Annotated in this window: 209 protein-coding genes, 4 tRNA genes and 1 pseudogene (1 of these 214 only partly in view); 128 read left to right on the top strand and 86 right to left on the bottom strand. The window is 65.8% G+C overall.

Going from position 1 to position 225,708, the window contains the following annotated elements; translation table 11 throughout:
• A protein-coding gene (locus GV001_RS15575) for a transglycosylase SLT domain-containing protein (protein ID WP_160081429.1) crosses the window boundary here: on the bottom strand, nt 1-128 show its start. It extends 1,801 nt beyond the left edge of the window; the window shows 128 of its 1,929 coding nt (coding positions 1-128); the start codon lies at nt 126-128; the stop codon falls past the left edge of the window.
• A 183-nt stretch (nt 129-311) separates the two neighbouring features.
• On the opposite strand from GV001_RS15575, the gene GV001_RS15570 reads away from it, so the two are divergent.
• Entirely contained in the window at nt 312-2,228 is a 1,917-nt protein-coding gene (locus GV001_RS15570; protein ID WP_160081427.1) for an ATP-binding cassette domain-containing protein, read from the top strand.
• 20 nt (nt 2,229-2,248) lie between these two features.
• A complete protein-coding gene (locus tag GV001_RS15565; protein ID WP_160081425.1) occupies nt 2,249-2,935 on the top strand; it encodes a hypothetical protein in 687 nt (228 codons plus the stop codon).
• A gap of 20 nt (nt 2,936-2,955) precedes the next feature.
• On the opposite strand, the gene GV001_RS15560 is transcribed toward GV001_RS15565, so the two are convergent.
• On the bottom strand, nt 2,956-3,396 hold the full coding sequence (locus tag GV001_RS15560; protein WP_160081423.1) for a universal stress protein: 441 nt from the start codon (nt 3,394-3,396) through the stop codon (nt 2,956-2,958).
• A gap of 86 nt (nt 3,397-3,482) precedes the next feature.
• On the opposite strand from GV001_RS15560, the gene GV001_RS15555 reads away from it, so the two are divergent.
• From GV001_RS15555 to GV001_RS15525, 7 genes are all read left to right on the top strand, one after another.
• On the top strand, nt 3,483-3,920 hold the full coding sequence (locus tag GV001_RS15555) for a hypothetical protein (protein ID WP_160081421.1): 438 nt from the start codon (nt 3,483-3,485) through the stop codon (nt 3,918-3,920).
• Between the two features lie 381 nt (nt 3,921-4,301).
• Nucleotides 4,302-6,449: a fatty acid oxidation complex subunit alpha FadB gene (fadB, locus tag GV001_RS15550; RefSeq protein WP_160081419.1), complete on the top strand. Its 2,148-nt coding sequence runs from the start codon at nt 4,302-4,304 to the stop codon at nt 6,447-6,449.
• 30 nt (nt 6,450-6,479) lie between these two features.
• Nucleotides 6,480-7,655 carry an acetyl-CoA C-acyltransferase FadA gene (fadA, locus tag GV001_RS15545; RefSeq protein ID WP_160081417.1) on the top strand — a complete coding sequence of 392 codons (1,176 nt, stop codon included), beginning with the start codon at nt 6,480-6,482 and terminating at the stop codon, nt 7,653-7,655.
• A gap of 75 nt (nt 7,656-7,730) precedes the next feature.
• A complete protein-coding gene (locus tag GV001_RS15540) occupies nt 7,731-7,967 on the top strand; it encodes a DUF1653 domain-containing protein (protein WP_160081415.1) in 237 nt (78 codons plus the stop codon).
• Between the two features lie 102 nt (nt 7,968-8,069).
• A complete protein-coding gene (gene topA, locus GV001_RS15535) occupies nt 8,070-10,679 on the top strand; it encodes a type I DNA topoisomerase (protein ID WP_160081413.1) in 2,610 nt (869 codons plus the stop codon).
• A 69-nt stretch (nt 10,680-10,748) separates the two neighbouring features.
• Nucleotides 10,749-11,267: a DUF6586 family protein gene (locus GV001_RS15530; RefSeq protein WP_160081411.1), complete on the top strand. Its 519-nt coding sequence runs from the start codon at nt 10,749-10,751 to the stop codon at nt 11,265-11,267.
• Nucleotides 11,268-11,338: 71 nt separating this feature from the next.
• The gene (locus GV001_RS15525; RefSeq protein ID WP_160081409.1) at nt 11,339-11,572 is read left to right on the top strand and encodes a hypothetical protein; all 234 of its coding nucleotides are present in this window, start codon (nt 11,339-11,341) and stop codon (nt 11,570-11,572) included.
• A 79-nt stretch (nt 11,573-11,651) separates the two neighbouring features.
• On the opposite strand, the gene sulA is transcribed toward GV001_RS15525, so the two are convergent.
• The gene (gene sulA / locus GV001_RS15520) at nt 11,652-12,125 is read right to left on the bottom strand and encodes an SOS-induced cell division inhibitor SulA (protein ID WP_160081407.1); all 474 of its coding nucleotides are present in this window, start codon (nt 12,123-12,125) and stop codon (nt 11,652-11,654) included.
• 33 nt (nt 12,126-12,158) lie between these two features.
• Nucleotides 12,159-12,770 (bottom strand): transcriptional repressor LexA, encoded by a 612-nt coding sequence (lexA, locus tag GV001_RS15515; protein WP_160081405.1) that lies wholly within the window; start codon nt 12,768-12,770, stop codon nt 12,159-12,161.
• Nucleotides 12,771-13,011: 241 nt separating this feature from the next.
• Here lexA and GV001_RS15510 point away from each other — a divergent pair, with 241 nt between their 5' ends.
• The 4 genes from GV001_RS15510 to GV001_RS15495 are packed head-to-tail and all read left to right on the top strand — an operon-like array spanning nt 13,012 to nt 16,068.
• Nucleotides 13,012-13,716, top strand: coding sequence for a TetR/AcrR family transcriptional regulator (locus tag GV001_RS15510; protein WP_160081403.1), 705 nt, complete (start codon nt 13,012-13,014; stop codon nt 13,714-13,716).
• Nucleotides 13,717-13,760: 44 nt separating this feature from the next.
• Nucleotides 13,761-14,285 (top strand): L,D-transpeptidase, encoded by a 525-nt coding sequence (locus tag GV001_RS15505; protein WP_160081401.1) that lies wholly within the window; start codon nt 13,761-13,763, stop codon nt 14,283-14,285.
• A gap of 36 nt (nt 14,286-14,321) precedes the next feature.
• On the top strand, nt 14,322-15,305 hold the full coding sequence (nagZ, locus tag GV001_RS15500) for a beta-N-acetylhexosaminidase (protein ID WP_160083414.1): 984 nt from the start codon (nt 14,322-14,324) through the stop codon (nt 15,303-15,305).
• A 25-nt stretch (nt 15,306-15,330) separates the two neighbouring features.
• Nucleotides 15,331-16,068 (top strand): S-methyl-5'-thioinosine phosphorylase, encoded by a 738-nt coding sequence (locus GV001_RS15495; protein WP_160081399.1) that lies wholly within the window; start codon nt 15,331-15,333, stop codon nt 16,066-16,068.
• A 124-nt stretch (nt 16,069-16,192) separates the two neighbouring features.
• Here GV001_RS15495 and GV001_RS15490 read toward each other — a convergent pair whose 3' ends face one another.
• The 4 genes from GV001_RS15490 to acnB form a co-directional block, all read right to left on the bottom strand.
• On the bottom strand, nt 16,193-17,095 hold the full coding sequence (locus GV001_RS15490; RefSeq protein WP_160081397.1) for a LysR family transcriptional regulator: 903 nt from the start codon (nt 17,093-17,095) through the stop codon (nt 16,193-16,195).
• A gap of 79 nt (nt 17,096-17,174) precedes the next feature.
• Entirely contained in the window at nt 17,175-17,636 is a 462-nt protein-coding gene (locus GV001_RS15485; protein WP_160081395.1) for a hypothetical protein, read from the bottom strand.
• On the bottom strand, nt 17,633-18,007 hold the full coding sequence (locus tag GV001_RS15480; protein ID WP_160081393.1) for an MAPEG family protein: 375 nt from the start codon (nt 18,005-18,007) through the stop codon (nt 17,633-17,635). The genes GV001_RS15485 and GV001_RS15480 overlap by 4 nt, the downstream gene beginning before the upstream one ends.
• Before the next feature lie 347 nt (nt 18,008-18,354).
• Nucleotides 18,355-20,964 carry a bifunctional aconitate hydratase 2/2-methylisocitrate dehydratase gene (acnB, locus tag GV001_RS15475; RefSeq protein ID WP_160081391.1) on the bottom strand — a complete coding sequence of 870 codons (2,610 nt, stop codon included), beginning with the start codon at nt 20,962-20,964 and terminating at the stop codon, nt 18,355-18,357.
• A 462-nt stretch (nt 20,965-21,426) separates the two neighbouring features.
• On the opposite strand from acnB, the gene GV001_RS15470 reads away from it, so the two are divergent.
• Nucleotides 21,427-21,903, top strand: coding sequence for a DUF1289 domain-containing protein (locus GV001_RS15470; RefSeq protein WP_160081389.1), 477 nt, complete (start codon nt 21,427-21,429; stop codon nt 21,901-21,903).
• A 36-nt stretch (nt 21,904-21,939) separates the two neighbouring features.
• On the opposite strand, the gene GV001_RS15465 is transcribed toward GV001_RS15470, so the two are convergent.
• The 3 genes from GV001_RS15465 to GV001_RS15455 form a co-directional block, all read right to left on the bottom strand.
• Nucleotides 21,940-22,809, bottom strand: coding sequence for a universal stress protein (locus GV001_RS15465; protein WP_160081387.1), 870 nt, complete (start codon nt 22,807-22,809; stop codon nt 21,940-21,942).
• 143 nt (nt 22,810-22,952) lie between these two features.
• The gene (locus GV001_RS15460; protein ID WP_160081385.1) at nt 22,953-23,816 is read right to left on the bottom strand and encodes a universal stress protein; all 864 of its coding nucleotides are present in this window, start codon (nt 23,814-23,816) and stop codon (nt 22,953-22,955) included.
• 560 nt (nt 23,817-24,376) lie between these two features.
• On the bottom strand, nt 24,377-25,240 hold the full coding sequence (locus GV001_RS15455; RefSeq protein WP_160081383.1) for a universal stress protein: 864 nt from the start codon (nt 25,238-25,240) through the stop codon (nt 24,377-24,379).
• Between the two features lie 259 nt (nt 25,241-25,499).
• Here GV001_RS15455 and GV001_RS15450 point away from each other — a divergent pair, with 259 nt between their 5' ends.
• Entirely contained in the window at nt 25,500-26,108 is a 609-nt protein-coding gene (locus GV001_RS15450; protein ID WP_160081381.1) for a tRNA-(ms[2]io[6]A)-hydroxylase, read from the top strand.
• A 96-nt stretch (nt 26,109-26,204) separates the two neighbouring features.
• Here the strand turns inward: GV001_RS15450 and rne are convergent, their stop codons facing one another.
• Nucleotides 26,205-29,246, bottom strand: coding sequence for a ribonuclease E (gene rne / locus GV001_RS15445; RefSeq protein ID WP_160081379.1), 3,042 nt, complete (start codon nt 29,244-29,246; stop codon nt 26,205-26,207).
• A 564-nt stretch (nt 29,247-29,810) separates the two neighbouring features.
• On the opposite strand from rne, the gene rluC reads away from it, so the two are divergent.
• The 3 genes from rluC to sppA are packed head-to-tail and all read left to right on the top strand — an operon-like array spanning nt 29,811 to nt 32,422.
• A complete protein-coding gene (gene rluC / locus GV001_RS15440) occupies nt 29,811-30,764 on the top strand; it encodes a 23S rRNA pseudouridine(955/2504/2580) synthase RluC (protein WP_160081377.1) in 954 nt (317 codons plus the stop codon).
• A complete protein-coding gene (locus GV001_RS15435) occupies nt 30,724-31,452 on the top strand; it encodes an HAD-IA family hydrolase (RefSeq protein WP_256664937.1) in 729 nt (242 codons plus the stop codon). Before rluC ends, GV001_RS15435 begins: the two co-directional genes overlap by 41 nt.
• Complete coding sequence (sppA, locus tag GV001_RS15430) at nt 31,442-32,422, top strand: signal peptide peptidase SppA (protein ID WP_160081375.1); 981 nt, start codon at nt 31,442-31,444, stop codon at nt 32,420-32,422. Before GV001_RS15435 ends, sppA begins: the two co-directional genes overlap by 11 nt.
• Before the next feature lie 53 nt (nt 32,423-32,475).
• Here sppA and GV001_RS15425 read toward each other — a convergent pair whose 3' ends face one another.
• Nucleotides 32,476-33,054, bottom strand: a complete 579-nt coding sequence (locus GV001_RS15425; protein WP_160081373.1) for a nucleoside triphosphate pyrophosphatase — start codon at nt 33,052-33,054, stop codon at nt 32,476-32,478.
• A gap of 106 nt (nt 33,055-33,160) precedes the next feature.
• Between GV001_RS15425 and GV001_RS15420 the strand changes: the two genes are divergently transcribed.
• The 13 genes from GV001_RS15420 (at nt 33,161) to GV001_RS15360 (ending at nt 43,282) form a co-directional block, all read left to right on the top strand.
• A complete protein-coding gene (locus GV001_RS15420) occupies nt 33,161-33,688 on the top strand; it encodes a YceD family protein (protein ID WP_160081371.1) in 528 nt (175 codons plus the stop codon).
• 13 nt (nt 33,689-33,701) lie between these two features.
• Complete coding sequence (gene rpmF, locus GV001_RS15415) at nt 33,702-33,884, top strand: 50S ribosomal protein L32 (RefSeq protein ID WP_003245185.1); 183 nt, start codon at nt 33,702-33,704, stop codon at nt 33,882-33,884.
• A gap of 3 nt (nt 33,885-33,887) precedes the next feature.
• Nucleotides 33,888-34,898 carry a phosphate acyltransferase PlsX gene (gene plsX, locus GV001_RS15410; RefSeq protein ID WP_256664936.1) on the top strand — a complete coding sequence of 337 codons (1,011 nt, stop codon included), beginning with the start codon at nt 33,888-33,890 and terminating at the stop codon, nt 34,896-34,898.
• 193 nt (nt 34,899-35,091) lie between these two features.
• On the top strand, nt 35,092-36,030 hold the full coding sequence (fabD, locus tag GV001_RS15405) for an ACP S-malonyltransferase (protein ID WP_160081367.1): 939 nt from the start codon (nt 35,092-35,094) through the stop codon (nt 36,028-36,030).
• Between the two features lie 17 nt (nt 36,031-36,047).
• The gene (fabG, locus tag GV001_RS15400; RefSeq protein WP_160081365.1) at nt 36,048-36,791 is read left to right on the top strand and encodes a 3-oxoacyl-ACP reductase FabG; all 744 of its coding nucleotides are present in this window, start codon (nt 36,048-36,050) and stop codon (nt 36,789-36,791) included.
• 188 nt (nt 36,792-36,979) lie between these two features.
• Nucleotides 36,980-37,213 carry an acyl carrier protein gene (gene acpP, locus GV001_RS15395; protein WP_160081363.1) on the top strand — a complete coding sequence of 78 codons (234 nt, stop codon included), beginning with the start codon at nt 36,980-36,982 and terminating at the stop codon, nt 37,211-37,213.
• A 112-nt stretch (nt 37,214-37,325) separates the two neighbouring features.
• Nucleotides 37,326-38,570, top strand: coding sequence for a beta-ketoacyl-ACP synthase II (gene fabF / locus GV001_RS15390; protein ID WP_160081361.1), 1,245 nt, complete (start codon nt 37,326-37,328; stop codon nt 38,568-38,570).
• The gene (gene pabC / locus GV001_RS15385; RefSeq protein WP_160081359.1) at nt 38,570-39,385 is read left to right on the top strand and encodes an aminodeoxychorismate lyase; all 816 of its coding nucleotides are present in this window, start codon (nt 38,570-38,572) and stop codon (nt 39,383-39,385) included. Before fabF ends, pabC begins: the two co-directional genes overlap by 1 nt.
• A 3-nt stretch (nt 39,386-39,388) precedes the next feature.
• Complete coding sequence (gene mltG, locus GV001_RS15380; protein WP_160081357.1) at nt 39,389-40,426, top strand: endolytic transglycosylase MltG; 1,038 nt, start codon at nt 39,389-39,391, stop codon at nt 40,424-40,426.
• Nucleotides 40,427-40,435: 9 nt separating this feature from the next.
• A complete protein-coding gene (gene tmk, locus GV001_RS15375) occupies nt 40,436-41,068 on the top strand; it encodes a dTMP kinase (RefSeq protein WP_160081355.1) in 633 nt (210 codons plus the stop codon).
• A complete protein-coding gene (locus GV001_RS15370; protein ID WP_160081353.1) occupies nt 41,061-42,047 on the top strand; it encodes a DNA polymerase III subunit delta' in 987 nt (328 codons plus the stop codon). The genes tmk and GV001_RS15370 overlap by 8 nt, the downstream gene beginning before the upstream one ends.
• A 34-nt stretch (nt 42,048-42,081) precedes the next feature.
• On the top strand, nt 42,082-42,438 hold the full coding sequence (locus GV001_RS15365; protein WP_110682561.1) for a PilZ domain-containing protein: 357 nt from the start codon (nt 42,082-42,084) through the stop codon (nt 42,436-42,438).
• 61 nt (nt 42,439-42,499) lie between these two features.
• Nucleotides 42,500-43,282, top strand: a complete 783-nt coding sequence (locus GV001_RS15360; RefSeq protein ID WP_160081351.1) for a TatD family hydrolase — start codon at nt 42,500-42,502, stop codon at nt 43,280-43,282.
• Between the two features lie 274 nt (nt 43,283-43,556).
• On the opposite strand, the gene GV001_RS15355 is transcribed toward GV001_RS15360, so the two are convergent.
• The gene (locus GV001_RS15355; protein ID WP_160081349.1) at nt 43,557-44,690 is read right to left on the bottom strand and encodes an aminotransferase class V-fold PLP-dependent enzyme; all 1,134 of its coding nucleotides are present in this window, start codon (nt 44,688-44,690) and stop codon (nt 43,557-43,559) included.
• A gap of 74 nt (nt 44,691-44,764) precedes the next feature.
• Between GV001_RS15355 and GV001_RS15350 the strand changes: the two genes are divergently transcribed.
• The 5 genes from GV001_RS15350 (at nt 44,765) to GV001_RS15330 (ending at nt 48,867) form a co-directional block, all read left to right on the top strand.
• The gene (locus tag GV001_RS15350) at nt 44,765-45,403 is read left to right on the top strand and encodes a TetR/AcrR family transcriptional regulator (protein WP_160081347.1); all 639 of its coding nucleotides are present in this window, start codon (nt 44,765-44,767) and stop codon (nt 45,401-45,403) included.
• Between the two features lie 83 nt (nt 45,404-45,486).
• Nucleotides 45,487-46,455 (top strand): GTP 3',8-cyclase MoaA, encoded by a 969-nt coding sequence (locus tag GV001_RS15345; protein ID WP_160081345.1) that lies wholly within the window; start codon nt 45,487-45,489, stop codon nt 46,453-46,455.
• 27 nt (nt 46,456-46,482) lie between these two features.
• Nucleotides 46,483-47,376, top strand: a complete 894-nt coding sequence (locus GV001_RS15340; RefSeq protein ID WP_160081343.1) for a radical SAM protein — start codon at nt 46,483-46,485, stop codon at nt 47,374-47,376.
• A 269-nt stretch (nt 47,377-47,645) separates the two neighbouring features.
• Nucleotides 47,646-48,251 carry a DUF4823 domain-containing protein gene (locus GV001_RS15335; protein ID WP_160081341.1) on the top strand — a complete coding sequence of 202 codons (606 nt, stop codon included), beginning with the start codon at nt 47,646-47,648 and terminating at the stop codon, nt 48,249-48,251.
• Between the two features lie 46 nt (nt 48,252-48,297).
• A complete protein-coding gene (locus tag GV001_RS15330; RefSeq protein ID WP_160081339.1) occupies nt 48,298-48,867 on the top strand; it encodes a DUF1285 domain-containing protein in 570 nt (189 codons plus the stop codon).
• A gap of 99 nt (nt 48,868-48,966) precedes the next feature.
• On the opposite strand, the gene GV001_RS15325 is transcribed toward GV001_RS15330, so the two are convergent.
• The gene (locus GV001_RS15325) at nt 48,967-49,362 is read right to left on the bottom strand and encodes a RidA family protein (protein WP_160081337.1); all 396 of its coding nucleotides are present in this window, start codon (nt 49,360-49,362) and stop codon (nt 48,967-48,969) included.
• Between the two features lie 139 nt (nt 49,363-49,501).
• On the opposite strand from GV001_RS15325, the gene GV001_RS15320 reads away from it, so the two are divergent.
• The 5 genes from GV001_RS15320 (at nt 49,502) to GV001_RS15300 (ending at nt 53,738) form a co-directional block, all read left to right on the top strand.
• Complete coding sequence (locus GV001_RS15320) at nt 49,502-50,404, top strand: LysR family transcriptional regulator (RefSeq protein ID WP_160081335.1); 903 nt, start codon at nt 49,502-49,504, stop codon at nt 50,402-50,404.
• A 230-nt stretch (nt 50,405-50,634) separates the two neighbouring features.
• Nucleotides 50,635-51,573, top strand: a complete 939-nt coding sequence (locus GV001_RS15315; RefSeq protein ID WP_160081333.1) for a chromate resistance protein ChrB domain-containing protein — start codon at nt 50,635-50,637, stop codon at nt 51,571-51,573.
• Between the two features lie 32 nt (nt 51,574-51,605).
• Nucleotides 51,606-52,934, top strand: coding sequence for a chromate efflux transporter (gene chrA / locus GV001_RS15310; RefSeq protein WP_160081331.1), 1,329 nt, complete (start codon nt 51,606-51,608; stop codon nt 52,932-52,934).
• A 10-nt stretch (nt 52,935-52,944) separates the two neighbouring features.
• Entirely contained in the window at nt 52,945-53,271 is a 327-nt protein-coding gene (locus GV001_RS15305; protein WP_160081329.1) for a rhodanese-like domain-containing protein, read from the top strand.
• A 14-nt stretch (nt 53,272-53,285) separates the two neighbouring features.
• Nucleotides 53,286-53,738: a chromate resistance protein ChrB domain-containing protein gene (locus GV001_RS15300; RefSeq protein WP_160081327.1), complete on the top strand. Its 453-nt coding sequence runs from the start codon at nt 53,286-53,288 to the stop codon at nt 53,736-53,738.
• Nucleotides 53,739-54,033: 295 nt separating this feature from the next.
• Here the strand turns inward: GV001_RS15300 and GV001_RS15295 are convergent.
• The 10 genes and pseudogenes from GV001_RS15295 to GV001_RS15255 form a co-directional block, all read right to left on the bottom strand.
• Nucleotides 54,034-54,342: pseudogene (locus GV001_RS15295) on the bottom strand (VOC family protein); the annotation flags it as partial.
• Nucleotides 54,343-54,419: 77 nt separating this feature from the next.
• Nucleotides 54,420-54,542, bottom strand: a complete 123-nt coding sequence (locus tag GV001_RS20195; protein ID WP_256664933.1) for a hypothetical protein — start codon at nt 54,540-54,542, stop codon at nt 54,420-54,422.
• An 18-nt stretch (nt 54,543-54,560) separates the two neighbouring features.
• Nucleotides 54,561-55,178: a hypothetical protein gene (locus GV001_RS15290; RefSeq protein ID WP_160081325.1), complete on the bottom strand. Its 618-nt coding sequence runs from the start codon at nt 55,176-55,178 to the stop codon at nt 54,561-54,563.
• A gap of 18 nt (nt 55,179-55,196) precedes the next feature.
• Nucleotides 55,197-56,837: a BatD family protein gene (locus tag GV001_RS15285; protein ID WP_160081323.1), complete on the bottom strand. Its 1,641-nt coding sequence runs from the start codon at nt 56,835-56,837 to the stop codon at nt 55,197-55,199.
• On the bottom strand, nt 56,834-58,627 hold the full coding sequence (locus GV001_RS15280; protein ID WP_160081321.1) for a VWA domain-containing protein: 1,794 nt from the start codon (nt 58,625-58,627) through the stop codon (nt 56,834-56,836). The genes GV001_RS15285 and GV001_RS15280 overlap by 4 nt, the downstream gene beginning before the upstream one ends.
• Entirely contained in the window at nt 58,627-59,646 is a 1,020-nt protein-coding gene (locus GV001_RS15275; protein WP_160081319.1) for a VWA domain-containing protein, read from the bottom strand. The genes GV001_RS15280 and GV001_RS15275 overlap by 1 nt, the downstream gene beginning before the upstream one ends.
• Nucleotides 59,639-60,133 carry a DUF4381 domain-containing protein gene (locus GV001_RS15270; protein ID WP_160081317.1) on the bottom strand — a complete coding sequence of 165 codons (495 nt, stop codon included), beginning with the start codon at nt 60,131-60,133 and terminating at the stop codon, nt 59,639-59,641. The genes GV001_RS15275 and GV001_RS15270 overlap by 8 nt, the downstream gene beginning before the upstream one ends.
• Complete coding sequence (locus GV001_RS15265; RefSeq protein ID WP_160081315.1) at nt 60,130-61,074, bottom strand: DUF58 domain-containing protein; 945 nt, start codon at nt 61,072-61,074, stop codon at nt 60,130-60,132. Before GV001_RS15265 ends, GV001_RS15270 begins: the two co-directional genes overlap by 4 nt.
• Nucleotides 61,075-61,112: 38 nt before the next feature.
• Entirely contained in the window at nt 61,113-62,072 is a 960-nt protein-coding gene (locus GV001_RS15260) for a MoxR family ATPase (RefSeq protein ID WP_160081313.1), read from the bottom strand.
• A gap of 142 nt (nt 62,073-62,214) precedes the next feature.
• Nucleotides 62,215-63,072, bottom strand: a complete 858-nt coding sequence (locus GV001_RS15255; protein WP_160081311.1) for a DUF1353 domain-containing protein — start codon at nt 63,070-63,072, stop codon at nt 62,215-62,217.
• A 296-nt stretch (nt 63,073-63,368) separates the two neighbouring features.
• On the opposite strand from GV001_RS15255, the gene GV001_RS15250 reads away from it, so the two are divergent.
• From GV001_RS15250 to GV001_RS15240, 3 genes are all read left to right on the top strand, one after another.
• Complete coding sequence (locus tag GV001_RS15250) at nt 63,369-68,231, top strand: NAD-glutamate dehydrogenase (RefSeq protein ID WP_160081309.1); 4,863 nt, start codon at nt 63,369-63,371, stop codon at nt 68,229-68,231.
• 164 nt (nt 68,232-68,395) lie between these two features.
• On the top strand, nt 68,396-69,133 hold the full coding sequence (locus tag GV001_RS15245; protein ID WP_160081307.1) for a type 1 glutamine amidotransferase: 738 nt from the start codon (nt 68,396-68,398) through the stop codon (nt 69,131-69,133).
• Nucleotides 69,134-69,449: 316 nt separating this feature from the next.
• On the top strand, nt 69,450-70,505 hold the full coding sequence (locus GV001_RS15240) for an ABC transporter substrate-binding protein (protein WP_160081305.1): 1,056 nt from the start codon (nt 69,450-69,452) through the stop codon (nt 70,503-70,505).
• A gap of 2 nt (nt 70,506-70,507) precedes the next feature.
• On the opposite strand, the gene GV001_RS15235 is transcribed toward GV001_RS15240, so the two are convergent.
• The 3 genes from GV001_RS15235 to GV001_RS15225 form a co-directional block, all read right to left on the bottom strand.
• Entirely contained in the window at nt 70,508-70,726 is a 219-nt protein-coding gene (locus GV001_RS15235) for a DUF2970 domain-containing protein (RefSeq protein ID WP_160081303.1), read from the bottom strand.
• A 47-nt stretch (nt 70,727-70,773) separates the two neighbouring features.
• A complete protein-coding gene (locus GV001_RS15230) occupies nt 70,774-71,802 on the bottom strand; it encodes a lipase secretion chaperone (protein WP_160081301.1) in 1,029 nt (342 codons plus the stop codon).
• 96 nt (nt 71,803-71,898) lie between these two features.
• A complete protein-coding gene (locus tag GV001_RS15225; protein ID WP_160081299.1) occupies nt 71,899-72,837 on the bottom strand; it encodes a triacylglycerol lipase in 939 nt (312 codons plus the stop codon).
• A 259-nt stretch (nt 72,838-73,096) separates the two neighbouring features.
• On the opposite strand from GV001_RS15225, the gene GV001_RS15220 reads away from it, so the two are divergent.
• The gene (locus GV001_RS15220) at nt 73,097-73,876 is read left to right on the top strand and encodes a helix-turn-helix domain-containing protein (protein WP_160081297.1); all 780 of its coding nucleotides are present in this window, start codon (nt 73,097-73,099) and stop codon (nt 73,874-73,876) included.
• 43 nt (nt 73,877-73,919) lie between these two features.
• Here the strand turns inward: GV001_RS15220 and GV001_RS15215 are convergent, their stop codons facing one another.
• The 7 genes from GV001_RS15215 to GV001_RS15185 form a co-directional block, all read right to left on the bottom strand.
• On the bottom strand, nt 73,920-74,306 hold the full coding sequence (locus GV001_RS15215) for a VOC family protein (protein ID WP_160081295.1): 387 nt from the start codon (nt 74,304-74,306) through the stop codon (nt 73,920-73,922).
• Nucleotides 74,307-74,522: 216 nt separating this feature from the next.
• Nucleotides 74,523-75,473 (bottom strand): endonuclease/exonuclease/phosphatase family protein, encoded by a 951-nt coding sequence (locus GV001_RS15210; RefSeq protein ID WP_160081293.1) that lies wholly within the window; start codon nt 75,471-75,473, stop codon nt 74,523-74,525.
• A gap of 89 nt (nt 75,474-75,562) precedes the next feature.
• The gene (locus tag GV001_RS15205; protein WP_160081291.1) at nt 75,563-76,891 is read right to left on the bottom strand and encodes a leucine-rich repeat-containing protein kinase family protein; all 1,329 of its coding nucleotides are present in this window, start codon (nt 76,889-76,891) and stop codon (nt 75,563-75,565) included.
• 166 nt (nt 76,892-77,057) lie between these two features.
• Nucleotides 77,058-77,519: an isoprenylcysteine carboxylmethyltransferase family protein gene (locus GV001_RS15200; RefSeq protein WP_160081289.1), complete on the bottom strand. Its 462-nt coding sequence runs from the start codon at nt 77,517-77,519 to the stop codon at nt 77,058-77,060.
• Nucleotides 77,520-77,592: 73 nt separating this feature from the next.
• Nucleotides 77,593-78,636, bottom strand: a complete 1,044-nt coding sequence (locus GV001_RS15195) for an RNA methyltransferase (protein ID WP_160081287.1) — start codon at nt 78,634-78,636, stop codon at nt 77,593-77,595.
• Between the two features lie 243 nt (nt 78,637-78,879).
• Complete coding sequence (locus GV001_RS15190) at nt 78,880-79,482, bottom strand: hypothetical protein (RefSeq protein ID WP_160081285.1); 603 nt, start codon at nt 79,480-79,482, stop codon at nt 78,880-78,882.
• Between the two features lie 14 nt (nt 79,483-79,496).
• A complete protein-coding gene (locus GV001_RS15185) occupies nt 79,497-79,976 on the bottom strand; it encodes a DUF2846 domain-containing protein (RefSeq protein WP_160081283.1) in 480 nt (159 codons plus the stop codon).
• A 94-nt stretch (nt 79,977-80,070) separates the two neighbouring features.
• Between GV001_RS15185 and GV001_RS15180 the strand changes: the two genes are divergently transcribed.
• A complete protein-coding gene (locus tag GV001_RS15180) occupies nt 80,071-80,421 on the top strand; it encodes a DUF1883 domain-containing protein (protein WP_256664932.1) in 351 nt (116 codons plus the stop codon).
• A gap of 10 nt (nt 80,422-80,431) precedes the next feature.
• Here the strand turns inward: GV001_RS15180 and GV001_RS15175 are convergent, their stop codons facing one another.
• Entirely contained in the window at nt 80,432-81,748 is a 1,317-nt protein-coding gene (locus GV001_RS15175; RefSeq protein ID WP_256664931.1) for a sensor domain-containing diguanylate cyclase, read from the bottom strand.
• A 470-nt stretch (nt 81,749-82,218) separates the two neighbouring features.
• Here GV001_RS15175 and GV001_RS15170 point away from each other — a divergent pair, with 470 nt between their 5' ends.
• The 4 genes from GV001_RS15170 to GV001_RS15155 all read left to right on the top strand — a co-directional run bounded on the left by GV001_RS15170 (nt 82,219) and on the right by GV001_RS15155 (nt 89,563).
• Nucleotides 82,219-83,289, top strand: a complete 1,071-nt coding sequence (locus GV001_RS15170; protein WP_160081279.1) for an AraC family transcriptional regulator — start codon at nt 82,219-82,221, stop codon at nt 83,287-83,289.
• A gap of 114 nt (nt 83,290-83,403) precedes the next feature.
• Nucleotides 83,404-85,755: an arylsulfatase gene (locus tag GV001_RS15165; RefSeq protein ID WP_160081277.1), complete on the top strand. Its 2,352-nt coding sequence runs from the start codon at nt 83,404-83,406 to the stop codon at nt 85,753-85,755.
• 63 nt (nt 85,756-85,818) lie between these two features.
• Nucleotides 85,819-87,087 carry an OmpP1/FadL family transporter gene (locus tag GV001_RS15160; protein ID WP_372238591.1) on the top strand — a complete coding sequence of 423 codons (1,269 nt, stop codon included), beginning with the start codon at nt 85,819-85,821 and terminating at the stop codon, nt 87,085-87,087.
• 349 nt (nt 87,088-87,436) lie between these two features.
• Nucleotides 87,437-89,563 (top strand): tetratricopeptide repeat protein, encoded by a 2,127-nt coding sequence (locus GV001_RS15155; protein ID WP_306108818.1) that lies wholly within the window; start codon nt 87,437-87,439, stop codon nt 89,561-89,563.
• A 55-nt stretch (nt 89,564-89,618) separates the two neighbouring features.
• Here the strand turns inward: GV001_RS15155 and GV001_RS15150 are convergent, their stop codons facing one another.
• Nucleotides 89,619-90,419, bottom strand: coding sequence for an alpha/beta fold hydrolase (locus GV001_RS15150; RefSeq protein WP_160081271.1), 801 nt, complete (start codon nt 90,417-90,419; stop codon nt 89,619-89,621).
• Between the two features lie 245 nt (nt 90,420-90,664).
• Here GV001_RS15150 and GV001_RS15145 point away from each other — a divergent pair, with 245 nt between their 5' ends.
• Nucleotides 90,665-91,210: a hypothetical protein gene (locus GV001_RS15145; RefSeq protein ID WP_160081269.1), complete on the top strand. Its 546-nt coding sequence runs from the start codon at nt 90,665-90,667 to the stop codon at nt 91,208-91,210.
• A 62-nt stretch (nt 91,211-91,272) separates the two neighbouring features.
• Here the strand turns inward: GV001_RS15145 and GV001_RS15140 are convergent, their stop codons facing one another.
• Nucleotides 91,273-91,926 carry a potassium channel family protein gene (locus GV001_RS15140; protein WP_160081267.1) on the bottom strand — a complete coding sequence of 218 codons (654 nt, stop codon included), beginning with the start codon at nt 91,924-91,926 and terminating at the stop codon, nt 91,273-91,275.
• A 325-nt stretch (nt 91,927-92,251) separates the two neighbouring features.
• On the opposite strand from GV001_RS15140, the gene GV001_RS15135 reads away from it, so the two are divergent.
• Nucleotides 92,252-94,318, top strand: coding sequence for a multicopper oxidase family protein (locus tag GV001_RS15135; protein ID WP_160081265.1), 2,067 nt, complete (start codon nt 92,252-92,254; stop codon nt 94,316-94,318).
• Here the strand turns inward: GV001_RS15135 and GV001_RS15130 are convergent.
• On the bottom strand, nt 94,209-95,270 hold the full coding sequence (locus GV001_RS15130; RefSeq protein WP_160081263.1) for a sterol desaturase family protein: 1,062 nt from the start codon (nt 95,268-95,270) through the stop codon (nt 94,209-94,211). The genes GV001_RS15135 and GV001_RS15130 overlap by 110 nt on opposite strands.
• Nucleotides 95,271-95,341: 71 nt before the next feature.
• Here GV001_RS15130 and GV001_RS15125 point away from each other — a divergent pair, with 71 nt between their 5' ends.
• Complete coding sequence (locus GV001_RS15125) at nt 95,342-95,947, top strand: Crp/Fnr family transcriptional regulator (protein WP_160081261.1); 606 nt, start codon at nt 95,342-95,344, stop codon at nt 95,945-95,947.
• A 51-nt stretch (nt 95,948-95,998) separates the two neighbouring features.
• Here the strand turns inward: GV001_RS15125 and GV001_RS15120 are convergent, their stop codons facing one another.
• From GV001_RS15120 to metH, 3 genes are read right to left on the bottom strand one after another with little or no spacing between them, the layout of a single operon-like run.
• Nucleotides 95,999-96,520, bottom strand: coding sequence for an AAA family ATPase (locus GV001_RS15120; RefSeq protein WP_160081259.1), 522 nt, complete (start codon nt 96,518-96,520; stop codon nt 95,999-96,001).
• Entirely contained in the window at nt 96,517-97,080 is a 564-nt protein-coding gene (pnuC, locus tag GV001_RS15115) for a nicotinamide riboside transporter PnuC (RefSeq protein ID WP_160081257.1), read from the bottom strand. The genes GV001_RS15120 and pnuC overlap by 4 nt, the downstream gene beginning before the upstream one ends.
• A gap of 32 nt (nt 97,081-97,112) precedes the next feature.
• On the bottom strand, nt 97,113-100,823 hold the full coding sequence (gene metH, locus GV001_RS15110; protein ID WP_160081255.1) for a methionine synthase: 3,711 nt from the start codon (nt 100,821-100,823) through the stop codon (nt 97,113-97,115).
• Between the two features lie 161 nt (nt 100,824-100,984).
• On the opposite strand from metH, the gene GV001_RS15105 reads away from it, so the two are divergent.
• Nucleotides 100,985-103,270: a fatty acid cis/trans isomerase gene (locus tag GV001_RS15105; protein ID WP_160081253.1), complete on the top strand. Its 2,286-nt coding sequence runs from the start codon at nt 100,985-100,987 to the stop codon at nt 103,268-103,270.
• Nucleotides 103,271-103,369: 99 nt separating this feature from the next.
• A complete protein-coding gene (nfuA, locus tag GV001_RS15100; protein WP_160081252.1) occupies nt 103,370-103,954 on the top strand; it encodes a Fe-S biogenesis protein NfuA in 585 nt (194 codons plus the stop codon).
• Between the two features lie 99 nt (nt 103,955-104,053).
• Here the strand turns inward: nfuA and GV001_RS15095 are convergent, their stop codons facing one another.
• From GV001_RS15095 to GV001_RS15075, 5 genes are all read right to left on the bottom strand, one after another.
• Nucleotides 104,054-105,223 carry an MFS transporter gene (locus tag GV001_RS15095; RefSeq protein ID WP_160081251.1) on the bottom strand — a complete coding sequence of 390 codons (1,170 nt, stop codon included), beginning with the start codon at nt 105,221-105,223 and terminating at the stop codon, nt 104,054-104,056.
• A gap of 8 nt (nt 105,224-105,231) precedes the next feature.
• Entirely contained in the window at nt 105,232-105,741 is a 510-nt protein-coding gene (locus GV001_RS15090; protein WP_160081250.1) for an HPP family protein, read from the bottom strand.
• A gap of 11 nt (nt 105,742-105,752) precedes the next feature.
• On the bottom strand, nt 105,753-106,001 hold the full coding sequence (locus GV001_RS15085; protein ID WP_160081248.1) for a DUF1272 domain-containing protein: 249 nt from the start codon (nt 105,999-106,001) through the stop codon (nt 105,753-105,755).
• Between the two features lie 15 nt (nt 106,002-106,016).
• On the bottom strand, nt 106,017-107,009 hold the full coding sequence (locus GV001_RS15080; protein ID WP_160081246.1) for a GlxA family transcriptional regulator: 993 nt from the start codon (nt 107,007-107,009) through the stop codon (nt 106,017-106,019).
• A 181-nt stretch (nt 107,010-107,190) separates the two neighbouring features.
• Nucleotides 107,191-107,457 (bottom strand): hypothetical protein, encoded by a 267-nt coding sequence (locus GV001_RS15075; RefSeq protein WP_160081244.1) that lies wholly within the window; start codon nt 107,455-107,457, stop codon nt 107,191-107,193.
• A 240-nt stretch (nt 107,458-107,697) separates the two neighbouring features.
• Here GV001_RS15075 and GV001_RS15070 point away from each other — a divergent pair, with 240 nt between their 5' ends.
• A complete protein-coding gene (locus GV001_RS15070; RefSeq protein ID WP_160081242.1) occupies nt 107,698-107,889 on the top strand; it encodes a PLD nuclease N-terminal domain-containing protein in 192 nt (63 codons plus the stop codon).
• Nucleotides 107,890-108,055: 166 nt separating this feature from the next.
• A complete protein-coding gene (gene speE / locus GV001_RS15065; RefSeq protein ID WP_160081240.1) occupies nt 108,056-108,916 on the top strand; it encodes a polyamine aminopropyltransferase in 861 nt (286 codons plus the stop codon).
• A 65-nt stretch (nt 108,917-108,981) separates the two neighbouring features.
• Here speE and GV001_RS20415 read toward each other — a convergent pair whose 3' ends face one another.
• Nucleotides 108,982-109,524, bottom strand: a complete 543-nt coding sequence (locus GV001_RS20415) for a methyl-accepting chemotaxis protein (protein ID WP_372238590.1) — start codon at nt 109,522-109,524, stop codon at nt 108,982-108,984.
• Nucleotides 109,525-110,854: 1,330 nt separating this feature from the next.
• Here GV001_RS20415 and GV001_RS15055 point away from each other — a divergent pair.
• On the top strand, nt 110,855-112,936 hold the full coding sequence (locus GV001_RS15055) for an LTA synthase family protein (RefSeq protein ID WP_372238543.1): 2,082 nt from the start codon (nt 110,855-110,857) through the stop codon (nt 112,934-112,936).
• 63 nt (nt 112,937-112,999) lie between these two features.
• Here the strand turns inward: GV001_RS15055 and GV001_RS15050 are convergent, their stop codons facing one another.
• The gene (locus GV001_RS15050) at nt 113,000-114,025 is read right to left on the bottom strand and encodes an AraC family transcriptional regulator (RefSeq protein WP_160081236.1); all 1,026 of its coding nucleotides are present in this window, start codon (nt 114,023-114,025) and stop codon (nt 113,000-113,002) included.
• Nucleotides 114,026-114,135: 110 nt separating this feature from the next.
• Here GV001_RS15050 and GV001_RS15045 point away from each other — a divergent pair, with 110 nt between their 5' ends.
• The 4 genes from GV001_RS15045 (at nt 114,136) to GV001_RS15030 (ending at nt 117,914) form a co-directional block, all read left to right on the top strand.
• Nucleotides 114,136-115,608: an NAD(P)/FAD-dependent oxidoreductase gene (locus GV001_RS15045; protein ID WP_160081234.1), complete on the top strand. Its 1,473-nt coding sequence runs from the start codon at nt 114,136-114,138 to the stop codon at nt 115,606-115,608.
• Nucleotides 115,592-116,539, top strand: coding sequence for an alpha/beta hydrolase (locus GV001_RS15040; protein ID WP_160081232.1), 948 nt, complete (start codon nt 115,592-115,594; stop codon nt 116,537-116,539). Before GV001_RS15045 ends, GV001_RS15040 begins: the two co-directional genes overlap by 17 nt.
• On the top strand, nt 116,524-117,285 hold the full coding sequence (locus GV001_RS15035) for an SDR family oxidoreductase (RefSeq protein WP_160081230.1): 762 nt from the start codon (nt 116,524-116,526) through the stop codon (nt 117,283-117,285). The genes GV001_RS15040 and GV001_RS15035 overlap by 16 nt, the downstream gene beginning before the upstream one ends.
• Before the next feature lie 284 nt (nt 117,286-117,569).
• Nucleotides 117,570-117,914, top strand: coding sequence for a ribonuclease E inhibitor RraB (locus GV001_RS15030; RefSeq protein WP_160081228.1), 345 nt, complete (start codon nt 117,570-117,572; stop codon nt 117,912-117,914).
• A 233-nt stretch (nt 117,915-118,147) separates the two neighbouring features.
• Here GV001_RS15030 and GV001_RS15025 read toward each other — a convergent pair whose 3' ends face one another.
• On the bottom strand, nt 118,148-119,041 hold the full coding sequence (locus GV001_RS15025; protein ID WP_160081226.1) for a DUF6685 family protein: 894 nt from the start codon (nt 119,039-119,041) through the stop codon (nt 118,148-118,150).
• A gap of 149 nt (nt 119,042-119,190) precedes the next feature.
• Between GV001_RS15025 and GV001_RS15020 the strand changes: the two genes are divergently transcribed.
• Entirely contained in the window at nt 119,191-119,412 is a 222-nt protein-coding gene (locus tag GV001_RS15020; protein ID WP_160081224.1) for a DUF2835 domain-containing protein, read from the top strand.
• 98 nt (nt 119,413-119,510) lie between these two features.
• Nucleotides 119,511-120,536, top strand: coding sequence for a quinone-dependent dihydroorotate dehydrogenase (locus tag GV001_RS15015; RefSeq protein WP_160081222.1), 1,026 nt, complete (start codon nt 119,511-119,513; stop codon nt 120,534-120,536).
• Nucleotides 120,537-120,699: 163 nt separating this feature from the next.
• Here GV001_RS15015 and rmf read toward each other — a convergent pair whose 3' ends face one another.
• Nucleotides 120,700-120,915, bottom strand: coding sequence for a ribosome modulation factor (gene rmf, locus GV001_RS15010; RefSeq protein WP_160081220.1), 216 nt, complete (start codon nt 120,913-120,915; stop codon nt 120,700-120,702).
• Nucleotides 120,916-121,319: 404 nt separating this feature from the next.
• Here rmf and rlmKL point away from each other — a divergent pair, with 404 nt between their 5' ends.
• Nucleotides 121,320-123,503: a bifunctional 23S rRNA (guanine(2069)-N(7))-methyltransferase RlmK/23S rRNA (guanine(2445)-N(2))-methyltransferase RlmL gene (rlmKL, locus tag GV001_RS15005; protein WP_160081218.1), complete on the top strand. Its 2,184-nt coding sequence runs from the start codon at nt 121,320-121,322 to the stop codon at nt 123,501-123,503.
• A 79-nt stretch (nt 123,504-123,582) separates the two neighbouring features.
• On the top strand, nt 123,583-125,976 hold the full coding sequence (locus tag GV001_RS15000; RefSeq protein WP_160081216.1) for a diguanylate cyclase: 2,394 nt from the start codon (nt 123,583-123,585) through the stop codon (nt 125,974-125,976).
• Between the two features lie 168 nt (nt 125,977-126,144).
• Here GV001_RS15000 and dacB read toward each other — a convergent pair whose 3' ends face one another.
• Complete coding sequence (gene dacB / locus GV001_RS14995; RefSeq protein WP_160081214.1) at nt 126,145-127,575, bottom strand: D-alanyl-D-alanine carboxypeptidase/D-alanyl-D-alanine-endopeptidase; 1,431 nt, start codon at nt 127,573-127,575, stop codon at nt 126,145-126,147.
• A 239-nt stretch (nt 127,576-127,814) separates the two neighbouring features.
• On the opposite strand from dacB, the gene GV001_RS14990 reads away from it, so the two are divergent.
• A complete protein-coding gene (locus GV001_RS14990) occupies nt 127,815-128,156 on the top strand; it encodes a YggL family protein (RefSeq protein ID WP_160081212.1) in 342 nt (113 codons plus the stop codon).
• A gap of 65 nt (nt 128,157-128,221) precedes the next feature.
• On the opposite strand, the gene GV001_RS14985 is transcribed toward GV001_RS14990, so the two are convergent.
• The 3 genes from GV001_RS14985 to GV001_RS14975 form a co-directional block, all read right to left on the bottom strand.
• On the bottom strand, nt 128,222-131,176 hold the full coding sequence (locus GV001_RS14985; protein WP_160081210.1) for an HD domain-containing phosphohydrolase: 2,955 nt from the start codon (nt 131,174-131,176) through the stop codon (nt 128,222-128,224).
• Between the two features lie 89 nt (nt 131,177-131,265).
• A complete protein-coding gene (locus tag GV001_RS14980; protein WP_160081208.1) occupies nt 131,266-132,315 on the bottom strand; it encodes an FUSC family protein in 1,050 nt (349 codons plus the stop codon).
• A 4-nt stretch (nt 132,316-132,319) separates the two neighbouring features.
• Nucleotides 132,320-133,651, bottom strand: coding sequence for a deoxyguanosinetriphosphate triphosphohydrolase (locus GV001_RS14975; protein ID WP_160081206.1), 1,332 nt, complete (start codon nt 133,649-133,651; stop codon nt 132,320-132,322).
• Here GV001_RS14975 and GV001_RS14970 point away from each other — a divergent pair.
• The gene (locus GV001_RS14970; RefSeq protein ID WP_306108817.1) at nt 133,636-134,100 is read left to right on the top strand and encodes a GGDEF domain-containing protein; all 465 of its coding nucleotides are present in this window, start codon (nt 133,636-133,638) and stop codon (nt 134,098-134,100) included. The genes GV001_RS14975 and GV001_RS14970 overlap by 16 nt on opposite strands.
• 59 nt (nt 134,101-134,159) lie before the next feature.
• On the opposite strand, the gene GV001_RS14965 is transcribed toward GV001_RS14970, so the two are convergent.
• Complete coding sequence (locus GV001_RS14965) at nt 134,160-135,323, bottom strand: EAL domain-containing protein (protein ID WP_160081202.1); 1,164 nt, start codon at nt 135,321-135,323, stop codon at nt 134,160-134,162.
• Nucleotides 135,324-135,844: 521 nt separating this feature from the next.
• Between GV001_RS14965 and GV001_RS14960 the strand changes: the two genes are divergently transcribed.
• Nucleotides 135,845-137,053, top strand: coding sequence for an ammonium transporter (locus GV001_RS14960; protein ID WP_160081200.1), 1,209 nt, complete (start codon nt 135,845-135,847; stop codon nt 137,051-137,053).
• Between the two features lie 271 nt (nt 137,054-137,324).
• Here the strand turns inward: GV001_RS14960 and GV001_RS14955 are convergent, their stop codons facing one another.
• Complete coding sequence (locus GV001_RS14955; protein WP_160081198.1) at nt 137,325-138,113, bottom strand: class III extradiol ring-cleavage dioxygenase; 789 nt, start codon at nt 138,111-138,113, stop codon at nt 137,325-137,327.
• A gap of 100 nt (nt 138,114-138,213) precedes the next feature.
• Between GV001_RS14955 and GV001_RS14950 the strand changes: the two genes are divergently transcribed.
• Entirely contained in the window at nt 138,214-138,873 is a 660-nt protein-coding gene (locus tag GV001_RS14950; protein ID WP_160083397.1) for a thiopurine S-methyltransferase, read from the top strand.
• Between the two features lie 81 nt (nt 138,874-138,954).
• Here GV001_RS14950 and htpX read toward each other — a convergent pair whose 3' ends face one another.
• The 3 genes from htpX to GV001_RS14935 all read right to left on the bottom strand — a co-directional run bounded on the left by htpX (nt 138,955) and on the right by GV001_RS14935 (nt 141,632).
• The gene (gene htpX, locus GV001_RS14945; RefSeq protein WP_160081196.1) at nt 138,955-139,827 is read right to left on the bottom strand and encodes a protease HtpX; all 873 of its coding nucleotides are present in this window, start codon (nt 139,825-139,827) and stop codon (nt 138,955-138,957) included.
• 89 nt (nt 139,828-139,916) lie between these two features.
• A complete protein-coding gene (locus GV001_RS14940) occupies nt 139,917-140,372 on the bottom strand; it encodes a hypothetical protein (RefSeq protein WP_160081194.1) in 456 nt (151 codons plus the stop codon).
• Nucleotides 140,373-140,420: 48 nt separating this feature from the next.
• Entirely contained in the window at nt 140,421-141,632 is a 1,212-nt protein-coding gene (locus GV001_RS14935; RefSeq protein ID WP_160081192.1) for a pyridoxal phosphate-dependent aminotransferase, read from the bottom strand.
• Between the two features lie 178 nt (nt 141,633-141,810).
• Between GV001_RS14935 and msrB the strand changes: the two genes are divergently transcribed.
• The 3 genes from msrB to GV001_RS14920 all read left to right on the top strand — a co-directional run bounded on the left by msrB (nt 141,811) and on the right by GV001_RS14920 (nt 143,276).
• Nucleotides 141,811-142,206, top strand: a complete 396-nt coding sequence (msrB, locus tag GV001_RS14930) for a peptide-methionine (R)-S-oxide reductase MsrB (RefSeq protein WP_160081190.1) — start codon at nt 141,811-141,813, stop codon at nt 142,204-142,206.
• Between the two features lie 120 nt (nt 142,207-142,326).
• Nucleotides 142,327-142,812: a glutathione peroxidase gene (locus GV001_RS14925; protein WP_160081188.1), complete on the top strand. Its 486-nt coding sequence runs from the start codon at nt 142,327-142,329 to the stop codon at nt 142,810-142,812.
• Nucleotides 142,809-143,276 carry a MarR family winged helix-turn-helix transcriptional regulator gene (locus tag GV001_RS14920; RefSeq protein WP_160081186.1) on the top strand — a complete coding sequence of 156 codons (468 nt, stop codon included), beginning with the start codon at nt 142,809-142,811 and terminating at the stop codon, nt 143,274-143,276. The genes GV001_RS14925 and GV001_RS14920 overlap by 4 nt, the downstream gene beginning before the upstream one ends.
• Nucleotides 143,277-143,472: 196 nt before the next feature.
• Here GV001_RS14920 and GV001_RS14915 read toward each other — a convergent pair whose 3' ends face one another.
• Entirely contained in the window at nt 143,473-145,791 is a 2,319-nt protein-coding gene (locus GV001_RS14915; protein WP_160081184.1) for a response regulator, read from the bottom strand.
• Between the two features lie 90 nt (nt 145,792-145,881).
• Between GV001_RS14915 and GV001_RS14910 the strand changes: the two genes are divergently transcribed.
• Together GV001_RS14910 and GV001_RS14905 are read left to right on the top strand one after the other, a co-directional pair.
• Nucleotides 145,882-146,772: an ATP-binding protein gene (locus tag GV001_RS14910; protein WP_160081182.1), complete on the top strand. Its 891-nt coding sequence runs from the start codon at nt 145,882-145,884 to the stop codon at nt 146,770-146,772.
• Between the two features lie 254 nt (nt 146,773-147,026).
• Nucleotides 147,027-147,491, top strand: a complete 465-nt coding sequence (locus tag GV001_RS14905) for a GAF domain-containing protein (RefSeq protein WP_160083395.1) — start codon at nt 147,027-147,029, stop codon at nt 147,489-147,491.
• A gap of 72 nt (nt 147,492-147,563) precedes the next feature.
• Here GV001_RS14905 and GV001_RS14900 read toward each other — a convergent pair whose 3' ends face one another.
• Complete coding sequence (locus GV001_RS14900; protein WP_160081180.1) at nt 147,564-148,331, bottom strand: hypothetical protein; 768 nt, start codon at nt 148,329-148,331, stop codon at nt 147,564-147,566.
• A 219-nt stretch (nt 148,332-148,550) separates the two neighbouring features.
• Between GV001_RS14900 and GV001_RS14895 the strand changes: the two genes are divergently transcribed.
• The 4 genes from GV001_RS14895 to GV001_RS14880 all read left to right on the top strand — a co-directional run bounded on the left by GV001_RS14895 (nt 148,551) and on the right by GV001_RS14880 (nt 148,969).
• Nucleotides 148,551-148,626, top strand: a tRNA-Glu gene (locus GV001_RS14895).
• Between the two features lie 4 nt (nt 148,627-148,630).
• A tRNA-Gly gene (locus tag GV001_RS14890) sits at nt 148,631-148,706 on the top strand.
• 106 nt (nt 148,707-148,812) lie between these two features.
• Nucleotides 148,813-148,888, top strand: a tRNA-Glu gene (locus GV001_RS14885).
• Between the two features lie 5 nt (nt 148,889-148,893).
• A tRNA-Gly gene (locus GV001_RS14880) sits at nt 148,894-148,969 on the top strand.
• A gap of 131 nt (nt 148,970-149,100) precedes the next feature.
• On the opposite strand, the gene GV001_RS14875 is transcribed toward GV001_RS14880, so the two are convergent.
• Nucleotides 149,101-149,511 carry a PA2817 family protein gene (locus GV001_RS14875; protein WP_160081178.1) on the bottom strand — a complete coding sequence of 137 codons (411 nt, stop codon included), beginning with the start codon at nt 149,509-149,511 and terminating at the stop codon, nt 149,101-149,103.
• Nucleotides 149,512-149,707: 196 nt separating this feature from the next.
• On the opposite strand from GV001_RS14875, the gene GV001_RS14870 reads away from it, so the two are divergent.
• The 5 genes from GV001_RS14870 to GV001_RS14850 all read left to right on the top strand — a co-directional run bounded on the left by GV001_RS14870 (nt 149,708) and on the right by GV001_RS14850 (nt 156,415).
• On the top strand, nt 149,708-150,382 hold the full coding sequence (locus GV001_RS14870; protein WP_160081176.1) for a transglutaminase family protein: 675 nt from the start codon (nt 149,708-149,710) through the stop codon (nt 150,380-150,382).
• Nucleotides 150,383-150,533: 151 nt separating this feature from the next.
• Complete coding sequence (locus GV001_RS14865) at nt 150,534-151,466, top strand: ABC transporter ATP-binding protein (RefSeq protein ID WP_160081174.1); 933 nt, start codon at nt 150,534-150,536, stop codon at nt 151,464-151,466.
• A complete protein-coding gene (locus tag GV001_RS14860) occupies nt 151,463-152,242 on the top strand; it encodes an ABC transporter permease (protein WP_160081172.1) in 780 nt (259 codons plus the stop codon). Before GV001_RS14865 ends, GV001_RS14860 begins: the two co-directional genes overlap by 4 nt.
• Nucleotides 152,243-152,324: 82 nt before the next feature.
• Nucleotides 152,325-153,350: an efflux RND transporter periplasmic adaptor subunit gene (locus tag GV001_RS14855; RefSeq protein ID WP_160081170.1), complete on the top strand. Its 1,026-nt coding sequence runs from the start codon at nt 152,325-152,327 to the stop codon at nt 153,348-153,350.
• On the top strand, nt 153,347-156,415 hold the full coding sequence (locus GV001_RS14850; protein WP_160081168.1) for an efflux RND transporter permease subunit: 3,069 nt from the start codon (nt 153,347-153,349) through the stop codon (nt 156,413-156,415). The genes GV001_RS14855 and GV001_RS14850 overlap by 4 nt, the downstream gene beginning before the upstream one ends.
• A 293-nt stretch (nt 156,416-156,708) precedes the next feature.
• Here GV001_RS14850 and GV001_RS14845 read toward each other — a convergent pair whose 3' ends face one another.
• The gene (locus GV001_RS14845) at nt 156,709-157,572 is read right to left on the bottom strand and encodes a LysR substrate-binding domain-containing protein (protein ID WP_160081166.1); all 864 of its coding nucleotides are present in this window, start codon (nt 157,570-157,572) and stop codon (nt 156,709-156,711) included.
• Between the two features lie 134 nt (nt 157,573-157,706).
• On the opposite strand from GV001_RS14845, the gene GV001_RS14840 reads away from it, so the two are divergent.
• The 6 genes from GV001_RS14840 to GV001_RS14815 all read left to right on the top strand — a co-directional run bounded on the left by GV001_RS14840 (nt 157,707) and on the right by GV001_RS14815 (nt 164,552).
• Entirely contained in the window at nt 157,707-158,759 is a 1,053-nt protein-coding gene (locus GV001_RS14840) for an agmatine/peptidylarginine deiminase (RefSeq protein WP_160081164.1), read from the top strand.
• 4 nt (nt 158,760-158,763) lie between these two features.
• Entirely contained in the window at nt 158,764-159,672 is a 909-nt protein-coding gene (aguB, locus tag GV001_RS14835) for an N-carbamoylputrescine amidase (RefSeq protein WP_160081162.1), read from the top strand.
• A 2-nt stretch (nt 159,673-159,674) separates the two neighbouring features.
• On the top strand, nt 159,675-160,769 hold the full coding sequence (locus GV001_RS14830; RefSeq protein ID WP_160081160.1) for an extracellular solute-binding protein: 1,095 nt from the start codon (nt 159,675-159,677) through the stop codon (nt 160,767-160,769).
• Nucleotides 160,770-160,852: 83 nt separating this feature from the next.
• Nucleotides 160,853-161,584: a TorF family putative porin gene (locus GV001_RS14825; protein ID WP_160081158.1), complete on the top strand. Its 732-nt coding sequence runs from the start codon at nt 160,853-160,855 to the stop codon at nt 161,582-161,584.
• Nucleotides 161,585-161,665: 81 nt separating this feature from the next.
• Nucleotides 161,666-162,790 carry an agmatine/peptidylarginine deiminase gene (locus GV001_RS14820; RefSeq protein WP_160081156.1) on the top strand — a complete coding sequence of 375 codons (1,125 nt, stop codon included), beginning with the start codon at nt 161,666-161,668 and terminating at the stop codon, nt 162,788-162,790.
• A 106-nt stretch (nt 162,791-162,896) separates the two neighbouring features.
• Complete coding sequence (locus tag GV001_RS14815) at nt 162,897-164,552, top strand: amidohydrolase (RefSeq protein WP_160081154.1); 1,656 nt, start codon at nt 162,897-162,899, stop codon at nt 164,550-164,552.
• A gap of 333 nt (nt 164,553-164,885) precedes the next feature.
• Here GV001_RS14815 and GV001_RS14810 read toward each other — a convergent pair whose 3' ends face one another.
• The 3 genes from GV001_RS14810 to GV001_RS14800 form a co-directional block, all read right to left on the bottom strand.
• On the bottom strand, nt 164,886-165,605 hold the full coding sequence (locus GV001_RS14810; RefSeq protein ID WP_306108816.1) for a tRNA (adenine(22)-N(1))-methyltransferase TrmK: 720 nt from the start codon (nt 165,603-165,605) through the stop codon (nt 164,886-164,888).
• Between the two features lie 114 nt (nt 165,606-165,719).
• Nucleotides 165,720-167,054 (bottom strand): heavy metal sensor histidine kinase, encoded by a 1,335-nt coding sequence (locus GV001_RS14805; RefSeq protein WP_160081152.1) that lies wholly within the window; start codon nt 167,052-167,054, stop codon nt 165,720-165,722.
• The gene (locus GV001_RS14800) at nt 167,054-167,731 is read right to left on the bottom strand and encodes a heavy metal response regulator transcription factor (RefSeq protein WP_160081150.1); all 678 of its coding nucleotides are present in this window, start codon (nt 167,729-167,731) and stop codon (nt 167,054-167,056) included. Before GV001_RS14800 ends, GV001_RS14805 begins: the two co-directional genes overlap by 1 nt.
• Before the next feature lie 147 nt (nt 167,732-167,878).
• Between GV001_RS14800 and GV001_RS14795 the strand changes: the two genes are divergently transcribed.
• The 4 genes from GV001_RS14795 (at nt 167,879) to queF (ending at nt 171,836) form a co-directional block, all read left to right on the top strand.
• Entirely contained in the window at nt 167,879-168,409 is a 531-nt protein-coding gene (locus GV001_RS14795) for a plastocyanin/azurin family copper-binding protein (protein ID WP_160081148.1), read from the top strand.
• Nucleotides 168,406-170,154 (top strand): copper resistance system multicopper oxidase, encoded by a 1,749-nt coding sequence (locus tag GV001_RS14790; RefSeq protein ID WP_160081146.1) that lies wholly within the window; start codon nt 168,406-168,408, stop codon nt 170,152-170,154. The genes GV001_RS14795 and GV001_RS14790 overlap by 4 nt, the downstream gene beginning before the upstream one ends.
• Complete coding sequence (locus GV001_RS14785) at nt 170,141-170,845, top strand: copper resistance protein B (protein ID WP_160081144.1); 705 nt, start codon at nt 170,141-170,143, stop codon at nt 170,843-170,845. Before GV001_RS14790 ends, GV001_RS14785 begins: the two co-directional genes overlap by 14 nt.
• Nucleotides 170,846-171,005: 160 nt before the next feature.
• Nucleotides 171,006-171,836, top strand: coding sequence for an NADPH-dependent 7-cyano-7-deazaguanine reductase QueF (gene queF / locus GV001_RS14780; RefSeq protein ID WP_160081142.1), 831 nt, complete (start codon nt 171,006-171,008; stop codon nt 171,834-171,836).
• Between the two features lie 60 nt (nt 171,837-171,896).
• Here the strand turns inward: queF and GV001_RS14775 are convergent, their stop codons facing one another.
• The 3 genes from GV001_RS14775 to GV001_RS14765 all read right to left on the bottom strand — a co-directional run bounded on the left by GV001_RS14775 (nt 171,897) and on the right by GV001_RS14765 (nt 173,424).
• A complete protein-coding gene (locus GV001_RS14775; RefSeq protein WP_160081140.1) occupies nt 171,897-172,160 on the bottom strand; it encodes a DUF4404 family protein in 264 nt (87 codons plus the stop codon).
• A 128-nt stretch (nt 172,161-172,288) separates the two neighbouring features.
• Entirely contained in the window at nt 172,289-172,939 is a 651-nt protein-coding gene (locus tag GV001_RS14770) for an HAD family phosphatase (RefSeq protein ID WP_160081138.1), read from the bottom strand.
• A gap of 68 nt (nt 172,940-173,007) precedes the next feature.
• Nucleotides 173,008-173,424: a thioesterase family protein gene (locus GV001_RS14765; RefSeq protein WP_160081136.1), complete on the bottom strand. Its 417-nt coding sequence runs from the start codon at nt 173,422-173,424 to the stop codon at nt 173,008-173,010.
• A 109-nt stretch (nt 173,425-173,533) separates the two neighbouring features.
• On the opposite strand from GV001_RS14765, the gene GV001_RS14760 reads away from it, so the two are divergent.
• Nucleotides 173,534-174,235, top strand: a complete 702-nt coding sequence (locus tag GV001_RS14760; protein WP_160081134.1) for a VacJ family lipoprotein — start codon at nt 173,534-173,536, stop codon at nt 174,233-174,235.
• A gap of 59 nt (nt 174,236-174,294) precedes the next feature.
• Here the strand turns inward: GV001_RS14760 and GV001_RS14755 are convergent, their stop codons facing one another.
• Nucleotides 174,295-174,594, bottom strand: coding sequence for a PilZ domain-containing protein (locus tag GV001_RS14755; RefSeq protein WP_160081132.1), 300 nt, complete (start codon nt 174,592-174,594; stop codon nt 174,295-174,297).
• Nucleotides 174,595-174,809: 215 nt separating this feature from the next.
• Between GV001_RS14755 and rssB the strand changes: the two genes are divergently transcribed.
• Entirely contained in the window at nt 174,810-175,994 is a 1,185-nt protein-coding gene (gene rssB / locus GV001_RS14750; RefSeq protein WP_160081130.1) for a two-component system response regulator RssB, read from the top strand.
• Entirely contained in the window at nt 175,991-176,485 is a 495-nt protein-coding gene (gene rssC, locus GV001_RS14745; protein ID WP_160081128.1) for an anti-sigma factor antagonist RssC, read from the top strand. The genes rssB and rssC overlap by 4 nt, the downstream gene beginning before the upstream one ends.
• 63 nt (nt 176,486-176,548) lie before the next feature.
• Here rssC and tal read toward each other — a convergent pair whose 3' ends face one another.
• Together tal and dusA are read right to left on the bottom strand one after the other, a co-directional pair.
• Nucleotides 176,549-177,472 (bottom strand): transaldolase, encoded by a 924-nt coding sequence (gene tal / locus GV001_RS14740; RefSeq protein ID WP_160081126.1) that lies wholly within the window; start codon nt 177,470-177,472, stop codon nt 176,549-176,551.
• Nucleotides 177,473-177,559: 87 nt separating this feature from the next.
• The gene (gene dusA, locus GV001_RS14735; protein WP_160081124.1) at nt 177,560-178,546 is read right to left on the bottom strand and encodes a tRNA dihydrouridine(20/20a) synthase DusA; all 987 of its coding nucleotides are present in this window, start codon (nt 178,544-178,546) and stop codon (nt 177,560-177,562) included.
• Between the two features lie 175 nt (nt 178,547-178,721).
• Between dusA and pqqF the strand changes: the two genes are divergently transcribed.
• From pqqF to nahK, 5 genes are all read left to right on the top strand, one after another.
• Nucleotides 178,722-181,130: a pyrroloquinoline quinone biosynthesis protein PqqF gene (gene pqqF, locus GV001_RS14730; protein ID WP_160081122.1), complete on the top strand. Its 2,409-nt coding sequence runs from the start codon at nt 178,722-178,724 to the stop codon at nt 181,128-181,130.
• Between the two features lie 367 nt (nt 181,131-181,497).
• Nucleotides 181,498-182,700 carry a porin gene (locus GV001_RS14725; protein WP_160081120.1) on the top strand — a complete coding sequence of 401 codons (1,203 nt, stop codon included), beginning with the start codon at nt 181,498-181,500 and terminating at the stop codon, nt 182,698-182,700.
• A 93-nt stretch (nt 182,701-182,793) separates the two neighbouring features.
• Nucleotides 182,794-183,195, top strand: coding sequence for a hypothetical protein (locus tag GV001_RS14720; protein ID WP_160081118.1), 402 nt, complete (start codon nt 182,794-182,796; stop codon nt 183,193-183,195).
• A 289-nt stretch (nt 183,196-183,484) separates the two neighbouring features.
• The gene (nosP, locus tag GV001_RS14715; RefSeq protein ID WP_160081116.1) at nt 183,485-184,645 is read left to right on the top strand and encodes a nitric oxide-sensing protein NosP; all 1,161 of its coding nucleotides are present in this window, start codon (nt 183,485-183,487) and stop codon (nt 184,643-184,645) included.
• Nucleotides 184,578-187,208, top strand: coding sequence for a hybrid sensor histidine kinase/response regulator NahK/ErcS' (gene nahK, locus GV001_RS14710; protein WP_160081114.1), 2,631 nt, complete (start codon nt 184,578-184,580; stop codon nt 187,206-187,208). Before nosP ends, nahK begins: the two co-directional genes overlap by 68 nt.
• 7 nt (nt 187,209-187,215) lie before the next feature.
• Here the strand turns inward: nahK and GV001_RS14705 are convergent, their stop codons facing one another.
• The 6 genes from GV001_RS14705 to amrB form a co-directional block, all read right to left on the bottom strand.
• A complete protein-coding gene (locus GV001_RS14705; RefSeq protein ID WP_160081112.1) occupies nt 187,216-187,785 on the bottom strand; it encodes an Sbal_3080 family lipoprotein in 570 nt (189 codons plus the stop codon).
• Nucleotides 187,786-187,964: 179 nt separating this feature from the next.
• Complete coding sequence (locus GV001_RS14700) at nt 187,965-188,801, bottom strand: DMT family transporter (RefSeq protein ID WP_160081110.1); 837 nt, start codon at nt 188,799-188,801, stop codon at nt 187,965-187,967.
• Nucleotides 188,801-189,463, bottom strand: coding sequence for a response regulator transcription factor (locus GV001_RS14695; protein ID WP_160081108.1), 663 nt, complete (start codon nt 189,461-189,463; stop codon nt 188,801-188,803). Before GV001_RS14695 ends, GV001_RS14700 begins: the two co-directional genes overlap by 1 nt.
• Before the next feature lie 69 nt (nt 189,464-189,532).
• Nucleotides 189,533-190,090 carry a PQQ-dependent catabolism-associated CXXCW motif protein gene (locus tag GV001_RS14690; protein ID WP_160081106.1) on the bottom strand — a complete coding sequence of 186 codons (558 nt, stop codon included), beginning with the start codon at nt 190,088-190,090 and terminating at the stop codon, nt 189,533-189,535.
• A 150-nt stretch (nt 190,091-190,240) separates the two neighbouring features.
• On the bottom strand, nt 190,241-191,329 hold the full coding sequence (gene amrS / locus GV001_RS14685) for an AmmeMemoRadiSam system radical SAM enzyme (protein ID WP_160081104.1): 1,089 nt from the start codon (nt 191,327-191,329) through the stop codon (nt 190,241-190,243).
• Nucleotides 191,322-192,680, bottom strand: a complete 1,359-nt coding sequence (gene amrB / locus GV001_RS14680) for an AmmeMemoRadiSam system protein B (protein WP_160081102.1) — start codon at nt 192,678-192,680, stop codon at nt 191,322-191,324. Before amrB ends, amrS begins: the two co-directional genes overlap by 8 nt.
• 142 nt (nt 192,681-192,822) lie before the next feature.
• On the opposite strand from amrB, the gene pdxB reads away from it, so the two are divergent.
• Nucleotides 192,823-193,953: a 4-phosphoerythronate dehydrogenase PdxB gene (gene pdxB, locus GV001_RS14675; protein WP_160081100.1), complete on the top strand. Its 1,131-nt coding sequence runs from the start codon at nt 192,823-192,825 to the stop codon at nt 193,951-193,953.
• Between the two features lie 65 nt (nt 193,954-194,018).
• On the opposite strand, the gene GV001_RS20025 is transcribed toward pdxB, so the two are convergent.
• Nucleotides 194,019-194,195: a PA1571 family protein gene (locus GV001_RS20025; RefSeq protein ID WP_178091829.1), complete on the bottom strand. Its 177-nt coding sequence runs from the start codon at nt 194,193-194,195 to the stop codon at nt 194,019-194,021.
• Nucleotides 194,196-194,411: 216 nt separating this feature from the next.
• On the opposite strand from GV001_RS20025, the gene GV001_RS14670 reads away from it, so the two are divergent.
• Both GV001_RS14670 and GV001_RS14665 read left to right on the top strand, forming a co-directional pair.
• The gene (locus GV001_RS14670) at nt 194,412-195,554 is read left to right on the top strand and encodes an ATP-NAD kinase family protein (protein ID WP_160081098.1); all 1,143 of its coding nucleotides are present in this window, start codon (nt 194,412-194,414) and stop codon (nt 195,552-195,554) included.
• On the top strand, nt 195,555-196,175 hold the full coding sequence (locus GV001_RS14665; RefSeq protein WP_160081096.1) for a DUF1287 domain-containing protein: 621 nt from the start codon (nt 195,555-195,557) through the stop codon (nt 196,173-196,175).
• 17 nt (nt 196,176-196,192) lie between these two features.
• Here GV001_RS14665 and GV001_RS14660 read toward each other — a convergent pair whose 3' ends face one another.
• On the bottom strand, nt 196,193-196,792 hold the full coding sequence (locus GV001_RS14660; protein ID WP_160081094.1) for a hypothetical protein: 600 nt from the start codon (nt 196,790-196,792) through the stop codon (nt 196,193-196,195).
• Nucleotides 196,793-196,935: 143 nt separating this feature from the next.
• Here GV001_RS14660 and GV001_RS14655 point away from each other — a divergent pair, with 143 nt between their 5' ends.
• From GV001_RS14655 to GV001_RS14645, 3 genes are read left to right on the top strand one after another with little or no spacing between them, the layout of a single operon-like run.
• A complete protein-coding gene (locus tag GV001_RS14655; RefSeq protein ID WP_160081092.1) occupies nt 196,936-197,382 on the top strand; it encodes a thiol-disulfide oxidoreductase DCC family protein in 447 nt (148 codons plus the stop codon).
• Nucleotides 197,375-197,776: a DoxX-like family protein gene (locus GV001_RS14650; protein WP_160081090.1), complete on the top strand. Its 402-nt coding sequence runs from the start codon at nt 197,375-197,377 to the stop codon at nt 197,774-197,776. Before GV001_RS14655 ends, GV001_RS14650 begins: the two co-directional genes overlap by 8 nt.
• A gap of 32 nt (nt 197,777-197,808) precedes the next feature.
• Nucleotides 197,809-199,584, top strand: coding sequence for an ABC transporter transmembrane domain-containing protein (locus tag GV001_RS14645; RefSeq protein WP_160081088.1), 1,776 nt, complete (start codon nt 197,809-197,811; stop codon nt 199,582-199,584).
• Between the two features lie 93 nt (nt 199,585-199,677).
• Here the strand turns inward: GV001_RS14645 and rhtA are convergent, their stop codons facing one another.
• The 3 genes from rhtA to GV001_RS14630 form a co-directional block, all read right to left on the bottom strand.
• Nucleotides 199,678-200,562, bottom strand: coding sequence for a threonine/homoserine exporter RhtA (gene rhtA, locus GV001_RS14640; RefSeq protein WP_160081086.1), 885 nt, complete (start codon nt 200,560-200,562; stop codon nt 199,678-199,680).
• An 84-nt stretch (nt 200,563-200,646) separates the two neighbouring features.
• Nucleotides 200,647-200,928, bottom strand: a complete 282-nt coding sequence (locus GV001_RS14635) for a pyrimidine/purine nucleoside phosphorylase (RefSeq protein WP_160081084.1) — start codon at nt 200,926-200,928, stop codon at nt 200,647-200,649.
• Nucleotides 200,929-201,090: 162 nt separating this feature from the next.
• Nucleotides 201,091-201,633, bottom strand: a complete 543-nt coding sequence (locus GV001_RS14630; RefSeq protein WP_160081082.1) for an exonuclease domain-containing protein — start codon at nt 201,631-201,633, stop codon at nt 201,091-201,093.
• Between the two features lie 159 nt (nt 201,634-201,792).
• On the opposite strand from GV001_RS14630, the gene GV001_RS14625 reads away from it, so the two are divergent.
• A complete protein-coding gene (locus tag GV001_RS14625; RefSeq protein ID WP_160081080.1) occupies nt 201,793-202,671 on the top strand; it encodes an NAD(P)-dependent oxidoreductase in 879 nt (292 codons plus the stop codon).
• On the opposite strand, the gene GV001_RS14620 is transcribed toward GV001_RS14625, so the two are convergent.
• Complete coding sequence (locus GV001_RS14620) at nt 202,672-203,013, bottom strand: DMT family protein (protein WP_160081078.1); 342 nt, start codon at nt 203,011-203,013, stop codon at nt 202,672-202,674.
• 143 nt (nt 203,014-203,156) lie between these two features.
• Between GV001_RS14620 and GV001_RS14615 the strand changes: the two genes are divergently transcribed.
• Complete coding sequence (locus tag GV001_RS14615; RefSeq protein WP_160081076.1) at nt 203,157-203,411, top strand: YkgJ family cysteine cluster protein; 255 nt, start codon at nt 203,157-203,159, stop codon at nt 203,409-203,411.
• A 54-nt stretch (nt 203,412-203,465) separates the two neighbouring features.
• Nucleotides 203,466-204,077, top strand: a complete 612-nt coding sequence (locus GV001_RS14610) for an START domain-containing protein (protein WP_160081074.1) — start codon at nt 203,466-203,468, stop codon at nt 204,075-204,077.
• A 58-nt stretch (nt 204,078-204,135) separates the two neighbouring features.
• Here GV001_RS14610 and gltA read toward each other — a convergent pair whose 3' ends face one another.
• Entirely contained in the window at nt 204,136-205,425 is a 1,290-nt protein-coding gene (gene gltA, locus GV001_RS14605) for a citrate synthase (RefSeq protein ID WP_160081072.1), read from the bottom strand.
• A gap of 349 nt (nt 205,426-205,774) precedes the next feature.
• Here gltA and sdhC point away from each other — a divergent pair, with 349 nt between their 5' ends.
• From sdhC to GV001_RS20065, 17 genes are all read left to right on the top strand, one after another.
• Entirely contained in the window at nt 205,775-206,161 is a 387-nt protein-coding gene (gene sdhC, locus GV001_RS14600) for a succinate dehydrogenase, cytochrome b556 subunit (RefSeq protein WP_178091828.1), read from the top strand.
• Nucleotides 206,155-206,523 (top strand): succinate dehydrogenase, hydrophobic membrane anchor protein, encoded by a 369-nt coding sequence (gene sdhD / locus GV001_RS14595; RefSeq protein ID WP_160081070.1) that lies wholly within the window; start codon nt 206,155-206,157, stop codon nt 206,521-206,523. The genes sdhC and sdhD overlap by 7 nt, the downstream gene beginning before the upstream one ends.
• A gap of 3 nt (nt 206,524-206,526) precedes the next feature.
• Nucleotides 206,527-208,296: a succinate dehydrogenase flavoprotein subunit gene (sdhA, locus tag GV001_RS14590; RefSeq protein ID WP_160081068.1), complete on the top strand. Its 1,770-nt coding sequence runs from the start codon at nt 206,527-206,529 to the stop codon at nt 208,294-208,296.
• 11 nt (nt 208,297-208,307) lie between these two features.
• The gene (locus tag GV001_RS14585) at nt 208,308-209,027 is read left to right on the top strand and encodes a succinate dehydrogenase iron-sulfur subunit (protein ID WP_160081066.1); all 720 of its coding nucleotides are present in this window, start codon (nt 208,308-208,310) and stop codon (nt 209,025-209,027) included.
• A 242-nt stretch (nt 209,028-209,269) separates the two neighbouring features.
• Nucleotides 209,270-212,101 (top strand): 2-oxoglutarate dehydrogenase E1 component, encoded by a 2,832-nt coding sequence (locus GV001_RS14580; RefSeq protein WP_160081064.1) that lies wholly within the window; start codon nt 209,270-209,272, stop codon nt 212,099-212,101.
• Between the two features lie 70 nt (nt 212,102-212,171).
• Complete coding sequence (gene odhB, locus GV001_RS14575) at nt 212,172-213,389, top strand: 2-oxoglutarate dehydrogenase complex dihydrolipoyllysine-residue succinyltransferase (protein WP_160081062.1); 1,218 nt, start codon at nt 212,172-212,174, stop codon at nt 213,387-213,389.
• A gap of 62 nt (nt 213,390-213,451) precedes the next feature.
• Nucleotides 213,452-214,888: a dihydrolipoyl dehydrogenase gene (lpdA, locus tag GV001_RS14570; protein WP_160081060.1), complete on the top strand. Its 1,437-nt coding sequence runs from the start codon at nt 213,452-213,454 to the stop codon at nt 214,886-214,888.
• Nucleotides 214,889-215,088: 200 nt separating this feature from the next.
• Nucleotides 215,089-216,255 (top strand): ADP-forming succinate--CoA ligase subunit beta, encoded by a 1,167-nt coding sequence (gene sucC / locus GV001_RS14565; protein ID WP_160081058.1) that lies wholly within the window; start codon nt 215,089-215,091, stop codon nt 216,253-216,255.
• Nucleotides 216,255-217,142: a succinate--CoA ligase subunit alpha gene (gene sucD / locus GV001_RS14560; RefSeq protein WP_160081056.1), complete on the top strand. Its 888-nt coding sequence runs from the start codon at nt 216,255-216,257 to the stop codon at nt 217,140-217,142. Before sucC ends, sucD begins: the two co-directional genes overlap by 1 nt.
• 290 nt (nt 217,143-217,432) lie before the next feature.
• The gene (gene brnQ, locus GV001_RS14555; RefSeq protein ID WP_160081054.1) at nt 217,433-218,746 is read left to right on the top strand and encodes a branched-chain amino acid transport system II carrier protein; all 1,314 of its coding nucleotides are present in this window, start codon (nt 217,433-217,435) and stop codon (nt 218,744-218,746) included.
• A gap of 136 nt (nt 218,747-218,882) precedes the next feature.
• On the top strand, nt 218,883-219,689 hold the full coding sequence (locus GV001_RS14550; protein ID WP_160081052.1) for an alpha/beta fold hydrolase: 807 nt from the start codon (nt 218,883-218,885) through the stop codon (nt 219,687-219,689).
• Nucleotides 219,686-220,549: an alpha/beta hydrolase gene (locus tag GV001_RS14545; RefSeq protein WP_160081050.1), complete on the top strand. Its 864-nt coding sequence runs from the start codon at nt 219,686-219,688 to the stop codon at nt 220,547-220,549. The genes GV001_RS14550 and GV001_RS14545 overlap by 4 nt, the downstream gene beginning before the upstream one ends.
• A 50-nt stretch (nt 220,550-220,599) precedes the next feature.
• A complete protein-coding gene (locus GV001_RS14540; RefSeq protein WP_160081048.1) occupies nt 220,600-221,253 on the top strand; it encodes a glutathione S-transferase family protein in 654 nt (217 codons plus the stop codon).
• A gap of 7 nt (nt 221,254-221,260) precedes the next feature.
• A complete protein-coding gene (locus GV001_RS14535; protein WP_160081046.1) occupies nt 221,261-222,064 on the top strand; it encodes a DUF4892 domain-containing protein in 804 nt (267 codons plus the stop codon).
• A gap of 58 nt (nt 222,065-222,122) precedes the next feature.
• A complete protein-coding gene (locus GV001_RS14530) occupies nt 222,123-223,205 on the top strand; it encodes an AI-2E family transporter (RefSeq protein WP_160081044.1) in 1,083 nt (360 codons plus the stop codon).
• 262 nt (nt 223,206-223,467) lie between these two features.
• Nucleotides 223,468-225,054: a YdgA family protein gene (locus tag GV001_RS14525; protein ID WP_160081042.1), complete on the top strand. Its 1,587-nt coding sequence runs from the start codon at nt 223,468-223,470 to the stop codon at nt 225,052-225,054.
• Nucleotides 225,055-225,526: 472 nt separating this feature from the next.
• Nucleotides 225,527-225,708 (top strand): hypothetical protein (locus GV001_RS20065; RefSeq protein WP_218583035.1); only part of this gene is annotated, 182 nt, incomplete at its 3' end.

The following is a 225,708-nucleotide window of genomic DNA, read 5'->3' as shown; positions in this document are numbered from 1 at the left end:
TTGGCCAGGGCGCGTTTGGCTTCGTCGTACATCTGGCGTTGCTGGGGCAGGCTGGCAGCCTGGGCGCAGGTGAGGCTGAGGGTGCCGAGAAGCAGGCAGGAACACAGGCTGAGCAGGGAACGGTACATGACACTTCCGAACAAAAGACAGAACAAGTGCGCGTGAGTGGGCACCGATACGCCTAGCTTAGCCTTTTGCGCGCCGCGGGCGAAAGCGCCGGGGCGGGGCGTGAAGCATGATGCATAAATGCCAGCAAGGTTTGCCGGTAACTCGGTTAGAATGCGTCCCCGGTTTTTTGGAAGTTGCCCGTCATGACCCTGCTCAAGTTCACCGATGTTTCCCTGGCCTACGGCGCCATGCCGCTGCTGGATAAGGTGTCCTGGCAGATTGCCCGCGGCGAGCGGGCATGCATCATCGGCCGCAACGGCACGGGCAAGTCGAGCATGCTGCGCCTGGTCAAGGGCGACCAGATGCCCGATGACGGCGAGATCTGGCGCGCGCCCGGGCTGAAGATCGGCGAACTGCCGCAGGAATTGCCGCGTGCCGACGAGCGGACGGTGTTCGACGTGGTGGCCGAGGGCCTGGCCGGCGTCGGTGAGCTGCTCGCCCAGTACCACCATCTCAGCCAGAACATCCACACCGACGAAGACCTGACCAAGCTCATGCATGTGCAGCAGGAGCTGGAAGCGAAGGACGGCTGGCGCCTGCAGCAGCTGGTCGACAGCACCCTGAGCCGCCTGCAGCTGCCGGCCGACAAGACCCTGGCCGAGCTCTCCGGTGGCTGGCGCCGCCGCGTTCTGCTGGCTCAGGCGCTGGTGTCCGAGCCGGACCTGCTGCTGCTCGACGAACCGACCAACCACCTGGATATCGGTGCCATCGCCTGGCTGGAAGAGGCGCTGCTGGGCTTCAACGGTGCCGTGCTGTTCATCACCCACGACCGTTCCTTCCTGCAGAACCTGGCCACGCGCATCCTCGAACTGGATCGCGGCGGGCTGATCGACTGGAACGGCGACTACGCCAGCTTCCTGGTGCACAAGGAGCAGCAGCTGGCCGCGGAAGAAACCGCCAATGCCCTGTTCGACAAGCGCCTGGCCCAGGAAGAAGTGTGGATTCGCCAGGGCATCAAGGCCCGGCGTACCCGCAACGAGGGCCGCGTGCGCGCGCTCAAGGCGATGCGCCAGGAACGCAGCGAGCGTCGCGAGCGCCAGGGCAAGGCCAATATCCAGCTGGAAACCGCGGACAAGTCCGGCAAGCAGGTGATGGTGGCCGAGCATGTCAGCTTCGCCCACCCCGGCGGGCCGAAGCTGGTCGACGACTTCTCCTTCGTCCTGCAGCGTTCCGACCGCATTGGCCTGCTCGGCGCCAACGGTACCGGCAAGACCACCCTGCTCAAGCTGTTGCTCGGCGATCTGCAGCCGACCAGCGGCAAGATCGAGGTCGGAACCAAGCTGGAAGTGGCGTATTTCGACCAATTACGTCACCAGCTGGAACCGGAAAAGACGGTGATCGACAACGTCGCCGAGGGCCGCGACTTCATCACCATCGACGGCCAGAGCCGCCATGTACTGAGCTACCTGGGCGACTTCCTATTCAGCCCGCAGCGTGCCCGCACACCGGTCAAGGCCCTGTCCGGCGGCGAACGGGCACGTCTGTTGCTGGCCAAGCTGTTCAGCAAGCCGGCCAACCTGCTGGTGCTGGACGAGCCGACCAACGACCTGGACGTGGAAACCCTCGAGCTGCTCGAAGAGGTGCTGCTGAATTTCCCCGGTACCGTGCTGATGGTCAGCCACGACCGGGCCTTCCTCGACAACGTGGTGACCAGCACCCTGGTGTTCGAGGGCGAAGGGCGGGTGCGCGAGTATGTCGGCGGTTACCAGGACTGGCTGCGCCAGGGCGGCTCGCCGCGCCTGCTGGGCGTGGGTGAAAGCAAGTCGGGCAAGGCCGAATTGAGCGCAGTAGCACCCGCTGCGCCCGTGGAGGAAACCGTGGCGCCAGCCCCGGCGGCGGCAAAGAAGAAGCTCAGCTACAAGCTGCAGCGTGAGCTGGAGGCCATTCCCGGGCAGATCGACGCCCTCGAAACCCAGCTGGCAGCGTTGCAGGCGCAGATCGCCGATCCGGCGTTCTACCAGCAGCCGGCGGCTACCACCGCGGCCGTGCTGGAGCGTCTGCAGAGCCTGCAAGAAGAACTGGACCAACTCTTGGAGCGTTGGGCCGAACTGGAAGCCTGAGGAGCCTGTCGGAGACACGCATGGCGATTGAGTACCGTATTACTCTGGATGACAACCATCAGTTCAGCTACAGGATCGAGCTGGACCGGCAATATGATCACCAGGGGGCCGAGGCGACGCCGAAATGGACGCGCCTGGAACACAATCAGTGCAGCAACTGCCCGCTGAATAAAACCGAGTTCAGCCACTGCCCGGCGGCCGTCGATCTGCATCGGGTGATCGAGGATTTCCATGGCCTGCCAGCCGTGAAGAAGGCGCAGGTCTGGGTGCGCACGCCGGAGCGCGAATACAGCAAGCAGGTCAGCCTGGAGGAGGGCTTGCGCTCGCTGCTCGGGGTGATCATGGCGACGTGCGCCTGTCCGGTGCTGGCGCGTCTCAAGCCGATGGCGCACAACCACCTGCCGTTTGCCAGCAGCCAGGAGTTTATCCTGCGCACCATTTCCCTGTACCTGGCACGGCAGTATTTCAACTTTCGCGAAGGGCGCCGCCCGGACTGGGAGCTGAAGGGCCTGGTCAAGCAGTTCCAGCAGCTGCAACTGGTCAATCAGGCCTTCTGGCAGCGCATCCACGACACCTGTGAGGGCGACTCCAACCTCAAGGCCTTCCTCACCTTCTTCTCCATGTCGTCGAGCATGACGGTATCGCTGGAGACCCAGCTGCAAAAGATCCGTCCGCTGGTCATGAGCGCCGGCGAGGCCATCGAATAGGGCGCCCTGGCGCCCCTTTCTCAGCTCGGCTTCTTCAGGCGTACGGCCAGCACGTCGCACGGTGCCCCGTGCAGCACGTCGTTGGCCGTGGAGCCCAGCAGCAGGGCCAGGCCGTGGCGTCCGTGGCTGCCGACCACGATCAGGTCGCAGCCCAGCTCGGTGGCCAGCTGGTGGATTTCCTGGCGGGGTTGGCCGTACACCAGATGGCGTTGCCCGCTCCCCAGCTGTTCATAGCGCTCGGCAAAACTCACCAGGCGTTCCTTGGCCTGGTCGAATTGCTGCTGCTGCAGCAGCGACAGGTCCATCGGCACGTCGCCGCCAAAGGCCATGGCCATGGGCTCGATGATATGCACTAGGTCGGCCTTGGCGCCGTTGCTGGCAGCCAGGTCCAGGGCGCGTTGCACGACGGGATGGCATTCGTCGGTCAGGTCGACGGCGATCAGGATGTGCTGGTAGGACATGGGGCTTGCTCCTTAAATGGGTGGCTACTTATTAACAGTATGGCCTGTCTGCTTCATAGCACAGGCTTTCCCGCAGAGTGACAGATATGACGTGGTGGATCGTGGTTTTGCTGGTGGGCGTGGCGCTCAGTCCGCTGGTCTGGCTGCGCCCCTCGCGCCGGCAGAGTGGGCAGATGGCCCTGCGCCTGGCGGCCCGCCGCCTGGGGCTGGGCATGCAGCTGGTGCAGCAGGAGTGGCCGCACTGGCTGGAGTGCAGTCCGCCGGGCAGCTGTGCCCAGTATCACCGTGCGCGCCGTCGTGGCCGGCAGGACAGCTGGAGCTACTGGCAGGCGCAGCCCGGGCAGTGGCTCAACCAGTGGCGCGAACCCTGCGCGGACGAGCAGTTGCTGGCGCAGTTGCGGCAACTGCCGGCCGATGTCTACAAGGTCGAGGCCGGACCGCAGATGCTCGCCTTGTACTGGGGGGAGCGGGGTGGTGAAGCCGAGCTGCAGCGGGTTGCCGCGCTGCTGGCGGAGCTGGCCTGAGGCGAGCGCGCCGAGTTTTTTGGGCATTATTCAGTCAGTGAATAAGCCTTATGGCAGGGCTGGAGTGCAGTGAAAGCAAGGCGCGGCCGGTATTTCGTGGCTTTTCCTGGGCTTCTGGTCATTGCGTGACGTCGTGCTCATTCGGTGCGCCTGTGTCGGGCAATTGACAATTGCCGGGTTTTCACAGAATGTGTGCACACCCAAATCAAACGGGCGTATGAATTGAGTGTTTGCCGCGAAGGCAGCGCCAATACAGCCCGATTATCGCGTCGGCGGGTGTGCCAGGCCGATTGGGGCTATGCTCGACGGCTTCGCCGTGGGCTAGCCTGCTCGTTGGCTCCGATGTGTACTGTTCAGCTTCCATACCGTGGAGATCAGTTGATGATTTACGAAGGTAAAGCCATCACGGTTAAGGCTCTTGAGGGCGGCATCGTCGAATTGAATTTCGACCTCAAGGGTGAGTCCGTTAACAAGTTCAACCGTCTCACTCTGACCGAGCTGCGTCAGTCCGTGGACGCCATCAAGGCCGACGGTTCGATCAAGGGCGTAATCGTTACCAGTGGCAAAGACGTATTCATCGTCGGCGCCGACATCACCGAGTTCGTCGACAACTTCAAGTTGCCCGACGAAGAGCTGGTAGCCGGCAACCTCGAAGCCAACAAGATCTTCAGCGACTTTGAAGACCTCAACGTGCCGACCGTCGTGGCCATCAACGGCATCGCCCTGGGTGGCGGTTTCGAAATGTGCCTGGCCGCCGACTACCGCGTTGCCGCCGAGACCGCCAAGGTCGGCCTGCCGGAAGTCAAACTGGGCATCTACCCGGGCTTCGGTGGCACCGTGCGCCTGCCGCGCGTGATCGGTACCGACAACGCCATCGAGTGGATCGCCTCCAGCAAGGAAGCCAAAGCTGCCGACGCCCTGAAAGTAGGCGCGGTCGACGCTGTCGTCGCTCCGGCCAAACTGCAGGAAGCCGCCCTGGACCTGGTCAAGCGCGCCATCTCCGGCGAGCTGGACTACAAGGCCAAGCGTCAGCCCAAGCTGGAAAAGATCAAGCTCAACGCCATCGAGCAGATGATGTCCTTCGAAACCGCCAAAGGTTTCGTCGCAGGCCAGGCCGGCCCGAACTACCCGGCTCCGGTCGAAGCCATCAAGACCATCCAGAAAGCCGCCAACTTCGGTCGCGACAAGGCGCTGGAAGTGGAAGCCGCCGGCTTCGTCAAGCTGGCCAAGACTTCGGTTGCGGAAAGCCTGATCGGTCTGTTCCTGAATGACCAGGAACTGAAGAAGAAAGCCAAGCAGTACGACGAGATCGCGCGTGACGTGAAACTGGCTGCCGTACTGGGCGCCGGCATCATGGGTGGCGGTATCGCCTACCAGTCGGCCTCCAAGGGTACCCCGATCCTGATGAAGGATATCCGCGAAGAGGGTATCCAGATGGGTCTGGCCGAGGCTTCCAAGCTGCTCGGCAATCGCGTTGCCAAGGGTCGCATGACCCCGGCGAAGATGGCCGAAGCCCTCAACGGCATTCGTCCGACCATGTCCTACGGTGATTTCGGCAACGTCGACATCGTCGTCGAAGCCGTGGTCGAGAACCCGAAGGTCAAGCAGATCGTCCTCGCCGAAGTGGAAGGCGTGGTGCGTGAGGACGCGATCCTGGCTTCCAACACCTCGACCATTTCCATCAACTTGCTGGCCAAGGCCCTCAAGCGTCCGGAAAACTTCGTCGGCATGCACTTCTTCAACCCGGTGCACATGATGCCGCTGGTTGAAGTCATCCGTGGCGAGAAGTCCAGCGATGTAGCCGTGGCTACCACCGTTGCCTACGCCAAGAAGATGGGCAAGAGCCCGATCGTGGTCAACGACTGCCCGGGCTTCCTGGTCAACCGCGTGCTGTTCCCGTACTTCGGCGGCTTCTCCAAGCTGCTGGGCTTCGGTGTCGACTTCGTGCGTATCGACAAGGTCATGGAGAAGTTCGGTTGGCCCATGGGCCCGGCGTACCTGTCCGACGTGGTCGGTATCGACACCGGTCACCACGGCCGTGACGTGATGGCCGAAGGCTTCCCGGACCGCATGGCCGTGGAAGGCAAGACTGCCGTCGACGTGATGTACGACGCCAATCGCCTGGGCCAGAAGAACGGCAAGGGTTTCTACGCTTACGAGATGGACAAGCGTGGCAAGCCGAAGAAAGTCTCCGACCCGGCTGCCTACGAGCTGCTGAAGTCGATCGTCGTCGAGCAGCGCGAGCTGACCGACGAAGACATCATCAACTTCATGATGATCCCGCTGTGCCTGGAAACCGTTCGTTGCCTGGAAGACGGCATCGTTGAAACCGCTGCCGAGGCCGATATGGGCCTGATCTACGGCATCGGCTTCCCGCCCTTCCGTGGTGGTGCGCTGCGTTACATCGACTCCATCGGTGTAGCCGAATTCGTGGCCCTGGCCGACAAGTATGCCGACCTGGGCGCGCTGTACCACCCGACTGCAAAACTTCGCGAAATGGCCAAAAACGGCCAGAAGTTTTTCGGTTAATCGCGCAACGATCAGAGCGAGAGTAGAGATATGAGCCTGAATCCGAGAGACGCTGTCATTGTCGACTTCGGTCGTACCCCGATGGGTCGTTCCAAGGGCGGCATGCACCGCAACACCCGTGCCGAGAACATGTCGGCACACCTGATCAGCGGCGTGCTGGCCCGCAACACCAAGCTGGACCCGGCTGAAGTCGAGGACGTGATCTGGGGCTGCGTCAACCAGACCCTGGAGCAGGGCTGGAACATCGCGCGCATGGCGTCGCTGATGACCCAGATCCCGCACACCAGCGCTGCGCAAACCGTCAGCCGCCTGTGCGGTTCCTCGATGAGCGCCCTGCACACTGCCGTGCAGGCGATCCAGACCGGTAACGGCGACGTGTTCGTGGTTGGCGGCGTGGAGCACATGGGTCACGTCAGCATGATGCACGGCGTGGATCCGAACCCGCACATGTCCCTGTACGCCGCCAAGGCGTCGGGCATGATGGGTCTGACCGCGGAAATGCTTGGCAAGATGCACGGCATCAGCCGCGAGGCGCAGGACGCCTTCGGTGAGCGTTCGCACCGCCTGGCGCACAAGGCCACCGTCGAAGGCAAGTTCAAGGATGAAATCATCCCGATGCAAGGCTACGACGAGAACGGCTTCCTGAAGGTTTTCGACTTCGACGAAACCATTCGTCCGGAAACCACCCTGGAAAGCCTGGCTGCGCTGAAGCCGGCGTTCAATCCGAAAGGCGGCACCGTGACTGCGGGTACTTCCTCGCAGATCACCGACGGCGCTTCCTGCATGATCGTCATGTCCGCCCAGCGCGCCCAGGACCTCGGCATCCAGCCGCTGGCCGTGGTGCGTGCGATGGCCGTACACGGCGTCGATCCGGCGATCATGGGTTACGGTCCGGTACCGTCCACCCAGAAAGCCCTCAAGCGTGCCGGCCTGACCATGGACGATATCGACTTCGTTGAACTCAACGAAGCCTTCGCCGCCCAGGCCCTGCCCGTGCTGAAAGACCTGAAACTCCTCGACAAGATGGAGCAGAAGGTTAACCTGCACGGCGGCGCCATCGCTCTGGGCCACCCGTTCGGCTGCTCCGGTGCGCGTATCTCCGGCACCCTGCTGAACGTGATGAAGCAGAATGGCGGCACCCTCGGTGTGTCGACCATGTGCATTGGCCTCGGCCAGGGCATCACCACCGTCTTCGAACGCGTCTAAGCGTTTCGAGATGGAAAAACCGGGGCCCTGTGCCCCGGTTTTTGTTTTTGGGTAATCCGCTTCGGGAGTCGAATCATGCAACTGCAACCCGGCTTGTACCGTCACTACAAAGGCCCGCAATACCGTGTGTTTGGTATTGCCCGGCATTCCGAGACGGAAGAGGATGTGGTGGTCTACCAGGCCCTGTACGGCGAGTTCGGCCTGTGGGTCAGGCCGCTGGAGATGTTCTGTGGCACGGTCGAGGTGGACGGCGAGACAGTCCCGCGCTTTGCTTTGATCGAGGCCGAACCGGCACGTTTCGGCAAGGAGTGAGCAAGCAGCGCGCTTGACCTCACCTCGACGGCCACTATATATAGCGGTGCCTTTAGCGGCGCCGCCCGCTTTTACTCTCAGAATTCAGGAATTTTCCAATCCATGGGCAAATCGCTGGTCATCGTGGAATCCCCGGCCAAGGCCAAGACCATCAACAAGTACCTGGGCAACCAGTACGTGGTGAAGTCGAGCATCGGCCATATCCGTGACCTGCCTACCAGCGGTTCGGCCAGTAGCGCCAAGGAACCGGCCAAGCGTGGCAAGGCCGCCGCTGGCGAGGCGCCGGCACTGTCGCCCAAGGAGAAGGCCAAGCGCCAGCTGGTTTCGCGTATGGGCGTCGATCCGGAGCATGGCTGGAAGGCCAAGTACGAGATCCTGCCCGGCAAGGAAAAGGTGATCGAGGAGCTGCGCCGCCTGGCCAAGGATGCCGACACCATCTATCTCGCAACCGACTTGGACCGCGAGGGGGAAGCCATCGCCTGGCACCTGCGCGAGGCCATCGGTGGCGATGACAGCCGCTACAAGCGCGTGGTGTTCAACGAAATCACCAAGAAGGCCATCCAGGAGGCTTTCTCCCAGCCCGGTGAGCTGGATATCAACCGGGTCAACGCCCAGCAGGCGCGCCGCTTCCTCGATCGCGTGGTGGGCTACATGGTCTCGCCGCTGCTGTGGCAGAAGATCGCCCGCGGCCTGTCCGCCGGCCGCGTGCAGTCGGTGGCGGTGAAGCTGGTGGTCGAGCGCGAAAAAGAGATCCGCGCCTTCGTCCCGGAAGAATACTGGGAAGTGCATGCAGACCTCGGTACCGCCAAGGCCGCCACCGTGCGTTTCGAAGTGGTGCGCGAGAAGAGCGAGGCCTTCAAACCGGTCAACGAAGCGCAAGCCATGGCCGCGCTGGAAAAGCTCAAGGCCTCCAGTTACAGCATCGCCAAGCGTGAAGACCGACCGACCAGCAGCAAGCCGTCGGCACCGTACATCACCTCGACCCTGCAGCAGGCGGCGAGCAATCGCCTCGGCTTCGGTGTGAAGAAGACCATGATGATGGCCCAGCGTCTGTACGAGGCCGGCTACATTACCTATATGCGTACCGACTCGACCAACCTCTCGGCCGATGCCGTGGAGATGGTGCGTGGCTTCATCGAGAGCGAGTACGGCAAGAAGTACCTGCCGGCCAAGCCGAATGTCTATTCGAGCAAGGAGGGCGCTCAGGAGGCGCACGAGGCGATTCGTCCGTCCGACGTCAACCTGCGGCCGACCCAGATCTCCGGCATGGAGCGCGACGCCGAGCGCCTCTACGAGCTGATCTGGCGCCAGTTCGTCGCCTGCCAGATGCCGCCGGCCGAGTACCTGTCGACCAGCGTCACCGTGGCCGCCGGCACCTTCGAGCTGCGCGCCAAGGGTCGCATCCTCAAGTTCGACGGTTACACCAAGGCGCAGCCGCAGCAGAGCAAGCCGGGCGAAGACGACGTGCTGCCGGACATGAACGAAGGCGAGGCGCTCAAGCTGATCAAGCTCGACCCCAGCCAGCACTTCACCAAGCCGCCGGCACGCTTCTCCGAAGCCAGCCTGGTCAAGGAGTTGGAGAAGCGCGGTATCGGTCGCCCGTCGACCTACGCGGCGATCATCTCGACCATCCAGGAACGTGGCTACGTGGCGGTGCAGAACCGTCGCTTCTACGCCGAGAAGATGGGCGACATCGTCACCGAGCGCCTCAACGAAAGCTTCGCCAACCTGATGGACTACGGCTTCACCGCCGGCATGGAAGAGCATCTGGACGATGTGGCCCAGGGCGAGCGCGACTGGAAGCACGTGCTCGACGACTTCTACGGCGACTTCAAGAGGAAGCTGGAAGTGGCGGAAGTGGCCGACAGCGGCATGCGCGCCAACCAGCCGACCCTGACCGACATCGCCTGCCGCGATTGCGGCCGGCCGATGATGATCCGTACCGCCTCCACCGGCGTGTTCCTCGGTTGTTCCGGCTATGCCCTGCCGCCGAAAGAGCGTTGCAAGGCCACCATCAACCTGATTCCGGGCGACGAGATTGCCGCGGATGACGAGGGCGAATCCGAGTCGCGCGTACTGCTGAACAAGCACCGCTGCCCGATCTGCGCCACGGCGATGGATGCCTACCTGCTGGACGAAACCCGCAAGCTGCATATCTGCGGCAACAACCCGGATTGCTCGGGCTACGAGATCGAGCAGGGCCAGTACCGCATCAAGGGCTACGAGGGTCCGAGCCTGGAGTGCGACAAGTGCGGCAGCGAGATGCAGCTGAAGACCGGCCGTTTCGGCAAGTTCTTCGGTTGCACCAACAGCAGCTGCAAGAACACCCGCAAGCTGCTGCGCAGTGGCGAGGCGGCACCGCCGAAGATGGATGCGGTGCCGATGCCGGAACTCAAGTGCGAGAAGGTCAACGACACCTACGTGCTGCGTGATGGCGCATCGGGCCTGTTCCTGGCCGCCAGCCAGTTCCCGAAGAACCGCGAGACCCGTGCGCCATTGGTGCTGGAGCTGATCCCGCACAAGGACGAAATCGATCCGAAATACCACTTCCTCCTGGATGCGCCGAAGAAGGATCCGGAAGGCCGCCCGGCGGTAATCCGCTACAGCCGCAAGACCAAGGAGCAGTATGTGCAGAGCGAGGTGGACGGCAAACCCACCGGCTGGCGCGCCTTCTTCGACGGCGGCAAGTGGAAAGTGGAAAGCAAGGGCTGATCGATCCGTTGCGGCGCGCCTGGCGCGCCGCCAGGCGATCCGCCGCGCACGAGTCTGGAGAGCCTTGCCATGGCACAAGAACTGTATACCCGCACCAACCAGAAGCTCTATTTCGCCGGCCTGGCCCTGGAAAACCTGCGCAAGGCTGAAGAAGGCCGGGCAATGAACGGTCTCGGTCAGGTTCAGGCCGAGCGCGAGGCGGCGTTGTTCCACCTGTACGGCGCGCTGCTGGGGCTGTGCCACGAGATTGCCGGTTACTACCGTTTGCCGCAGGCGAATGTGCCGCGCGCCGAATTGCTGCTGAATCAGGCCGTGCTGCAGGAGGCGCCGAGCCCGGAATTGGCCGAGCTGGTCGAGCTGGCGCAACAGTCGGAAACCTGGCTGGCTCAGTTGCTGCTGGCCTACGCCAAGCTGTTTCAGCCGCCGCAGGCGCCGAAGACGGCCAAGGTCGATCCGACTTTGCCGCTGATCCAGGCGGTCAGTGTCGAAGAGGAAGTGCCGCCGCTGGGCCGCGAAGAACTGGAGGCCTGGCGCCAGCAGCTCAAGCAGCTGGCCCTGCGCTTTCGCGAGTCGCTCAGCGAGTGCTGAGTACAAGATGGGTGGGCTAGGGCGGTTTTCCCTGGGCTGTTACACTGCGCGCCTGATTGGAGAACTTGTTTATGCCCACATCCTTCCTGGAAATCGTCGAGCTTCCTGACGGCCGCATTGCCCTGCGCCGTGCCGAGGATGAGGAAACCCTGGTCACCCTGGATTTCTCCGCCGACGCCAAGGCGTTCCTGCAGGGGCAGCATGTCGAGGTGGCCAAGGCCATGCTCAATATCGGCGTGCAGATGGCCGGCCGGCTGGCCGAAGGCGATCTCGAACACGACGATCAGCCGCGCGTTCTGCACTGACCCTTTGTCCGGGCGAGTCAGGCTTGCCCGGCGCCACAGGTCTTTCAGCTTTGGCTAGGCAGCTGCGGCGCTAGTCGGTTCAATCCAGGCGAATATTCAGGCTCTGCGCACTGCCCAGGCGGGCGGCGCTGCTCAGGCTTTGGCGCTGAGTCGGCTGCAGGTCGATCCAGCTGACCACGGTATGGCTGCGCCCCAGGCGCAGCGCTTCGCAGGCGAGTTCGAGGGCGTTCTGCCCGGCGCGCGGTTGCAGAACCAGCAGGCGGTCCAGGTTGAGGCCCGCACTGCGCAGCCAGGCGGTGGTCAGGCTGGCGGGCGGGGCGACCAGGGTCAGCCAGCGGGCGTCCTGGTTCTGGCTCAGCTCGCGCAGTACCGGCCCTAGCAGGTGGCGGCAGTGGCCGAGCGAGCCGGACAGGGCGAGCTCGCTGATCGGCTCTGGCTCTTCCAGCCAGGTCGGCAGCTCGGCCGAATCGAGCAGGAGGGGGGCCATGCTCTGCCCCAGGAAAGCTTCAAACAGCGGAAGTTGCGAACGATTCAGCGACTGCGGGAACTGCATGAAGCTCTCCTTACTGCTTGGTGGCGAATCACGTTAGCGACGGATCACGCCGACACTCAAACCTTCGATGATCAGATCCTGTTCTTCCAGATTCACTTCGATCGGGGCGAACTCGGGGTTTTCGGCAATCAGCAGCACCTTGTTGCCGCTGCGCTGGAAGCGCTTGACCGTGACTTCGTCGTCGATGCGGGCGACTACTATCTGGCCGTTGCGGGCTTCACGGGTGGTGTGTACGGCGAGCAGGTCGCCATCGTAGATGCCGATATCCTTCATGCTCATGCCGCGCACCCGCAGCAGGTAGTCGGCGCGCGGGTGGAAGAAGCCCGGATTGATCTGGCAGGATTCCTCGACATGCTGCTGGGCCAGGATCGGCGCACCGGCGGCGACCCGGCCGATGATCGGCAGGCCTTCTTCTTCCTGGGCTTCCGGCTCGTAACCGGGAATGCGGATGCCGCGCGAGGCGCCGGGAGTCATCTCGATGGCGCCCTTGCGGGCCAGGGCCTTGAGATGTTCCTCGGCGGCGTTGGGCGACTTGAAGCCCAGCTCCTGGGCGATCTCGGCGCGAGTCGGTGGATAACCATTGGCTTCCAGGCAACGCTTGATGAAGGCGAGGATTTCGGCTTGGCGGGGCGTGAGCTTGAGCATGATGGTCGTCTGTCTGTTTATACAGTTGCTGTGATTATATACAGTGATCTTGCCCTGGCAACTGTTCTTTTCTCTCTACCGGCCCGGGCTTTTGTACCGCCTGCCTGCTTGGCACAAAGCCCGGGCAATCTGCACTATGGTTAAATGCGTGACCGGTCGGCCATGATTGGGCTCGTGAGGCTTGACATGGCACCGGCCTGAAACGTATGTTTCAAACAAGTGTTTGTCAGGTGGAGATGTCATGGCTCAGTCAGAAACTGTCGAGCGCATTCTTGATGCGGCAGAGCAGTTGTTCGCGGAAAAAGGCTTCGCCGAGACTTCTCTGCGTCTGATCACCAGCAAGGCTGGGGTCAATCTGGCGGCGGTCAACTACCACTTCGGCTCCAAGAAGGCGCTGATCCAGGCGGTGTTCTCGCGCTTTCTCGGGCCGTTCTGCGTCAGCCTGGAAAAGGAACTGGATCGTCGCCAGGCCAAGCCCGAGAGCAAGGCCAGCCTCGAGGATCTGCTGGAAATGCTGGTGGAGCAGGCCCTGGCGGTCAAACCGCGCAGCGGCAACGACCTGTCGATCTTCATGCGCCTGCTGGGGCTGGCCTTCAGCCAGAGCCAGGGCCACCTGCGTCGCTACCTGGAAGACATGTACGGCAAGGTGTTTCGCCGTTACCTGGTCCTGCTGCACGAAGCCGCGCCGCGCATCCCGCCGCTGGAGCTGTTCTGGCGGGTGCACTTCATGCTCGGCGCGGCGTCGTTCAGCATGTCCGGGATCAAGGCACTGCGCGCCATCGCCGAGAACGATTTCGGCGTGGATACCTCGATCGAGCAGGTCATGCGCCTGATGGTGCCGTTCCTCGCCGCCGGCATGCGCGCGGAAACCGGCGTCAGCAGCGAAGCGCTGGCCACCGCCCAGCTGAAGCCACGAGCCAAGGTCGTCGCCGCGGCAAAAGCCTGATTGCGGCTGTGCCCGGGCGGGCCGATCGGCTAAGCTAGGCGCCTATGCGTTCGCTCGATTTCCTGCACATTTCCCTCGCCGATCAGTGCCTGTACGGTTTTGCCGACGGGCAGCTGCTGCTGCGCCTGCCCGTCTCCACGGCGCTAAATGGTGCGGGCGAGCAGGGCGGTTCCAACTGCACCCCCCGTGGCCGCCATCAGGTGCGGGCGAAGATCGGCGCCGGTTTGCCGGCGGGGGCGGTGCTGCGGGGTCGGCGCTGGACCGGCGAGGTATGGAGTGCCGCGCTGGACCAGCAGTTTCCCGGGCGCGACTGGATCCTCACGCGCATCCTCTGGTTGAGTGGCTGCGAGCCGGGACGCAATCGCCTGGGCCCGGTGGATACCTTCCGGCGCTACATCTACCTGCACGGCACCCCCGAGCGGGAACCCATGGGCGTGCCGCTGTCCCATGGCTGCGTGCGCCTGCGCAACGCCGATTTGCTGACCCTCTTTCCCCGTGTGCCGCTGCACTGTGCGGTACTGATCGATGAGGCGCCGTGTCCCGCGTGGGCGGCTGCCGATCTCGGCTAAGGACTATTCGTGAAGACTCCCCTCTATGGTTCGCTGATGCTGGACGTGCAAGGCACCTGGCTGACCGCCGAGGACCGCCGGATCCTGCGCCAGCCGCAAGTGGCCGGGCTGATCCTGTTTGCCCGCAACATCGAAGACCCGCGCCAGGTGCGCGAACTCTGTGCGGCAATCCGTGCGGTACGCCCGGACCTGCTGCTGGCCGTGGACCAGGAAGGCGGCCGGGTGCAGCGCCTGCGCCAGGGCTTCGTGCGCCTGCCGGCCATGCGCGCGCTGGCCGACAACGACAACGCCGAGTACCTGGCCGAGCAGTGCGGCTGGCTGATGGCGACCGAGGTGCTGGCGGTCGGCCTGGACCTCAGCTTCGCCCCGGTGCTGGACCTCGATCACCAGCGCAGCGCGGTGGTCGGTAGCCGCAGTTTCGAGGGTAATCCCGAGCTGGCGAGCAAACTGGCGGGTGCCTTCATCCGCGGCATGGCAGCAGCCGGCATGGCCGCCACCGGCAAGCACTTCCCCGGCCATGGCTGGGCCGAAGCCGACTCCCACGTGGCGATCCCGGTGGATGAGCGCAGCCTGGAGCAGATCCGCGCCAGCGACCTGCTGCCGTTCCAGCGCCTCAGCCAGCAGCTGGCGGCGGTGATGCCGGCCCATGTGATCTACCCGCAGGTCGACAGCCAGCCGGCCGGTTTCTCTCGGCGCTGGCTGCAGGACATCCTGCGCGGCGAGCTGGGCTTTACGGGCGTGATCTTCAGCGACGACCTGTCCATGGCCGGCGCCCATGTGGTCGGCGATGCCGCCAGCCGTATCGAAGCGGCGCTGGCGGCCGGCTGCGACATGGGTCTGGTGTGCAACGACCGCGGCGCCGCCGAGCTGGCCCTGAGCGCCCTGCAACGCCTCCGGGTGCAGCCGCCCAAGGGCCTGGCGCGCATGCGCGGGCAGGGCTTCGTCACCACCGAATACCGCCAGCAGCCGCGTTGGCTGACCGCGGTGGCTGCCTTGCGCGCCGCGCAGCTGATCGATTGAGCTTGCTGTTGAAAAGGATAAGCGCATGACTGTCTACGCCATCATCGGCGGTACCGGCCTGACCCAGTTGGAAGGCCTGACCCTGACCGAGGAACTTGCCCTGGATACGCCCTACGGCGTGCCATCGGCAGCCATCCAGCGCGGCCTGTATGCCGGGCGCGAGGTGCTGTTCCTCGCCCGCCATGGCCATCCGCATCGCATTCCCCCGCATCAGGTCAACTACCGCGCCAACCTGTGGGCGCTGCGCCAGGCCGGCGCGCAGACGATCATCGCGGTCAACGCGGTGGGCGGCATCCATGCCGCCATGGGCAGTGGCCACCTGTGCGTGGCACACCAGATCATCGATTACACCTGGGGCCGCGAGCACACCTACTTCGCCGGGGATATCGAGCACGTTACCCATATCGATTTCAGCTACCCCTATGACGAACCCCTGCGCGGCAAGCTGATCGATGCCCTGCAGGCACTGGGCCATGCGCACAGCAGCCATGGCGTGTACGGCGCCACCCAGGGCCCGCGCCTGGAAAGCGTGGCGGAGATCGCCCGCATGGAGCGCGACGGCTGCGACATCGTCGGCATGACCGGCATGCCCGAAGCGGCCCTGGCCCGCGAGCTGGAGCTGCCCTATGCCTGCCTGGCGCTGGTGGTCAACCCGGCGGCCGGCAAGTCCAGCGGCATCATCACCATGGCCGAGATCGAACAGGCCCTGGCCGATGGCATCGGCAAGGTCAAGGCAGTGCTGGCTCGCGTACTGGCGGGCTGAACGCTGCTGCAGGTCGGGGCGCAAGCGCGGCGACTGCTGCGTGGCTGGAAGAGGGTGGCGTTCAGCCTCGCCTGGGCTCCACGAGAATCCGCACAGCCGGCGCCGCAAGGCGCAGTAGCCTGGCTCAGGGGCTGGTTGGAGCAGTGAGGTCGGCGCGCTGCAGCTGTTCCTGCAACAGCTGCAGTGCGGCTCGCACGAATGGCCGGCGCTCGTCGCTGGCCACGGCGGCCTGCCAGCGGAAGACCATGCCTTCGGCTCCTACCGGCCTGACCAGCAGGCCACTTTCGTCGCCCTGCAGTTGGCGCCGTGGCAGCAGGCTGATACCGAGTCCGGCGCGCACCAGGGCGATGATCGTGGCAATGTCCTGGATATGCTGCAGCGAGCCCAGCTCGATGCGCTGCGGATGCAGGTAGCGGCGATAGAGCAGGGATTGCTCCAGTTTGAAGTGATAGAGCAGGTCGGCTCCGGCCAGATCGCTGGCCTCCAGCCAGGGCTTGGCGCCCAGGGCATGGCCCGGCGGCAGGATGGCGACTATCTCGTCACGGTTCAGTGCCAGCCAGTCGACCCCGCTGGCCGCGCTGGTTTCGCCGAGGATGGCGATGTCGCAGTCATGGGCTAGCAGGCTGTCGAGCAGATTGGGCACCTGTTTCACCTGCACCTCGATCTGCGGGAAGCGTCGGCGGAATTCTTGCAGGAAGTCCGCCAGCCAGTCGCTCAGGTGCATGCGGTCGATGGCCAGGCGCAGGCGTCCGGAGTCGCCACGGGCAAAGCGCGCCAGATGCTCTTCCAGCACCGCCACGTCACCGAGGATGCGCTGGGCGTGGTCATCGAAGGCCAGGCCGGCCTCGGTCGGCAGCATGGCCTTCTGCGTACGCTGGAACAGGGCCAGGCCCAGGCGTTCTTCCAGTTCGGCCAGTTGCTTGCTCAATGCCGGTTGCGAGATGAACAGCGCCTCGGCGGCGCGGGTCAGATTGCCGGTCTGGCTGATGCTACGCACCAGGCGCAGGTGCTTCATTTCCAAGCGCACAAAGGCCGCTCCATTTCCCTGGTAGAACTGCTGGCGCCATCTTCTCCATTGCGCCGGCAGTGGGCAAGCCAGGGGTGGCTCAGTCGAGCTGGCGCGCCGGGATCAGATCGCTGCGCCGATCCTCGATACGGCGAATGGCCACCTGGCAGCCGCCGCGAATCTGTGGATCGGCGCGCGATTGCAGGACCACCAGCTGCCCGCCGATCTTCTTCAGCAGGGCGCGGTCGTACTCCATCAGGCGATTGCAGGCAGCCACATCACCGCTGCCTTCCAGCGAGCAGGGGAAGCGGATCTCGCAGTAGGCGGTGTCGTCCTCCAGACGCTCGATGCTCCAGAACTGCGGCAGGCCGAACAGCCGGCGCCATTCCTCGGCGATGGCCAGGGTGCCGTGCTGTGGCTGACCACGGTTCTTGCGCCAGATCAGCTGCGCCAGCAGGCGCGCCATCCAGCGCGTGCGCCAGTGCCAGCGCGTGCGCGCCAGCGGGCCGGTGAAACCGTTGACCCACCGGTAGAGGGCGATCTTGCTTTCGTCGCTGCTCATTGCGGCAGCAACAGCAGGATGCTGACCACCAGCAGCACCAGCATGGTCAGGCCGTGGCTGACCTGGCGCAGCAGGAGCAGGCGGGCGAACAGACCGGTGCAGTAGAGCAGGCGCAGCATGATGAAGGCGAAACCGAGGGCGGCGGTCAGCGCCGGGCTGATCTGCCCGCTGGTTTCGCCCAGGTAGAGCAGAACGATGAACAGCACCGATTGCTCCAGGCTGTTGCCATGGGCGCGCACGGCCTTGAGCAGATCGGTCTGGCCGCCTTCGCCGAAGGCGACCTGGTGGCGCATGCGCAGGCGCGAGACGTTGAGTGACAGGCCGATCAGCAGCAGGGACAGAATCGCGGCGATATAGACGCTGTAGGGCATGGGTGTTTCTCGTTGTTGTTATGGGCACTGGCGAGATTAGGGACAGGGACTGGCGATGTAAAAGCGCCAGTGCTCATGGCGGCGATTCCCTGGGGTTATGGTAGGCAACAGAAAGGTAATCCCCCAGTTACCTGTTACTTGAGTGATAACCCGTAGGTTGGGTTGAGGGGGGCATGACGAAGCCTGGCGAGCCCGACTCTATTTGTTGGGTTTGGCTACGAGCATCCGCATATGCATGCCGCGAAATACGGGGCAGTTCATGCCCGCTTCCCCATGCAACACGCTATTGGGACATAGCCAAAGAAAAAGCCCCGCACCAGGCGGGGCTTCTGCATTGCAGCTAACGCTTAGACCTGTACGGCCGGGATCTTGGCGTTGGCAGCGGCTTCGCGGAACTCGGCGATCTGGTCGAAGGAGAGGTAGCGGTAAACGTCGGCAGCCATGCTGTCGATGTTCTTCGCGTACTCCATGTACTCCTCGACGGTCGGCAGCTTGCCGGTGATCGAGGCGACCGCTGCCAGTTCGGCAGAGGCCAGGTACACGTTGGTGGCATCGCCCAGACGGTTCGGGAAGTTACGGGTCGAGGTGGAGACCACGGTCGAACCGGTCTGTACGCGAGCCTGGTTACCCATGCACAGCGAGCAGCCCGGCATTTCCATGCGCGCGCCAGCCTTGCCGTAGATGCCGTAGTAGCCTTCCTCGGTCAGCTGGTGGGCGTCCATCTTGGTCGGCGGAGCCAGCCACAAGCGGGTCGGAATGCCACCCTTGACCTTGTCCAGCAGCTTGCCGGCAGCGCGGAAGTGACCGATGTTGGTCATGCACGAACCGATAAACACTTCGTCGATCTTCTCACCGGCAACGGTGGACAGCAGACGGGCGTCGTCCGGGTCGTTCGGCGCGCAGAGCACAGGCTCTTTGACGTCGGCCAGATCGATCTCGATGATCTCGGCGTACTCGGCGTCCTTGTCGGCTTCCAGCAGTTGCGGGTTGGCCAGCCAGGCTTCCATGGCTTTGGCGCGACGCTCCAGGGTACGGGCATCGCCGTAACCTTCGCCAATCATCCAGCGCAGCATGGTGATGTTGGAGCGCAGGTACTCGGCGATGGCCTTTTCCGGCAGCTTGATGGTGCAACCGGCAGCGGAGCGCTCGGCGGAGGCGTCGGACAGCTCGAAAGCCTGTTCAACGGTCAGCTCGTCCAGGCCTTCGATCTCCAGGATGCGGCCGGAGAAGGCGTTGATCTTGCCCTTCTTCTCGACGGTCAAGAGACCTGCCTTGATCGCGTAGTAGGGGATGGCATGCACCAGGTCACGCAGGGTGATGCCCGGTTGCAGCTTGCCCTTGAAGCGCACCAGTACCGACTCCGGCATGTCCAGCGGCATCACGCCGGTGGCCGCGGCGAAGGCTACCAGGCCGGAACCGGCCGGGAAGGAGATACCCATCGGGAAACGGGTGTGCGAGTCGCCACCGGTACCGACGGTATCCGGCAGCAGCATGCGGTTCAGCCAGCTATGGATGATGCCGTCGCCCGGACGCAGGGACACGCCGCCGCGGGTCATGATGAAGTCCGGCAGGGTGTGGTGGGTGGTGACGTCGATCGGCTTCGGATAAGCCGCGGTGTGGCAGAAGGACTGCATCACCAGGTCGGCGGAGAAGCCCAGGCACGCCAGGTCTTTCAGCTCGTCACGGGTCATCGGGCCAGTGGTGTCTTGCGAACCCACGGTGGTCATCTTCGGTTCGCAGTAGGTGCCCGGGCGTACGCCTTGGCCTTCCTGCAGACCGCAGGCGCGGCCGACCATCTTCTGCGCCAGGGTGAAACCCTTGCCGCTGTCGGCCGGGGCTTCCGGCTTCTTGAACAGGGTGGACGGAGCCAGACCCAGCTCGGCGCGGGCTTTCTCGGTCAGGCCACGGCCAACGATCAGCGGAATACGGCCGCCGGCGCGAACTTCGTCGAGCAGGACGTCGGTTTTCAGCTGGAAAGTGGTGACCAGCTCATCGCTGCCATGACGGCGCACTTCGCCTTTGTACGGGTAGACGTCGATGGTGTCGCCCATGGCCAGGTTGGTGCAGTCGAATTCGATCGGCAGGGCGCCGGCGTCTTCCATGGTGTTGTAGAAGATCGGGGCGATCTTGGTGCCGAAGCAGAAACCACCGGCGCGCTTGTTCGGTACAAACGGAATGTCGTCGCCGAAGAACCACAGCACCGAGTTGGTGGCGGATTTACGCGAGGAGCCGGTACCGACCACGTCACCGACGTAGGCAACCGGGAAGCCTTTGGCTTTCAGCGCTTCCATCTGCTTGATCGGGCCGACGGAGCCCGGAGCATCCGGGTTGATGCCGTCGCGGGCCATTTTCAGCATGGCCAGGGCGTGCAGCGGGATGTCCGGGCGGGACCAGGCGTCCGGAGCCGGCGACAGGTCGTCGGTGTTGGTTTCGCCGGTGACCTTGAACACGGTCAGGGTGACTTTTTCCGGAACGGCAGGGCGGTTCTGGAACCACTCGCCTTCGGCCCAGGAGGCCAGCACGGCTTTGGCGTTGGCATTGCCAGCTTTGGCCTTCTCGGCGACGTCGTGGAAGGCGTCGAACATCAGCAGGGTGTGCTTCAGTTGCTCGGCGGCAACGGCGGCCAGCTCGGCGTTGTCCAGCAGTTCAACCATGGTGGTGATGTTGTAGCCACCTTGCATGGTGCCCAGCAGCTCGACGGCGCGGGTTTTGGAGAGCAGCGGGGAGCTGACTTCGCCCTTGGCCAGGGCAGAGAGGAAACCGGCCTTGACGTAGGCGGCTTCGTCCACGCCAGCGGGGACGCGGTTGGTGATCAGGTCGACCAGGAAGGCTTCTTCGCCGGCCGGAGGATTCTTCAGCAGCTCGACCAGGCCTGCGGTTTGTTCGGCGTTTAGCGGCTGGGGCACGATACCCTGAGCGGCACGCTCTGCTACGTGTTTGCGATAGGCTTCAAGCACAGTTTTTACCCTCATCAGTGGTTGCGAGGTGGCTCGCAACGCTCATCCAGAAAACCATCGCACACTGCGCTTCAGCGCTTTTTGAGCGCCTTGGCCGGTGTGTCGATAGCCTCATACAAGAAGCTGTTTTCAAAGTTTTACGCCGCAGGAACAAGGGCGATGAGGGCTGGCGCAGGTCCTGAAGAGGGCTCGCAGACCTGGCGCCAACGTCGTTCCTGGCGGATTAACTGTGCTCGTGACGCTTTGAAAACAGCTTCTGATGGACATCGACGCCTAAAATGGCGGTCCGATTCTACTGGAACAAGGCGCTAAAGTTAAGCGCAAAGCCCGATGCGACTGGCCCGCTGCCCTGCGACCAAGGTCGAGGTGCGCGAGTCGGCAAACGTCTGTCCGGTCAGGGTGACCCTGTCGGTGTAAGCGGCTAATATGGCCTGCCTGTTTCAGTGCCCTGCCTTTCCCGCCATGTCCAATCAGCGCATCAAGACGCCCTGCGTCGGCCTCTGCTCCACGGTTTACGGCGATCTCGTGTGCCGCGGCTGCAAGCGCTTCCACCATGAGGTGGTGAACTGGAACCTGTATGGCGAGGAAGAAAAGCGCGCGGTCTGGCGGCGCCTGGAGATCCTCCTGGTGCAGGTGATGCAGGGCAAGCTGGAAGTCTTCGATGCCCAGCGCCTGCGCGCGCAGCTGGAGCAGCATCAGGTGCGTTTCGTGCCGGAGCAGTCGGTCTATTGCTGGGCCTATCAGCTGATCGCGCGGGCCGCGCGGGTGATCAACCGACTGGATGCCTACGGCGTGGCGCTGCTGCCGGAGTTCCGCGACTGGGCGCTGCCGGAGCTGCGCGAGGCCATCGATCGCGAATTCTTCCTGCTCTCCGAAGCGCACTACGAGCGCTATATCGCCCCCCGCTTTCTCCTTGAAGGCATGGAAATCCGCGTCTAGCCCCCCTGGCCAGCAGGGTCGGTGCCGCTCGTTGTGTCAGGCGGCTCGGTGCCCAGCAAACTCGGTCTGTTGGGCGTCTGCCGTATGGGGTTTGAGAATCAGTATGTCGCTGTTCAGGCGATCCAGCACTGCCTCGGCTGTGTTGCCGATCAGTAGCCCTGACAGGCCGTGGCGGGCGACAGTCCCCACTACTGTCACGGCCGCCTCCAGTTGCAGGGCGATTCGCGGAATCAGAGCCTTGGCCGGGCCTTCGCCGATATGCAACTGCTGCTCGGGCAGTTCGTACTCGTTCTGGAACCACTGGCACTGGTCATGGCAGTGGCTGGCGCCAGCCTGGTCAATAGGGGCGCTCGGGTCAGCTTGCAACAGGGCAGGATCATAGGCGCTGACTACATGCAGGCGGGCGCCAAACAGCTGGCACAGTTCGTTGGCGTGGTCCATGACATTGCCTTGCAGGGCCAGATGTGCCGCATCCTGATGCTCTACATCCATGGCAGCCAGGACAGTGCCGCCGGCCCAGGGGCGAGGGTTTTGCACCAGCAACAAGGGGACGGGCGACTGGCGGATCAGCTGCCAGTCGTCGGGGGCCGAGAACAGCTTGCCGAGCAGCTCGTCGGGCTGATGCTGCTTGATCAGCAGGTCGCAGTTCTGGGCGTGGCAGGCGGCTAGAATGGCGTCGCCAGCCTGATGGCCGGTCACCCGGGCCTGTTCGCCCTGGGCGCGCAGGCCCAGGCGATGCAGGCTGGCCAGCTGCTGGTCAAGGAGTTCGCGCCGATCCTGCTGCTGGTCACAGACCAGCAAGTAGAGTTCGGCGCCGAGCGTCAGGGCCAGCTGTTGGCCGCGTTGCAGGGCCAGGCTGTCCTGGAGCGTAGGTATGACTACCAGGATTTTCTGTATCGAGCGCATGGCAATCTCCTGCTTGTTCATGAAGCCTGATTGCGTACGATATCTGCCGCCTTGTTGCAAGGCAGAAAGGCGGCAGGTCCTGTTCGCAGTAGCGGTTGGTTGGCAACGGGTGTCGAGTGCAGGTCTCCAGTGGTATCGAGGCGTCAGTGGTGGGTGGTCAGTTCTTCCAGGTGGTGGATGACGTCACCGGGTTTGAGGACCAGAACGTCGCTTTCAAGGGCATCGAGCACGGTTTCCGCCGTGTTGCCGAGCAGAGCGCCGGACAGGCCGCTGCGGCCCACGCTGCCGAGAATGGTGAGTGCCGCGCCAAGCCGGTGGGCAATCCCGGGGATCAGCACCTCGGCCGGCCCCTCCTCGATGTGCAGGTGCTCGTCGCTGATCTCGAACTCGTCCTGATAGACCTTGCACTGTTCGTGATAGAAGTTCTGGATTTCCTCCTTGAGCTGGAAGATGGGGTCTCTTGCCGACAGCATGGGGTAGGGGTGGGCGCTCATCATGTGCAGGCTGGCGTTGGTCCGCATGGCGATATCGTGCCCGTGGCTGAGGATGCCGACCTGCAGCAGGCGGTGCTCGACGTCGTCACTGCCGGCATCGATGGCCGTGAGGATGGTGCCGCCCATCCACGGGCTGGTGCTCTTGGCCATCAGCACGGGGCAGCTGGATTGGCGCAGCAGTTGCCAGTCCTCAGGGGTGAGCAGGGACTTCTTTAGCGGACCGTCCTTGTGCTGTTGCTTGATGACCAGGGCGCAACCCTCGGCTTGCTGGACTGCCAGAATGGTCTTGCAGGCATTGTCGTGCCAGGCCTGCTCGGCACTGACCTCGTAGCCCTCCTGGGTGAGCCCTTCCTGTACGGCGTGCAGCGCGTGGGAGTGGCCATTGGTCTTGGCGCATACCAGCAGGTGCAGGTGGGAGTGGGTGATGTCGGCGATCTGCCTGGCCTTGGCCAGGGTCAGGTCGACGGGTTGTTGTGGGTCCATTACCACCAGCGTGTTGTGAATGGCTTGCATGGCGCCTCCCTGTACATTGAGTACATTTATTCTTGGGGATGGCGCGGGCGACCCAGCCCGTTGTGGCTACAGGGTGGACGTGCGCGTCGACGGTCTACTGGCGACGCTCGATTCTCCCGGCAGCTTGAGGCTGCTGCGCGGCTGAAGCGGTTACTACCCACTGCGCTGATGGTAGTTCCGGCGACTGGCATAGCGCCTGTCTGGGGAAGCGGGCGTGGCACATCCCGGCTGATCGCAAGGCAATGACCAGGCCGGCTGCAGAAAGACCAGCTGTACCCCAGGCTCTTGAAGGGTGCGCTGGCGCGCGGCAGCTTGCTGCTGGCCGCGTATTCCAGAGTTCCCACTGCTTGACGAACTCCACGGGATACTCGATGGCGGTCGCTTATCGGCACCGTGGGCTGCTTGCAAGGCTGCGGTTTGCGGGTCTTACCGCTGGACTATTGAGTATGGTGATTTTTTGGCGATAGATCGGACAGCTCGTCGCCCGGATCAGTCCAATTGCATCTAGACCCTAACTCGACGGGATATATGGACGGGCGCTGGCGCGCCCGCTCCATGGCTCAGTGCTGGGCGACCAGCTCCTCCAGGTGGGCGATGATTTCGTCCGGCTTGAGCACCAGCACGTCGCTTTCCAGGGTGTCCAGGATCACTTCCGCGGTGTTGCCAATCAGTGCCCCCGACAGGCCGGTGCGGGCGATGGTGCCGATCACGGTGACCACGGCCTTGAGTTTTTCGGCGGTGTAGGGGATCAGTACGTCGGCCGGGCCTTCCTCGATGTGCAGGCGGTCGTCGCTGACTTCGAACTCGGCCTGGAAGGCCTTGCACTGTTCACGGTAGCGCGCCTCGATGGTTTCCTTAAGCTGGAAGGTCGGGTCGGCGGCCGAGAGCATGGGCGAGGGGTGCGCGCTAATCACGTGCAGGGTGCCCTTGGCCAGCGCGGCGATGTCGTAACCGTGGCTGACGATGCCTGAGTGCAGGGTGCGGTGCTCGGCATCGCTGTTGCCCACGTCGACGGCGGCGAGAATGATGCCGCCGGTCCAGGGCGTATCGGTCTTCACCATCAGCACCGGGCCCGGGCAGTAGCGCAGCAGTTTCCAGTCATCCGGGGTGAGGATGGCCTTCTTCAGTGGGTTGTCCGGGAAGTGCTGCTTGATCACCAGGCCGCAGCCTTCGGCCTGCTGCACGGTGATGATGGTCTGGTAGAGGTTCTCGTGCCAGCACTCCTGGCTGCTGACGCTGTAGCCTTCCTTGATCAGGCTGTCGCGGGTCTTGTCGAGCAGGGCGCCGTGTTCCTGCTTCTTGTCGCAGATCAGCAGATGCAGATGGGACTGCGTTACCCCGGCAATCAGCTTGGCGCGTTTCAGTGCCAGGCACTCTTCCTGTTGCGGGTCCATCACCACCAGAATGCTGCGAATAGCTTGCATGACCATCTCCCTGAACATGGATGCTTATCTATGGGTTCACTGTAACCGGGCGGTCGTGGGATCGGTCTTGACCTGTATCACGACATCACTGGCCCTGTGCACCACCCTTCGTATAATGGCGCGCCCTCATCCTGTCTACCAGCCTTGAACGCATGCGTACCGAAATCATGTTCGTACTGACCGAAATCTGTTTCCTCCCGTTTCTGCCGCTGCCTAGTGTGCGCGGCGTCGTGCGCTGTGCCGGCTTTGGCGGTGCGGCATGAACTTTCCCGAGATTGCCGTCTTTCTCGGCTGCGCCACGCCGCAGGCCTGGGTTCGTGCGGCCCTGGCCGATCAGGAAATCATGCTGATCGACCACAAGAACTGCGAGTTCAAGGCCGCCTCCACGGCCTTGAGCCTGATGGCCAAGTACAGCAGCCATGTCGACCTGCTCAATGCCATGTCGCGCCTGGCCCGCGAGGAGCTGGTGCATCACGAGCAGGTGCTGCGCATCATGAAGCGGCGAAAGATAGGCCTGCGCCCGGTGTCGGCCGCCCGCTATGCCTCGTCGCTGCGTGCCATCGTGCGTACCCATGAACCGCACAAGCTGGTCGACACCCTGGTGGTCGGCGCCTTTATCGAGGCGCGCTCCTGCGAACGCTTCGAGGCATTGCTGCCGCACTTGGATGAGGAACTGAGCAAGTTCTACGGTGGCTTGCTCAAGTCCGAGGCGCGGCATTTCCAGGGCTACCTGAAGCTGGCCTACCAGTACGGCGAGGCGGCGGATGTCGATCAGGCCGTGGCGCGGGTGCGGGCGCTCGAGCAGGAGCTGATCGAGTCGCCGGATCGCGAGTTCCGCTTCCATAGCGGGATTCCGCCGCTTCAGTAGGTTCCGGCAGGGCGTCTGGCCAGCGGTCGTCGCTGGCTGGAAAGGCGCGCATAAAAAAGCCGGACACTAGGTCCGGCTTTTTTATGCGCGTGGGGCTCAGGCCTGTGGCTTGAGCTCTTCGGCGTCCTGCTGCTCGGCGGTTTCGGCCGGGGCTTCGGCGCTTTCCTGCGCTTGCGGCTCGGCTTCGACTGCAACCGGTTCTACTGCGGCTGGCGCGGCTTCAGCCAGGGCTTCGCTCACGACGGCTGCCGGGGCTTCAGCTGGCGCTTGGGTTGCGGCGGCGGCTTCGGCGGCCAGGCGTTCGGCTTCGCGCTGACGGCGACGCACTTCACGCGGGTCGTTGGGCGCGCGGCCGCCGCTGCTGACGATCGGGGCGGCTTCGGCAGGAGCGGAGCTGCTCTCTTCGACGGCTGCGACAACCGGCGCTACTTCGACGGCGACGGCTTCGACTGCCGCCGGTTCGACGGCTGCCGGCTCAGCAGCTGCAGGTTCGGCTGCGGCTACCGGGGCTGCCTCGGCTTCGACTTCCACGGCTGCCGGGGTTTCGACGGCGGCAATGGTTTCGACTGCGGGCTCGGCGGCGGCTTCGCTAACGGTTGGCTCGGCGCTCGGTTCTTGTGCGCCGATCGCTGGGCTTTCCACGGCTTCCGCAGTGGCGCTTGGCGCTTGCGCCTGTTCCTCGGCTACCGGGCTTTCGGCGCTGTCCAGGGTGGCGACTGCTACTGCGGCGACGCCGGCGGCGGCAACCACGGCTTCGGCACCTTCTTCGACGCTTTCTTCGCTGCCTTCGATCAGGTTGCCGTCGGCATCACGCTGACGTTCGCGGCGGTTGCTGCGGCGACGCTGGCCACGGGAGCGGCGACGGGGGCGATCGCCACCTTCGCTGTCGTCCTGGCCGTCTTCCTGTTGCTCGGCATTCTCCAGCACTTCCTCTTCGGCAGCGGCAGCGGCCTGTTCGGTGCGCGGCTGGCGTTCTTCACGCGGCGGACGCGGCTGACGCTCCTCGCGCGGCTTGCGCTCGACGCGCTCCTCGCTGCGGATTTCGTCGCCGGCGGCGGCATCCAGCGGCTCGCGCAGCTCGCGGGTGCGGCGCTCTTCGCGGGGCTCGCGGGCTTCGCGTGGCTGACGCTCGCGACGGTTTTCCTGGCCTTCGCGGGCTTCGCGTGGCTGGCGCTCTTCGCGCGGCTCACGTGGCTCGCGCACTTCGCGCGGTTGGCGTTCCTCGCGAGGCTCGCGGGGTTCACGGGCTTCGCGCGGCTGGCGCTCTTCACGCGGCTTGCGTTCTTCGTCGCGGCCATCACGGCTGCCGCGGCTGCCACGGTTGCCGTCGCGACGATTCTGCTGGCGGCCGCTGTTGCGGCGCTCGTCAGTGCGCGGCTTGCGCTCGGCAGGCTTCTCTTCGACGACCGGTGCGGCGGCTTCTTCCTTGCCGGCGAACAGGCTGACCAGCGACTTGACCAAGCCCTTGAACAGGCTCGGTTCCGGGGTCGGCGCAGCCGGGGCCAGCGGAGCCGGCGGGGCGGCCGGGGTCGGCGCGGCAGCACGCTGCGGGGTGGTCTTCAGGGCGGCTTCCTGGCGCACCAGGGTGCGGGTGGCTGCGGCCGGCTGAGCGTCTTCGACTTCAGTCGGAGTCATCTCGTAGCTGGATTGGCCGGTCTGCACTTCCGGGCTGTCATCGCGCAGACGCTGCACTTCGAAGTGCGGGGTCTCCAGATGATCGTTCGGCAGGATGATGATGCGTGCACGAGTGCGCAGCTCGATCTTGGTGATGCTGTTGCGCTTCTCGTTGAGCAGGAAGGCGGCAACCGGGATCGGCACCTGGGCGCGAACCTCGGCGGTGCGATCCTTCAGGGCTTCTTCTTCGATCAGGCGCAGGATGGCCAGCGACAGCGATTCGACGTCGCGGATGATGCCCTGACCGTTGCAGCGCGGGCAGACGATGCCGCTGCTTTCGCCCAGGGACGGACGCAGGCGCTGACGGGACATTTCCAGCAGGCCGAAACGCGAGATGCGGCCGACCTGGACGCGGGCGCGGTCGGCTTCCAGGGCTTCGCGGACTTTCTCTTCCACGGCGCGCTGGTTCTTGGCCGGGGTCATGTCGATGAAGTCGATCACGATCAGGCCGCCGATGTCGCGCAGGCGCAGCTGACGGGCGATTTCCTCGGCCGCTTCCAGGTTGGTCTGCAGGGCGGTTTCTTCGATGTCGCTGCCCTTGGTGGCGCGCGCCGAGTTGATGTCGATGGACACCAGGGCTTCGGTCGGGTCGATGACGATGGAGCCGCCGGACGGCAGCTTCACTTCGCGCTGGAAGGCGGTTTCGATCTGGCTTTCGATCTGGAAGCGGTTGAACAGCGGCACGCTGTCTTCGTACAGCTTGATCTTGCTGGCGTACTGCGGCATGACCTGCTGGATGAAGGACAGGGCTTCGTCCTGGGCTTCGACGCTGTCGACCAGCACTTCGCCGATGTCCTGGCGCAGGTAGTCGCGGATGGCGCGGATGATGACGTTGGATTCCTGATAGATCAGGAACGGCGCGGCGCGATCCTGCGAGGCATCCTTGATCGCGGTCCACAACTGGATCAGGTAGTCGAGGTCGAGTTGCAGTTCTTCGCTGCTGCGGCCCAGGCCGGCGGTGCGCACGATCAGGCCCATGTCGCCCGGGGCGTCGAGGCCGTTCAGCGCTTCACGCAGCTCGTTGCGCTCTTCGCCTTCGATGCGGCGGGAAATGCCGCCGGCGCGCGGGTTGTTCGGCATCAGTACCAGGTAGCGACCGGCCAGGCTGATGAAGGTGGTGAGGGCGGCGCCTTTGTTGCCGCGCTCTTCCTTCTCGACCTGAACGATGACTTCCTGGCCTTCCTTGAGCACTTCCTTGATGTTGACGCGGCCGCCTTCGGGCGACTTGCTGAAGTATTCGCGGGAGATTTCTTTCAGGGGCAGGAAGCCGTGGCGCTCGGCGCCGAAGTCGACGAAGGCAGCCTCGAGGCTGGGCTCGACACGGGTAATGCGGCCTTTATAGATGTTGGCCTTCTTCTGCTCGCGGGCGCCGGATTCGATATCCAGGTCGTAGAGCTTCTGGCCGTCTACCAGGGCGACACGCAACTCTTCGGGTTGAGTTGCGTTGATCAGCATTCTTTTCATGTTGTACCAATGGTTTCCGGGGCTGCCGGAAACGGCGGTTGGCACACACGACTCTCACGGTCGGTGTCAGGGCGCGTCAGGAATGGGCGTAAATCATTCCAGTGTCTAGCAACCGTTGGCCTGTGGCGGTTGGGTTGCGACGACGCTCCTGCTTGCTGTGGTGACAGAAGCACTCAGTCAGGGGAGGAATCAACCAGTCGCTGCGGACGATAATGACGCGTCTTGTAAAGCCTGTTGCTACGCAGTCCGACGGTTGTGCATCTCCACCCTACACGTATCGCTAAAATCGGGTGCCGCTCGCAGAATCCGCAGCGGGTTAGCATTATTCGCAAGCTTCCGGGGGAGGCTTGCGCGTCTATGGCTCAAGGCGTTGTTTCCGGGATTTTCGCGCTCTTGTGCGGCGAAAATCCCGTCGGACGGCCTCACGTCCTGAATGGGTTGCGCTCGGCAGGGATGCTTGTGTAGTCGGTCATCCGCTGGCCGGTCCGCTTTTGGCGGCGCTCCCGAGCATATCAGCAATGATTAAGTGCTTCAATTCAATAAAAAATTGTTATGATCGCCAGCATGACTACTCCTGCCTCCCCAACCTCCGGCGTCCAGCTGATTGAGGTTGCGCCGGATCTTGCCGGCCAACGAATCGACAACTTCCTGCTCGCGCGCCTCAAGGGCGTGCCGAAAACCCTCATCTATCGCATCCTGCGCAAGGGCGAAGTGCGGGTTAATAAAGGCCGGATAAAACCCGAATACAAACTGCAGGCGGGCGATGTCGTGCGCGTCCCGCCGCTGCGCCTGCCGGAGCGTGACGAGCCGGTGCCGCTGGCGCAGAGCCTGCTGGAGCGTCTGGAGGCGGCCATTGTCTATGAAGACAAGGCGCTGATCGTGTTGAACAAGCCGGCCGGCATTGCCGTGCACGGCGGCAGCGGCCTGAATTACGGGGTGATCGAAGCTTTCCGTCAGTTGCGCCCGGATGCCAAGGATATCGAGCTGGTCCATCGCCTGGATCGCGATACCTCCGGTCTGCTGATGATCGCCAAGAAGCGCAGCATGCTGCGCCACCTGCACGAGGCGCTGCGTGGTGATGGCGTGGACAAGCGCTACATGGCGCTGGTGCGCGGCAACTGGCCGACGGCGAAGAAGAAGATCAGTGCGCCGCTGCTGAAGAGCAATCTGCGTTCCGGCGAGCGGATGGTCGAGGTCAATCCCGAGGGCAAGGAGGCCTTGACCGTATTTCGCGTGCTGCGCCGTTTCGGCGAGTTCGCCACCCTGGTCGAGGCCAGTCCGATCACCGGGCGCACCCACCAGATCCGCGTGCACGCCAAGCATGCCGGGCATTCGATTGCCGGGGATTCCAAGTACGGCGATGATGACTTCACTCGCGAGATCCGCGAGCTGGGCGGCAAGCGTCTGTTCCTGCATGCCTATGCGCTGAAGATCAGCCTGCCGGAAGGTGGCGAGCTGCAGCTGGAGGCGCCGGTGGATGAAATGTGGGAGCGGACCCTGGAGCGTCTCGGTGGGTGATTATCGACTGCTGATCTTCGACTGGGACGGCACGCTGGTCGATTCGATCGGTCGTATCGTCACGGCTATGCGCTGGGCGGCGGATCTCTGCGATTTGCCCCAGCTCAGCGATGCGGCCATCAAGGGCATCATCGGTCTGGGGCTGCCCGAGGCTATCCGTAGCCTGTATCCGCAGCTTGAAGAGCCTGAGCTGGTTGAGCGCTTTCGGGCTGCCTACAGTGAAGGGTACTTGCAGCTGGAAGGCGAGCCGTCGGCGCTGTTCCCAGGGGTGGCTGAGTCGCTGGAGGCCTTTCGTGCCGATGGCTATCGCCTGGCGGTGGCTACCGGCAAGAGTCGCCATGGCCTGCAGCGGGTGCTGCAGGGGCGTGGCTGGCTGGATTACTTCGACATTACCCGCTGCGCCGATGAAACGGCGAGCAAGCCACATCCGCTGATGCTGCAGGAGATCCTGGCGCATTTTGCCCTGCAGCCACAGCAGGCGCTGATGGTCGGCGATTCGGCCTTCGATCTGCAGATGGCGTGCAATGCCGGCATGGATTCGGTGGCAGTGGGCTTCGGTGCGCAGCCGCTGGACAGTTTGCGCGCCTATGGGCCGCGTCTGGCGATCAATGAGTTTTCCGAGTTGCGTACCTGGTTGGGTGCGCATGCACATGAACAGACGGCTGGAGTGGGCGAGTATGTCGGATGAATGGAATGCGTCGGTCGCTGGCAATGGCGACGATCGGAGCTGGAAACTGCTGGAAAAGACCCTGCTGGCTGGCGTGCAGGAGCAGCGGCGCGCGCGGCGCTGGGGGATTTTCTTCAAGACGCTGACCTTCATTTACCTGTTCGGCGCGCTGGTGCTGTTCACTCCGAGCCTGAATCTGCAGCAGGGGGCGGCGCGCAGCGAAAACCATACGGCGCTGATCGAGATTCGCGGCATGATCATGGCGGACGAGGCGGCCAGTGCCGACAACGTCGTCAGTAGTCTGCGCACGGCCTTCGAGGATGCGAAAACCAAGGGCGTCGTGCTGCGCATCAACAGCCCGGGCGGCAGTCCGGTGCAGTCGGGCTACATCTATGACGAGATCAAGCGCCTGCGTGCCGAGCATCCGGACATCAAGGTGTATGCGGTGATCAGCGATCTGGGGGCTTCCGGCGCCTATTACATCGCCAGTGCGGCCGACCAGATCTATGCCGATAAGGCCAGCCTGGTCGGCTCCATCGGGGTGACTGCGGCCACCTTCGGTTTTGTCGGGGTGATGGAGAAGATCGGCGTGGATCGTCGCGTCTACACCTCGGGCGAGCACAAGGCCTTCCTCGACCCGTTCCAGCCGCAGAAGGCCGAGGAAACCCAGTTCTGGCAGGGGGTGCTGCAAACCACCCATCAGCAGTTCATTGACAGCGTGAAGAAGGGGCGTGGCGATCGCCTCAAGGTGGCTGAGCATCCCGAATTGTTTTCCGGGTTGATCTGGTCGGGCGAGCAGGCGCTGGAGTTGGGCCTGGTCGATGCCCTGGGTAGCAGCAGTTTCGTTGCGCGCGAGGTGATCGGGGCGAAGGAGATCGTCGACTACACCCGCAAGGAGACGCCTTTCGACCGTTTTGCCAAGAAGCTCGGTGCCAGCGTGGCCGAGCATCTGGCGATCTGGGCGGGCTTCCAGGGGCCGGCGCTGCGCTGAGTGCTCCCGTGATGAGAGAAGCCCGGCTTGCCGGGCTTCTTTATATGGGTTGCTCAGGGAATGTGGATGCCTTCCTCGTGCAGCATGCCGACCAGGCGGATCAGCGGCAGGCCGATCAGGCTGGTGGCGTCGTCACCTTCGGTGGCGCGGAACAGGCTGACGCCGAGGCCTTCGGCCTTGAAGCTGCCGGCGCAGTCGTAGGGTTGTTCGAGTTCCAGGTAGCGACTGATCTGGGCTACGTTCAGCTGGCGAAAGTGCACGGTGAAGGGGATGCAGTCGACCTGGCAGTGGCCGCTGGCGCTGTTGAGCAGGGCCAGGCCGGTGAGGAAGGTGACGCTGGCGCCGCTGGCGGCCAGTAGCTGTTGCTTGGCGCGTTCGAAGTCGTGCGGTTTGCCGAGTATCTGCTCGCCCAGCACAGCGACCTGGTCCGAGCCGATGATCAGGTGCTGCGGATGCTCTTCGCTCAGGGCGCGCGCCTTGGCTTCGGCCAGGCGGCGCACCAGGGCTTCGGCAGGTTCTCCCGGCTGCGGCGTTTCGTCGATGGCCGGCGCGCTCCAGGTAAAGGGTTGGCGCAGGCGTGCCAGCAGTTCACGGCGATAGGCTGAGCTTGAGGCGAGCGCCAGGGGCGGCATGGCTTTCTCCGGGTTAAAGCGGCGAATTTTAACGGTTCGCTCATTGGGCGCACAGGGCGGAATTTCCTTTGACAGCGCCAGGGTGCATCCCTAGAATGCTGCGCCTATGTTGAATGGACCGATTCCACCCCACGTTGATCCGCGCAAACTCGCTGATCGCGGCGTCACCCTCGAAGGGTCGATGCCGTTGGCAAGTTTCGAGCGTCTCTGCGAGTCGCTGGCAGATAATGCCGGCACTGTGCACGCGAAGCTGGCCTTCGTGCGTGGCGAGCGACGTGCTGTGAGCATTCACAGCGAGCTCAAGGTTGAGGTCAAGATGATTTGCCAGCGTTGTCTGGAACTGGTCGTGCTGCCGATCCAAAGCGAGTGTGATTACGCGGTGGTGAAGGAAGGCGCGGATACCCAGTCGCTGCCCAAGGGCTATGACGTGCTGGAAGTGGGTGAGGATCCTTTGGATCTGATGGCGCTGGTCGAAGACGAGCTGTTGCTCGCTCTGCCCATCGTACCAGCCCATGCCCATGAGGATTGCCAGCAGCCGGCCGGTCTCGAAGAGCCCGAGTCGAGCGAGGACGAGGTACCGCGGTCCAACCCGTTCAGTGTATTGGCGCAGTTAAAGCGTGACCCAAACGTTTAGGAGTTAATCAGTTATGGCTGTTCAGCAGAACAAAAAATCCCGCTCTGCCCGCGACATGCGTCGTTCCCACGATGCGCTCGAGGCCAGCACCCTGTCCGTCGAGAAGAGCACCGGTGAAGTTCACCTGCGCCACCACGTATCTCCGGAAGGCGTATACCGTGGTCGCAAAGTGATCGACAAGGGCGCCGACGAGTAATCCTTGTCTGCTCCGTTGATCGCAATTGATGCAATGGGTGGGGACTTCGGTCCCCACTGCATTGTTCCAGCCAGCATCGCCTGTCTGGCCGAATTCCCCTCGCTACACCTGGTCCTTGTCGGCCAAGCTCCCATACTCGAAGATCTGATCGCTCGGCATTCTGCTGTGGATCGCGCACGCCTGCATGTCGAACATGCCAGCGAGGTGATCGGCATGGATGAGCGGCCCTCGCAGGCTCTGCGTGGCAAGCCCGATGCCTCCATGCGGGTGGCGCTGGAGCTGGTGCGCTGCGGGCGAGCCAAGGCCTGTGTCAGTGCCGGCAATACCGGTGCGCTGATGGCCTTGTCGCGTTATGTGCTGAAAACCTTGCCCGGCATCGATCGGCCGGCGATGGTCAGCCCGGTGCCGACGGCGACCGGTAGCTGCCAGCTGCTCGATCTGGGCGCCAATGTCGACTGCAGTGCTGAACATCTCTACCAGTTCGCGGTCATGGGCTCGGTGGCCGCCGAGGCCTTGGGCGTGGTTCGCCCGCGCGTGGCGCTGCTCAACGTCGGCACCGAAGAGGTCAAGGGCAACCAGCAGGTCAAGCTGGCCGCCAGCCTCCTGCAGCAGGCCCGGGGGCTGAACTACACCGGTTTCATCGAGGGCGATGGCTTGTACCGGGGTGAGGCCGATGTGGTGGTGTGCGACGGCTTCGTCGGCAATATCCTGCTCAAGTCCAGCGAAGGCCTGGCGTCGATGATTTCGGCGCGTATAGAGGCCCTGTTTCGCGAAAATATTGCCACGCGCCTGGTTGGCGGCATGGCGCTGCCTTTGCTGCGGCGCCTGCAGACCGAGCTGACGCCGGCGCAGCATAATGGCGCGAGCTTTCTCGGGCTGCAGGGCATCGTGGTCAAGAGCCATGGTGCGGCGGGCGTGGAGGGCTTCCAGAGCGCCATTCGTCGGGCTTTGCTCGAAGTGCGCGAAAATCTGCCGCAGCGCCTGCATGGCCGTCTCGAAGACCTGTTGCTCTGACGTCGGCTTGCTTTTTTCGCCTGTGTGACCCGCTGGTCATTGTGGCGGTGGGGCTCGTCCCGGCTGAACAGTGCGCAAAAGCTGTGGTCTGGTCTGTGACCGCAGGTTTTTCCGGATCATCCAATCTGCAGTTCGAGGCTGGCCTGGCCAGCTCCACCTTCTCCCATTGCTCAGTAGATAAGGGAAAGTTCTGATGTCCAACTCCCTCGCATTTGTCTTCCCCGGTCAGGGCTCGCAGTCGCTCGGCATGCTGGCCGAGATTGGTGCGCAGCAGCCGCTGATCCGCGAGACCTTCGCCGAAGCCGCCGATGCGCTCGGCTACGACCTCTGGGCCTTGATCCAGCAGGGGCCGGAAGAGCGCCTCAATGAAACCGACAAGACCCAGCCGGCGATTCTGGCGGCTTCCATTGCTCTGTGGCGCCTGTGGCTGGCCGAGGGCGGGGTGCGTCCGGCCTTCGTCGCCGGGCACAGCCTGGGTGAGTATTCGGCCCTGGTCGCGGCTGGCAGCATCGGCTTTGCCGAAGCGCTCAAGCTGGTCGAGCTGCGTGGCCAGCTGATGCAGCAGGCCGTGCCGGCCGGGCAGGGCGGCATGGCGGCGATCCTCGGTCTGGAGGATGCCGACGTGCTGGCAGCTTGCGCCGAAGCGGCCCAGGGCGAGGTGGTCAGCGCAGTGAACTTCAATGCCCCGGGGCAGGTGGTGATCGCCGGTGCTGCGGCTGCCGTCGAGCGCGCCATCGAGGCCTGCAAGGCGCGGGGCGCCAAGCGCGCCATGCCGCTGCCGGTCAGTGTGCCGTCGCACTGCGCGCTGATGCGCCCGGCGGCGGAGAAGTTCGCCGATGCCGTGGCCGCCCTGGCCTGGCAGGCTCCGCAGATTGCCCTGGTGCAGAACGTCAGCGCCGCCGTGTCGACCGACCTGGAAACCCTCAAGCGTGACCTGCTGGCGCAGCTCTACAGCCCGGTGCGTTGGGTGGAAACCGTGGTCCTGCTGGCCGAGCGCGGCGTCACCGATTTGGTCGAGTGCGGGCCGGGCAAGGTGCTGGCGGGCTTGAACAAACGTTGCGTCAAAGGCATCAATACCCACAATCTGGAAACCCCGGAAGCCTTCGCCGCCGTACGTGCGGCGCTGGCCTGAGACACAAGGAGAGCATCATGAGTCTGCAAGGCAAGGTCGCACTGGTCACCGGCGCCAGCCGTGGCATAGGTCAGGCCATCGCGTTCGAGCTGGGCCGTCAGGGCGCCACCGTGATCGGCACCGCCACCAGCGAAGCCGGTGCCGCACGCATAGGCGAGGCGCTCAAGGAGCAGGGCATCCAGGGTGCCGGCATGCTGCTGGATGTCGGCAACGACGAATCGGTCAGTGCCGTGCTGGAACAGATCCAGAAGGAATTCGGTGCGGTGGCCATCCTGGTCAACAACGCCGGCATCACCCGCGACAATCTGATGCTGCGGATGAAGGACGAGGAGTGGTTCGATGTCATCAATACCAACCTCAACAGCCTGTTCCGCCTGTCCAAGGCCGTGCTGCGCGGCATGACCAAGGCCCGCTGGGGGCGCATCATCAGCATCGGCTCGGTGGTCGGTGCCATGGGCAATGCCGGGCAAGTCAACTATGCTGCGGCCAAGGCCGGTCTGGAAGGTTTCAGTCGCGCCCTGGCGCGCGAAGTGGGTTCCCGTGCCATTACCGTCAACTCGGTGGCCCCGGGCTTCATCGATACCGACATGACCCGCGAACTGCCGGAAGCCCAGCGAGAAGCGCTGCTGACGCAGATTCCCCTGGGCCGTCTGGGGCAGGCGGAAGAAATCGCCAAGGTGGTCGGTTTCCTCGCCTCCGACGGCGCGGCCTACGTAACTGGCGCAACCGTGCCGGTGAATGGCGGCATGTACATGAGTTGAATGTGACTCGAGCCTGCGGGAAATTGTCATAAAAGCTGTCTAAAGTTCGTTACAAAAGTGCAACCAGCAGTAGACGGCGCTGTGAACTGTTTCGGACGGGCTCGGCGTTTGGCTTGAAAGTTAGAAAACCCTTTCTATACACTGCGGCTCAGCTGCACGGATTTTTTCCATAGGAGTGAAAACTAGACATGAGCACCATCGAAGAACGCGTCAAGAAAATCGTCGCCGAGCAACTGGGCGTTAAAGAAGACGAAGTTACCAACAGCGCTTCCTTCGTCGAAGACCTGGGCGCCGACTCCCTTGACACCGTCGAGCTGGTGATGGCTCTGGAAGAGGAATTCGAGACCGAGATCCCGGACGAGCAAGCTGAGAAGATCACCACCGTTCAGGAAGCCATCGACTACATCAACGCCCACGGCTGATTGATCGTAATCGACGGTTTTCGGACCCGGAAAAGCCGCACTGCCCCTCACGAGGCGTGCGGTTTTTCTTTGATGGGCCGGCAGGTTTCAAACAGAACAAGAGGATTTCGCTGTGTCGCGTAGACGCGTTGTGGTTACCGGTATGGGCATGCTGTCGCCGTTGGGCGTCGATGTGGCAAGCAGCTGGCAGGGCATCCTGGCCGGTCGCAGTGGCATCGGCCTGATCGAGCATATGGACCTTTCCGCCTTTTCCACCCGTTTTGGCGGCTCGGTGCGGGGCTTCAATGTCGAGGAGTACCTGAGCGCCAAGGAGGCGCGCAAGCTCGACTACTTCATCCAGTACGGCCTGGCGGCGAGCTTCCAGGCGATGCGCCATTCCGGCCTGGAAGTCACGGACGCCAACCGCGAGCGCATCGGCGTGGCCATGGGCTCGGGCATCGGCGGCCTGACCAATATCGAGAACAACTGCAAGTCCCTGATCGAACAGGGGCCGCGGCGTATTTCGCCGTTCTTCGTGCCCGGCTCGATCATCAACATGATTTCCGGCTTCCTGTCGATCCATCTGGGTCTGCAGGGCCCCAACTACGCCGTTGCCACCGCCTGCACCACCGGCACCCACTGCATCGGCATGGCAGCGCGCAATATCGCCTATGGCGAAGCCGACGTGATGGTTGCCGGTGGCGCGGAAATGGCCACCAGCGGCCTGGGCATGGGCGGTTTCGGCGCAGCCCGTGCGCTGTCGACCCGCAACGACGATCCAGCACGGGCCAGCCGGCCGTGGGACAAGGGCCGTGATGGCTTCGTCCTGTCCGATGGCGCCGGTGCCCTGGTGCTCGAGGAACTCGAACACGCCAAGGCCCGCGGCGCGACCATCTATGCCGAGCTGGTCGGTTTCGGCATGAGCGGCGACGCCTACCACATGACCTCGCCGCCGGAAGACGGCGCCGGCGCCGCGCGCTGCATGAGCAATGCGCTGCGCGATGCCGGGTTGAACGTCGACCAAGTGCAGTACATCAATGCCCACGGCACCTCGACCTCGGCCGGCGACAAGGCCGAGGCCGCTGCGGTCAAGTCGGTATTCGGCGAGCAGGCCTACCAGCTGGCGGTCAGTTCGACCAAGTCGATGACCGGTCACCTGCTGGGCGCGGCGGGCGCCGTCGAGGCGATCTTCAGCGTGCTGGCGATCCGCGACCAGGTGGCGCCGCCAACCATCAACCTGGATGAGCCGGACGAAGGCTGCGACCTCGATTTCGTCGCGCATCAGGCCAAGGCCATGCCGATCGACGCGGTGCTGTCCAACTCCTTCGGCTTTGGCGGCACCAACGGCTCGCTGGTATTCCGTCGGTTCGCCGGCTGATGTTGAGCTGGGTCGACGGCCAGCCGGCGGCGCAGCTGTCCGTGCTGGACCGTGGCCTGGCTTACGGCGATGGTCTGTTCGAGACGATCGCCGTGCGCGGTGGGCAGCCGCGTCTGCTGGCCCGCCACCTGGCGCGCCTCGACGATGGCCTGCGGCGCTTGCGCCTGCCGCTCGACCTCGGCGAGCTGGAACGCGAGCTGCTGGCCTTCTGCGCCGAGCTGGGCGAGGGCGTCGCCAAGTTGCTGGTTACCCGTGGCGAGGGCGCGCGCGGCTATGCGCCGCCGCAGCCCACGCAGCCCCGACGCATCCTGCTCGGCAGCCCTATGCCGGTTTACCCGGCGGAGCATGCCGACCGGGGCGTGCGCCTGTTTCCCTGTGTCACGCGCCTGGCCGAGCAGCCGTTGCTGGCCGGGCTCAAGCACCTGAACCGTCTCGAGCAGGTCCTGGCCCGCAGCGAGTGGCAGGACCCGGCTTATGCCGAGGGGCTGATGTGCGATGGCGCCGGGCGGGTGATCGAGGGCGTCTACAGCAACCTGTTCCTGGTCAAGGATGGCCGCCTGCTCAGCGCCGACCTGTCGCGCTGCGGCGTGGCCGGGGTGATGCGTGCCGAGGTGCTGGCGCAGGCCGCCGCGCTGGGGATTGCCGTGCAGCTGGGCGATATCAGCCGCGCCGACCTGCTGGCTGCCGACGAGGTGTTCCTCTGCAACAGCCTATATGGCATCTGGCCGGTGCGCGAGCTGCAGGGGCACGACTGGTCGGTCGGGCCGTTGACCCGTAAACTGCAGGGCATTATCCGCAGTCTTCTGGATTCCTGATTCGTGATACGCAAGCTTTTGCTGCTGCTCGCCGCAGGCGTGCTGCTGCTCGTGGTATCCCTGGCGCTGGCCGCCTGGCGCCTGCAGTCGGCGCTGGAGCAACCACTGCAGCTGAGCGAGGCGCGCCTGCTGAATGTCGAGCCCGGGGCCACTCCCGGTGGCCTGCTCAACCAGTTGCAAGCCGAGGGGGTGCTCGATGGCGCCTTCTGGCTGCGTCAGTACTGGCGCTTCAGGCTGCCTGGCCAGGCTCTGCACAGCGGCGAATACCGCCTGCTGCCCGAGCACAAGGCGCGCGATCTGCTGGGCCTGTGGCAGCGGGGCGAGGTGGTGCAGTACAGCCTGACCCTGGTCGAGGGCTGGAGCTTTCGCCAGGTGCGTGCCGCCCTGAGCCGGCAGAGTGCCTTGCAGCAGAGCGTGGCCGAACTCGACGACGCCGCCTTGATGGCCAAGCTCGGGCAGCCGGGTGTCAGCCCCGAGGGGCGCTTCTTTCCCGATACCTACCGCTATGTGCGCGGCATGAGCGACTTCGAGCTGCTCAAGCAGGCCCACGCCCGCCTGGATCTGGTGCTGGACGAGGAATGGCGCAAGCGTGCCGAGGGCCTGCCGTACCGCAAGCCCTACGATGCGCTGATCATGGCCTCGATGGTGGAGAAGGAGACCGGGGTGCCGGAGGAGCGCGGGCAGATCGCCGGCGTCTTCGTCCGGCGCCTGCGCAACAGCATGCGCCTGCAGACCGACCCGACAGTGATCTTCGGCCTGGGCGAGCGCTACAACGGCAACCTGACCCGTGCCCACCTGCGCGAGCCGACGCCCTACAACACCTACACCATCGACGGCATGCCGCCGACGCCGATTGCCCTGGTCGGGCGTGAGGCGATCCATGCCGCATTGCATCCGGTCGACGGCAAGAGCCTGTACTTCGTCGCCCGTGGCGACGGCAGCCATGTATTCTCCGACACCCTGGAGCAGCACAATCGCGCGGTGAGCGAGTACCAGCTCAAGCGCCGTGCCGACTATCGTTCCAGTCCCGTGCGTCAATAAGGATCATCCGTGAGCGGTCTGTTTATCACCCTTGAAGGCCCGGAAGGCGCCGGCAAAAGCACCAACCGCGAATACCTCGCCGAGCGCCTGCGCGAGCAGGGCATCGAGGTGCTGCTGACCCGCGAACCGGGGGGCACGCCGCTGGCCGAGCGCATCCGCGAGCTGCTGCTGACCCCCAGCGATGAGCAGATGGCCGCCGATACCGAGCTGCTGCTGGTGTTCGCCGCACGCGCCCAGCACCTGGCCGAAGTCATCCGCCCGGCCCTGGCCCGGGGCTGCGTGGTGCTCTGCGATCGCTTCACCGATGCCACCTATGCCTACCAGGGCGGTGGCCGTGGGCTGTCCGTCGCGCGCATCGCTACCTTGGAAAATTTCGTGCAGGGCGAGCTGCGTCCCGACCTGACCCTGGTCTTCGACCTGCCGATCGAGGTCGGTCTGTCCCGCGCGGCCGCCCGCGGGCGCCTGGACCGCTTCGAGCAGGAGGGGCGCAGCTTTTTCGATGCGGTGCGCCACACCTACCTGCAGCGCGCCAAGGCTGCGCCGGCCCGCTACCGCGTGCTGGATGCGGCGCAGTCGCTGGCCGGCGTGCAGCAGTCCATCGACCGGCTGCTGCCGGAAATCCTGGAGCGTTGCCGTGCCTGAAGCCTACCCCTGGCAGCAGGCCCTGTGGCAGCAGCTGGCCGGGCGCCAGCAGCATGCCCACGCCTACCTGCTGCACGGCCCGGCCGGCATCGGCAAGCGCCACCTGGCCGAACGCCTGATGGCGCTGCTGCTGTGCCAGAGGCCGAGCGGCCTGGAGGCCTGCGGCCAGTGCAAGGGCTGTCACCTGCTGGCGGCCGGCAGTCACCCGGACAACTACATCCTCGAGCCGGAAGAGGCCGACAAGGGCATCAAGGTCGACCAGGTGCGCGATCTGGTCAGCTTCGTGGTGCAGACCGCCCAGCTCGGCGGGCGCAAGGTGGTGCTACTGGAGCCGGTGGAGGCGATGAACATCAATGCCGCCAACGCCTTGCTCAAGAGCCTGGAAGAACCGGCCGGCAATACCGTGCTGCTGCTGGTCAGCCACCAGCCCAGCCGGCTGCTGCCGACGGTGAAGAGTCGCTGCGTGCAGCAGGCCTGTCCGCTGCCCGATCAGGCCAGCAGCCTGGCCTGGCTGGCCGAGGCCTTGCCCGAGTGCGGCGAGGACGAGCGCGGCGAACTGCTCGTCCTCGCCGGTGGTTCGCCGCTGATGGCGCGGCGCCTGCACCAGCAGGGCGTGCGTGAACAGCGCGCGCAGGTGGTTGAGGGGGTGAAGAAACTGCTCAAGCAGCAGGCCAGCGCCAGCCAGCTGGCCGAGGCCTGGAAGACCCTGCCGATGGCCATGCTGTTCGACTGGTTCTGCGACTGGACACAGGCCATGCTGCGCTATCAGCTGACCCAGGACGAAGAGGGCCTGGGTCTGGCGGATATGCGCAAGGTGGTGCAGTACCTGGCGGGCAAAACCCCGCAAGCGCGGGTGCTGGCGATGCAGGACTGGCTGCTGCAGCAGCGCCAGAAAGTCCTGAATAAGGCCAATCTGAACAGTGTCTTGCTTCTCGAAGCACTGCTGGTGCAGTGGGCAAGCCTGCCTGGACCGGGCTAGAATCGAAAATTGGATAGTTTGCTAGGAATGCCGCATGAGCTTGCCACCCAATCTTGGACCGCGTAACGGAATCCTGTCCCTGACCATCAAGGACAAGTCCGTGCTCTACGCCGCCTATATGCCCTTCATCAAGAATGGCGGCTTGTTCATTCCCACGGCCAAGAGCTACAAGCTCGGTGACGAGGTGTTCATGCTGCTCAACCTTATGGACGAGCCGGAGAAGATCCCGGTGGCCGGCAAGGTGGTGTGGATCACCCCGAAAGGCGCCCAGGGCAACCGGGCCGCCGGGGTTGGCGTGCAGTTCAACGATGGTGACAACACCGCGCGCAACAAGATCGAAACCTACCTGGCCGGTGCGCTGAAGTCGGATCGTCCGACCCACACCATGTAAGCCAATTCGTATGACTCTGCGCCACCCGCGAGGGTGGCGTTTTCGTTTGAGTGGTATGCCCATGCTGATCGACTCCCATTGCCACCTCGACCGTCTCGACCTGGCAGCCCACGGCGGCTCGCTGGATGCCGCCCTGGATGCCGCGCGCGCCCGTGGCGTGGGGCACTTCCTGTGCATCGGCGTCAGTGCGGAGAATGCCGCGGCGGTCAAGGGGCTGACCGAGCGCTACGCCGATGTCGATTGCTCGGTCGGCGTCCACCCGCTGGATCTGCAGCCGGGCGCCGCGCCGGTGCTGAACTGGCTGCTGGCCGAGCTGAACCACCCGCATGTGGTGGCGATCGGTGAAACCGGCCTGGACTATCACTACGAGCCGGAAGCCGCCGAACTGCAGCAGGCATCCTTTCGCCTGCATCTCGAAGCTGCCCGGCAGACCGGCAAGCCGGTGATCGTGCACACCCGCGAGGCGCGAGCCGACACCCTGGCCCTGCTGCGCGAGGCAGCGCTGCCCCAGGCCGGCGTGCTGCACTGCTTCACCGAGGACTGGGAGATGGCCAGGGCCGCGCTGGATCTGGGCTTTTACATCTCGCTGTCCGGCATCGTCACCTTCCGCAATGCCGATGCCCTGCGCGAAGTGGCGCGCAAGGTGCCGGCCGATCGCCTGCTGGTGGAGACCGACTCGCCTTATCTCGCGCCGATTCCCTATCGCGGCAAGGCCAACCTGCCGCAATACGTGCGCGAGGTGGCCGAGTTCCTGGCCCTGGTGCGCGGCGAACGGTTCGAGGACCTGGCCGCGCAGACCAGCGCCAACTTCAAGCGTCTGTTCCCGCTGGCGCGGGTGGTCTGAGCGACTCGCCAAGCGGAGGCTTTTTTCCCGGTGTGGGCTGGATGTTCTGGCCAAATCGCAGGCAAAAAAAACCCGGGTTCTGGGGGATGAATCCGGGTCAAGACCATTAGGAGTAAATCAAGATACGCGGTCCACGGTATCTTGCCTGGCGGGGCACTTGGGGGGAGATGCCGCGCACCAGTAAGCTCAAGTATTGGTCATGTTTCCCCAGCGTCCAGGCGGGTTCCCGCGCTTTTTTAAACGGATTTGGAATACCACTGCGGCTGCTGAGCACTCAGCCTTGTGCCAGCAGGCCCAGCAGCGCCACTGTCTGCTCGATCACCGCATGATCCGTGTAGAAGTGTGGTGAAAGGCGCACACCTTTGCCCCGTTGCGCGCAGATCACCTGTTCCTGGCGCAGGCGGGCGAACAGCTGCTGGTTATCCCAGCCGGCCAGGCTGAAGGTGAGGATGCCGGCGCGCCGCCGAGCGTCCAGCGGGCTGTGCAGGCTGGCGCCCGGCAGGCGCTGCAGGCCCTGCTGGAGCAGCTGCATGCGCTCTTCCAGTTGCTCGCCAACCCTGGCCATGCCGACTTCCTCCAGCAGCGACAGGCTGGCCTCCAGAGCCATGGCGCCGAGCATGTTCGGGCTGCCGCATTCGAAGCGCCGCGCGCTCTGCGCCGGTTGCCAGTCGCTGCGTTGGTAATCGCCGGCATGTTCGAGCATGTGCCAGCCGTATTCATGCAGGGTCAGTTGTTCGCGCAGGTCGCTGCGGCAATAGAACACGCCCAGGCCTTCCGGGCCGAGCAGCCACTTGTGCCCGTCGGCCATGGCGAAGGCGCAGCCGCTGGCCTGCACGTCGAAGGGCAGGGCGCCGAGCTGCTGGATGGCATCGATGCACAGCAGCACGCCGCGGCTGTGGCAGCCGGCGCCGAGGCGCTCCAGGTCCAGGCGCAGGCCGCTGGCATACTGCACCGCGCTGATCGCCAGCAGCCGCGTGCGCGGCCCGCAGGCGGCCAGCAGGTCGGCCTCCGGGTCCCGGCCCTGCAGGCTGACCTGGATCACCTCGACCCCGCGTGGCTTGAGCGCCTCCCAGACGATGCGGTTGGAGGGGAACTCCTCGTCGCTGATCACCACCTGGTCGCCGGCCCGCCAGTCGAGGCCGAAGGCGACGAACGACAGGGCCTCGGAAGTGTTCTTGACCAGGGCGATATCGCCGCGGCTCGGTGCATTGAGCAGGCGTTGCAAGCGTTCGCGCAGGCGCAGCTCGACTTTCAGCCAGTCCGGGTAGTCGCGGGCGCCGAGCCGGCTGTTCTGCTCGGCAAAGCGCTGCACGGCCTCTGCGGCGCGCCTTGGCCAGGGTGCGACGGCGGCGTGGTTGAGGTAACGCAGGCCGGCAATCTGGGGGAATTCGCTGGAAATGGCTGACATGGGCGATGATCCGTGCAATTTAGCGCTGAACAGGCATAATAACGCGCCCCGATTTTTCATCCTGTAGTCACTTTATGAACAAAGAACCTCGCAAAGTCCGTGAATTCCGCCGCCGCGAACAGGAAATTCTCGATACCGCGCTGAAGCTCTTCCTCGAACAGGGTGAAGACAGCGTAACCGTCGAGATGATCGCCGACGCGGTGGGCATCGGCAAAGGCACCATCTACAAGCACTTCAAGTCGAAGGCGGAGATCTACCTGCGCCTGATGCTCGACTACGAGCGCGACCTCAACGAGCTGCTGCATTCGGCCGACGTCGACCGCGACAAGGAAGCCCTGTCGCGCGCCTACTTCGAGTTCCGCATGCGCGACCCGCAGCGCTACCGGCTGTTCGACCGCCTGGAAGAGAAGGTGGTCAAGGGCAACCAGGTGCCGGAAATGGTCGACCAGCTACACAAGATCCGCGCCTCCAACTTCGAGCGCCTGACCCAGCTGATCAAGGGCCGCATCGCCGAAGGCAAGCTGGAAGACGTGCCGCCGTACTTCCACTACTGCGCGGCCTGGGCCCTGGTGCACGGCGCCGTGGCGCTGTACCACTCGCCGTTCTGGAGCAACGTGCTGGAAGACCAGGACGGCTTCTTCCAGTTCCTCATGGACATCGGCGTGCGCATGGGCAACAAGCGCAAGCGCGACGGCGACACCCCGGCTGCCTGAGGTGATATTCAGCCCGCCAATGAAGCGTACTTTACGCGCGCTGGCGGGCATATACTCCGGACTATACCCAGCCGGAGTCGCCCATGATCGTTGACCGCCAGGGCAGACGCTTTCGCAACCTGCGCATCAGCCTGACCGCCGCCTGCAACTACGCCTGCACCTACTGCGTGCCGAACGGCAAGCGTCTGGTCGCGGCCCAGGACGAGCTGTCCGCCGAGGCCATGGTGCGTGGCGTCGCCTACCTGATCGAGGCGGCCGGCATCGAACGCCTGCGCATCACCGGTGGCGAACCGCTGGTCAGTCCCAAGCTCGAGCTGTTCCTGCGCCAGGTCAGCCAGCTCGGCCTCGCCGACATCAGCCTGACCAGCAACGGCCAGCTGCTCAGCCGCAAGCTGCCGCTGCTGCTGGAATGCGGCATGCGCCGCCTGAACATCTCCCTGGATACCCTCGATCCGCAGGCGTTTGCCCGGATCGCCCGTGGCGGCGATCTGGCCAGCGTGCTGCATGGCCTGGAGGAGGCGCGTGCGGCGGGGCTGCAGGTGAAGATCAACATGGTGCCGCTGCGCGGGCACAACCACGAGCAGGTCCTGCCGCTGCTCGACTACTGCCTGGAGCGCGGCTTCGAGCTGCGCTTCATCGAGCTGATGCGCATGGGCCACCTGGCCCGCGACGGCAATGCCTTCCAGCAGCAGTTCTACGGCATGAACGAGCTGCTGGCGCGCATCGGCGAACGCTACGAATTCGTCCAGGCCGAGGCGCCGCTGGATGCCACCGCGTTGCGCTACGAGATTCCCGGGCAGGGCTTCTTCGGCGTGATCGCCAACGAAAGCGTGCCGTTCTGCCGCACCTGCTCGCGCCTGCGCCTGTCGTCCACCGGCTGGCTGCATGGCTGCCTGTCGTCGAGCAACCGCCACTATGTCGGCGACCTCCTCGACAAACCGCGCCACCAGGCCCTGCCGGCCCTGCAGCGGCTACTGGTGCAGGCCCTGGCCGACAAACAGGACATCGCCTTCTCCGGCGGGGTCACCGTGATGAAAATTATCGGCGGCTGATGCGCCGCCCCGAGTCAGCAAGAAATCATGTCAGCAGAATTCCCCATCGCCTACATCGAACCGGTATTCCGTCCGCCGAGCGAAGCCCACTCGCTGATCCTGCCGGTGACCAACGGCTGCTCGTGGAACGCCTGCACCTTCTGCGAGATGTATACCCAGCCGCAGAAGAAATTCCGCGCCCGCGACGAGGCCGAGGTGCTCGAGGAGATCCGCCGCGCCGGCCAGCAGCTGATCGTCCAGCGGGTGTTCCTCGCCGACGGCGACGCCCTGGTGCTGCCGACGCGGCGCCTGCTGAACATCCTCAGCGCCATCCGCGAGCAGATGCCCGAGGTCACCCGCGTTTCCAGCTACTGCCTGCCGCGCAACCTGCGCAAGAAGTCGGTGGGCGAGCTCAAGGAACTGGCGGACGCCGGGCTGAAGATGGCCTATGTCGGCTGCGAGTCCGGCGACGACGAGGTGCTGGCGCGGGTCAACAAGGGCGAGACCTACGCGTCCAGCCTGAGCGCCCTGGAAAAACTCGGCGAAGCCGGCATCAGCCGCTCGGTGATGATCCTTAACGGCCTCGGCGGTACCAGCCTGAGCCAGCAGCACGCCGACAACTCGGCGCGCCTGATGAATGCCGCGCAGCCGGAGTTCCTCTCCACCCTGGTGGTCAGCTTCCCCACCGGCGAGCAGCGTTTTCGCGAAGGTTTTGCCGACTTCCAGCCGCTCGGCCAGCATGAGCTGTTCGTCGAAGTCGAGCGCCTGCTGCAGGGCCTGGAGCTGCGCGACACGGTGTTTCGCAGCGACCACGCCTCCAACTACCTGGTGCTCAAGGGCAACCTGGGGGCGGACAAGGCGCGCCTGCTGGCCCAGGTGCGCCAGGCCATCGAGCAGCCGCAGGCGGCCCGGTTGCGCCAGGAGTGGCAGCGCGGCCTGTGAATTGCGCACGGATCTCTTGATCGTCGGCCATGCTGCGTTGAAATTGGGTTCGGGCTGCTCATTTACAGCTCGTAAACTCCGCGCCCTCACCCAATTGATTCGCTGGCGCTTACCCTTCGGGCCAGCCTGCGGCTGTTACTCCCGCTGGTCGTTGCGCCTTGCCTGGCTCTAGCTCAATAGATCCGATATAGGTTTTTGGAAGCTTGGCGCGGAAGCTGCAGGGGTCGTCTATCCGCCGGTTTTCCGTCACCGGCCTGGGAGGATTTGCGATGCGTAGCTTGATTCTGCTGCTGGCCCTGCTTGGCCTGGGTGGCTGCATGAAGGTCAGCGATATGGCCGCCGGCACCGAGTACCACCTGCGCGACGCCGGCGTGCTCGACCACAGCGATACCCGCCGGGCCAACACCTGGCGCCTGCAGCCCGACTCTTTCGTGTTCATCGCCCAGAGCCACTTCGTACCGCCGGGCAGCGCCTATCCGCGGCCCAATGTGGTGGCCGAGGAGGCCTTCAACGCCTTTGTCGAGTACTTCCCGCTGGTGCGTCGCGCGGCCCGGCCGCAGGGCCTGGAGGAGGCGCTGGGCGAGGCGCGCAATGCCGGCGCCCACTACCTGCTGTACAGCCGCTTCGCCGGGGCCGACGACCGTATCGGCACGCTGGAGGAGTGGGATGACCAGGAAGCCCTGGATCGCCTGGGCGTGGACAGCGGCGTGATCCAGCTGATGCTGATCGAGACCAATACCCGTTACCTGGTGGATACCGCGCGCATCCGCAATCGCGGCGGTTTCCTGACATTCTATGACCAGCAGCCTCAGGATCTTCTGCGGCCGCCGTTCGAGCAATATGCCCGCGGCCTGCTGGGGGTAAGTTCGCAATAACCGCTGGGCGCCGCATACTGACAGGCGCAGCGATGAGGAGTAAGCAATGAGCGATCCGGGCAAGGCCGGCAACCTGCTGGCGCAGATCCCCAAGGGCGAAGGCAAGGGCCTGCCGCCGGTGCACCTGTGGAATCCGGATTTCTGCGGCGACATCGACATGCGCATCGCCCGCGACGGCACCTGGTACTACCTGGGCACGCCGATCGGCCGCAAGCCGATGGTCAAGCTGTTCTCCACCATCATCCGCCGCGACGGCGACGACTACTTCCTGATCACCCCGGTGGAGAAGGTCGGCATCAGCGTCGACGATGCGCCGTTCGTGGCCGTGACCCTGCAGGTCGATGGCGCGGGCGAGCAGCAGGTGCTGCGCTTCACCAGCAATGTTGACGACGAGATCGAGGCCGGCGTCGAGCACCCGCTGCGGATCGAACTGGACCCGCTGACCGAGGAACCCTCGCCCTACCTGCTCGTGCGCGCCAACCTGGAAGCGCTGGTGCACCGCAATGTGTTCTACCAGCTGGTCGAGCTGGCTGTGCCGCGCCAGATCGACGGGCAGACCTGGCTGGGCGTCTGGAGCGGCGGCGAGTTCTTCCCCATCGGGCCGCAGCCGGAATAGACGCCACCTGTTCCGACTCGCATCCCACACGTAGGCTGGGTTACCACAGGCGTAACCCAGCGACAGCTAAACACCTCTCCTGCCCGTAGCAGCCTTGGGCTACTGCGGCAGCCTGGCGATCACCTTGATCTCGAAGTCGAAGCCAGACAGCCAGGTCACGCCGATAGCGGTCACCGTCGGGTAAGGTGCTTCGCCCCAATACTCGGCCGCTACTTCCCAGATGGTCTCGAATTTCGAGTCCGGCTCGACCATGAAGATGGTCGTGTCGACCACATCATCGAAGCTACAGCCTGCTTCGGCCAGGATCGCATTGAGGTTGGCAAAGGTAAGGCGTACCTGCGCGCCCAGGTCCTGCTCGGGCGAGCCATCCTTGCGGCTGCCGACTTGACCTGACACGAACAGAAAGCCGTTGGAGCGGATCGCCGGCGAGTAGCGATGAAGCTCGTACAGCGCATGGCGGTCAGGTGGGAATACCACATCACGTTTACTGGTCATTGCATGCCTCCATCGCGGCCATTGCGGCCCGTTGTTTACGATGGAGTCACTGTAAGAAGACGGTCGGCACCGATAAACGAGCAACACTGTCCAGCACTGTTTGTAGAATCCAAACAATCCTGATCAGTCTGGAGTCGCGATGGATCGTTTCGATGCGATGCAGGCCTTCGCCCGCGTAGTGGAAACCGGCAGCTTCACCAAGGCCGCCGACACCCTGCACATGAGCAAGACCAGCGTGACCCAGCTGGTGCAGCAGCTGGAGGCGCGACTGCGCGTGCGCCTGCTCAACCGCACCACGCGCAAGGTCAACGTCACCGCCGATGGCGCCGCCTACTACGAGCGGGTGATCCGCCTGCTGGCCGACATGGACGACGCCGAAACCAGCTTGTCCGCCGCCTCGGCCGTGCCCAGGGGCAGGCTGCGGGTGGACGTGCCCAGCCCGCTGGCCAGCATGATCCTCATCCCGGCGCTACCGGCCTTTCACCAGCGCTACCCCGAAATCCAGCTCGACCTGGGTGTCAGCGACCGCTACGTCGACCTGATCGGCGACAACGTGGACTGCGTGGTGCGCGGCGGCACAATCAGCGACCAGTCGCTGGTGGCCAGGCACCTGGGCGATCTGCAGCTAGGCGTGTACGCATCGCCCGGCTACCTGGCGCGCGCCGGCGTGCCCGCACACCCGAGCGAACTGGCGACGCACCATATAGTTACCTTCCTCGGCGCGCGCAGCCGCAAGGCCTTTGCCGGCATCATGCAGCGCGGCGAGGAACGTATCGGCTTGCTGGGCCGCCCGGCCCTGGCGGTGGACGACGGCAACGCCTACCTCGCCGCCGGCCTGGCTGGCCTGGGCATCCTCTGGCTACCGCACTACATGGCCAAGCCCCACCGGGCGAGCGGGGCGCTGGTGCCGCTCTTCGAGGACTGGCAACTGGACCCCATGCCGCTCTACCTGGCCTACCCACCCAACCGGCATGTCAGCGCCAAGCTGCGGGTGTTTATCGATTGGGTGGTGGAGCTGATGGCAGAGCATACGCCGCGCTGAATGTGAACTGTGTGCGGCGCGGATAGGTGATGCGGCGTTGCTTGACCAGGTTTGAGGTGTTTTTGGGGGCTGCTTTCGGCCAAGACGCCCAGCCCCGCTTATTGTGATCCACCATGCTGATGATTCTGACTCGTCCCGAAAGCCGGTAGGCACGCCGCAAGCGCTTGCGGCTTCCTTTGCTTTGGCTCAATATGTAGAGACTCATTCATTAGTGAATATATCTCTACCAAATGAAACTGCTAGCACTCATCCTTTCCTTGCCCACCGAGAATGCTACTGCTCGGCAACGGGCTTGGCGCTCGCTGAAAGCCTCCGGTGCGGCAGTGCTGCGTGATGGTGTCTATCTGATGCCTGAGCGCGAGGACTGTCGCGCCACCTTGGATGGTTTGGCCTCAGATGTACGGGACGCTGGTGGGGCGGCCCATGTGCTGCGCGTCGAAGAGCCCGAGGGAGCAAACTTTATCGACCTGTTTGATCGCGGCGAAGACTATGCGGCCGTGCTGGGTGAAGTCGTACAAGCGCGGAATGTGCTGACTGTCGATACCGTGCAGGACACGCTCAAGCAAGTACGCAAGCTCCGCAAAGCTTTCGCCAGCCTGGTCGAAATCGACTTTTTCCCTGGCGAGGCACAACAGCAAACCGATAAAGCCTTGCAGGAGCTGGAGTTGGCCTGCGCCCGAGCCCTGTCCCCGGATGAGCCGCACGCCATGGCCGGTGTCATCGCACAGCTGCATTCATCCGACTACCAGGGGCGCATCTGGGCGACCCGCCAGCGGCCATGGGTGGATCGCTTGGCCAGTGCCTGGCTGATCCGTCGTTTTATCGATCCACAGGCCAGGATTCTGTGGCTGGCCAGTCCCGGGGATTGTCCGGCTACTGCGCTGGGTTTCGACTTCGACGGCGCGACCTTCAGTCATGTCGGCAGTCGCGTCACCTTCGAGGTGTTGGCGGCAAGCTTCGGCCTGGAGCAACCCGCTATCGCACGGCTGGGTTTACTTGTGCATTACCTCGACGTGGGCGGCGTGCAGCCGCCCGAAGCCGCAGGTATCGAGAGCGTGCTGGCCGGACTGCGCGAAACCCTGACCCAAGACGATCAATTGCTGACCGCCGCTTCCGCCATTTTTGACGGTTTGCTGGCCAGTTTCGACAAAGGAGTACCCTCGACGTGACGCAAACAGCCGCGCAGAGCGCGGAAACACTGATGCAAGCACCGCAGCCGGTCAGTTTCTGGCAGGCCTTCGCTTTCTGGCTGAAGCTGGGCTTCATTAGTTTCGGCGGCCCAGCCGGGCAGATTTCGATCATGCACCAGGAGCTGGTTGAGCGTCGGCGCTGGATCTCCGAGCGGCGTTTCCTGCATGCCCTCAATTACTGCATGCTGCTGCCCGGCCCGGAGGCCCAGCAGTTGGCCACCTATATCGGTTGGCTGATGCACCGTACTTGGGGCGGGGTGATTGCCGGGGTACTGTTCGTACTGCCCTCGCTGTTTATCCTGATTGCGCTTTCCTGGGTCTACATCGCCTTCGGCGATGTTCCGGTGGTGGCTGGGTTGTTCTATGGCATCAAGCCGGCAGTCACCGCCATCGTGGTACAGGCCGCTCATCGCATCGGCTCGCGGGCCCTGAAGAACAACTGGCTGTTGGCGATTGCCGCCGCCTCCTTCGTCGCCATTTTCGCGTTGAACCTGCCGTTCCCGCTGATCGTGCTGGGTGCCGCCGTGATCGGTTATTTCGGCGGGCGTTTCGCCCCTGACAAATTCAGCATCGGCGGCGGCCACGGTGCTAGCAAGCAATCCTTCGGCCCGGCGCTGATCGATGACGACACCCCGGCATCGGAACATGCACGCTTTCGCTGGCCGCGCCTGCTCTTGCTGGCAGTCATAGGCGCGGCGCTGTGGGCATTGCCCATGGGCCTGCTGACCGCCCTGTTCGGCTGGGAGGGCACGTTGACCCAGATGGGCTGGTTCTTTACCAAGGCCGCGTTGCTGACCTTTGGCGGGGCCTATGCGGTATTGCCCTATGTTTACCAAGGTGCAGTCGGCCACTACGGCTGGTTGACCCCGACGCAGATGATCGATGGCTTGGCCTTGGGCGAGACCACACCGGGGCCGCTGATCATGGTGGTGGCCTTTGTCGGCTTCGTCGGTGGCTATGTGCAGCAGGTCTTCGGTTCCGATCAGGCCTTCCTAGCCGGAGCCGTGGCCGCCAGCCTGGCCACCTGGTTCACCTTCTTGCCGTCCTTCCTGTTCATTCTCGCAGGCGGCCCGTTGGTGGAGTCGACCCACAACGAACTGAAGTTCACCGCACCGCTGACAGCCATCACTGCCGCAGTGGTCGGGGTGATCCTCAACCTGGCGTTGTTCTTCGGTTATCACGTGCTCTGGCCGCAAGGTTTCAGCGGCCACTTCGACTGGCCATCAGCACTGATCGCGCTGGCAGCCGCCGTTGCTCTGTTCCGCTTCAAACGTGGCGTCATCCAGGTGCTGGCAGCCTGTGCGCTGGTAGGTCTGGCTGTGCACCTGCTGCAAAACTGAGAGGTGGGAAATGAGCCGAATATCGATCTGCGAACTGGCTGAGTGGCAGGCCGCAGGGCGGACGTTCAGCCTACTGGATGTACGCCGCACGAGCGTTCGGCTTGCCGATGCCACAGAAATCCCCGGTGCACACTGGCGCGATCCCGAGGAAGTATTCACCTGGAAGGATCAGGTTCCACGGGACAGACCAGTGATTGTCTATTGCGCCAAGGGGCATGAAATCAGCCAGGGCATCGCCGCCACACTGGAGGCCATGGGCCTGGATGCGCGCTACTTAATCGATGGCTTTGCTGGCTGGCACAGCGCTGGCCAGCCCACCCGGAGCCTATCCCGATAGGCAGGAGGTGCTGCATGAAGTGGGTCACCCGCGAACGCCCGAAGATCGACCGGATCGCCTGCCCTTGGCTGATCGCCCGCTTTATCGACACAGCGCCGGAGTTTCTCTATGTGCCGAGTGGCGATGTGCTGCGTTTGGCGCGAGAGGAAGGCGCTACGCCTTACGATATCCCTGGTGTCGAACTCACTCATGAAGGCGAATTGTGCAGCTTCGATGCGTTCTTGAAGAAGTACCAACTGGCCGATCCGGCCTTGCAGCAGCTGGCGCAGATTGTGCGAGGTGCCGATACCTCAAGGCTTGATCTCACTCCTCAGTCGGCAGGGCTATATGCCATCTCACTAGGACTGTCGAAGACCTTCAGCGACGACCATGAAATGCTGCGTCATGGCCTCATCATGTACGACGCCCTGTATGCCTGGTGCAAAGACTGCCAGGGCGAATCGCATAACTGGCCGCCACGGATGTGAATCACTCCGGCGTTCCTAGACGCTTGATGACTGCTTTTGGCCGATTCTGTTGAAAAAGTCGCTTTCTGAGAGAGCTGCTTTTCGGTGGCTCAGAAATCGCCCGATTTCGGCGTTGCTACGTAAAAACCAGGACAGCTCCGTCTTCTCAGTGAATCAGATTCCAACGTCGCTAACGGTCTTTCATGGAGAAAGATCGCGACGGGACTTTTTCAACAGAATCGGCCGATTCCTGCCCCTCGACTTTCGTCCTTAAGCCTTTCGGCAAGCTCCGCATATGTCCAGAGGCGGGCAGCCCCTAGATATTCTGCGCGATATGCCAGAGCACCCCGCTCGGGTCGAACAGTACGAATTCCCGCATCCCCCAGGGTTGGTCGACAAGGTCGCCCATGCGCACGGCAAAGCGTTCGGTCAGGCCCGACTCGCTCAGGTGGCGGTGCCAGGCATCCACATCCTCCACCAGCAGGTGCATGACGAAGTTCTCCGCCTGTTCGCGCACATAGAAGTTCTGCAGCAGGAAGCTGCAGTTGCCGTGGCGCAGGTAGGCCAGGTTGTCGTCGCTCCAGGGCAGGCTGAAACCCAGGGCCTGGTAGAAGTCCTGGGTGCGGGCGAAGTCCTTAGAACCTGTTCACGATCTCTTGGCCGTCGGCCATACCGCGTTAAAAACAGGCTCGGAATGCTCATTTACAGCTCGTAAACTGCGCTTCCTCGCCTGTTTTTGCCTTGTCTGGCTCTAGTCCAAAAGATCGTGAACAGGTTCTTGGCGGGCACCAGGGTCTTGAGTTCCACGCTGTTGAGGTTGCTCATCGGCGGCTTTCCTTGTGTTCAGTACAGGTCGTTGCGTTTGGCTGGCTTGATCACTTGGAAGAGGCTGTAGCCCAGGCCGATATCGGTCACCACGCGGGTGCAGACGGCGGGGATGGCGATCAGCGCGTGGATGAGCATGGCTGTGGCCGCGTAGGCGCCGAATTCGATGCTGCGCATGGCTGACGGCAAGGGATCGCGGCGGCTCTCCAGCAGTTCCTGGCGCAGGGCGGGCAGGTCGGGCCAGTGCTCGCTGTCGATCTGCGTGCGCATGGCTTGCGGGTAGAGGTTGCGGCTGCGGCAGCCACGGCGAAAGGCGCGCCACATGCGCCTGGGCTGCAGCACCAGGCCGGTGGAGAGGGCGATCAGGTTCATGGTGCCGAGCAGCGGCGAATTGAGCATCGAGCCGGTGCCCAGCTCCCAGGCGCTGACTTCGCCCTCGCCGATGCGCCCGGTGCTGTAGCCGGTCACGATATGGTGCAGGTCGTGGTACTTGAGGTAGCGGTGGCGGGTTTCGATATTCGGCAGCGGCACCAGCAGGCAGCCGGTATAGACCGGCACGGTGCAGGCCTGGCGGTCGGCGGTGTCGCTGAAGCCGCAGCGGCGGTAGAAGGCCGCCAGCTCTTCCTTGAGCGTCATCTTTGATTCCTCGATCAGTCAGCGTGGGTACAGCGGTGGCAGCGGGCTCGGTTCCTGCTGGCCGCTCGGTGTTTCCGGGGCCGGCAGGCTGCGGATCGCCTTCCACAGGTCTTCGCCCTGCCAGTACTGGCCGCTCTCGCTGTACAGCGCGCCATTCAGTTCATCCAGCGCCTCGGACAGCGGCACGAAGCGGGCGGCCATGTCGGCCAGGGTTTCCGGTTGCTGGCGGGCCCAGGCATCCAGGGCCTGGCGGGTGGCCTGGCTGTCGTTGGCCAGGCAGGCGCGCTTGAGGTCGTCGAGCAGGGTGCGCGGGCTGGGGCCGGTCTGCGCCGTGGGCAGGATCGCCGGCTGGCGCCGGGCCCGCCACCACAGGCCGAAGCCGAGCAGGGTGGTGCCGGCCAGCAGGGCGCAGGCCAGCTGCCAGGCCCACAGCGGCGGCGCATCGGCGCTCGGCAGCGGCGCCGGGCTATCGACCGGGGCCTCGGCCTCCAGGGCCGGGTTGCTGGCCACTTCCAGGGTCCGCGCCGGCAGGCTGGTGCGCTCCAGGCGGTCTTCGGCGGTGTTCCACCACACCAGCTCGACGGCGGGCAGGCTGATCCGGCCGCTGCGGTTGGCCACCAGCGCTTCGCGCTCTTCGCGGCTGCCGAGCAGGCCGCGTTCGCTGTTCTCGTTGTTCAGCAGCGGCTGGTCCGGATAACGGCGCAGGCCTTCGCTCTGGCTCTGCGGCAGCGGCGGCAGCTGGGCGCTGGACAGGCCTTCGGCGCGCAGCAGGATGCTGCGGGTCAGGGAGTCGCCGACCCGCAGTTTGTCCGGCTCCGGGTTCCAGGCCTCGCTCAGGCTGATGGCGCGGGCCGGCAGCCAGGGCGCATCGCTCGGGTAGCTGGCCGGCTTGGCCTTCACCGTCAGTGGAATCGCCGGCGACTTGACCCGCGTCAGGCGCCCGGGGCGCGGGCCGAACGGGTTGTAGTCGTCGCTGCTGGAGCGCTCCACCGGGGTGGCGCTGAACAGCTGCGAGGGAATGCTCAGCTCACCGCTCTTCTGCGGGAAGATCGCGTAGCGCACCTCGATCACGCCGTGGCGCACGCCGTTGATGGCCTTCTCGTAGGTGCGTGGCTCGCCGAGCTGCTCGACCCGGGCATCGGCGATGCTCAGCTGGGTCAGGCTGATGCTGTCGGGGTACAGCGACACCGAGTGGTAGATGCGCAGGGTCAGCACCGCCTGGGCCTGCACGTAGACGCTTTCCTGGTCCAGGCTGGCGTCGATGAAGATCGGTGCCAGCTTGCCGTTGGCGTCGCCGCCGTTGCCCTTGAGGATCTGCAGGGTGATGGCCTGGCTGCTGGCGTCGCCCAGCTTCAGCGGCGGGATCACCACGTAGCCGCTCTGTCGCGGCAGCAGGGTGACGATCCAGCGGGTGGTGGCCTGGGTCTTGCCGTTGAAGGTGGCCAGGCGGTTTTCCTGGCGCGTGCTGACCACTTCGAACAGCGGTTCCAGGGGCGCCAGATCGGGCTTGCCGAACACCGTGACATCATCCGATTCGAGGGTCAGGTCGAGGCTTTCGCCTTCGCTCAGACGGGCGCGGTCGACCGTGGCGGTGAGGCTGGCGGCGCCGGCCTGCAGGGCGAAGAGGCTGAGAAGGAGGGCGCAAAGCAGGCGGCTCATCGAGACTGTTCCTGACGCTGTTGCTGTTCATAGAGGAATTTGCGCCGCAGCAGTTCGCCCGGCTCGTCCGGGATCTGCCGCAGCCACTGTTCCAGGGCGTCGCGCTGTTCGCCGCCCAGGGCCGGTTCGGCAGCGGCCTGGGCGGCGTCGCGCGGGTCGTTGGCCGGTTCGGGTTTCTCGCCCTCGGCTGGCCCCGGTTGCGCCGGCTGATCGGCGGCCTGCGGCTCGCCGGCTGGGTTCGGCTCGGCGGCCTTGGCCTGGCTGGACTCGCTGCCGTCGTCCTGCTCCTGCTGGTCGCGGGGTTCGGCCTGCGGCTGACCGGCAGCGCTGGATGGCGCCGACTCGCCGCCCTGATCCTGCGACTGCTGGTTCTGCTGGTTCTGCTGGTCGGCTTGCTGCTGTTGTTGTTGCTGTTGCTGCTTCTGCTGTTGCAGCAGCTGCTCGATCAGCGCCTTGTTCTGCTGCGCCACCTGCAGGTCGGGTTGCTGCTCCAGGGCCTGGTCGTAGGCATCCAGCGCGGCCTCCAGTTCGTTGCTCTTGGCCAGGGCATTACCGCGGTTGTAGTGGGCACTGGCGCTGTCGCTCAGGGCGAAACGTTCGGCGGCGGCGGGGTAGTCGCCGGCGCGATACAGGGCTTCGCCCTGCCACTGCGGGTCGGTGAAGCGCTCGGCGGCTTCCCTGGGCTTGTCTGCCTGCAGCAGGCGCTGGCCTTGCTGGTCCGGGCGCAGCCACAGGTCGCGCAGTTCGAAGGCGTAGCTGGGTTGCGGCAGGGCCAGCAGCAGGAGCGGCAGGCCGAACAGCCAGCCGCGGCGCCCGGCGCAGGCGGCCAGCAGCAACAGCGGCAGCAGCAGCCAGTGGCCCTGGTCGGCCCAGGCCGTGAGCAGGGTCGGCTCGCCATCCTCACGCAGGGCCTGCGGGCCGTCGAGCAGGCCGAGGCCGCGCAGGTCGCGGTCGTCCAGGCTGGCCTGGCGGTACTGGCCGCCCAGTTCGCCGGCAAAGCGCCGGAGCCCGGCGCCGTCCAGGCGCGGCAGGAGGATGGCGCCCTGGGCATCCTTGAGGAAGCTGCCGTTCTCGCCGAGGATCGGCGCGCCCTGGGCCGTGCCGATGCCGAGGATGCGCAGCTGCTCGCTGCGCTGGCCCAGGGCCTGGCGGATGCCCTGGCGTTCCTCGTCGCTCAGGGCGCTGGTGATCAGCAGCAGGCGGCCGCGGCCCAGGGCGCCCTGTTCGAGCAGGGCGACGGCCTTGGCCATGGCCAGGTCGGCGCGGCGCCCGGGCTGCGGCATGATCGACGGCTTGAGCGCATCCAGCAGGTTGCTGGCGGTGGCCAGATCGTCGGACAGCGGCACCAGGGTATGCGCGCTGCCGGCATACACCAGGATGGCGGTCTGCGCATCCTGGCGCGCGCGCAGCAGGTCGAGCAGCTTGCGCCTGGCCTGGCTCAGGCGGTCCGGCGCGGCATCCCCGGCGAGCATCGCCGGGGTCAGTTCGAGCACCACCACCAGCGGGTCGGCGCGCTTCTGGCTGGCCTGTTCGACGCGCTGCCAGCTGGGGCCGAGCAGGGCCAGCACGGCCAGCAGCCAGGCGAGGCCGAGGGCGATCCACGGCAGACGGTTCTGCCGGGTGCGGCCGCCGGTGAGCAGCGCGGCCTGGAACAGCGCGGGCAGCAGCAGCTGCCAGCGCCCGCTGCGCCGTTCGCGGTGCCACAGCTGCCACAGCAGCCAGGCGCACGGCGGCACCAGCAGCAGGCTCCAGGGGCGCAGCCAGTGTGGCCAGAGGGCGGCGAGCTCCATCAGGCGGTCCTCCGCAGGCGCCGGCGCAGCTGTTGCAGGCCGTGCGGCCACAGTTCATGGGCCACCAGCAGCAGGCTGAGCAGCAGCGCCGCGCCGAGCGGCCAGCCGTACAGGGCCAGTGCCGGGCGGGCGCGGGTAGGCTGCTGGGCGGCCGGTTCGAGGCGGTCGAGGGCCGCCTGGATGTCCTGCAGTTCCTCGCTGCTGCGCGCGCGGAAGTAGCTGCCGCCGGTCTGCTCGGCGATGTCGATCAGGCTGGCTTCGTCCAGCTCGATGCCCGGGCTGATGCCGAGCATGCCCATCAGCCCGCCCGGCTGCGGATCGGCGCCGATGCCGATGGTGTAGATCTTCACCTGTTCCTCGGCGGCCAGACGCGCGGCGGTGCGCGGTTCGATCTCGCCGCCGTTGTTGGCGCCGTCGGTGATCAGTATCAGCACCCGGCTGTCGGCCGGGCGCTGGCGCAGGCGCTTGACCGCCAGGCCGATGGCATCGCCGATGGCGGTCTGCGGCCCGGCGATATTGATCAGCGCCTCGTCCAGCCAGACCCGCACGGTGTGGCGGTCGAAGGTCAGCGGCGACTGCAGGTAGGCCTGGCTGCCGAACAGGATCAGGCCGACGCGGTCGCCCTGGCGCTGCTCGATGAAGTCGCCGAACAGCCGCTTGACCAGCTCCAGGCGCGACACGTCCTCGCCGTCCCACTGCATGTCGCTCTGTTCCATGGAGCCGGAAACGTCCACCGCCAGCAGCAGGTCGCGGCCGCTGGCCGGCAGCGGCAGCGGTTCGCCGACCCATTCCGGGCGGGCCGTGGCCACCAGCAGCAACAGCCAGAGCAGGGCGAACGGAGCCTGCTGGCGCCAGGCCGGCAGGCTGGCGCGGGCGCGGCGGCCGCTGAGGCCTTCCAGCTCGGCGAGGAAGCTGACTTTCAGCGCCGCCTCGCCGCTGTCGGCGGCCGGCAGCAGCCGGCGCAGCAGCCACGGCAGCGGGGCGAGGAGGAAGGCCCAGGGCCAGGCGAACTCAAACATGCTTGCGAATCCAGGTGTCGACGGCCTGGTTGAGGCCGGCGATGGCCTTGTCGTCCAGGGTGCAGCCGGCGCGGTAGCTGCCTTCCACCAGCACCATGTAGCGGGTCAGGCCGGCGGCCGGGCAGCGGTTGTCGAGAAAGGCCAGCCAGGCGCGCCCGCTCAGGGTATGGCTGTGGTCCTGCGGATAGTGGGCGCGGCACAGGCGCTTGAGCAGGGCATTCAGCTGCTGCAGCCAGGGCCCGGCGGGGGCGCCGTCGTAGGGCTTGCGCAGCGCGGCCAGCTCGCTCAGGGCGGCCAGGCGCAGCGGGTCGAGCGGCTGTTCGGCCTGTTGCTGGCGCTTGAGCTTCGGCAGGTGGCGGCGCAGCTGCCACAGGCCCCAGAGCAGCAGCGGCAGCAGCACGGCCAGCAGCCACCAGCCGGGCGCCGGCGGCCACCAGGCGACGGGCGGCGGGGCGATGGTCGGTTGCAGCTGGTCGAGCGGGTTCACGGGCGTTTCCCCGGGCGTTGCAGGCCGTTCAGCTGTTCGCGCAGCTGGCTGATCAGTTCGCCGGCGGTGGACAGCGGCAGCAGCGGCACGCCGAGTTTCTGCGCCAGGCGCTGCCAGCGTGCGCGGCGCTGTTCGCCGAGGGCGTGGTAGGCGCTGCGCAGTTCGGGGTTGTGGGTGTCCAGTTCAAGCTGCGCGCCGTGCTCGAAGAAACGCAGCAGGCCGGCCGCCGGCAGGGCGTGGTCGAGCGGGTCGGAAACCGGCAGCAGGAGCAGGTCGGTGTGCCGGGCGAGCAGGGTCAGCTGCTGCTCGGCGGCATCGCTGAGGGCGCGCTCGTCGCACAGGATGATCGCCAGGCTGCCTGGGCGCAGCACCTCGCGTGCTCGGCGCAGGGCCAGGCCGAAGCCGTCGCGGCCGTTCTGCATTTCGCTGTGCAGGGCCTGGTTGGCCCGCGCCAGGCGGTTGAGCAGTTGCAGCAGGCTGTGTTTGCTGCGCCGCGGCTTGATCTCGTGGTGTTCGTGGTCGCCGAACACCAGGCCGCCGATGCGGTCGTTGTGGGTCAGCGCGGCCCAGCCGAACAGGCTGGCCGCCTGGGCGGCCAGCACCGACTTGAACTGCAGGGCGGAGCCGAAGAACAGCCGCCGGCTCTGCTCGACCATGATGAAGATCGGCCGCTCGCGCTCCTCGTGGAACAGCTTGGTGTGCGGTTCCTGGGTGCGCGCGGTGACGCGCCAGTCGATGCTGCGCACGTCGTCGCCGGGCTGGTAGACGCGCACCTGGTCGAAGTCGACGCCGCGCCCGCGCAGCTTGGAGTGGTGCAGGCCGATCAGCGGGCTGCGCCGCGCCGGGGTGGAGAACAGCTGCACCTCGCGCACGCGGTGACGCATCTCGATCAGCTCGGCGAGGCTGACGCGGATGCCGGGTTGCGTGGGCAGGGCGTGCATGGCTTAGCGGGCCTGGCCATGGCGAATGCGGGTCGGCATCAGGCCACCGCCACCACGTCGAGGATGCGCTGGATCACCCGGTCCTGGTCGATGCCGGCGGCTTCCGCCTCGAACGACAGGATGATGCGGTGGCGCAGCACGTCGAACAGCACCGCCTGGATGTCTTCCGGACTGACGAAGTCGCGCCCGGCCAGCCAGGCATGGGCGCGCGCGCAGCGGTCGAGGGCGATGCTGCCGCGCGGGCTGGCGCCGTAGGCGATCCACTCGGCCATCTCGGGGTCGAACTTGGCCGGGGTGCGGGTGGCCATCACCAGCTGCACCAGGTATTCCTCCACCGCATCGGCCATGTACAGGCCGAGGATTTCCTGGCGCGCGGCGAAGATCGCCTGCTGGGTCACCCGCTGTTCCGGCTTGGCCTCGCCGTGCAGGGCATCGCCGCGGGCCTGGGCGAGGATCTTGCGCTCCACGCTGGCGTCCGGGAAGCCGATCTTCACGTGCATCAGGAAGCGGTCGAGCTGGGCCTCGGGCAGCGGGTAGGTGCCTTCCTGCTCGATCGGGTTCTGCGTGGCCATCACCAGGAACAGCGGCGACAGGTCGTAGGTGCTGCGCCCGACGCTGACCTGGCGCTCGGCCATGGCCTCGAGCAGGGCCGACTGCACCTTGGCCGGGGCGCGGTTGATCTCGTCGGCCAGCACCAGGTTGTGGAAGATCGGCCCCTGCTGGAATTCGAAACTGCCGGTTTCCGGGCGATAGATCTCGGTGCCGGTGATGTCGGCGGGGAGCAGGTCGGGGGTGAACTGGATGCGATGGAATTCGGCCTCGATGCCTTCGGCCAGTTCCTTGATCGCCTTGGTCTTGGCCAGGCCGGGAGCGCCTTCGACCAGCAGGTGGCCGTCCGCCAGCAGGGCGATCAGCAGGCGTTCGATGAGTTTTTCCTGGCCGAGAATCTGGGTTGCAAGAAAGTGTCGCAGCGCAACGAGCGCCTCACGATGTTCCATCGAGGTTCTTCCTGGAAAGGGACTGACGGGTAGCCGAAAACACCCGATCGGGGTGCCAACTCTACTGCATTGTGTGGCGACCTGGCAGGCCTGGGCGCGCGCAGTGCCGGCCAGTTCCCCTTTTGCGCCGCGAGGTCGCGGCTCAAGCAGACCGCGCCGGCACCGCGAAGTTCAGCGCCGGCGCCCCTGCGCTGGCCGGCAGCGGGGTGACGCAGCGCAGCGCGCTGTTGGCCGGCGCCGGGCCGCGCACCTCCAGCGCGCCGAACAGGCGCACGGCCAGGTAGTAGGCGAAGGCCAGCGGCCAGACCATGCCGGCCTGGCGCAGCATCCGGAAGAACAGCCGGTCGGCCTCGTGCTTGGCCAGCGGGGCGACGTTGAGGTACTGGTACAGCGCGTCGTGCACCAGGCTGGCCGGGTGGGCCAGGGGCCAGAACACCTGGCTTTCCTGCGTCTGGCCCTGCTGCAGGCGCAGGATGGAGTGGCGCTTCTCCCACCAGTCGGGAATGCCGAGGATGGCCAGCCAGTAGAACGGCACCTTGGGCGTGCAGCCGTCCCAGGCGTAGGTCTGCGGGCGGGCGAAGTCGTAGCGCACCTCCCCCCGCTGCAGGTCGACGCTGGAGTACCCCGGATTAACGATCAGCAGGCCGTCGTGGATGATCAGCCATTCGCCATAGAAGTAGCGCCCGGCGAACTGCTCGCAGCGCTGCAGCAGGGGATAGTCGATGTAGTTGAGCCAGGGCCCGGCATGGTCGCGGCAGGCAAAGCCCCATTTGCCCAGGTCGGCCTGGCGCGCCGCCTCGGCCCGGCGCAGGCGTTCGCCACGGCCGATCCAGCGCGGCAGCAGCACGCCGAGGTAGACCGGTACACCGGCCCATAGCAGCGGGACGAACAGCGGCGGCGCAAGCCAGGCGGCCAGGCCCAGCAGCAGGGCGCCGATGACGCTGACCAGCAGGTTGCCGAAGTGGCGCAGCAGCGAGCGCGCGAGAGGACGGTTGCCCATGGTTTCCCTACCAGGCTGCGAGGAAGCCGGCACCTTAGCAGCTCATCGGCGCATCTGGGTAGGCGCCCATCCGCCCGCTGCATGGCCGCGGCGCAGCATGGCGATGAACGAATATGTCGCAGGGCTGCAAGCGTGGTTTCACGCGCACTGGCTAAGCTTGGCGTGACCTAGCGGTCGTCGTGCGTACTGGCGGGTTTCCAACATGGCCTAGACTGCCTGGAACCCCGGCGGTGCAGCCTTCTGCCCGAAAGCACGCGCGGCGCCTCCACGAATAACAAGTCCAGCGGAGCATCACCATGGCGTTTTTCACTGCGGCCAGCAAAGCCGACTTCCAGCATCAACTGCAAGCGGCCCTGGCTCAGCACGTCAGCGAGCAGGCGTTGCCACAAGTGGCGCTGTTCGCCGAGCAGTTCTTCGGCATCGTCGCCCTCGACGAACTGACCCAGCGCCGCCTCGGCGATCTGGCCGGCTGCACCCTGTCCTCCTGGCGCCTGCTCGAGCACTTCGAGGCCGCCAAGCCGCTGGTGCGGGTGTACAACCCGGACTACGAGAAGCACGGCTGGCAGTCCACCCATACCGCCGTGGAGGTGCTGCACGTCGACCTGCCATTCCTGGTCGACTCGGTACGCATGGAGCTGAACCGCCGCGGCTACAGCATCCATACCCTGCAGAACAGCGTGTTAAGCGTGCGCCGCGGCAAGGGCGGCGAGCTGCAGGAGATCCTCGCCAAGGGCAGCTCCGGCAAGGGCGTGCAGCAGGATGCGTTGATGTATCTGGAGATCGACCGCTGCGCCAATGTCGGCGAGCTGCGCACCCTGGAAAAGGCCCTGCAGGAGGTGCTGGAGGAAGTGCGCCTGGCGGTGGCCGATTTTGCGCCGATGAAGGCCCGCGCCGAAGAACTGCTGGCCTGGCTGGACAAGGCCAAGCTCAAGGTCGACGGCGCCGAGCTGGCCGAGATCAAGGTGTTCCTCGGCTGGCTGCTGGATAACCACTTCACTTTCCTCGGCTACGAGGAATTCACCGTGGCCGAAGAGAAGGGCGGCGGCCACCTGGTGTATGACGAGAAGTCCCTGCTCGGCCTGTCGCGCCATCTGCGCAAGGGCCTCAAGCAGGACGAGCTGCATGTCGAACAGGAGGCCGTGGACTTCCTGCGCGAGCCGCGTCTGCTGTCCTTTGCCAAGGCCGCCACGCCGAGCCGCGTGCATCGCCCGGCCTACCCGGACTTCGTCTCCATCCGCGAGCTGGACGCCAAGGGCCGGGTGATCAAGGAATGCCGCTTCATGGGCCTGTACACCTCCTCAGTGTACGCCGAGAGCGTCAGCCGCATCCCCTATATCCGTCGCAAGGTGGCGGAAATCACCGGCCGCTCCGGTTTCGACGCCAAGGCGCACCTGGGCAAGGAGCTGGAGCAGGTACTGGAAGTACTGCCGCGCGACGACCTGTTCCAGACCTCGGTGGACGAGCTGTTCAGCACCGCCATCGCCATCGTGCAGATCCAGGAGCGCAACAAGCTGCGTCTGTTCCTGCGCAAGGACCCCTACGGCCGCTTCGCCTACTGCCTGGCCTATGTGCCGCGCGACGTGTACTCCACCGAGACGCGGGTGAAGATCCAGCAGATCCTCATGGAGCGCCTGGGCGCCAGTGACTGCGAGTTCTGGACCTACTTCTCCGAGTCGGTGCTGGCGCGGGTGCAGTTCATCCTCAAGGTCGACCCGAAGAACCCGGTGCAGATCGACCCGGTACGCCTGGAGAAGGAAGTCATCCAGGCCTGCCGTTCGTGGAAGGACGACTACGCCAGCCTGGTCGTGGAAAGCTTCGGCGAGGCCCAGGGCACCCAGGTGCTGGCCGATTTCCCGAAAGGCTTCCCGGCCGGCTACTGCGAACGCTTCGCCCCGCATTCGGCGGTGGTCGACATGCAGCACCTACTCAGCCTGTCGACCGAGCGTCCGCTGGTGATGAGCTTCTACCAGCCGCTGGCCCAGGGCGAGCAGGAGCTGCACTGCAAGCTGTACCACGCCGACACGCCGCTGCCGCTGTCGGACGTGCTGCCGATCCTGGAAAACCTCGGCCTGCGCGTGCTCGGCGAGTTCCCCTACAAGCTGCGTCGCGCCGATGGCCGCGAGTTCTGGATTCATGACTTCGCCTTCACCAGCGCCGAAGGCCTGGATGTCGACATCCAGCAGCTCAACGACACCCTGCAGGACGCCTTCGTGCAGATCGTCGGCGGCGCCGCCGAGAACGACGGCTTCAACCGCCTGGTGCTGACCGCCTCGATGCCCTGGCGCGACGTGGCGCTGCTGCGCGCCTATGCCCGCTACCTCAAGCAGATCCGCCTGGGCTTCGACCTGAGCTACATCGCCGCCACCCTGGTCAACCACGCCGATATCGCCAAGGAGCTGGTGCGCCTGTTCCGCACTCGCTTCTACCTGGCGCGCAAGCTCACCGACGAGGACTTGGAGGACAAGCAGCAGAAGCTCGAACAGGCCATCCTCGCCGCCCTGGACAACGTCGCGGTGCTCAACGAGGACCGCATCCTGCGGCGCTACCTGGACCTGATCAAGGCCACCCTGCGCACCAACTTCTACCAGCCGGACGCTGACGGCCAGGCCAAGCACTACTTCAGCTTCAAGCTCAGCCCGCGGCTGATCCCGGACATCCCGCGGCCGGTGCCGAAGTTCGAGATCTTCGTCTACTGCCCGCGCGTCGAGGGTGTGCACCTGCGCTTCGGCGACGTGGCCCGCGGCGGCCTGCGTTGGTCGGATCGCGAGGAAGACTTCCGCACCGAAGTGCTGGGCCTGGTCAAGGCGCAGCAGGTGAAGAACGCGGTGATTGTGCCGATGGGCGCCAAGGGCGGCTTCATCCCGCGCAGGATGCCGGTGGGCGGCAACCGCGACGAGGTGCTGGCCGAGGGTATCGCCTGCTACCGCATCTTCATCAGCGGCCTGCTCGACATCACCGACAACCTCAAGGACGGCGCCGTGGTGCCGCCGCAGAACGTGGTGCGCCACGACGGCGACGACCCCTACCTGGTGGTGGCGGCCGACAAGGGCACCGCGACCTTCTCCGACATCGCCAACGGCATCGCCCAGGACTACGGCTTCTGGCTGGGCGACGCCTTCGCCTCCGGTGGCTCGGCCGGCTACGACCACAAGGGCATGGGCATCACCGCCAAGGGCGGCTGGGTCTCGGTGCAGCGCCACTTCCGCGAGCGCGGCATCGACGTGCAGAAGGACAACGTCACCGTCATCGGCATCGGCGACATGGCCGGCGACGTGTTCGGCAACGGCTTGCTGCTGTCGGACAAACTGCAGCTGGTGGCGGCTTTCAACCACATGCACATCTTCATCGACCCCAACCCGGATGCGGCTTCGAGCTTCGTCGAGCGCCAGCGCTTGTTCGACCTGCCGCGCTCCAGCTGGGCTGACTATGACGCCAAGCTGATCTCCGAAGGCGGCGGGATCTTCCTGCGCAGTGCCAAGAGCATCGCCATCAGCCCGCAGATGAAGGCGCGCTTCGACATCAGCGCCGACAAGCTGGCGCCCACCGAACTGCTCAATGCCCTGCTTAAGGCGCCGGTCGACCTGCTGTGGAACGGCGGCATCGGCACCTATGTGAAGTCGAGCAAGGAAAGCCACGCCGACGTCGGCGACAAGGCCAACGACGGCCTGCGCGTCAACGGCTGTGAGCTGCGCGCCAAGGTGGTGGGCGAGGGCGGCAACCTCGGCATGACCCAGCTCGGCCGCGTCGAGTACGGCCTGAGCGGCGGCGCCAGCAACACCGACTTCATCGACAACGCCGGCGGCGTGGACTGCTCCGACCACGAGGTCAACATCAAGATCCTGCTGGGCGAGATCGTCGGCGCCGGCGACATGACCGGCAAGCAGCGCAACAAGCTGCTGGCCGAGATGACCGACGACGTCGGCAACCTGGTGCTGGGCAACAACTACAAGCAGACCCAGGCCCTGTCCCTGGCCGAGCGCCGCGCCCGCGAACGCCTGCCCGAGTACAAGCGCCTGATGGCCGCGCTGGAAGCGGCCGGCAAGCTGGACCGTGCCCTGGAGTTCCTGCCCAGCGACGACGAGCTCAACGAGCGCGCCGTGGGTGGCCAGGGCCTGACCCGGCCGGAGCTGTCGGTGTTGATCTCCTACAGCAAGATCGACCTCAAGGAAGCCCTGCTGAAATCCCTGGTGCCGGACGATGACTACCTGGCCCGCGAGATGGAGACCGCCTTCCCGGCGCAGCTGAGCAAGAAGTTCGCCGAGCCGATGCGCCGCCATCGTCTGAAGCGCGAGATCGTCAGCACCCAGATCGCCAACGACCTGGTCAACCACATGGGCATCACCTTCGTGCAGCGCCTGAAGGAGTCCACCGGCATGAGCGCGGCCAACGTCGCCGGCGCCTACGTCATCGTTCGCGATGTGTTCCGCCTGCCGCACTGGTGGCAGCAGATCGAGGCACTGGACTACAAGGTGCCGGCCGAGCTGCAGCTACAGCTGATGGACGAGCTGATGCGCCTGGGCCGCCGCGCCACCCGCTGGTTCCTGCGCAGCCGCCGTAACGAGCTGGACGCCGCCCGCGATGTCGGCCACTTCGGCCCGCGCGTGGCCGAGCTGGCCGGACGCCTGGACGAGCTGCTGGAAGGCCCGGCCCGCGAGCAGTGGCTGGCGCGCTACCAGGGCTTCGTCGAGGCCGGCACGCCGGAGGAGCTGGCCCGCGTGGTCGCCGGCACCAGCCACCTGTACACCCTGCTACCGATCATCGAAGCGGCGGATGTCACCGGCAAGCCGGCCGCAGACGTGGCCACCGCCTACTTCGCCGTGGGCGGGGCGCTGGAGCTGTCCTGGTACCTGCAGCAGATCACCAGCCTACCGGTGGACAACAACTGGCAGGCCCTGGCCCGCGAGGCGTTCCGCGACGACCTGGACTGGCAGCAGCGCGCCATCACCGTGTCGGTGCTGCAGATGGCCGAAGGCCCGGCGGATGTGGAGGAACGGGTGGGGTTCTGGCTGGAACAGCACAAGGCGCTGGTGCAGCGCTGGCTGGTCATGCTCGGCGAGCTGCGTGCGGCCACCGGTATCGACTACGCCATGTATGCGGTGGCCAACCGCGAGCTGATGGATCTGGCGCGCAGCGATCAGCAGGCGGTCAGCATCGTCTGATGGCGCAGGTTTGTCCGTGCCGGCACTGGCCGGTCACGGGCGACTCGGTTAGCCTCCGTAAAAAAGTTCGCAGAATCGCCGCAGAGTCGCAGTAGAGTCCCGTGTTTCGGCACGGGCTTTGCGTTTTCTAGCGGATAACGGGCAGCGGACACCGGAGAGTAGTCATGACCGACATTCTAATTCTAACGCACGTCGATTATTGTCCTCCGGGCCACCTGGCCAGCGTGCTGGAGGCCCATCAACTGGATTTCACCGTGTTGCGCTGCGACCGCGGTGAACTCGCAGGCTACGACCTGGATCGCCCGCGTGCCGTGGCGGTTATGGGCGGGCCGATGAGCGTCAACGACGATCTGCCCTGGATCGGGGCAGAAGTTGCCGCTTTGCAGCACATCATCCAACGCGATATTCCCCTGATCGGCCACTGCCTGGGCGGGCAGATGATTGCCCGCGCCCTCGGCGCGCCGGTGCATCGCATGCCCTACACCGAAGTCGGCTGGCAGCCGCTGGTGCGCCGTGACCAGGCCAAGCCCAGCCCGTGGCTGGCCCACCTGCCGGCCGAATTCCCGGTCTATCAGTGGCACAGCGACACCTTCGAGCTGCCGGCCGGTGCCGAGTGGCTGCTGTCCAGCCCCTGGTGCCCGAACCAGGGCTTTGCCTGGGGCGACAAGGTGCTGGCCCTGCAGGGCCACCCGGAGGTGACCGAGACGCTGCTCGGCGACTGGTTGCAGGACTGGTCGCACCTGCTCGACGAGACCCAGGCCAGCCAGCAGGGCCTGCGCCAGATGCTGGCCGACCTGCCGGCACGGGTGGCGGCGCTCAACCGGGTGGCGGAGGGCTTCTATCGCCACTGGCTGCAGCTGGCCTTCGGTGACTTACGCCAGCCGGCGTGCCCGGCGGCTTGAAACGCCGGGCCGAATAAAGGCTATGTCCCGGTTGCGTGTAGCGACAAGCCGTAGGTTGAGTTGAGGAGCCGCACGACGAAGCCCAACCTCTGTCTGACGGGCGTGGCACCGTCTTTTTCATGGCGTTGCCCGTGACTTCACGCCGATGTCTTCTCGTAGGCGCGACTGCAGTCGTGAATTGCACGGACATCTCGGCCATCAAGCAAGTCGTATGTCTCTGACAGGATGGCGCTTTCATCGGCTGCTACGGCGATAATGGCCAAGTGCCGGCCATGGCTCTGTATAATGCGCCGCACATTTTCATGACCCCGGATTGATGAAACAGCTGTCGCGTCTTTGCCTTGCCCTGTCTTGCCTGCTCGGGTGCCTGGCAGCCCATGCCACCTCCGTGGTGTTCCTCAATCCGGGGCACGCCAACGAGCGGTTCTGGGTCGATTACTCCCTGTTCATGCAGGATGCGGCCGACGATCTGGGCATGCAGCTGCGCGTGCTGTACGGCGAGCGCGATAACCAGACCATCCTGGCCAATGCCCATCAGGTGCTGCGGGGGGCCGAGCGGCCCGATTACCTGCTGTTCGCCAACGAGCAATACCTGGGGCCGGAAATCCTCCGCCTGTTCGCCGCCAGCGGAGTCAAGCTGTTTGCCCTGCACAGCACCCTGACGGCGGAACAGCAGCAACGGGTGGGCGGCAGCCGCGAGCAGTACGCGAACTGGATCGGCAGCCTGGTACCCAACGACGAAGAGGCCGGCTACCTGATGGCCAAGGCCCTGATCCGGCAGGCGCCGCAGGGCGAGATGGTGGCGTTTTCCGGGATCAAGCAGACGCCGTCGGCGACCCTGCGCGAGGCCGGCCTGCGGCGGGCCCTGGCCGAGCATCCGCAGGTGCGCCTGCGCCAGCTGGTGTTTGGCGAGTGGCGGGAAGCGCGTGCCTACGAGCAGGCCAAGACTCTGCTGCCGCGCTACCCAGAGGTTCGCCTGGCGTGGGCGGCGAATGACGAGATGGCTTTCGGCGTCATGCGCGCGGCGCATGAGGCGGGGCGCCAGCTGCACTACTCGGCCTTGAACACCTCGCAGCGGGCGCTGACGGCGCGCCTCGAGGGGCGGATTGCGGCCCTGGCCGGCGGCCACTTCATCCTCGGCGGCTGTGCCATGGCGATGCTGCACGACCATGCGGCGGGGCTGGATTTCGCCGAGCATGGCGGCAAGGATCAGCAGGCGCGCCCGTTGCGCCTGCTCGATGGGCGCGACGCCAGGCGCCTGCTTCAGCGTCAGACTCAGCCCGGCGAGGGTTTGGATTTCCGCCGGTTCAGCCTGCAGCGCAGTCCGCGGCAGCAGGCCTACAGCTGCTCGATCGACGCCTTGCTGCGCTGAGCTCAGACGCCGGCGAAGTGCAGCACCAGCTTGACCACGGAAAAGATCACCAGCACGAACAGCGCGGTGAACAGCACGCCGAGGATCACGAAGTGGCTGGGCTTGCCGCGGCTGAAATCGCGGGCGCGGTGTTTGCCGCTCTGCACGCCGAACGCGGCGGCCAGGATGCTCTGCAGCATCTGGCCGAAGCTGAGGGGTTTGTTGTCGTCTTCGTCGCTCATGGCCACCTCCTTTTCCCCCAGCGTAGCCGCAAAGCGCCGGGCTGGGTTCAGAGATCCGCGTCGAGGGCGTTGACCCGCATGCGCTCGCGCTCGTCGAAGCGGCTGTTCTGCAGTTCGGCGATGGCGTTGTCCAGGTCGTTCTGGCTCAACCCGGCGCTGCGCAGGCGGTCGCGCTCGGCGGTGTAATCGCTCAGGCGCTGGCGCCATTCGGCTTGCTGCTGGTCCAGCAGGGCCAGGCTGTCGGCGGCTGCACTGCCCAGGCTCTGATCGCGCAGCAGGCGGATCTGCTCGGCGCTGGCGCCTTCGGCCAGCATGGCCTGGGTGGCGGCGTAGAGCTCGCCATGGCGGGTGCTGGCGCTGCGTGCCTGGCGCACCTCGTCCGGCAGCTGCGCTTCCAGTTCGGCCAGCGCCTGTTGCTGCTGGCCTGCGTCGAGAGCGCCGTGCTGGCTGAGGGCCAGACGCTGCAGCATGTACTGGTCCTCGGCGTTGTCGCGGGCGAAGAAGGCCTGGTATTCCTCGGCCGAGAAGAACTGCTGGCGCAGCCCGTTGAGCGCCTCCAGGCGCTGGCGCAGGGCGCCGGCGTCCAGGCTGCCGTCAGCTGCGGGCAGGTCCTGCAGGGCAATCCGGTAATCCACATAGCGGCGCAGCAGGTCGCGGGCCTGTTCCAGCGCCGGGCCCTGCAGCTGGGCGGCGAGATCGCGGTGGATGCGCGTCAGGACCTTGTCGATGCCTTCCTCTTCCAGGCCGGCGAGATAGAAGTCGAACAGGCGCAGCAGGCTTTCCTCGACGCGCAGCGCGCCCTGTTCATCCAGCTGCAGGCGCACATCGTGGCGCGTGCCCTGGAGGGAAGCGGGCAGCGGGCCGGGATCGCCCAGCTGGGCCGGTGCGGCCTGACGCAATTGCTGGTTCAGGCTGCTGGCCTGCCGGCTGCGCGGGTCGGCAGGTGCCGCGGGGGTGGTGGCGGAGGGCGCAGGGAGTACGGACTGTGCCTCACGGCTGAGCAGCAGGGTGCTGGCGACACTCAGGGCCGCCAGGCCGGCGAGGCCCAGGGTGCCGAGGAGGAATTTGCCGGACATCGAAAACTCCTGTTGGCGGGCCGCACGGCCCGCCGACTGCGTGGCAGCGCCTGCCCCACGCCCGGGTACGCAGCGGGCGTGGGGCGCTGGCGCAGGTTACAGGCCGAGGTTCTTCAGGCGGTTGGCCTGGTTCTGGTAGAGGGTCTTCGGGTTGGTCTCGAACAGCGAGACCAGGCCCAGGACCTGGTTGGTCGGGTCCAGGTGGTTCATCGTGTAGTTGTCCTTGAGCACCTTGCCGAAGTGGCTGGAGCAGCGCCCGGTGACGCCGTCGTTGGACTCGCTGAAGGCCAGCGAGGTGATGGCGAACAACGGGTCGGAGATGTCCAGCACGTTGGTCAGCGGCGCGGTACCGCTCCAGGAGTACATGCGCACGCTGTTGCCGCCGATGCTGGCGGTTTCCGGACCCTCGCCGCAGGAGGTGGTCGGGATGCCGGTCGGGAAGCTGGCGTTGTTCGCCGCCGCCCCGGTCTTGTTGAACTCGGCGAGCATGGCGCGGATGTCCGACTGGCTCTTGCGGTTGTTCGACAGCAGGTTGACCAGGTCGCCCACGGCATTGGCGAACACGTCGAAGGCCACCCCCTGCAGGGTGCCGGACGGGGCAATGCCGGTGACCACGTCGGCCAGCGGCGAGCCCTTGTGCGGGGTGTGCAGGGTGGTGACCGAGGCGACCAGGTCCGGGCGCACGTTCATCACGTAGCGCGAGGTGATGCCGCCCTGGCTGTGGCCGATCAGGTTGAACTTCTTCACGCTGCCGCCGGAGGCCGCACGGATCTGCTCGAGCTGGGCGATCAGCGCCTCGCCGCGTTTGGCCGAGCTGTCGAAGGCGTTGATCTTCGGCACATGCACGGTCGCGCCTTCGCTCTGCAGGGCGCTGGGGATCTTGTACCAGTAGTCGATGCCGGCGATGGTGTCGAAGGCGAAGATGCCGGGCACCAGGACGATGGGGTGCTTGGTTTGCGCCTGGGTGCCGGCGCTGGCGGATACGGCGGTGCAAAGGCTGGCGGCAGCCAGGGCCGAGACGAGCAGCTTGTTCATGGTGAGTACCTGTGTGGATCTGTTTTTGTTTTTGTTGTCGCCCCGCACACAGCAGCGGAGATGGCGGTTATCAGACCACCGCGGCGGCCGGCCGGCTTGTAAGAACTGATGAAAGCGACGCCCCGGCAGGCAAAATAATGTGACGGGCATCACGCCGGGGCGGCGTCGGCTAGCCGGCAAATTCGCCCCTGTGGTAACCCTGCGCCGACAAAAACAACAGGAGCAGCGGCGATGCGCCGACTGCCAGGCGGGAATCCCCATGCTGCCGATTGACGCGCCGGTCCTGCTCTATCTGTGGGACAAACGCACCTTTCACCTCAGCCAGTTCCACCAGCCGCTGCAGCTGTCACAGGCCGCGGCGATGCTGCTGGTCGGCCTGGATGGGCTGCTGTATCTGGAATCCCAGGGTTGCCAGATGGCCTGTCGCAGCGCGCTGTTGCCGGCGGGTTTGGATTTGATCGTGGATGGCCGCGGTTCGCGGGTGGCGATCTGTTATCTCGACGTGTTCGGCGAAGATTTCGCCCGGCTGGCGCCGCGCATGGCCGCCAGCCAGGCCGGCGTGCTGCATGGCCTGGATAGCGAGGCGGCCTGCATCCGGCGCTTCGACGAGCTGCATCGCAGTAGCGCATCGCCCGAGCAGGTGTATGCCTGGCTGGACGAGCTGATCGATGCACAGCCGGACCTGCCCGGCGGCTTTGTCCTTGACCCGCGCATCGTGCACGCCATCGAACTGATCAAGGCCGATGTGTCGTGCAACCAGTCCATCGCCTACCTGGCCGGGCAGGTGGGGCTGTCGGTGCCGCGCCTGACCCAGCTGTTCCGCCAGCGGATCGGCATCCCGATCCGCCGCTATCGCCAGTGGCACCGCCTGTTCGTCACCTCGGTCGGCGTGGCGCGCGGCATGAGCCTGACCGAGGCGGCGGTGGCGGCCGGCTTCACCGATTCGGCGCATTTCAGCCACACCTTTCGCAGCATCATCGGCATGACGCCGTCCGCCGTGCTGGCTCATCCGCAGGGCGTGCGCCTGTTCGCCGGCTAGCTGGCAGGCCGTCAATTGCCTCGTTGACACTAATGCCGGCTGGTTAAATCGGCAGCGGATTGCTCAGCTCCAGCAGGTTGCCATCCGGATCGCGCAGGTACAGCGAGAGGATCGGCCCCGTGGCGCCGGTACGCTGTACCGGGCCTTCCTCGATGTCCACGCCGCAGGCCTGCAGGTGTTCGGCGACCTGCGCCAGCGGCGTGGCGACGAGCAGGCACAGGTCGGCCGAGCCCGGCAACGGGCGCCTGGCCTTGGGCTCGAACTCGGCGCCGTGCTGGTGCAGGTTGATTTTCTGCTGGCCGAAGCCGAGGGCCTTGCGCCCGGCGCCGAAGGTCAGCACCTGCATGCCCAGTACCCGGCTGTAGAACCGGCAGCTGGCCTCGATATCGGCGACGGTCAGTACCAGGTGGTCGAGGCGTTCGATGCGCATGGGCGGTGCTCCTGCGGTGGTTGTGCTGTTCTCGGGCGTCGGGCAGGCTGCACGCAGCCGCTACCACCGAGACCGGCATGCACCCTAGCAACTTTGTCGATGCTGCGCAGCCGCGGGATCAGCCTGCGCTACTGCCTTAGCGCGGAGCGGCGTGACCGCAGGTGGTGCTGGAGCCGGAGCACGGCGACCGGGATCACCTCGACGGCCATAGCATGTTCATCCAGCGCCACCTGTGCCCGCAGGGCAGCCGCGGGCCTGTAGCCTGAGGCGCACCAGCACCGGGCGGTGGTCAGAACCCAGGTCGGGGCCGCGCGTCTGGCTGTCCAGGCGCCACTGCGGCGAGGCCAGCACCTGGTCGATGGGGATGCCCAGCGGGCCGCCCCAGGTCGGTTGCAGTCCACTGGCGCGACTCCAGCCGAGCGCCGCGAAGCCGGCGAAGGCGGCGGACCAGGGGCTGCTGTTCAGGTCGCCGGCCAGCAGCGCCGGCAGGTTGCGCGCCTGGCCGCGGCGCACCAGGGCCTGTAGCTGGCTGTCGCGCTGCTGCCGGTAGTGTGGCGTCAGCGGCGGCATGGGGTGGATGGCGGTCACGCCGATGGCGCAACCGGCAATATCCAGTTCGGCTTCGATGCGGGCAACGCCGAGGTCGTCGACCAGCACCTCTGACTGCCTGATCGGCAGGCGCGAGAGCAGGGCGATGCCGAATGGCGAGTGCTGCGCCCTGACGATCTGGTGGGGGTAGTCGGTCAGCCCCCGCAGCGCCTGGGCATATTCGGGCGAGACTTCCTGCAGCACCACCAGCTGCGGTCGTTCCCGGGCCAGCCAGGCGCGCAGGGCGCCGACGTCGTGGTTGTCCAGGTGCACGTTGGCGCTGGCGATGGCCAGCGGCACACCCTCCTTACCGCTTGGCAGCGGTGGCGCGGCGCTCAGCCAGGGCAGTGGCGCCGCCAGCAGCGCCAGCAGCCAGCGTCGGTCCAGCCAGCTGGCGCAGGCGACTGCCAGCAGCAGGCCAGCGAGGAACAGCCATTGCCAGTGGCTGGCCAGGTCGAGCAGCCAGCTCAGCTGGCCCGGGGTGAAGGCCAGCGGCCGCTGCAGCCAGGGCAGCAGCAGGCCGAACAGGCAGCCGCCGAGCAACAGCCGGAGGTAGAGGAGAAGGCGCGTGCGCAGCATGGTCGGGGCAGGAGTTGCCAGTGGTGATGCAGGATGAGCGCCGCTCGGCAGGCGTGCAAGCCCGGCTTGGCCAGGCCAGTCCGTCGGCTTTAGCCGTGCAGCCGCGGGCTGTCGAGTTGCGCCAGGATCTCGGCGAAGTCCGGGCGCTGCTCGTTTAGGGGCGCCATGCACTGGCCGTGCAGCTGCCACAGGGCGGCCTGTTGATCGGCTTTGTCGCTCGGTGCGCAGCGCTGCAGCAGTTCCTCCAGCAGACAGCCGAAGGCGCGCACCTCGACCCGCTGCAACGCCGCGCCGGCCGCATTGTGCGGGGCGAAGAAGGAGGCGGCGCCGAAGTCGCCGAGCAGGCAGTCGCCGTGCGGGTTGACCAGCAGGTTATGCGCATACAGGTCGCCATGCAGGATGCCCTGGGCATGCAGATGGGCCACGGCTGCGGCGGCGCCGCGGGCTATGCGCAGGGCTTCGGCGAGGCTGAAGCGACGCTCGGCCGCGTAAGTGTCGCGGGTGCAGCTGGCCAGCGAGGGCGGGCCGGCCAGCACCTGGTGGCTCGGCTCGATCAGCTCCAGCAGCAGGCCGGCCGGGGCGCCGGCCTGCTCGGCCAGCGGGCCGGCGACGCGAATCAGGTTGGGATGATCGCCGGCAGCCAGGCAGGCGGCCATTTCGCTGTGGGGCAGGCCGTCGCTGGTCAGCGCGCCCCTGAACAGCTTGGCCGCCATCGCCTGGGGCGGCTGGCCGGGGCGCGCCCACTGGGCGCGGTGGATCATGCCGCTGGCGCCCTGGCCGAGCAGTTCGCCGAGGGCCAGCTGCGTGCGAGGTATCGGCGGGTGCGGGTGGCGAGCCAGGGCCAGCGCTTCCTCGCGGTCGCTGAAGGGGTTGCCGGCAAAGGCCAGCCAGCTCAGACGCGGCAGATGCAGCAGCCAGTCGGGCAGGCCGTCGAGGCGGTTGGCGGCGATGCGCAGCAGTTCCAGGTTGCTGCAGGCGGCCAGGCTGTCCGGCAGGGCGCTCAGCCGGTTGCCGGCCAGCATCAGCTTCTGCAGGCGCGGGCAGTCGCCCAGTTCCTGCGGCAGCCGGTCGAGCTGGTTGTCACTGAGGATCAGCCAGCGCAGGGCCTTGGGCAGGGCGGCGGCGGGCAGGTGGCGCAGGCGGTTGGCCTTGAAGCCGACCATCTCCAGCTGCGGGCAGTCGCCGAGCACTTCCGGCAGCTCGGTGAAGGGGTTGTCCGAGCAGAACAGCACGCGCAGCTTGTGCAGGCGCGGCAGTTCGGCGGGCAGGCTGGTGAGCTGGTTGGCGGAGAGGTTGAGCACTTCCAGGCTGTCGGCCAGGTCGAAGATTTCCCGGGGGAATTCGCGCAGCTCGGCGGACAGGTCCAGGCGGGTGATGCCGGCCAGTTCGCCGCGTCGCAGTTGTTCGAGGGTGTGCATGCAGGCGGGCAGATACGGCTGAAAAAGGCCGCAGAGGGTAGCACTTTGCCAAGAGCCTGGCAGCGGTGGAGCAGGGCGGTGCCGGGTGCTTTTCGGTGGTGTTCGGTGCCATCGAGGCCGAAGCCCGCAGGGGAATTGGTGTAATGCCGGGTCTGTAGGAGGGGCCTCAGAGCCAGCGGCGCACGCGGCTGCGGTACTGCTCATAGGGCTCACCGAACTTGGCGCCGAGGGCACGTTCTTCCGGGCCGATCTGCATCCGGTTGAGGTAGGCGACGAACAGCGGCAGGCCGAGCAGGCTCAGCGGGTTGCCGAGAAACAGCGCCCAGCCGCCCAGGCACAGGAGCATGCCCAGGTACATGGGGTTGCGGGTGAAACGGTACACGCCGTTGCTGACGATGCTGCTGGTGGCGCTCGGCCGGGTCGGGTTGATGGTGGTGCTGGCCTGGCGAAAGGCCAGGACTCCGGCGCCGGCCACACCCAGCCCGCAGATCGCCAGCAGCACGGCCAGCGCCAGTTGCCCCGGCAGCGCGAGGCCCAGGCCCGGTAGCAGGTAGGCCGGCAGCCACATCAGCAGGCCGCAGACAAACAGCACCAGCGGCGGCGGGATCTTCAGTTCGAGGGCGGACATGGGCGCGGCTCCTGACGGGGTGTGCACCGATTGGTGCACGGCGCACGCTTCGCTGGCAAGCCCGGGCGCCGTTTCAGTCCGCAGAATGGCGCTGTTGGCGTTTGCGCTCGACCAGTTCGGCAGCCCGCGCGCGCAGCTGGCCGCAGCCGCCGTCGATGTCCTGGCCGGCGCTGTTGCGCACCTTGGTCAGCACGCCGCGGCTGTGCAGGTAGCGCACGATCTGCACGATGCGGTCGCCGTCCGGGCGCTGGAATTCGTCGGCTTCCAGGCTGTTGTAGGGGATCAGGTTGAGCACCGCGTACTTGCCCTTGAACAGCCGGAGGATCTCGTCCATCTCCTCCTGGCTGTCGTTGATGCCCTTGAGCAGCGTCCACTGGTACTGGATCGGGTAGTCGACGGCGCGGGCGTAGGCCTCGCCCAGCTCCATCAGCTCCTGCGGGTCGATGCGCGGTGCGCGCGGCAGCAGTTGCTGGCGCAGTTCGGCATCGGTGGTGTGCAGCGACAGGGCCAGGGCCGGCTTGATCCGCTGCTGCGGCAGGCGCTCGAACACCCGTGGGTCGCCGACGGTGGAGAACACCAGGTTCTTGTGGCCGATGCCGCCTTCGCTGCCGAGCAGGTCGATGGCTTCCAGCACATTGTCGAGGTTGTGCGCCGGCTCGCCCATGCCCATGAACACCACCTTCTTCACCGGCCGGAAGCGCCGGGCCAGGGCCACCTGGGCGACGATCTCGGCGCTGCCGACCTGGCGCAGCAGGCCGCTCTTGCCGGTCTGGCAGAACACGCAGCCGACCGCACAACCGACCTGGCTGGACACGCACAGGCCACCGCGCGGCAGCAGCACGCTTTCGATCATCTGGCCGTCGCTGAGCTCCACCAGCAGGCGTGCCGAGCCGTCGGCGCCCGGGTGCTCGGAGCGCAGGCGCACCAGCTTTTCCAGGTCGTCGCTCAGCTGTGGCAGGCCGTTGCGCACGGACAGCGGCAGGAAGTTGTCGCTGTGCTGGCGGCGGGTGCCGCTGTTCAGCGGCTTGCCTTGCAGCCAGGCACGCACCACCCGGCCGCTGTGGGCAGGCAGGGCGCCGAGGTCGGCGAGGCGTTGATGGATGTCGGGGATGCGCATGGGGCGCGCATGCTACCACCGGGCGTCAGGCTCGCGTAGGGCTGGTCGTCAGGGGTGGACGTGCAGAACCGCCCATTCGGGCGTCGGCGGGTCATGCGGCGGGACTGGCCTGGCCGTGAGAGACGATCTGTTTCAGGCGCAGGTTTTCGCTGTGCAGCAGGGGGAAGAACCGTGCTTCCCCCTGCTGGCCAGGCGGAGTGTGCAGCAGCGGAGTCACCGTGGGTGGCAGCGCCGCGCCCCGGGTTACTGCGGCTCTACGCTGACAGCGAGGGCGGAGGTCATGCGCAGTACCACTTCACGGCCGAGATACTCGTCCTTCATCTCGACATCCGGGCGGACCTTGATGGTGCGTTTGCTGCCATCGGCGAATTGCAGGGTGGCGGTGCGCAGGGTGGTGTCCATGGCCTTGACCACCGCGGTGATCTCGATGGTGTCGGCCACCAGCATGCCTGGCTTGCTGCCCAGCGGAGCGGTCGCCAGTACGCCGGCGGCGCCGTCGTTGGCGGTTTCCCCCGGGTTGCGCAGGTAGACGATGCGTTCCAGGGCAACGATGGCCCGGACCTTGTCGCCGACCTTGAGCTGGTCGAAGTTGTGCATCTGTTCCGGTGCGTGGAACAGGCGACTGTTGCCCAGCTCGTCCTTGAGGGTGAAGGTGCGCTGCACCGGGTCGACGGCGGTGACGACGGCCGTCAGCTCCTCGGTCTCGCCAACCGCGCCGCCGGGTACACCTTCGGCATAGACCTCGGTGCGATCGTACTCGGTGTTCAGCTGGTCATCGCCGTTGCTCTGGCAGCCGACGATCATCGCTGCTGCCAGCGAGAGAGTGACAATACGTAATGCATTCATGGTCAGTTCCTTGCTCATGGGGTTTGCGGATCGGTATTGCGAATTTCGTAGATGGCATCATCCGGGCGCATCGGGCGCAGGTGGATCAGGTAGCTGGGGCCCGGGCTGCCGAGATTCATCTCGCTCAGGTTGAAGCGCACGTCGAGCTTGATGTACTTGGTTTCGCCGGGCGCGACGGTGATGTTTTGCTTGATGTCGCGTGGCTCCCACTTGGCCTGGCGGGTCAGGCCGGTGATGCGCAGGGTGTGGTGACCCGGTGCCAGTTCGATGCGGCGATGGGAGTTGAACTGCAGGGTGCCGACGCTCTGTTCGTCGATCAGCACGTCCGGGTAGGACAGGCGCAGTGGTTGCCGACCCGGATTGTCCGCCTCGGGGCGGTACAGGTAGACGACGGCCTGATCCGGGCTGCTGGGCGGGATCGCCTCGAAGTAGCCGGGACCGGCGCAGCCGGTGAGTAGAAGGACGAGCAGCGAGAGGAGGGCAGGTAGACGCATTGGCATTCCTTGTGGCGTTCTATTGCAAGAAAAATACCGGTGCTCCTCCGATTGCAGGAGGTGGCGTTCCATCGCCGGAGTCGGCCAGCAATGCATGCGCATGCTATCGTCGCGCTCCGCTTTACCTCAGGATCCCCAGCGCATGAAATTCATCCACCAGCGCGAGCATTTGAACGAAGACGATATCGTCGTCATCGAATGCTCGCAACCCTGCAATATCCGCCTGATGAGCGATGCGAACTTTCGCAGCTTCAAGAATGGCGGGCGTCACGCCTATCACGGCGGCGCGTTCGACAAGTTCCCGGCGAAAATCACCGTGCCCAACAGTGGCTTCTGGAACATCACCATCGATACGGTGACCCGCCGCGCCATCAGCGTGACGCGCAAGCCGGCGCTGAAGCACTCGATCAAGATCATCCGCCGCTCCAGCTCCAGCCTGAGCTGATTGGCCGGCGTTACTCGACGCCGGCCCGCTGCTGGCTGTCATTGCCCAGGCGGTACTGGTTTTCGCCGCTGCGCTTGGCCTCGTACATCGCCAAGTCGGCGACATGAATGAGTCGGTCCAGGCTGGGCGCATGATCGGGGAACACGGCGATGCCCAGGCTGGCGCCGATACGCTGCGGGTTCTCGCTGCCGAACGGCGTGGCCAGGGCGCCGAGGATCTTCTCGCCAATCTGTCGCGCCTCTTCTTCGAGGCTGCCGCCCAAGGCCAAGCCTTCGAGGATGACGACGAATTCGTCGCCGCCAATCCGCGCCACGCTGTCCGATTCGCGCAGCGCGCCCTTGAGCTTCTGCGCGGTGGCTATCAGCACCTGGTCGCCGGCGGCATGGCCGAGGGCATCGTTGATCGCCTTGAAGCCGTTGAGGTCGATGAACACCAGCGCCACCCGTGTCGCGTTACGCCGCGCACGTTCCAGCGCATTGCGCAGGCGGTCCTCGAACAGCAGGCGGTTGGGCAGGCCGGTCAGCGGGTCGTGGTGGGCCAGCTGGTGCATCTGGCTGGCCCAGGCCTTTTCCTCGGTGATGTCGCGCACCACGCCCATCATCTTCACCGCTTCGCCCTGGGCGTTCTTCACCACGTTGCCGGTTTCGCGCAGCCAGTGCACGCTGCCGTCCGGCCAGATTACCCGGTATTCCTCGTCGTGGTTCTCGCCGGTCTCGATACAGCGCAGCTCGCCGGCACGCACCCGCTCGCGATCATCAGGATGCACGCTGGCGCAGAACAGCTCGTAACTGGGCGTCACGACGCCGACCGCATGGCCGAACATGGCGTAGATGGCCTCGGACCAGTACAGGCGATTGGTATCGATATCCCAGTCCCAGGTGCCAATGCGGGCGAAATACTGGCTGCGCTTGAAGCGCTCGATGTCTTCCTGGGAGCGCTCCGGCTCGCTGGCTAGCTGCAGGACTACGAGGCTCTCGCCAGCCACGCCGAGGCGGCAGACTTCCAGCGCGAGGCGGCTACCCGTGGCACTGACTAACTGCAGACGTTGCGCTGCCAGGGTTTCGGTTTGCGCCAGTTGCGGTACAACCTCGGCCAGGGGGGAGCCAAGCAACTCGCTGTCGGCCTTGCCCAGCAGGCGGGCGGCGGCCTGGTTGTATTGACGGATGTGCCCGTCGCGGCCGATCAGCAGTACGCCATCGCTGAGTTTGTCGAATAACTGCTCGTGCAGCTCCAGCCGCTGCCGGGCCTGGCGCTCACGGCGCAGCAGGCGGGTCAGCAGGAGTACAAGGGGCAGAGCGGCGGCGAGGGCAAGGATGATCAAGGGCATTTTGCTGGTTCAGGGCTGCTGGAGCCCGTTGGAGAGCAGAACATGGGTGGCATTATGCCTGCAGAGTTCAAGCAGTTGGGTGCGGTAGGGTTTTAGCGACCATCCGGGCTGGAGTCGCAGCGTAATCTGAAGTTCTTCAGCTTTCTGGTGTGCATACGAAAACATGATGGTGATCTGTAGGCAGCTACATGGAGAGGCGCGGGATTGCGCACGGATGGCTGTGGATGGGGCGTAGTGGCGAGAGACCCGCGGCGCAGTTTGTTCTGGGGCAGAACGGCCGATCCAGGCAGAAGTGGAGGCTGCGATTTTTGCGACAGTCTGTATGGGAACCGCAATCTGCAGGGGACGCTATGGTTGCAACGGGCTAGCCGGCAGAGTATTCCAATGGCTGCGGGTTTCTCGCTGCAGAACTGGCATTTTGCGCCAATAAAACCATTTTCTTGCGCTGCGTCAGTGGCTTATGGGCTGAGTTGAACGAGTCTTGGCTCGCCCGGTGTAGGCAATGCCTCTTAGTCTTACGGATTACCATGCCAGTCGAATTCGTCGTGCCTCAGGGCCATCTGCGGGTGGCGCCTTTGGGCGCGCTGCCCGAGCTGTTGCGAAAGCTCGGCGGCAATCTGCAGCCCTTGTTGGTCGCCCTGCGTTTGCCGGGGGATGTGCTGGACGACCCCAATCGGCTGTTACCGATTCTCACCGTCGGCGAGTTGCTGGCGCAGGCGGCCGAGCAGGTGAAGTGCGAGCACCTGGGGCTGCTGCTCGGTATTTCGGCTGGCATCGGACAGCTCGGTGCGATTGGCCAGATGATGCGGCTGATGCCGACCGTGGGCAGCGCCCTGGACGTCCTGCAGCGTTTGATCGAGCTGCATGATCGTGCCGGCATTGTGAGCCTGCGCCGCCAGGACGGGCAGGTCGGGCTCGGCTATCACCTGTTCGAGGGCGGTTTTCCCGGTGTGCTGCATATTCAGGATGCCGCCATCGCTGTTGGCCTCAATATCATGCGCGCACTCTGTGGACAGGACTGGGTGCCCGAACGGATGAGCTTCGCCCACCGTGCGCCCGCCAATGTGCAGGTTTACGAGGCCTTCTTCGGTTGTCCTTGTCAGTTCGATAGCCTGCGCACCGAGCTACTGTTTCGCGTCGAGCACCTGCAGGCGACGTTGCATGAGCCTTGCGAGCAGGAAGGCGGGGAAACCAGCGGGCGGGCGAGTGGCTCCCCGGACTGGAGTGGGCGGGTACGCAATGCCACCTATCTGCTGCTGCTCAGCGGCGGATGCAGCCAGCAGCTGATTGCGACCCATCTGCAGATCAGCGTGCGGACCCTCAATCGGCGCCTGGCCGAGGAAGGCAGCAGCTATGTCGAGCTGCTGGACCGGGCGCGTTTTGCCATCAGCCGCATGCTGCTCAAGGAAACCGAGCTGAGCATCAAGGCGATTGCCGGGCTGGTCGGCTACACCGATGCCGCCTCTTTCAATCGTGCCTTTCGCCGCTGGACCGCCTGCACGCCGCTGAGCTGGCGGCTGGAGCGGCAGTTGCGCGTCTGAGCTTTGGCCCCTCTAGACTGGGGATTGGCGCAAAATGCCAAGCAAAATTGACCTGCGGTGGGCGGGCTGTATTCTGCCGCAATCTACAAAATATCCACATTCAATGGAGTGATAATGATGCGACCGAGTCAGCTTGCTCGTCTGCTGGTCACCTTGCCTGTGCTGTACGCACCGTTTGCCAGCGCCCAGTCTGCCGGTCTGGATCGCAGCACATTGCCGATCGCCGAGCCTGAACGGCCGCTTTACAGCGAACTGGATGTGCGTGAAGCCAAGACCCCCGTACCCTTCAAGATCGAGGCCCCGGCCGACGCGCCCAACGTGGTGATCGTGCTGATCGACGACCTCGGCTTCGGCGCTACCAGCACCTTCGGCGGCCCGATCCAGACCCCGACCCTGGATGCCCTGGCCCAGGACGGCCTGCGCTACAACAACTTCCATACGACGGCATTGTGTTCGCCGACCCGTGCCGCGCTCAAGTCCGGGCGCAACCACCATACGGTGAACATGGGCTTTATCACCGAGTTCGGTACGGCCTTTCCGGGATATACCGGGCAAGTCCCCAATGCCACAGCGCCGCTGGCCGAAATGCTTCGTCTCAACGGCTACAGCACGGCCGCCTTCGGCAAGTGGCACGAGACTGCCGTCTGGGAAGCCGGCGTGTCCGGGCCTTTCGATCGCTGGCCGACCCATCAGGGCTTCGACAAGTTCTATGGTTTCATCGGTGGCGAGACCAATCAGTGGGCACCCTATCTCTATGACGGCGTTGCCCAGGTCGAATTGCCGGACGATCCCAACTACCACTTCATGACCGACATGACCGACAAGGCGGTGTCCTGGGTCAAGTATCAGAAGGCGCTGACGCCGAACAAACCCTTCTTCATGTATTTCGCTCCGGGTGCCGTGCACGCGCCGCACCATGCGCCCAAGGAGTGGATCGCCAAGTGGAAGGGCAAATTCGATCAGGGCTGGGACAAGATTCGCGAGGAGAGTCTGGCCCGGCAGATCGCCATGGGCGTGGTGCCGGCAGGCACTCAGCTGCCACCCAAACCCGCGGCGATCAAGGACTGGGACAAACTCTCGGCTGACGAGAAGCGATTGTTCACTCACCAGGCTGAAGTCTTCGCCGCCTTTCTTGATTACACCGACCATGAGATCGGTCGCATGCTCAAGGCCGTCGATGACACCGGCCAGGCCGACAATACCCTGGTGTTCTATATCGCCGGCGACAACGGCACCAGCGGCGAAGGTGGCGCCAATGGCACCTACAACGAGTACAGCTACTTCAACGGTGTGCAGGAAAGCGTGCCGGATATGCTCAAGCTGCTCGACAAGTGGGGCGGTCCGGAGACCTATCCGCACATGGCCGCTGGTTGGGCGGTGGCCTTCGATGCACCGTTCGGCTGGATGAAACAGGTGGCCTCGGACTTCGGTGGCACCCGCAACGGCCTGGTTGTGCACTGGCCCAAGGGCATCAAGGCCAAGGGTGAGGTGCGCAGCCAGTTCGGCCATGTGATCGATGTGGCGCCGACCATTCTCGAGGCAATCGGTTTGCCGGAACCCAAGGTGGTCAACGGCACACCGCAGATCCCCATGGAAGGCACCAGCCTGGCCTATAGCTTCGATGACGCCAAGGCGGAGGAGCGCCATACCACCCAGTACTTCGAGATCGCTGGTAACCGCGCCATTTACCACGAAGGCTGGTTTGCCCGCACCATCCACCGTGCACCCTGGGAATCAAAACCGCGTGCCGACCTGGCCAACGACACCTGGGAACTGTTCGATGTGCGCAAGGACTTCAGCCTGAGTAACGACCTGGCCGCGCAGCAGCCGGAAAAGCTCAAGGAGTTGCAGGCCCAGTTTCTGGTCGAGGCGCAGAAATATCATGTGCTGCCCCTGGACGACCGTCTGTTCGAGCGGGCCCTGGCCGAGAAGGTTGGGCGTCCGGATCTGATGGCCGGGCGTACCTCGCTGACCTTGGGCGAGGGCATGACCGGGATGCTGGAAAACGTCTTCATCAACGTGAAGAACAAGTCCAAGACCCTCAGCGCCGAGCTGGATATCCCCGAAGGCGGCGCCAACGGCACGGTGATCGCCCAGGGCGGGCGCTTCGGCGGCTGGTCGCTGTACGTCAAGGATGGGGTGCCGGCCTACGACTACAACTTTCTTGGCATGCAGCGCACCTCGATCCAGGCCAGCGAGCCGTTGCCGGCAGGCAAGGTCAAGCTGCGCTTCGAGTTCGCCTATGACGGTGGTGGCCTGGGCAAGGGCGGGCAGGGCACCCTGTATGTCAATGAGCAGAAGGTCGGCGAAGGCCGCCTCGAACACACCCAGCCGATTATCTTCTCCGCCGACGAGACCGCCGATGTCGGCATCGACCTCGGCACCCCGGTGGTCGAGGCCATTGGCAGCGAGCACCGTTCGGCCTTCACGGGTGGTATCGACAAGGTCACCGTGCAGGTGCACTGACTCGACGACTCCGGCGCCGCTGTCTGGCGCCGGAGCGACTCATTTCTTCCTGCATGGATGTGAATCATGACGCGCAATCTTCCCCTGAGCCTGCTGGCCTGTTTCGTTGCCCTGCCCATGCCGGCGCTGGCCGGCGGCTTGATGCTTTACGAAGTTGGCAGCGACAACGTCGGCCTGGCCAATGCCGGTGCGGCGGCGCGCGCGCAGGGGCCGGCTACCCTGGCCAGCAACGTGGCGGGCATGGCGCTGCTGTCCGGCACCCAGATCAGCGGCGGCGCCCAGCTGTTGCACGGCAACATGCGCTTCGATGTCGACAGCGGCAGCAATGTCGGCGGCGGTGACAGCGGCAATGCGGTGGAGTGGGTGCCAGGCGCCAGCCTGTTCGTCACCCACGCGCTGAGCGACGGCTGGTCGGTCGGTTTCGCCAGTTACGGTGACTTCGGCCTGAGCATCGACTACGAAGACGACTGGAGTGGCCGCTACTTCCTGCAGGACGGCGAGCTGATGGGCATGACCCTGATGCCCAGCCTGGCTTACCAGCTCAATGAACAGTGGGCCTTTGGTCTCGGTCTGCGCGCTTACTACGCCAGGCTGGGCAACCAGCTGGCGGTGAACAACCGCAACCCGCTGTTGGGCGATGGTCAGGCCGAATTCCAGGCCGATGACTGGAGCTATGGGGCCAACCTGGGAGCCATCTACTCGCCGCGTCCGGGCACCCGCCTGGGCCTGAGCTACACCAGCGAGATCGACATCGAGTTCAAGGACAAGCTTGACCTGGAGGGTATTGGTCCGCTGGCCATGGCGGCGCTGCAGAACCGTGGTGTGCTGGATGCCGACACCACGCTCGACATGCACATACCGCAGACGCTGACCTTCAGTGTCTATCACCAGCTGGATACCCAATGGGCCCTGCTGGCCAGTGCCAACTGGCAGGACTGGTCGCGCTTTGGCGAGGTGGGTATCGATCTGGACAGCAACCAGCCCCGCTCGGCGTCTGTGGATAGCAACTTCAAGGACACCTGGCATGTGTCGCTCGGCACCCAGTACCGTTTCGACCCGCGCTGGATGTGGAGTGCCGGTGTGGGCTACGACAGCTCGTCGGTGGATGATGAGGACCGCAGCGTGACCGTGCCGATGGCGGAGAACTGGCGTTTCGCTACCGGTCTGACCCATGCCCTGGACGAGCAGACCGAGCTCAACCTGAGCTATGTGCTCGTCTGGATGGGCGACATGCCGGTGAGCCAGGAAAAACCGAACGGCATCCGTGTTTCCGGCGGCTTCGACGACGCCTGGATCCAGGCCCTTAGCACCAGCGCTAGCTGGCGCTTCTAGTCCTGCGCTCCGCGCAGCCGCTGTGCCTTCAGGGGGCTCGCGCTAAGGGGGCTGAGGCAGCGAAGGCGGGGCCGCGCGTGCGCCGATCAGCTGTTGTTTCCCCATTAAATCCGTGCTGCTGGATGCCGCCTGATTTTCCCTGATCGGTGCTTTAGACTGCCCGGCTTCCTAACCGCAACAACGGATTGTGTGCATGCCTCCATTGTCTGGCCTCCTTTCATCGCTGCAGCATCCTCGCCGGTTTGCCCTGTGGCTGGCGCTGCTGGTGATTACGGCCGTTGCTTTGGCAGCTTTGGGCTGGTGGTGGCTGCGGCCACCAGTGCCCGCGCCGCTCGCCCCGGCGCAGTGGGTGGATGAGCAGCAATGCCAGACCTGCCATGCCGATGCGGTGAAGGCCTGGCAGGGCTCGCACCATCAGTTGGCCATGCAGCCGGCCACGGCTCGCACGGTGCTCGGTGACTTCGGTGCGGCGCCCCTGCAGAACGATGTCGAGAGCACGCAGTTTCGCCAGGCTGGCGATGAGTTCTGGATCAATACCCAGGGCGCGCATGGCCAGCGCGCCGACTTCAAAGTGGCCTATACCTTTGGCCTCGAACCCTTGCAGCAGTACCTGTTGGCGCTGCCCGACGGACGCCTGCAGGCCCATGTCGCGGCCTGGGATACCGATAAGCGGCGCTGGTTTAACCTCTACCCGAACCAGGCTGTCGACCATCACCATCCGCTGCACTGGAGCGCCAGCCAGCAGAACGCCAACGCCATGTGTATCGAATGCCATACCACGGGCTTTGCGCGTGGTTTCGATGCCGCTCAGCAGCGCTTTGCCAGTCGCTGGCAGGCCCTGGGCGTGGGCTGTCAGAGCTGTCATGGCCCGGCGTCCAATCACCTGCAGGAGGCCAGTGGTGAGCGCCCGGTGTCGGCCAATCACGGATTTGCGCTTGACCTGCGCAGTGCCGGCAACCAGGCCGAAGTGGAAACCTGTGCCCGCTGCCACAGCCGCCGCAGCCAGCTGGGTGGCGAGCCGGCGCCGGGCGCGCCGCTCTACGACGCCTATCTGCCTGCCGGCCTGAGCGCGCAGCTCTATGAGGTCGACGGCAAGATCAAGGAGGAAGTGTTCGAATACGGCTCCTTCGCCCAGAGCCGCATGCACGCTGCCGGGGTGCGTTGCTCCGATTGCCATGAACCCCACAGCGCCGAGTTGCGCCTGAGTGGCAATGCGGTCTGTACCCAGTGCCACAACCCCCAGGCCCAGCCACGTCGGGCCGCCATCCAGAGCAGCGGCCTGCGCAGCAAGGACTACGAAAGTCCGCTCCATCACCGCCATGCCACGACTTCGGCCGGTGCGCAGTGCAGCAGTTGCCATATGCCCGGCAAGTGGTACATGCAGGTCGACTACCGTCACGATCACAGTTTCTCGGTGCCCGATCCGGCGCAGGCGCAGGTTCTGGGGCACAGCGATGCCTGTCTGGGCTGCCATGTGCAGGACAAACCGCAGGTGATCATCCAGGCCTTCAATGACTGGTATGGCCAGCCAGAGCCTCGCGACGGCGGCTATGCCAGGGCCATGGCTGCCGCGCGTGCGGCCCGGCCAGGTGCTGCGCAGGGGTTGCACCAGCAGCTCGCGCGTCAGGATCTACCTGGGTTGCGCCGGGCGGCACTGCTCGCCGAGTTGCCGCGCTATCCCTCGACGGCAGCGCTCAATGCGGCGCAGCAAGGTCTGCGCGATCCTGATCCGGCTGTGCGTCTGGCGGCCGTCGAGGCTTTAGCGGCCTTGGCCGCGCCGCAACAACTGGCCCAGTTGCTACCTGCGTTGTTGACGGATGCGCGGCGAGCGGTGCGCCAGGTGGCGGCCTGGCAGCTGCTGCAGTTGCCTGGGTCACTGCGGCCCGTGGGCGGAGCCTGGCAAGCGGCCCTGAATGACTATGAGGCCAGTCAGCGCGCCCAGCTGGACCGTGCCGAGGCGTTGAGCAATCTGGCCAGCCTGTACCTGCTGACCGGGCGCGGCACGCAGGTGCGCAGTCTGTTGCACCAGACTCTGCAGCGCGATCCGCATTTCCATCCGGCGCGGGTGATGCTGGCGCAGGATCTGGAGCAGTCCGGGCTGACCAGGGCTGCGCTGGAGGAGCTGCAGGAAGGGGCGAGCGCCTATCCCCAGGACGCCTCCTTGCAGCACGCCCTTGGTCTGCTTCTGGTGCGTCAGGGCCAGAAAGACAAGGCACTGCAGGTGCTGGAACAGGCCGCCAGACTAGAGCCCGACAACAGCGAATATGCCTATGTCCTGGCCGTTGCCTGGCATGACAGCGGGCGTGCGGCAGAGGCCATCGAGCTGCTGCGGCAACAGCTGCAGGCTCACCCGGACAACCGCGCGGTGCGTATGGCACTGGCGGGCTACCTGGGGGCGCAGGGCCGCGATGACGAGGTGCAGGTTCTGCGCGCCGAGCTGAAAGCCATCAACCCCGACGATCCCCTGTTGCAGTGAAGCACCGGGCGTGACTGCCTGGCCTGTGCTGTTTGCGCTAATTCGGCGGCATTGCTCAGAGCCGTTGCAGAAAGCGCACGATGGCCTTGTCGACAATCTGCGGGTGGGTGACCGGCCCCATGTGGCCCAGCTCCTCGAACTGGCGCCGCTCTGCATGGGGCAACACCGGCAGCAGCAGTTCGGCCACGGCATGCGCCGAGTCTGGTGAATGCTTGCCGAGCAGATAGAGCACCGGCATCTCGAGCTGGGCAAAGGCTGCCAGTGGTGTGGGCTCGGTCAATAACGCATGGGCCCAGCGCCGCACGTTGCGCGTGGAGGCGGCGATCGCCGGTTTGCGTTGCTCCGGCATGTGCGCCCAGCTGCCGGCGCCCATCCAGTAATCGATAAAACACTCGGCGGCGCGTTCCGGCTGGCCCAGGTCCAGGGCGCTACTGGCTGCCGCCACGGTCGCGCGGATGCCATCGGCACGGTTGGGTGGCGGCGTCTGCGCCTCGATCAGGGCAAACAGGGTCGGCTCATACAGCACCAGGGCGCGCACCCGGCGCGGATGCTTGAGCGCGGCCAGCAGGGCGATGGCGGCGCCGTAGGAGTGGCCGATCAGGACGAAAGGGGAACCTGCCCGGGCCAGCACAGGTTCGATGAATTCGACTTCGTCGCGCAGACTGATGACCCGATCCGATTGCCAGTCCGGGCTTTTGCCCGAGCCGTATGAATCCGGTGCCAGAACATGGTGGGTAGGCGCCAGGCGCTCGCTCAGGTCGCGCCATTGGCTGGAGGTGCTGGCATTGGCGTGCAGGCAGACCACTGCGGGGCCGTGCCCGGCTTCTAACACGAAGGGCGCGTGGGAGTTGGGCATGGCGGCTTCCTGTGTCGGTGGACTGATGAAGGCAGCCTAGCAGTGATCACCGCTGAGCCCCGATAACTGTCGCATCAGGAGGCTGCACGGGTTCGCCGACGCGAGCTCATGCCCGCTGCAGTTGATGCGGCTCGCACAGAGAAATCGCTAGCCAGCCGGCAATTCCTTGTTTGCCGGCTCGCTTTTTCGACAGTCTGCAGTCAATCTTTGGCCCTTTCAGTCTTCGTCATTACAGGAGTACGACCATGAACAGGATTTCACCGCTGGCGATTACCTTGGCTTTTGCACTCGCCGCGCCGGCTGCTTTCGCCGACGAAGCGGCAAGCGATTCGAGCACGATCAAGGACTCCGCCAAGGCGGCCGTATCCACGGCGATTACCGCCGGCAAGAACCTGCTGGGTGGCGTGTCTGACGGCGTTACCGAAGGTCGCGTGGAAGCCCAGGGCGCCGATGGCTCGATCGTCGTCTCCAGCCTGGAGCAGCTCGATGGCCAGGTCAGCGTGCAGCTGCTCAAGGTCGAGACTGCCGAAGGTGGCAACCTGAACGCCCTGCTGGGGTTCAAGAACACCACTGACAAACCGCTGCGCCTGATCAACTTGCGCATGACCGGCGCCCTGCTGGCCATCGACCAGGAGGGTTATTCCAGTGCGCCATTGCCGGGCCTGGTCAACCCGGATGACGTGACCATTCCGGCGAAGACCGGCGTGCGGCAGAAATTCGTCTTCGAAGGGCCGGTCGAGGGCGTGCAGTCGATCCGTCTGTGGGGGCGCGATTTCGAGGTGAAGAAGTAACCCCGCCCATCCGGCAAGAAAAAGCCCGCATCTGCGGGCTTTTTTGTTCCGGTGAGAAGGTTTCAGCGCTTGATCACTGACAGGCCGATCAGCCGTGACACCACCAGCGCCAGGTACATGACCCCGGCGAATTCCTCGATCATCACCAGCGAGCGGGCCATGGGCGTCACCGGCACGATATCGCCCAGGCCGACGCCGGAGAGGGTGGTGAAGCTGAGGAACAGCAGTTCCATCCAGGTCCGCGCCGCCTGTGGCTCGACCATCGCCGTGAAGCTGCCCGGCAGCAGCAGTTGGCAGAAGGTGAACAGGTGGGCGAAGGCCCAGGCCAGCAGGGTGAAGGTCGCACCGACCGCGTACAGCTCGTCGGTGGTGGCGTGCTGGTCCGCGTTCATATAGGCGATCAGGCTGGCCGCCGCATAGAAGTAGAAGGCGGCTTCCAGGATGGCGATCAGCCATTCCAGTACGGGGCTGGGCATCAGGATGTCGAGCGACGACAGCGCCAGCACCAGCACGGCCAGCAACACGGCGACCCAGGTCTGCGTCGGGCTGCGCTTGACCACATGCAGGGCCAGGCCCAGCACCACCAGGCCGAAGGCACCGAACAGCGCACGGCCGATCTGGGTGTCTTCCATCCAGGGGTAGAGCAGCACGCCGAGCAGCTGGACGAACAGCAGGCCGGCAGAGGGATGAAGGCGGATATAGGTGATGGGCGACATGGGCTTCCTTGACGAAGGTTTACAAGAACCAAGTAGTGCCGTGTACGGTTAGAAGCGACCAGCGGAAAAAAAGTGGCGAAATGACTGACTAAGCTTCAATTGCTGGCGAATTGATCGCACAGCGCTGATTTGTGGTCCATGCAGCAGTATTTCTCGAACAGCATCGCATTTATGCGGGTGGTCTTCAGGTACGGCGGTGGCTCAAGGAGGACAAGGAACGTTGTGCGGCAGCGTGTCGTGTGCAACCTGAAAGTGGATGCCTTCGACGAATTGATGGACGGTCCAAGTGGCAGTTCAGGCAATTTGACGCATGGAGGTTCGCATCATGTTCACACGGCGTACATTCCTGAAATATACCGGCGGCACGGTCCTTACGCTGTTCGCGGTCAACCGCTTCGGCGTGCCGGTGGCGATCGCCCAGATCCCCGGCGGTTCCCTCGATCCCGGCGTGGTGCCCAAGTTCCAGACGCCTTTGCTGATTCCGCCGGTGATGCCCAAGGCGGCGCTGTTCACCCAGTTTGGCGGCAAGCGGGTCGATTATTACGAGATTGCGCTCAGGCAGCTCAGCCAGCAGATACTCCCCGCCGGCCTGCCCGCCACTACGGTCTGGGGTTATGGTGCCGTGGCGGCCGGCAGTAAGAGAGGCTTGCGGCTGCACAATGCGCCCTCGCTGACCATCGAGGCCACCTGGAACACCCCGGTGCGGGTGAAGTGGATCAATGACCTCAAGGACGCCGCCGGTAACTTCCTGCCCCACCTGCTGCCCGTCGACCCCACCCTGCACTGGGCCAACCCGCCCGGCAGCACCGCCGGCCGCGACACACGCCCGACCTTCAGTAGCACGCCCGCGCCCTACACCGGGCCGGTGCCGATGATCACCCATGTGCACGGCGCAGTCGGCGTCGGCGACGAGAGCGACGGCTATGCCGAGGCTTGGTATCTGCCCGATGCCAGCAACATTCCGGCGGACTTCGCTCGTGAAGGCAGCTGGTACGAATTCTTCGCCGGCAAGGCGCTGGCCAAGTTCGGCGAGACCTGGGGACCGGGCTTCGCCACCTTCCAGTACCCGAACACCAACCGCGCCTCGACCCTCTGGTATCACGACCACACCCTGGGCATGACCCGCCTGAACGTCTACGCTGGGCCGGCCGGTTTCTACCTGGTCCGTGGTGGCCCGGCCGGCGACGCTGCGGTACTCGACACGCGTTCCGGCACCCCGGCGCTGCTGCCGGGGCCGGCGCCCAAGGCGAACGACAAGTTCCCACCGAACAAGAGCTATTACGAGATCCCCGTGGCGATCCAGGATCGCTCCTTCAACGCCGACGGCTCGCTGTTCTACCCGGATTCCCGTGCATTTTTCGACGACATCGCCGGCCCCTTTATTCCGGATAGCGACATCTCGCCGCTGTGGAACCCCGAGTTCTTCGGCAACATGCTGATGGTCAACGGCACTACCTGGCCCTTCCACACCGTCGAGCAGGTGCGCTACCGCCTGCGCATGCTGAACGGCTGCCAGTCGCGCTTCCTGATCCTCGACTTCAATGCCATCCCCGGGGTGGAGGTCTGGCAGATCGGCAACGAGGGTGGCTTCCTCGCCGCGCCGGTGAACCTCAGCGCCGACCATGGCAACCGCCTGCTGATGGGGCTGGCGGAGCGGGCCGACCTGATCGTCGACTTCGGCCAGGTGCCGCCGGGCAACTACGTCCTCGGCAATGTCGGGCCGGACGAACCCTTTAGCGGTGGTGAACCGGGTGACGACTTCGATATGGCCGACCCGGACACCACCGGCCAGGTCATGCAGTTGCGTGTGGTGCCGGCGGTGGCGGCCGATCCGAGCACGCCGCCACAGTTCCTGCAGTTGCCGGCGATCACGCCGCTAGCGGCGGAAACCTTCACCCGCCGACTGGTACTGCTCGAGGAGATGTCGGCCTTCTTCGCCGACGCGCCAGCCGAAGCATTGCTCGGCACCCTGGCGGGCGATCCGGCCGAGGCCCCGGTCGCGTGGAGCAAGCACCTGTGGATGGAGCCGGTCAGCGAGAACCCGGCCCTCGGCGCGACCGAGGCCTGGGAGCTGTACAACGCCACCGGCGATGCCCACCCGATGCACATCCACGAGGTGGTGTTCGAAGTCATCGATCGGCAGGACATCTTCGTCGACGAGCAGGCCGAGACGGTCCAACTCGCTCCCGGCTCGCTGCCGACCCCGGCCGAGCCCTGGGAGACCGGCTTCAAGGATACCGTCATCGCCTATCCCGGCCAGGTCACGCGCCTGCGCGCGCAGTTCAACACGCCCGGCCAGTTCGTCTGGCACTGCCACATTGTCGAGCACGAAGACAACGAGATGATGCGCCCATACCGCATCGGGCCGCATCAGCCGGGGCAGCCGGGTTAGGGCGGGTAATCCTGGGGGGGGGTGGGCGATCGGCTGCAGTTCTGCCGATCGCCTGCCTTCCCGGAGCTTCGTGCGCACATCGACCCATTACCCAGCAAAGGCTGGGCAGTAGCGGCTCCAGGGGGTAGCCGAGCAGGCCGCGAAAATCGTGCTCGCCAGGCTGCTCGGCGCTGGCCGCTACGCCCAGCGCAACAGGTTCGCCGCCGCGCCAGCGGAAGGTGCCGAACAGCTGGTCCCACAGCGGCAGGGCGGTGCCGAAGTTCAGTGCCTCGTCCACGTTGACGCTGTGATGCCAGCGGTGCAGTTCGGCGCTGCCGATCAGGTAGTTCAGCCAGCCCAGGGTGCCGCGGCTGTTGGCGTGGGTGGCGAACGACTGGGTCTGACTGAACAGCCCGGCCAGGGCGATGGCCAGCGGATCGAAGCCCAGCAGCCAGAGCGGCAGCACATGCACGCTCTTGCGCAACAGCAGATCCAGCGGATGGGTGGTGAAGTTGTTGGTCACATTCAGCGCGCCGGGCCGATGATGGACGAAATGCACGCGCCACAACCAGCCGCCGCGGTGCTTGAGGCGGTGCAGCCAGTAGTCGCCGAACTCGCCGAGCAGGGCCGCCAGCGGTACCGCCAGCCATAGCGGCAGCGCGCCGGCGGGGCCGGCGCCGGGCGCGTTGAGGTACATGACCAGGCCACGGATCAGCAGGTCGGCCAGCGCGTCGGCGCCCAGCAGGGCGATGGCGAACAGGGCGTCGCGGTGGCGATCCGCGGGGTGCGCGCGCCAGTCTTCGCGGTAGGGCCAGCGCCATTCCCAGAAGGCGAACCAGGCCAGCACCAGCAGCAGGCCGCCGAGCAACAGCGGCATGCTGCCCCAGTTCAGTTGCAGTGCCAGCGCGGCCCAGCCGGCCGCCAGCAGCAGGGCGCCGAGGTGGGCCCAGTTGAGCGGAGGGAGAGTGTGCATGTGAGCTGTCTTCCATTGTGCGGTGATGCTAGTTTTCGCCTCCCGTCCTGCGCCTGCATTAACCTGGGTTTATGAGCGACACCTCTCTGTACGATTGCCTGGCCTGTGCGCCGCACCTGCTGGGCCAACTCGACCGTCATCCGCAACTGGCCGCGCGCTGGCAGACCCTGCCACGCCGCGAGTACGCGGCCGGCCAGCCCTTGCTTAAGGCCGGCCAGGCGGTCGAGCGGGTCTGGTTCGTCGCCTGTGGCCTGGTGCGGGTGGCGCACCTGTCGGCGCAGGGCGTCGAGCGTAACGCCGCCTTCCATGCCGAAGGCAGCTGGGTCGGCTGGGGCACGCCGCCCTTTGCCACGACCAGTCCGGTGGATATCTTCGCCCTGGAGCCGACCCAGGTGCTGGAGCTGGGCTATGCCGAGCTGCGCCTGTGGCAGGCCGAACTGCCGTTGGTGCAGGAGCTGCTCAGCGACGCCATTCGCGCCGTGCTGGCCCGTAGCGCCCAGCGCGAGGCCGAGCTCCTGTTGCTGGACGCCGAGGCCCGCTATCGGGCCTTCCTCGAACAGCGCGGCGAGCTGGCCGAGCGCATCCCGCTGCACCATGTGGCGAGCTATCTGGGCATCACCAATGTGGCGTTGTCGCGCATTCGCGCGCGGATGGGGGTGGTGCGGGGGCGCCGCTGATACGTTGTGATGCAGCGAGCTGAACGGCTGCTGGGGCCGGTGTTCGCAGTTTTAGCCGAGCAGTCGGCGTACCTGTTCGATGACCTGAGTCTCGCGCTGTAGCCAGTCGCCGCCGACTTCCGTCCAGGGGCGTGCATGCCGCAGCAACCAGTCGCGGCAGTCCTGGTGAAAGCGCTGACGCTCGGTCAGTTGCGGCTGGCAGCGCTGGCCATCGTCGTGCCAGTCCACGTCCTGCGGCGAGAGCAGCAGGTGCAGGTGGTAATGGCGCTGCAGCAGCTCTGCTTCGAGCCAGTCCGGGCAGGCGCCGAACAGGGTCTGGCTCCAGAGGATATTGCTCAGCAGGTGAGTGTCGAGGATCAGCAGTGCAGGTTTCTGGGCGCGGGCTGCATCTTCCCAGGCCAGCTGGCCGCGGGCGATGGCCGGGATATCCGTCAGACGGGTGTCGCGGCGCTCCTGGTCGATGAAATGGCGCACGTACTCGCCGACCAGCAGGCCGCCGAAGTGCCGCTGCAGGCGTTCGGCGAGAAAGGTCTTGCCGCTCGACTCGGGACCGGTGAGCACCACGACTTTCATGCGGTCTGCAGCCGCGTGGCGCGCCATTCGCGCAGGCCGAGCAGCGCCAGAGCAGTGAAGGCGGCATAGAGTCCGGCGGTCAGCCAGTAGCCCTGGAAGCCGAAGAAGCCGACATAGAGCACATCGACCAGAATCCACAGCACCCAGCATTGCCAGCGCTTGAGCGCCATCCACAACTGGGCGAGCAGGCTGAAGGCGGTGAGCAGGGCGTCCGGCCAGGGGTAGACGGCTTCGGTGAAGCTCTGCATGGCCAGCCCCAGAGCCAGCCCGCTGACCAGCGCCGCGCCCAGGCCCAGGGTGACCTCCTGGCTGCTGGCCTGGCTGATCGGGCGCCGCCCGCTGTCGTCCAGGCCCTGGCGCCATTGCCACCAGCCGTACAGCTGCATGGCGGCGAACACGCCGTGCAGCAGCACCAGCGAGTACAGGCGGGCGTCGAGGAAGAACCAGGCGTAGAGCAGCACCATCACCAGGCCGATGGGCCAGCACAGCGGATTCTGCCGCACGGTCAGCCAGACGGAGGTGATGCCCAGGGCGGAGGCGATGAGTTCGAGTGGCGTCATAAAGGGAAGGGGCGCATGGCGCCCCTGTGCCGTCAGTCGTCGTAGCCGAGGTTCGGCGCCAGCCAGCGCTCGCTGACCGCCAGCTCCTGGCCCTTGCGTGCGGTGTAGCTGTCCACCTGATCCTTGTCCACCTTGCCCACGGCGAAGTACTGCGCCTCGGGGTGGGCGAAGTACCAGCCGCTGACGGCGGCCGCCGGGAACATGGCGTAGTGCTCGGTGAGGAACACGCCGCTATGGCCGGCCTGGTTGAACTCGGCCGCGGGGTCGAGCAGGGTGAACAGGGTGGCCTTCTCGGTGTGGTCCGGGCAGGCCGGGTAGCCGGGGGCCGGACGGATGCCCTTGTAGGCTTCCTTGATCAGCTCCTCGTTGGAGAGCTGCTCGTCCTGGGCATAACCCCAGTAATTTTTGCGCACCTGTTCGTGCAGCCACTCGGCGCAGGCTTCGGCCAGGCGGTCGGCCAGGGCCTTGACCATGATCGAGTTGTAGTCGTCGCCGGCTTCCTGGTAGGCCTTGGCCACTTCTTCGGCGCCGATGCCGGCGGTGGTGATAAAGCCGCCGACGTAATCGGTCACGCCGCTGTCCTTGGGCGCGACGAAGTCGGCCAGGGACAGGTTGGGCTTGCCGTCCGGCTTGATGGTCTGCTGGCGCAGGTGGTGCAGCTTGGCCAGCGGTTGGCCGTCGTCGCCGTAGACCTCGATGTCGTCGTGGTCGACCTGGTTGGCCGGCCAGAAGCCGAACACCGCGCGGGCGCTGATCAGCTTCTCGTCGATCAGCTTCTTCAGCATCGCCTGGGCATCGGCATACAGCGCGGTGGCGGCTTCGCCCACCACTTCATCGGTGAGGATGCGCGGGAACTTGCCGGCCAGGTCCCAGGAGATGAAGAACGGCGTCCAGTCGATGTACTCGGCCAGGGTGGCCAGGTCGATGTCGTCCAGCACTTTCACACCGGTGAAGCTCGGCTTGCTGGCCTGGTAGCCGGCCCAGTCGAACTTCGGCTTGTTGGCCACGGCGGCGGCGTAGGGCAGGCGCTCGGTGCGCGCGCTGCGTGCGGCGGTGCGTTCGCGCACTTCCACGTACTCGGCGCGGGTCTTCTCGACGAAGCCGGCTTTCAGTTCCTTGGACAGCAACTGGGTGGCCACGCCGACCGCGCGCGAGGCGTCGGTGACGTAGACCACCGCATCGTTCTGGTACTTGGGCTCGATCTTCACCGCCGTGTGGGCTTTGGAGGTGGTGGCGCCACCGATCATCAGCGGCAGGCTGAAGCCCTGGCGCTGCATCTCGCGGGCGACATGCACCATCTCGTCCAGCGACGGAGTGATCAGGCCGGACAGGCCGATGATGTCGCACTTCTCGGCTATGGCCGTCTGCAGAATCTTCTCCGCCGGCACCATCACGCCCAGGTCGACGATGTCGTAACCGTTACAGCCGAGCACCACGCCGACGATGTTCTTGCCGATGTCGTGCACGTCGCCCTTCACTGTAGCCATGAGGATCTTGCCCTTGGCTTCCGGCTTGTCGCCTTTCTCGGCTTCGATAAAGGGGATCAGGTGGGCCACGGCCTGCTTCATCACGCGGGCGGACTTGACCACCTGGGGCAGGAACATCTTGCCGGCACCGAACAGGTCGCCGACCACGTTCATGCCGCTCATCAGTGGGCCTTCGATGACTTCGATGGGGCGCGCGCATTGCTGGCGGCACTCCTCGGTGTCTTCGACGATAAAGGCGGTGATGCCCTTGACCAGCGCGTGCTCCAGGCGCTTGTCGACGGGCAGGGCGCGCCAGGCTTCGTCCTCGACTTCCTTGACGCTGCCGTCGCCGCGGTAGTTGTCGGCGATGGCCAGCAGAGCCTCGGTGCCGTTGGGTGTGCGGTTGAGCACCACGTCCTCGACCTTGTCGCGCAGCTCGGCCGGGATCTCGTCGTAGATCTCCAGTTGGCCGGCGTTGACGATGCCCATGGTCAGGCCGTTCTGGATCGCGTGGTAGAGGAATACCGAGTGGATCGCCTCGCGCACCGGGTTGTTGCCGCGGAAGGAGAACGACACGTTGGACACACCGCCCGAGCTCAGGGCGTAGGGCAGGTGGTCGCGGATATAGGCGCAGGCTTCGATGAAGTCCACGGCGTAGTTGTTGTGCTCTTCGATGCCTGTGGCGACGGCGAAGATATTCGGGTCGAAGATGATGTCTTCCGGCGGGAAGCCCACTTCGTTGACCAGAATGTCGTAGCTGCGCTGGCAGATCTCGCGCTTGCGGGCGGCGGTATCGGCCTGGCCGACTTCGTCGAAGGCCATCACCACCACGGCGGCGCCGTAGCGCTTGCACAGCTTGGCGTGGTGCTTGAACTGCTCGACGCCTTCCTTCATCGAGATCGAGTTGACGATGCCCTTGCCCTGGATGCATTTCAGGCCGGCTTCGATCACTTCCCACTTGGAGGAGTCGATCATGATCGGCACACGGGAGATGTCCGGCTCACCGGCGATCAGGTTGAGGAACTTGACCATGGCTGCCTGGGAATCGAGCATCCCTTCGTCCATGTTGATGTCGATCACCTGGGCGCCGGCCTCGACCTGCTGCAGGGCGACTTCCAGGGCTTCGGTGTAGTTCTCTTCGCGGATCAGCCGGGCGAACTTGGCCGAGCCGGTGATGTTGGTGCGCTCGCCGACGTTGACGAACAGCGAGTTGCGGTCGATGGTGAACGGCTCCAGGCCGGACAGGCGGCAGGCCTTGGGGATGTCCGGAATCACACGCGGCTTGTACTTGACCACCGCCTCGGCAATCGCCTGGATGTGCGGCGGGGTGGTGCCGCAGCAGCCGCCGATGATGTTCAAGAAGCCAGAGGCGGCGAACTCTTCGACCACTGCTGCCATCTCGGCCGGGGTCTCGTCGTATTCGCCAAAGGCGTTCGGCAGGCCGGCGTTGGGGTGGGCGGACACATGGGTGTCGGCCTTGGTCGACAGCTCTTCCAGGTAAGGACGCAGATCCTTGGCGCCGAGGGCACAGTTCAACCCTACGGAGATCGGCTTGGCGTGTGCCACCGAGTTCCAGAAGGCCTCGGTGGTCTGCCCCGACAGGGTGCGGCCGGAGGCGTCGGTGATGGTGCCGGAAATCATGATCGGCAGTTCGACGTTGTCGTCCTCGAACACCTGCTGCACGGCGAAGATCGCGGCTTTGGCGTTGAGGGTGTCGAAGATGGTCTCGATCAGGATCAGGTCGGCGCCGCCCTCGATCAGGCCGCGGGTGGCCTCGACGTAGTTTTCCACCAACTGGTCGAAGGTGACGTTGCGGTAGCCGGGGTCGTTGACGTCCGGGGAAATCGAGCAGGTGCGACTGGTAGGACCGAGCACGCCGGCGACGAAGCGCGGCTTGTCCGGGGTTTCCAGGGTCTTGGCATCGGCCACTTCACGGGCCAGGCGCGCGCCCTCGACGTTCAGCTCATAGACCAGCGATTCCATGCCGTAGTCGGCCTGGGACACCTGGGTGGCGTTGAAGGTGTTGGTTTCCAGGATGTCGGCGCCGGCGTCCAGGTAGGCCTTCTCGATGGCCTGGATTACGTCCGGGCGGCTGAGCAGCAGCAGGTCGTTGTTGCCCTTCACGTCGCTCGGCCAGTCGGCAAAGCGCGTGCCACGGTAGTCCGCCTCTTCCAGCTTGTAGCTCTGGATCATGGTGCCCATGCCGCCATCGAGGATCAGGATGCGCTCGGAAAGGGCCTTCTGCAGGGCTTGGAGGCGGGCGTTGCGATCGGACATGGGGAACTACCTGGAGAGAGCGGAAACAGAGGCGGCGATGATAGCAAAGCTGCATGGTTTTTCCGCACGTTGAGCATTCTCATGAATTTTGCTCATGTTAAAGGCTCTCTTTGCCAGGCTGGTGGCGCTAGAATCGCCATCCGCACACACAGGACAGGCTTATGTCGCGCCAGGGACTTGCTGCACTTTTCTTCGCTTTCATCCTGGCCGGCCCTGCCGGCGCCAGCCAGGCGGTGTCCTACAGCCGCGATATCCAGCCGATCCTCACGCAGAAGTGCGTGGCCTGCCACGCCTGCTACGACGCGCCGTGCCAGCTCAATCTGGGCAGCGGCGAGGGTGTGCTGCGCGGGGCGAGCAAGCTGCCGGTGTATGACGGTGGGCGGACCAAGGCGCAGGCCACCACCCGCCTGTACTTCGATGCACATGGCGAAGCGGCCTGGCGCAGCAAGGGCTTCGAGTCGGTGCTGGATGCCCAGGGCGGCCAGGCCGCACTGATGGCGCGCATGCTGGAGCTGGGCCGTAGCAACCCGCCCACGCCGAATGCCAAGCTGCCGGCCGAGCTGGATATCTCCATCGGCCGCGACAACCAGTGCCCGCTGCCGGGCGAGTTCGCCGCCTACCAGAAGCAATTCGCCCATGCCGGCATGCCGTTCGCCGTGGCGGGTCTCAGCGACGGCGAATACGCCACCCTGCAGCAGTGGCTGAAACAGGGCGCGCCGGTGGATGAGCAGGCGCTGCAGCCTTCTGCGGCCGAGCAGCAGCAGATCGCCGCGTGGGAGAACCTGCTCAACGCGGCGGGTGCCCGCGAGGCGCTGGTCGGCCGCTGGCTGTTCGAGCATCTGTTCCTCGCCCACCTGTATTTCGAAGGCGGCGAGGCGGGGCATTTCTTCCAGCTGGTGCGCTCGCGCACGCCCAGCGGCCAGCCGATCGATGCGATCGCCACCCGGCGACCCAACGAAGACCCGGGCACCCAGGTGTACTACCGCCTGTGGCCGATCCAGGGCGTAATCGTGCACAAGACCCACATCACCTATCCGCTCAGCGCGAAGAAGCTCGCGCGGGTCAACGAACTCTTCTACGGCACCGACTGGACGGTCGATGCGGTGCCCGGCTATGGCGCCCAGCGGCGGGAAAACCCCTTCGAGACCTTCGCCGCCATCCCGCCCCAGGCGCGCTACCAGTTCATGCTGGATAACGCCGAGTACTTCGTGCGCACCTTTATTCGCGGCCCGGTGTGCCGCGGGCAGATCGCCACCGACGTGATTCGCGACAACTTCTGGGCGTTGTTCCAGGCCCCCGAGCGCGACCTCTACCTCACCGATGCCGAGTACCGCGCCGAGGCCACGCCGCTGCTGGCCATGCCCGGGCAGTTCGACGAGATCGGCGACCTGCTGGGGCTGTGGCGCAGTTACCGCAACAAGCGCAACCAGTACGAGGACCTGCGCCAGCAGGCCTATGCCGATGCGCCGGCGCCCAGCTGGTCGAGCATCTGGGCCGGCAACGACAACGCGCTGCTGTCGGTCTTCCGCCAGCGCGACAGCGCCTCGGTGCGCAAGGGCCTGATCGGTGAGATCCCGCAGACCCTGTGGCTGCTGGATTACCCGCTGTTCGAGCGCACCTACTACCAGCTGGTGGTCAACTTCGATGTGTTCGGCTCGGTCTCGCACCAGGCGCAGACCCGCCTGTACTTCGACCTGATCCGCAACGGCGCCGAGCTGAACTTCCTCCGCCTGTTGCCGGCCGAGTCGCGCCAGGCCTACCTGGACGACTGGTACCAGAGCAGCGGCAAACTGAAGATGTGGCTGACCTATGTGGATGCCGACCTGCACACGCCGACGGCCCTCAAGCTCGAAGGTAGTGACCCCAAGCGCGTGTTTGCCGAAGCCTTGCTGGAGCGCTACGCCGACCTCAATGCGCGGCCCGACCCGATCAATCGCTGTGCCGCGGGCGACTGCTACCGGCGGCACTTGCCGGCAGGGCTGCAGGATGCCGAGCAGGCGCTCAGCCGTCTGACCGGCAAGCCGGCGGCGGGGCTCAAGGTGATCGACCAGTTGCCGGAAGCCAGCCTGCTGCGCGTCGAGCTGGCCGGTGGCCAGCGCGAGATCTACAGCCTGCTGCGCAACCGCGCGCACAGCAACGTGGCGTTTATCGCCGGTGAGTCGCTGCGCTACCAGCCGGGGCTGGATACCCTGACCGTCTACCCCGGCGTGCTGACCAGCTACCCGAACTTCCTGTTCAATGTGCCGGTGGCCGAGGTGCCGACCTTTGTCGCCGAGCTGGAGCAGGTCCGCGATCAGCTGGCGTTCGACAGGCTGGTCGAGCGCTGGGGCATTCGCCGCAGCCACCCCGAGTTCTGGCGCTATTTCCACGACCTGTCGGCCTATATCCGCGAGACCGAGCCCATGGAGGCCGGTGTGCTGGACATGAACCGCTACCAGAACCTGTGACACGTCCCGCCGGGGCGGGAATTATTCCTACCAATTTGGTGGGACTTTATCGATGCAACTGACTGGCGTACACTGCGCCCATGTTTGCGAGGAGTTGCCATGAGCGCCATTACCATTACCGATGCGGCCCACGATTACCTGGCTGATCTGCTGAGCAAGCAGAGCACTCCGGGCATCGGCATCCGCGTGTTCATCACCCAGCCGGGCACCCAGTACGCGGAAACCTGCATCGCCTACTGCAAGCCGGGCGAGCAGAAGCCGGAAGACACCGCAGTCGGTCTCGCCAGCTTCACCGCCTGGATCGACGCGGTCAGCGAACCGTTCCTCGAAGACGCCGTGGTCGACTATGCCACCGACCGCATGGGCGGCCAGCTGACCATCAAGGCGCCGAACGCCAAGGTGCCGATGGTCAACGAAGACAGCCCGATCACCGAGCGCATCAACTACTACCTGCAGACCGAGATCAACCCGGGGCTGGCCAGCCACGGCGGTCAGGTCAGCCTGGTCGACGTGGTCGAGGAGGGCATTGCCGTGCTCAAGTTCGGCGGTGGTTGCCAGGGCTGCGGCCAGGCCGACTACACCCTCAAGGAAGGCATCGAGAAGACCCTGCTCGAGCGTATTCCCGAGCTCAAGGGCGTGCGCGACGTGACCGACCACAGCAACCGCGAGAACGCCTACTACTGATCGGGGCGCCTCGGCGCCAGGCCAGTGCAAGGCAAGACAAGGCGACTTCGGTCGCCTTGTCTGTTTGTGGCCCTGGCGTGTGCCGGTACACGCCAGCATTCAGGCCGGCGCGGCCACCTTGCCGATGGCGCCGCGCAGGGCCAGCAGGGCCAGCGCCAGCAACGGCAGCATGGCCAGGTTCACCGGGTTCCAGCCGATGCTGCTGAGCAGCGCGCCGGAGGCGAACGAGGCGCCGGCCGCCACCGTGCCGTTGCCCAGCTCCATTAGCCCCTGGGCCTGGCCGCGTTCGGCCGGCGCGTGGGCACTGCCGAGCAGGGTCGTGCCGGCCACCAGCATCAGGTTCCAGCCCATGCCGAGCAGGCAGGAAGCGATGAGGAAATGTCCCAGGGCCTGGCCGGCCAGGGCTATGCCGGCACTGAGCGCGAGCAGGGCGATGCCGAGCAGGGCCACGCGCGGGCTGCCGAGGCGGTCGACCAGCGGCCCGGCGATGAAGGCGGGGAGGAACATGCCGAGCATGTGCCACTGGATCACCCGCGCCCCATCCTCCAGCGCCAGGCCGCAGAAGCTCATGGCCAGGGGCGTGGCGTTCATCACCATGATCATCAGGCCGTGGCCGATGGCGGTGGTGGCCATGGCCGCGCGGATCCGCGGGCGCCCGAGCAGCTCGCCCAGGTCGCGCAGGCTGCCGCTGGCCGGGGCCGGCACGCTGCCCTCGCGCAGGCCGGCGAGCGGCAGCAGGGCCAGCAGGGCGAGGACGGCCAGCAACAGGTAGGCGCCGGCATAGGGGGTGGCCAGGGCGTTGCGCGACCACAGGGTGAGGGTCGGCGCGAGCAACGCGGCGCACACCCCGCCGCCGATCACCCAGGCGCTGGCGCGGCCCTTGTGCGCCTCGTCCACCGCCTCCAGCGCGGCGAAGCGGTAGTACATCGCCGAGGCCTGGTACACGCCGATCGGCAGGGCGCCCAGGCAGAACAGCAGGAAGCTCGCCTGCCACACGCCCAGGGCGCTGAGCAGGCCGCCGCCGATACCGGCCAGCGCGCCGAGCAGCAGCCCCGGCCGGCGCCCGTGGCGCTGCATGAGCAGCGACAGCGGCTGGGTGCTCAGCAGGTTGCCGATTACCAGCAGGGCCAGCGGCAGGGTGGCCAGGCTGTTCAGGGGCGCCAGTTGCAGGCCAACCAGGGCGGTCAGGGTGATGCCGATCAGCGAGCAACTCCAGTACAGCGCCTGGGCGATGAACAGGCGCAGCAGGGTCGGATTGCGCAGCAGCATGCTCGGCCTCACCAGTATTTCGGGTAACGCCCGCTGCGCGTGGCGTTGTTGAAGAACAGCGCGACCAGCACCAGCAGCAGGGCACCGACCAGGGTGGGGAAGAGCAGGAAGCCCCAGCCCGGCTGGGCCAGGAAGATGATCACCGGGTTGGAGCCGGCCGGTGGGTGTACGGTGCGGGTCAGCATCATCAGGGCGATGGCGCTGCCGACCGCCAGGGCCAGCACCCACCACTGCGGGCCGAAGGCGTGCAGGAACGCCAGGCCCACCAGGGAACTGAGCAGGTGCCCGCCGATCACGTTGCGCGGCTGGGAGAAGGGCAGGTCGGCAAAGCCGAACACCAGCACGCAGGAGGCGCCGAAGGAGCCGAGCAGCAGGCTCAGCGACAGCAGGTCGCCGGCGCTGGCGACGCAGGCGATGGCCAGCACGCCGCCCAGCCAGGCCAGGGCGACCTGCTGCAGGCTGGCGCGTGGCGGCAGGGCAAGGGCGTCGCCACGGAACTTGCGCAAGAGTACGAGCATCTGGAGGTTCCTCAATAGTTGGCCTGGCAGCCGCCAGGCTGATGGATGCGCACGGCGGAGGGCGGGTTGGCGGCCAGCTTGGCGGCCGGGCGAATCGGCCGGCGCAGCAGCTCGCCGCCGCAGTTGGGGCAGTGATCGTGCAGGCGCTGCTCGGCGCAGTCGCGGCAGAAGGTGCACTCGAACGAGCAGATCATCGCGTCCGTCGACTCGGGTGGCAGGTCGCGGTCGCAGCATTCGCAGCCGGGGCGTAGTTGCAGCATGCTCATCTCTCCTGATCAGGCGAAGCGTTCGGCGTAGTCCTGGGGGCTGACCGCCAGGTGCTTGTGAAAGGTGCGGCGCAGGTTTTCCGGGTGGTTGAAGCCGGTCAGCCGCGCCACCGTGGCGATCGACGCGCCGCTGTCCTGCAGCAGCGCGCGCGCCGCCTCCAGGCGCAGGCGCTCGACGTAGCGCCCGGGGCCCATGCCCAGTTCCTGGACGAACAGGCGCGACAGACTGCGGCTGGACAGGTTGGCCTGGCCGGCCAGGGCCTCCAGCGACAGGTCCGCCGCGAGGTTCTGCGCCATCCATTCGAGCAGGCCGAGCAGGCGTGGCGTGCGGTTGGCCTGCGCGGTGAGCAGGGCACTGAACTGCGCCTGGCCGCCGGGACGCCGGAGGAACATCACCAGGCGCCGGGCCACGGCCAGGGCCAGTGGGCGACCGAGGTCGGCCTCGACCAGGGCCAGGGCCAGGTCGATGCCGGCGGTGACTCCGGCCGAGGTGAATACATGGGCCTCGCCGTCCTGGCCGCTGGGGTCGTAGGTGTGCAGGCGATTGCCGTCCACCTCGATCCGCGGGTAGGCGCGCAGCGCCTCCACATCCGCCCAGTGGGTGGTGGCCCGGCGCCCGTCGAGCAGGCCGGCGGCGGCCAGGATCAGCGCCCCGGAGCACACCGAGCCGAGGCGGCGCAGTTGCGGCTCGGCTGCTCTTAGCCACTCAAGCAGCGCTTGGTTGCGGCACTGCGCGCCTTCGCCAAGGCCGCCGGGAATCAGCAGGGTGTCCAGGGTCGCCGGCGCGGTATCGCGCCAGGCCTGCTCGGCCACCAGCTGGAAGCCCGCCGAGGTGGCGACCGGGCCGGCTTGCTCGCCCAGCACCCGCAAGCGGTAGGGCGACGGCAGGCCCAGGCGCTGGCACTCGACATTGGCCGAGGCGAACACCTGCAGCGGGCCGCTGACATCCAGGCTCATCACGTCGGGGTAGATCAGGCAGGCAATGGTCCGTGGGGCGTCCATGGGGCGGCTCTCGCAGAAGGATGGAGGCAGTCTGCGCTCGGCTGGTCATGGCGACAATGACAATAAACCCACAGATATGGACAGAGCCGTGTCGTGCGAATCCCGTTTAGCAGGCAAGAAAAACCCCCTCGCCCAGAGGGCAGAGGGGGTGGGGTGGCGGCAGGCCGGGGAAGGCGAAGTCTTACTCCGGCATGCTCCACGGCTCGAGGTCGTAGCCCTGGCGGCTCAGTTGCTCGCGCGACTGGGTCAGGACATCGGCCAGTTGCGCCGGGTCGCGGTAGGTGCTGCTGGTCAGGCGGGTCTGGCCGACGCGGGTGTTGGTCCGGTCGATCACGGTGAGGCTGAGTTCGCCGCTGCCGTCCTGCTGGGTCCAGGCTACACACTGGAACGGCTGGAAGGCGCGGCCGGCAATCAGGAGTGCTTCGTTGACGCGGAGCAGAGTGTTCATGGGTCTGTATCTCCAATGGATGCCCAATATGCGATCTGGCCTACGAAAGCGTGCAATACCGTGGCCTGTGTTGTGTTGATGGCGAAACCTGACCCTAAAGTCACAAGCTGTCGTAAAAACACAGCAATATGTCGCATGTGTCCGATTTACGGGCTTTTCCTGAGTACCAGGCAGAAAAATGGAACCACCACGGATTGCGCTTATCCTAAACAGGTAACCCCATCCCAAAGGAGTGTCACCATGGGTTCTACCTTGTACAGCCTGCTTACGCTGGTCATCTTTGCCCTGGATATCTGGGCGATCATCAATGTGGTCAAAAGCTCGGCCGACACCGTGAAGAAGGTGCTCTGGGTGGCCCTTGTCGCCTTCCTGCCTGTGCTTGGCCTGATCATCTGGGCCCTGGCCGGCCCCCGCGGCAACGTTCGTCTGTAAGTTGCCGCGGCGCCTGAACATCGCCCAGCCCGGCGGATCTACCGCAGGAAGGCGCTTCAGCATGGCTCCAGCTGTGGAGCCACCCCGCTTATGCCCTTACAATGCGCGCCTTTTCATGGGCGGGTGACAGTCCGTCCGCATCCACCACCTCGACGGGGGACTACCCATGAGCGACTACCTGGAAACTCTCTACGACGGCTATGGCCAGCGCTTTCGCATGGACAAGCTGTTGCACGAAGTACGCACCGAACACCAGCACCTGGTGATCTTCGAGAACGCCCGCATGGGCCGGGTGATGGCCCTGGACGGGGTGATCCAAACCACCGAGGCGGACGAGTTCATCTACCACGAGATGCTCACCCACGTGCCGATCCTCGCCCACGGCAACGCCAAGCGCGTGCTGATCATCGGCGGCGGCGACGGCGGCATGCTGCGCGAGGTGCGCAAGCACCGCGGCGTGGAAAGCATCACCATGGTCGAGATCGACGGCACCGTGGTCGACATGTGCAAGGAGTTCCTGCCCAATCACAGCTGCGGCGCCTATGAAGACCCGCGGCTGAACCTGGTGATCGACGACGGCATGAACTTCGTCGCCACCACCACCGAGAAGTTCGACGTGATCATCTCCGACTCCACCGACCCAATCGGCCCGGGCGAGGTGCTGTTCTCCGAGAACTTCTACCAGGCCTGCCGCCGCTGCCTGAACGACGGCGGCATCCTGGTCACGCAGAACGGCACGCCGTTCATGCAGCTGTCCGAGGTGCAGAACACCGCCAGCCGCATGGACGGGCTGTTCGCCGACTGGCACTTCTACATGGCCGCGGTGCCGACCTATATCGGCGGCAGCATGACCTTCGCCTGGGGCAGCACCGATGCCGAGTACCGCAAGCTGCCGCTGGAAACCCTGCGCCAGCGCTTTGCCGGCAGCAGCATCGTGACCCGCTACTACAACCCGGAAATCCACCTGGGTGCCTTCGCCCTGCCGCAGTACGTGCTGCAGGCGGTGAACAAGCCGAGCAACGACTGAGGTTGCCGCGCAGCATGAAAAAGCCGGCGCAAGCCGGCTTTTTCATGTCTGGCGCGTGACTGTCTTCAGCGCTGTTCGGCGACCCGCTGGTGCAGCTGCTGGGACAGCTGGTCGAGGCGCTCGCCCAGCTCGACCAGGGATTCCTGGGCGTGCAGCAGTTCGGCGCTGGCGGCGCGCTGGCGCAGGCTGGCTTCGCGCTGGGCGGCGCTGTTGTCGCGCACCTGCACCAGTTGGCGGTGGGCCTGGTCGAGGGCCTGGCTGTGCTGGAGGATGGCGCCAGAGAGGTTTTCCGTCAGGGTGGCGTTCTCGCTGAGGGCCTCGCCGACATCGCTGACCTGCTCGGCGCCGGTGTTGACGATCTGCTCGGACTGGCCGAGCACGCTCTGTACCGTGTCGGCGGTCTGGTTGCTGCGCTGCGACAGGCTGCGCACCTCGTCGGCGACCACCGCGAAACCGCGGCCGTGCTCGCCGGCGCGGGCCGCCTCGATGGCCGCGTTGAGCGCCAGCAGGTTGGTCTGCTGGGCGATGGCGCTGATCATCTGCATGGATTCGGCGATGCGCTGGTTGCTCTGCTGGATGGCCTGCATGCTCTGCCGGGCGTCCTGCATGCGCTGGGCGCAGGTGGTGACCTGGCTGCTGCTGTGCTGGGTGTCCTGGCTCAGCTGCTGCATCTGCGCGGTGCTGGCGGCGAGCTCGGCGAGCACCTGGTGCACGGCCTGATCGAGCTGCTGCATGGCGGCGGCCTGCTGCTGCACGTCGCCGTCGATGCTCTGGCAACGCTGGCGCATGCTGTCGAGGGTCTGGTAGAGCTGTTGCGACAGCTGGCGCAGGTCGCCGGCGCTGTGCCGCACCTCGTCCAGCAGCGCCGCCAGCTGCTGGCTGCCGGCGGTGGCGGCCTTGCCCACCCGCTCGGCCTCGGCGAGGTGCTGCTGGGCGTCGTCCAGCGCCTGCTGGCGGACCTTGGCGCTGTACCACTGGGCCAGCCACATGGTGAGTACCGGCAGCATGTAGCCGGAGTAGTCGTTGAGCATGGCATCGCGCGGGCTCAACTCGAACACGGGCAGGGCCGCGCCGCTGCGCTGCAGGCGGATCAGCCAGAACACGAAGAGCAGTTGCAGCAGGGCCCAGAAGGCCGCGCTGCGCCCGCCCAGCAGCAGGTAGGCGAAGCCGATCACCACCAGCGGCCAGAAGATATGCGCTGAATGCAGGCCGCCCAGGTGGTAGATGAGGATCATCGCGTAGCTGCTGATCAGCGCCATGGCGAAGTTGGCCACGCCGCGCGCCGGCAGCCAGGCGTTGCGCAGCACCAGCAGGGCCAGCGGCATGCCGATGATCAGCAGGAAGGAGCCGTGCAGCAGCGCGTCGTTGCCCAGGCGCCCCCATTTGATGCCGCTGTACAGGCCGATGGCCAGGCCGCAGAAGGCGAAGAAGGTGAGCATGCGGCTGAGCAGCTGGGTGCTGTGATCCTGCTCGATCGGCGGCATGGCGCTGGCTAAAAGGCCCTGTTGCATGGGGGGCTCCGTTGTTGTTCGTTGCCGAGGCTGTCGGCCGCGCGGTGGGCGGCTTGAGCGATGGTCTGGGGGATGGGCTGCACCGCGCCCGACGGGCGGATACTGGCAGAAGGCCGGTAGCCAGAGTACCGCGCCAACAGGCTGGCGGCGACCGCTTGACGACCAAGCCGCCATGGCTGAACGGGCCCCGGCGCGGGTGGCGACGGCGCCATGCGGGTTTGCGCCCGGGGGCTGGCCGAAGCGGCCGCAGGAAAGGCGAAATCGCCTTGTGCGGCGGCAGCCCCGGCGCGCTTGTCGGCACTGAACCCGAGGGCCAGGGTAGGGGTCTACCCAATCCGGTTCGACAAAAATTTCACGGCGGCCGGCGCAGCATAGGAAAGCTTCTGTGCCGTGCCTTGTCCGGCCCCCTCGTCGCTCTTTGCCTGGAATGCCCATGCCCGTCGCCGCTACCCCGAATCAGCCGGCCTTGCCCGTGCGACCCCTGCCGCCCACGCTCGCCAGCCACCTGGCGTTCACCGCCGCCAGCGCCGTGCTGCTGATGCTGATGTACTCGCTGCTGCGCGGCGCGCTGCTGCTCTACAACTTCGACCAGGTCGGTGCCACGCCGTGGCTGCAGATCGCCGAGGCCTTCGGCAACGGCCTGCGCTTCGACCTGCGCCTGGTGGTGTATGCCTGCGCGCCGCTGCTGCTGGCGCTGCTGAGCCCAGGGGCGATGGCGGCGCGGCGCCTGCACGTGGCCTGGCTGACCCTGTTCGCCAGCCTGACCCTGTTCCTCGGCGTCAGCGAGCTGGACTTCTACCGCGAGTTTCACCAGCGCCTGAACAGCCTGGTCTTCCAGTACCTGCAGGAAGACCTGGGCACCGTGCTGAGCATGCTCTGGAACGGCTTCCCGGTGCTGCGCTACCTGCTGGCCTGGGCCCTGGCCACGCTGGCGCTGGCCTGGTTGTTCCTGCTGATCGAGCGGAGCACCCGGCCGCGTGCGCGCCAGCCGGGCCTGGCCTGGTACTGGCGGGGGCTGGTGTTCATCCTCTGCCTGCTGCTGGCGGTGCTCGCCGCCCGTGGCACGCTGAAGCAGGGCCCGCCGCTGCGCTGGGGCGACGCCTTCACCACCGACTCGATGTTCGCCAACCACCTGGGCCTGAACGGCACGCTGACCCTCATCGATGCGGCGAAGAACAGCTTCTCCAGCCATCGCGACAACGCCTGGAAAGCCAGCCTGCCGCCCGCCGAGGCGCTGCAGACGGTGCGCCAGATGCTGCTCGGCCCGCACGATGCACTGGTCGATGGCGACCTCGCCGCCGTGCGCCGCGACTTCCAGCCGCCGCAGGCCGGCACGCTGCCGATCCGCCATGTGGTGGTGATCCTCATGGAGAGCTTTGCCGGGCGCTGGGTCGGCGCGCTGGGCAGCGATGCCAACATCACCCCCAACTTCGACCGCCTGAGCCGGGAGGGGCTGCTGTTCACCCGCCTGTTCTCCAACGGCACCCATACCCACCAGGGCATGTTCGCCACCATGGCCTGCTTCCCCAACCTGCCGGGCTTCGAGTACCTGATGCGCACCCCGGAGGGCGGCCACCAGTTCTCCGGCCTGCCGCAGCTGCTCAGCGCCCGCGGCTACGACGACGTCTACGTGTACAACGGCAATTTCCAGTGGGACAACCAGTCCGGCTTCTTCAGCAACCAGGGCATGCGCAACTTCGTCGGCCGTGAGGACTTCGTCGACCCGGTGTTCATGGACCCGACCTGGGGCGTGTCCGACCAGGACATGTTCGATCGCGGCGCCGAGGAACTGGCCAAGCTGGACCCGGCCAAGCCCTTCTATGCCTTGCTGCAGACCCTGTCCAACCACACCCCCTATGCCTTGCCGGCGCAGCTGCCGGTGGCGCCGGTCACCGACCGTGGCGGGGCCAACCAGCACCTGACCGCCATGCGCTACTCGGACTGGGCCCTGGGCCAGTTCTTCGAGAAGGCCAAGCAGGCGCCGTACTACAAGGACACCCTGTTCGTCATAGTCGGCGACCACGGCTTTGCCAGTGGCGAGCAGCTGACCGAGCTGGACCTGTTCCGCTTCAACGTGCCGCTGCTGCTGATCGCCCCGGGCATCCAGCAGCAGTTCGGCGCGCAGCGCGACACCGTGGGCACCCAGCTCGACGTGGTGCCGACCATCATGGGCCGCCTGGGCGGCGACGTGCGCCACCAGTGCTGGGGCCGCGACCTGCTCAACCTGCCGGCGGGCGATCAGGGCATCGGCGTGATCAAGCCGTCAGGCAGCGATCAGACCGTCGCCCTGGTCAGCGGCAGCAAGATCCTCGTGCAGCCCAAGGGTTTGGAACCGCGCCTGTACGACTACCAGCTCGGCGCCCAGGCGCGGGTCAGCCTGCTGCACGACGACCCGGCCCAGGCGCCGATGCTCAAGCGCCTGCAGTCCTTCCTGCAGGTGGCGACCGCCAGCCTGCTGGACAACAGCAGTGGTGCCGTCGGCGGGCGGGGGCAGCAGGCCGCCCGCTGAGTGCTGCGCTCAGAACCTGTCTACGATCTCGCGGGCTGGACGCAGCAGATCGTAAACGGGTGCTCAGGCCGGCTCACCGAGCCGGTACTGCCGCGGCGGCACGCCTTTCCAGCGTTTGAAGGCATGGATGAAGTTGGACACTTCGCCATAGCCCAGGCGCTCGGCGATTTCCTCCAGGCTCAGGCCGCCGGTGGCCAGCAGTTCCTCGGCCAGGGCCTGGCGCACTTCCTCCAGCAGGCTGCGAAAGCTGGTGCCTTCCTCGTCCAGGCGCCGGCGCAGGGTGCGCGAGCTCATGTGCAGGCTGCCCGCCACCTGCTCCATGTCCGGCAGGCGGCCGGGGCGGCTCAGCAGCAGGCCGCGGATCTGCCCGGCCAGGCCGCTGCGCTGGCGGCGCTTGTCCAGCAGCAGCTGGCACTGCTGCTCGCACAGGTCCACCGTGCGCGGGTTGGCGCCGGGCAGGGGGCGGTCGAGCAGGCGGCGGTCGACCACGAAGCGGTTGCAGGGCTGGGCGAAGTTCGGCTGCACGCCGATTTCACTGAGGTACAGGCTGCTGTCGGCGGGTTCGGCGCTGCGCAGGTCGACGCGCAGCAGCGGCACCTCGCGGCTGTTCAGTTCGCGTAGCACCTGGAGCATGCCGCCCAGGTCACGTTCGAGGATGAAGCGGCGCAGTTCCGGGGCGATGGCGCGGTCGTCCAGCAGCAGGTGCGCCTCGTCGCCGTGCTCCTCCAGCTGCATGCCGTGGAAGGCATAGGTCAGGTCCAGGTAGCGCAGGCCGAGGCAGGCGGCATCGCGGTAGGTCGGGCTGCTGAGCAGGGCGAAGCCCCAGATGCCGTAAGTGTTCAGCTGGTAGCGCTTGCCGGCGAGCAGGCCGATGCCCGGGCGCTCGCCGAGGGCGCGCACCAGGTTGCCGATAAGCAGCAGCTCCTGGCCGGTTTCCACCTCGCCGCCGGGGTCGGCCAGCTGTTGCCAGCTCAGCCCGGTGCCGGCCAGGCAGGCGTCGATCGACAGGCCCTGGTCGAGGCCGAACTGGGTCAGCAGCTGGACGCTGATGGCGCTGCGGCGCTGCGGCCAGGGAGTGGTGATGGGCATGGCGGGCTTGTCCGAAAGTCACAATTTTCTGGCCGACTATGCCATAACTCGGGGACGCGGCAGCACTTAGGATTCGTTCATCGCCTGCATGGCGGTTCACGGAGAGCACAATGTCCAACAATACTCCCGAGCATGCGCCCCTGGGCGTGCTGATCATCGGTGCCGGTTTTGCCGGCCTGGGCCTGGCCATGCGCCTGCGCCAGCAGGGCAGCGACGACTTCCTGATCCTGGAAAAGGCCGCCGAGGCCGGCGGCACCTGGCGCGACAACCATTACCCCGGCGCGGCCTGCGATGTGCCGTCGCACCTGTATTCCTTTTCCTTCGAGCCGAAGACCGACTGGAGCCGGCGCTTCGCCCCGCAGGCGGAGATCTTCGCCTACGTGCAGCAGTGCGTGGCCAAGTACGACCTGCAGCCGCGCATCCGCTGCAACAGCGAAGTGGCCGAGGCCTGGTTCGACGAGCCGGCCGCGCTGTGGCGGGTGCAGACCCGCGATGGCGCGCGCTTCAGCGCCCGCGCCCTGGTCAGCGCCTGCGGCCAGCTCAACCGGCCGGCGTACCCGGCGCTGCCGGGCATCGAGGGCTTCGCCGGCGAGGCCTTCCATTCGGCGCGCTGGCGCCATGATGTGGACCTGCGCGGCAAGCGCGTGGCGGTGATCGGCACCGGCGCCAGCGCCATCCAGTTCGTCCCGCAGATCGTGCCCCAGGTGGCGCAGCTGATCCTGTTCCAGCGCTCGGCGGCCTATGTGCTGCCCAAGCCGGACCGTGCCTACAGCCGCTTCGAGCTGACGCTGATGCAGCGTTGGCCGTGGACGCAGAAACTCGACCGGGCCCTGCAGTACCTCTACCACGAGGCTCGCGGCGTGGCCTTCTTCATCCTGCCGGGGCTGATGAAACTGTACCGCGGCAGCTTTCTGCGCCACCTGCGCCGGCAGATCGCCGACCCGGCCCTGCGCGAGCGCCTGACCCCGGACTACCCGCTGGGCTGCAAGCGCATCCTGATCAGCAACGACTACTACCCGGCGCTGGCGCAGCCCCAGGTGGCGGTGGTCGACACGGCGATCCGTGCGGTCGGCGCCCACGGGGTGATCACCGCCGACGGCCGCGAACACCCGGCGGACGTGCTGATCTACGGCACCGGCTTCACCGCCAGCGATTTCCTCGCGCCCATGCACATCCGCGGCCTCGGCGGCGTCGAGCTGAACCAGGCCTGGCAGGAGGGCGCCGAGGCCTACAAGGGCATCAGCGTCAACGGCTTCCCCAACCTGTTCCTGCTCTACGGGCCGAACACCAACCTGGGGCACAACTCGATCATCTACATGCTGGAGAGCCAGTACCCCTACGTGCTGGCCGGCCTGCAGCAGTTGCAGCAGGGCGTGCGCTACCTCGACGTGCGCGCGCCGGTGCAGCGGGCCTGGAACCGCCAGGTGCAGCACGACATCCAGCACTCGGTGTGGGAGCAGGGCTGCAGCAGCTGGTACAAGAACGCCGCCGGCAAGCACACCAACAACTGGTCCGGCTTCACCTTCAGCTACCGCCAGCACACCCGCCAGCCGGACTGGAGCGACTATGACCTGGTCCGTTGAGCTGGCGGCCCCCACGGGCGCGGGTCAGCGCCTGCTGACGGCGCTGTTGCGCGGGCTGACCTGGCTGCTGTTTCGCGGCGGCTTCCACCCCGGCGTCGGCGTGCCGACCCAGCGCCGCCTGCTGCGCTGGGGCACGCGCCTGGCACGGGTGGCGCGCGGGGTGCGGGTGGTGGCGGGCGAGCTGGGCGGGGTGCCCTGCGAGTGGCTGCAGCCGGCGCGGGACAACGGCTGGGTGCTGCTCTACCTGCATGGCGGGGCCTTTATCGTCGGCGCGCCGCAGACCCATCGCAGCCTGACCAGCTACCTGGCGCGGCACGGCCAGCTGCGCGTCTGCGCCCTGGATTACCGCCTGGCGCCGGAGCATCCGTTCCCGGCGGCCCGCGACGATGCGCTGGCGGCCTATCGCGCCTTGCTGGCGCAGGGCCAGCCGGCCGAACGGATCGTCATCGCCGGCGATTCGGCGGGCGGCAATCTGGCCCTGGTCAGCGCGTTGCGCCTGCGCGAACTGGGCCTGCCGTTACCGGCAGCACTGGTCTGCCTGTCGCCGCTCGGCGACCTCGGCGGCGCCAACCTGCATGCGCCGGCGGCGGGCGACCCGCTGCTGCAGCTGGCCTGGCTGGAGCAGGGCGCGGCGGCTTACTGCCCGGCGGGCATGGAGCGCCGCGATCCGCAGCTGTCGCCGCTGTATGCCGAGCTGCATGGCCTGCCGCCGTTGCTGGTGCAGGTCGGCGAGGACGAGATCCTGCTGCGCCACAGCCAGTTGCTGGCCCGGCGCGCGGTGGCGGCCGGGGTGGATTGCCGGCTGGAGCTGTACCGCCGCCAGTGGCACGTGTTCCAGATCAACTGCGGCCTGCTGGCCGGCGCCGACCAGGCGCTGCAGCGGCTGCTCGACTTTCTCCGCCTGCGAGGTTGCCCATGCCCACTATCCTGATCAGCGGCGCCGCCTCCGGCATCGGCGCGGCCACCGCCCGGCTGTTCCATGCCCGCGGCTGGCAGGTCGGCCTGCTGGACATCAACCACGGCGCCCTGGCCGAACTGGCCGCCGAGCTGGGCGGGGTCTGGCACGCCGAACTGGATGTCGGCGATGCCACGGCGGTGGGCGTGGCCCTGGCCGACTTCGCCGCGCAGCACGGCGGCCGCCTGCGCCTGCTGTTCAACTGCGCGGGCGTGTTGCGCTTCGGCCACTTCGAGCAAATCGATCTGGCGGAGCACGCACGGATCCTGCAGATCAACGTGCTGGGCCTGCTGCACGTGACCCATGCCGCCTTTCCCTACCTGAAGGCGACTCCTGGCGCCCAGGTGATCAACATGGGTTCGGCCTCGGGCCTGTACGGCACGCCGCACATGGTCAGCTATTCGGCGTCGAAGTTCGCCGTGCGCGGTCTCACCGAGGCGCTGGAGCTGGAGTGGCGGCGCCACGGCATTCGCGTGGGCGACCTGATGCCGCCCTTCGTGCGCACGCCGATGGTCGACAGCCAGACCTTCGAGCCGCCGGCGCTGCGTCGCCTGGGTGTCAGGCTGCGCGCCGAGGACATCGCCGCGGCGGTCTGGCGGCAGGCCGAGCGGCCCCTGGTACACCGGCCGGTGCACTGGCTGTTCAAGCTGATGTACTGGAGCGGGCAGGTGTCGCCACCCTGGGTGAGCCGCGCGATCATGGGCTGGCTCAGCCGCAGCTGAGAGCCTGGCGCCAGGGGGCCGGCGCGCAGCGCCCCGTCTGTCGCCGCAGAAACATTTTGCTCATCTCTGCGGGCGACAGCCGCCTGCGCCAGGGGCTACTCTGCAACGGAGGGTTCCGGCTGGCGTTCTGCCCAGCCACCCCTGGTCTGCAACATGCTTCTGTTCCTGTGTGTCACGGGTCGGCTTCATTCCCGGCCCGGGTCTCGTGCGGCACCGTGCGGTGTTGCCAAGCCGCCGAGTCTTGGCGGCTGCGGTCTATCAATCGCCTGAGAGGAGGTCGTTAGATGAGCACAGCCATTCATGAAGATGTCAGCAACACGGTTTTGCGGCGCATGAAAGAGGGCGGCTTCGACTTCGCCCGCGTCCATCCCATCGAGTTCTACGCCATTTTTCCCGACGAGGAGCGGGCCCGGCAGGTCGCAGGACAGTTTCGCGGTGAATCCTTGAATGCCCAGGTCAGCGTGCGTGACGACGGGGCCTGGCACCTGCAGGTGAGCAAGGTGATGTACGCCACCCATGCCGGTATCGGTGATTTCGAGCAGGACCTGGAGTCGCTGGTGGTACCGCTCGGCGGTGTGCTGGACGGCTGGGGCGTGACCCAGGAAGTGGCGCTGGCGCCCTCGCGCTAAGAACCTGTCCACGATCTGCTGCGCGTCGGCCATGCTGCGTTAAAAACAGGCTCGGAATGCTCATTTACCACTCGTAAACTGCGCTTCCTCGCCTGTTTTTGCCTAGCCTGGCTCTAGCTCGCGAGATCCTAGACTGGTTCTAAGCGCTGTTGGCCGCATGCCGGCTGCCCGGGCGGGTAGCCGGCGCAGGTTTTCCCTCTTGTCGTTTCTTGCCGGCTGGCGCGCGCCGCGCCTCAGTCGCCGCTGCGCTGGTGCAGCTGTTCCAGGTAGGCCACCACGTCCGGGGCGCCGGCCAGGCGCAGGCCTTCGCCCAGGGCGTTGGCTTCGGCGGAGGCCTTGGGCAGCAGGAGGAACTCCGGCGCGCCGGGGTTGCGCAGCAGCGACAGGCGCGCGTAGGGCAGGCGGTTGTCCAGCAGCACGCCCATGAAGGCCGGGTCGCTCCAGGCCTGCACCGGCATGGCCAGCACGTGGTAGTGCTGCTTCAGCTCGGCCAGGCCACTCGGGTTGAGGCGATAGCGGGTCAGCTGGGCCGGCAGATTGACCTCCAGGCCGCGCAGGCGGGCGTAGGCAATGGCGCAGGCGAAGGCCTCGCCATGCTGTTCGCTGGCCCAGAACAGGCGCTCGCCATACCAGCTGGCCTGGCGCAGCTCGATCGGCTCGCCGGCGAGGAAGCGCGGCAGCGCCTGGCTGATGGTCTTGAGGAAGTCCTTGTAGCTGATGATGCGCACGCTGCGGCAGGTTTGCGTGGCGGCGAACTCCTCGAAGTGGCCGAACATGTCGCCGATCTCCGGTGGCGTGCCGCACAGGCCGTCGATGCGGCGCAGGTCGAAGTCGGCCAGGTAGCGCTGTTCCTGCTCGACCACCCGCATCAGCACGGCGCGGGCTGCGGCCTTGTCTTCCTGCACCGGGCCGGAGAGGGCGTCGCGCGGCAGGTCGACCAGGCGCTGCAGGGGCGGCCCGGCCAGCCACCAGATGCTTTCCGGCGGTACCGGCAGGGGCTGGAACGGCAGCTGCAGGGCGCGGGCCCGTTCGAATACCAGGCGTGGCACACGGCCGCTCAAACCCAGGCGCTGGGCCAGGGCGGAAAGCCGTGATGCCAGATTGTTAGTGGATTCGGACAGACTCATGACCCGCAGGGCGCTCCTGGAACTGTCGTGCCAGTGTGGCAGAGCGGCGGCCGCTGCGCACTAGCGAACGGCCCGGGATTGCCGGGGGCGGGCTCTGCAAGCCGCGGTGCCTGTGGCAAAATTGCGCAAATCACGATGAGGTAGCCTCCATGCCCAGCCTCGTGCTGGATATCGCCCTGCCGGCAGAGCGTTTTCGCGCCGTATACCAGGGGCGCGCCAATCGGGTGTTGCTGTTCAGCCGCGACGGCCGCAAGGTCAGCCTGCCTGCCCACCATCTGCGCCCGTTTCTGCGCGAGGCCGGCATCTATGGCGCATTCGCGCTGGAATTCAGTGACGCCGGCGAACTGCTGAGCCTGCGCCCCTTGCAATAACCGGCTAATCATTACCCTCTTGCCTCGCCTGAGGCTAGTGGGCGCGGCTATAATCGCGGCCTGCTTCCCACTGCCACCCTATCCGAGCCGACTCGCCCATGTATGACCTGGCCCGCGCGCTGCTGTTCCAACTGTCCCCGGAAACTTCTCACGAACTGTCCATCGACCTGATCGGTGCCGGCGGTCGTCTCGGCCTCAATGGCCTGCTGTGCAAGGCTCCGGTCAGCTTGCCGGTGCGCGTGATGGGGCTGGAGTTCGCCAACCCGGTGGGCCTGGCCGCCGGCCTGGACAAGAACGGCGATGCCATCGACGGCTTCGCCCAGCTGGGCTTCGGTTTCGTCGAGATCGGCACCGTGACCCCGCGCCCGCAGCCGGGCAACCCCAAGCCGCGGCTGTTCCGCCTGCCGCAGGCGAACGCGATCATCAACCGCATGGGCTTCAACAACCTGGGCGTCGATCATCTGCTGGCGCGGGTGCAGGCGGCCAAATACCAGGGCGTGCTGGGCATCAATATCGGCAAGAACTTCGATACCCCGGTCGAGCGTGCGGTGGACGACTACCTGATCTGCCTGGACAAGGTCTATGGCCACGCCAGCTACGTCACGGTCAACGTCAGCTCGCCGAACACCCCGGGGCTGCGCAGCCTGCAGTTCGGCGATTCGCTCAAGCAGCTGCTCGAAGCCCTGCGCCAGCGCCAGGAAGACCTGGCCGCGCAGCATGGCAAACGGGTGCCGCTGGCGATCAAGATCGCCCCGGACATGAGCGACGAGGAAACCGTGCAGGTGGCCCAGGCCCTGGTGGAAACCGGCATGGATGCGGTGATCGCCACCAACACCACGCTCAGCCGCGAAGGTGTCGAAGGCCTGCCGTTCGCCGATGAGGCCGGCGGCCTGTCCGGTGCGCCGGTGCTCGACAAGAGCACGCACACGGTCAAGGTGCTGGCCGGCGAGCTCAAGGGCCGTCTGCCGATCATCGCCGTGGGCGGCATCACCGAAGGCGCGCACGCGGCGCAGAAGATCGCCGCCGGGGCCAGCCTGGTGCAGATCTATTCCGGTTTCATCTACAAGGGTCCGGCGCTGATCCGCGAGGCGGTGGATGCCATCGCGGCCTTGCCGAGGGGGTGAATGCCTGAATGGTAGGAGCGAGTTCTGCTCGCGAAGCTCTTGCGTTGCCTGTTTCGCGAGCAGAGCTCGCTCCTACAGGCAATAAAAAAGGGCCCCTGAGGGGCCCTCGGGCTTGCGCCCACCGCCCGGATGGGACGGCCTGGTGAAGTCGGGGTGATCCTATTCAGCCGACGGCGTGGAGTTCATTGAGTCGGTGGATGCCGGCGGTGCCGGTCAATCCGTCCCAGTTGTCGCCGCGACCTTCGCGCCAGCCGTTGATCCAGGCTTGGCGTGTGGTGGGATGAGTGAAAGGACACATGTCGCGGGATTTACCATGAATGCCGTGTTGATAGCCGCGCTGGAAAGCTCGTTCCATCGGATCACGCTTAAGTCTTCTCATAGGGTGTTGCCCTCACTTGTTGACTGTTATGTCCTTGCGGCCCCAGGTTGGGACCAGGCAGAAATGCTCTGCCGCGCAGTCCGCTGCCGGCGTGGCGGACTACCTGTCGACACCGTTGCGGTGCCAACCTGAGTTGATTTCTAACGAATGCGTTGGGGCCTGTGAATGATCGTTTTGTCATAAGGACGTAACGTATTTAGGAGTGAGGCCATAAGAAGGGCGCCGGGTTTTTCCGTTTTTTCGCCCCGGCCCCCGTGTTGTGGGAGCCCCGAGTCGCCGCGCAGGCGTTTTGCCATTGCGAACGCCTCGCGTCTGCGAGGCGTGCTTATTCCGACGAAGGGTCGCAACGCGACGTTCTGTCACATACTTTTGGCTAGCCAGCCGCCACTTTTACGAGAAAGCCCATGTCGGACCGTTACGAACTGATCCTTACCTGCCCGAAAAGCCTCGAGGGCCTGCTGGTCGAAGAGGCCGGTAGCCTGGGCCTGGAGGAGGTGCGCGAGCAGACCGCCGCGGTGCGCGGCTTCGCCGGGCTGGAAACGGCCTATCGCCTGTGCCTCTGGTCGCGCCTGGCCAACCGCGTGCTGCTGGTGCTGCGGCGCTTCCCGGTGCAGGACGCCGAGTCGCTCTACCAGGGCGTGCTGGACGTCGATTGGGCCGAGCACATGGAGCCCGCGGGCACCCTGGCGGTGGAGTTCAGCGGTCACGGCTCCGGCATCGACAACACCCACTTCGGCGCGCTGAAGGTCAAGGACGCCATCGTCGACAAGCTGCGCAGCGCCGACGGCACGCGCCCCTCGATCGACAAGATCGACCCGCACCTGCGCATCCACCTGCGCCTGGATCGTGGCGAGGCGGTGCTGTCCCTGGACCTCTCCGGGCACAGCCTGCACCAGCGCGGCTACCGCCTGCAGCAGGGCGCCGCGCCGCTCAAGGAAAACCTCGCCGCGGCGGTGCTGATCCGCGCCGGCTGGCCACGCATCGCCGCCGCCGGTGGCGCCCTGGCCGACCCAATGTGCGGGGTCGGTACCTTCCTGGTCGAGGCAGCGATGATGGCCGCCGACCTGGCGCCCAACCTGCGCCGCGAGCAGTGGGGCTTCAGCCACTGGCTGGGCCATGTGCCGGCGCTGTGGCACAAGCTGCACGGCGAAGCCGAGGCCCGCGCAGCTGCCGGCCTGGCCAGGCCGCCGCTGTGGATTCGTGGCTACGAGGCCGACCCGCGGCTGATCCAGCCGGCGCGCAACAACATCGAGCGTGCCGGCCTGAGCGACTGGGTCAAGGTCTACCAGGGCGAGCTGGCGACCTTCGAGCCGCGCCCGGACCAGAACCAGACCGGCCTGGTGGTCAGCAACCCGCCCTATGGCGAGCGCCTGGGCGATGAGGCGAGCCTGCTGTATCTCTACCAGAACCTCGGCGAACGCCTGCGCCAGAGTTGCATGAACTGGGAGGCCGCGGTGTTCACCGGGGCGCCTGAGCTGGGCAAGCGCATGGGGCTGCGTAGCCACAAGCAGTACGCCTTCTGGAACGGCGCGCTACCGTGCAAGCTGCTGCTGTTCAAGCTGTTGCCCGAACAGTTCGTCACCGGCGAGCGGCGCAGCGCGCGGGCCGCCCAGGAGGAGGCTCCGGCCGCGGTCAACGAACCGGCGCGGCTGTCCGAGGGCGGGCAGATGTTCGCCAACCGCCTGCAGAAGAACCTCAAGACCCTGGGCAAGTGGGCGAAGAAGGCGGATATCCAGTGCTACCGCCTGTATGACGCCGACATGCCGGAATACGCCCTGGCCATCGACCTGTACCAGGACTGGGTGCACGTGCAGGAGTACGCGCCGCCGCGCTCGATCGATCCGGAGAAGGCGCAGACGCGCCTGCTCGATGCCCTGGCGGCGATTCCCGTGGCCCTCGGCGTGCCCCAGGAAAAGGTGGTGATCAAGCGCCGCGAGCGGCAGAGCGGCACCAAGCAGTACGAGCGCCAGGCCACCCAGGGCCAGTTCCTGGAAGTGGCCGAGGGCGGCGTCAAGCTGCTGGTCAACCTCACCGACTACCTGGACACCGGTCTGTTCCTCGACCACCGTCCGCTGCGCCTGCGCATCCAGCAGGAGGCGGCCGGCAAGCGCTTCCTCAACCTGTTCTGCTACACCGCCACGGCCAGCGTGCACGCGGCCAAGGGTGGGGCGCGCAGCACCACCAGCGTCGACCTGTCGAAGACTTACCTGGACTGGGCGCGGCGCAACCTCAGCCTGAACGGTTTCTCCGACAAGCAGAAACTGGAGCAGGGCGATGTGATGGCCTGGCTGGCGGCCGATCGCGGCGAATACGAGCTGATCTTCATCGATCCGCCGACCTTCTCCAACTCCAAGCGCATGGAAGGGGTGTTCGACGTGCAGCGCGACCACGTGCAGCTGCTCGACCTGGCGATGAATCGTCTGGCCAAGGGCGGCGTGCTGTATTTCTCCAACAACTTCCGCAAGTTCCAGCTCGATGAAGGCCTGGCTGCGCGCTATGCGGTGGAGGAGATCAGCGCCAGCACGATCGACCCGGATTTTGCGCGCAACCCGAAGATTCACCGTGCCTGGAAGCTGATGTTTCGTTAAACTGCTGGCTTATTGACACTATCCAGCTGCCGGTGCAGCGTTCGACAGGGACCGTCGTTCTTTTGACGAGCGAGCAGGCATGTCGTTGCGCAGTAACCCGCCCGGCGGAAGTATCTTTCAGCGGGACCGATCGCTGGCCTGGGGGCTGGCCGGGCTCATCTTCTTCGGCGGCCTGCTGCTGACCCTCGGCGTGGCCAGGGTGATCAGCGGCTTCTACCAGCACCAGCTGGAACAGCGCTTTGCCGCGGTGGCCGGCGAGCGGGCCAGCACCATGCAGGCCCGCTTCGACGCGCACGTAGCCGACCTGGACGGGGTCCGGCGCTTCTTCATGAATGCCGACCAGGTGACCCGTGGCGAGTTCGCCGGCTATGTCGACGGCTTGCCGCAGCGGGCGTTCTCCTACGCCTGGCTGCCGCGGGTCACGGCCGCCCAGCGCGGCCCATTCGAGCGCCAGGTGCGCGCCAGCGGCATCGCCGACTTCCAGCTGCGCGAGCTGGCGGCCGGCAACGCCTTGCAGCCCGCCGGCGCACGTGCCGAGTATTTCCCGGTGCTGTTCATCGAGTCGGCGCAGATACGCGGTGACGACGTCCTCGGCCTGGACGTGGCGAGCCTTGCCCAGCGCGGGGAAACCCTGCAGCGAGCCGAGCGCAGCAGGGCCATGGCGGTTTCCGGCGAGTTGCGCTTCGTCGCCGCCTCTGCCCGGCAGACGGTCGGCCTGATGCTGGCCGCGCCGGTGTTCGCCGGCCCGGCCGCCGGCGAGTCGCTGCGCGGCTTCCTGGTGGCCGCCTTCAGCCTCGAACAGTTGCTGCACGAGCAGGCGCGCGCCGAGGCGCCCCGCCATCTGAACCTGGAACTGCGCGACAGCAGCGGCTTGCCGGGCCAGGCCCTGCACTACCGCTCTACCTATCCGCCAGCGCAGAACGCGCTGCAGTTGAATCGCGAATTGCGCCTGGCCGATCGCCGCTATGCGCTGAGCATCCGCCCGACCGAGGCGTTCATGCGCGCCAACAGCGCACCGGTCCCGGCGCTCCTGCTGGCGGCGGGGATGCTGCTCAGCCTGCTGCTGGCGCTGCTCACCTACAACCTGGCCAGCCAGCGCCAGCGCGCCCGGCAGCTGGTGCGCGAGCAGACGGCGGTACTGCGCCAGCGCGAAACCGAGCTGGCCCGGGTCAATGGCCAGTTGCGCGGTCTGCTCGATGCGGTGACCCAGGTGGCAATCATCGCCACCGACTGCGAGGGGCTGATCCGCACCTTCAATGTCGGTGCCGAGCGCATGCTCGGCTACCGTGCCGAAGAGCTGATCGGCCTGCACACCCCGACCCTGATCCATGTGCCGGAAGAGGTGCAGGCGCATGCGCGCCTGCTCAGCGAGCGCCTGGGGCGGCCCGTCAGTGGCTTCGAGGTGTTTGTCGCGCAAACCCAGGACGGCGGTTACGTCGAGCAGGAGTGGACCTATGTGCGGCGTGACGGCAGCCGCTTGCCGGTCAACCTGATCGTCACCAGGGTGAGCGACGAGCACGGTCAGCACGTCGGCTACCTGGGCATCGCCATCGACATCACCGAGGCCCGGCTCAGCCGCCAGGCCCTGGAAGCGCGCGACCGGCTGCTGGAGAAACTCACCGCCAACGTGCCGGGGGCCATCTACCAGTACCAGCTGCGGGCCGATGGCAGCTCGCTGTTTCCTTATGCCAGCGCCGGCTTGCGCAATGTCTACGAGGTCGAGCCGGAGGCGGTGCGCCTGGATGGCGGCCCGGTATTCGAGCGGATCCATCCGGAGGACCAGGAGGCGGTCAGGCGCAGCATCCTGCAGTCCGCCGAACGGCTGCAGCCATGGCGCGAGGACTACCGCGTGCTGCTGCCCCGCCAGGGCCTGCGCTGGTTGCGCGGCGAGGCTTCGCCGGAGCGCCTGGAGGATGGCGGCACTCTCTGGCATGGCTACCTGAGCGATATCACCGGGTTGAAACTGGTGGAGCAGGAGCTGCGCGCCCTATCGATCACCGATTCGCTGACCGGCATCTACAACCGCCGCTATTTTCAGGAGCGGCTGGAGGCGGAGATCGCCCGGGCCCGGCGCAACCCGCACAGCGGCCTGGCGGTGGTGATGCTGGATATCGACCATTTCAAGCAGGTCAACGATCGCTTCGGCCACGATGCTGGCGACCAGGTGCTGAAAAGCGTGTGCCGGCGCATCCACCAGCGTCTGCGCACCATCGACGTGTTCTGTCGCCTGGGCGGCGAGGAGTTCATCGTGCTGGCTCCGACCAGCAGCGAAGAGCAGGCGGCGAGCCTGGCCCGGGCGCTGTGGGAGATCCTGCGCAACGAGCCGATGGAGGGGGTGGGGCTGGTGACGGCCAGCTTCGGTGTGACCGCCTGGCGCTCCGGCGAAAGCGCCGCGACGATGCTCAGCCGGGTCGATGCGGCCGTCTACCAGGCCAAGCAGGCCGGCCGCGACCGCATCCAGATCGCCGCCTGAGCCCCGTGGCGGTCAGCGGTTTGCCTCAGAACTTGTCTAGGATCTTTTGAGCTAGAGCCAGGCAAGGCGAAATTGGGCGAGGACGCGGAGTTTACGAGCTGTAAATGAGCAGTCCGAGCCCAATTTCAACGCAGCATGGCCGACGATCAAGAGATCCAAGGCAGGTTCTCAGCGCCGGTACAGATCCAGCAGCACCTGATCGAGCACGGCCGAGGCCCCCCAGGGACGCGGGTCGTTGAGTATCGCCACCACCGCCCAGGTGGTGCCCTTGGCGTCGCGGCTGAAGCCGGCGATGGCGCGCACGTTGTTCAGGGTGCCGGTCTTGATGTGCGCCAGGCCTTCCATGCCGGTGCGCTTGAGGCGCTTGCGCATGGTGCCGTCGATACCCGCGAGCGGCATCGAGGCGATGAACTCGGCGGCATAGGGGCTGTTCCACGCGGCCTGCAGCATGGCCGCCATCTCGCGGGCACTGACCCGTTCGGCGCGCGACAGGCCGGAGCCGTTCTCGATCACCAGGTGCGGCGCGGTGATGCCCTTGCGCGCCAGCCAGTTGCGGATCGCCCGCTGCGCGGCCTTGGCGTCGTCGCTGTCGGCGCGGTCGCGGAACTTGGCGCCGAGGCTGAGGAACAGCTGCTGGGCCATGGTGTTGTTACTGTACTTGTTGATGTCGCGGATGATCTCCACCAGGTCCGGGGAATAGGCGCGTGCCAGCAGGCGGGCGTTCTTCGGCACCGGCGCGACCTGGTCCTTGCCCAGGATGCTGCCGCCCAGCTCGCTCCAGATGGCCCGCACGGCCCCGGCGGCGTAGCTGGGGTGGTCGAGCAGTGACAGGTAGCTCTGCGCGCTGCAGCCTTCGGCCAGCTTGCCGCTGACGATCAGCGTGGTGCCGTCGTACTGGGTCACCGGGTTGAAGCGCACGTCCGGCCAGCCGGGGCACTTGGCCGCGGGCAGGGCCTTGACCCGGTTGTCGATGTGCACGTTGGTCAGCGGCGGCTCCATCATCACGCTGACCTTGCCGCCTTCGGTGCGGGTGATCATGCGCACGGCCTTGAGGTTGACCAGCAGCGAGTCGGGGCCGACCAGGAATGGCTTGTTCTTGTCGCCACCGTCGTCGTTGAAGCTGGGCAGCTGCGGGTGGATGAAGTGGCTGCGGTCGAGGATCAGGTCGCCGCTGATCTGCTGCACGCCGTTGGCCCGCAGGTCGCGCATCAGCAGCCAGAGCTTCTCCATGTTCAGCTTCGGGTCGCCGCCGCCCTTGAGGTAGAGGTTGCCGTGCAGCACGCCGTTTTTCAGCGGGCCGTCGCTGTAGAACTCGGTGCGCCACTGGTGGTTCGGGCCGAGCAGTTCGAGGGCGGCGTAGGTGGTGACCAGTTTCATGGTCGAGGCCGGGTTCACCGACACATCGGCGTTATGTACAAGGCTGGTGCCGGGGCCGTTGAGCGGGATGGCCACCAGCGACAGGCTGTTGCTGCCGAGCTTGTTGGCCTTGAGCGCCTGCTGGACCTTGGCCGGCAGGACATTGCTGGTGGCCGCCACGGCGGGCACAGCGAGCGGCAGCAGGAGGCTGGCGAGAACGAAACAACGCAGGGATTTGATCATTTGGCAGAGCCCGAAAAGACGAGGGCGGAACAATGGGCAGGGCTCCGTGGCGGAGCGCTGCATGGAATCTGGAGAATGCCGCGCATTATGCCCGATGCCAGGGCGGCTGGGCGCCCCGGCGTCGGGCAAAGGGGCATGTGGGGCGGTTTTTTGTGCCATTGCCGCGGTTTGGCGGGCGGTTGCGCCGGCACTCTGCTAGAGTGCGTCGGTTATTTCTATCGAGTGTTGAGGAGTTTTACATGGCCACTAACCGTTCCCGCCGTCTGCGCAAGAAACTCTGCGTCGACGAATTCCAGGAGCTGGGCTGCGAGCTGACCCTGAACTTCCGCGAGGGCCTGGCCGACGCGGAAATGGACAGCTTCGTCGAAGCCTTCTTGCGCGATGCCGTTGAAGGCAACGGCCTGGGCTATGTCGGTGGCGATGACTACGGCTTCGTCTGCCTGGCCAAGCGCGGCTCGATGAGCGCCGCCCAGCGCGAGCAGCTGGACGCCTGGCTGAAGAGCCGCGCCGAGCTGACCGGCTACAGCCTGAGCCCGCTGATGGACGTCTGGTACCCGGAAAACGCCGTCAACCCGGCCTGATCGAGGCGGCTGACGCCTCTTGCGATCGATAAGAAACCCGGCATCCGCCGGGTTTTTTATGGTCTTCACGCCAGCCCGGCCTTGGCTAGGATGGCGTCGACATCCACCGCATCGATCTGTTCCGGGCGGAGAAAGCGCTCGGCGTAGCTCTGGTGGATGCCGGCCCGCAGGAACAGGCCGAACAGCTGTGGGTCGATGTGCTCGCCCCGGCACATGCCGGCCATGATCTGCAGCGACTCGGTCAGCGTCTTGCCCTTCTTGTAGGGGCGATCCACCGCCGTCAGCGCCTCGAAGATATCGGCGATGGCCATCATCCGCGCCGGCAGGCTCATGTCTTCGCGCTTCAGGCGCTTCGGGTAGCCGCTGCCATCCATCTTCTCGTGGTGGCCGCCGGCGATCTCGGCGACGTTGGCCAGGTGCGGCGGGAAGGGCAGGTGGCTGAGCATGCGGATGGTCTGCACCATGTGCCCGTTGATGATGAAGCGTTCCTCGTCGGTCAGGGTGCCGCGGCCGATGCCGAGGTTGTACAGCTCGCCGCGGTTGTGTTTGTACTGCGGCACTTCGAGCTTGAAGCCCCAGGGGTTGTCGGCCGGAATCAGCTCGCTGGCCGGGCGTTCCAGCAGGTGCTCGGGCTTGTCGCTGAGCAGCGGCTCCTGCACCGGCAGGCTCGGCGCCGGGGTGCGCGCCTGGCGCTGGCGTTCTTCCCAGGACACGCCGAGGCGGTCGTCCAGGGTGCGCGTCCAGGTGCGCGCGCCGATGCGGCGCAGGCGTTCCAGATCGGCTTCGGCCATGGCTTCGCTGCCCAGGTTGCAGCGGGCGATGAAGGCGAACTCGTCGTCCAGGGCGGCTAGGCTCGCGTCGCGCAGCTCGCCCAGGCGGCGTTCGTCGCCGCCCTGGGCCAGGCCCTGCCAGTAGGCGAGCCAGGCATCGCGCTTGAGCACCTCGAAGCGCATGCGGATCTCGTGGATGCGGTCGTACAGGGTCTCCAGCTTGGTGGCCTTGTCCACCACGTATTCCGGCGTGGTGACCTTGCCGCAGTCATGCAGCCAGGCGGCGATGTGCAGGGCTTCCCAGTCCTCGTCGCTGGGCCGGTAGTCGCGAAACGGCTGCTCGTCGCTCTCGGCGGCGGCGTGGGCGAGCATCAGGGTCAGTTCGGGGACGCGTTGGCAGTGCCCGCCGGTGTAGGGGCTCTTGGCGTCGATGGCGCCGGCGATCAGCTGGATGAAGGCGTCGAGCAGCTTCTTCTGCTGCTCCAGCAGGCGCTGGCTCTCGATGCACAGCGCGGCGACGCCGGAAACCGCCTCGACGAAGGCGATGCGCTCGGGGCGCAGCATGGCCAGGTCGTCCTCGGCGCCGGTGTCGCGGTGCAGCAGCAGGAGCACACCGACGGTCTCGCCCTGGCGGTTGTGCAGGCCGCTGCAGACCAGGTGCACCCGCGGGCTGTCCAGGGTGTGCAGCAGGCTCTGGAAGCCGTTGGCCTGGTCGAAGCCGATCGATATCACGGCGGTCTCGCCGCCCTGGGCCGGCTGCTGCAGCCAGAGGGGCAGGTCGTGCCGCGCCGGGTCGAAGCTGGGGATGCGGTGTTCCTCCAGGCTGTGCTGCTCGCCGTTGAGAAACAAACCGTGGGGTTCCAGGCGCCCACTGCTACCGTCGCGCAGGTAGATCAGCCCGCCACTGGCGCCGCTGAGGCCGACGGTCTCGCGCAGCACCCGGCGCAGCAGGGCATCGAAACGGGTCTCGGCGGACAGGCTGGCGGCGATGTCGAGGAAGCTGGCGATGGTGTCCTTCATCTTGCTCATGGCCACGGCCAGCTGGTCGACTTCCAGTACCGGCGAACGGCCGCTGGCCGGGTAGTCGAAATTGAAGCTGCGGATCGCCTCCGCCTCGCTGACCAGGGCGCGCAATGGGCGCACCAGCACGCGCGACAGCATCCAGCCCAGCGGGATGCACAGCAGCAGGATGCCGAGGGTGATGATGCCGCCCTGCCAGCGCAGGCGATAGGCATCGGCCAGCAGTTCATCCTCCGGCGCCAGCAGGGCCAGGCGCAGGCCATTGGGGCCGCCTTCGGCAAGCTGGGTGTAGGACATCTGCCAGCGCCGATCGGCCAGCGTGGTGCTGGTGTGCAGGTTGTCCTTGAGGTCGCGGGCGAACAGTTCGGCCAGCGCCGGGCTCAGCCGCTCGATCTGCGCCAGGTGCACGCTGCCGTTCCTTACGATTACCTGGTCGGGGTCGGGGTAGGCGACTACGGCGCCGTCCGGGCGATAGAGAACGACCTCGGTGGAGGGCGTGACCTTGTGCCTGGCCAGGGTGGCGGAAAGGTCGGCCAGGGTCAGGTCGGCGGCGATCACCGTCTTGCCCTGGCTGATGCGCGCCAGGGTGGTGCCGACCTCGCCGCTGGAGAAGAACACGTAGGGTTCGGTGGTGATCTGCTGGCCATTGTCCAGCGCGCTGCGGTACCAGGGGCGGGTGCGCGGGTCGAAGACTTCCTTGAGGTTCTGCCGGCGGCTGATCCATTGCAGGTCGGCATCGAAGTACTGCGACTCGGAGATCGGCCGGGCATCGCCGCTGCGCTCGATGCTCCAGACCTGGTAGGCGGCATTGGCCGGTGCGTCGAAGGTCTGCTTGAGCTGTTCGTTGCGCAGTGGGCGGACCATGAAGAAGTCGCCGTCCTCGTAGCCGAGATAGAGCGAGGCCAGCTTGGGGTTGTCCTGCAGCGCCTGGGCGAATAGCGGCAGCAGCCGCATGCGCTGGTGGACGTCGCTGGCCTGGTTCTGCTCGTTGAGCGCCAGCAGGCTGAGCAGGTGGCGGATCGGCTGGTAGGTATGCTGCAGGTCGATTTCGACCTCTTCGCGGATCTGCTCGAACAGCTGGTTGCTGCTGGAGAGGATGATCGCGCTGGTCTGTCGGTAGTTGAAGAATCCCAGCACCACGCCGGTGCCGAGCAGCAGCAGGGTGAACAGCACGCCGATGTGCACGTGCAGCGGAAAACGATGTTGTTTGTCCCGATTCTTTCCCTGCATGGCGCCTCACTCCGTTGCTGCATGGTTGAACAAGAACATGCTGAATCGTCTCGCACAAGACCGCCTGGCCAGGCGATGGCGCACTGGGCTCAGCTGTGCACGGCCGCCTGGCGGCGCAGCAGGTGCTGTTCCAGGCCGTAGATCAGCAGGGCGACCAGCAGGGCCAGGGTCACGCCGATCAGGCTGTTGAACAGGCGCATCTGCGCCAGCTGCCAGTCCGGCGCCAGGCATTCCGCGAGCAGCACGAAGCTCAGGCTCACCTGCAGCACGAACAGACTGTAGCTGTGCGCCTGGAAGGCCCGGTTGAGCACGATCAGCGGCAGGATGGTGGCCACCATCAGCGGCGGGCTCTGCAGGCTGTAGCCGAGGTAGATCAGCAGCGCCGCCACGCACAGGCTGGCCAGGCTCGATTGCAGGGCGCGCACCAGGCTGCCCTTGAACTCCAGCTGCAGGGTGGCGAACAGCGCCAGGGTCAGCCAGTAGCCGCGTGGCAGGCCGGCCAGGTTGACGATCAGCCCGGCGCCGCCGCAGGCCAGGGTGCAGCGCAGCGCATGCAGGCGCCAGCGCTGTTCCGGCAGGCGCTTGGCATAGCGCCTGAGCACCTTGAAGATGCCCAGGAAGCGCGGCATGTACGGCCACATGCGCAAGCCGTGCAGGCCGCGCATGCCGAAGGCGAGCAGGGCCACCCAGAGGCCGCCGAGGATGAACAGGGCGGCCACCGCGTCGGCGTTCTTCAGGTTGACCATGCCGAACTGGCCCTGGCCCAGGCACAGACACACGGCCAGGGAGATGCCCAGCTTGCCGGCTTCGCTGCCGAAGCGCTGCAGCCAGGCGAGGAGGAAACCGTAGACGGCGAACAGGACGAAGCTCAGCACCGGCTCGGTGGCCGCCCAGAAACCCAGGCCGGCGCTGAGGGCGCCGAGCAGGGTCAGCAGCAACAGCCGAAACATGCCGAAGCGGTGCAGCGGGTTGGCCTGGGCGGCCAGGAAGGCGCCGACCGAGGCCCAGAGAAACCCCGGATGGCCGCTGAGCAGGCCGAGCAGCAACGGCAGCGCGCAGCCCAGCCCGGCAATGATGCCCGGCCCCCATTCGGCGGGCCCGGAGTGCCAGCCCAGTTTGTGCCGTTGCGCTTTCTTCATGCTGTCATACCGGGCTGGAGCGCCCGGTCATCTCCCGGGCCATTTCGGTAGCGTAGCTGTCGGTCATGCCGGCGATGAAATCGATCATGCGCAGGAAGGCCCGATGCAGCGGCCAATCCGCATCGGGGGCGTTATGCCCGAGCAGGTCGAGGATGCGCTGGTTCTTGAACGACAGGCTGCCGCCGCGGTGCTGCTCCAGGGCCGCACCACAGAAGGCGTTGAGAAGGATTTCCAGGGTGGTGTAGGCGCCGATCTCGTGCAGAGTCTTGCGCTTGTCCTGGAAGATCTTCTCCCGCGCCAGGGCCTTGGCCTGCTGCACGCAGCGCTTGGCCGGGCCATGCATGTGCTCGACCAGGTCGCCGGCCAGCTCGCCGCGCAGCAGCGCCGCTTGCTGGGCGACGAAGGCGTGGGCGGCGGCGTTGGTCAGGTGTTCGATGGCCTTGCCGCGCAGGATCGCCAGCTTGCGCCGACGCGAGTCGCGCGGGCCGAGCAGGCGGTAGGTTTCCGGCAGGTCGTCGCCGACCAGGTCGAGCAGCAGCGCCTCGACTTCCGGGTAGTCGAGCAGCTCCATTTCCAGGCCGTCTTCCAGGTCGATCAGGCCGTAGCAGATGTCGTCCGCCGCCTCCATCAGGTACACCAGCGGGTGGCGCGCCCAGCGCTGCTCTTCGAGCTGCGGCAGACCGAGCTTGGCGGCGATCTGTTCGAGCAGCGGCAGCTCGCTCTGGTAGCAGCCGAACTTGTGCTTCTTGTAGCCCAGGGCCTCGGCGTGGCGGGCGGTCCAGGGGTATTTCAGGTAGGTGCCGAGGGTCGCGTAGGTCAGCCGGGTGCCACCGTCGAACTGGTGGTATTCGAGCTGGGTGAGTACGCGAAAGCCCTGGGCATTGCCCTCGAAGTTGAGGAAGTCGCCGCGCTCGGCCTCGCTCATGGCGTCCAGCCAGCCGCGTCCGGCGGCCTGCTGGAACCAGTGGCGGATGGCGTCTTCGCCGGAGTGGCCGAAGGGCGGGTTGCCGATGTCGTGGGCCAGGCAGGCGGATTGCACGACCACGCCGAGGTCGACCGGGTCACACCAGTCCGGCAGCTCGTCGCGGATCATCTCGCCGACGCGCATGCCCAGCGAGCGGCCGACGCAGCTGACTTCCAGGGAGTGGGTCAGGCGGGTGTGGATGTGATCGTTGCTGGAGACCGGGTGCACCTGGGTCTTGCGCCCCAGGCGGCGGAAGGCGCCGGAGAAGATGATGCGGTCGTGGTCTTTGTGAAACGGGCTGCGGCCCAGCTCGTCCGGGCTGTGTACCGGTTTGCCGAGCCGTTCGCGGGTGAGCAGTGTTTGCCAGTCCAAGGGCTGTCCTCGCCGGTGGGAGGCTTCTAGCTTCGGGCTTCGTGGCGAGCGCCGCAAGAGGGATTGAACCTTCGTATGAGCTTTGCTGGCCGAGGGCTATTGCCAGGTGGCTGCCGATAAAACCAGTAACAAGAGAAGCCCGCTGTGATTTCAGGCGCCGCCTTTCTTCCCGCTATGGCGGCGAGGAGTTCCTTCTGTTCCTGCCGCAGACCTCGCTGAACATGGCCCGGCACTGCATCAAGCGCATCCAGGCGGCGCTGGGCTCGGTCGACTATGCCGGGTTGCCCGAGGGTTTTCGCATCACCGCCTCGATCGGCGTGGCGCAGTACTACCTGCAGGAAGACATTGCCGGCCTGATCGCGCGGGCGGACAAAGCCCTGTACCGGGCCAAGCAGAATGGCCGCGACCGCCTGGAACTGGCGCCGCTTGCCCGGCCGGTACCGATCTAGGCGGGTGCCGGCTTGCCGCATTCGCGGCTGAAGCCGCGCCTACGTGCGCTGGCTGGTGTTCACAGGCCGGCGGCATCGATATCCAGCAGCAGCAGGCGCCGGCCGTTGTCGATGAACTGTCCGGCGGTCAGGCAGTACTGGTTGGTGGTGGCGTCGCGGTAGGTGCTGGACAGCGTCAGGCGCCGCTCCTCCCAGCCTTCGGCCAGCACCTGGTAGAAGTAGGGGCGCCAGGACCAGTTGTGTCGCAGGTAGCGGGCATCCTCCACCCAGGCCTGGCCGTTCCACTCCAGGTTGGGGGTGATCTGCGTGCCGTGTCGGTCGCACTGGTAGAGGCGCAGCAGCCAGGGGTAGCTGGCCGGGTCGGGCAGGGCCGTGGCCGGGGCATGACCTTCGGCCCAGCCCTTGAGCAGGTTCATCAGCTCGGCCAGCTGCTGGCGCAGGGTCATCAGGCGCGCGCGTTCGGCCAGCTTGCGCTGCACATACTGGTCGCGCAGGCGGGCGAAGTGGGCGACGAAGGCATCGCTGGGATAGAACTCCAGTTCCGGTCTGGCGAACAGGTAGCCCTGCACGTAGCGCGCGCCGCACTCCAGGGCGAAATGCAGTTCGGCTTCGGTTTCCACGCCCTCGGCGATGATCCAGCAGCCGGTCTTCTCGGCCATCTGCGCCAGCGCCTTGACCACTTCGCCGCTGGGGCCGCCGCGGGCGGCTTCCTGGAACAGGCGCATGTCCAGCTTGAGGATGTCCGGCTGCAGGGCCAGCACGCGGTCGAGCTGCGAGTAGCCGGCGCCGAAGTCGTCGATGGCGATGCGCGCGCCGGCCGCGCGGTAACGCGCCACCACTTCCGCCAGTTTCTGGCTGGCCCCGCCCAGCTCGGTGATTTCGAAGACCACGCGTTGGGCGGCGATTCCGCACTTGGCCAGCTGCTTGAGGCTGGGCAAGGGCTGGTTGGGGCGCAAGCGGCTGATCCAGCGCGGCGAGATGTTCAGGCTGACGAACCAGTCGTCCGGGGCCTGGTGCAGGCTGGCCAGGGCATCGTCGCGGATCTGCCGGTCCAGGCGCCGGAGCAGGGCCGGGGAGATCTTCGGGTCGGTGAACAGCGGGCCGACCGAGAGCAGGCGGCCGTCGGCCTGGCGCAGGCGACCCAGGGCCTCGACGCCGGCTATGCGGCCGGTGGCGGTATCGATGAAAGGCTGGAAGCTGGCGAGCGGTTGCCCGTCGATCACGGTGTATTCCTTGCGGGGGTGGTGGGCGGATGGCGAAGTGCGGCGACCACCCGGGCCGATATAGCAAGAATGTGGCCAGTTGTTCAGGAATGGGGCGCAGGGCACTGACTGCCCGGTCGGCGCCTGGCGGGCCCTGGGGTTGCCGGTCTTGTGTCCAGGGGATTGCGCACTGTCTTGGTGCTTTTGCGGGGCGGGAGGCGCGCCTGGCGGCCGGCTTGGTGCGCGGCGGTGCGAGGCTGGCCGGTGGCTGGTATAGCAATTGCATTTAGCTGGTGCGTCAGATGCATTTCGCGCCCTGTAATCGGGCGCCGCGAGAACCCGGAAAGGGTTTCGTGAAATTCATCAACCCTATGTTTAATAAAGAAAAACACCGAAAAAACGGTTTTTCTTCCAGCACGCCATGCGTCATCCGAGGTCTGTCTGTGGGCCTTGTTGGGCGGTGGCGAGCATCAGGATGGTGCGATTGCTTGAGTGGATGAACCGCTTTGGTGCTTTTCCCGAACGCCGGAGTTTTCGTGCCGATGGAAAACCTCAACAGCGCCGTGGAAACCCTGATCCACGGCTCTAATACCCTGTTCATTTTGCTGGGTGCGATCATGGTGCTGGCCATGCATGCCGGCTTCGCCTTCCTCGAAGTCGGCACGGTGCGCCACAAGAACCAGGTCAACGCCCTGTCGAAGATCATCTCCGACTTCGCCGTGTCGGCCCTGGCCTATTTCTTCGTCGGCTACTGGGTGGCCTACGGCATCACCTTCCTCGAACCGGCCGCGGTGCTCACCGCCGGCAGCGGCTACGGGCTGGTCAAGTTTTTCTTTCTGCTGACCTTCGCCGCGGCGATTCCGGCGATCATCTCCGGCGGTATCGCCGAACGGGCCAAGTTCGCCCCGCAGCTGTGCGCCACGGTGCTGATCGTGGCCTTCGTCTACCCGTTCTTCGAAGGCCTGGTGTGGAATGGCAACTTCGGCCTGCAGGCCTGGCTGACCGAGCGCTTTGGCGCCGCCTTCCATGACTTCGCCGGTTCGGTGGTGGTGCATGCGGTCGGCGGCTGGATCGCCTTCGGCGCGGTGATACTGCTGGGGCGGCGCGACGGCCGCTACCGCGACGGCCGCCTGGTGGCCTTCGCCCCGTCGAATATCCCGTTTCTCGCCCTCGGTTCGTGGATCCTGATCATCGGCTGGTTCGGCTTCAACGTGATGAGCGCGCAGACCCTGGGCAGCATCAGCGGCCTGGTGGCGGTCAACTCGCTGATGGCGATGGTCGGCGGCACCGTGGCCGCCTTGCTGATCGGGCGCAACGACCCGGGCTTCCTGCACAACGGCCCGCTGGCCGGGCTGGTGGCGGTGTGCGCCGGCTCCGACCTGATGCACCCGATCGGCGCACTGGTCACCGGCGCCCTGGCCGGCGCCCTGTTCGTCTGGGCGTTCACCGCGACCCAGGTAAAGTGGAAGGTCGACGACGTGCTCGGCGTCTGGCCGCTGCATGGCCTGTGCGGCGTATGGGGCGGCATCGCCTGCGGCATCTTCGGCCAGCAGGCGCTGGGCGGCCTGGGTGGCGTCAGCCTGGTCAGCCAACTGCTGGGTACCGCGCTCGGCGTGCTGGTGGCGCTGGCCGGCGGTCTGCTGGTGTACGGCCTGCTCAAGCGCCTGGTCGGCATCCGCCTGAGCCAGGAGGAGGAGTACTACGGCGCGGACCTGTCGATCCACAAGATCGGTTCGACTGCCCAGGACTGAAGGCTATCGGCATGAAAATCCCTGGCCAGCCCATTTTGCAGTACTGATCAACGATGGGTGTTTGGCTTGCTTCAATCTATCCGACGTCTATTTCGCCTAGCCCCGTTCAAATCGGCTATTTCCATTGGCGCGATACGTGCCCGCTTGTTTTCCAAGGCACAAGACACGACGTTGCCATGTCGCCGGCGGAGTGGTGCCCGCATCCAGACCGGCAACGCGTCACACTGGCGTTCCATGGCGGACTGTGCAGGGTGCTTTTGGTCTGGAATGACTAGGCCAAACGCTTCGATATGCAGCCGAAGCTGTAGATATCCATGCCCAGGGCGCCATAGGTGAAGCCGCTGTGCTCGACCTTGAAGGCGCCGCCGGCGCCGCGGGCGAAGTACAGCGGCAGCAGGTGTTCGTCGCTTGGATGATTGCGCTGGGCGTGCGGGGCCTGGTGGCGGTAGTCGTGCAGGGCGGTCGTGTCGTCGGTCTGCAGTTTTTCCACCATCCAGTCGCGAAACTCCCGGGCCCAGGGCGTGATGCTGTCCGGGCCGGCGCGCCAGTCCAGTTCGCCGAGGTTGTGGGTGATGCTGCCGGAGCCGATCAGCAGCACACCCTGTTCGCGCAGGTTGGCCAGGGCCTGGCCGACGCGGGTCTGCAGCGCCGGGCCGAGCTGGCTGGGCAGCGACAGCTGCACGATCGGGATATCGGCCTGCGGGTACATCAGCGACAGCGGTACCCAGGCGCCATGGTCGCGGGGTCGCTGTTCGTCCAGGCGCGCCTCCAGGCCGGCGCTGATCAGCAGCTGCTGAGCCTGGCGGGCCAGTTGCGGCGAGCCGGGGGCAGGGTACTGCACGGCATACAGCGGCGCGGGGAAGCCGCCGAAGTCATGCCAGGTGCGTGGCTGGGGAGCGCTGCCGAGTAGCAACTCATGGCTTTCCCAGTGTGCGGAAACCACCAGCACTGCCTTGGGCCTGGGCAGCTCGCTGGCCAGGCGGGCGAGGGCCGGGCCGCTGGCGCCGGGCTCCAAGGCGAGCATGGGGGAACCGTGGGAAATGAACAGAGATGGCAGCATGAGCGGCGCCTTGCAGTAGGATGTGTCCATCTTCCAGCCAGGGGGCGTGGGCTTCCAGCGGAAATTTTGCGGCTTATTGATCGAATTTTCAGGAGGGATGGTGGAGCAGGGCTTCTGGCAGGAACGTTGGGCATTGGGGCAGATAGGTTTTCACCTGGAGGAGGTCAATCCCTATCTGCAGCGCCACTGGCCAGGCCTGGCGCTGCAACCGGGCAGTCGGGTGCTGGTGCCGCTGTGCGGCAAGAGCCTGGATCTACTCTGGCTGGCGGCCCAGGGGCATGCCGTGCTGGGCGTGGAGCTGGCGGAGAAGGCGGTCGAGGACTTCTTCCACGAGCAGGGGCTGACGGCCGAAGTGGAGGTGCGCGGGGCGTTCCGTATTCACCGGGCCGGCAACCTGGAACTCTGGTGTGGCGATTTCTTTGCCCTGACTGCCGCCGATGTGGCCGGCTGCCAGGCGCTGTACGACCGGGCGGCGCTGATCGCCCTGCCGCTCGAGTTGCGCGAGCGTTACGTGCGCCACCTGGCGCAGATTCTACCGCCGGCCTGTGCGGGGCTGCTGGTGACCCTGGATTATCCGCAGGAGCAGATGGCCGGGCCGCCGTTCGCCGTGCCGGCACAGGAGGTGCGGCGCCTACTGGAACCGGATTGGCAGGTGCAGGCGCTGGAAACGCTTGATGTGCTGGGGGAGAACTGGAAGTTTCTCAAGCGCGGGCTGCAGCGGCTGGACGAGGCGGTCTATCGCCTGGGCAAGCGGCGGTGATGGCGTTGCCGTGGTGAAGCCGCTGCTGCGTGCAAACGAAAAAGGGCGACCCGCGGGTCGCCCTTTCTGTGGGTGTGGCGCTTAGCCGCGCTGACGCAGGGCCTGGATGCGCTCTTCCAGCGGCGGGTGGCTCATCAGCAGGCCGGCCAGGCCGTGCTTCAGGCCGCCATTGATGCCGAAGGCGGTCATGCTGCTGGGCATCTGCACCGGCACGCCCTGTTCGGCACGCAGGCGCTCCAGGGCGCCGATCATCGACGCGGTGCCGGCCAGGCGGGCGCCGGCGTCGTCGGCGCGGAATTCGCGTTTGCGCGAGAACCACATGACGATGATGCTGGCCAGGATGCCAAGGACCAGTTCGGCGAAGATGGTCGCAATGAAGTAGCCGATGCCCGGGCCGTCTTCGTTCTTCAGGATCACCTTGTCGACGAAGTTGCCGAAGATGCGCGCGAAGAACATCACGAAGGTGTTCACCACGCCCTGGATCAAGGCCAGGGTGACCATGTCGCCGTTGGCCACGTGGCCGATCTCGTGGGCCAGCACGGCTTTCACTTCGTCCGGCGAGAAGCGCTCCAGCAGACCCTGGCTGACGGCGACCAGGGCGTCGTTCTTGTTCCAGCCGGTAGCGAAGGCGTTGGACTCGTAGGCGGGGAAGATGCCGACTTCCGGCATCTTGATCCCGGCGTCACGGGCCAGTTCTTCCACGGTCTGCAGCAGCCACTGTTCGTGGCGGGTGCGCGGCTGGGTGATGATCTGCGTGCCGGTGCTCATCTTCGCCATCCACTTGGAGATGAACAGCGAGACCAGCGAGCCGGCGAAGCCGAATACGGCACAGAAGACCAGCAGGCTGCCGTAGTTCTGACCGGTGAAGCGATCTACCCCCAGCAGTTTGAGGGTGATACTGGCGATGATCAGCACCGCCAGGTTGGTGGCCACGAACAACAGAATGCGCATCATGGTGTAAAGCTTCTCCTCAGGCGAGAGACGTTCTGATAATGCAGGCTATATAGGGGCGTAGCCCTGCCATCTTCAACCCGGTGACTATTTCAAACTATGTCCCGGGCCGGATTTAGAGCGCTCTCGAACAGCAGGCGGGTGAGGCGGGCGACCTTTTCGCTGTTGTGCAGCGACAGCGCCTCGCGCAGCTGCCAGGCCAGGGTGGCCTGTACCCGGCGCACGCTCGGCGGCGGCGGGTTGTCGCCGGTCGGCAGGCTGTGCGGCACGCCGCGGGACAGGCGCAGGAAGCCCTTTTCGCTGAGTACGGCCTGGTCGAGGGCGTCGTAGGCGATGGTCGAGTCGTAACGCAGGTAGCCTTCCTCGGCCAGCCACAGCAGGGCGCCCAGGCAGCTCTGGTGGCGCTTGCTGGGCAGGCCGAACTCGTCCGGCTCCTCGCGGCCGATCAGGTCTTCCACGTACAGCGCGATCTTGCGCGGGAAGGCCTGGTAGAGCAGGAGCATGCCGGCGGCGGCATCCTTGTAGAACTCGTCGATCTGCAGATCCATGGGGCGGGCTCTTGGATGGCGCGGGCGGCCAGGCCGCCCGCGGGCCGGTTACTGACGGTAGGACTTGAGGAAGTTGCCGATCCGCCCGATGGCCTGCTCCAGCTCGTCCACGCGCGGCAGGGTGACCACCCGGAAGTGATCCGGCCACGGCCAGTTGAAGGCAGTGCCCTGGACGATCAGCAGTTTCTCGGAGAGCAGCAGGTCGAGGACGAACTTCTCGTCGTTGTGGATCGGGCAGACCTTGGGGTCGATCTTGGGGAAGGCGTACAGCGCGCCCATCGGCTTGACGCAGCTGACCCCGGGGATGTCGTTGAGCAGTTCCCAGGTGCGGTTGCGTTGTTCCAGCAGGCGGCCGTTGGGCAGCACCAGATCGTTGATGCTCTGGTAGCCGCCCAGCGCGGTCTGGATCGCGTGCTGGCTCGGCACGTTGGCGCACAGGCGCATGTTGGCCAGGATGTCGATGCCTTCGATGTAGCTCTGCGCCTTGTGCTTGGGTCCGGAAATTGCCACCCAGCCGGAGCGGAAGCCAGCCACGCGGTAGGACTTGGACAGGCCGTTGAAGGTCAGGCACAGCACGTCGGGAGCCAGGGATGCGGTGGAGATGTGCTGGGCGGCATCGTAGAGGATCTTGTCGTAGATCTCGTCGGAGAAGATCACCAGGTTGTGCTGGCGCGCCAGTTCGACGATATCCAGCAGCACTTCGCGTGAGTACACGGCACCGGTGGGGTTGTTCGGGTTGATCAGCACCAGGGCCTTGGTGTTCGGCGTGATCTTGGCGCGCATGTCGGCGATGTCCGGGAACCAGCCGGCCTGCTCGTCGCACAGGTAATGCACCGGCTTGCCGCCGGCCAGGGCGGTGGCCGCGGTCCACAGCGGGTAGTCGGGAGCCGGGATCAGCACCTCGTCGCCGTTGTTGAGCAGCGCCTGCATGGCCATCACGATCAGCTCGGAGACGCCGTTGCCGAGGTAGATGTCCTCGATGCCGACGCCTTCCACCTGCTTCTGCTGGTAGTACTGCATCACCGCCTTGCGTGCGCTGAACAGGCCCTTGGAGTCGCTGTAGCCCTGGGCGGTGGGCAGGTTGCGGATCACGTCCTGGAGGATTTCCTCCGGGGCTTCGAAACCGAACGGCGCCGGGTTGCCGATATTCAGCTTGAGGATGCGGTGACCTTCCTCTTCCAGGCGCTTGGCGTGCTTGAGCACCGGCCCGCGAATGTCGTAACAGACGTTGGCGAGCTTGTTCGATTTGCTGACCTGCATGATCCTGTTGTCCCGATAGGTGAATGCCGCGCGGGCAGCGCCAGTCCCGCTGACGAGTACCTTGTCGCGCTGTAACGCAGCAGCCAGACTGGCGTCCAAAGAGGGACGCATGATACGTGCGGCCCGATGCCCGGAAAAGGTACAGGTCGGGCTTTTTTCTACCTCAGAGGCTTACCCCATGGAAAAGATCGAGAAACCCCTGGAAGCCTGGCGCGGCGAGCTTTCCGACGAGCAGTTCCATGTCTGCCGGCTGGGTGGCACCGAGCGTGCCTTCAGCGGCGAGTATCACGACAGCAAGGTGCCTGGCATCTATCACTGTGCCTGCTGCGGCGAGGCGCTGTTCGACTCGGATGCCAAGTACGACTCCGGCAGCGGCTGGCCCAGCTATTTCCAGCCGGTGAGCGGCGAAGTCATCGCCGAGAAGGCCGACTTCAGCCACGGCATGCAGCGCGTCGAGGTCAAGTGCGCCAAGTGCGATGCCCACCTGGGTCATGTGTTCCCGGATGGGCCGCGGCCGACCGGGCTGCGCTACTGCATCAATTCGCTGTCGCTCAAGCTGGTGCCGCGCGAGTAGCGCGGCACCGCTCGGGCCGGGGCTCGCCGATCGACGGGCCTTATTTTCAGCAATTGAATTGTGTGCAATTCAATTGCTGGCTATATTGTCCCGGTTCCCATCTCTAAGGAGAGTCACCCCATGCACGACAAGTTGCTTGATATCCCGGTCACCACCATCAAGGGCGAGCAGAAGACCCTGGCCGATTTCGGCGGCAAGGCCGTGCTGGTGGTCAACACGGCCAGCAAGTGTGGTTTCACCCCGCAGTACAAGGGCCTGGAAAGCGTCTGGCAGCAGTACAAGGATAAGGGCCTGGTCGTGCTCGGCTTTCCCTGCAATCAGTTCGGCAAGCAGGAGCCGGGTGACGAGGGGGCAATTTCCGAGTTCTGCGAGCTGAACTTCGGCGTCAGCTTCCCGCTGTTCAAGAAGATCGACGTCAATGGCAGCGACGCCCACCCGCTGTTCGTGCAGCTGAAGAAGCGGGCCCCCGGCCTGCTGGGCAGCCAGGGCATCAAGTGGAATTTCACCAAGTTCCTGATCGGCGCCGACGGTCAGGTGGTCAAGCGTTTCGCCCCCGCCACCAAGCCGGAAGACCTCAGCGCCGAGATCGAAGCCCTGTTGCAATGAGCCCGGTGGATGACGGCGATGCCGCCCAGCTGCTGCTCGACAACCAGCTGTGTTTCAAGCTCTACGCCGCCTCGCGCGCAGTGACCCGGGCCTACCGGCCGATGCTCGACGAGCTGGGCCTGACCTATCCGCAGTACTTGGCCATGCTGGTGCTGTGGGAATGGCAGGCGACCCCGCCGCCGCAGCCGACGGTCAAGGCCCTTGGCGAGCGGCTGCTGCTCGACTCCGGTACCCTGACGCCACTGCTTAAGCGCCTGCAGCAGCTGGGGCTGGTGCTGCGCCAGCGCTCGCCGCGCGATGAGCGCGAGGTGCACCTGCGCCTGAGTCAGGCCGGCATGGACTTGCGCGAGCGGGTCCTGCCCCTCAGGCGCCGCCTGCTGTGCGAAAGCGGTATCGATCTCGGCGAACTGGAGGGGCTGCGCCAGCCCCTCGGCAGTCTGCTCAAGCTGCTGGGCGCGCCCTAGCTGGCCGTTGAAAAACTACCTGCGTTGCCATCGTGGCGTTAAAAACAGGCTCACAGCCAACGGCTGAACGTGCTTTAGCACGGTCCCGAAGGGGTGAGCGCAGCGAATCAAATGCTCAGTTACAACACGTAAACTGCGCTTTTTCGGCCGTTTTTGCCTTGCCTCGGCTGCCTCGCCAACATTTTTCAACGGCCTGCTAGCGGGCCGTGCTGACGGGCAGCCAGTTGTCCAGCAGGGCGGTGAGGTCTTCGCGGCGGAACGGCTTGGCCAGGTAGTCGTTCATCCCGGCGGCCTGGCAGCGCTCGCGTTCGTCGGGCAGGGCGTTGGCGGTCAGTGCGATGATCGGCAGGTTCGGCCAGCGCCCGCTCTGGCGAATGCGTCGGGTCGCCTCGTAGCCATCCATCACCGGCATGTTGCAGTCCATCAGCACCAGGTCGACCGGGTGCTTCTCCAGGTAGCCGAGTGCCTCGCCGCCATGGGCGGTGACGGCGACCTCGCAACCGAGCTTGGTGAGCATGCCCTTGGCCACCAGCTGGTTGACCGGATTGTCCTCCACCAGCAGCACGTGGGCCTGGCGCAGCTTGTCCAGGTGCGGGCTGCCGGCGGGTTCGCGGCTGTCCTGGCGCGGCTGTAGCAGGCGCTGCAGGGCCTGCTGCAGGGCGCTGCGGGCCAGGGGCCGGGCCAGCTGCTCGAACGGCGCCAGTTCGCTGCTCTGTGCGCCGCTGATGAAGCCGCCGTAGGCCGCCACCAGCAGCAACGGGGCGCTGCTGGCCTGGCGCAGTTCGCGCAGGCGTTCGGCGCTGTCGCAGATCAGCAGGTCGGCCTGCAGGCCGGCCAGGCTGGCATCGCTGTCGTAGCGGCGCATGCTCAGCCCCCAGTTGCCCAGCCAGCTGCCGAGCAGCTCGACGAGGCCGCTGTTGGCCGGGCAGAAGACCGCGACCCGGCCGCTGAGCTTCGGCCATGCCGGTGCGGCGACATGGCTGGGCAGGGGTAGCTCGGCGCAGAACTGGCTGCCGAAGCCTTCCTGCGAGGTGACGCCGAGCCGCCCGTGCATGGCCTCGCACAGGCGCCGGGTCAGGGCCAGGCCCAAGCCGGTGCCACCGTACTGGCGGGTGATGCCGGCGCCGGCCTGGGTGAACGGCTGGAAGATCCGTGACTGGGCTTCCTCGGCGATGCCGATGCCGGTGTCGCTGACCAGGATGCGCACTCCGCTGGCGCTTGGGCTGACATGCACGTCGACACGGCCGAAACGGGTGAACTTGAGGGCGTTGGACAGCAGGTTGCTGACGATCTGGCGTACCCGGGTCGGGTCGCCGAGCAGCTGCGCCGGCAGGCGCGGGTCGATCAGGCAGGTCAGTTCGACATTCGGCCCGGCATTCTGCGACAGCAGGCTGGCGGTCTCTTCGACCAGGCTGCCGAGGTCGAAGGGGATCTTCTCCAGCTCCAGTTGCCCGGCCTCGAACTTGGACAGGTCGAGGATGTCGTTGAGCAGTTCCACCAGCACCTTGCCCGAGTCGTGGGCGATCGACAGCTGCTGGCGCTGTTCCACATTCAGCGGCCCGTCCAGGGACAGCGCCAGCATGCCGAGCAGGCCGTTGAGCGGGGTGCGGATCTCGTGGCTCATGTTGGCCAGGAAGGCGGCGCGTGCCTGGGCCATATCCAGGGCCGTGTGGCGTGCTTCCTCCAGGTCGCGGTTGGACAGGGTCAGGCGGGCGTTGGTCGCCTTCAGTTCGGCGGTGCGTGCCGAGACGATGTTCTCCAGTTCGGCCAGGTACTGGGTCAGGCGGTCTTCGGCCTCGCGGCGCTGGCCGATTTCCTCGTGGATATTGGTGAGCTGGCGGTTGGTCACCGCCACCAGGGTGCCGATCTCGTCCTGCTCGTGGCCGGGCGGGCAGGGCACCGGGGTGAAGTCGCGGCGCGGGTCGCGGTCGCTCAGGGCACGGATCACGCCGATCAGCGGCTTGGTCAGCATGGCGTAGAACAGCACCAGCAGGATCAGCGACAGCAGCAGGCTGCGCACGAAGCCGGTGAGCAGGGTCAGCACCGCGCGGCGCAGGAAGTCGCTGCCGAAGGCGAAGGTGTCGACTTCCAGGCGCAGCTGGCCCAGCGCTTCGTTGGGCGCGTGGCTGACGAACAGCTGGTCGACGAACAGGCGGCGCTTGCCGAACAGGAAGTCGCTGAACAGGCGGTAGTCGCTCTGCGCCGCGGCGCGCTCCACCGAGGCCAGGGTCATGCCGCTGTTGTCGATGATCTCGGCGCGCATCACCGCCGGCGAGCGCAGCAGGCCGAGCACCAGTTCCTGGGCTAGTTCGGCGTCGATGTTGTAGGCGATGCGTGCGGCTGGGTTGTGGCTGATTTCCAGCAGCGAGTTGATTTCCAGGTCGATTGCGGCATCTTCGCTGGCATAATCCAGGCTGACCTGGATCAGGCTGAGCAGGGTTCCCAGGATAAATGCCACCAGCACCGTGAGACTGGCCTGTTTGAACGACAGGCGGTGGGTGAGTGATATATCCATAGATCGTGGGTGGGTTCCTGAGTCCGTGCGCCAGCCAAGCATAGCCCATCGCACCCTGCTGCCGGCAGGGGCGCTTTTGAGGAGTGAGTCGTGGATTCCCGTTTGAACAGTTTCTTACAACGCGCCGAGCAGGTGCTGGAGCGTCTCGATCCGCTGTTGCCGGCGCGCCGGGTGGCGCTGGACTGGAACCAGACGGTGGCGGCCCGTTGGTTTCGCGAGGGCCATGGCGGCTATCTGCAGCCGTTGCAGGTCAGCCTGGACCTGAGCCTGGACGACTTGGTCGGCATCGATACGCAGCGCGAGCAGCTGGCGCGCAATACCCGCCAGTTCGTCGGCGGCCTGCCGGCCAACCATGTGCTGCTGTGGGGCGCCCGCGGTACCGGCAAGTCCTCGCTGGTGCGGGCCTTGCTGGCCGAACACGCCAAGAGCGGGCTGCGCCTGATCGAGATCGAGCGCGATTACCTGGCCGATCTGCCGCGGGTGGTCGAACAGCTGGCGGGCTTGCCGCAGCGCTTCGTGCTGTTCTGCGACGACCTGTCGTTCGAGGCCGGCGAGGGCGATTACCGGGTGCTGAAGAGCGTGCTGGATGGCTCGCTGGAACGCGCCCCGGACAACGTGCTGCTGTATGCCACCTCCAACCGCCGCCATCTGGTGCCGGAGAAGGAGAGCGACAACGACAACTGGCAGCGCGTCGAGGGCGAGCTGCACCCCAGCGAGGCGGTGGAAGACAAGATTGCCCTGTCCGATCGTTTCGGTCTGTGGCTGTCGTTCTATCCCTTTACCCAGGAGCATTTCCTCGCCGTGGTGCGCCACTGGATTGAGGTGCTGGCGGCGCAGGCCGGCCTGCAGTGGCAGTGGAGCCATGAGCTGGAGATCCTGGCGATTCGCTGGGCGCTCGGCCGTGGCAACCGCAATGGTCGCTGTGCCTACCAGTTCGCCCGCAGCTGGGTCGGCCAGCAGTTGCTGGGGAGTGATCAATGATCGATATGGCTGAGATTGGCCTATTCCGTTGAAAAACTCGCCTCGCAATTGAGCGCCGTTCGACCTGGCGCCAGGTTGCTCTGGGCGAGTAGTGATTTCTCAGGATATCGATCTGGATTTCTGAAGGCGAAAGCCCCTGTTTCGGGGGCCTGAGCGGCCTGCTGACGTCCCATCATCGTGGAGAACTCCACTGCGCTGATGGAGGTTTAGTGAACCAGCTTCGGCCAGCTCACTCAACCGAGTTTTTCAACGGAATAGGCCAGGAGCAGTCAGGCTACGCCTTGCTGGCCGCGCAGCTGCAGGCCTTGCTGGCCGGCGAGCGCGACTTCGTGGCCAACAGCTCACAGTTCGCAGCCTTTCTGTTCCATGAGCTGGAGGGGCTGAACTGGGCGGGTTTCTACCTGAATCGGGACGAGGAACTGGTGCTGGGCCCCTTCCAGGGCAAGGTGGCCTGCGTGCGCATCCCTTTCGGACGCGGTGTGTGCGGGGCGGCGGCCAGCAGCCGGCAGACCCAGCGGGTCGATGACGTGCATGCCTTCCCCGGGCATATCGCCTGCGACGCGGCTTCGCGCAGCGAGCTGGTGGTGCCGCTGGTCAAGGATGGCCGACTGATCGCCGTACTGGATCTGGATAGCCCGCGCCCGGGGCGGTTCACGGCCGAGGATCAGGCCGGGATCGAGCGCCTGGCGCAGATCTTCCTGGCGGCGAGCGACTGCTGAGCAGCGCACAGACAAGAAAGCCCGGCATTGCCGGGCTTTCTTGTTCGGGGGCTTGGCGACGGTCGTGCTTATTCAGTCGTAGATGTTCTTCTTCTTCCAGTCGTCTTCCTCGAACGACTTGAGGCCATCGGTCAGCTCGCTGTGTTCGTCGGCTGCCGGCTTGGCCTTTTCCAGCACCATGCTGTTGGCGTTGGCCAGCAGCTGCTCCAGCTGCTGCAGCTGGCTCTTGTAGCGGTTCGCGTCGGGCTGTTTGCGCAGGTACTGCACGCCGCGCTCGTAGGCCAGGCGGGCCTGGCCGGGCTGGCCTTGCTGCAGGGAGTGCTGGCCGAGGTTGGTGAAGAACTCATAATGCAGTTGCACCAGGATATGGCGGATCTCGCCGATCCAGCGCTTGGCCTCGTTGGCGGGCAGCGCGCCATCCTGCGCGGCGCGTGTTACCAGGCCATGGAAGTTCTCCAGGAGATAGCGCACATCCTTGGCCTTCACCTCGCTGATGATCGGCTGGGGCGCATTGCGCACCGGGATGTCCTCACCCTTGGCGACCCAGTCGCGCAGCTCGGCGATGCGGTTGCGCAGGTTGGAGTTCTGCTTGTCCAGCGGCAGCAGGCGGTCGCTGTAGTGCAATTCGAGGCGGCTCAGGAGGAGCTTCAGGGCCGGGCTCATCAGTTGCCCCGGCATGTTCTCGGAAACATCACGGCTGCGGCGCACGCGGTCATTGAGATCAGCCTTGCGCCGGGCTTTTTCCAGCTTGCTGTTCTCCACCATATGGTTGATGTAGCCGATCGCGATGAGTAGCACGATACCGACGACGATCAAGGCGGTGATAACGAGTGGGGACACCGGTGAACCTCCCGAACGCTAGTTTTCCCCGAGTGTAGTGCCTTGGCCTCCCTGCTCATAGCGCTGTATCAACTTCAGTAGCGAAGTCATTGATTTAAAAAAAGTTTTGAATGAGGGTTGACGCTCCTCGAAAGGCTCCATAGAATGCGCGCCACTTTAAGCGAGTTAGTGAAAGCCGATTCGCTGGAAGTTGGGATGCTGTTACAAGCTCCTGGCCACGTCCCCTTCGTCTAGTGGCCTAGGACACCGCCCTTTCACGGCGGTAACAGGGGTTCGAGTCCCCTAGGGGACGCCATATTGCGGGAATAGCTCAGTTGGTAGAGCACGACCTTGCCAAGGTCGGGGTCGCGAGTTCGAGTCTCGTTTCCCGCTCCAGTTTCAAGAAGTGCTGCTTTTCGGAGCAGTGTTTCGATTAGCGTTAGAGGGTCGATGGCAACATCGCCCGGTAACACCGGAAAGCTGTTGTAAGCTCCGGGGCCACGTCCCCTTCGTCTAGTGGCCTAGGACACCGCCCTTTCACGGCGGTAACAGGGGTTCGAGTCCCCTAGGGGACGCCATATTTGCGGGAATAGCTCAGTTGGTAGAGCACGACCTTGCCAAGGTCGGGGTCGCGAGTTCGAGTCTCGTTTCCCGCTCCAAATAAACAAAAACGCCGCTCAATCGAGCGGCGTTTTTGTTTGTGCGCGATTCAGCGTCATGCCAAAAGGCCCGCCGGTCATGCCGTGCGGGCCTTTTTCGTTGGCGCCCCGGATGACCCGGGGCAGCGCTATTAATGCTTGGGGCTTTCCGGCGGCAGGGCCAGCAGCTGCTTTTCTTGGGTCCAGTCGAAGGGCTGGCCATTGGCCTCGGCTTCGTAGCGGCGCTCGTCGAGGTTCTGGTACAGCTCGATTTCCTCGTCGGGCATGAAGTGCAGGCAGTCGCCGCCGAAGAACCACAGCAGGTCGCGCGGCACCAGGTGGGCGATCTGCGGGTAGCGGTGGAAGATCTGGCTGATCAGGTCCTGGCCCAGGTACAGGCTGTTCTCCGGGTCTTTCGGCAGTTCCACCAGCAGTTCGTCGTAGCGTTCGAGGAACAGGCCGTGGGTATCGTCTTCCACCAGTTCGGCTTCGCCCAGGGCGACCAGAATGCCGCGCAGGTGGGCGAGCAGGGCGAGGTGGTGGTCGAGGTGGGAGGCAGCCATGGCAATGATCCTGATTGAAAACGAGCGCGGCAGTATAGGGCGCCGAGCGCCTGCTGTCCCGGCTTGCTGGTCGGCCGCTTTATGGGGGCGGCGACTGTCCGGCCGACATGGCGACATGGCCGGTGAGCTTGGCCGGATCGCCGCTTTCGCCGGGCCGGTGCGTCGATAGACTGGGACAAAGCCTCGGGAGCGTGCCATGCAGTCCTACCTTCAAGCCGGCCGATTCATCGACAGCGATCACCCGTTGGTGGTCGAGTTCGCCGAAACCTGGCGCGGCACGAGCCTTGCGCCGCGCGAGCAGGCGGTCAGCCTGTATTACGCGGTGCGCGACCAGATCCGCTACAACCCCTACAGCTTCAGTCGCGATCCGGAAACCCTGAAAGCCAGCCATGCACTGGCCGCTGGCGAGTCCTACTGCGTGCCCAAGGCGCTGCTGCTGGCGGCTTGCGCCCGGCATTGCGGTATCCCGGCGCGTATTGGCCTGGCCGATGTACGCAATCACCTGTCCAGCCCACGCCTGCTGGAAATTCTGCGTAGCGAAGTGTTCGCCATGCATGGCTACACCGAACTGCTGCTCGACGGGCGCTGGGTCAAGGCCACGCCGGCGTTCAATCTGGCCCTGTGCAAGGTATTCAAGGTGGCGCCGCTGGAGTTCGACGGGTGCACGGACAGCCTGTTTCACCCATACAACAATGCGGGCGAGCGCTACATGGAGTACCTGGCCGATCACGGGCAGTTCGACGATCTGCCGCTGGAGTTGTTCTTCGGCCATCTGCAGCGCTGCTACCCGCATCTGTTCACCGCCGATTCGGCGTTTCTACGTGGCGATCTGCAGGCCGAAGTGGCCGCCATGCAGGCCATCGATAGTTAACATCAGCATTCGCGACTTTTTTCTTGTGCCCAGGCTGGGTAGGGTGCAGCTCCTGCAAGCTCCGACGGCTCCGCTAACCTGAAACATCAGGTTGCAATCACTGCGGTGCGCCACTATTTAAGCTTCTTCTTTTGCTGAGTACCTAGCCCCCATGAGTTCCGCCCTGTCCATCCGGCAGCTGACCAAGACCTACGGCAATGGCTTCCAGGCCCTCAAGGGCATCGACCTGGAAGTGGCCGAAGGCGACTTCTTCGCCTTGCTCGGCCCCAACGGCGCCGGCAAGTCCACCACCATCGGCATCATCTCCACCCTGGTGAACAAGAGCGGCGGCACGGTCGAGGTGTTCGGCCACGACCTCGATCGCGACCCCTCCGGCCTCAAGCGCTGCCTGGGCGTGGTGCCGCAGGAGTTCAACTTCAGCCAGTTCGAGAAGGTCTTCGACATAGTCGTGACCCAGGCCGGCTACTACGGCATCCCGCTGAAAGTGGCCAAGGAGCGCGCCGAGCAGTACCTCAACCAGCTCGGCCTGTGGGACAAGCACGACGTGGCCGCGCGCATGCTCTCCGGCGGCATGAAGCGCCGGCTGATGATCGCCCGCGCGCTGGTGCACCAGCCGCGCTTGCTGATCCTCGACGAGCCCACCGCCGGGGTGGACATCGAGCTGCGCCGCTCGATGTGGAGCTTCCTCACCGAACTCAACCAGCAGGGCATCACCATCATCCTCACCACCCACTACCTGGAGGAGGCCGAGCAGCTCTGTCGCCACATCGGCATCATCGACCACGGCAGCATCGTCGAGAACACCAGCATGAAGGCGCTGCTCAAGACCCTGCACGTGGAGACCTTCCTCCTCGACCTCAAGGATGCGCTGCTGGTGCCGCCGCAACTGCTTGGCTATCCGGCGACCCTGGTCGATCCGCATACCCTGGAAGTGCAGGTGGAGAAGAGCCTGGGCATCACCGAACTGTTCCGCCAGCTGGCGGTGCAGAAGGTCGAGGTGCTGAGCCTGCGCAACAAGAGCAACCGCCTGGAGGAACTGTTCGTTTCCCTGGTGGAGAAGAACCTGGCCAAGGTGGCGAAATGAGTCCCGAACTGCGTTCCAACCTGATTGCCCTGCAGACCATCGTCATCCGCGAGGTGCGCCGCTTCACCCGCATCTGGGCGCAGACCCTGCTGCCGCCGGCGATCACCATGGCCCTGTACTTCGTCATCTTCGGCCGGCTGATCGGCAGCCAGGTCGGCGATGTCGGCCAGTACAGCTACATGGAGTTCATCGTGCCGGGGCTGATCATGATGTCGGTGATCACCAATTCCTACAGCAACGTGGTGTCGAGCTTCTTCAGCAGCAAGTTCCAGCGCAATATCGAGGAGCTGCTGGTGTCGCCGGTGTCGCCGCACACCATCCTCATCGGCTATGTGGTCGGTGGCATGCTGCGCGGCCTAGCGGTGGCCTTCATCGTTACCCTGCTGTCGTTGTTCTTCACGAAGCTTTCGGTGCACCACCTGGGCGTGACCGTGCTGGTGATCACCCTCACCGCGGTGACCTTTTCACTGGGCGGCTTTATCAACGCCGTGTACGCGCGCAACTTCGACGACATCTCGATCATCCCGACCTTCGTGCTGACGCCGCTGACCTACCTGGGCGGGGTGTTCTACTCGATCAGTCTGCTGCCGGAGTTCTGGCAGACGGTGTCGATGGCCAACCCCATCCTGCACATGGTCAACGCCTTCCGCTACGGCATCCTCGGCGTGTCCGACATCAATATCGGCGTGGCCATCGGCATGATGCTGCTGGCCAGCAGCGTGCTCTATGTCGTGTGCATTCGCCTGTTGCAGAGTGGTCGGGGCATGCGCCAGTAGTACATGGCGTAACACTTTCGGCGGCTTGCACTGCGGGCCGTCGCCGGTAGACTCGACTTCTGATCTAAAAAAGAGGTCGCTTATGACATCGCGCGCGGGCTTCCGCTTTCTCGCCACCCTGTGTTCGCTGCTGGCACTGCCGGTCCTGGCCGAGCAGGCGCCCCTGGTCGAAGTGACCCAGCCGGAGCGCAGCCTGGTGCGTGACGAGCTGATCACCTTCGGTTCGCTGCGCTCCGACGAGTCGACGGTGATCCGCCCCGAGCTTGGCGGGCGCCTGGCGGCCGTGCATTTTCGCGAGGGCGAGGCGGTCAAGGCCGGCGAGCTGCTGGTCAGCCTGGACGATGCGATTGCCCGCGCCGAACTGGCCCAGGCCCGGGCCAACCTGGACCTGGCGGAAAAGAGCTTCCAGCGCACCCAGCTGCTGTTCAAGCGTGGCGCCAGCAATGCCCAGGCCCAGGACGAGGCGCAATCCCAGCAGCAGGCCGCCCGCGCCAGCCTGGCCCTGGCCCAGGCGCGCCTAGACAAGACGCAGATCCGCGCACCCTACGACGGCGTGCTCGGCCTGCGCCAGGTCAGCGTCGGCGACTACCTGAGCGCCGGCCAGGACCTGGTCAACCTGGAAGTGCTCGACCCGCTCAAGGTGGATTTCCGCGTGCCGCAGAAGGCGGTCAGCCAGGTGCATATCGGCCAGGCCATCGAGCTGAGCCTGGATGCCTACCCCGGCGAGCGCTTCAAGGGAGCGATCATCGCCCTCAACCCGCGCCTGGACGAAGTGGGGCGCAGCCAGGCCATCCGCGCCCAGGTCGCCAACCAGGACCAGCGCCTCAAGCCCGGCCAGTTCGTCAAGGTCTCGGTAATCCTCGCCGAGCGCCCGCAGGCGTTGCTGATTCCCGAGGAAGCGGTGATGCCCATGGGCCAGCTGCTGTTCGTCAACCTGGTGGTGGACGGCAAGGTCGAGCGGCGGCAGATCCGCATCGGCCAGCGCCTGCGCGGCAAGGCCGAGGTGGTGGAAGGCCTGCAGGGTGACGAAACGCTGATCAGCGCCGGCTGGCAGAAGGTCGCGCCGGGCCGCGAGGTACGTACCGTGCCGCGCGGGGAGGGCGCATGACCCTCTCGGATATCTGCATCCGCCGGCCGGTGTTCGCCAGCGTGCTGTCGCTGATCATCGTGCTGCTCGGCCTGATGGCCTACCAGCGCCTGGCCGTGCGCGAATACCCGAACATCGACGTGCCCATAGTCACGGTCAACGTCATCTACCCCGGCGCCAGCCCGGAGATCATGGAATCCCAGGTGGCCCAGCCGATCGAGGACGTGCTGTCCGGCATCGAGGGCCTGGATTTCGTCAGCTCCATCAGCCGCTCGGAAAACACCCAGATCACCGCGCAGTTCCGCCTCGGCAGCAACTCCGACGAGGCCGCCAACGACGTGCGCGACCGCCTCGGCCGGGTGCGCAGCCTGCTGCCCGAGGAGATTCGCGAGCCGCTGGTGCAGAAGGTCGAGGCCGACGCCCAGCCGGTGATCTGGCTGGGCTTCTCCAGCGAGCGCTTCTCCGCCATGGAGATCACCGACGTGCTGGAGCGGGTGGTGCAGGATCGCCTGCAGACCATTCCCGGCGTCTCCGAGGTGCAGATCCGCGGCGCGCGCAGCTACGCCATGCGCATCTGGCTCGACCCGGAAAAACTGGCCGCCCACGACCTCACCGTGCAGGACGTGGAGGACGCCCTGCGCCGGCAGAACGTGGAGATTCCGGCCGGGCGCATCGAGTCGGTGCAGCGCGAGTTTTCCGTGCTGTCGGAAACCGACCTGAAGACCCCGGACGACTTCAACAAGATCATCCTCGACGACTCGCGCGGCTACCTGCTGCGCCTGGCCGATGTCGGCCATGCCGAAATTGGCGCGGCCGACGAACGCACCGTGGTGCGTTTCAATGGCCAGCCGGCGGTGGCCGTGGGCCTGGTCAAGCAGGCCACGGCCAACCCGCTGGAAATCTCCGACGCCCTCAATGAGGCCCTGCCGGAAGTCCGCGCACTGCTGCCGGACGGCATGCAGATGGCGGTGGCCAACGACAACTCGCTGTTCATCCGCGAGTCGATCGGCAACGTCTACACCACCATCTGGGAAGCGGTGCTGCTGGTCATCCTGATCATCTTCCTGTTCCTCCGTTCGCTGCGCGCCACCCTGATTCCGCTGGTGACCATCCCGGTGTCGCTGATCGGCGCCTGTGCCCTGATGGCACTGATGGGCTTCACCCTCAATACCCTGACCCTGCTGGCCCTGGTGCTGGCCATCGGCCTGGTGGTGGACGACGCCATCGTGGTGCTGGAGAACATCCACCGGCATATCGAGCAGGGCATGAGTCCTATGCGGGCGGCCTTCGTCGGCAGCCGCGAGATCGCCTTCGCGGTGATCGCCATGACCCTGACCCTGGCCGCGGTGTATGCGCCGATCGGCTTCATGCAGGGCACCTCCGGCAAGTTGTTCACCGAGTTTGCCTGGACCCTGGCCGGCGCCGTGCTGGTCTCCGGCTTCGTCGCCCTGACCCTGTCGCCGATGATGTGCGGCCACCTGCTCAAGGCCCATCGGCCGCAGCAGCAACACAGCCGCCTGTACAACCTGATCGAAGGCTTCCTGCATAACCTCACCACCAGCTACCGGCATGGCCTGGAACGGGTGCTGCGCGCCTGGTGGCTGGTGCTGGTCGTGCTGCTGGGCATCCTGCTGCTTTGCGCCGGGCTGTTCACCAGTCTGCGCAGCGAACTGGCGCCCACCGAAGACACCGGCACCATAGTCGGCTCGATCAACGGCCCGGACGGCGCCACCATCGGCTACACCAGCCGCTACGCCGAGCAGCTGGAGGCGGCCTACGCGGCGGTGCCGGAAACCAATCGCTACATGGTCATCGTCGGCTTCCCCACGGTGGCCCAGGGCCTGTCGTTCCTCAAGCTGGAGGCCTGGGACGAGCGTTCACGCAGCCAGTTCGAGATCCGTGACGAACTGCTGCCCAAGCTGCAGGACATCCCCGGCGTGCGCGCCTTCCCGATCAACCGCCCGCCGCTGGGGCAGAGCGCGCGCAACCAGCCGGTCAACTTCGTCATCCGCTCCTCGCTGGAGTACGCCGAGCTGCAGCAGTACGTCGACCGGCTGCTGGCCGAGGTGCGCGGCTATCCGGGGCTGGAGAGCCTGGACACCGACCTCAAGCTCAACACCCCGCAGCTCAGGGTCACGGTCAACCGCGAGCAGGCGGTGGTGGTCGGCACCGACGTGGCCACCATCGGCCGCAGCATGGAGAGCCTGTTCGGCAGCCGCCAGGTGACCCGCTTCAAGCAGAACGGCGAGCAGTACGACGTGCTGGTGCAGCTGCAGGACGTTGACCGCAGCAACCCGGAAGACCTCAACCGCGTCTACGTGCGCGGGCGCAATGACAACATGGTGCAGCTGTCCAACCTGATCGAAGTGCGCGAGACCGTGGCGCCGCGCGAGCTCAACCACTTCAACCAGCTGCGCGCGGTGACGGTGACCGCCAACGTCGGCTCCGGCTACACCCTGGGCGAGGCGCTGGATCACCTGGAAGAGAAGGCCCGGGCGATCTTCCCGGCCGAGACCCAGTTCGACTACACCGGCACCTCGCGCGACTTCAAGGACGCAAGCTCAGGCGTGGCGCTGATCTTCGTCCTGGCGCTGGTGTTCATCTACCTGGTGCTTGCCGCGCAGTTCGAGAGTTTCCTCGACCCGCTGATCATCCTGCTCAGCGTGCCGCTGTCGATGGCCGGCGCCTTGCTGGCACTCAAACTGTTCGGCGGCACGTTGAACATCTACTCGCAGGTCGGCCTGGTGACCCTGATCGGCCTGATCACCAAGCACGGCATCCTTATCGTCGAGTTCGCCAACCACCTGCTGCGCGAGGGCAGGGCGCTGCACGAGGCGGTGATGGAGGCGGCGGTGCAACGTCTGCGCCCGATCCTGATGACCACCGGGGCCATGGTGCTCGGCTCGCTGCCGTTGGCCATCGCCAGCGGTGCCGGCGCCGAGAGCCGCCAGCAGATCGGCATGGTCATAGTCGGTGGCCTGCTGGTCGGCACCTTCTTCACCCTGTTCGTGGTGCCGACGCTGTACAGCCTGCTGCGGCGCTGGAAGCCGCTTGAGGTGGGGCAGGGTGAGGTGGGGTTGGTTTAGGGCGTTTACAGGCTGGACGGTCGGCAGCTATCGGCCGATTCTGTTGAAAAAGCCCCGTCGCGATCTTTCTCCATGAAAGACCGTTAGCGACGTTGGAATCTGATTCACTCAGAAGACGGAGCTGTCCTGGTTTTTACGTAGCAACGCCGAAATCGGGCGATTTCTGAGCCACCGAAAAGCAGCTCTCTCAGAAAGCGACTTTTTCAACAGAATCGGCCAATAGCGGTCATCGAGTGGCTACGAAACCAGGGACGATTCAAGCCAATTTTTTGCCACCAATCTTCTTTGCAGGCTCACTCGGAACGATCTAAGGCATTAGCAAGCCAGAGACAAAAGCTGCGGGTCAGGGGGCCACCCTCGCTGTCACGGTGCACCAGCCAGGCCCAGCGTGGGCCACGTACCCGTTGTTCGCTGAGTGGCTGCAGCAGGCCTTGCGCCCGCGCCGGGCTGGCCAGCAGCTCGCTGACCAGGGCAATGCCCAGGCCTCCGCTGGCGGCGTCCAGCAGCAGGCCGGGGTCGGAGAAGTTCAGGCCCTGGCTGCGCTGGCCGACATCCGCACCGCCCTGCACCTGCCAGTGGGCCCAGTCCATCTCGCGCTCGCCATGCAGGGTGGTGCGTCCGTCCGCCGGGGTGGCCAGCAGGCTGGGGTGGCAGGCCGGATAGAGGCGGTCCTCCAGCAGCACGCGGAAGCTGCATTCGGCCTGGGCGCTGAGGTCGTCGCGCACGGCGATGTCGATGGTCTGGGTGGCCATGTCCGGCACTTCGTCGCTGGTGAACAGCCACAGGTCGACGTCCGGATGGCGGCGGTGGAAGTCGCCCAGCTGTGGAACCAGCCAGTGGCGGGCGAAGGCCGGCGTGGTGTTGACCACCAGCTGGTTGGGCTTGCGGTACTGCTCCAGGCGGCGGATGCCCACGGCCAGTTGCTGCAGCAGCGCCTGGGTGGTGCTGAGCAGGTCGAAGCCGGCATCGGTCAGCGCCACGCTACGGCCGTTTCTGAAGAACAGCGGCTGTTCGAGGAAGCTTTCCAGGCTGCGGATCTGCTGGCTGATCGCCGACTGGGTGAGGTGCAGCTCCTCGGCGGCCTTGTGGAAACTGCCCAGGCGGGCGGCGGCTTCGAAGCCGCGCAGGGCGTTGAGGGGAGGCCAGTGCTTAAGCATAATTGATAAGTCCAGCTAATCAGGATTGCGCAAAATCTATCGTTTGTTGTGGCTTTTTTACAGGCCTAGCATGCAAGCCATCACCGCATTCGCGGTTTTCAGTGATAACAAAGACTTAACTGAAAGGCACTTGTATGCAACAGAACGCAGTCGCTTCGAACGCTTGGTTCATGCCCGCCGAATGGGCCCCGCACGCCGCCACCTGGATGGTCTGGCCGCACAATCAGCCACTGTGGGAGTCCGGCTGGGGCGTGACCCTGGAGGAGGTGCAGGTCGACTTCGCTCGCGTCGCCAACGCCATCGCCCGCTTCGAGCCGGTGAAGATGGTGGTCGACCCGTCGGCGGCGTTCCGCGCTCGCGAACTGTGCGGCGCGGGTGTCGAGCTGATCGAGCTGGCGGTGGACGACAGCTGGTGCCGCGACTCCGGGCCGAGCTTCGTCTGCCATCCGCAGCTGGGCCTGGCCGGCGTCAGTTGGCGCTTCAACGCCTGGGGCGGCAAGTCCGAGCACAGCCTCGATGAGGGCCTGGCGCGGCGCATTCTCAACGGCCTGGGCCTGGAGTGCTTCGGCACGCCGCTGTCCAACGAAGGCGGCGCCATCCATGTGGACGGCGAGGGCACGCTGATCACCACCGAGTCGGTGCTGCTCAACCCCAACCGCAACCCGGGCATGAGCAAGGCCGAGATGGAAGAGATCTTCGCCCGCCTGCTCGGCGTGAAGAAGACCATCTGGCTGCCAGGCGATCCCAAGTACGTCACCGGCGACATGACCGACGGCCACGTCGATGGCGTGTGCGCCTTCGCCAAGCCCGGCGCGCTGCTGGTGGACGCCACCCATGACCACGGTTCGGTGTACGCCGAGGTGGCGCGCGAGAACCGTCGCGCCCTGGAGCTGGCCATCGACGCCAAGGGCCGCCAGTTCGAGATGCTCGAGCTGTACGAGGCCAGCGATGCGGTGGACACCGAGGCCGAGGTGTTCTGCGCCTCCTACACCAACTTCTACATCTGCAACGGCGCCATCATCATGCCGGCCTACGGCATCGCCGCCGACCAGGTGGCCGCAGACACCCTGCGCATGGCCTTCCCTGGCCGCGAGGTGGTGCCAGTACGGATCAACCAGCTGGCCCACGGTGGTGGCGGCGTGCACTGCATCACCCAGCAGCAGCCGCGCTGGCCGCTGAAGGGGTGAGGTCATGAGCAGACTGACCGTCGCCACCACCCAGTTCGCCTGCAGCTGGGACCTCAAGCAGAACCTCGACCGCGCCGAACAGCTGGTGCGTGACGCCGCCGCCTGTGGCGCGCGGCTGATCCTGTTGCAGGAGCTGTTCGCCACCCCGTACTTCTGCATCGAGCAGCACCACAAGCACCTGGCGCTGGCCGAGGAGTACAGCGCCAGCCCGCTGCTCAAGCGCTTCGCCGCGCTGGCCGGCGAGCTGGGTGTGGTCCTGCCGCTGAGCTGGTTCGAGAAGGCCGGCAACGCCTACTTCAATTCCCTGGCCGTGGCCGATGCCGACGGCCGCCTGCTCGGCGTCTATCGCAAGACCCATATCCCCAACGCCATCGGCTACCAGGAGAAGGAGTACTTCAGCCCCGGCGATACCGGCTTCCGCGTCTGGGACACCGCCGTCGGCCGCATCGGCGTCGGCATCTGCTGGGACCAGTGGTTCCCCGAGACCGCACGCTGCCTGGCCCTGCAGGGCGCCGAAGTGCTGCTCTACCCTACCGCCATCGGTTCCGAGCCTGGCGCCGCAGCGCTGGATTCGCGCGATCACTGGCAACTGACCCAGCGCGGCCACGCCGCCGCCAACATAGTCCCGGTGATCGCCGCCAACCGCGTTGGCCGCGAGGTGGCGACCACCGATCCGGGCCTGCAGATGAGCTTCTACGGCTCGTCCTTCATCACCGACCACAAGGGCAAGCTGCTCGCCGAGGCCGACCGCGACACCAGCGGCGTGCTGGTGCGCGAGCTGGACCTCGCCGCCATGCGCGAGGAGCGCCTGACCTGGGGCATCTACCGCGACCGTCGCCCGGAGATGTACGGAGCGCTGCTGGGCCTGGATGGCCGCCACCTGCATAGCCACTGGAACCATCGCGGAGCCTGACCATGAGCCACAAGAAAAGCCTGCTGTTCGCCGCCCTGGCGCTGTGTTGCGCCCAGGCCTCGGCCGCCGTAGAGGAGAAGACCCTGCGCCTGTACAACTGGGCCGACTACTTCGCCGAGGACACTCTCGCCAACTTCACCAAGGAGACCGGCATCAAGGTGATCTACGACGTCATGGACGGCAGCGAGACGCTGGAAGCCAAGATGATGGCCGGCAACAGCGGCTACGACCTGATCTTCCCCGGCGACACCGTGGCCGAGCGCCTGATGCGTGCCGGCGCGCTACAGAAGCTCGATCCGGACAAGCTGCAGCACCTGGCCGACATCGAGCCGGGCCTGCGCAACCTGCAGACCAAGTATCCCTACTCGCGCCACGCCACCGTGCCCTACACCTGGGGCAGCATCGGCATTACCTACAACGCCGAGATGGTCGGCAAGCGCATGGGCGATGCGCCGGTGAACAGCCTAGACCTGCTGTTCAAGCCGGAGAACGCGGCCAAGTTCGCTGACTGCGGTATCTCCATGATCGACTCGCCTGACGAGGTCATGGCCGTGGTGCTCAACTACCTTGGGCGTACGCCACGCAGTGCCGAGCCGGCCGATCTGAAGGCCGCCACCGAGCTGCTGTTGTCGATCAAGCCCTATATCCGCAAGTTCCAGTCGCAGCCGGTCACCGACCTGGTCAACGGCAACCTGTGCCTGTCACTCGGCTACAGCGGCGACTTCACCCAGGCCCAGCGCGCCGCCAGCGGTGCCGGCAAGGCGGCGGACTTCCGCTTCCACATCCCGCGCGAGGGCACCACGGTGTGGATGGACACCATGGCCATCCCGGTGGACGCCAGGCACCCGGAATACGCCTACGCCTTCATCAACTTCGTCATGCGCCCGCAGAACATGGCGGCGATCAGCAACTTCACCGGCTACCCGACCTCCAGCGCCAAGGCCCGGCCAATGGTGGATGCCGATATGCGCAACAACCCGGACATCTACGCCGATGAGGCCACCTACGCGCGGCTGATTCCTGGCAAGGACATTCCGCAGCGCTCCATGCGTGCGCGCATGCGTGCCTGGACCACTTTCAAGACCACCGCCCACTAAGCCTCCAGCGCTAACCACCGCCGCGCCATAGGGCGCGGCACGGCGAAGCCATGCCCACAGAACAACAAGAAAGGAGCCTCACCATGCAGTACCCGTCCAAGGCCGCCCTGGCCATCGTCCTGCTCGCCCCCTGGGGACTGAGCCAGGCCATCGAGCTGAATGAAGACTTCGCTCTGTATCTGGATGCTGGCGTCTACAGCGACTACCGCACCCGCGGCATCTCGCAGACGCAGAACGACCCGGCGCTGCAGGGCTCGGCGACCTTGAGCCACAGCAGCGGCCTGTACGCCGGGGTGTGGAGCTCCAACGTCGACTTCGGCCTGGGCAGCAAGACGCGTCAGGAGATCGACTACTACGCCGGCTACAACTGGCAGATCAGCGACGACATCAACCTCGACACCGCCTACTTCCAGTACGAATACCCGCGGCAGAGCGCGCTCAACTACGGCGAGTACTTCAGCCAGCTCACCGCCTACGGCGCCAAGCTCGGCGCCTACTACTCGGACAATCTCGGCGGCGACCAGAGTTACCTGTACAGCTATGTCGGCTACGAGACCCTGCTGCCGGCCGAGGTAGCCCTGGACCTGCGCTACGGCAACGTCGACCTCAAGGACCCGCTGCTGCTCGATGGCAGCGGCGACACCCGTGACAGCTATCGCGAATGGCAGCTCAAGCTGAGCAAGGAACTGTTCGGCCTGAACTGGTCGGTCAGCTACGTCGACACCGATCTCTCGGACAACGAGTGCGCCAACTACATGGGCTTCGACGACGTCTGCTCGGCGACCCTGGTGCTGGGCGCCAACAAGGGTTTTTGAGGTGCCGCCCGTCCATCGACACAGGAGCAGTCCGCCAGTGATGGCGCGCAAAATCCCCATCAACGAGAGGAAGGACACCGCATGTCTACCCGTCGCGATTTCATGAAGCACCTGACGATGGCCGCCAGCCTCGGCGCCGTCGCCACCCTCGGCCTGGGTGTGAGCGCGCCGCGAGCACGGGCGGCGCTCGGCAACAGCTGGTACATGCCCGACGAGCACGCCCCGCAGGAGCGGGTGATCCTCGCCTTCGCCGCCTCCACGGCGATCTGGGAAGACTGGGCCACCCCGGTCAACGACTGCATCGCCCTGCTGGCCAAGACCATCGCCAAGTACCAGCCGGTGACCGTGCTGTGCTGCGCCAACCAGCTGATCCAGGCCAAGCAGAAGTGCGGCACCAGCAATATCAAGTTCCTCACCATGCCGCTGGATGACGTGTGGGTGCGTGACTACGGCGGCTGCTTCGTGGTCGACGGCCAGGGCGGCCGCGGCCTGGTCGACTTCAACTTCAACGGCTGGGGCGGCAAGCAGCGTTCCAGCAACGACACCCTGGTCGCCGACACCCTGAGCTACGAGCTGGACGCCAGCTACATCGCCAGCCAGCTGGTGGGCGAGGGCGGCGGTATCGAGGTGGACGGCCACAGCACGGCCATCATGACCGAGAGCTGCTGGGTCAACAGCAACCGCAATCCGGGCATGAGCAAGGCGCAGATCGAGGCCGAGCTGAAGGCCAACCTGGGCCTGCGCAAGATCATCTGGCTGCCCGGCATCAAGGGCAAGGACATCACCGACGCCCACGTCGACTTCTACGCGCGCTTCGTCAAGCCGGGCGTGGTCATCGCCAACCTGGACAACGACCCCAAGTCCTACGACTACGCGGTGACCCGCACCCACCTGCAGATCCTGCAGAACGCCACCGATGCCGATGGCCGCAAGCTGGTGGTGCATACCCTGCCGCCACCCCTGAAGAAGCGCAGCAACGTCTACACCCAGAACAACCCGGACTTCGCCCCGGGCTATATCAACTACCTGCCGATCAACGGCGCGGTGATCGCCCCGCAGTTCGGCGACACGGCGGCGGACAAGTACTGCAAGGACCTGCTCACCCAGCTCTACCCGGGCCGCGTCATCGTCCAGGTCAACATCGACCCGATCGCCGCCGGCGGTGGCGGCATTCACTGCGTGACCAAGAACATGCCGCGCCTGTGATCTAGCCTTTCCTGACCTGCTCCCATCGAGGGGAACGACCAACCCCCTCATTTCGCCATGCCTCGCCGCCCGGCCAGGCATGGCTTTTTTACTTGAGGATCGCTCCATGTTCCGCTGCCTGCCGCTCTGCGCGGCACTGCTGGCGCCGCTAGCCCAGGCCGAGGAGGCCGCCAGCCTGGTGCTGCACAACGCCCGCATCTACACGGTGAACGCCGACCAGCCCTGGGCCGAAGCCCTGGCCATGGACGAGGAGGGCGAGATACTCGCCGTCGGCAGCCAGGCCGAAGTCGAGGAATACGCCGACGACGACACCGAGTTCGTCGACCTCGGCGGCCGCCTGGTGCTGCCCGGCTTCCAGGACAGCCACGCGCATGTGCTGGACGCCTCGTCCGAGGCCCAGGGCGATTGCCCGCTGGAGTCGGACGGCACGCTGGAGCATTGGCTGGACGAGATCGCCGGGTGCGCCGAGCAGGCCAAGGGCGAGTGGCTGCTGGGTAGCGGCTTCAGCCTGCACACCCTGCTCGACAGTGGCGAAAGCCCGCGCGCGCTGCTCGACGAGATCGCGCCGGACCTGCCCATCGCCATGATGGAAGAGACCTCGCACTCCTACTGGCTCAACAGCAAGGCGCTGCAGCTGGCCGGCTTCGACGGTGAGCGCGATGATCCCGAGGGCGGCGTGATCCTGCGTGACCCGCAGGGCCGTGCCACCGGTGTGGTACTCGACAACGCCGGCGACCTGGTGATGGACAAGGCCCTGCCGCCTTCGAAGGCGCTGCAGCAGGTCTATTACCAGGCGGTGCTGGACGGCCAGGACGAGCTGGCGCGCAACGGCATCACCTCGGTGGCCGACGCTAGGGTGTTCTGGCGCCGTGGCCACCTGGAGGCCTGGCAGAAGGTGGCGCGCGAGGACCGCCTCAAGGCGCGCACCAGCCTGGGCCTGTGGGCCTATCCGCAGCTGGACGATGGCGAGCAGTTGGCCCAGCTCAAGGCGCTGTACCAGCCGGGCGATGAAGACGATCTGCTGCACATCACCCAGATCAAGCTGTATGTCGATGGCATCGTGCACAACACCACCGCGCGCCTGCGTCAGCCCTACCAGCACAGCCTGGCCGGCGTCGATCCGCGCGGTCTGTACTACTTCGGTCCCAAGCGCCTGGCGCGCTATGCCCGTGAGCTGGCGGCGAGCGGCTTCGACCTGCATATCCACACCATCGGCGACCAGGCGGTGCGCGATGCGCTGGACGCCATCGAGCAGGCCGGCCGTGGTCGTCATCGCCTGACCCACGTCGAGCTGGTCGATCAGGCGGATATCCCGCGCTTCCGCCAACTGGGGGTGATCGCCGACTTCCAGCCCAGCCCGTACTTCACCCCGTCCTTCCTCAAGGACAACCAGCCGCTGATCGGCCAGCGCGCCTATCAGATGCTGCCGATGCGCGCGCTGTATGACAGCGGCGCGCGGGTCACCCTGAGTTCCGACTGGGATGTGAACCCGCTGTCGCCGCTGGGCATCATGCAGAACGCCCTGGGCCTCGGCTCACGCGGCCTGCCGAACCTGGAAGCGGCGATCCGCGCCTACACCCTGGACGCTGCCTACACCTTGCGTCAGGAACAGCGCACCGGTTCGCTGGAGGTGGGCAAGCAGGCCGACCTGTTGGTGCTGGACCACGACATCTTCAAGCTGCCGCCTGAGCAGATCGGCCAGGCCAAGGTGCTGTGGACCCTGCTCGGTGGCGAAGAGGTGTATCGCGCGCCGGGGTTCTGAGCGGAGCTAGATTAGCCTCGATACTGTGGAAGGGCCGCTTCTGGCCGATTCTGTTGAAAAAGTCGCTTTCTGAGAGAGCTGCTTTTCGGAGGCTCAGAAATCGCCCGATTTCGGCGTTGCTACGTTAAAACCAGGACAGCTCCGTCTTCTGAGTGAATCAGATTCCAACGTCGCTAACGGTCTTTCATGGAGAAAGATCGCGACGGGACTTTTTCAACAGAATCGGCCGCTTTCTGCCTGTCGCAACCGAGCGCTTTGAGTCGTTTAGAGAATGTTCGTTCAGGCTGTGCTACCGGTGCGCTGCGCGCCCCTATATCGGAAGCGCACCGGGCATCAGCCCTTCAGCGCCTCGCCTTCTTGAGCAAACAGTTCGCTGATCCACCCGACCTGTTGTGTGAGCTCTTGTACCTTCTCCTCGGGCACGGCCTGTCGCGCTTGGGTGAAGTGGCTCAGGGTGCGCTGCTTCAACCGTAACAGGCGCTGCCACTTGACCAGAAAGGCCGGGCTGCGTGCCTGCAACTGCAGGGGGCCGAAATACAGTTCCTGGGCGGTGTACAGCACCGGCCCGCTGCGTTCGGCGACGATGATTTCGTAGTTGAAGCGGTTTTCCCGCAGCACTTCCTCGCCGAGGATGCGGTAGCCATTTTCCATCAGCCAGTGGCGCAGGGGCTGCTCGCCGCCGTTGGGCTGCAGGATCAGGCGCTCCTTGCCGCTCAGGCGTGCCTTGTCGCGGTCGAGAATGTCGCGGATCGTCTCGCCGCCCATGCCGCAGAGGCTGATCGCCGTGATCCCGTCTGCTGGCTCGATCGCAGCCAGGCCATTGGCCAGGCGTACGCTGATGCGCTGGCTCAGGCCATTTCCGCGCACGGTGCGTTGCGCCGCGTTAAATGGTGTCAACGCCACCTCGCCAGCCACCGCCGTCTCGATCAGGCCGCGCTTCATCAAGGCGACGAGCAGGTAGGCGTGATCCGAGCCGATATCGGCCAGCCGCGCACCGGCCGGCACATGCGCGGCCACGCGCTCCAGGCGCTCGGATAATTTCTGTTCGTTCAACTGCTGCCTCTTTTCACCACGGTCGTCCGGCACGTTGGGCCGGAACGGCGGGCGATTTTGTCGAGCAACAGCGTGCCTGGCAAATCCCAGCGACCAGTGCCAGGGTTCGGCCTGCTAGGTGGGAAACTCCAGGACAAAGCGCGTCCAGCCCCCGGCCGACTCGCAGCGGATCTCGCCGCCATGGGCGCGGACGATGGAGCGGGTGATGGCCAGGCCGAGGCCGGCGTGCTCGGCATTGCCTTCGCGGCGGGCCGGGTCGGCGCGGTAGAAGCGGTCGAACAGGCGCTCGCGCAATGCGGCGGGAATCTCCGGGCCCTGGTTGGCCACTTCGATGCGTACGGTGGCGCCCGAGCTTGCCGTGTTCAGGCGCAGCTCGCCGCCGCTGGGGGTGAAGCGCAGGGCGTTGTCGATCAGGTTGCTCAGGGCCCGGCGCAGCAGGCCGCGATCGGCGTTGAACGCGGCCTGGCCGGCGACTCGCAGGGTAACCCCGGCCTCCTCGGCCAGCGGGGTGAAATACTCGGCCAGGGCGGCCAGCTCGGCGCCCAGTTCCAGGCTTTCCCGGCGAGTCTGCAGCAGGCCATGCTCGGCCTTGGCCAGCAGCAGCATGTCGCCGACCATCTGCGCCAGGTGCTGCAGTTCCTCCAGGTTGGAGTGCAGCGCTTCCTGGTAGTCCTCCAGCGCCCGTGGCTGGCTGAGGATCACCTGGGTCTGGGTCAGCAGGTTGGACAGCGGCGTGCGCAGCTCGTGGGCGATATCGGCGGAGAAGGCCGAGAGGCGGGCGAAGGCATCTTCCAGGCGCGCCAGCATGGCGTTGAAGGCCTGCGCCAGTTCGCCCAGTTCGGCGGGCAGGGCCTGGGTCGGCAGGCGGGTGGTCAGCGAGCTGGCGGAAACCTGCTGCGCCACCGCCGTCATATTGCGCAGCGGGCGCAGGCCGCGGCGTGCCACCCAGGCGCCGAGCAGGGCGGTGGCCAGGGCCGAGAGGCCGACGCAGAGCCAGATCAGGCGTTGCATCTGCTGCAGGAAGTGCTGGTGGTGGGTGATGTCCAGCAGCAGGCTCAGGCGCAGGCCGTTGTCCAGGCGCTGCTGCAGTACCCGGTAGTCGCTGGCGCCGCTGCTCCAGCGCTGCAGCGCCTGGCTGGAAGCCGGCAGCTCGGCGAGTGACGCCAGGCTGGCCAGCCATACCTGGCCATCGCGCCCGTCGATGCGCAGGGCAAGCTCCGGATGGCGTTGCAGCTCCAGCTGTATGGCGGCGCGGCGGCTGGCCAGGGCGTCGGGGTCGTCGGCCTCACGAAGAATATCGGCGAATACGGCCAGTTTGCCTTGCAGCAGTTGCCGGTCCAGTTCGACGAAGTGCAGGGCGCTGGCCTGGCTGAACAGGCTGCCGGCAATCAGCGCCACCGCCGCGGCGCAGGCGGCGAACAGCAGGGCCAGGCGATTGGCGAGGGACATCAGTTGCGCGCCTCCAGCACGTAGCCCATGCCGCGCACGGTGTGGATCAGCGGCTGGGCGAAGCCGTCGTCGACCTTGGCGCGCAGGCGGCGGATGGCCACCTCGATGACATTGGTGTCGCTGTCGAAATTCATGTCCCACACCTGCGAGGCGATCAGCGACTTGGGCAGCACCTCGCCCTGGCGGCGCAGCAGCAGTTCGAGCAGGGCGAACTCTTTGGCGGTCAGCTCGATGCGCCGACCGGCGCGTTCGGCGCGGCGGCGCAGCAGGTCGAGGGTCAGGTCGGCCAGTTGCAGTTGGCTGTCCTGCGCCACGCCGTTGCTGCGCCGCAGCAGCGTACGCACACGGGCCAGCAGCTCGGTGAAGGCGAAGGGCTTGACCAGGTAATCGTCGGCGCCGGCCTCCAGGCCGCGCACGCGGTCTTCCACGGCGTCGCGGGCGGTGAGGAACAGCACCGGGGTGTCCAGGCCAGCGCCGCGCACGCTGCGCAGGATCTGCCAGCCGTCGCGGCCCGGCAGCATCACGTCGAGGATCAGCAGGTCATGCTCGTCGGACAGCGCCAGCAGTTCGCCGCTGCTGCCGTCGGTGGCCAGTTCGACACTGAAACCGGCCTCGGCCAGTCCTTGGCGCAGGTACTGGCCGGTCTTGGGTTCGTCTTCGACTATCAGCAGTTTCATCGGGGGCTCGTGCGGGGTGGATGCCGGCTTTATACGCCAGGCGAGGGCGGCAATGGGTAAAGCTGACAAAGTTGTAATCTTCGTGTCAGCTTAGCGCCAGTTGCCGGCGTCTAGAGTGGGCCATCTTCCATCCATGGAGCCTCACTCATGTCCGCACGTTTCCTTCTGCCGCTGCTCTGCGCCTTCAGCCTGCCGGTCCTGGCCGCTCCGGGCCACTTCAGTTTCGGTGAGCCGGGCAAGGCGGCCGAGGCCGACCGTACCGTCACGATCACCCTAGGCGATATGTACTACGAGCCGGGCAGCGTGCAGGTCAAGGCCGGCGAGACCGTGCGTTTCGTGCTGAAGAACGACGGCGCGCTGTTGCACGAGTTCAGCCTGGGCGATGCGGTCATGCATGCCGAGCACCAGAAGCACATGCTGATGATGCAGCAGATGGGCATGCTCACCCCGACCGGCATGTCCAGCGACATGGGCAAGATGGACCATAGCCAGCACGACATGAGCGGCATGCAGCACGGCAAGATGACCCACGACGACCCCAATACGGTGATGCTCGAACCGGGCCAGAGCGCCGAGCTGACCTGGACCTTCAGCCGGAGCGGCGGCCTGGAATTCGCCTGCAATATCCCCGGCCACTACCAGGCGGGCATGGTCGGTAACGTCGAGGTACAGCCGTGAAGCGTCTGCTACTGGCTGCCGGGCTACTGGGCCTGAGCCTGGCTGCCCAGGCCGCTCGCTACGAGCTGGTGATCGACGAGGGCCAGGTGCGTTTCAGCGACGGCGTGCGTCCGGCGCTGACCGTCAATGGCCAGAGCCCGGCGCCGGAACTGCGCTTCCAGGAAGGTGAGGCGGTGGAAATCGCCGTCACCAACCGCCTGGATCGCATGAGCGCGCTGCACTGGCACGGCATCCTGCTGCCCTATACCCAGGACGGCGTGCCGGGCATCAGCTTTCCCGGCATCCAGCCGGGCGAGACCTTCACCTACCGCTTCACGGTCAACCAGTCCGGCACCTACTGGTATCACGCCCATGCCGACTTCCAGGAACAGGAAGGCATCTACGGGCCGCTGATCATCGAGCCCAAGGGCCGCGAGCCGTACCGCTACGACCGCGAATACACGGTGCTGCTGTTCGACTGGCAGGACGAGAAGCCGGAGCGCACCCTGGCCAACCTGAAGAAGCAGGCCGACTACTACAACGACCAGCAGCCGACCCTCGGCGACCTGCTGCGCGACGCCAAGCGCGATGGCTGGAGCGCGGCGCTCAAGGACCGCTGGGACTGGGGCAACATGCGCATGGCCAAGACTGACATCGCCGATGTCAGCGGCTTCCGTTTCCTGGTCAACGGGCGCGATGCCGAGCAGAACTGGACCGCGCTGTTCAAGCCGGGCGAACGGGTGCGCCTGCGCATCATCAACGGTTCGGGCATGAGCTATTTCGATCTGCGCATTCCCGGCCTGGCCATGACCGTGGTGCAGGCCGACGGCAATGATGTGCAGCCGGTGACTGTCGAGCAGTTGCGCATCGCCGTGGCGGAAACCTACGACGTGATCGTCCAGCCCAAGGAGGATAAGGCCTACACCCTGTTCGCCGAATCCATGGACCGCCGCGGCTATGCCCGCGCCACCCTGGCGCCGCGGGCCGGCATGCAGGGTGAGGTGCCCGAGCTGCGGGCGCCGCGCCTGCTGAGCATGGCCGACATGGGCATGGCCCACGCGGGGATGGATCATGGCGATATGGCCGGTATGGATCATTCGAGCATGGCCGGCATGGACCATTCCCAGATGGCGGGCATGGATCACTCGGCGATGGCCGGGATGGACCACTCGCAGATGGCCGGCATGGACCATGGCGCGATGAATCACGCGGCCATGGCCCAGGCGAACAACCCGGACTACGCCGCCGGCAGCGGCATCGCGCCCGAACCGGTGGATGGTGGGCGGGTGCTGGTCTACGGCGACCTCAAGGCCATGCGCCCGGCTGCCGGCTACCGGGCGCCGGACCGCACCATCGAGCTGCAGCTGACCGGCAACATGGAGCGCTACTTCTGGTCGTTCAACGGGGTGAAATACTCCGAGGCCGAGCCGATCCGCCTCAAGTACGGCGAGCGGGTGCGTTTTCGCTTCGTCAACCAGACCATGATGAACCACCCCATGCACCTGCACGGCATGTGGATGCAGCTGGACAAGGGCAACGGCCAGTTCAACCCGCTCAAGCACGTGGTCAACGTGGCGCCGGGGCAGACCCTGGAAGTGGACGTGCCGGCCGACGCCATGGGCGAGTGGGCCTTCCACTGCCATCTGATCTACCACATGGGCAGCGGCATGTTCCGCAAGGTCGTGGTCGAGGCGGCCGACGGCACTACCCAGCCGTTCTACAGCGAACAACCGGCGGCCAAGGAGAGCGAACATGCGCACCATTAATCTGTTGCCGGCACTGCTGCTGGCCACCCCGGCACTGGCCATGGAGCCGCATATGGACGCCATGCCGGTGGCCAAGCTGGCCGTGGACCACCTGGAACAGCGCTTCGATGGCGACGATCAGGCGCTGGCCTGGGAGCTGGAGGCCACCTACGGCAACGACCTGCACAAGGCGGTGCTGAAAAGCAGTGGTGAGCGCGCCGACGGCGGCCCGACCGAGTCCAGCGAGACCCAGCTGCTGTATCGGCGCATGGTCAGCGAGTTCTTCGACTGGCAGGCCGGCGTGCGTCATGACGACCAGCCGGGGCCAACCCGCAGCTATGCGGTGCTCGGTGTGAAAGGCCTGGCGCCGCAGTGGATCGAGCTGGACGCCAACCTGTTCGTCAGCGAACGCGGCGACCCGTCGCTGCGCGTCGAGGCCGAGTACGAGCTGCTGCTGACCCAGCGCTGGGTGCTGGAGCCCAAGCTGGAATACGACCTGGCCCTGGCCGACGACCGCGACCTGGGCATCGGCGCCGGCGGCAGCACCCTGGAGGCCGGATTGCGCCTGAATTACCGGGTCAACCCGCAGTTCTCGCCCTATGTCGGCTATGTCTGGGAGAAGACCTACGGCCGCAGCGGCGACTGGCTGCGCGACGAAGGCGAGCATGACGAGGAGGGCGCCTGGATGCTGGGGTTGAAGTTCTGGTTGTAATGGCTGTCGCGGTGCGCCGTGCATACCATGGCCCTGCACGGTCTGCTTGGTGCGCGCGGCGCACCCTACAGTTTGCCTGCCCACCGATGCTCCGATTGAAATGCAGCTCCGGCCCTTGGGCGTATAATGCCCGCCGTTTTCCGCTTTCCAGGCCACCGCCATGCAGCATCCCGCCGAACACTCGCCGCTGGGCAAATCCAGCGAATACCTTTCCAGCTACGCTCCCGAGCTGCTGTTCCCCATCCCGCGCGCCACCAAGTGGGCCGAGCTGGGGCTGACGGCCAGCACCTTGCCCTACCAGGGCGTGGACTACTGGAACTGCTACGAGCTGTCCTGGCTGCTGCCTTCCGGCAAGCCGGTGGTGGCCATCGGCGAGTTCGCCATCCCGGCCGACTCGCCGAATATCATCGAGTCCAAGTCGTTCAAGCTGTACCTCAACTCGTTGAACCAGAGCGTCTATGCCAGCCAGGCCGAAGTCGAGCAGGTGCTGGCTCGCGACCTGTCCGCCTGCGCCGGCGCGCCGGTGACGGTGCGGGTGCGCAGCCTGGAAGCGGTGGCCGCCGAGGGCGTGGCCGTGCTGCCGGGGCGCTGCATCGACGAGCTGGAGATCGCGGTCAGCGACTATGCCCATCCGCGCCCCGAGCTGCTGCGCTGCGCCGCCGGGGAGATAGTCGAGGAAACCCTCTACAGCCACCTGCTCAAGTCCAACTGCCCGGTCACCGGCCAGCCGGACTGGGGTACCCTGGTGGTCGACTACCAGGGCCCGCGCCTGGATGCCGCCAGCCTGCTGGCCTACGTGGTGAGCTTCCGCCAGCACCAGGACTTCCATGAACAGTGCGTGGAGCGGGTGTTCCTCGACCTGCAGCGCCTGCTGCAGCCGCAGCGCCTGACCGTGTATGCGCGTTACGTGCGCCGCGGCGGGCTGGATATCAACCCTTACCGCAGCACGGTGCCGATCAGCCCGGACAACCGGCGGCTGGTGCGCCAGTAAGGCAAAAGCCCGCAGATGCGGGCTTTTTTGTGGTTGCTCGGATGCAATCCGGGAAAGGACTCAGATCCCCATATTGGCCAGGCTCTGCAGGATATTGCGCAGGGTGCCGGCCAGGGTCGGGTGCTGGGTTTCGAAGCGCTCCACGGCCAGGTTGACCCCGTCGACCAGGCTGGCGTCCGGGGCACTGGCCAGCTCCTTGGCCAGTTTCAGGTCGATCTCCTGCATCAGTTCGAGCAGGGCGGCGCGGTCGTCGGCGTCCAGCGGGATATCGGTGGCCAGCTCTTCGCGCAGTTGCTGAAGATGTTGCTGCAGGCGTTCGGGCATGGTTTTTCTCCGTCAAGACTACAAAGTGGACCCTGGCCAACTGGCAAAGGTTCGTCCCTTTGCCTGAAGGTTAATCCAGACGCGGCGCTCTTGCCTGATCCGGGTCAAATGGCCGGGGGATTTGTCTTTCAGGGTTTTTCGCCTTTCTGCCGGCGCATGGCCAAATCCTGCAGACAGGCGGGGATTTCTCCGGGGTGGTCGATCACCGAGTGGGCGCCGAGGCGATAGAGCTGCAGGGTCGCCGCGACGCGCAACTTGTCGCGCTCCGGGCCGGGCAGCGCCTGCCAGTCGCCGAGGGCCAGGCCGCACAACGAGCCGCAGGTGGCCAGGCCGATGCACCACAGCCCGGCATTCAACCCGGCCTGCAGCAGGCGCGGCTCGCTGGCGATCAGCACGCAGCCGTGCAGGCTGTCGACCTGCAGGCCGGCGAGGGCCTGCCAGATGCTGTCCGGCGCCGGCCAGGGGCGAGCCGCGCCGACCTGCGCCGCGGGTAGCCAGCCCGGCAAGGCACGGGCCAGGCGCGTGCTGACCGCAGCGGGCAGCTCGTCCAGCCAGGCGCAGGGCAGCTGCTGGCGCTGCAGCTGGTTGAGCAGTTCGTCGATCCCGGGCAGGCGTTCGGCATGTTCCGCGGCGCTGGCCAGCAGCGCCGGCAACAGCTCGCGCTCATCCAGGCAGTGGGCGCGGGCCACCGGCAGGGTGCGTGCGCCAAAATCCACCAGGCAGCCGGAGAGGCCCAGCAGCAGGGCATTGAAGGCGGGCGCAGCAGGCGAACCGGGCATGGCGAAGGTCCCCGAGGATATGCCGGCAGCCTAGGTCGGTTCGGTGACGATCCGATGACAGCGGGGTTTCAGGCGGGTTCGGCGCCCATGACGCTGCGCAGGCTGTCGGGCACCGGCACCGAGGCGTTGCTGGCATGGTCGATCCAGACCAGCTTGCAATGGCCTTCGCCGTAGCAGCTGTGCGGGTCCTCGAGGGTGCTCAGGCGGTGCTCGACCACCAGGCTGCTGCGTCCGACCGCGCCGGCGTACAGCTCGATCACCACCGTGGCCGGGTGCACCACCGGTTTTAGGTAGGTGTGCAGGGTCTGCAGCACCACCGGCCCCTGCGGCGCGTGGTCGATGTCGATGCCGACGCGGGCGAACCACTCGACGCGCGCCTCCTGGACGTATTCCAGGTAGACGGTGTTGTTGACGTGACCGTAGTTGTCCATGTCGCCCCAGCGAACCGGGATATGGGCTGTATGCAGGAGCTGCTGTTGCGCCATGTTTTCGTCCACTTTGCTGCTGCCTTAAACCGGCACTGCTGTTTATACTGCGCCACATTGAAGGCTGGCTGCGGGCCGCCACACTACTAATGCCAAGGAGAGACTGCAAATGCGCGTAGCCGCTGCAAGCTGGATCGACCGCCTGGGTCGCCTGTGTGTCTGTGCCACCCTGGTTCTGCTGCCGGCACTGGCGCAGGCTTCCGAGGACGACCCGTGGGAGGCCTTCAACCGGCCGGTGTTCCGCTTCAACGACACCCTCGACACCTACGCCCTGAAGCCGCTGGCGCAGGGCTACCAGAAGGTCACCCCGCAGTTCCTCGAGGACGGCGTGCACAACGTGTTCGGCAATATCGGCGACGTCGGCAACCTGGCCAACAACCTGCTGCAGGGCAAGGTGCATGATGCAGGCGTGGACACCAGCCGGCTGATCTTCAACACCACCTTCGGCGTGCTGGGCTTCTTCGACGTGGCGACCCAGATGGGCCTGCAGCGCAGCGACGAAGACTTCGGCCAGACCCTCGGCGCCTGGGGCCTGGGCAGCGGCCCGTACCTGGTGATCCCGTTCCTCGGCCCGAGCAGCCTGCGCGACGCCCCGGCGAAGATCCCGGACAGCTACCTGGGCATGTACCCCTACATCGACCATGTGCCGACCCGCAACGTCACTCGCGGGGTGAACGTGGTCGACACGCGCGCCAGCCTACTCTCGGCGGAAAAGATGGTCAGTGGCGACAAGTACATCTTCATCCGCAACGCCTACCTGCAGAACCGCGAGTTCCGCGTGCAGGACGGCGAGGTGGTGGACGATTTCTGATCCACTGCGCAGACATGAAAAAGGCGGCATCGGCCGCCTTTTTCATGTCTGACTGTTACTCAGCTCATCGACAGGATGGCCAGGCCGATGGACTGGCGCCCGCCGCCCAGGTCGATGACTCGCATCACCTCGCCTTCGGCATCCAGGCCCTTGAGCTCGTTGTGGTCGGAGGCGATGTGCACCTTGACGGTCTGGCCCAGACTCAGCGCGCACTCGGCTTCCAGTTGCATGCCGGTGCTCGACAGGTCGAGGCACAGGGCAGGAATGCTGCGCCCTTCGAGATGCAGCGTGACTGGTGCCTCCAGGCGCATGCGGATGAAATCGCGTTTTTCACTGTAGGCACGATCGCTTTGGCTCATGGGCCCTGTCCTCTTGTTTTGGGGTACTCCTCTCGGCACTTATAACCCTCGTCGATTTGAGGTGTAAAGTCGCAGAACGACAATCGGCGCCAGCTTGAATCACCCCGCGGATGGTAGTACCGTCTGCGCCGTGAAATGACCGTGCACAGGTGCTGCGGAAATCGCCGCGCGCCAATCGTCAACTTCCCCTCCGGCGTCCTTTGCCTGGATAACGCATGCACAATCCCAGCGCCAAGCTGCTGATTATTGATGATGACGAGGTGGTCCGCGCCAGCCTCGCCGCCTACCTCGAAGACAGCGGTTTCAGCGTCCTGCAGGCAAGCAATGGTCTGCAGGGGCTGGAAGTGTTCGAGCTGCAACGTCCGGATCTGGTCATCTGCGACCTGCGCATGCCTCAGGTGGACGGCCTCGAACTGATCCGCCGGATCAACGCGCTCAACACCGACGTGCCGGTGGTCGTGGTCTCCGGTGCCGGGGTCATGAGCGATGCGGTCGAGGCCCTGCGCCTGGGCGCCGCCGACTACCTGATCAAGCCGCTGGAAGACCTCGCCGTGCTCGAGCACTCCGTGCATCGGGCCCTGGATCGCGCGCACCTGCGCGTCGAGAACCAGCGCTACCGCGAGAAACTGGAAACCGCCAACCGCGAGCTGCAGGCCAGCCTGCACCTGCTGGAGGAAGACCAGAACGCCGGGCGCCAGGTGCAGATGAACATGCTGCCGGTCACCCCCTGGCAGGCCGACGGGCTGAATTTTGCCCACCACATCATTCCGTCGCTGTACCTGTCCGGCGATTTCGTCGACTACTTCCGTGTCGACGAGCGCCGCATCGTCTTCTACCTGGCCGACGTCTCCGGGCATGGCGCCTCGTCGGCCTTCGTCACCGTGCTGCTCAAGTTCATGACCACGCGCCTGCTGTACGAGTCGCGCCGGGGTGGGGTGTTGCCCGAGTTCAAGCCCTCCGATGTGCTGGGGCACATCAACCGCGGCCTGATCAACTGCAAGCTGGGCAAGCACGTGACCATGCTTGGCGGGGTGATCGACGAGCAGAGCGGCAAGCTGACCTACAGCATCGGCGGGCACCTGCCGTTGCCGGTGCTGTACAGCGACGGCCAGGCGCGTTACCTGGAAGGCCGCGGCCTGCCGGTCGGGCTGTTCGAGGAAGCGGTGTATTCCGACCTGGAAATGGACCTGCCGGAGTCGTTCAGCCTGACCCTGCTGTCCGACGGCATCCTGGACCTTTTGCCCGGCGAGACACTCAAAGACAAGGAAGCCGTGCTGCCACAACTGGTGTGCTCGGCGGGCGGCACACTCGATGGCTTGCGTCGGGTCTTCGGGCTGGCCAATCTGGGCGAGATGCCCGATGATATCGCCTTGCTGGTGTTGAGCAGGAACCTTGCATGAATCCTGGGAATAGCCCCGGTCGAATCCAGTTTGCCGAACAGGACGGTACCTTCGTTCTGAAGTTTGTCGGCGAGATCCGCCTGACCCTGTGTTCGGCGCTGGACTCCACAATCGAAAAAATCTTCACGGCGCTGAATTTCTCGGCGATCGTCATCGATCTGACGGAAACCCGCAGCATCGACAGCACGACCCTGGGGCTGCTGGCCAAGCTCTCGATCCTGTCACGGCAGAAGATCGGCCTGCTGCCGACCCTGGTCACCACCCACCCGGACATCACCCGGCTGCTGCAGTCGATGGGCTTCGATCAGGTGTTCAACATCGTCGACCAGCCGATCCCGTGCCCGGAGTGTCTGGATGACCTGCCGTCGCAGGATCATTCAGAAGAAGTGGTCAAGGCCAAGGTGCTGGAGGCCCACCGCATCCTCATGGGGCTCAACGAGTCCAACCGCGAAGCCTTCCACGACCTGGTCAACGCGTTGGAACGCAGCTAGGCCGGCCTGGAATGAAAAAAGGGCGATACCCGCAAAGGTATCGCCCTTTTTCTTTGCCCGGGATCAGGCGCGCGCGGCGAGCAGCGCCTCGAGCTTCTCCTGGTCGCGGGCGAACAGGCGAATGCCCTCGGCCAGCTTCTCGGTGGCCATGGCGTCTTCGTTGAGGGCCCAGCGGAAGGCGCTCTCGTCCAGCACCTGGCGCGGCTCGCCGGCGCTCGCGCTGAGCAGGCGCGGCAGCTCGCCCTGGTCGTCGCTCAGTTGCTGCAGCAGGTCCGGGCTGATGGTCAGGCGGTCGCAGCCGGCCAATTGCTCGATCTGGCCCAGGTTGCGGAAGCTCGCGCCCATCACCACGGTCTGGTAACCATTGGCCTTGTAGTACTGGTAGATGCGCGTCACCGACTGCACGCCCGGGTCTTCGGCTCCGACGAAGTCGCGGCCTTCGGCCTTCTTGTGCCAGTCGTAGATGCGCCCGACGAAGGGCGAGATGAGGAACACGCCGGCATCGGCGCAGGCCACGGCCTGGGCAAAGGAGAACAGCAGGGTCAGGTTGCACTGGATGCCGGCTTTTTCCAGCTGCTCGGCGGCGCGGATGCCTTCCCAGGTGGAGGCGATCTTGATCAGCACCCGCTCGCGGCCGATGCCGGCCTGCTCGTACAGGCCGATGAGGCGCTCGGCGCGGCGCAGGGTGGCCTGGGTATCGAAGGACAGGCGCGCGTCCACCTCGGTGGAGATCCGCCCCGGAATCACCTTGAGGATTTCCTGGCCGACGGCCACGCCGAAGCGGTCGCAGGCCAGGCCCAGGTCGCCCTGGCAGCCGGCGACGGCTTCATCCAGCAGGTGGGCGTAGCGCGGCAGCGCGGCGGCCTTGAGCAGCAGGGAGGGGTTGGTGGTGGCGTCCACCGGCTTGAGCCGGCTGATCGCGTCGAGGTCGCCGGTGTCGGCGACCACGGTGGTGTACTGCTTGAGTTGGTCCAGCTTGGAAGTCATGACGAAACCCTGTCGTTGCACGTGGCACGACCTTACCCGAGCGGCGAGTGCCGCTCAACGGTCTGGCTTGCGCATTTCCAACAGGCGTCAGCGACCGGCGAGCAGTTCGCCGGCCTGATCGAGCAGGGCCAGCGGGTCCTTGACCTTGTGCACATCCACCGATAGCAGCTGGCGGAAGCGCCGCGCGCCGGGGAAACCCTGGGCCAGACCGAGCACATGGCGGGTGATGTGGTGCATCACGCCGCCCTCGGCGATGTGTTGCTCGATGTACGGGCGCATGCGCGCCAGCGCCTCGGCACGGCTGATCACCGGAGTCTGCTGGCCGAACAGCAGCTGGTCGACCCGGGCCAGCAGGTAGGGGTTGTGGTACGCCTCGCGGCCGAGCATCACGCCGTCGAAGGTCTGCAGGTGCTGCTGGCATTCCTCCAGGGTCTTGATCCCACCGTTGAGGATGATCTCCAGGTCCGGGAAATCCTGCTTGAGCTGCGCCGCGACTTCGTAGCGCAGCGGCGGCACTTCACGATTTTCCTTGGGCGACAGGCCTTCGAGGATGGCGATGCGCGCATGCACGGTGAAGCTGGTGCAGCCGGCATCGCGCACCGTGCCGACAAAGTCGCACAGCTCGGCATAGCTGTCGCGGCCATTGATGCCGATGCGGTGTTTGACCGTGACCGGGATGGCCACCGCGTCCTGCATGGCCTTGACGCAGTCGGCCACCAGCTGCGGATGGCCCATCAGGCAGGCGCCGATCATGTTGTTCTGCACCCGGTCGCTGGGGCAGCCGACGTTCAGGTTGACCTCGTCGTAGCCATGCGCCTCGGCCAGCTTGGCGCAGGCCGCCAGCTCCGCCGGGTTGCTGCCGCCCAGCTGCAGGGCCAGCGGGTGCTCGCAGGCGTTGTAGCGCAAAAAACGATCGGCCTCGCCGTGCAGCAGGGCGCCGGTGGTGACCATCTCGGTATACAGCAGGGCCTGGCTGGACAGCTGGCGCAGGAAGAAGCGGCAGTGTCGGTCGGTCCAGTCCATCATGGGTGCCACGGAGAAGCGGCGGGACAGGCGGGGGGTATCGGCAATCATGGCGGCTATCGGTCTTTCGGCTGCGGTCCGCGGGAGCCCATAGGGCCGTGCGGAGTAGGCCGCGCAGTTTACCAGCCCGTGGCCGCGCCGCGGGGAATTGCTCCCAAAGCACTATTGCCGGCGGCCGGCGCGCGTAGGAGGCTAGCGGCTAGGCAACACTGGCAGAGGACTACGCGTGCTGGCGCCCGGGCAACAGCTGCATCGCCAAGAGTTCGGCCCCGGCCTCGAGCTGCTCTGGCTGCACGCCCCGGATAGTCTGCAGGCGGCCCTGGCGCTTGAGCTCGATGGCGGCAGCCATGCCGAGCCGGCGGCCTATCCGGGCCTGGCGCATTTTCTCGAACACCTGGTGTTTCGCGGCAGCCAGGGCTTTGCCGGCGACGATGGACTGATGGGCTTCGTCCAGCGCCATGCCGGGCAGGTCAATGCCAGCACCCTGGGTACTCATACCCTGTTCCATTTTCAGTTACCCGAAGCGGCCTTGTCCGGCGCCTGTGCGCGGCTGGTCGACCAGTTGCTGCAGCCGCTGCTCGAACCCGCCGCCCAGCAGGCCGAGCGCGAGGTGCTGGAGGCCGAGTTCCGGCTGCGTTCGGCCGATCCCGAGACCCTGGTGGAGGCCGCCATTGGCCAGGCGCTCAATCCCGGCCATGCTGCGGCCGGCTTCCATGCCGGCCATCGTGCCAGCCTGCCGCTGGAACAGCCGGCCTTCCAGCAGGCCCTGCGTGACTATCAACAGGCCATTTACGGTGACGGATTTATCCGCCTGGTGCTGGTCAGCCGCCAGGCGCCGGACCTTGGCCTACCGGCGTTGGGGCCGTTGTTGCAGCGGCTGGCTGCGGGGCGCCAGGCATTGCGCCGACCCGCGCCCGTGCCGTTGCAGCTGGACTGTGCCCGCGAGCTGCACCTGAGTCTGCCCGGCAGCGCGCCGCGTTATCAGCTGGTGCTGGCCCTGGAGCAGCAGGGGCGCGGCGTGCCGTTGTTGCTGGAGCTGCTGCAACTGGCTCTGGAGCACAACGCTCCCGGCAGCCTGCTCGGTGAGCTGCAGGTCGCCGGGCTGTGCAGTGCAGTGCAGGTGCGCCTGGCGCACGCGCAGGGCGAGCAGGCGCTGTTGCTGTTCGACTGCCATTTGTTGCCGGGCGGTGCGGCGCGCCGTGGGCAGATTCGCCAGCTGCTGGGTGACTGGCTGCTGCTCTTCGCCCCGCGGCTGGTGGACGAGGCGGCGCTGTCGCGCTGGCGGACGATCCGCCGCCAGCGCTGGCCGCTGCTCGGCGCACTGGAGCAGGCGCGGCAGTTGCTGGAGGCGCCGCTGGATGATCTCGACAGCGCCCGTAGCAGCCTGCAGGCGCTATGCGCTGCCTGGCGCGCACAGCGCTGCCTGGCGCTGCTGCTCGACGCGCGGCCGCTACCCATGAGCGTGACCACCGGTTTTGCCCTGGCCCTGGCCGAGGAGCGCGCCCCGGCCTGCCCAGCGTTGCCTGCGGCCTTTGCCGAAAGCGTGTGGCCGGCGCAACTGCCCGCACTGGCCGCGTTGCCGGCCGCCGCCTGGACGGGCGCCGGCCAGCAACCCAGCTGGTCGGCGCCGGAGCTGGCCGGGTTGTGCCTGCTGTGGCCCGGCGCGGCGCCGGGTGCGAGCGGCCTGCGCCAGTTGCAGGAACGCCTGCAGCCCTTGCAGCACCAGGCCTGGCAGGCCGGGGTGCGCCTCGTGTTGCAACCGTGCGGCACGGCACTGGGCCTGCGGCTGCTGGGACTGGCCGGCGTTCTGCCGGTTGTGCTGGCCGAGGCCCTGGCGCTGCTGCGCCAGCCCTGGCCGACGGCGGCGGATGGCGGGGCAGAGCCGCTGGGCGGGATCGCCCTGCGCCAGCTGCTGCAGCGTTTGCCGGAGCATCTGCACGGCGCGGCGGCGGGCGAGGGCGGGGCACTGCCCGATACGGCGGCGGGCCTGCTGCTCAGCCATGACCCGGCCCTGGCCGGGCAGCTGGCGGCGGTCTGTACCCAGGCCGGACTGCGCCTGGGTGCCGAGCCCGCCCTCCAGCCCGGCGTCGAGCGGGCGCCGCGCTGGCAGCAGGTGAGATTGCCGGGCAGTGAATGCGCGCTGCTGCTGTTCGTGCCGGAGCCGGCCGATGTGCTCGGCCAGGCGGCCTGGCGCGTGCTCGGGCAATGCCTGCCGGCGGCCTTCCAGCAACGCCTGCGCGACGAGCAGGCGCTGGGCTATGCCTTGTTCTGCGGCTACCGGCAGTTTTCAGGCCAGGCCGGGCTGCTGTTTGCCGTTCAGTCGGCGACCGCCTCGGCGCCGGCCATCTGGCAGGCGTTGCAGGACTTTATCGCCCAGCAGGCGCAACGCCTGGCGGCGCTTGCGCCGGCCGACTGGCAGGCGCCGCTCGCGCTGACCCTGGAGCAGCTGCAGAGTCCCGGCGCCAGCCTGGACGAGGCGCTGGAAGTCCGCTGCCAGGCCTGGCTGGCCGGGCAGCTGGAAGCGCGGCTGGATCTTGCCCTGCAGCAACTGAGCCCGGCCGAGCTGGGTGACCGGCTGGCGGCGCTGCTCGCCACGCAGCCCTGGCTGGTGCTGAGCAACGCGGAGCAACCCTAGCCGCAGGGTACGCCGCGCGCACCAAGCAACCACGCAAGGGCCTGCGGTGCGCACGGTGCACCCTACGGCCGAGTCGCGGCCCGTCTTTCTCTGTCTCATTTCCTCTACCGATGCGGCTGGCGCCAATGCCGCGCGGCCTGCGCCTGCGCGCTTCTCCTGCGCAAGTAGCGGGTGCCTCTCCTGTGGCCTACGACCTTCTGCTGCCAGCGGACTAGGGCTTTCGCCCTGCGCCTGCGCGCGACCTGCGGCGCGGGTGCAAAGCAGCGGCGATTCGCGCCCAAGGCAGCGTATGGCGCGCGGGGGCCGCTCCGAATAATCCCTCCGACGCGGCTGACCGCTCAGTCGTCCCACTCCCCCGGAGAGCGCCATGCACAACAAAAAGATCGCCAACCTCAAGCTCCTGCCTCTTGCCATCGCCAGCGTGCTGGCCTGCGGCGTGGCCCAGCAAGCCACTGCCGAGATCATGCTGTACGACAAGGATGACACCACCTTCGCCACCGACGGCTACGTCAACGCCTTCTACGTCAACAGCGACGTAGACCGCGAGGACGATGTGTTCGACCGTCGCCAGTCGCGGGTGAAGATGGGCTTTCTGCCGAACTGGATCGGCTTCAACTTCGGCAAGCAGGTTGACGACCTCAAGCTGGGCGGCCGCTCGTCCTTCTGGGTGACCATCAACGACGGCGAGCAGAACGGCACCGACACCGCCATCGACGTGCGCCAGTTCTACGGCACCGTGGCCAACCCGGAGTGGGGTGAAGTGCTGATCGGCAAGGACTTCGGCCTGTTCTCCCGTTCCAACATCTTCCTCGACGAACTGCTGGCCGGCTTCGGCAACGTCAGCGACACCCTCGGCCTGGTCGATGGCGGCGGCGTGTCCTTCGGCAACATCGGCACCGGCTACCCGTACCCGTTCCCCACCTCGCAGATCACCTACCGCAACAACAACCTGGCCGAAGGCCTGCGTGTGGCAGTGGGCATCATGGACCCGATCGACTCCAACCAGATCGACCAGGACACCAGTAACGGCCTGGACGACAAGGCCTACCAGGAAAACCCGCGCTTCGAGTCGGAAGTCAGCTACCAGTTCGACCTCGGCGGGGCGCAGATCTACTCCTGGATCAACGGTGGCTACCAGACCTCCGACAACACCAACGACGAGGTCGACAGCGTCACCTCCCAGGGCGTGGGTTACGGCGTGCAGGCCAAGATCGGCGGCCTGTCGCTGACCGGCTCCGGCTTCCAGGCCGAAGGCATCAACCCGTTCTTCACCAACAACGCCGGTGAAGCCACCCTGCGCGAGATCGACAGCGACGGCTACCTGCTGCAGGGCTCCTACACCTTCGGCAAGAACCGTTTCGCCCTGTCCTACGGCAAGACCGAGGACGACGGCAACGGCCTGGGCACCGCCGCCGACTATGAGACCCGCGGCGTGGCCTACTTCCGCACCATCAACGACAACCTCAAGCTGGTTGCCGAGTACAACCAGTACGAGATCGACGCCGAGCAAGGTTCCGGCCTGGGCGAAGACACCGACACCTTTGCCGTGGGTGCGGTGCTGAGCTGGTAAGCCGGTAACGAGCGAACAGGGCGGGTCATGCGCAAGCAGGCCCGCCTTTTTTCTGCCCGCTGCCAAGCGGATTGCTGGCAAGGAGCAATAAAAATGATCGGACTCTGGAACGCCTACAGCCAGGACTTCCTGCTCTGGCTGTGCATCGCCACCACCCTGGTTTTCGCCCTGCCGATCTTCTGCGTGCCGCTGCTGTGGGCGCGGCTGATGGGCTGGAAGATTCCGGGGGAAACCAACCTGGCCATCTACTTCGGGCGCTGCCTCGGCGCCTTCATTCTGATCGTGGAAGCGCTGATGCTGCGTGCGGCGCTGACGGGAGAAGCCATGAACGTCGTCTTCGAAATGCTCGCGGCGGTTGCCGTGCTGATGATCGCCGTGCACCTCTACGGCGCCATCCGGCGCATCCAGCCGCTCAGTGAAACCCTGGAAATCGGCTTCTACAGCGGCATGCTGGCCCTGGTGCTGCTGTGCTGGCCAGTGGTGGTGCACGTGTAGGGTGCGCCGCGCGCACCGCAGGCCCGTGTGTGGTTACTTGGTGCGCACGGCGCACCCTACGGCCTTGTGGCCGGTGCTGATGCCTATGTGAGGGACTCGGCTGCGTGGGGTGCGCCGCGCGCACCGCAGGCCCGCGCGTGGTTACCTGGTGCGCACGGCGCACCTACGGGCCGTGCCGGCCGGCTTCGCTACTTTCGGACTAGTCCCTTCGCTACCCAAGTAGCATGGGGCTGGGCCGGGCAGCTTCCTAGAATGACCCCATAGCGACTATGTGTATGGGGTTGGCCTGATGCGGCATGAGCAAACCGAAGGGGTGGTCACCGCCGTGTCGCACGCCCGCGAGGCGGAGCAGGTGGCGCAGGAGCTGGCGCGCCAGCTGCTGCACCCGCACCTGGGCTTCGTGCTGTTCTTCTGCTCCGCCGAGTACGACCTGGAGGCCCTCGGCCCGGCCCTGCAGGCCTATTTCGGCGGCCTCAGCGTGGTCGGCTGCACCACGGCCGGCGAGATCACCAGCGAGGGCTACAGCCAGGGTTGCGTCAGTGCCATCGGCTTCGACCACCGCAGCTTCTCCATCGCCAGCGCACTGATCGATGAGATGGACCGCTTCAACCTGATCGACGCCCAGCAACTGGTCGAGCGCCTGGTGCGCGACTGCCGCGGCAACGCCCTGGCGCCGATCACCGACCACAGCTTCGCCCTGACCCTGCTCGACGGCCTGTCCAGCCGCGAGGAAGTGGTACTGGCCGCGCTCAGTGCGGCGCTGGGCAGCATCCCGCACTTCGGCGGCTCGGCCGGCGACGACAACCACCTGACCCGCACCCACGTTTATTACGACGGCCAGTTCCACAGCGGCGCGGCGGTGGTGGTGCTGGTCAACACCTGGCTGGATTTCGAGGTGTTCACCAGCCACCACATCGAGCCGCGGGCGGAAAAACTGGTGGTCACCCGCGCCGATTCCGAGTCGCGCCGGGTGCTGGAACTCAACGCCGCGCCGGCCGCCGAGGAATACGCGCGGCTGATCGGCGTGCCGCTGGCCGAGCTGGACATGCGCACCTTCGCCGCCCACCCGCTGGCCGTGCGGATCAAGGAGCAGTACTACATCCGCTCGATCCAGCAGGTGAACGCCGACGGCAGCCTGACCTTCTACTGCGCGGTGGAGAACGGCATCGTCCTCACCGCGATGACGCCGGGGCCGCTGCTGCCCAACCTGCAGCGCCAGTTCCAGCGCCTGCGCGGACGCCTCGGCGCGCCACTGCTGACCATCGGCTGCGACTGCGTACTGCGCCGCCTGGAACTGTCCGGCGGCAGCGAGATGCCGGCAGTCTCCGAATTCCTGCGCGAGCAGCGGGTGATCGGTTTCAACACCTACGGGGAACAGTTCAATGGCATGCACATCAACCAGACCTTCACCGGGGTCGCCATCGGACGCCCCGACCCTAGCCAGGACTGACCTGGAAGTCCGGGTGGCCGAGCTGGAGGCGCAGAACGCGCGCCTGCGCACGATCAACGCGGCGCTGATCGAGCGGGTCGAGTCCGGCCACTCGCTGCGCTCCGACGGCTATGCCGCCTTCCAGCACTCGGTGGTGCTGGCCGAGCAGGTGCGCGAGCGCACCGATGCGCTGAACCAGGCGCTGACCGAACTGACCTCCAGCAACCGCCTGCTCAGCGACGCGCGGCTGCGCGCGGAAACCGCCCACCAGCACCTGATCGATGCCATCGAGAGCATCTCCGACGCCTTCGTGCTGTTCGACAAGGACCAGCGCATCGTCCTGTTCAACAGCCGCTTCAAGGAGTTCTGGTCGCGCACGCGGGCGCGCATCGGCGCCGGCATGCGCCTGGCGGAAATCAAGCGCCTGGCGGGCAGCACCGGGCTGATAGTCGAGGAACAGCGCGGCCGCGGCGACGGCCACACCCTGTACCGCCTGATGAACGGGCGCTGGGTGCAGGTCAGCGAACGGCCGACCCGCGAGGGCGGGCTGGTGATCCTCTACACCGACATCACCGAGCTCAAGCAGAGCGAGACCCAGCGCCGCGAACAGGCCCTGGCGCAGAAGTCGCGGCTGCTGCAGCGCGCCGTCGACAACCTGTCCCAGGGCGTGGCCATGGTCAACGCCGAGGGCATCCTGGAGCTGTGGAACCACCGCTTCCTGGAGCTCTGCGGCCTGGCGCCGATCGAGGCGCACCGGCCGTTCGCCGAGATCATGGGCGAGAGCGAGCTGCAGCTGCTCACCCCGGACAGCCGCGACGCCGCCGGCGCGCCGCTGCACGAATGCGAGCAGCGCCTGTTCGACGGCCGCATGCTGGAAGTGCGCACCCATCCGCTGCCCACCGGCGGCTTCGTCAATACCTTCACCGACATCACCGAGCGCTTCCGCCAGGCCCAGGCGCTGAGCGAGAGCGAGCGCTGGATCCGCCTGATCACCGACCACGTGCCGGCGCTGATCGCCTACCTGAATGCCGACCTGGTCTACGAGTTCACCAACAAGGTCTACGAGGAGTGGTACCACTGGCCGCACGCCGGCATGCTCGGCCAGAGCCTGCGCGACATCCACAGCGCGGAGCACTGGCGGCAGCTGGCGCCCTACGTGGAGCGCGCGCTGTCTGGCGAGAGCGTGACCTTCGAGATGGCCGAGACCAACTTCGCCGGCCAGCAGCGCTACATGCTGCGCTCCTACGTGCCCAATCGCCTGGCCAGCGGCGAGGTGGTCGGCATCTTCGTGCTGATCCGCGACATCACCGAGCGCCGGCGCACCGCCGAGGCGCTGCACCAGGCCTACCAGAACCTCGAACTGCGCGTGCGCGAGCGCACCGCCGAACTGACCAGCCTCAACCGCCAGCTGGTCGGCGAAATCGACGAGCGCAGCCGGGTCGAGTCACGCCTGCGCGAGGCCAAGCAGGAGGCCGAACAGGCCAACCTGTCGAAGACCAAGTTCCTCGCCGCGGTCAGCCACGACCTGCTGCAACCACTGAACGCCGCGCGCCTGTTCACCAGCGCGCTGCTCGAACAGCGCCACGCCGAGGCCAGCCACGGCCTGATCCGCAACGTCAGCAACTCGCTGCAGGATGTGGAGAACCTGCTCGGCACCCTGGTCGATATCTCCAAGCTGGACGCCGGGGTGATCAAGCCGGACATCAGCAGCTTCGCCGTCGGCGACCTGCTGGAAAACCTCGCCGCCGAATTCCGCCAGCTGGCCGCCAGCGAAGGTTTGACCCTGCAGTTCGTGCCCAGCTCGGCCTGCGTGCGCAGCGACATTCAGCTGCTCGCAAGGATCCTGCGTAACCTGCTGACCAACGCCATCCGCTACACGGCCAAGGGGCGCATCCTGCTGGGCTGCCGGCGGCGCGGGCAGAGCCTGTCGATCGAGGTGTGGGACACCGGCGTGGGCATTGCCGAGGACAAACTGCAGGAAGTGTTCCAGGAGTTCAAACGCGGCGAGGGCCAGCGCCACCAGGACCGCGGCCTGGGCCTGGGCCTGGCGATCGTCGACAAGATCGTGCGCATGCTCGGCCACCGGGTGCGGGTCAGCTCGCGCCTGGGGCATGGCTCGCTGTTCGCCATCGAAGTGCCGTTGACCCGCCGGGTCAGCGTCCTGCAGCAGAAACCGGAAGCCCTGCCGATGGCGGTCGAATGCCTGCGCGGGGCACGTATCTGGGTGCTGGATAACGATGCGGCGATCTGCGCCGGCATGCGCACCCTGCTCGAAGGCTGGGGCTGCCGGGTGGTCACCGCACTATCGGAAGACGACCTGGCGCGTCAGGTCGACAACTACCATGCCGGCGCCGACATCCTGATCGCCGACTACCACCTCGACGACGGCCGCGACGGCGTGCAGGCCATCACCGAAATCAACGCCCGCCGCGGCGAACCGCTGCCGGCGCTGATGCTCACCGCCAACTACAGCAACGAACTCAAGCAGACCCTGCGCGAACTGGGGCATACCCTGCTGCACAAGCCGGTCAAGCCGATGAAGCTGAAGACGGCCTTGAGTCATTTGTTGTTGCAGCGGCGCTAGGGCCTGTTTACTCGGCGATGATTGCCTTGCGCTTGCGCATGTATTCCTCGTAGCTGAGGTCGCTGTCGTTCATCAGCTGCTGCAGGCGCTCTTCCTTGCTGGCGGCGGAAGGGCTGTCCGAGCTTGTCGCAACTGTGGCGGCCTTGGCTGGAGCACCATTGGGGAAGAGTTTTTCCACCAGTTCGGTGATCTTGTTCTCGGCATCGATGAACTTGTCTGGACGCCCGCCACCCCACTTGGCGTCGTAGTTGGCATGGCCGACCTGGCGGCCGTCCTGGTAGACCTTGATGTCGGCATAGACCATGTACAGCGCCAGGTCCCAGGCCCAGTTGCCGACGTAGGTGGTGGCCAGCGAGCAGCTGGACGGGCTGGCGCTGGAGCTGAGTTTGCGCACGCTGAACCCCTTATCCACCAGCAGCTTGCTGTAGGTAGTGTGGAAACCGTCGCGCAATCCCTCTGCCGGGATCATGCAGATTTCATTGCTAGGCGGCGGCGCGATGCTGGCCGGGGTGACGGTCTGTTTGATGCTGCAGCCCGTGAGCAGGGCGAGGGACATTAAGGCAACGGCGATACGCATTGTCAGCTCCATGCTGGTACTTCTTCGATCCGAACAAAGGCAATGGCACGGCTTTGGCTCGGGCAGGTGCCCTGTCTTGGGGGCAAGACTTATCGCACGGGGCATCCGGCGGGTCTGACAGAGCCGCCTGTGCGCAGGCCGGGAAAGCATAATGCCAGCATCCCGGCCTGGCCAGTTGCTCAGCTTTTCTGGGCCTTGACCAACAGGATCAAGGCAATCCCGCCGAGCACCGCCACCGATGCGATCATCAAGCGCAGGCTGAGCTGTTCACCGAGCAGCAGGCTGCCGGCGACCGCGGCGATGATCGGTACGCTGAGCTGCACGCTGGCCGCCTGCAGGGCGCGCAGGTGGGGCAGGGCGGCGTACCAGATGGCGTAGCCGATGCCCGAGGCGAGGGCGCCGGATAGCACCGCATAGAGGGCGCCGAGGTTGTCCCAGTGCAATTGCTGGCGGTACAGCAGTGCCAGCGGCAGCAGCGCCGGCAGGCTGCGCAGGAAGTTGCCGGCGGTCGCCGCCAGCGGGTCGCGGTTGCCGCGCCCGAGCAGCGAGTAGAAGGCCCAGGCAATGCCGGCCAGCAGCATCAGCAAGGCGGCGTGCAGCGGCGGGGCGCTGGCGCCGGGCAGCAGCAACAGCAGCAGACCGCCGACGGCGCTGGCCAGGCCGAGGCCCTGCAGCGGCCGCAGGCGTTCGCCGCGCAACCAGCCGTAGCCGAGCATGCTGGCCTGCACCGCGCCGAACAGCAGCAGCGCGCCGCTGCCGGCATCCAGCTCGAGGTAGGCGAAGGAGAAGCCGGCGGCGTAGCCGAACAGCGCCAGCGCCGAGCGCCAGTCACCCTGCAGGCGGCCCCGGCCGCGCAGCAGCACCAGCAGGCACAGCACCAACGCGCCGGAACCCAGGCGCAGGGCGGTGAAGCTGCTGGCATCGATGCCGCTGTCGCGCAGGGCGGCGCGGCACAGCAGCGAGTTGCCGGCGAAGGCCAGCATGGCCAGCGCCGTGAGCAGGGCGACGCGCAGCATCAGCGGCGCAGGTAGGCGGCGAAGTCGATGTCACCGGCGCTGAGGATGGCCTGCACCCGGTTGTGTACGTTGAGCTTGCGCAGGATTGCCGAGACGTGGGCCTTGACCGTGGTTTCGGCGATGTCGAGGTTGTAGGCGATCTGCTTGTTCGACTCGCCCTTGGTCATCCGTTCCAGCACCAGCAGCTGCTTGCGGGTCAGCGCCTGCAGCAGTTCCGGCGGGATGCTCGGCTCGCTGTGGGCGCGGCGGGTGCTGCTCTTCTGCGTGCGGATGATGTCCGAGGGCAGGTAGACGTTGCCGTTGAGGATCTGCTCGATGGCGTCGGTCATCTGCGCGCGCGGCGAGGACTTGGTGATGAAGCCGACCGCGCCGTAGGTGATGGCCTGCAGCACGATCTGCTTGTCCTGCTCGGCCGAGACGATCACCACCGGGATGGTCGGCGCCTCGTTGCGCAGGTTGATCAGGCCGCCCAGGCCGTGCATGCCGGGCATGTTCAGGTCGAGCAGGATCAGGTCGAGGTCGTCGTGCACCTGGGTCAGTTCCAGGGCGCTGTCGAGGTCGGCGGTTTCCATGATCTCGCTATCCGGGAAGCCATCGCGGATGACGTTGTGGATGGCTTCGCGGAACAGCGGGTGGTCATCCGCAATCAGGATCTTGTACATGGCCTTTAGCCCTCTTTTTATAGGGTGAAGCAGTCGCAAGGTGCAGTCGGCAGAACGCTGGCAGTGGTTTCAGGGCAGTGGCGCGGGCTCGGCGGGTTGCAGCGGCAAGCTGGCCTGTTGCCAGGCGTCGATACCGTCACGGTACCAGTAGAGTGGTTTATAGCCCAGTGCGTGGGCGCGTTTGACCGCGTTCCACGACAGCCAGCAGTCGGATTTGCAGTAGAACACCAGGGCGCGCCCCGGGTGCTGCCGGTCGAGGCGCGCCAGGTGCTGCTCGAAGTAGTTCTGCCACAGCGGCGCCAGCTGGCCGTCGCCGGTGTTGGCCAGCCACAGGCTGCCGGGCAGGTTGGCGTGCGGCGGCTGGTCGGCGATGAAGCGCTGGTTCAGCCACTGCGCGCGGAACACGTCGACCAGCGCGGTCTGCGGCTGCTCGCGCAGCAGGCGCTGCAGGGCGGCGGTGTCGAGGGTGGTGGCGCCCTCGGCGTGTGCGGGCGTGGGGCTGCGGTACTGCGTCTGGCGGTAGCCGTCGGCAGTGAACAGCGTCGGTTCGGCCGCCGCGGCGAGGCCGGGCAGCAGGCAAAGGACAAGCACCAGGTGGTGCATGGAGCGGGTGATCGACTTCCGCATGGCTGGCTCCCGGGTCGATTTTATTAAGCCATTAGAGCCATACGGGCCGGTGTCTGGGAATGCTACGTTGGACAGGAAAACCGCTACCAAAGTACTGGTTTGCTGCGGGCGGGCTTGGTTGAGTCGTGTTTAGCGCATGCGCGCCACGGCTCAGGGCGCCTCGCTCAGGCGCACGGGAATCCGCCGCTGCCCGAACGAGCCGGCGTACTGGCCGAAGCGCCCGGCGATGGCGGTGTGGCAGTGCGGGCAGTGCCCGGATTCGGTCACCTGGTAGTCGAGGATGCGGTACCAGTCGCGCACGATCAGCGGCTTGGCGCAGCCCGGGCAGAAGGTGGTGCCGCCGGCGGTGTCGTGCACGTTGCCGGTGTAGGCGTAGTGCAGGCCCTGGTCGCAGGCGATCTGCCGCGCCCGGCTGAGGGTCCCCGGCGGCGTCGGCGGAATGTCGCGCAGCTTGAAGTCGGGGTGGAAGGCGGTGAAATGCAGCGGCACGTCCGGCCCCAGTTCGCGGTAGATCCAGCGGCACAGCGCCTCGATCTCGGCAGTCGAGTCGTTGTGGCCGGGGATCAGCAGGGTGGTGATCTCGGTCCACACCTCGGTTTCGTGGCGCAGGTAGACCAGGGTGTCCAGCACCGGCTGCAGGTGCGCGCCGGTGAGCTTGAAGTAGAAATCCTCGGTGAAGGCCTTGAGGTCGACGTTGGCCGCATCCATCACTGCATAGAACTCGCGCCGCGCGTCGGCATGGATGTAGCCGGCGGTCACCGCCACCGGGTGGACGCCGTGCGCGCGGCAGGCCAGGGCCGTGTCGATGGCGTATTCGGCGAAGATCACCGGGTCGTTGTAGGTGAAGGCCGCGCTGGCGCAGCCCGCGCTCAGCGCGGCCAGGGCGATCTGCTCGGGGCTGGCCTGGTCCATCAGGCGGTCCATGTCGCGGGACTTGCTGATGTCCCAGTTCTGGCAGAACTTGCAGGCCAGGTTGCAGCCGGCCGTGCCGAAGGACAGCACCGAGGTGCCGGGGTGGAAGTGGTTGAGCGGCTTCTTTTCGATCGGGTCGATGCAGAAGCCGGAGGAGCGGCCGTAGGTGGTCAGCACCATCTGCTCGCCTTCGCGCATGCGCACGAAGCAGGCGCCGCGCTGGCCGTCGCGCAGCTTGCAGTCGCGCGGGCAGAGGTCGCACTGAATGCGGCCGTCGGCCAGCGGGTGCCACCAGCGCCCGGGGTAGTGTCTGGTCGGCTCACTCATGCTTGGCCTCCCGCCACTTGCTGACGCCGTAGCGCCCCAGGCGGATCTCCGCGTGCCAGAAGTCGGCGGGCAGGCCGGCCTTGCGCTTGAGCTGGGCGAGGAAGTCGGCTGGCGTGGGCAATTGCTCCCAGACCTGTGGCAGGAAGGTGCCACGGGCCTGGCGGAATTCCAGGAGCAGGCCGTCCCGGCCCGGGCGCAGGCATTCCAGCAGCTGCTGTTCGCTGTCGACGGCCAATTCCTCGATGGCCGAGAGCAGCGACACCTCGATGCGCGTGCTGTCCAGCTCGGCGCGTTGCAGCGCGGGGAAACGCCAGTCGCTGCTGGCTGCGGCCACGGCATTGGCGCGCACGTCGTCGATCAGCGGCCGGTGCGCCTCCAGGCTGCCGATGCAGCCGCGCAACTGGCCCTGCTGGGTCAGGGTGACGAAGGTGGCGCCCGGCTGGCGCAGCCAGGCGCGTTCGGCATGGCCATGGCCGGGGCCGCCCAGATGGCGGGAAATCGCATCGCGGGCCACCTGCAGCAGCGTCTCGCCGCGGGCATCTTCCGTCTTGGCCGGCGCCGTGGCGTAGAAGGCGATGGCCGCGTAGCCGACGACCCGCGACGTGTCGCCGGCGGTGTCCCCGGAGTTGCGCAGGTCGAGCAGTTCGGCGCGCAACCCGTGCCGAGCCGCGCAGCTGAGCAGGCCGTTGACCGGCGTGGCGCCGCAGGCCTGGGCGTGGTCCAGGCCCGGTTGCTCGGCGAGCATCTGGCGCACCGTGGCCTCGTCGGTCTGCCTGGCCTGGGCATAGGGCAGGTAGTGCGAGAGGTCGGAACTGATCAGGATCAGGGTCTCGTCACCACCCCACAGGCGCTCCAGCACCTCGGCCACCTCGGCGGTGCTGGCATCACCCACGGCCAGCGGCAGCAGCTGGAAGTCGCCCAGTGTCTCCTGCAGGAAGGGCAGCTGTACTTCCAGGGAGTGTTCCAGGGCATGGGCCGCGTCGCTGACACAGACCTGCGGCAGCCCGGCGAGGGCTGCCATGCCCGGAAGATCCAGCACGACCCGGCCCAGCGGGGTGGCGAAGGCCTGCGTCGAGGGCAGGGCCAGGCCGCGTACCGCCACCCGGTGCGTCGGCCCCAGCAGTACCACCCGGCGGATGCGCCCGGCCAGCGCCGGCAGGCGCGCATAGGCCTGGGCGGCCACCGGGCCGGAATAGGGGTAGCCGGCGTGCGGCACGATCAGCGCCTTGGGCGCTGGCGTGTCGCCGCTCGGCGCGGCGGCGGCCAGCAGGGCCTGTACCTCGCGGCGCAGTTGCTGCGGGGCAGACGGATAGAACAGGCCGGCGACGGCGGCTGGGCGGATACTGGGCATGGCGAAATCCTCTTCCTCAGGGCTTAGATAGGGCCGCGGGGGAGAAGTGCAAGGGCGTCTGGTTAAAATTTGACCAATGGCGCGAGCGGGACAAGCGCAGCGGCGCTTCCGTAGAATGGCGGCCTGACTGCCGGAGTTCCCCATGCGCATCCTTGCCGACGAAAACATTCCCCTGCTCGACGAGTTCTTCGGCGGGTTTGGCCCGATCAGCCGCCACCCCGGCCGCGGCATCGACCGCGGCGTACTCGGCGATGCCGAGGTGCTCCTGGTGCGCTCGGTGACCCGCGTCGATCGTGCCTTGCTGCAGGGCAGCCGGGTGCGTTTCGTCGGCACCTGCACCATCGGCACCGATCACCTCGACCTCGAGTACTTGCGCGAGGCCGGCATCGCCTGGTCCAGCGCCCCCGGCTGCAACGCTCGCGGCGTGGTCGACTATGTGCTGGGCTGCCTGCTGACGCTGACCGAGCAGAGCGGCAAGCCGCTGGCCGAGCGCTGCTATGGCGTGGTCGGCGCCGGCCAGGTCGGTGCGCGCCTGGTCGAGGTGCTGCGTGGCCTGGGCTGGGATGTGCGGGTCTGCGATCCGCCGCGGCAGGCGGCCGAGGGCGGCGATTTCGTCGACCTGGACAGCATCCTGCGAGACTGCGACGTGATCAGCCTGCACACCCCGCTGGATGCCGGCACCCGCCACCTGTTCGGTGCCGGCGAGCTGCAACGGCTGCGCGCCGGCAGCTGGCTGATCAACGCCAGCCGCGGCGCGGTAGTGGACAACCAGGCGCTGCGCCAGCATCTGCTAGGCGGCGCGGATCTGCAGGTGGCGCTGGATGTGTGGGAAGGCGAGCCGCAGGTCGACCCCGAACTGGCCGCGCTGTGCCGGATCGCCACCCCGCATATCGCCGGCTACAGCCTGGACGGCAAGCTGCGCGGCACCGCGCAGATCTACCAGGCCTACTGCGCCGCCAACGGCCTGGCCGAGCAGGTGCAGCTGGGCGATCTGCTGCCGCCGGCCTGGCTCGGCGAGTTGCGCCTGGATGCCGGCGCCGCGCCCGACTGGGCGCTGGCCACCCTGTGCCGGGCGGTGTACGACCCGCGCCGCGACGATGCGGATTTCCGTCGTTCGCTGGTCGGCGACGCAGCGCAGCGCAAGGCGGCCTTCGATGCCCTGCGCAAGCACTACCCCTATCGCCGCGAGATCGACGGGTTGCGGGTCGCCGTGCAGGGCGAGGCGCCGGCCCTGCAGCAACTGGTGGCGGCGCTGGGCGCCCGGCCGATTTGACGGGCAAGAAAAACCCGGGCGGATGGCCCGGGTGGGATGGCCCAGAGGGCAAGAGGGGGAAAGCTTCAGGCCTGTTTGCTGGCGAACCAGTTCTGCTCCAGTTCGCGGCAGGCGCGCTGGATCATGCCTTCGGTGATCGGTACTTCGCGGCCCTGGGCATCGATGAAGGCGCCGCCCACGGTCTGTTGCGGTTTCAGCGTGGCGACGCGCTGACGGTTGGCACTGCTGTCTTTCAAACTCATGGCGGGTCTCCTCTTCAGCTGAATGCGCGCAGTCTAGGGCGACTATGTGAAGGCGCGGTGACAGCCCGCGCGCCGGGAATGCGACGGCAGCGCGGGCGTAGCAGGCCCGGCGGGCTTGTCCGTCCCGGGTGCGTCGGCGCCGATGGTCCTCGCAGTGTCGAACAAACGCTGCGCTGCGCCCATTCGACTTTATAGGTAGTGATAGCAGGAGCCTGCATGAGCAGCACCTTTCACATCGGCTTGATCATCAACCCCCTGGCCGGCCTGGGGGGAACTGCCGCGCTCAAGGGCAGCGACGGGGTGGTCGCCGAGGCCCTGGCCCGCGGCGCCGAGCCACGCGCCGCCGAACGTACGCGGATTGCCATGGAATGCCTGCGGCCGGTGTCCGGGCGCCTGCAGTTCCTCTGCTTTCCCGGGCCGATGGGCGCCGATCTGCTGGCTGAACTGGGTTATGCCCATCGCGTGCTGGGCGATCTGGATGCCGGCCCGACCAGTGCCGCCGATACCCGACGTGCCGTGCAGGCCCTGCAGGATGCCGGTTGTGCGCTGATCCTGTTCGCCGGCGGCGACGGCACCGCCCGCGACATCTGCGCCACGGTGCGCGAGGAGCAGCCGGTGCTGGGCATCCCGGCCGGGGTGAAGATCCATTCCGGGGTCTACGCCATCAGCCCGCGCGCCGCCGGCGAACTGGCCCGGCGCCTGGTCGAGGGCGGCCTGGTGCGCCTGGCCAGCGGCGAAGTGCGCGATCTCGACGAAGCTGCGCTGCGCGACGGCAAGGTCAGCGCACGCTGGTACGGCGAGCTGAGGGTGCCGGTGGAAGGCAGCTTCATGCAGCACGTCAAGCAGGCCGGCGTGGAGTCCGAGGAACTGGTGCTGGTCGACCTGGCCGACTGGCTGCAGGAAAGCTGGGAGCAGGGTGTGCGCTACGTCTTCGGCCCCGGCTCGACCCTGCACGGCCTGGCGCAGAACCTCGGCCTGCAGACCACCCTGCTCGGCGTCGACGTGATCGAGAACGGCGCGGTGCTGGCCCGCGACGTGACCGAGGCGCAGTTGTTCGAGCTGGTCGACGGTCATCCTGCACGCCTGCTGGTCACCGCCATCGGCGGCCAGGGCCACATCATCGGCCGCGGCAACCAGCAGATCAGCCCGCGGGTGCTGCGCGCCATCGGCCTCGACCACCTGCGGGTGATCGCCACCAAGCGCAAGCTCGGCACCCTAGCGGGCCGCCCGCTGCTGGTGGACAGCGGCGATCCAGAGCTGGACGAGGCCTTTCCCGACGCGGTAAGAGTGTGGGCAGGCTACAAGGAAGAGCTGCTCTACCCCGTGGGCTGGGCGGACCAACGGCTACAGGAGGATTAAATGCGTCAGGGTTGCCCATGGCCTGAGCACTATCGGGCGTTGCGCCGCGCCGTTCTGGTCTGTCTGTGCCTGTGCCTGGCGCTGCCGGCCTGGGCGCAGCCGATCCAGGCGGAGCAGCTGGTCAGCGCGGCACGCCAGCAGGTCGGCGTGACCCTGGGCTACGACCCGGTCTATCGCCGCCTCGACTATCCCGGCGGCGATGTGCCGTTGAGCACCGGGGTATGCACCGATGTGCTGATCCGCGCCCTGCGCGCACAGGGCCTGGACCTGCAGCAGGCGGTGCACGAGGACATGCGCGCGCATTTCTCCACCTATCCGCAGAGCTGGGGGCTGAAGCGCCCGGACCGCAATATCGACCACCGCCGGGTGCCCAACCTGATGACCTGGCTGCGCCGCCAGGGCCTGGCCCGGCCGCCCAGCGAGGCGGCATCGGCCTACCAGGGCGGCGATGTGGTGACCTGGGACCTGGGCAACGGCCTGAGCCATATCGGCATCGTCTCCGACCGCCGCAGCGCCCAGGGCGTACCGCTGATCCTGCACAACATCGGCCGCGGCACCCGGGAAGAGGACATCCTGTTCGCCTTCAAGGTGACCGGGCATTACCGCTTTGCCCGACCGTAGTCCGCTGCGTGGGGCGCTCAGGCGCCTGTCGGCAGCAGCGCCGGCTGGGGGACGCGGGCGTAAGCCCGCGCACGCTGGTGTGCGTTGAGCAGCGGCAGGTTGAGCAGGGAGGCGGGGGCCAGCAGGATCAGCGCCGGCAGCATCAGCCACAGGGGCAGCCAGGCCGGGATCTCGCTGTCGGCTTTGCGCAGGCTGAAGTACAGGGCATGCCCGGCCAGCAGCAGGACGTTGCACAGCTCAATGCCGAGCAGCCAGGCGGTTCCCATTTCCAGCAGGCGTGACAGCACCAGCACCTGAATGAGGGCGTAGAAAATCAGGCAGATAGCGCCTGCCGAGTAGTCCGGCGGCTGGATCAGCCCGTGGGTGGCGAGCGTCTGGATGATGAACGCCTGCTGCTCCTCGGTGAAGCTCTGCGGGTCGACGCGGACACGCTTGTCTTCCTGGCAGAAGAACTCCCGGCTGTCGATGAACAGCAGCAGCTTGTTGGCCTGGCCGGGCGCGCAGGGCTGGTTGTTGTCGGCCCAGCGGGGCTCTACTTCGAGGCCGTGGCATTGCAGGTCGGCAATGATGGCGCCGAGTTTGCGGCTGTCGAAGGCATCCGTTTTGAATCGATACATCCCTGTATTCCCTGTGTGTTGATTGAGTCCATGCGGCGGCGATTGTAGTCACTGGGTACGAACCCGACGCTGAACGGCTTCGCGCTTCACTAGGCAAATCCTTGCGGATGTCAGAGGATGGGCCGGCGCACACTCGTGAAAGGATGCCGCCATTGTCTACCGCGCTGTCGCTTCCACCCCATATCCAGCCCGCCGAGCGGGTGGTGCTGTTCGACGGCGTCTGCACGTTGTGCAACGGCTGGGCGAAGTTCCTCATTCGCCATGACCGCGAGCGGCGCTTTCGCCTGTGTTCGGTGCAGTCGGCCGAAGGCCAGGCGATCCTGCGCTGGTTCGGCCTGCCAACCGAACATTTCGACACCATGGCCTACGTCGAGGGCGCCGAGCTGTTTGTCCGCTCCACGGCGCTGCTGCGCATCCTCGCCCAGTTGCCCGCACCCTGGGGCCTGCTGGCCGGGTTGCGCCTGATCCCACGGCCGTTGCGCGACTGGGGTTACGACCGCATCGCGCTGAACCGCTATCGCCTGTTCGGGCGCTACGACAGCTGCCTGCTGCCGTCGGCTGACCACGCGCGGCGCTTCTTGCATGATTGAGCCGCGCCTGCAGCAGATCGCCCTGCTGGCCCGCGTGGCGCTGGCGCTGATGTTCGTCTGGCACGGCCTGGTGCCGAAGATTCTCTGGCTCAGCCCCGACGAGGTGGCGATGATCCAGGCCCACGGCTTCGGCGCGATCGAGGCGATCGCGCAGCTGGCCGGGCTGGGCGAGATCGCCCTGGGCCTGTTGCTGGTGTTGCAGCGCCGGCGGCGCTGGCCGTTGCTGCTGGTGGCCGCGGTATTGCTCGGGCTGCTGCTTGATGTGGCGTGGTTCAGCCCCCATCTGTTGTTGCAGGCCTTCAATCCGCTGTCGACCAATGTGGCGGGGCTGGCGCTGTGCCTGCTGGCCTGGTTGGCGGAGAAACCGTTGCCCGGGTCGCCTCAACCCCACTGATTGCGGGCCGCTGGCCTGTCTGCGAGAACCGCATGCCGTTCCTGTCCACCCGCCAGCGTACCGCCCTGCGCATGGCCGCCCGCTTCGTCGCGCCTTATCGCTGGCGGGTGATCGGCGCCTTGCTGGCGCTGATGTTCACCGCCGCCATCACCCTGTCCATGGGCCAGGGCATCCGCCTGCTGGTCGACCAGGGCCTGGCGACCCAGTCGCAGCACGCGCTGAACCAGTCGATAGGGCTGTTCTTCGCCCTGGTGCTGGCCCTGGCGGTCGGCACCTTCACCCGGTTCTACCTGGTGTCGTGGATCGGCGAGCGCTTCGTCGCCGATATCCGCAAGCGCGTGTTCAACCACCTGATCGGCCTGCATCCGGGCTTCTACGAGAGCAACCGCGCCTCGGAAATCCAGTCGCGGCTGACCGCCGACACCACCCTGCTGCAGACGGTGATCGGCTCGTCGCTGTCGATGGCGTTGCGCAATATCATCATGATGCTCGGCGGCATCGTCCTGCTGTTCGTCACCAACCCCAAGCTCAGCGCCATCGTCATAGTCGCGCTGCCGCTGGTGGTGGCGCCGATCCTGATCTTCGGCCGGCGGGTGCGTGCGCTGTCACGGCAGACCCAGGACCGGGTGGCCGATGTCGGCAGCTATGTCGGCGAGACCCTCGGCCAGATCAAGACGGTGCAGGCCTACAACCACCAGGCCCAGGACAAGACCCGCTTCGCCCAGACGGTGGAGGCGGCGTTCGATACGGCGCGCAAGCGCATCCGGCAGCGCGCCTGGTTGATCACCGTGGTCATCGTGCTGGTGCTCGGCGCGGTCGGGGTGATGCTCTGGGTCGGCGGCATGGACGTGATCGCCGGGAAGATTTCCGGCGGCGACCTGGCCGCCTTCGTGTTCTACAGCCTGATCGTCGGCATGGCCTTCGGCGCGGTCAGCGAGGTGATCGGCGAGCTGCAGAGCGCCGCCGGCGCCGCCGAGCGCATCGCCGAGCTGCTGCAGACGGACAACGCCATCACCGCGCCGGTCGAGGGCCTGCAACGCCTGCCGGCACGCATCAGCGGTGCCGTGGAGCTGCAGGCGCTGCGTTTCGCCTACCCGTCGCGGCCGGGGCACTTCGCCGTGGATGGCATCAGCTTGCAGGTGCGTGCTGGCGAGACCCTGGCCCTGGTCGGGCCGTCGGGGGCCGGCAAGTCGACCCTGTTCGACCTGCTGCTGCGCTTCTTCGACCCGCAGGAAGGCAGGATTATGGTCGAGGGGGTGGCCATCGACCGCCTCGATCCGGCCGACCTGCGCCGCTGCTTCGCCCTGGTCTCGCAGAACCCGGCGCTGTTCTATGGCACGGTGGAAGACAACCTGCGCTACGGCAAGCCCGAGGCCAGCCAGGCCGAGGTCGAGGCGGCGGCGCGCGCGGCGCATGCCCACGAATTCATCCAGCGCCTGCCGCAGGGTTACCAGACCCACCTGGGCGATGCCGGCCTGGGCCTGTCCGGCGGCCAGCGCCAGCGTCTGGCAATTGCCCGCGCGCTGCTGGTGGATGCGCCGATCCTGCTGCTGGACGAGGCCACCAGTGCCCTCGATGCGGAAAGCGAACATCTGATCCAGCAGGCACTGCCGACCCTGATGCAGGGCCGCACCACCCTGGTGATCGCCCACCGCCTGGCCACGGTGAAGAACGCCGACCGCATCGCGGTGATCGAGCACGGCCAACTGGTGGCCATCGGCAGCCACAGCGAACTGGTGGCCAGCAGCCCGCTGTACGCACGGCTGGCCGAGCTGCAATTCAATAGCGACGGCAATGACGCGGACTGAATAAGGCGTAGGGCGGACGGCCATGCGGTACGTACGCTGCCGGCGAGCTGGCCGGCATGTGTGCGGGTGAAGCGGGCAGGCCCGGTGCGGAGCTCAGGGTTCCAGTCGCTGTGAGCGCACCTTGGGCTTGATGGTCGCCGCCGCGCCAGCCGAGGCGAGGATGATGGCGCCGATGGCCAGCCACTGCTGCGCGGCCAGGCGCTCGCCGAGGAACAGCAGCCCGGAGAGGGCGGCAATCGCTGGCTCCATGCTCATCAGCGTGCTGAAGGTGCGCGCCGGCAGGCGGGTCAGGGCGATCATCTCCAGCGAGTAGGGCAGTGCCGACGACAGCACGGCGACGGCCAGCGCCACCGGCAGCAGGTCGAGGGAGAACAGCGCCCCTCCCGCGCTGTACAGGCCCACCGGGGTCACCAGCAGCGCCGCGACCAGAGTACCCAGCGCCACGGTGTGCGCGCCGTGTGCGGCACCGGCCTGCTGCCCGAAGATGATGTACAGCGCCCAGCACAGCCCGGCCGCCAAGGCCAGGGCCATGCCCAGCGGATCGAGCGGGGCGGCTGACTGCTGGGTCGGCAGCAGCAGCCAGATACCGAATACCGCCAGGGCGATCCATACGAAGTCGAGCAGCCGGCGCGAGGACAGCAGCGCCAGGCCCAGGGGGCCGGTGAACTCCAGGGCCACGGCGATACCCAGCGGAATGGTCTTGATCGACATGTAGAACAGCAGGTTCATGCCGCCCAGGGCCAGGCCGTAGCCCAGCAGCGAACGGCAGGAGGCCAGGCTCAGGCGCGCCCGCCAGGGGCGCATGATCAGGGCCAGGATGATGGCGGCGAAGCACAGGCGCAGCGCGGTGGTGCCTTCGGCGCCCACCAGCGGGAACAGGCTCTTGGCCAGGGAGGCGCCGCCCTGGATGGAGGTCATCGCCACCAGCAGCAGGGCAATGGGCAGGACGATCAGGCTGAACGGGTTGGCGCGAGGCATGGCGGGGTCCGCAGGGTCGGGGATAGACAGGCGCTTAAATGAAAAAACCGGCCATCAGGGCCGGTTTCTCTGCCGCCGCGGCGCTTAGCGATATTCGCAGAGGTAGGCGGTGTCGACGGCGACCTTGAGCTGGAACTTGCTGTTGCCCGGCACGGTGAACTGGCTGCCGGCGGCGAAGGTTTCCCAGTTGTCGCTGCCCGGCAGCTTGACGGTCAGGGCGCCGGCGACCACGTGCATGATCTCCAGCTGGCTGGTGCCGAATTCGTATTCGCCGGGAGCCATGACGCCGACAGTGGCCGGGCCTTCGCTCATGGCGAAGCCGATGGATTTGACGGTGCCGTCGAAGTACTCGTTGACCTTGAACATGCGGGGTTCCTCGAAGGGGTGAAAAAAGGCCCGCCAGTATGCCGAAGGCGGGCGAGGGCGTCATCCGCTTTGCGGCCCCCGGCAGCGCTTTAGGCTGTTTGCGCCATGGCCGGCGCGAGCGTGGCGGTGCCCGGATTCGTAGTGTCGGGTGGTCCGCGCGCTCTAGTGGGCGAAGATCAGCGGCAGCAGGCGCGCGGTATTGCGGGCGTCTTCCAGGGCGCGGTGCTGCTGGCCCTGGAAGCTCAGGCCGGCCAGCTGCAACGCGGTGTGCAGGCCGACCGCGCGCTTGAGTTGGCGGGCTTCGGCAAAGCGCTGCTTGAGGTTGACGTGGGCGAGCCGCTCCAGGCTGCTCTGCAGGCCGTGGCGTTGCCATTCCAGCACGAACTGGCGGCGGTCGTAGTCGCCCCAGCTGCCCCAGCCGGCCAGCTTGTCCCGGTAGGGGGCCAGCCAGCGTTCGAACTGCGGCCAGATTGCCCCGAGCGGCGCGGCGCCGTCGACCTGGGCCTGGCTGATATGTGTCAGCTCGCGGCAGAAGCTGGTCAGGCAGGGGCGGCGCTGCGGGCGGACGAAACGCTGGAAGTGATCCAGCTCGCGGCCGTCGGCGGCGACCAGAGTGGCGCCGATTTCGATGATTTCCATGTCTTCCACTGGCCAGCCACCTTCTTCGGTGGTGGCTTCCAGATCGATTACCAACCAATGCGGCATAGGCCCTCCGTTGCGTCCGGCCAGTATGGGAGTTCCCCGCCGTTTGGGCAAAGCCAAGCGCCTGGGACGGGCATCCGTACAGTTTTTCCGTCTCGCTGTGCTGGCCGAGCCCCCCGGGTGGCAGGCTATGCTTGAGCCCATTCAGTGCGGAGGTGAAGCATGGCAAAGGTGGCGTTTATCGGGCTGGGCGTGATGGGCTTTCCCATGGCCGGGCATCTGGCGCGGGCAGGGCATGAGGTCTGCGTGTACAACCGCTCGCCGGCCAAGGCCGCGCTGTGGCTTGCCGAGTTCGCCGGCCAGTCGGCACCGACCCCGCGCGAGGCGGCGCAGGGCGCCGAGTTCGTGATGAGCTGCGTGGGCAACGACGATGACCTGCGCAGCGTGCTGCTTGGGCCCGATGGCGCCTTCGCCGGCATGGCGCCGGGCAGCGTGCTGGTCGATCACACCACGGCTTCGGCGGGGGTCGCCCGCGAGCTGGCGGTGCTGGCGGCCGAGCGCGAGCTGGGCTTTCTCGATGCGCCGGTCTCCGGTGGCCAGGCCGGCGCGCAGAACGGCACCCTGACGGTGATGGTCGGTGGCGAGGCGGTGTTCTACGAGCGGGCGGCGCCGGTGATCGACAGCTACGCCAGGATGGTCAAGCTGATGGGCCCGATCGGTAGCGGCCAGCTGACCAAGATGGTCAACCAGATCTGCATAGGTGGCCTGGTCCAGGGGCTGGCCGAGGCCCTGCATTTCGCCCAGTGCGCGGGGCTCGACGGGCATGCGGCGATGGAGGTGATCAGCAAGGGCGCCGCGCAGTCCTGGCAGCTGGAGAACCGCCACCAGAGCATGCTGGCCGGCCAGTTCGACTTCGGCTTCGCCGTCGACTGGATGCGCAAGGACCTGGCGATCCTGCTGGACGAGGCGCGGCGCAACGGCGCACAACTGCCGGTGACCGCCCTGGTCGACCAGTTCTACGCCGATGTCCAGGCCATGGGCGGCGGGCGCTGGGACACTTCCAGCCTGCTGGCGCGGCTCAAGCAGGCCCCCAGGGGCTGATCAGGAGCGGAAGATGAAGTAAACCGCGCCGAGCAGGCACAGGCCGGCCCACAGGTAGTCGAGCTTCAGCGGTTGCTGCATGTACAGCACGCTGAACGGCACGAACACGGCCAGGGTGATGACTTCCTGCATGATCTTCAGCTGGCCGACCGACAGCTCGGTGTAGCCGAGGCGGTTGGCCGGTACCATGATCAGGTACTCGAACAGGGCGATGCCCCAGCAGATCAGGGCGGCGATGTACCAGGGCTTGCTGCCCAGCGATTTCAGGTGGCCATACCAGGCGAAGGTCATGAAGATGTTCGACAGGGTCAGCATCGCGGCGGTCTGCAGCCAGATGGGCATGGATGGGGCTCCGGAAAACGAGGGGCCAGCCTAGCCAGCCGCTTGCGCGGTCGCAAGCGGCTGGCGGCCTGCTGTGTTTTTCGAGCGCCGGGGATAAAATCGAGCCACTGTCGTGTTGATCCGTCCGTTGTGGGTTTATTGTCATGAAATGCCGTGCTGGCTGCGGTGCCTGCTGTATCGCCCCCTCCATCAGTTCGCCGATTCCCGGCATGCCGCAAGGCAAGGCGGCCGGCGAGCGCTGTATCCATCTGACGCTCGACCACCTGTGCGCCATCTTCGCCCAGCCGGATCGGCCGGCGGTGTGCGGCGCCTTTGCCGCCGACCCGGCGGTGTGCGGCGCGAGTCGGGAGGAGGCCATTCGCCTGCTCGGCTGGTGGGAGCAGGCCACCGCCTCGTGATTCTTCGCTGGTCGGTGTCTTTGCCGGCCGGCTTGTCTGTACTAAGGAGCAATGATGCTTGGATTGACCCGTGTGGCTGCAGTGTGTGGCCTGGCTGTGCTGGCGCAGGCTGGCGTGGCGCAGGCCGAGGACTGGCAGCTGGCCAAGGAGGCGGACGGTATCCGCATCTACCTGAGCGCGGTCGAGGGCTCCCGGTACAAGGCCTATCGCGGGGTGACCACCATCAAGAGCGATGTCGCCACCTTGCGCGGTCTGCAGGAGGATGTGCAGGGTTCCTGCCCGTGGATCCATGCCTGTGCCGAGCAGAGCCTGCTCAAGCACCAGGGCCGGGAGAGCTGGGTCTATACCCGATTCGACATGCCCTGGCCGGTAACCGCGCGGGACTCGATCCTGCATGTGGTCACGGAAGAGGGCGCCGATGGCAGCCTGACGCGCAAGCTCGAAGGCCTACCGCAGTATCTGCCGGTGGCCAAGGACTATGTGCGGGTGGACAGCCTGCAGGGCTTCTGGCGCTTCGTGCCGAAGGGCGCCGGCGAGGTCGAGGTGACCTATCAGGTGCATACCGAGCCTGGCGGCAGCGTGCCTTCCTGGCTGGCCAACAGCTTCGTGGTGGATGCGCCGTTCAATACTCTGAGCGGCCTGCGCAGCCTGGCGGAAAAGCGCTGAGTCAATCAGTCCGGAAATAAAAAAGGCTGCCCGAGGCAGCCTTTTTCGAGCGCAACTGTTACTTGCGTTCGTCCAGGGCGACGAAGTCGCGCTGCGGGTAGCCGGTGTACAGCTGGCGCGGACGGCCAATCTTGTACGGGCTGGAGAGCATTTCCTTCCAGTGCGAGATCCAGCCGACGGTACGCGCCAGGGCGAAGATCACGGTGAACATGCTGGTCGGAATGCCGATCGCCTTGAGGATGATCCCCGAGTAGAAGTCGACGTTCGGGTACAGGTTGCGTTCCTTGAAGTACGGATCGGTCAGGGCGATCTCTTCCAGGCGCATGGCCAGTTCCAGTTGCGGGTCGTTCTTGATGCCCAGTTCGGCCAGAACTTCGTCGCAGGTCTTCTTCATCACGGTGGCGCGCGGGTCGCGGTTCTTGTAGACGCGGTGACCGAAGCCCATCAGCTTGAACGGATCGTTCTTGTCCTTGGCCTTGGCGATGAACTTGTCGATGTTCTCGACGCTGCCGATCTCGTCCAGCATGCTCAGCACGGCTTCGTTGGCGCCGCCGTGGGCCGGGCCCCAGAGTGCGGCGATACCGGCGGCGATGCAGGCGAACGGGTTGGCACCCGAGGAGCCGGCCAGACGCACGGTGGAGGTGGAGGCGTTCTGCTCATGGTCGGCGTGCAGGACGAAGATGCGGTCCATCGCCTTGGCCAGTACCGGGCTGATCGGTTTGATCTCGCACGGGGTGTTGAACATCATGTGCAGGAAGTTTTCCGCGTAGTTCAGGTCGTTACGCGGGTACATCATCGGCTGGCCCATGGAGTACTTGTAGGCCATGGCGGCGATGGTCGGCATCTTGGCGACCAGACGCATGGCCGAGACTTCACGGTGGTGCTGGTCGTTGATGTCCAGGGAGTCGTGGTAGAAGGCGGAGAGGGCGCCGACTACGCCGCACATGATGGCCATTGGGTGGGCATCGCGGCGGAAGCCGTTGAGGAAGCTCTTCAGCTGCTCGTGAACCATGGTGTGGTTCTTGATGGTGCTGACGAACTTGGCCTTTTCCTCTGCGGTCGGCAGTTCGCCGTTCAGCAGCAGGTAGCAGGTTTCCAGGTAGTCGGACTTCTCGGCCAGTTGCTCGATGGGGTAGCCACGATGCAGCAGGATGCCGGCGTCGCCGTCGATGTAGGTGATCTTCGACTCGCAAGAGGCGGTCGACATAAAGCCAGGATCAAATGTGAAGCGACCCGTGGCGGTTAAGCCCCGTACGTCAACTACATCGGGACCAACGGTGCCGGTCAGAACGGGCAGCTCTACGGGGGCATTGCCCTCGATGATCAACTGCGCTTTTTTGTCAGCCATGTGCGGCCTCCTGTTTATGCTTGAAATCATCAGACAGCCCCCCACGCAGGGCCCGCAACACTATAGAGACATAAATTCGAATGTCAATTTGCCCTAAGCCAGATGGCAGACGGCTTCCAGCCGTGTTTTGAGTGCGTGGAAGTGCTGCTAATACGTCATTTATTAAGGCTGCGCAATCCGCTTTTAGCGAGGGTCTTTGCGTTGTCATTAGTTGCCTAACTGTCTATACTCTGCGACCGGCCGTCAGGGGCTTTAGGGCCTGCGTTTTGGCGGCTGGCACTCCCTTGGTGAGGGGTACCTGACCAGTGCACTTCCCGACAACTTGCCCTGTTTGTTAGGGGCCTCTAGTGTGAAAAAAGCCGTGAATAGCCAACGACCTGTAAACCTAGATCTCAGGACCATCAAACTCCCGATCACCGCTTATACGTCCATTCTGCACCGCATTTCCGGTGTCATCCTCTTCGTCGGCCTTGCCGTGCTGCTGTATGCGCTCGACAAGTCGCTGGCCTCCGAGGAAGGCTTTGCAGAAGTCAAGGCGTGTCTGACCAGTCCGCTGGCCAAGCTGATCGTCTGGGGCTTGCTGTCCGCTCTGCTGTATCACCTGGTGGCCGGTGTACGCCATCTGATCATGGACATGGGTGTCGGCGAGTCGCTGGAAGGCGGCAAGCTGGGCTCCAAAATCGTCATCGTCGTCTCCGTGGTGGTGATCCTGCTGGCAGGGGTGTGGATATGGTAACCAATGTAACGAACTTCTCCCGTTCGGGCCTCTATGACTGGATGGCTCAGCGTGTGTCCGCGGTCGTGCTCGCGGCTTACTTCCTCTTTCTGATCGGCTTCCTCGTGGTGAATCCGGGTCTTGGCTATGCCGAATGGCACGGCCTGTTTTCCCACACTGCGATGCGCATCTTCAGCTTGCTGGCCCTGGTGGCCCTCGGCGCACACGCCTGGGTCGGCATGTGGACCATTTCCACCGACTACCTGACGCCGATGGCGCTGGGCCGGTGGGCGACTGTCGTGCGTTTCCTCTTCCAGGCGTTCTGCGGCATTGCCATGTTCGCGTTCTTCGTCTGGGGCGTGCAGATTCTCTGGGGTGTCTGATCAATGGCTATTCGTACTCTTTCTTATGACGCCATCATCGTTGGTGGTGGCGGCGCCGGCATGCGTGCCGCACTGCAGTTGGCCCAGGGCGGCCACAAGACTGCCGTAGTAACCAAGGTCTTCCCGACCCGTTCGCACACCGTTTCCGCCCAGGGCGGCATCACCTGTGCCATCGCGTCCAACGACCCGAACGACGATTGGCGCTGGCACATGTACGACACCGTCAAGGGCTCCGACTACATCGGTGACCAGGACGCGATCGAATACATGTGTTCCGTCGGTCCGGAGGCCGTGTTCGAGCTCGAGCACATGGGCCTGCCGTTCTCCCGTACCGAGCAGGGCCGCATCTATCAGCGTCCGTTCGGTGGCCAGTCCAAGGACTTCGGCAAGGGTGGCCAGGCTGCTCGTACCTGCGCCGCGGCCGACCGTACCGGTCATGCCCTGCTGCACACCCTGTACCAGGCCAACCTGAAGGCCGGCACCTCGTTCCTCAATGAGTGGTATGCGGTCGACCTGGTGAAGAACCAGGATGGCGCCGTGGTCGGCATCATCGCCATCTGCATCGAGACCGGCGAAACCGTCTACATCCGCTCCAAGGCCGTGGTTCTGGCCACCGGCGGCGCCGGTCGTATCTACTCCTCGACCACCAACGCCCTGATCAACACCGGTGACGGCGTGGGCATGGCCCTGCGTGCCGGCGTACCGGTGCAGGATATCGAGATGTGGCAGTTCCACCCGACTGGCATCGCCGGCGCCGGTGTACTGGTCACCGAAGGCTGCCGCGGTGAAGGTGGCTACCTGATCAATGCCCACGGCGAGCGCTTCATGGAGCGTTACGCGCCGAACGCCAAGGACCTGGCCGGCCGCGACGTGGTCGCCCGCTCCATGGTCAAGGAAGTGATCGCCGGCAACGGCTGTGGCCCGGACAAGGATCACGTGCTGCTGAAGCTCGATCACCTCGGCGAAGACGTGCTGCACAGCCGTCTGCCGGGCATCTGCGAACTGTCCAAGACCTTTGCTCATGTCGATCCGGTTGTTGCGCCGGTTCCGGTGATTCCGACCTGCCACTACATGATGGGCGGCGTGGCCACCAACATCCATGGCCAGGCCATCACCCAGGACGCCAACGGCAACGACAAGATCATCGACGGTCTGTTCGCCGTGGGTGAAGTGGCTTGCGTATCGGTACACGGTGCCAACCGTCTGGGCGGCAACTCGCTGCTCGACCTGGTGGTGTTCGGTCGTGCCGCCGGCCTGCACCTGGAAAAAGCGCTGAAAGAAGGCGTGGAAGTCCGTGGCGCCAGCGAAACCGACATCGAGCAGTCGCTCAAGCGTCTGTCCGGCGTCAACGAGCGCAGCAGCGGCGAAGACGTGGCCCCGCTGCGTAAGGAGCTGCAGGCCTGCATGCAGAACTACTTCGGTGTATTCCGTACCGGCGAATACATGAAGAAGGGCATTGCCCAGCTGGCCGACCTGCGTGAGCGCATCGCGACCGTCAAGATCGCGGACAAGAGCCAGGCATTTAACACTGCGCGTATCGAAGCACTGGAACTGCAAAACCTTCTCGAAGTGGCCGAGGCTACTGCGATTGCTGCGGACACTCGTACTGAGTCCCGTGGTGCGCATGCCCGCGAAGACTTCGAAGATCGCGATGACACCAACTGGCTGTGCCACTCCCTGTACTTCCCAGGCGAGAAACGTGTGGCCAAGCGGGCTGTCAACTTCGCGCCGAAGACCGTTCCGGCGTTTGAACCCAAGATCCGTACTTACTAAGGGTGGCCGATATGTCGTTAGCCAAAACTTTGCAAGTCAGCGTTTATCGCTACAACCCGGAGAAAGACGCCGCACCGTTCATGCAGGAATTCACCGTCGAAATCGACGGCAAGGACCTGATGGTGCTGGACGTGCTGGCCCTGATCAAGGAACAGGACGAGGGCTTCTCCTACCGTCGCTCGTGCCGCGAAGGCGTGTGCGGTTCCGACGGCATGAACATCAGCGGCAAGAACGGCCTGGCCTGCATCACCCCGATCTCCACCGTGGTGAAGAACAACAAGCTGGTGATCCGTCCGCTGCCAGGTTTGCCGGTCATTCGTGACCTGGTGGTCGATATGAGCATCTTCTACAAGCAATACGAGAAGGTGCAGCCTTTCCTGCAGAACGACACGCCTGCCCCGGCGATCGAGCGTCTGCAGTCGCCGGAAGAGCGCGAGAAACTGGACGGTCTGTACGAGTGCATCCTGTGCGCGTGCTGCTCCACCAGCTGCCCGTCCTTCTGGTGGAACCCGGACAAGTTCCTCGGTCCCGCTGCACTGCTGCAGGCCTACCGTTTCCTGGCCGACAGCCGTGACACCAAGACTGCAGAGCGTCTGGCCTCGCTGGACGATCCGTTCAGCGTGTTCCGTTGCCGCGGCATCATGAACTGCGTGAACGTTTGCCCGAAAGGTCTCAACCCGACCAAGGCAATCGGCCACGTACGCAACATGCTGCTGCAAAGCGCTACCTGATTCAGCTTTACCCGTGACACCTGCGGCGCCGGAGTAACTCCGGCGCCGCAGTAAACCAGAACCGCCAGCTCACAAAGCCACGGTTCTTACTTGAAAAGAAATTGACGACCAGCAGGGGCATCCGGGCTGGTGCCCGGACTATCTGCGGGATCCGTAGTGGCTTACCCGTCGCTGCTTCAGGACTGCAAGTCACAACTACGGCCTCCACGCCGGTGGTGTCCCCTTACCGAGGGTGACCAAGCATGCAAGAAAGCGTGATGCAGCGCATGTGGGACAGTGCCCACCTATCCGGTGGTAACGCTGCCTATGTGGAAGAGCTCTACGAGCTCTACCTGCACGATCCCAACGCTGTGCCAGAAGAGTGGCGCACCTATTTCCAGAAATTGCCGACTGACGGCAATGCCGCCACCGACGTTTCGCACTCGACAGTCCGCGATCATTTCGTGCTGCTGGCCAAGAACCAGCGTCGCGCCCAACCGGTGTCCGCCGGTAGCGTGAGCAGTGAGCACGAGAAGAAGCAGGTGGAAGTCCTGCGTCTGATTCAGGCATACCGCATGCGTGGCCATCAGGCTGCGACGCTCGACCCGCTGGGTCTGTGGAAGCGTCCGGCTCCGGCTGACCTGGCGATCAACCACTATGGTCTGACCAACGCCGACCTCGATACCACTTTCCGTACCGGTGAGCTTTACATCGGCAAGGAAGAGGCGACTCTACGGGAAATCTTTGAAGCGCTGCAGCAGACATATTGCCGCACCATTGGCGCCGAGTTCACCCATATCGTCGATTCCGAGCAGCGCAAGTGGTTCGCCCAGCGTCTGGAAAGCGTGCGCGGCCGTCCGGCCTTCTCCGTGGACGTGCAGGGTCACCTGCTCGAGCGCCTGACCGCTGCCGAAGGCCTGGAGAAATACCTGGGCACCAAGTACCCGGGTACCAAGCGTTTCGGTCTGGAAGGCGGCGAGAGCCTGATTCCGCTGCTGGACGAGATCATCCAGCGCTCCGGCTCCTACGGCACCAAGGAAATTGTCATCGGCATGGCCCACCGCGGCCGTCTCAACGTGCTGGTCAACACCTTCGGCAAGAACCCGCGCGACCTGTTCGACGAGTTCGAAGGCAAGAAGACCGAAGGCCTGTCCTCCGGTGACGTGAAATACCACCAGGGCTTCTCCTCCAACGTCATGACGCCGGGCGGCGAAGTGCACCTGGCGCTGGCGTTCAACCCGTCGCACCTGGAGATCGTCTCCCCGGTGGTCGAGGGTTCCGTGCGCGCCCGTCAGGATCGCCGCAGCGACCCGAACGGCGACAGCGTACTGCCGATCTCCATCCACGGTGACGCGGCATTCGCCGGTCAGGGCGTGGTCATGGAAACCTTCCAGATGTCGCAGACCCGCGGCTACAAGACTGGCGGCACCATCCACCTGGTGATCAACAACCAGGTCGGCTTCACCACCAGCCGTCCGGAAGACTCGCGCTCCACCGAGTACTGCACCGACGTGGCGAAGATGATCCAGGCGCCGATCTTCCATGTGAATGGCGATGATCCGGAAGCCGTGCTGTTTGTCACCCAGCTGGCCGTCGACTACCGCATGCAGTTCAAGCGCGACGTGGTCATCGACCTGGTCTGCTACCGTCGCCGCGGTCACAACGAGGCCGACGAGCCGAGTGGTACCCAGCCGCTGATGTATCAGCAGATCGCCAAGCAGCGCACCACCCGTGAACTCTATGCCGACAGCCTGATCCAAAGCGCCCGCCTGGATGCCGAGCGCGTGCAGGCCAAGATCGACGAGTACCGCAATGCGCTGGACAACGGCCAGCACGTGGTCAAGAGCCTGGTCAAAGAGCCGAACAAGGAACTGTTCGTCGACTGGCGTCCGTACCTGGGTCATGCCTGGACGGCTCGTCACGACACCCGTTGCGAGCTGAAGACCCTGCAGGATCTGGCCGGCAAGCTGCTGCTCCTGCCGGAAGGCCTGGTTCTGCAACGCCAGGTGGCCAAGGTCCTGGAAGACCGGGTCAAGATGACCGCCGGCGCAATGCCGATCAACTGGGGCTATGCCGAGAACCTGGCTTACGCCACGCTGCTGCATGAAGGTCACCCGGTGCGCATCACCGGCCAGGACGTCGGCCGCGGCACCTTCTCGCACCGCCATGCGGCGCTGCACAATCAGAAGGACGCGACTACCTACCTGCCGCTGCAGAACCTGTTCGAAGGTCAGCCGCGCTTCCAGCTGTACGACTCCTTCCTCTCGGAAGAAGCCGTACTGGCCTTCGAATACGGCTACTCGACCACCGTGCCCAACGCGCTGGTGATCTGGGAAGCCCAGTTCGGCGACTTCGCCAACGGCGCCCAGGTGGTGTTCGACCAGTTCATCTCCAGTGGCGAGCACAAGTGGGGCCGTCTGTGCGGTCTGACCATGCTGCTGCCGCACGGTTATGAAGGGCAGGGCCCAGAGCACAGCTCCGCGCGTCTGGAGCGTTACCTGCAGCTGTGCGCCGAGCACAACATGCAGGTGGCGGTGCCGACCACCCCGGCGCAGATCTACCATCTGCTGCGTCGCCAGGTGATCCGTCCACTGCGCAAACCATTGGTCGTATTGACGCCCAAGTCCCTGCTGCGGCATCCACTGGCTATCTCGACTCTGGAAGAGCTGGCCGACGGTTCGTTCCAGACCGTGATTCCCGAGGTCGACCCGATCGATCCGAAGAAAGTCGAACGCCTGATCCTGTGCAGCGGCAAGGTCTACTACGACCTGCTGGCCAAGCGGCGTGCCGAAGGTCGCGAAGACATCGCCATAGTGCGCATCGAGCAGCTCTATCCGTTCCCGGAAGAGGACCTGACCGAAGCCCTGGCGCCGTACAAGTACCTCAAGCACATCGTCTGGTGCCAGGAAGAGCCGATGAACCAGGGTGCCTGGTATTGCAGCCAGCACCACATGCGTCGCGTCGCATCCGCGCACAAGAAGGCCCTGTTCCTCGAGTATGCCGGCCGCGACGCTTCTGCGGCCCCGGCTTGTGGCTACGCTTCGATGCACGCCGAGCAGCAGGAAAAACTGCTGCAGGACGCTTTTAACGTTTAACGCCGTCGCGTACGAGGGGCTGCACGGGTAGCCCCTCATCGATGAAACCGAATTTAAGGAAACACACAGAATGGCTATCGAGATCAAAGCCCCAACCTTCCCGGAGTCGGTTGCCGACGGCACCGTTGCCACCTGGCACAAGAAGCCGGGCGACGCCGTCAAGCGTGATGAGCTGATCGTCGACATCGAAACCGACAAGGTGGTGTTGGAAGTCCTCGCCGAAGCCGACGGCGTGCTCGCCGAAATCGTCAAGAACGAAGGCGACACCGTGCTCTCCGGCGAACTGCTGGGCATGCTGGGTGCCGCTGGCGCCGCCGTAGCCGCTGCCCCGGCTGCTGCCGCTCCGGTTGCCGCTTCTGCCGCCGCTCCGGCCGCAAGCGATGACGACGCGATCCTGTCGCCGGCCGCACGCAAGATCGCCGAAGAGGGCGGTATCGATCCGAACAGCATCAGCGGTACCGGCAAAGGTGGTCGCGTGACCAAGGAAGACGCCGTGGCTGCCGTTGCTGCGAAGAAGTCCGCTCCGGCCGCTGCCGCCAAGTCGGCCGCTCCGGCTGGTGATGCGCCGGTGTTCGCCGTTGGCGACCGCGTCGAGAAGCGCGTACCGATGACCCGCCTGCGTGCCAAGGTCGCCGAGCGCCTGGTCGAGGCCCAGTCCACCATGGCCATGCTGACCACCTTCAACGAAGTGGACATGCATGAAGTCATGGCCCTGCGTTCGAAGTACAAGGACCTGTTCGAGAAGACCCACAACGGCGTGCGCCTGGGCTTCATGTCGTTCTTCGTCAAGGCCGCTGTCGAGGCGCTGAAGCGTTTCCCGGCGGTCAACGCCTCGATCGACGGCAACGACATCGTCTACCACGGCTACCAGGACATCGGCGTGGCCGTGTCCAGCGACCGTGGCCTGGTGGTTCCGGTGCTGCGCAACGCCGAGCTGATGAGCCTGGCCGAAGTCGAGAATGGCATCGCCACCTTCGGCAAGAAGGCCCGTGACGGCAAGCTGTCCATCGAAGAGATGACCGGTGGCACCTTCACCATCACCAACGGCGGTACCTTCGGTTCGATGATGTCGACTCCGATCGTCAACCCGCCGCAGGCCGCGATTCTGGGCATGCACAACATCATCCAGCGCCCGGTGGCCATCAACGGTCAGGTGGTTATCCGTCCGATGATGTACCTGGCACTGTCCTACGATCACCGTCTGATCGACGGCAAGGAAGCGGTCAGCTTCCTGGTGACCATCAAGAACCTGCTGGAAGACCCGGCTCGTCTGCTGCTGGACATCTGATCCCTGTGCACGCGGCGGTCCTCACAAGGGACCGCCCGGTTTTATCCGAGAAGGAATGAGTTATGACCCAGAAATTCGACGTGGTAGTGATTGGCGCGGGCCCAGGGGGCTACGTGGCCGCCATCAAGGCCGCGCAGCTTGGTCTGAAGACCGCCTGCATCGAGAAGTACCAGGACAAGGACGGCAAGGTCGCCCTCGGTGGCACCTGCTTGAACGTCGGCTGCATTCCGTCGAAGGCGCTGCTGGACAGCTCCTACAAGTACCATGAGGCCCACGAAGGCTTCAAAGTCCATGGCATCGAAGCCAAGGGCGTCACCATCGACGTACCGCAGATGGTCGCGCGCAAGAACACCATCATCAAGAACCTGACTGGCGGCGTCGCTGGCCTGTTCAAGTCCAACGGTGTGACCCTGCTGGAAGGCCACGGCAAGCTGCTGGCTGGCAAGAAGGTTGAAGTTACCGGCACTGACGGCAAGGTTGAGATCGTCGAAGCCGAGAACGTGATCCTCGCCTCCGGCTCGCGCCCGGTCGACATCCCGCCGGCCCCGGTCGATCAGGACGTGATCGTCGATTCCACCGGCGCCCTGGAATTCCAGGCCGTGCCGAAGAAGCTGGGCGTGATCGGCGCCGGCGTGATCGGTCTGGAGCTGGGTTCGGTGTGGGCCCGCCTGGGCGCCGAAGTCACCGTGCTGGAAGCCATGGACAAGTTCCTCGCCGCCGCCGACGAGCAGATCGCCAAGGAAGCCCTGAAGATCCTCGGCAAGCAGGGCCTGGATATCCGCCTGGGTGCCCGCGTCACTGGCAGCGAAGTGAAGAAGAAGCAGGTCACCGTGACCTTCACCGACGCCAACGGCGAGCAGAAGCTGACCTTCGACAAGCTGATCGTCGCGGTCGGCCGTCGTCCGGTAACCACCAACCTGCTGGCCGCCGACAGCGGTGTGACCCTCGACGAGCGTGGTTTCATCTTCGTCAACGACCAGTGCGAAACCAGCGTGCCGGGCGTTTACGCCATCGGTGACGTGGTGCGTGGCGCGATGCTGGCGCACAAGGCCTCGGAAGAGGGCGTGATGGTTGCCGAGCGCATCAAGGGCCACAAAGCCCAGATGAACTACGACCTGATCCCGTCCGTGATCTACACCCACCCGGAAATCGCCTGGGTCGGCAAGACCGAGCAGCAGCTGAAAGGCGAGGGCGTTGAAATCAACGTCGGTACTTTCCCGTTCGCCGCCAGCGGTCGCGCCATGGCTGCCAACGACACCGCCGGTCTGGTCAAGGTCATCGCCGATGCCAAGACCGACCGCGTGCTGGGCGTCCACGTGATCGGCCCAAGCGCTGCCGAACTGGTGCAGCAGGGTGCGATCGGCATGGAATTCGGCACCAGCGCCGAAGACCTGGGCATGATGGTGTTCTCGCACCCGACCCTGTCCGAAGCCCTGCACGAAGCGGCCCTGGCCGTGAATGGCCATGCCATCCACATCGCCAACCGCAAGAAGCGCTAAGCAACGTTAGAGAATGCAGCGCCTGGCTTCGGTCGGGCGTTCAATCGCAGGAAAACCAAGGCGGGCGGCCCGCGGCAGACCTACACGGCCTGGCGCAGGAATGTCCGCCTGGACTGCTAACCAGAGCAGTCAAAGGTGGCGCGGCGCCTTCGAGCGCAGCGTCGAATGCGCAATACCTAAACGAAGAACGGTAGATAAGCATGAATCTTCACGAGTATCAGGGTAAGCAGCTGTTCGCTGAGTACGGCCTGCCGGTATCCACTGGTTTCGCCGTTGACACCCCGGAAGACGCGGCTGCGGCTTGCGACAAGATCGGTGGCAGCGAGTGGGTTGTCAAAGCCCAGGTGCACGCCGGCGGCCGCGGCAAAGCGGGCGGCGTCAAGCTGGTGCGTAACAAGGAAGACGCCAAGGCGTTCGCCGCCCAGTGGCTGGGCAAGCGTCTGGTGACCTACCAGACTGACGCCAATGGTCAGCCGGTCAGCAAGATCCTGGTCGAGTCGTGCACCGACATCGACAAGGAACTGTACCTCGGCGCTGTCGTCGACCGTTCCAGCCGCCGTATCGTGTTCATGGCTTCCACCGAAGGTGGCGTGGACATCGAGAAAGTCGCCCACGACACTCCCGAGAAGATCCTCAAGGCCACCATCGACCCGCTGGTCGGCGCGCAGCCGTACCAGGGCCGCGAGCTGGCTTTCCAGCTGGGCCTGAAAGGCGACCAGATCAAGCAGTTCACCCACATCTTCGTGGGCCTGGCCAAGCTGTTCCAGGACTACGACCTGGCGCTGCTGGAAGTGAACCCGCTGGTGATCAAGAAAGACGGCAACCTGCACTGCCTGGACGCCAAGATCAATATCGACAGCAACGCCATGTACCGCCAGCCGAAGCTGCGCGCCATGCATGACCCGTCGCAGGACGATCCGCGCGAAGCCCACGCTGCCAAGTTCGAACTGAACTACGTAGCTCTGGAAGGCAACATCGGCTGCATGGTCAACGGTGCCGGCCTGGCCATGGGTACCATGGACATTGTCAACCTGCACGGCGGCAAGCCAGCCAACTTCCTCGACGTAGGTGGCGGCGCGACCAAAGAGCGCGTAACCGAAGCGTTCAAGATCATCCTGTCCGACAGCAACGTCGCGGCCGTGCTGGTCAACATCTTCGGCGGCATCGTGCGCTGCGACATGATTGCCGAAGGCATCATCGGCGCCGTTAAAGAAGTCGGCGTGAAGATTCCGGTCGTGGTTCGTCTGGAAGGCAACAACGCCGAACTGGGCGCCAAGGTCCTGGCCGAAAGCGGCCTGAACATCATCGCGGCAACCAGCCTGACCGACGCTGCCGAGCAAGTCGTCAAAGCTGCGGAGGGCAAGTAATGAGCGTCCTGATCAATAAAGACACCAAAGTCATCTGCCAGGGCTTCACCGGCTCGCAAGGTACATTCCACTCCGAACAAGCCATCGCCTACGGCACCCAGATGGTTGGCGGCGTGACCCCGGGCAAGGGCGGCACCACGCACCTGGGCCTGCCGGTGTTCAACACCGTCAAGGAAGCCGTTGAGACCACCGGCGCCACCGCTTCGGTGATCTACGTTCCGGCTCCGTTCTGCAAGGACTCGATCCTGGAAGCAGCTTTCGGCGGCATCAAGCTGATCGTCTGCATCACCGAAGGCATCGCGACCATCGACATGCTGGAAGCCAAGGTCAAGTGCGACGAGCTGGGCGTGACCCTGATCGGCCCGAACTGCCCAGGCGTGATCACTCCCGGCGAGTGCAAGATCGGCATCATGCCCGGTCACATCCACCTGCCAGGCAAGGTCGGCATCGTCTCGCGTTCCGGCACCCTGACCTATGAAGCCGTGAAGCAGACCACTGACGCCGGTTTCGGTCAGTCCACCTGCGTCGGCATCGGTGGTGACCCGATCCCGGGCTCCAACTTCATCGACATCCTGAAGCTGTTCCAGGAAGACCCGAAGACCGAGGCGATCGTGATGATCGGCGAGATCGGCGGTTCGGCCGAAGAAGAAGCCGCTGCCTTCATCAAGGCCAACGTGACCAAGCCGGTGGTGTCCTACATCGCTGGCGTCACCGCGCCGCCCGGCAAGCGCATGGGCCACGCCGGTGCCATCATCTCCGGTGGCAAGGGCACTGCGGACGAGAAGTTCGCTGCCCTGCAGGACGCCGGTGTGAAAACCGTGCGTTCCCTGGCCGACATCGGCAAGGCCCTGGCCGAGCTGACCGGTTGGGAAGTCAAGAAGGCCTGAGGCTGACTTGAGCGGAAAGAGGCCACCTTCGGGTGGCCTTTTTCTTTTCTGCCGCTGCGGTCAGAAACTTGTGCCGAGGCGACAGTTTTTTGCGTCTGAACGACAGCTCGACCGCTGCCCGCCGCGAGGTCTGGGGAAAATCGTTAGTCTTGCAACTATTTCCCGCCCAGCCCCACAAGGGTCGGCCGTGAAACCTGAGTGACAGCCCCCGAACCGGGGCGGTGACGTTTCCCAACCCAGCGGAAACCCTGCTGTTTTTCCCTGAAATCCTGCCTGTGGTACTTCCTGCTATGACTCGCCTGAAAAGCCTCGACCTCCTGGCCCTTGGCTTCATGACTTTTGCCCTGTTCCTGGGCGCCGGTAACATCATCTTCCCGCCCAGCGCCGGTATGGCGGCGGGCGACAACGTGTGGCTCGCCGCGCTGGGCTTTTTGCTCACCGGCGTCGGTCTGCCGCTGCTGACCGTGGTGGCCCTGGCCCGGGTCGGCGGTGGCATGGACAGCCTGACTGCGCCGCTGGGGCGCAAGGCCGGGACGCTGTTTGCCGTGGCGGTGTACCTGGCCATCGGCCCGCTGTTCGCCACGCCGCGCACCGCCGTGGTGTCCTTCGAGATGGGCGTGGCGCCCTTTGTCGGCAACGAACCGCTGGCCCTGGGCCTGTACACGCTGGTCTATTTCGCCGCCGTGCTGTTCCTCTCGCTGAATCCGGGGCAACTGGTCGACCGCATCGGCAAGTTCATTACGCCGGTGCTGCTGGCTGCCTTGCTGGTACTTGGTGGCGCAGCGCTGTTGGCTCCGGCCGGCGAGATCGGCCAGAGTAATGCCGACTATCAGGCCATGCCACTGGTGCAGGGCTTCCTGCAGGGCTACCTGACCATGGATACCCTCGGCGCATTGGTATTCGGCATCGTCATCGCCACCGCCATTCGTGGCCGCGGGGTAAGCGATGGTCGCCTGGTCACGCGCTATTCGGTGATCGCCGGGCTGATCGCCGCGATCGGCCTGTCGCTGGTCTACCTGGCGCTGTTCTACCTCGGTGCCACCAGCCAGGGGATTGCCGGCGACGCGCAGAACGGCGTGCAGATCCTCACCGCCTATGTGCAGTACACCTTCGGCACCCCGGGCAGCCTGCTGCTGGCGGTGGTGATCACCCTGGCCTGCCTGACCACCGCGGTGGGCCTGCTGACCGCCTGTGGCGAGTACTTCAGCGAGTTGCTGCCGGTTTCCTACCGCAAGGTGGTGCTGGCGTTCGGCCTGTTCAGCCTGCTGGTGGCCAACCAGGGCCTGTCGCAGCTGATCAGCGTGTCGGTACCGGTGCTGGTTGGCCTCTATCCGCTGGCCATCGTGCTGATTGGCCTGAGCCTGCTCAGCCGCGTCTGGTGTTCGGCGCCGCGGGTATTCATCCCGGTGATGCTGGTGACCCTGGTGTTCGGCCTGGCCGATGCCTTCAACGCCGCCGGGTTCCAGGCGCTGGTGCCGCAGTTCCTCAGCCACCTGCCGCTGGCTGCACAGGGGCTGGGCTGGGTGGTACCGGTGGGTGTCACGCTGCTGCTCGCCGCCGTAGCCGACCGGCTGCGCGGTGCGGGGCAGGTAGAAGCCTGTTAAGCCGTCTGCGACGCGCCTTGCGGCGCGTCGCTGCTGTTTTTTGGCGGTTGTGCCACCCATCTACGGCTGATCGCCGATTGCCGGCCGCCGTGCTCTGCCGGACAATTCCTGCATGTTTCCTGTGTAGCTTGCCGTCATGTCGCAATCGGTATTCTTCGCCCACGCCAACGGGTTTCCCTCGGCCACCTACGGCAAGCTGTTTGCCGCCCTGGCACCGGACTACCGGGTGCAGCACCTGGAGCAGCACGGCCATGATCCGCGCTTTCCGGTGGACGACAACTGGCAGAACCTGGTCGACGAACTGATCACCCACCTCGATGCTCAGCAGCAACCGGTCTGGGGTGTCGGCCATTCCCTCGGTGGCGTGCTGCACTACCATGCGGCGCTGCGCCGTCCCGATCTGTATCGCGGCGTGGTGATGCTCGACTCGCCGCTGCTGACCCGTGTCGACCAGATGGTGATTCGCGCGGCCAAGCGCTTCGGCTTCATCGACCGGATTACCCCGGCCGGGCGTACCGTGGGCCGCCGTGAAGCCTTCAATGATCTGGCCGAGGCGCGCCGCTACTTCGCCGGCAAGACCCTGTTCAGCCGCTTCGACCCGGAATGCCTGGATGCCTACGTAGAGCATGGCCTGCGCGCCGACGACAACGGCTTGCGCCTGCGCTTCGACCCGGCCACCGAGATCAGTATCTACCGCAGCGTGCCGCACACCAGCCCGGGCCGCCCGCAACAGCTGCAGGTGCCGCTGGCCCTGGTGCGTGGCCGGCAGAGCAGGGTGGTGCTGGCGCACCATGCGCGCCTGGTCAACCGGGTGCCCAGGGGCGAATACCACAACCTGCCGGGTGGGCACATGTTCCCCCTGGAGCGCCCGCAGGACACCGCGCGCCTGCTGCGCGAACTGTTCAGCCGTTGGCAGAGCCAGGGCATGGAGCACAGCGCATGACCTTCAGCGTCGAGGAAACCCGTTTCAGCCTGGCGCATGTGGAGTTGGCCGCGCACCTGTTCGGCCCCGAGGACGGCATTCCGGTGATCGCGCTGCATGGCTGGCTAGACAATGCCATGACCTACGCGCGCCTGGCGCCGAAACTCCAGGGGCTGCGCATCGTCGCCCTGGATTTCCCCGGCCACGGACACTCCGGGCACTACGCCAGCAACTCCAGCTACAGCATGTGGGAGTACCTGGAGGATGTACTGCTGGTGGCCGAGCAACTGGGCTGGCAGCGCTTCAGCCTGATAGGCCATTCCCTTGGCGGGATCATCTCGACCCTGCTGGCCGCCGCCGTGCCGGAGCGTATCGAGCGCATCGCGTTGATCGATGGGCTGATTCCCTACACCGGCGAGGCCGACGGTGCCGCCAAGCGCCTGGGCGATGCGCTGCGCGCGCGGCTGGCGGTGCGCGACAAACGCAAACCCGTCTATCCGACGCTGGAGCGCGCAGTGCAGGCGCGCATGCAGGGCGTGGTCGCGGTCAGCCGCGAGGCCGCCGAACTGCTGGCCCAGCGCGGCCTGGAGCCGGTGCAGGGCGGTTATACCTGGCGCACCGATATCCGCCTGACGCTGCCCTCGGTGATGCGCCTGACCTTCGCCCATGTCCAGGAGTTCGTGCGCAGCGTGCAGTGCCCGGTCAGCCTGGTGCTGGCCGAAGGCGGGCATATGGCGGTCGAACCACGCATCGCCGGGCTGATCGAGGGTACGCAGTTCGAGGTGCACAGACTGCCGGGCGGGCATCACCTGCACCTCAATGACGAGGCTGGCGCACAGCAGGTTGCAGACTGTTTCAATCGTTTCTTCGCTGTCACTTGACTTGCCCCTGACAACTGCCGAGGCTGGCCGGACTGTTACTGGAGCCTCGCATGATCGACCTCTATACCGCTGCGACACCCAATGGCCATAAGGTCTCCATCGCCCTGGAGGAGCTTGGTCTGCCGTACCGGGTGCACGCGCTCTCCTTCGACAAGCAGGAGCAGAAGACTCCCGAGTTCCTGCGCATCAACCCCAACGGCCGCATCCCGGCCATCGTAGACGACGGCTTCGCCGTGTTTGAATCCGGCGCGATCCTGATCTACCTGGCCGAGAGGGCCGGCCAGCTGCTGCCAGCCGACGCCAAGGGGCGCTCGCGGGCGATCCAGTGGCTGATGTTCCAGATGGGTGGGGTGGGGCCGATGCAGGGCCAGGCCAATGTGTTCTTCCGCTATTTTCCGGAGAAGCTGCAGGGCGCCATCGACCGTTACCAGCATGAGACCCGGCGCCTCTACGAAGTGCTCGATACGCGCCTGGGGGAGGCCGAATACCTGGCCGGCGACTACAGCATTGCCGACATCGCCACCTTTCCCTGGGTGCGGGTGCACGACTGGGCGGGTGTGTCGCTCGAGGGCCTGGTGCACCTGCAACGCTGGCTGGCAGCAATCGAAGCGCGCCCGGCGGTACAGCGCGGCCTGCAGGTGCCGGCACGGCCCACGGACAATGAAGCGCTGGTGAAGACCGCGCAGACCATGCTGATACGCTGAGGATCGGATGCTTTCCAGACTGTGTTTTTGCCTGTTGCTCGCCAGCGCCTCGGTGCTGGCCGCGGACCTGCCCGGCAGCCAGGATCTCGAAGTGCTCGCGCGCTTTGCGCGCAGCGAGATCGTCGACTATCGGGATGTCGCCATCCTCGAACGGCGCTATCCGCTGGGAGCGGTGCAGCGCATCAGCAGCCAGTTGCGCCTGGAGGGGGAGGTGCTCGCCGAGGGCCGCCTGCGCGCGCTGACCTACCGCCTGCCGGATGAACACGCGCCGCGCGAGGCGCTGAACGCCGCCCGCCAGGCGCTGCTGGGGCAGGGCGCCCAGCTGTTGTACTGGTGCGAGGGGCGCGAGTGCGGCTCCAGCAGCCTGTGGGCCAACGCCATCTTCGCCAATGCCAAGCTGTACGGCCCGGAGGAGCGGCAGAGCTATATGCTGCTGCACCTGGCGGCGCCACGGCAGGACAGCCTGCTGGCCCTGTATGGCATCACCCGCGGCAATCGCCGGGCCTACCTGCATGTGGAACAGCTGGATGCCAACACTTCGCTGGCCGCGCTGCTACCCGGTGCGACCACGCTGCTGCGCCAGCTGCGCGAGCAGGGCCAGCTGGCCCTGCCGCACCTGGGCGCGCCGGATGCGGCCTGGAGCGAATTGCTGGCGCGCACCTTGAACCTCGACAGCACCCTGCGGGTCAGTTTGTCCGGTGCCAACGCACCGGCCTGGCGGGCCGCCCTGCAGGAACAAGGCGTACGCGCCACTCGCCTGGAACTGGGGGAGCCGAGCGGCAGCGGACTGCTGCTGCAAGCATTACGTTGAATGACAAGGAAACGGGCCACCCGCTGGCCCATCGGGATCTTTTTCCAGGACCTTTGCAATGCTGAACAATGACCGCCTGTTGGTGCAGATCCTCCTGCTGGTGCTGCTGGGCGCCTGTGCCTGGGTGTTGGCGCCGTTCTTCTCGGCGCTGTTCTGGGCCGCCGTGCTGGCGTTTGCCAGCTGGCCGCTGATGCGCCTGCTAACCCGCCTGTTGAATGGCCGCGAAGCGACCGCTGCCGCCGTGCTGACCGGCGGCTGGATGATCCTGGTGGCGGTGCCGCTGGTCTGGCTGGGCTTCAACCTGGCCGATCATGTCCGCGATGCCACCGAGCTGTTCAAGGGCTTCCAAGTCGATGGTCTGCCGGACCCACCGGGCTGGCTGGGTCAATTGCCGCTGGTGGGCGAGCGTCTGGTCGGCCTGTGGAATCGCGTCGACGAGGAGGGCGTTGCCCTGTTTGCCGCCATCCGTCCTTATCTGGGCCAGGTTGGCAACTGGTTGCTGGCCCGCAGCGCGCAGATCGGCGGCGGCATGCTCGAACTGGCCCTGAGCCTGGTGCTGGTGTTCTTCTTCTACCGCGACGGCCCGCGGATGGCGGCTTTCGTGAAAAGCATGCTGCAGCGCCTGATCGGCGATCGCGCCGAGCATTATCAGGAGCTGGTCGCCGGCACGGTGCAGCGGGTGGTCAACGGCGTGATCGGCACCGCCGCGGCCCAGGCCCTGCTGGCCCTGATCGGTTTCTACATTGCCGGGGTGCCGGGCGCCCTGGTGCTGGCTATCGTCACCTTTGTCCTCAGCCTGATTCCCATGGGCCCGCCGTTGGTCTGGGTACCGGCCACGGCCTGGCTGGTCAGCCAGGGCGAATACGGCTTCGCGGTGTTTCTCGGCATCTGGGGCATGTTCGTCATCAGTGGTGTGGACAACGTGCTCAAGCCCTACCTGATCAGCCGCGGCGGCAACCTGCCGCTGGTGGTGGTGCTGCTTGGCGTGTTCGGCGGCATCCTGGCCTTCGGCTTCATGGGCCTGTTCCTCGGCCCGACCCTGCTGGCCGTGGCCTTCAGCCTGCTCGGCGACTGGGTCAACAGCGTGCCGAAGGAGCCGGTGCAGGCCGCTGCCATGCCCCGCGAGGATGATCGCGCCTGACGGTCGGCGCGTGGTCATCCGACCACGCCTGGCAGCCTGCACCTGTTCGATCCGCTTGGCATCCTGCGCAATTTCTTGCCGGCCCGCCTTGGTCGCGACCGGCGGCCAATGGTAGCCTTGCCCGGCTTTTCGGCTGCCCTGGCAGCCCAAGCCGGGCAGCGCAAGCTCGCCCCGCCTCAGGCCGCGGAACGTTCCATCAGAGGCCGGCCGCGGACGCAGGGAAGAACCAACACAACACAACGGACAATCTGCGAGTCATCTCATGAAAAAATCTGCAGGCATCGCTGTAGGCGTCATCGTCGCCCTAGGGGCATTGGGCACGGCCGGGGCCTGGTATACTGGCAAGCAACTGCCAGCCACGCTGGAAGCCTCGATCAAGCAAGCCAACGACGAAATGGCCAAGGCCCTGCCGGCCCTGGGCGTCAATGCCTCGATCGAACTGCTGTCGCTGGATCGCGAACTTTTCAGCAGCAATGCGCGCTACCGCATCAAGTTCTCCGGCCCGCAGGACGGCGAGCTGCCGAGCAACCTGGAGTGGGTGGTCAACGACCGCATCGAGCACGGCCCGTTCCCGCTGTCGCGCCTGAAGGCCTTCAAGCTGATGCCGGTCATGGCCAGCAGCAACTATGCCCTGGAGCAGAGCCCGGAGCTGGAGAAGTGGTTTGCCGCGACCAAGGGCGTGTCGCCGCTCAATGGCCAGGTCAGCCTGGGCTACGACCGCTCCGTCAGCGGCACCCTGGAGCTGGAACCGCTGCAGCTGCCGCTGGATGAAAGCACCAACCTCGACTTCAGCGGCCTGACCCTCGACATCGACAGCAGCGCCGATGGCCGCGATGTGAGCGGGCGTGGCCAGATGGACAGCCTGAAAGTCACTTCCAGCCTCGGCGATGCGCCGATGAGCATCGAGTTCCAGGACCTCAGCCTGGACAGCGACCTGAGCAAGGGCAGCAGCGAGTTCTACCTGGGCAGCAACGAAGTGCGCCTGAAGGCCATTGCGCTGTCGCTCGGCAGCGACAACAAGCCGCTGCTGCTGAAGGATGTGGTGCAGCGCGACGAGACCTCGGAAAACGGCAACTTCCTCGCCGCCCGTTACAGTTATGACGTCGGCATGATCAGCTATGACGGTCGCGACATCGGCAGCTCGCAGATGGTCTGGAGCCTGAAGAACCTCGACGGCAAGGCCCTGCAATCGATGATCGCCCTGTACGGCGAGCTGATGCAGGCCGACTGGCAGTACCAGAAGACCAGCAGCGCCACCGGCATGCCGGAGCTTTCCGCCGAGCAGGAAGCCAAGCTCAAGGCCGATCTGGAACAACTGCTGGCCGGCAAGCCGGGCCTGGCCCTGGAGAAACTGGCATTCAAGACCGCCAATGGCGAGAGTAGCTTCAAGCTGGCCCTGGATATCGGCAAGCCGGCATCCCTCGACCTGCCGGCCCCGGAGCTGGCCAAGCAGCTGATCAGCCAGTTCGATGCCAAGCTGGTGGTCTCCAGGCCTATGATCGGTGACGTGGTCAGTGCCCAGGCGGCGATTTCCGGCGAAACCGACCAGGAAGCCATCGCCGACCAGGCGCAGATGATGACCGAGATGGCCAGCGGCATGCTGCTGGCCACCGAGCTGGCGACCCTGCAGGGCAATGACATCGTTTCCAGCCTGCACTACGCCAACGACCAGGTGGACTTCAACGGCAAGAAAATGACCGTAGAGGAGTTCGTCGGCATGGCCCTGGCCATGGGCGGCGGCCTGGGTGGTGGTCTGGGCGCTCCGGCACTGGACGACGAGGCTCCGATGCTGGACGAGCAGTTGCCGGAAGAAGGCGAAGCTTCCGCAGGCGACACCGAGCAGCAGTAATCGGCCAGGCGGCTGCGGGGCGACCCGCTGCGTCGGTCCCAACGGCCAACCCATCCGCGTCAGCGGGTCGGTTGGCAGTTTCGTTTGGTGCTGCCGCAAGGCGTTGTGCATGGATTGATCCATGCATTTGAATGAATTTGCGGATGTTTGGAGGGGAGGGCGTTGACGGCTAGTTTTTAAAGTATACAATGCGCACCTCTTCCAGCGCGGCCTGATCTAAAAACTCCTTGTTAAACAAAGAGTTAGATGAAATAAAGGTTGTGCTGGTGGCGGATTCGAGTAGAATGCGCCGGCCTGGCAGGGTGGTGGTTTAATCCTGTCGGTGCTTCGGTTCGAAGGGGCTGAAGACGCTTGAAAGAGGTGGTTGACAGCGAGTTTGAATGCTGTAGAATTCGCCTCCCGCTGATGTGAAGCGTAAGGCAGATCGGAGGCGCAAGCGGTTGAGAAGAAGCGAAAAATTCTTCGAAACTGATTGACAGAAAGAAAGGCTGCTGTAGAATTCGCGGCCTCGGTTGAGACGAAAGACTTCGCCGAAACGCTCTTTAACAACTTGAATCAAGCAATTCGTGTGGGTGCTTGTGGAGTAAGACTGTTAGTCGCAAGATTATCAGCAACACAAGTAACTCTTCGTGAATTCAAAGAGTTTATTTGCGA

It is taken from the genome of Pseudomonas sp. 8AS (assembly GCF_902506505.1).
GTDB lineage: Bacteria > Pseudomonadota > Gammaproteobacteria > Pseudomonadales > Pseudomonadaceae > Aquipseudomonas.
This window is presented reverse-complemented; position numbering and strand designations above follow the sequence as displayed.

Coding starts and splice junctions, on each gene's coding strand:
- GV001_RS15305 (WP_160081329.1), top strand. CDS start 52,945: ATGAGCCGAATATCGATCTGCGAACTGGCTGAGTGGCAGGCCGCAGGG.
- htpX (WP_160081196.1), bottom strand. CDS start 139,827: ATGATGCGCATTCTGTTGTTCGTGGCCACCAACCTGGCGGTGCTGATC.
- GV001_RS15285 (WP_160081323.1), bottom strand. CDS start 56,837: ATGAGCCGCCTGCTTTGCGCCCTCCTTCTCAGCCTCTTCGCCCTGCAG.
- GV001_RS14670 (WP_160081098.1), top strand. CDS start 194,412: ATGAGCAGCACCTTTCACATCGGCTTGATCATCAACCCCCTGGCCGGC.
- GV001_RS14630 (WP_160081082.1), bottom strand. CDS start 201,633: ATGCCGCATTGGTTGGTAATCGATCTGGAAGCCACCACCGAAGAAGGT.
- GV001_RS15240 (WP_160081305.1), top strand. CDS start 69,450: ATGAAACAGCTGTCGCGTCTTTGCCTTGCCCTGTCTTGCCTGCTCGGG.
- GV001_RS14625 (WP_160081080.1), top strand. CDS start 201,793: ATGGCAAAGGTGGCGTTTATCGGGCTGGGCGTGATGGGCTTTCCCATG.
- GV001_RS15195 (WP_160081287.1), bottom strand. CDS start 78,636: ATGCGCATCCCCGACATCCATCAACGCCTCGCCGACCTCGGCGCCCTG.
- rlmKL (WP_160081218.1), top strand. CDS start 121,320: ATGTCGGACCGTTACGAACTGATCCTTACCTGCCCGAAAAGCCTCGAG.
- GV001_RS15125 (WP_160081261.1), top strand. CDS start 95,342: ATGAGCGACACCTCTCTGTACGATTGCCTGGCCTGTGCGCCGCACCTG.
- rssC (WP_160081128.1), top strand. CDS start 175,991: ATGAATCCTGGGAATAGCCCCGGTCGAATCCAGTTTGCCGAACAGGAC.
- queF (WP_160081142.1), top strand. CDS start 171,006: ATGCAGCATCCCGCCGAACACTCGCCGCTGGGCAAATCCAGCGAATAC.
- GV001_RS14660 (WP_160081094.1), bottom strand. CDS start 196,792: ATGTATCGATTCAAAACGGATGCCTTCGACAGCCGCAAACTCGGCGCC.
- GV001_RS15555 (WP_160081421.1), top strand. CDS start 3,483: ATGACGTGGTGGATCGTGGTTTTGCTGGTGGGCGTGGCGCTCAGTCCG.
- GV001_RS15320 (WP_160081335.1), top strand. CDS start 49,502: ATGGATCGTTTCGATGCGATGCAGGCCTTCGCCCGCGTAGTGGAAACC.
- GV001_RS15450 (WP_160081381.1), top strand. CDS start 25,500: ATGAACTTTCCCGAGATTGCCGTCTTTCTCGGCTGCGCCACGCCGCAG.
- GV001_RS14695 (WP_160081108.1), bottom strand. CDS start 189,463: ATGTACAAGATCCTGATTGCGGATGACCACCCGCTGTTCCGCGAAGCC.
- GV001_RS14765 (WP_160081136.1), bottom strand. CDS start 173,424: ATGGCGCAACAGCAGCTCCTGCATACAGCCCATATCCCGGTTCGCTGG.
- GV001_RS15300 (WP_160081327.1), top strand. CDS start 53,286: ATGAAGTGGGTCACCCGCGAACGCCCGAAGATCGACCGGATCGCCTGC.
- GV001_RS15510 (WP_160081403.1), top strand. CDS start 13,012: ATGGCTCAGTCAGAAACTGTCGAGCGCATTCTTGATGCGGCAGAGCAG.
- GV001_RS15350 (WP_160081347.1), top strand. CDS start 44,765: ATGAACAAAGAACCTCGCAAAGTCCGTGAATTCCGCCGCCGCGAACAG.
- GV001_RS14925 (WP_160081188.1), top strand. CDS start 142,327: ATGCACGACAAGTTGCTTGATATCCCGGTCACCACCATCAAGGGCGAG.
- GV001_RS15530 (WP_160081411.1), top strand. CDS start 10,749: ATGGCACAAGAACTGTATACCCGCACCAACCAGAAGCTCTATTTCGCC.
- GV001_RS14690 (WP_160081106.1), bottom strand. CDS start 190,090: ATGCGGAAGTCGATCACCCGCTCCATGCACCACCTGGTGCTTGTCCTT.
- fadB (WP_160081419.1), top strand. CDS start 4,302: ATGATTTACGAAGGTAAAGCCATCACGGTTAAGGCTCTTGAGGGCGGC.
- GV001_RS14830 (WP_160081160.1), top strand. CDS start 159,675: ATGAGCCACAAGAAAAGCCTGCTGTTCGCCGCCCTGGCGCTGTGTTGC.
- GV001_RS14940 (WP_160081194.1), bottom strand. CDS start 140,372: ATGGATCTGCAGATCGACGAGTTCTACAAGGATGCCGCCGCCGGCATG.
- GV001_RS15340 (WP_160081343.1), top strand. CDS start 46,483: ATGTCAGCAGAATTCCCCATCGCCTACATCGAACCGGTATTCCGTCCG.
- GV001_RS15105 (WP_160081253.1), top strand. CDS start 100,985: ATGTCGCGCCAGGGACTTGCTGCACTTTTCTTCGCTTTCATCCTGGCC.
- metH (WP_160081255.1), bottom strand. CDS start 100,823: ATGTCCGATCGCAACGCCCGCCTCCAAGCCCTGCAGAAGGCCCTTTCC.
- GV001_RS15040 (WP_160081232.1), top strand. CDS start 115,592: ATGACCTGGTCCGTTGAGCTGGCGGCCCCCACGGGCGCGGGTCAGCGC.
- GV001_RS14620 (WP_160081078.1), bottom strand. CDS start 203,013: ATGCCCATCTGGCTGCAGACCGCCGCGATGCTGACCCTGTCGAACATC.
- GV001_RS15560 (WP_160081423.1), bottom strand. CDS start 3,396: ATGTCCTACCAGCACATCCTGATCGCCGTCGACCTGACCGACGAATGC.
- GV001_RS15365 (WP_110682561.1), top strand. CDS start 42,082: ATGAGCTTGCCACCCAATCTTGGACCGCGTAACGGAATCCTGTCCCTG.
- tal (WP_160081126.1), bottom strand. CDS start 177,472: ATGACTTCCAAGCTGGACCAACTCAAGCAGTACACCACCGTGGTCGCC.
- GV001_RS15465 (WP_160081387.1), bottom strand. CDS start 22,809: ATGCGCTCGATACAGAAAATCCTGGTAGTCATACCTACGCTCCAGGAC.
- GV001_RS15035 (WP_160081230.1), top strand. CDS start 116,524: ATGCCCACTATCCTGATCAGCGGCGCCGCCTCCGGCATCGGCGCGGCC.
- GV001_RS15045 (WP_160081234.1), top strand. CDS start 114,136: ATGTCCAACAATACTCCCGAGCATGCGCCCCTGGGCGTGCTGATCATC.
- GV001_RS14535 (WP_160081046.1), top strand. CDS start 221,261: ATGCTTTCCAGACTGTGTTTTTGCCTGTTGCTCGCCAGCGCCTCGGTG.
- GV001_RS15275 (WP_160081319.1), bottom strand. CDS start 59,646: ATGTTTGAGTTCGCCTGGCCCTGGGCCTTCCTCCTCGCCCCGCTGCCG.
- GV001_RS14615 (WP_160081076.1), top strand. CDS start 203,157: ATGAAATGCCGTGCTGGCTGCGGTGCCTGCTGTATCGCCCCCTCCATC.
- GV001_RS14935 (WP_160081192.1), bottom strand. CDS start 141,632: ATGCAGGTCAGCAAATCGAACAAGCTCGCCAACGTCTGTTACGACATT.
- GV001_RS14775 (WP_160081140.1), bottom strand. CDS start 172,160: ATGCCCGAACGCCTGCAGCAACATCTTCAGCAACTGCGCGAAGAGCTG.
- GV001_RS15075 (WP_160081244.1), bottom strand. CDS start 107,457: ATGAACACTCTGCTCCGCGTCAACGAAGCACTCCTGATTGCCGGCCGC.
- GV001_RS15505 (WP_160081401.1), top strand. CDS start 13,761: ATGCGTTCGCTCGATTTCCTGCACATTTCCCTCGCCGATCAGTGCCTG.
- GV001_RS14785 (WP_160081144.1), top strand. CDS start 170,141: ATGCGCACCATTAATCTGTTGCCGGCACTGCTGCTGGCCACCCCGGCA.
- GV001_RS15360 (WP_160081351.1), top strand. CDS start 42,500: ATGCTGATCGACTCCCATTGCCACCTCGACCGTCTCGACCTGGCAGCC.
- GV001_RS14540 (WP_160081048.1), top strand. CDS start 220,600: ATGATCGACCTCTATACCGCTGCGACACCCAATGGCCATAAGGTCTCC.
- GV001_RS20415 (WP_372238590.1), bottom strand. CDS start 109,524: ATGCAGGACGCCCGGCAGAGCATGCAGGCCATCCAGCAGAGCAACCAG.
- GV001_RS14845 (WP_160081166.1), bottom strand. CDS start 157,572: ATGCTTAAGCACTGGCCTCCCCTCAACGCCCTGCGCGGCTTCGAAGCC.
- GV001_RS15225 (WP_160081299.1), bottom strand. CDS start 72,837: ATGAACAAGCTGCTCGTCTCGGCCCTGGCTGCCGCCAGCCTTTGCACC.
- GV001_RS14860 (WP_160081172.1), top strand. CDS start 151,463: ATGAGTCCCGAACTGCGTTCCAACCTGATTGCCCTGCAGACCATCGTC.
- dusA (WP_160081124.1), bottom strand. CDS start 178,546: ATGATTGCCGATACCCCCCGCCTGTCCCGCCGCTTCTCCGTGGCACCC.
- GV001_RS15030 (WP_160081228.1), top strand. CDS start 117,570: ATGAGCACAGCCATTCATGAAGATGTCAGCAACACGGTTTTGCGGCGC.
- GV001_RS15120 (WP_160081259.1), bottom strand. CDS start 96,520: ATGAAAGTCGTGGTGCTCACCGGTCCCGAGTCGAGCGGCAAGACCTTT.
- GV001_RS15210 (WP_160081293.1), bottom strand. CDS start 75,473: ATGCTGCGCACGCGCCTTCTCCTCTACCTCCGGCTGTTGCTCGGCGGC.
- sdhA (WP_160081068.1), top strand. CDS start 206,527: ATGGCTATTCGTACTCTTTCTTATGACGCCATCATCGTTGGTGGTGGC.
- GV001_RS14770 (WP_160081138.1), bottom strand. CDS start 172,939: ATGCCCGGTTCGCCTGCTGCGCCCGCCTTCAATGCCCTGCTGCTGGGC.
- GV001_RS15230 (WP_160081301.1), bottom strand. CDS start 71,802: ATGTCCGGCAAATTCCTCCTCGGCACCCTGGGCCTCGCCGGCCTGGCG.
- GV001_RS14800 (WP_160081150.1), bottom strand. CDS start 167,731: ATGAAACTGCTGATAGTCGAAGACGAACCCAAGACCGGCCAGTACCTG.
- GV001_RS14585 (WP_160081066.1), top strand. CDS start 208,308: ATGTCGTTAGCCAAAACTTTGCAAGTCAGCGTTTATCGCTACAACCCG.
- GV001_RS15090 (WP_160081250.1), bottom strand. CDS start 105,741: ATGCTCGTACTCTTGCGCAAGTTCCGTGGCGACGCCCTTGCCCTGCCG.
- GV001_RS15145 (WP_160081269.1), top strand. CDS start 90,665: ATGAACAGGATTTCACCGCTGGCGATTACCTTGGCTTTTGCACTCGCC.
- GV001_RS15020 (WP_160081224.1), top strand. CDS start 119,191: ATGCCCAGCCTCGTGCTGGATATCGCCCTGCCGGCAGAGCGTTTTCGC.
- GV001_RS15290 (WP_160081325.1), bottom strand. CDS start 55,178: ATGACGCTCAAGGAAGAGCTGGCGGCCTTCTACCGCCGCTGCGGCTTC.
- sucD (WP_160081056.1), top strand. CDS start 216,255: ATGAGCGTCCTGATCAATAAAGACACCAAAGTCATCTGCCAGGGCTTC.
- amrB (WP_160081102.1), bottom strand. CDS start 192,680: ATGCCCAGTATCCGCCCAGCCGCCGTCGCCGGCCTGTTCTATCCGTCT.
- GV001_RS14665 (WP_160081096.1), top strand. CDS start 195,555: ATGCGTCAGGGTTGCCCATGGCCTGAGCACTATCGGGCGTTGCGCCGC.
- GV001_RS15095 (WP_160081251.1), bottom strand. CDS start 105,223: ATGCTGCTGCGCAATCCGACCCTGCTGCGCCTGTTCATCGCCCAGGCG.
- GV001_RS15325 (WP_160081337.1), bottom strand. CDS start 49,362: ATGACCAGTAAACGTGATGTGGTATTCCCACCTGACCGCCATGCGCTG.
- GV001_RS15050 (WP_160081236.1), bottom strand. CDS start 114,025: ATGCCCATCACCACTCCCTGGCCGCAGCGCCGCAGCGCCATCAGCGTC.
- chrA (WP_160081331.1), top strand. CDS start 51,606: ATGCAAGCACCGCAGCCGGTCAGTTTCTGGCAGGCCTTCGCTTTCTGG.
- GV001_RS15220 (WP_160081297.1), top strand. CDS start 73,097: ATGCTGCCGATTGACGCGCCGGTCCTGCTCTATCTGTGGGACAAACGC.
- GV001_RS15480 (WP_160081393.1), bottom strand. CDS start 18,007: ATGCCCTACAGCGTCTATATCGCCGCGATTCTGTCCCTGCTGCTGATC.
- GV001_RS14855 (WP_160081170.1), top strand. CDS start 152,325: ATGACATCGCGCGCGGGCTTCCGCTTTCTCGCCACCCTGTGTTCGCTG.
- GV001_RS14875 (WP_160081178.1), bottom strand. CDS start 149,511: ATGGCTGCCTCCCACCTCGACCACCACCTCGCCCTGCTCGCCCACCTG.
- acpP (WP_160081363.1), top strand. CDS start 36,980: ATGAGCACCATCGAAGAACGCGTCAAGAAAATCGTCGCCGAGCAACTG.
- GV001_RS14985 (WP_160081210.1), bottom strand. CDS start 131,176: ATGCAGGGAAAGAATCGGGACAAACAACATCGTTTTCCGCTGCACGTG.
- GV001_RS15000 (WP_160081216.1), top strand. CDS start 123,583: ATGTCGTTGCGCAGTAACCCGCCCGGCGGAAGTATCTTTCAGCGGGAC.
- GV001_RS15345 (WP_160081345.1), top strand. CDS start 45,487: ATGATCGTTGACCGCCAGGGCAGACGCTTTCGCAACCTGCGCATCAGC.
- dacB (WP_160081214.1), bottom strand. CDS start 127,575: ATGATCAAATCCCTGCGTTGTTTCGTTCTCGCCAGCCTCCTGCTGCCG.
- GV001_RS14760 (WP_160081134.1), top strand. CDS start 173,534: ATGCGCGTAGCCGCTGCAAGCTGGATCGACCGCCTGGGTCGCCTGTGT.
- GV001_RS14990 (WP_160081212.1), top strand. CDS start 127,815: ATGGCCACTAACCGTTCCCGCCGTCTGCGCAAGAAACTCTGCGTCGAC.
- GV001_RS15425 (WP_160081373.1), bottom strand. CDS start 33,054: ATGCCGCCCCTGGCGCTCGCCTCAAGCTCAGCCTATCGCCGTGAACTG.
- GV001_RS14700 (WP_160081110.1), bottom strand. CDS start 188,801: ATGCTGCGCGTCGCCCTGCTCACGGCGCTGGCCATGCTGGCCTTCGCC.
- GV001_RS15265 (WP_160081315.1), bottom strand. CDS start 61,074: ATGCACGCCCTGCCCACGCAACCCGGCATCCGCGTCAGCCTCGCCGAG.
- nahK (WP_160081114.1), top strand. CDS start 184,578: ATGGCATGCACATCAACCAGACCTTCACCGGGGTCGCCATCGGACGCC.
- GV001_RS14870 (WP_160081176.1), top strand. CDS start 149,708: ATGCAGTCCTACCTTCAAGCCGGCCGATTCATCGACAGCGATCACCCG.
- GV001_RS14960 (WP_160081200.1), top strand. CDS start 135,845: ATGGAAAACCTCAACAGCGCCGTGGAAACCCTGATCCACGGCTCTAAT.
- GV001_RS14815 (WP_160081154.1), top strand. CDS start 162,897: ATGTTCCGCTGCCTGCCGCTCTGCGCGGCACTGCTGGCGCCGCTAGCC.
- GV001_RS14650 (WP_160081090.1), top strand. CDS start 197,375: ATGATTGAGCCGCGCCTGCAGCAGATCGCCCTGCTGGCCCGCGTGGCG.
- pnuC (WP_160081257.1), bottom strand. CDS start 97,080: ATGACGCCACTCGAACTCATCGCCTCCGCCCTGGGCATCACCTCCGTC.
- GV001_RS14955 (WP_160081198.1), bottom strand. CDS start 138,113: ATGCTGCCATCTCTGTTCATTTCCCACGGTTCCCCCATGCTCGCCTTG.
- GV001_RS14580 (WP_160081064.1), top strand. CDS start 209,270: ATGCAAGAAAGCGTGATGCAGCGCATGTGGGACAGTGCCCACCTATCC.
- GV001_RS14530 (WP_160081044.1), top strand. CDS start 222,123: ATGCTGAACAATGACCGCCTGTTGGTGCAGATCCTCCTGCTGGTGCTG.
- GV001_RS15080 (WP_160081246.1), bottom strand. CDS start 107,009: ATGGACGCCCCACGGACCATTGCCTGCCTGATCTACCCCGACGTGATG.
- GV001_RS15150 (WP_160081271.1), bottom strand. CDS start 90,419: ATGCCCAACTCCCACGCGCCCTTCGTGTTAGAAGCCGGGCACGGCCCC.
- GV001_RS15015 (WP_160081222.1), top strand. CDS start 119,511: ATGTATGACCTGGCCCGCGCGCTGCTGTTCCAACTGTCCCCGGAAACT.
- GV001_RS15335 (WP_160081341.1), top strand. CDS start 47,646: ATGCGTAGCTTGATTCTGCTGCTGGCCCTGCTTGGCCTGGGTGGCTGC.
- GV001_RS14840 (WP_160081164.1), top strand. CDS start 157,707: ATGCAACAGAACGCAGTCGCTTCGAACGCTTGGTTCATGCCCGCCGAA.
- nfuA (WP_160081252.1), top strand. CDS start 103,370: ATGAGCGCCATTACCATTACCGATGCGGCCCACGATTACCTGGCTGAT.
- GV001_RS14645 (WP_160081088.1), top strand. CDS start 197,809: ATGCCGTTCCTGTCCACCCGCCAGCGTACCGCCCTGCGCATGGCCGCC.
- GV001_RS15245 (WP_160081307.1), top strand. CDS start 68,396: ATGACCGACATTCTAATTCTAACGCACGTCGATTATTGTCCTCCGGGC.
- GV001_RS14545 (WP_160081050.1), top strand. CDS start 219,686: ATGACCTTCAGCGTCGAGGAAACCCGTTTCAGCCTGGCGCATGTGGAG.
- GV001_RS15540 (WP_160081415.1), top strand. CDS start 7,731: ATGCAACTGCAACCCGGCTTGTACCGTCACTACAAAGGCCCGCAATAC.
- rmf (WP_160081220.1), bottom strand. CDS start 120,915: ATGAGAAGACTTAAGCGTGATCCGATGGAACGAGCTTTCCAGCGCGGC.
- GV001_RS14825 (WP_160081158.1), top strand. CDS start 160,853: ATGCAGTACCCGTCCAAGGCCGCCCTGGCCATCGTCCTGCTCGCCCCC.
- nosP (WP_160081116.1), top strand. CDS start 183,485: ATGCGGCATGAGCAAACCGAAGGGGTGGTCACCGCCGTGTCGCACGCC.
- GV001_RS14720 (WP_160081118.1), top strand. CDS start 182,794: ATGATCGGACTCTGGAACGCCTACAGCCAGGACTTCCTGCTCTGGCTG.
- GV001_RS15485 (WP_160081395.1), bottom strand. CDS start 17,636: ATGAGCAGCGACGAAAGCAAGATCGCCCTCTACCGGTGGGTCAACGGT.
- gltA (WP_160081072.1), bottom strand. CDS start 205,425: ATGGCTGACAAAAAAGCGCAGTTGATCATCGAGGGCAATGCCCCCGTA.
- GV001_RS15135 (WP_160081265.1), top strand. CDS start 92,252: ATGTTCACACGGCGTACATTCCTGAAATATACCGGCGGCACGGTCCTT.
- GV001_RS15205 (WP_160081291.1), bottom strand. CDS start 76,891: ATGCACACCCTCGAACAACTGCGACGCGGCGAACTGGCCGGCATCACC.
- GV001_RS15055 (WP_372238543.1), top strand. CDS start 110,855: ATGCCCATGCCCGTCGCCGCTACCCCGAATCAGCCGGCCTTGCCCGTG.
- GV001_RS14920 (WP_160081186.1), top strand. CDS start 142,809: ATGAGCCCGGTGGATGACGGCGATGCCGCCCAGCTGCTGCTCGACAAC.
- pdxB (WP_160081100.1), top strand. CDS start 192,823: ATGCGCATCCTTGCCGACGAAAACATTCCCCTGCTCGACGAGTTCTTC.
- fabD (WP_160081367.1), top strand. CDS start 35,092: ATGTCCAACTCCCTCGCATTTGTCTTCCCCGGTCAGGGCTCGCAGTCG.
- GV001_RS15165 (WP_160081277.1), top strand. CDS start 83,404: ATGATGCGACCGAGTCAGCTTGCTCGTCTGCTGGTCACCTTGCCTGTG.
- GV001_RS15190 (WP_160081285.1), bottom strand. CDS start 79,482: ATGAATGCATTACGTATTGTCACTCTCTCGCTGGCAGCAGCGATGATC.
- GV001_RS15570 (WP_160081427.1), top strand. CDS start 312: ATGACCCTGCTCAAGTTCACCGATGTTTCCCTGGCCTACGGCGCCATG.
- GV001_RS14725 (WP_160081120.1), top strand. CDS start 181,498: ATGCACAACAAAAAGATCGCCAACCTCAAGCTCCTGCCTCTTGCCATC.
- GV001_RS15250 (WP_160081309.1), top strand. CDS start 63,369: ATGGCGTTTTTCACTGCGGCCAGCAAAGCCGACTTCCAGCATCAACTG.
- GV001_RS15315 (WP_160081333.1), top strand. CDS start 50,635: ATGAAACTGCTAGCACTCATCCTTTCCTTGCCCACCGAGAATGCTACT.
- GV001_RS15175 (WP_256664931.1), bottom strand. CDS start 81,748: ATGCCCTTGATCATCCTTGCCCTCGCCGCCGCTCTGCCCCTTGTACTC.
- GV001_RS15200 (WP_160081289.1), bottom strand. CDS start 77,519: ATGTCCGCCCTCGAACTGAAGATCCCGCCGCCGCTGGTGCTGTTTGTC.
- GV001_RS14655 (WP_160081092.1), top strand. CDS start 196,936: ATGCCGCCATTGTCTACCGCGCTGTCGCTTCCACCCCATATCCAGCCC.
- GV001_RS15460 (WP_160081385.1), bottom strand. CDS start 23,816: ATGCAAGCCATTCACAACACGCTGGTGGTAATGGACCCACAACAACCC.
- sdhD (WP_160081070.1), top strand. CDS start 206,155: ATGGTAACCAATGTAACGAACTTCTCCCGTTCGGGCCTCTATGACTGG.
- GV001_RS15255 (WP_160081311.1), bottom strand. CDS start 63,072: ATGGGCAACCGTCCTCTCGCGCGCTCGCTGCTGCGCCACTTCGGCAAC.
- topA (WP_160081413.1), top strand. CDS start 8,070: ATGGGCAAATCGCTGGTCATCGTGGAATCCCCGGCCAAGGCCAAGACC.
- amrS (WP_160081104.1), bottom strand. CDS start 191,329: ATGAGTGAGCCGACCAGACACTACCCCGGGCGCTGGTGGCACCCGCTG.
- GV001_RS20195 (WP_256664933.1), bottom strand. CDS start 54,542: ATGAGCAACCTCAACAGCGTGGAACTCAAGACCCTGGTGCCCGCCAAG.
- GV001_RS15025 (WP_160081226.1), bottom strand. CDS start 119,041: ATGAGTCTGTCCGAATCCACTAACAATCTGGCATCACGGCTTTCCGCC.
- GV001_RS14805 (WP_160081152.1), bottom strand. CDS start 167,054: ATGTCCCTCGCCAATCGCCTGGCCCTGCTGTTCGCCGCCTGCGCCGCG.
- fadA (WP_160081417.1), top strand. CDS start 6,480: ATGAGCCTGAATCCGAGAGACGCTGTCATTGTCGACTTCGGTCGTACC.
- lpdA (WP_160081060.1), top strand. CDS start 213,452: ATGACCCAGAAATTCGACGTGGTAGTGATTGGCGCGGGCCCAGGGGGC.
- GV001_RS15525 (WP_160081409.1), top strand. CDS start 11,339: ATGCCCACATCCTTCCTGGAAATCGTCGAGCTTCCTGACGGCCGCATT.
- GV001_RS15330 (WP_160081339.1), top strand. CDS start 48,298: ATGAGCGATCCGGGCAAGGCCGGCAACCTGCTGGCGCAGATCCCCAAG.
- rluC (WP_160081377.1), top strand. CDS start 29,811: ATGACTACTCCTGCCTCCCCAACCTCCGGCGTCCAGCTGATTGAGGTT.
- rpmF (WP_003245185.1), top strand. CDS start 33,702: ATGGCTGTTCAGCAGAACAAAAAATCCCGCTCTGCCCGCGACATGCGT.
- GV001_RS14610 (WP_160081074.1), top strand. CDS start 203,466: ATGCTTGGATTGACCCGTGTGGCTGCAGTGTGTGGCCTGGCTGTGCTG.
- GV001_RS14635 (WP_160081084.1), bottom strand. CDS start 200,928: ATGTTCAAGGTCAACGAGTACTTCGACGGCACCGTCAAATCCATCGGC.
- GV001_RS15260 (WP_160081313.1), bottom strand. CDS start 62,072: ATGGAACATCGTGAGGCGCTCGTTGCGCTGCGACACTTTCTTGCAACC.
- GV001_RS14865 (WP_160081174.1), top strand. CDS start 150,534: ATGAGTTCCGCCCTGTCCATCCGGCAGCTGACCAAGACCTACGGCAAT.
- GV001_RS15455 (WP_160081383.1), bottom strand. CDS start 25,240: ATGCAAGCTATTCGCAGCATTCTGGTGGTGATGGACCCGCAACAGGAA.
- GV001_RS15470 (WP_160081389.1), top strand. CDS start 21,427: ATGTCCAATCAGCGCATCAAGACGCCCTGCGTCGGCCTCTGCTCCACG.
- GV001_RS20025 (WP_178091829.1), bottom strand. CDS start 194,195: ATGAGTTTGAAAGACAGCAGTGCCAACCGTCAGCGCGTCGCCACGCTG.
- brnQ (WP_160081054.1), top strand. CDS start 217,433: ATGACTCGCCTGAAAAGCCTCGACCTCCTGGCCCTTGGCTTCATGACT.
- GV001_RS14980 (WP_160081208.1), bottom strand. CDS start 132,315: ATGAAGAAAGCGCAACGGCACAAACTGGGCTGGCACTCCGGGCCCGCC.
- sucC (WP_160081058.1), top strand. CDS start 215,089: ATGAATCTTCACGAGTATCAGGGTAAGCAGCTGTTCGCTGAGTACGGC.
- rne (WP_160081379.1), bottom strand. CDS start 29,246: ATGAAAAGAATGCTGATCAACGCAACTCAACCCGAAGAGTTGCGTGTC.
- nagZ (WP_160083414.1), top strand. CDS start 14,322: ATGCTGGACGTGCAAGGCACCTGGCTGACCGCCGAGGACCGCCGGATC.
- GV001_RS14795 (WP_160081148.1), top strand. CDS start 167,879: ATGTCCGCACGTTTCCTTCTGCCGCTGCTCTGCGCCTTCAGCCTGCCG.
- GV001_RS15280 (WP_160081321.1), bottom strand. CDS start 58,627: ATGGAGCTCGCCGCCCTCTGGCCACACTGGCTGCGCCCCTGGAGCCTG.
- GV001_RS15130 (WP_160081263.1), bottom strand. CDS start 95,270: ATGCACACTCTCCCTCCGCTCAACTGGGCCCACCTCGGCGCCCTGCTG.
- speE (WP_160081240.1), top strand. CDS start 108,056: ATGAGCGACTACCTGGAAACTCTCTACGACGGCTATGGCCAGCGCTTT.
- GV001_RS14850 (WP_160081168.1), top strand. CDS start 153,347: ATGACCCTCTCGGATATCTGCATCCGCCGGCCGGTGTTCGCCAGCGTG.
- GV001_RS14755 (WP_160081132.1), bottom strand. CDS start 174,594: ATGAGCCAAAGCGATCGTGCCTACAGTGAAAAACGCGATTTCATCCGC.
- GV001_RS14525 (WP_160081042.1), top strand. CDS start 223,468: ATGAAAAAATCTGCAGGCATCGCTGTAGGCGTCATCGTCGCCCTAGGG.
- msrB (WP_160081190.1), top strand. CDS start 141,811: ATGGAAAAGATCGAGAAACCCCTGGAAGCCTGGCGCGGCGAGCTTTCC.
- GV001_RS15185 (WP_160081283.1), bottom strand. CDS start 79,976: ATGCGTCTACCTGCCCTCCTCTCGCTGCTCGTCCTTCTACTCACCGGC.
- GV001_RS14820 (WP_160081156.1), top strand. CDS start 161,666: ATGTCTACCCGTCGCGATTTCATGAAGCACCTGACGATGGCCGCCAGC.
- GV001_RS15495 (WP_160081399.1), top strand. CDS start 15,331: ATGACTGTCTACGCCATCATCGGCGGTACCGGCCTGACCCAGTTGGAA.
- fabG (WP_160081365.1), top strand. CDS start 36,048: ATGAGTCTGCAAGGCAAGGTCGCACTGGTCACCGGCGCCAGCCGTGGC.
- GV001_RS15355 (WP_160081349.1), bottom strand. CDS start 44,690: ATGTCAGCCATTTCCAGCGAATTCCCCCAGATTGCCGGCCTGCGTTAC.
- GV001_RS15420 (WP_160081371.1), top strand. CDS start 33,161: ATGTTGAATGGACCGATTCCACCCCACGTTGATCCGCGCAAACTCGCT.
- aguB (WP_160081162.1), top strand. CDS start 158,764: ATGAGCAGACTGACCGTCGCCACCACCCAGTTCGCCTGCAGCTGGGAC.
- lexA (WP_160081405.1), bottom strand. CDS start 12,770: ATGCTCAAGCTCACGCCCCGCCAAGCCGAAATCCTCGCCTTCATCAAG.
- sppA (WP_160081375.1), top strand. CDS start 31,442: ATGTCGGATGAATGGAATGCGTCGGTCGCTGGCAATGGCGACGATCGG.
- GV001_RS15435 (WP_256664937.1), top strand. CDS start 30,724: ATGAAATGTGGGAGCGGACCCTGGAGCGTCTCGGTGGGTGATTATCGA.
- GV001_RS14550 (WP_160081052.1), top strand. CDS start 218,883: ATGTCGCAATCGGTATTCTTCGCCCACGCCAACGGGTTTCCCTCGGCC.
- GV001_RS15215 (WP_160081295.1), bottom strand. CDS start 74,306: ATGCGCATCGAACGCCTCGACCACCTGGTACTGACCGTCGCCGATATC.
- GV001_RS15565 (WP_160081425.1), top strand. CDS start 2,249: ATGGCGATTGAGTACCGTATTACTCTGGATGACAACCATCAGTTCAGC.
- GV001_RS14705 (WP_160081112.1), bottom strand. CDS start 187,785: ATGCGTATCGCCGTTGCCTTAATGTCCCTCGCCCTGCTCACGGGCTGC.
- GV001_RS14915 (WP_160081184.1), bottom strand. CDS start 145,791: ATGGATATATCACTCACCCACCGCCTGTCGTTCAAACAGGCCAGTCTC.
- rssB (WP_160081130.1), top strand. CDS start 174,810: ATGCACAATCCCAGCGCCAAGCTGCTGATTATTGATGATGACGAGGTG.
- GV001_RS15235 (WP_160081303.1), bottom strand. CDS start 70,726: ATGAGCGACGAAGACGACAACAAACCCCTCAGCTTCGGCCAGATGCTG.
- pabC (WP_160081359.1), top strand. CDS start 38,570: ATGTTGAGCTGGGTCGACGGCCAGCCGGCGGCGCAGCTGTCCGTGCTG.
- GV001_RS15140 (WP_160081267.1), bottom strand. CDS start 91,926: ATGTCGCCCATCACCTATATCCGCCTTCATCCCTCTGCCGGCCTGCTG.
- odhB (WP_160081062.1), top strand. CDS start 212,172: ATGGCTATCGAGATCAAAGCCCCAACCTTCCCGGAGTCGGTTGCCGAC.
- GV001_RS15070 (WP_160081242.1), top strand. CDS start 107,698: ATGGGTTCTACCTTGTACAGCCTGCTTACGCTGGTCATCTTTGCCCTG.
- GV001_RS15180 (WP_256664932.1), top strand. CDS start 80,071: ATGCGCATGCTATCGTCGCGCTCCGCTTTACCTCAGGATCCCCAGCGC.
- sulA (WP_160081407.1), bottom strand. CDS start 12,125: ATGCAGTTCCCGCAGTCGCTGAATCGTTCGCAACTTCCGCTGTTTGAA.
- GV001_RS15085 (WP_160081248.1), bottom strand. CDS start 106,001: ATGCTGCAACTACGCCCCGGCTGCGAATGCTGCGACCGCGACCTGCCA.
- rhtA (WP_160081086.1), bottom strand. CDS start 200,562: ATGCCTCGCGCCAACCCGTTCAGCCTGATCGTCCTGCCCATTGCCCTG.